Below are 230,686 nucleotides of genomic sequence, written 5' to 3' on the forward strand. Positions count from 1 at the left end.
TGATCTCGCCATAAGAAGCACCTGTAAACAGGATGCAATTTACAGTTAATAACCAATACAGCTTTTTCATCATCTGCGTTACCTTATGATATTAGTCTTTTGCAATATGCATTATTAAAGTTAGACCACAGATGAAAATTTTGCCTACTATACCTAAGCTTCCGCCCCAAATTAATTACAAAATAACAACAAAATTAAAACATCAGTGATAATCGATTTAATTAATTAGTACTAAATTATTTGGAGTTCACGACCTTTTCTACCTCTTATTGTAAAAACTTTAGGCTTACTCTGAGTATAAAGTTTACAGCCTCATAAATAGTTCAAAACCAGCGAACCACGTGACTTTTACCAATTTATGCGCTGCAAATAGCATTTATTTTAATTAACCTCGACTATTACTTGTATGTGCTCCCTTAAAAAGCGGATAATTGCAGCTAAATGAAAATACACTGACAAAGTCTGGCGCAAACACCTATTGGCCTTACTTATTAGTGCGCACGAAGGTGGACCAACTCAATGGAAATTAAAGTTAATTTTCTCGATAATCTTAGATTAGAAGCTAAGTTTGACGATTTCTCAGTCATTGCGGATCAACCAATCCGTTATAAAGGCGATGGCTCTGCGCCAAGTCCGTTTGACTACTTTTTAGCATCTTCGGCTTTATGTGCTGCGTACTTTATTAAAGTGTATTGTAATGCCCGTGATATCTCGACTGACGGTATTCGTGTTGCGCAAAACAACATTGTTGATCCTGAAGATCGTTATAACCAAATCTTCCAAATCCAGGTTGAACTCCCTGAAAGTATTTCAGAAAAAGACCGCACCGGCATTTTACGCTCTATTGATCGTTGTACCGTAAAGCGTGTTATTCAAACCATACCTGAATTTAAAATTGATGCCGTAGAAAGCTTAGATAACGACGCGCAAGCCATGTTAATGGCAAAATCAGAAGGCAGCGAAAACACCTTTATTTTAGGTAAAGATTTACCGCTTGAGCAAACCATTGCTGATATGACTGCGATTTTGGCTGACTTAGGCATGAAGATTGAAATTTCATCATGGCGTAATATTGTACCAAACGTCTGGTCATTGCATATTCGTGATGCTGCATCACCGATGTGCTTTACCAATGGTAAAGGCGCCAGCAAAGAAAGCGCATTATGTTCAGCCCTTGGCGAGTTTATTGAACGTTTAAACTGTAACTTTTTTTACAATGACCAGTTCCTTGGTGAAGAAATTGCCAACAGCGAATTTGTTCATTACCCGAACGAAAAATGGTTTCAGCTCACTGATGATGACTCACTACCAGAAGGTATTTTAGACGACTATACCTTGAGCATTTACAACCCTGAAGATGAGCTGTGTGGCTCGCACCTTATCGACACTAACTCTGGTAATGTTGAGCGAGGTATTTGCTCGATCCCATATGTGCGTCACTCTGACGGCGAAACTGTATACTTTCCATCAAACTTGATTGAAAACTTGTTTTTAAGTAACGGCATGAGTGCGGGTAATAACTTTGCCGAAGCCAAAGTACAATGTTTATCTGAGATTTTTGAACGTGCTGTTAAACGCCAAATCATCGAGCAAGAACTGGTATTGCCAGACGTACCAGAAGCGATACTTGCTAAATATCCTAGTATTGTTGCCGGTATTAAAGGCTTAGAAGAGCAAGGCTTTCCGGTTGTTGTAAAAGACGCATCTCTAGGCGGGCAATTCCCTGTCATGTGCGTAACGTTAATGAACCCGAAAACCGGTGGCGTATTTGCTTCATTTGGTGCACACCCAAGTTTTGAAGTGGCCCTTGAACGTAGCTTAACAGAGCTATTACAAGGTCGCAGCTTTGAAGGTTTAAACGACGTACCTAAACCAACATTCAACAGCATGGCAGTATCTGAACCTGAAAACTTTGTTGAACACTTTATTGATTCAACCGGTAAGATCTCATGGCGCTTTTTCAGTGCTAAACACGATTATGACTTTGTGGAATGGGATTTTTCAGGTACTAACGAAGAAGAAACTGCTAGCTTATTTGGTATTTTAAAAGCCTTAGGTAAAGAAGCTTATATTGCTGAATTTTCAGATCTTGGCATCGCATGCCGTATTTTAGTGCCTGATTATTCAGAAGTTTACCCTGTCGAAGACTTAATTTGGGATAACACCAATAAAGCCCTTAAATACCGTGAAGATATTTTAAATCTGCACAGTTTAGATGAAGACCAACTTGCCGACTTAGTTGAGCGCTTAGAAGACAGCCAGCTTGATAATTACATCGATATCATCACCTTAATTGGCGTTGAGTTTGACGAAAACACCGTGTGGGGTCAGTTAACTATTCTTGAGCTTAAGCTGCTAATTTACTTAGCATTAGGCGATTTAGAAGCGACCATGGAACTGGTTGAAACCTTCTTACAGTTTAACGATAACACTGTTGAACGCGGGTTATTCTACCAAGCAATGCACGCGACTTTAGAAGTTGCGCTAAATGATGACTTAGAAATTGAAGACTACATTCACAGCTTCACCCGCATGTTTGGCCAAAAAGTAATGGATGCAGTAGTCGGCTCTATCAATGGTGATGTGATGTTCTACGGTTTAACTCCAACCAATATGCAACTTGAAGGGTTAGATCGTCATCAGCGTTTGATCGACAGCTATAAAAAACTGCATGGGGCTCGCGCTGCAAGAGCCAAATAACTATTGTCAGCGCGAGATTTGCGTAGGCGGGAGTTTATATCGCGCTGTTGCTCTTTCTGCCGGACAATAACTTCTTAAATTTAAGCACCTAGCAATGGCAGGTGCTTTATTTTTTTATAGCGCAAAGCCAACGATATACAATGGGCTAGCTCTTTAGCTGGCACGGTTTGATTAAGCTTAAACACCAAAGCACGGTTACCTTCATAGCTAAACGTATCACCATAAAGCTCTTTGAAGGTTTCAATAAGTTTAGTTTTACAGTTAAAGTAAATACAAAATTGCTCAGCTGATTTTGGTTTGTGATCAAAACGAATGGTAGTGCCTATTTTTGAAATATAACTCGGCTCTCCCCACTTGAGTGTTTCTTCAAGTTCAGTGATACCATCCTGCTTTGCAACACGGAATATAATCTCTCGAACTTCATTTAAGACAACTACAACCTGTGAAGGGTAAGTCGTAAACTTTTGTTGTACTTGCTCATCCATTTGATCACCCTTGCTTAAAAAGCATTTACTCTGATAGCTGATACCGATAATGCCCTGTAATTTTATAGCGAAACAGCACGTCTTCACGCTGCGGCCCTGCGCCTATGTTATGCACTATCAATGGGGTTTTGTTATCTGCAGTGTATGTATCTACCACGATACCGATATGCGGCAAATTGCCCGGCAGCATCCACGTGACAATATCGCCTGCTTTATAGGTCTGAGCATTATTAGTTATGGGCAGCACTGTACCGTGGCGTTGAAAAAAAGCCTGTAAATTAGGCACGCGACGATGATCAATATTACTATCGGGTTTAGTTAGCCCCCATATTCTTGTTGATGGATAGACTGAAAAATTATCGCGCATATCTTCATGAACTAACTTTTGTAAATCGATACCCAGTGCTCGGTAGCTGCGAATAATCACATCTGTGCATACGCCAATATTGGCAGGTACATCGCCATTTGGATAGGCAATACGGTGATAAGCGCCGTCATAGCGCACGCTTTGTGTTGTTCTATCATTTGCAGCGTTTACAAAATCATCAGCAAATGAGTTGCTGCTGTAGCTACATACTGAATACAATAACAACAAAGACCAAGTTATGTATTTCATGAAACTTCCTTTTAACGTTCAGATTAAAACTTAGTTTTTAATCTTTGAAATTGAGTGTTCACTGAGCATCAGCCTTATTTCAAATTCACTTCGCTTAATTTCTTTAATAATAGATTGCCTATTCATCTCCATAAACAGCCAGAGTTTAACGGCAATTTGCATCATTAGACTACTTACAAAACACACAGCCCAAAACAGTTGCTGTGCTATCTGCTCAGCATTAAAATATTGATAGACTGATAGTATAAAAATTGCCGTGAGTATAAAAGCCAACATCGTACCTAAAACTGTCCAACTGCGCATTTTTCCGCGATATATACGTGTAAACTGTTTGAATAAACCAGAATCAGTCTCTAAAACAGACTCCAAATTGTGTTGTTCAGCCTGTAAGCTCTCTTTTATTTTCTCATCTAAATTCATCACTCTCTCCAATTATTCACTCAACCATTTTACCAGCTGTGCTCTCGCTCGGTGTAAACGTGACTTAACTGTGCCAACAGCAACATTTGTTATTAAAGCAATGTCGCTAATTGACATTTGCTCTAAATAAAACAAATAAACACTGAGCCTCTCACTATCTGGCAGGTTATTTATTAATTTTGCTAAATCAATAGATTGCTCATTAAAATGTGTAGTATCTATTGATTGTTCATGCTTATCCGGCTGAAAACTTTCTATGTACTTATCTTTACGGGTGACATCAACAAACTTGTGGTATACCACTCTAAATAGCCACGCTTTAAACACGCTTGGTTCTTTTAATTTACGAATGTCTTTTGCTACCACAGTCCACGCTTCTTGCGTTATATCCTTTGCTAAGTCTTTCTGTTTACAAAGTTTCATCGCAAATAGAAAACTAGGATTATACAAATAAGTACATAATGAGTTAAAAGCTGCCTCATCCCCTTGCTGTGCGCTAATTACAGCAAGCGTTATTTGCGTCGAATTCATGCCTCTCCTTAATATCTTTTCTACAAGACGGTTTAGCAATGTAAAAGGTTCGCTGTATTTTTATTTTTTCATAAAAAAACCCAAGCAAATCGCTTGGGCTTTGATCTTTTTCAACGCTTCAATGTGCTAAATTACTTTTGCAATTTAATGCCATTAAAGTGCGCTTGTAAGTCTGTTACCAATGTTTGTTTTGGTAAATCTGCAAACGGTTTGTCGGCAAATTTGCTACCACGAAGCTGTACGTTTAAACGCGCAGCTTGTGGGTTTAACATAGTTTGCTGGTAGTAGTCTTTAATATCTGCAAGCGTGACTTTTTCAACTTCAGCGATTAACTTATCCTTTGAATCAAAATCAAAGTTTTCACGATACCAATCGCCAATAAGTGGGCCCATTTCATCGCTAAGATTTTTAGGCTGCTGTTTAAGCGACACTAATACGGCGTTTTTAAGTTGAGCAAACGTTTCTTCGCTCATGTTATCAAGCTCTACTGCATATTGCATTTTGAACTCTTCAAAACGCGCTTGCATGGTTTTTACATCTTTTACCGGGGTTTGAATAAACAAGCCAATCGCTGAGTAATCTTCAATCGGCCTTGCTAAACCACCAACCGCATACGCTAATTGCTCTTCAGTACGTAACTTGTCAAACGCGACGGTGCTAAAGTGACCTTGTAAGACTTGCGCTTGCGCTTTTTGCTTATAGCCTGCAATCGGGTGTACGGTCATATCAATGATAGCTACATCAGCCACATCAATATCTTTTTGCAATACAATCGTTTCGCCTGGTTGCGGTAACCACGCTTTACTGCGCGCAAATTCAGTGCTTATATGCGCCGCTGGTAAAACTGCCGTTAACTCTTTAGCTATCGCTTCAACATCTGTTTGGTTATAGTTACCATAAGTAAACACCCGCATTTCGTTATTAGCGAAGGTATGCTGTTTAAGCTGCTCAAAATCTGCAATGGTTAATGCTTTTGCCGTATTGATCAGTGCATCGGTGTCAAAGCTGCCAGTTCGTATTAATTTAGAATACTCACCAAACGCTTGATAATAAGGGAATTGTTTTTGGGCGTTTAATAAATCACGTTGGTAACGATCAAGCGCTTGAGCAAAACCTTGCTCAGTTACTTGCACATCAATATTTGTCAGTGCTTGCGCGAGTAAAACATTTTGTTTATCGGTAAAACCACTCATTGAAAGGATAAGTCCGTTACTTGCTTCAAGGCCAACACTCATACCGGCCACGGCAGCTTCGGTACTTAGCTTGCTTTGTTGTAAGTTAAATAAGTCAGACCATACTGAATAAAGTACTTTAGCTTTGATATCCGTCAAAGCATCTGGGGTATTTAAGTAAACTTCGACCAAACCTTTCGGTTGCTCGGCAAAGTTTTGACTCGCTTGACGCCATACTTTTACGCCATTTTTATCATATACCAGCTTAGGGTGTTTTTGCTCTGCAAATTGTGCTGTTTTAATCGCAAAACTCTCAGGTAATAAACGATTTACCGTAGGTAATGCTAAGGCAAACTGACTAGGCTTACTCCAGCTGGCAATTTCAGCATCACTGATATCTTCAATGCGGTATTTACCATCGTAAAAATGCAATTGTGAATCGGTTTCTTCTTGCTGTGAGGTATACCAAATACGTAGAGTATCAGCATTGAGTTGCGCAAGTACGTTGTTGATCGCAGCTGCATCAAACTTAGCATAATAGAAAGGCGCATTAATAACGTGGTTTAGTGGATAATCTTGCATGCTACCAGTTAAATTACTGACATAGCCAAATTCATCGCCTTTTTCTAAAAATTGAAATTCATTATTAAGTGAAGTGCGAATTTCATTAAAGTATTTACTATCTACACCTTCTTTTTTGATCAAATCAATATATTGCATTATTGTTGCAACGATCGTTTCACGGTTTTTCATGCCTTCGTCTGTTAATTGCACATTAACCGTCAGCGCACCGTAATTACCATATTGGGTTGGTGCTGCCCCGGCTGAAAGTTGTGAAACCCAGCCTTTATCACGCAAAATTTGCGCCGGGCTACCTTGCATTTCATTGCTTAATAAGTATGCTACAAAACGGTTAGGTTTAACGGCAAACTCATTGCTGTTATCGGTAATAGTAAAATCAAGTTGTAACTCTTTTACGTCTTCATTCGGCGCGTAGTGAACGCGTTTTCCACCTACGTTATCAAAATCTAGCTTTGTGGTAACAGTTGGTTTGTCGATCTTTTTATCTTCAATATCAGCGAAGTATTTTTGTGCTTTCGCTTCCATTTCCGCAAGTGGTAGATTTGAAATCATTGCTACTTTCATAATGTTAGAAGAGTAGTATTTATTATAAAAATCAACGGTTTCTTTATGTAGAGAGCTACCGTCTTTATCACCTAATGTTTCAAGATTACCGATTAAAAAACGATTAGCTGGATGATCGCCCATCATTTGTCGGGCAAGCTTAAACTGACCAAAAAAATCCATCTCGCGACGCATTGACCATTCGGCGTTTACTGCGTTTTTTTCTTTATCGGTGTATTCTGGGTAAAGCTTAGGGGATTTAAAAAAGTCAGCAAAACGATCCAATGCTTCATCGTAAGCATCGTTATTTACTTCAAACATGTAATTAGTAATATCTAACCATGTATAAGCATTGTGGGCGCCGCCGTTTTTAGTCATAAAATCAGAGTAACCCTTGGTATCTGGGTAACGATCTGTGCCTAAAAATAGCATGTGCTCTAAATAATGCGCCATTCCCTGCTGGCTGATTGGATCATGTAATAAACCAACACCCACACTCAATGAAGCGGCTGATTTTTCAGCAGTTGGATCCGACACTAAAATTACTTCAATCTCATTCGCAAGTTTAAGGGTTTTATATTGACGAGTATCGTTGGGACTTATTACCAGCGTATCTGAAAGTAATGACGTTTGCTGCTGTACCGCTGTGGTGGTAGTGCCGCAGCCACTTAATACTGCTAAAGCAATAGCGCTTAAAGTAATTATTTTTTTCATATTGAGAATGTGATCCATACTTATTTGTTGTTTGAATGATCGGTAAAATTCAAAACGCTTGCAATCATTTTTCTAAATACTTTGTAACACATTGTGAATTATAAAGACAAACTGCTAGGCTTAAAGCTAGGTTATTTATCAAATGAGACTCTTAATGGAAAAATATGTATTACTCGCGATGTTTTCTCAGGTACTACTCACTCTTACGGTAATGGTAGTCATGGGCCGCCGCCGTTTTAGTGCGGCGCGTAACAAAACGATTACTATGCAAGATTTTGCCACTATGCAATTAAATAATGCGGGTGATGATGTACATATTGCCGGTAGAAACTTTATTAATCAGTTTGAAATACCAGTGCTATTTTTTGTAGCCTGTTTAGCTGCTTTACAGCTCAATGCAGCGGGTTATGTATTTATTACTTTAGCCTGGGGTTTTGTGATTTCTCGCGTCATTCACAGTATTATTCATTTAGGCAGCAATAGCGTAAAACCTCGCTATTATAGCTTTTTGCTTGGCTGTTTACTGGTTTTAACTATGTGGGTGTTATTAGTAATGCGGGTATTTGCACTCTAAAGCGTTACGTTTGCTATCGGGACACATAACCCGATAGCAAGTATATACCTTTAAGCTGCGCGGCGGCGTTTAAAGCCAAGCAATAATAATGGTAGTAACCAGCTCATACTACCACTTGAGCTATCCCCATCATCAGGCTGAGTTGGAGTTGGATCGTCAATTAGCGTATTTTCTTTTGGAGATAAATTTACTGACGAATTTGGATCATTATCCAGTACCACAACACTATTGATCGACACTAAATTAGCAATAGTCAGCGTAGTATCTGCACTTGCACATTGGTCTTTAGTGAGATTAACTACCGGTATTTCACCGCAATGCACTAAAGCAGAGATCTTATCAAGCACTGCATAACTATCTGCTGTAATCTGACCAAATACGGTAAAACCGCCATTTTGCTTATCTAAATTTGCACTATTATCTTTGAGATTAAAAAACCATTGACTGGTGGCGCTATTTTTATCACCGCCGACTTTTGCCATGGCAATCGTGCCTTTTACATTCGATAGTTCTGGCTCATTCACAACAGCTGGTGACGTTGTGATCGCTTTAAAATCATCGGTAAAAGTAAAGCCTCCGCCTTGAATAATAAAGTCCTTGATTGAACGGTGGATCACGGTTTGGTTGTACGCATCACTTTGTATATAACTTAAAAAGTTCTCGACCGTTTTCGGAGTCTGTTGATCAAACAAATCGACCTTAATAGCGCCTTGTGAAGTTTGCATTTCAACTACAGTGGCATGGCTTGCAAATGAGGTTGCGGTTAACAAACCGCACAGTAATAGTTTTTTCATTATTATATCTATCCTGAAGAATGTTGTGGTTATGTGAATTTAATGCAAATAATAAAGAACTCTTGTGGAGATTACGATAGCAAAACGTACCTTTAAACAAATCAAACCGAATTGATTACATTTAAATTACATGTAATTACATTATCTTGTTATTCACTCACGTTATAAATAAATTTTGTTTAAAACGAAATCGTCTTAATAGCCGAGTTTATTTTGTTAGTATTATTTATAACAATAAAACACACACAACAGGATTAACAACTATGTCGTATGAAGAGCAACACATCTGTGATTTTGGCTTACACCAAGGAGAGGCGTACACTAAGTTACCGGCAAGCTTTTTAAACTGGATGGTGGGTAATAACCATGAAAAATCAGCATTAGCAGAACAAGAGTTACAGCGACGTCAATTAGCGGCAACTGGAAAGTTAAATTTCCAAGATGACATTAAAATAGAATAATTACGTTATTTTGCAATAAAACTAGTTTAAACTATGCGCTTAATAAATAGCACAACACTGACAACACGGGTCATATTATGCGCATATTACTTTCATTTTTCCTATTACTAAGCATTACTGCATGTAGTAATCATCAAACCTCCGTTCAACAAGCTGACACAGCAGATATTCACTATCTCACCATTTTACATACCAATGATAATCATGGCCGCTTTTGGCATAACGAAAAAGGTGAATACGGTATGGCTGCACGTAAAACCTTAATCGACCAGTTACGTGCTGATGCGCAGCAACAAGGTCACGCAGTGCTACTTCTATCTGGTGGTGATATAAATACAGGCATTCCAGAATCAGACCTGCAATTTGCAGAGCCTGATTTTAAAGGAATGTCATTAATTGGTTACGATGCGATGGCGATTGGTAATCATGAATTTGATAATCCACTGAGTGTTTTAAAACAACAGCAGCAGTGGGCAAATTTCCCGCTTCTTTCGGCTAATATAATTGATAAAAAAACCGGTAAAAATGCCTTCGAATCCTATAAGATTTTTAACAAACAGGGGCTGAAAATCGCCGTTATTGGTTTGACAACCACAGATACCGCTAAAATAGGCAACCCGCAGTATATCGGCGGCCTTGAATTTCAAGAGCCCGTTGCAGTAACCCAAGCTTTAGCTGAGAAAATCAAAGCACAATATCAACCGGATATCACGATTGCAGTAACTCATATGGGTCATTATGTTGATGCGAATTATGGCATAAATGCACCTGGCGATGTTACCCTTGCCCGCTCTTTACCGGCTCATACCCTTGATATGATCATCGGCGGTCACTCACAAGAACCTGTGTGCATGGCAAGCGAAAATAAAAATGACGATAACTTTAAACCCGGTATGACATGTAAACCAGACCAACAAAATGGTACGTGGATAATGCAAGCTCATGAATGGGGTAAATATGTCGGCAAAGCCGAGTTTAAACAAGAAAACGGCGTATTAACCTTATTAGATTATAAATTATTGCCAGTTAACTTATACGTTGATAAAACGCAAGCTGATGGTTCAATTAAGCCTGAGCTTGCCAACGAATACATCAAACCAGACGCTGCCTTAAAAACATTTTTAGCTGATTACCAAGCCAAAGGTGCAAAACAAATTGAAGGTGAAATTGGTTATGTTGATGCAAAGCTTGAGGGCGATCGCAATAAAGTTCGTTATCAACAAACCAACTTATCGCGCGTTATTGTGCAAGCACAAATGAATGTTGTTGGCGCCGATTTTGGTATCATCAGTGGCGGTGGCGTACGTGATAGTATTGCTGCAGGTGCAGTTAGTTATAAAGATATTTTAAAAGTACACCCTTTTAAAAATCGCATCGCGTATATTGATTGGCAAGGCCAAGAGCTTTGGGATTACCTTGAGACTGTAACTAGTTTCCCACCGGATTCTGGTGCTTATTTGCAATACCACAAATTAAGCTTCGAGCGTAACGATAATGCGCTGACTAAAGTGATGATCAACGGCAAAGCTTTGGATAAAAACAAAACCTATCGCATGAGCATTAATAGCTACAATGCATCTGGCGGTGACGGCTACCCGATACTGATAAATCATAAAGGATTTGTCAGCACTGACGAAACAGATGCACAGGCATTAAAACGCTTCTTTATTGAAAATAGTCCAGTCAAAGCCATTGAATTTGCTCCTAAATAATCAGAGCTTACCTCACACAGTTTAAGTATTAGCAGTGTGAGGTTTTTATTCTGAACTAACTCACTAACCAGGTTAAGGTTATTTGCCTATCACCTCTATATCATCTGCTTTGATATTCGATAAACCATAACTATGTAACCGTGACCGAGAGCCTTCACCATGTGCCTTAGGAGGGTAATATATTTCCTTCAGCTGTGAGTGTTCAATAAGTACCTCATCCAATGCAGCCCTAATTTCACTCAAGGTTTTTTCTAGACTGTTAGTAAAATTAGGCCGTTTACGAATAGTATGGCCAAGTTGTGTTAATCGGTAAAAATACTTATTAGCAAGTTCAATTAACTCATCCGGCACATCTTTGTTTTGATTAAGTGTCACGTCCGGATTCTCAACGCAAAACTCGATTAAAGCCAAGTAAAAACACAGTGGTTTGTTAGCTAAGCCAGCTTTTATCTCAGCGTTATCATTAATAGCCAAAACTTTGGCTTGCAAATCAATCACTAGTTTCACTTGCACATTAATCAGTGGAAGTTGCTCTACTTGTTCTTTTAATGCTAAGTGTTTCAGCGATGTTCGGTTAATAAGTTCAGCCCACTTAGAAAATAAAAAAGCCAATAATAACAATACAATAAAGGTATAAATATCGCTTGTATGCCACCAACGCGTCTCAATTAAAAATGTAATCGCAACTTTTTGATCACTTGTTTCAAGATACTCTATCCGACTTTCGCGGCCATTATTTGTTAATGCCAGTGAGACATCATTGATGGTATTAACTTGAATTGGCTGTTGTATCAATTGCATATTCAAACGTTGTAGATAACCAACAATAGCATCATGATTACCCGAGTGTTTCAAAAAACGATTTGATAAGTCTAACCGAGGTAAATCTAGTGCAATTCGGTTTTCAATATCAGCCATTATTAAATCGTTATGTTGCGCCTGCTGCAGATAACTAGAGAGTTTAAACGTCAATAGCGCCGCACTAAAAATAAGCAGTGTCACGCCAAACAAGCGCTTATTATTCATCACGTTGCTCTCCTAAGAATTCAGCTTTACCCGCTGAACAATGCCAGTATGGTTCAACATGATTAAAATAAGTCGACACTTGCTGCTTAGATAATTGGATTAATTGAGATTGGATAGCGCACAGCAAATCAGTGTTCTCATGCTGCATTTTAAAGTACCAACGTGTGCCTATTACATTATCGCTGATTGGAGTTATATAATTTTTAGAAAAATGCGCCTGATCTGCTTCCTTCCAAAAAGAGGCTATTAAATCAACCTGTCCATTGGCTAATAACTCCCTAAGCTCATTATGTGAACTGGCGTAAGTAATTTTTAAATTTTCAAGGTTGATCCCTAAATCTTTAAACTTTTGTTTAGGTAGTATATGCCCCGATCGGCTTGTAGGATAATCAAGTAAGCCAATCCGTTTCCCCAAAAAGTATTGCTTGTTAATTTTTGGCTTTTCTTTAGCTGAAATAAAAAACGCAGTATAACTTGGAAAGCCAACCACAGGCTGGTAGTTATAGGTCGATTCAGCTTTGAAGGCTGACATAATGTTGTTTTTTGCTAAAATTAAATCAGCAATACCTTTACCAATGAACTCAATGCTATCGGCAGTACGGTAACCCCATAAAGCGATCACTTCGCCATATTGTTTTGCTACAACGGGATCTTCACACAGGTTTTGTATTAAAGAACGAGCGACCTTTTGCGACGAGGCATAGACAATTAATTGCGATTGGTTTTCTGTTGCCCTCGTCTGACAACGACTAGATGTTTCAATTAAAGGCTTCAAGGTACCCGTTGATGTAACCACACTCAGCTGGCCACTGAGCCAAACCAACAAAAAAAACAGTAACAAAACAGTAACAAAGAAGCTGTGTTGCAAAAGCAGCTGTTTAATTTTCAAAAGTTCAACAATCCAAAACGATTCATCCTTCTATTTGACCAATTTAAATTACTTATTACAACAAGTAATTTTACCCAAAACAGTTAAGCTTATGAATTAAAAGAACTATCAATGGGAAATTATGAATTTCTTTGAGTCCTTCCTATTTATCTCAAAATCAGGACAATTCGCGCCATAGAAGAGGCCGCTCTTGTCAAATAAGATCATTGAGGAAAACACAAATGTTACGCAAAATTACACATGGATTTAGTTATCTTTTAGTCGGCGCAGTACTTTTATCATCACAAAATGTATTGGCTTGGGGACAAAATGGCCACAGAATTGTCGGTAAAATTGCCGAAAATCACATAACAGACGCAACTAAAGCAGAGCTTAAAGCACTTTTAGAAGGGCAAAGCCTAGCGCAAATTGCTACTTGGGCTGATGAAATGCGCTCTGATCCGAGTCCTTTTTGGCAAAAAAAATCTTCTCGTTGGCATTACATTAACGCGCCAAGCAACTCAACTACATTTACTCACAGCCACGATGAAAATTTAAATAAAGATAATGTAAGCAACATTCTTGAAGGGATGTATTTTGCCATCGATACACTACAAAACAAAAACAGCTCAATAGATGCCAAACGTTTTAGCTTACGCTTTCTTGTTCATTTGGTTGGCGATAGCCATCAGCCGTTTCATGCCGGACGTGCAGAAGACAGAGGTGGTAACCGTGTTAACGTTACCTTTTTTGGCCAGCCAACCAACCTGCACTCATTGTGGGACACTAAATTAATCGAAAATGAGAACCTATCATTCACTGAATTCGCGCAGTTTATTGATACTAATAATGCAGAAATAATTACCGAGTACCTAGCCAGTTCACCAGAGCAATGGGTAACAGAGTCACACAATTTAGCTGACAAACTATACAAGCTAAATAATGACGAGATTGGCTTTAGCTACATTTACGAAAATACACCGATTATTAAAACTCGCTTACAACAAGCCGGTATTCGATTAGCAGGATTATTAAATACGTTATTTGATAGTTCAGCAAAACCGTTAGCAAAGGCACTTAAGATGTCAGCTAACACAAACAAGTAATAAACCTTAACTTTCCACGGGAATCAACAAAATGAATAAGCTTCGCCTTTCGAAATTAACTGGGGCTGTGATCCTAGCCTTAGGTGTTTCTACAAGCGTAATGGCAGCAGATACCTCATCCGCTATGCGTGGTAAAATTACTACACCTTCTGGCACTGCAGCTGCAAATGTGAAAATTAAAGTTATTCACCAACCAACTGGCACTGTAAGCGAATTAACAACCAATGAAAGCGGTACCTTTATTGCCAATGGTTTACGTGTTGGCGGCCCTTACACTGTGTTTATTGATTCAGACCAATTTACCGATACCATGCTTGAAAATATATATTTAGAACTGGGCGATACATATCGTCTTAATTCTCAGCTTCAAGCAGCTAACATCGAAAAAATTGAAGTCTCAGGCTATAAAATTATTCAGCAATCTGGTGGTTCAAGCAGTACCTTTGGCGAAGATACAATCAGTAACATGCCAAGCTTTAACCGTGACATTAAAGATATTGCCCGTCTAAATCCTTTAGCAAGTATCAATGGTAATGGCGAGTTAACTTTTGCGGGGAGCAACCCTCGTACTAACGGTCTAACTGTTGATGGTATCGGTCAAAACGATGACTTTGGTTTAAATTTTGGTGGCTACCCGACGTCTCAACCTCCTGTTTCACTTGACGCAATAGAGCAAGTTTCAGTTGACGTATCGCCTTTTTCAGCTTCTAAAGGTAACTTTGGCGGCGGTACAATAAACGCCGTAACGAAGTCTGGTACTAATGAATTCAAATTTTCAGGTTTCTATGAAACATCTACACCTGATATGGCCGGCGATGTTCAAACAATTAACGAAGAAGATACAGATGAAGCCGGTTATAAAACTTATTCAACAAATAAAGTAAAACCTATTCAAACTGAACAACGTTTTGGTTTTAATGTCGGTGGCGCAGTTATTAAAGATGAACTATTTTACTTTGTAAACTACGCACAGTGGTCAAGTGAGCAGGATTTAGAGTATGGCTTTGAAGATTCAGGTGCAGCGAATGAATTCAATATAACCGAAGACAGCTACAATCGCTTTATTGCTATTTTAAATGACGAATATGGTTTAACCGATTCATTAGCGAGGGCACCTGAAGACACCAATAAAAATTTATTGGTTAAGCTTAGTTGGAATGCCAGTGATGAGCATCGCCTAGATTTCACGTATCAATGGCAAGATGATCAAGATGAGCGTAACTTTAGTAAGGGTGGTAATAACATTGTATTAAAATCAAATACATATGCATATGTTACTAAGTTTAATAACTTTGCCACTAAGCTTTATTCTGATTGGACTGAAGACTTTTCAACAGAGATTGGTATTGCCTATAAAGATGTAACCTCTGACAGTGTTACTCGCTCTAACTTAGGTAGCATCACCGTAGAAGAAGATGGCAGAAATGGCCCTAGTTTTAATTTTGGTACTGATAGATATCGCCATGCTAATAAATCTGAAACTGAAAACTTAACACTGACACTTGATGCAACTTATCTAATGGACGAGCACGAAATAAACTTTGGGGCTCAATATGAGTCACTTCGTTTATATAACTTGTTTGCTGAGAACTCATTAGGTACATGGAAATTCACTAGTCTTGATCAGTTTGCTAACCGCGAAGTGAGTGCATACAACTTCTCATATCAAAATGCGTACACTAATAATTCAGCAGATACCGCCTATGATGCAACACGTAGTCAATTAGCTTTATATATTGAAGATACCTTTTACTTAAATGATGACTTAGAAGTGACAGCTGGGCTTCGCTATGAGCGCTTATCATCTGATGATAAACCAACTCTTAATGAAAGCTTTCTAAACACCTATGGTTATAGTAATCAAGAAAACCTAGATGGTTTAGATATTATTCTACCTCGAGTTGGCTTTAAGTATTATGCAACTGAAGCATTAACTATCAACGGTGGAATTGGTCGTTTCCAAGGTGGCATTCCAAATGTCTGGTATAACAACTCATTTCAAAAAGATGGTATTACCCTCGTTTCTGCACCAAATAGTGTAATAAACGACTACTACCAAAATAACCCAGCAGATATCACTCAGGTCCCTGATGTTATAAAAAATTCGTTAGAGAAAGGCGCTGGAAGCACCGCTTACATTGATCCTGACTTCAAGCTACCTTCAAGTATTCGTGCCCAAGTTGGCTTTGAATATGAGTTTGATTCTGAACTATTAGGAAATGGCTTTAAATGGCAGGCCGAAATTGCTTACCACAAAAAAGAAAATGAAGCTGTATGGCATAATACCTCTATCCGTCCTATCGGTTTAGCTGCTGACGGCGAGCGTGTAATTAATGAAACCATCTACAGTGGTGCATTGAAAGATAATGTTGATATTGCAATGACTAATTCAACCGACGATGGTCGCTCTGTCATTATCTCTACTGGTATTGCTAAAGAATGGGATAACGGTTTATTTGTTTCTGCAAGTTATGCTCATCAAGATGTTACTGAGTCTTCTGTTGGATCAGCGTCGCAAGCTGAAGGTAACTATAAGCATAATATTACGGCTAATCGTAATCAAGATGTGGCAGCACGTGGCTTTTATGAAGTTGAGCACAGTTTCAAAATTAACTTAGGCTACAATGCTGAGTTTATTGCCGGTTATGCGACTAAATTTAATATGTATTTTGAACGCCGTTCTGGTCGTCCATTTAGTTATACAATGAATATGTATAAAGATGCTCACTTAGGCGACACAAGTTCTTTATTTAGCAACAGTGCTTATTTGGCCTATATTCCAACGGGTGCTGATGATGCGAATGTCAATTGGGCTGATTCTGAAATGAATTGGGCACAATTAGCAGAGCGTTTAGATCGCGCAGGTATCTCTCAACGCGGCGGCATTATCGGTAAAAATACTGGAACGCAGCCTTGGGTTACCACCATGGACATCAGCATTAAACAAGAAATCCCTGGCTTTGCTAACGGCCATAGTGGCGAGCTATACCTTATGATTGATAATTTCGCTAACCTACTTAATAGCGATTGGGGTATAGAAAAGCGCTTAGGCTATTCAGACCAATCAATTTATGATTTTGGTGGTCTTGATGACCAAGGACGCTATATTATTGATAATAGCTTCGGTGGCGCTGATGTAAGAAACTATAGCCAAATAACGAGCTCATCAACATGGCAAGCTAAGATTGGTATCAGCTACAAGTTCTAATTTTTAAAACTCTATGTAAAACCCGCTTTTAGCGGGTTTTTTTATGCATAAAGCACTGGGTTTCATACTTTTGTCATATTTAATGAGTAGATTGACTCATGGGTACTAAATTGCTCGAAAAACCGCAGTTTTGTTCTAAACTACTTTTATTACAAATTTATGTGCAATGTAACTTATTTGTAATGAAATAATAGGGTACAATTTAGCTGCTTGGAAAATCCGAGCAAATTAATACCAAAACTAAAAATATTACACCTTACACGGGAAATTAATAATGAAAATTCAACTACGCAAAACAGCACTTTCACTTGCTATCGCAGCTTGTGTTGGCGTAAGTGGCGCAGCGTTTGCAAATGAAACTGCATCATCTGTAAAAGGCCAAATCACAGGTCCAAATGGCAACCCAGCCACTGGTACTCAAATTACTATTATCCACTTACCTTCTGGTTCAACAAAAACAACAACAGTAAATGAACAAGGTAACTTCTCTACAAAAGGTTTACGCGTAGGCGGCCCATATAAAATCATTGTTGATTCTGATAAATATGAAGATACTCAACTTGATGATGTTTATTTAACACTTGGTCAAACTTACCCAGTAACTGTTGCACTTCGCTCGCAACAAATGGAACAAATCGTTGTTAGTGGCGCGCCAATTAGCGCTCAATCAGGCAGCACAGGTCCAGCTGCTTATTTCACTTTAGATGATTTAGAAAACAAACCAGCTATTAACCGTGACTTAAAAGATATTATTCGCGCTGATCCACGTATCTATATCGATGAAACAAACGCTGGTGCTATCAATTGTGGCGGCGGTAACCCACGTTTTAACAGCTTAACTGTTGACGGCGTTCGTATGAACGATAACTTTGGCTTAAACTCAAGTGGTTACCCTACTGAAAGAATGCCTTTCTCGTTTGATTCAATTGCACAAGTTGCAGTAGAACTTGCACCATTTGATGTTCAATATGGTGGTTTTACTTCATGTAACATTAACGCCGTAACAAAGTCAGGTACCAACGAAATCACTGGTGGTTTCTTCTATGATTATACCAATGACTCAATGTCAGGTGACTCAATTGAAGGCGAGAAACAAGAGCTTGGTGATTACTCAGAAAAACGTTACGGCTTTAACGTAGGCCTTCCTCTTATTGAAGATAAGCTATTCTTATTCACTTCTTATGAGAAGCTTGAAGGCGCACAAATTTTTAATTATACGCCATTTGCTAACGGTCGAATTGATCAAGCAACTATTGATCGCGTTACCCAAATTGCTATCGATAAATATAATTATGACCCAGGTACTATGGTACCTAGCATGCCAGTTGAAGATGAAAAAATCTTAGTTAAGCTAGATTGGAATATTAACGAAGCTCACCGTGCAAGCTTTGTTTATAACTATAACGACGGCTTCAGCCTAGCCCAGTCAGACGCAGATTCTAGCGAAATTGCTTTATCTAATCATTTTTATGAGCGTGGTGCTGAGCTACAATCTTACGTAGCATCAGTATATTCAGATTGGACTGATAACTTTTCAACCGAAGTTCGCGTAGGTTACTCAAAACTTGATAATCGTCAAAATTCACTTGATGCAGCATCTGGTTTTGGTGAGTTTAGAATCGATACTGGTGATATTGATATTTACATGGGTCCTGATGACTCTCGCCAAGCGAACAAACTTAAGTATGATAATTTATCACTTAAATTAGGTGGTACATATTACCTTGAAGACCATGAGCTATCATTTGGCTATGAGCGTGAAGAGCTTGATGTTTTCAACTTATTTGTACAGCATAATGAAGGTGAATACCGTTTTGGTTCTATTGAAGAGTTTGAAAGCGGCTTTGTAGACAGAATTTACTATGGTAACGCTTCAAGCCAAAATCCTGATGATGCCGCGGGTGAATTCAAATATGCACTGAATACAGTGTATTTCCAAGATAAGTTTGCACTTATTGATTATGATGTAACATTTACTGCAGGTCTTCGTTATGACTGGTATACCAGTGATGATACACCAACTTATAATGCTAACTTTGAAGAACGTTATGGCTATTCAAATAGCCAAAATCTTGATGGGGTTGACTTACTTCAACCACGCTTAGGTGTTAACTGGATATATAATGATCAGTTAGAATTGCGCGGCGGTATTGGCTTATATTCAGGTGGTAACCCTAACGTATGGATTTCTAACAGCTATTCAAACGATGGTGTTCGTAATGTTCAAGTTAATCAAAGAAATATCCAAATCCTTGGTCCTGATGCAATAGCATTCAATGGCGCAGGTCAACCTGGTTACGATATTCCACAAGGCTTATATGATAAAGTAGGCCAAGGTGGTGCTGATGCTGATGTAAATGTGACGGATCCTAACTTTGAAATTCCATCAGAATGGAAATTCTCACTAGGTGGTACTTATATCACTGAAAGCGATTATGTGTTTAATGTTGACTACCTTTATACCGATAAGCAAGATTCAGCCATTGTTAAAAACTTAGCATATGAAAAAACTGGTGTAGCGCCAGATGGTCGCCCAATTTACAATGGTGGTTCAGACTTCTTGTTAACCAATGTTAAAGGCGATGATGCTTACTCGCATATTCTGTCTCTTGCAATGAACAAGTCATTTGATAATGGCATCGATTTTGCTATTTCTTATGCATATACAGTGTCTAAAGATGTTAACCCGATGACTAGCTCTGTAGCATTTTCTAACTATCATTACGTTGCGGTGTCTGATTCTGAAAACCCAGGTGTGGCAACATCTAACTATGAAATTCCGCACCGTTTTACGATGAGTTTAGCGTATAGCCATGAGTTATTTGATGGTTACGAGACTAAGTTCAACCTATTTGGTCAAGCACAACAAACAACACCTTACTCATATGGATTTGACTCAAGATCAGGTGGTATGGGATACAACGATGCTGCTCGTCAATTATTGTATGTACCAACACTTGACGACAGCCAAGTTGTTTATGGTGCAGATTTTGATCAAGCAGCCTTTAATGAGTGGGTTGAAAGCGAAGGCCTAACTCGCGGTAAAATCAATAACCGTAACAGCATTGATGGTGATTGGTGGGTTACGTTCGATTTCAAAGTTGAGCAAGAATTTATGGGCTTTACTGATGATCAAAAAGGCTCAGCATACTTTGTTATCAAAAACATCGGTAACATGCTAAATGACGATTGGGGCGTGCTGAAAAGCGGCAGCGCATTACAAAACGCTGTAACGACTGAAATTGTTAATGGTCAATACGTTTACACCAGCTTTAATGATCCAGCAGGTGCAAGTGTAGAAACTAAGCCGTCACTTTGGGAAATGCGTGTAGGTGTTAAATACACATTCTAATTTGCTAAAGTAACTTACAAATTAAATTAATTTTAAAGCCCATCTTTTGATGGGCTTTTTGTTTTATTCATCTAATTTACTAGTTAACTTATCTAAACAACTAAGCAAGGTTTGATACTCGGCTTGAGTTAAAACATCCAACAGATTCTTCTCCCACGCTAAAGCAGCTGGGGCTAATTGCTGATACAAGCCCAACCCTTGCTCACTCAACGCTAACAAGCTGGCGCGTTTATCTGCTGGATCGATTAAACTCACTACATAGTGTTTATCTATCAATGCCTTAATTGCCCGCGATACCGTGGATTTATCCATTGCTGCTTGCTCGCACAATGCTTTCGCGTTGCTTTGTCCAAACTGGGCTAAATTAAACAAAATACGCCACTGAGGAATGCTTAAATCACTTTGCTGTTGATACACGGGTGCAAACTGTTCACTCATTTTACTGGCTAAGTTAGCCAGACGATAAGGTAAAAATGTCTCTAAATCGAGTGCCATAACGGCTATGTCCTCTTAATTTACAATCATGTTTAAGTGTCCATAAATATGTACAGTGACAAAAAGCACGATGTTTGAATTTAGTCTCACTTGAGAGTATCTTACAGTAAAACATAAAGGAGTCGAGTGATGACCAGCGAATTAAAATATATGACAGGATTTGGCAATGAGTTTGAAACCGAAGCTCTGCCTGGCGCATTGCCTATTGGGCAGTTTAGCCCGCAAAAAGTAAAATACGATTTATACGCTGAACAATTTAGTACCACCGCATTTACCGCGCCGCGTGCTGATAACCGCCGCACTTGGATGTACCGTATTCGCCCATCGGTTGTCCAAGGTGATTACAGCGCAATTGATAACGGTTTAATTCGCACCGCCCCAATTACCGAAGTCCCGACTCCACCTACTATGCTTCGTTGGGATCCAATTGATATTCCAACCACGCCAACCGATTTCATTGATGGTTTGATCACTATGGCTGCAAACGGCAGCGCCAATGGCCAAACAGGAATTGGCATCCATGTTTATGTAGCGAATAAATCAATGACTGATCGTTATTTTTATAATGCCGACGGCGAAATGTTATTTGTGCCGCAGCAAGGTCAGTTACTGCTGAAAACAGAATGTGGTAATTTAACGATTAAAGCGGGTGAAATCGCAGTGATCCCGCGTGGCATTAAATTCCAAGTCATTTTGCTCTGTGATACTGCTCGTGGTTATATCTGTGAAAATTATGGTCATGCTTATGTGTTAGCTGAGCGCGGCCCAGTGGGAGCCAACGGCTACGCTAACGACCGTGATTTTCAATACCCTGTTGCTGCCTTTGAAGATAAAGAAGGTGAGTTTGAGTTGGTTGCTAAGTTCAACGGTAATATGTTCCGCTGTGATATAGGCCACTCCCCTTTAGATGTTGTAGCCTGGACGGGCAATAGTGCACCCTATAAATATGATTTAGCACGTTTTAATGTAATGAATACAGTGAGCTTTGATCATCCGGATCCGTCTATTTTCACAGTACTGACATCCCCATCAGGCACAGAAGGCGTTGCTAATATTGATTTTGCAATTTTTCCTCCACGCTGGATGGTGGCAGAAAACACTTTTCGCCCACCCTATTATCACCGCAATATTATGAGTGAATTTATGGGCTTAATTGAAGGCGTGTACGACGCCAAAGAGCACGGTTTTGTACCAGGAGGCATGAGTTTACATAATTGTATGTCACCGCATGGCCCAGAAGCTGATGTATTTGAAAAGGCCTCTAACGCAGAGCTTGAACCGCAACGCTACGAAAATACCCTCGCGTTTATGTTTGAATCACGTTACGTTATTTCACCAACAAAATACGCATTAGAAGGCAAAGAGCGCCAACCTAACTACACTGACTGCTGGCGTACTATTAAAAAACACTACAGTGGCCCACAAGGATAATTGAACCATGAAACTTTATACATATTTTCGTTCATCTGCCGCATATCGCGTGCGTATTGCGCTTAATTTAAAAAATATTCAGCATGATTTAGTAACTGTTAACTTACTAAAATCTGAGCAACAAGCACCTGAATACCTAGATAAAAACCCGCAAGGGTTATTACCTGCGCTGGAAACCAATGACGGTGTACTCGCACAATCGATGGCAATTTTAGAATACCTTGAAGAAACACACCCCGACACACCACTATTATTTGGTGATGCCTGGCAAAAAGCCCAGATCCGTAATTTATGTTATGCCATTGCCTGCGATATTCATCCTATTGATAACCTACGGGTACTGAAATATTTAAGCGGTGAACTTGGTGCTGACGATGCAATCAAAAATACCTGGTATCGTCATTGGGTAGAGGTTGGTTTTGAAAAAATTGAACAGCTACTTGATCATACAAATGAATATTGTGTGGGTGATAAACCTAGCCTTGCTGATGTGTGTTTAGTGCCGCAAGTCTTTAATGCTTATCGTTTTAACGTTGATATGACTGCGTATCCGAAAATAGCAGCCATTTATGAACGTTGTAACAAGCTTGATGCATTTATTGATGCTGCACCACAAAACCAACCGGATGCAGCCTGATATTTTTTAATTACCCAACGCACTGTGTAGCACGGTTACGTGCTCTATCAGATCTAAGCCCAGATCGGTTAAGTAACCGCCATCTGGGCTATCTATAATACCTTTATCAAACAATCGTTGTGCTGCGCTTAATAAGCTTTCATCAGCATCACTATGTAACTTAATACCTTGCATTTTACTGGTTAATGGAAATTTTGCTAACAGTGTAAATTCGTCAATCATCGTTTGTTTAAATTGCATGTGCTCACCTTGTCTTTAGAAAATTATTTTTGTGGATTTTACCCTAACACATTTTATGGCCAAGTCACCCTAAAACCCTAAGTGGGCTGGTTTAAACGCATTTAATTGCAACTGAAACTAGTATTTTGGGATAACTTAGGTATAAGCTTAGTGTAGTTATTTTTTAATGCAAAGGCTAAATATGCGAATTATAACGATTATAGGCATCTGTTTTATCAGTGTAATTTACTCGGCTAATAGTTTCAGTAATAATCAAAAACCAGCCTTGTTTCTTGACGCAAAAAATATAGTTAGCGAGCAACAACTCTGTTGGTTTGAAGATCAACGCTACAGCGAAGGTGCGATTATTATAATGGCTAATGTGCGGGTGATTTGTGCAGCAAAAAAACCTCATCACAATAATAGCGCGTTAAATTGGTTAATGCTCAACGAGCAAAATGAAATTATTTACCCAACCGCTCCTAAAACAATTCGCGTTAATTAATAGAATTGGTATCAACGCACAGTTACGTTACAATAGCAGCGACTTTTATCAAGCAATAGTGAATTATGAATCAGCAAGCAAACAACCCGTTACATGGCATTACACTCGAACAAATAGTAGTAAAACTCGAGCAAACACTTGGCTGGAAAGCGATGGGTGAGCATGTTGATATTCGCTGTTTTAAATCAGACCCAAGTGTAAAATCGAGCCTAAAATTTTTACGTAAAACACCTTGGGCTCGTACCAAGGTCGAGCAGTTATACCTCGATAACTGTGTCGATGCACAACCGCAAAACAGTGGCTTTGTGTGGCCTAGTATTAAAAAGAAGTAACAGCCATTGCGCGTTATAGCTTATAACGCGCAACAAGTTCAGTTACTCGACCTGCTCTGCACAGATCACCGCCAGTGATTGCGGAGTAATTTCAATGATCAATTTATCAGCACTTTTAACTTCACCATCAAGTACATATTTTATTTCCTGAGTCGCCGATATTGCAACGCGGCGCGCATTGGTATGATGTGAATTAATCGCAAAATGTGCTTGGGTAATACTGCTAAATACCAGCTCAGCAATACTTAATACATTGGCTGATGCGTCTTGGTTTGGAGTGAGCCAATTAACATCGAGCAAGCCATCATAGTGATCAGGCTGTCCCCCACCTTGCGCTAGTAAAGTAGTAAAAGGTGCAGCATTAGCGACAATTAAACTATTGGTATGTATTTGCTGCGGCTCGTTATCATCTAGCTGTACTGTGAAATCTTGGGCTTTTTGTTCGCCTAAAGCTTGCCAGAAGCCCTGTAAATATGCGAACTGACCAAGCTCGTTTTTAGTATCCCGATCGGCTTTTTCAATCATGTGTTGTTCAAAGCCAATCCCTGCTAACAGCAGCATTAACTCACCATTGCAATATGCTGTATCCATTTGCTTGGTTTGCCCTTCAATAATCAAATCACATGCTACTTCCACAGGGATCAACTTTGACTTAATTCCCATTAAAACATGTGCTAGAGCATTGGCCGTGCCAAATGGGATAATACCTAATTTACAGTCTCTGTTTACCAAAACACTTGCCACTTCTGCCACTGTGCCATCGCCTCCGCAGGCGATGATCATATCTGGCTTATCAGCTATCGCTTGTTTGGCCAACACAATCCCATTTTTCTCGACTGATGTGATCATCACTTTTAAGTTATAATAAGCAGATAAACGCGCAACAATTAAATGCTCTTTTTGCTGCCATAACTTAGTGCCGGAAACTGGATTAGCAATTAATACCGCTTTATTTTTGATTATTAACTCACCCTTTCTATGGCGTTTAACTATTTGACGTAGTTGGTGTTTATTTAAATTAGCGGTTTCGCGTGTTTCTTTTATTTGCGCAAGCACTTGATGTACATCAGCCTCCTTATTTTGACTGAGTAAATAAGCCGCCATCACAAACACCGATCGACCACGACCCAACGCACAATGCACCACCACTCGACGATTATCTTTAATATGATGGGCAATCCAGTTAATCGCTTGATTAAGCTGCGAACGTGTTGGGACTCGATGATCAAGCACAGGGATATTTAAATAGTTTATGTTTTCTTGTGTTGATGACCATTCAAGTCCATCAAATTCACAGGTTACATCTAAAATCGCGGTAATACCGTTATCTTTTAAAGTATCTATATCTGAAGGGAATAACCGACAGGCTAAAAATAAGTGTTCGTTAATTTGTTGTAATGGCGGTACTTTATCGTGCTTTCGGCTCCACGCGTTATAAACTTGTGCCCCCAATAAAAAAGGTATGAAAGCCCAACGAATGTAAAACGGGATAACACCGTTTTCTCGTTTACGAAAAATTTTTGCAATATTAAAAAAATAGGCACCGCTTACCAGTAATAAAGATAAAGCCGTCCAATAGAATAGCAGCGAAAAATAGCTAGGACTAACCTGCCACCCCATAATGATAAATACAATTGCCAATAATAAGTAACTTATTGCGGCCCACATAAACGCTCCTTTTGTCGTTAGTTATACCCAAATAGAAATGCAATCTATGCGCCACTAATAAAATTTCACAGAAATAAATATTCATATATATTTCATAGCATTAAGATATCAACTGATTAGTTTAGTGATACTTGCTGTGTTTACATACGTTATTTTTACACACCTTTGCAGCTAACTTACACAGTTGAAAGTATAGATTATTAAATAACTTAGACCATAAAAAAGCCTAGGTTATAAATAACCTAGGCTTTTTATAAAAACATATCGTTTAACTTTACACGTCGATTTTGGTTAACCAGCCATGGGTGTCTGGTGCTTTACCCCATTGAATATCGTTAAGGGCTTGGCGCAAACGCATTGTCGTTGGCCCTGCTTCACCACTGCCCACTTTGTATTCTTTATCATTATGAATAAAAGTACCCACTGGGGTTAATACCGCAGCAGTGCCAGATAAAGCAGCTTCAGTACCCGGTTTTGCAGCACGCTCAAGTAATTCAGTGACTGTAAAATTGCGCTCGGATACTGTCATACCTAAATCTTTAGCGATGGTTAAAATACTGCTGCGCGTCACGCCATGTAAAAAGGTGCTGTCTAGCGCTTTAGTAATAATTTCATTACCATCAATTAAAATAAAGTTTGCGGCACCAGTTTCTTGTACATCACCGCCTGGACAGAATAGAATTTGGTCGGCTTGATGTTGCAAGCGTGCTGCCGTAATGGGTGCTAATGCGCTAGCGTAGTTACCACCGCTTTTGATCATACCCATGTGTGGGGCACAGCGCATACCATCTTCTTCTAACAATACTCGCAGCGCAGTCGCGCCACCAGCAAAGTAATCACCAACAGGTGATAATAGCACATACAATAATGAACTTAATGACGGCACAGCCGCTTTACCAATTGCAGCTTCAGTACCGATATGAGTTGGACGAATATACATAGAGCCAGGTGGTAACGGCGTTTCATCAGCATATTGGCGAACAATATCAATGATCATTTTTTCAAGCATGGCTCCATCAACTTCAGGTAAACTTAATAAATGCGAGCTTTGTTTCATGCGGGCAATGTTAGCGTCCATACGGAAAATATAAACTGAGCCGTCTTCATGGCGAAATGCTTTTAACCCCTCAAAACATGTACTTGAATAGTGAAGAACATGTGCACCAGCATGAAGTTCAATTTTATCTGACGGAACAACAGAGCTTTCGCTCCAAGCGTTATCAGTAAAACGTGCTTGAATCATCTGCGGCATAAATACGGTACCGAATGCGGCCATTTTAATCTCTCTTATGTGGTCTACTTTTACCCCATTGTATGACATTCATGCACCGTTTAACCATAACTAAAACAAGGCATTTATTGTAAGCAACGGGATTTTTTTGCAATTTGGTAAAATTTCAATTTTGTCAGCCATATTGTTTTACTTAAAAGAGTCATTAATCACTTCAAAACTTCGATTGTAAAACCTTGCTACCAAATAGCCGACGGAGCTTCTCAACTTGATAAGACGTATTTTGCTGCTAGGCTAACTGGTGGAAAAGCATGAAAATAATAGTAAGCACCCATCATTTAGTTGGTTTTTTGCATCCAATTTACATCCTGAAACGTTTACCAACTGACAATAAAAATAGGAACTTTATGGAAACCGACGAATTATTACCTCTACTAAGTGCAACCGCACAGGGCAATAAACAGGCATTTGCTAAATTGTATAATGCCACAAGTGCAAAGCTGTTTGCGATCAGCTTAAAAATGTTAAGCAATCGTGCACATGCTGAAGAAGCGCTACAAGATGCATTTGTGAAAATTTGGCACAATGCATCTGATTATCAAGTAACTAAAGGCACTGTCATCAGCTGGATGATCAGCATTGTTCGTTATCGTAGCTTAGACTCTTTGCGCTATCATAAAGTCCGTAAAGAGCAAGCCCTAGATGACGACTCAGCAATCTCAGATGATTTAACTGACTCACCTTTAGCTATTGATTACGAAGATAAAAGTAAACTCGTTGATTGTATAGAGCAACTAGATGAACAGCAAAAACAGGCGATCCACTTAGCCTACTACAAAGGCTTGACTCACAGTGAGTTAGTTGATCATATTGATACTCCGCTTGGCACAGTAAAAAGCTGGATCAGACGCGGCCTGCAACAGTTGCAAAGGTGCTTAACGTTATGAATTATGACAATCAAAAACTCATCGATATGTTGGCGGCTGAATACGTGTTAGGAACATTAAAAGGCTCTGCTCGCAAACGCTTTCAACGTTTGATGCTCTCATCAAATCGTGTTCGAGAGGCGACCTGGATGTGGGAGCAACATTTAAATAATTTAGCCAGCTCAATTAAATCTGTGCCGCCAGATAGCCATGTTTGGGAAGCAATTTCACAACGTATTGACCCACAGCAAGTAGTATCGAACAATGTTATTCAACCTAAAACTGGTATTTGGCAAGCTTGGTCGTTAATTGCTACCGCAGCCTGTGTAGTATTAGCTTTGATTATTTGGCAGCCACAAACGCCTGTAGGGCAAAACACTCAGCAAATTGCACTGTTTAAAGATGCCAGCGAAAAACCATTATGGTTTATTGATATCAACGAGCAAGGCTTATCAATAAAAGCCAGCGAGCAGCTTACGGCAAGGACGGATAAAGATTATGAGCTGTGGATGATTTTAAAAGGGCAAGATATACCAATATCATTAGGGCTACTTCCTAAAGATGGCGTTAAATCAATATTGAAAGACGCACGTTTTAACGCGCAAGATATTGCCCTGTTAGCAATTAGTATAGAGCCAATAGGTGGCTCACCAAACGGCTTACCTAGCGAAGTACTTTACACTACTGAATTAATTTTATTGTAGTAAAACAATAAAAGATAGTTGAAAACCAGCGCAAGCTGGTTTTTTATTGTTTTAAAATCAAAACAATACAAATAAAAAGACATTTTATTAACTTTATTTACGTTTCTTTGCATCTAATTACGACCACCATGCGTTATTAACTATGACCACTATTTATTAAAACTAAAGGACAAAGTCATGAAAGCTTTAACTCCGTCAATATTAGCAGTTGTAGTATGCAGTACCTTAGTAAGCGCCCCATCAGAGGCGTCAAGTCACCGTGAAGCTCCAAATATCAGTCGTTTCCCGACTTTAGATTCAACAGATTTTTATGCATTTAACAGTTATGAACAAGGCCGTGGTGATTATGTCACCCTGATTGCAAACTATATTCCACTGCAAGATGGCTATGGTGGACCTAACTATTTTGCCATGGATCCTGATGCAACCTACAGCATCCATATTGATAACGATGGCGATGCGATTGAAGATATTAGTTTCGCCTTTAACTTCAAAAGTATGCTGCCTAATGACAATCAAGGCGTTGCATTAACCGTTGGCCCTGAAGGCAACCAACGTACTGTTGCTGTACCACTTAAAAATGTTGGTGGTGTTGCAGCTGGCAATAATGCCGCAGTTAACTTTAGCGAATCATACACTATGACGATGATCGCAGGTGATCAGCGTACAGGTAGCAAAACCATGCTAACTAATACCATGACCAGCAGTAATGAATTCCACAAGCCACTTGATTATATTGGCGATAAAACGTTTTCATCAATGGATGGCTATAAAAGCTACGCAGCGCAATTTGTATATCAAGTAGCGATCCCGGGCTGTGACGGTATGGCAAAAGTATTTGTTGGCCAACGTAAAGATCCATTCGTGGTTAACCTAGGCAAAACCTTTGACTTAGTGAACTATGTGCCGGTAGAAGGCGACAGTGCGCCGGGCGCAGGTGATGGCGAGGGCTTCCCTGGAGGCATTACACAATCGGCAGATAATGATGACTTAGCAGATAAAAATGTGACCGCAATTGCTATTGAAGTACCTAAAAGCTGTGTAGTTGGTAATGGCAATGGCACTATTGGCACATGGACTACAGCTAGCTTACCACAGGCGCGTATTTTAAACCCAAATGCTAAATTTGCTAACAATGCGGTAAACGGTGGTGCGCTTACTCAAGTATCTCGTTTAGGTAATCCACTTGTTAATGAGCTGGTAATTGGTTTAAAAGACAAAGATACCTTCTCAAGTTCACAGCCTAAAGACGATGGTCAATTTATTGATTATGTTACCCACCCATCTTTACCAGAGCTATTAAATATTCTGTTCAAAGATGCGGTTAACACCACCTTAGGGGCAAATCTAGCGACCCTTGCACCAACGAATTTTCCACGTAATGACTTAGTAACTGCATTTTTAACTGGTTTCCCAGGCGTTAATCAATTGGCCACTGTTACAGGCGCTGAAATGCTGCGTCTAAATACCAATATCGCTGCAAAAGCACAAGCAGATCAATCAGCATTCGGTGTTGCTGGCGATGATTTAGCGGGTTTCCCAAATGGCCGTCGTCCTGGTGATGATGTAGTTGATATTGCGCTACGTGTGGTAATGGGTCGCTTATGCTATCCAATTCCAGTAAATGGTACAAATACTGATTTAGGCCTGTGCACATCTGATGATGCCAGTGTAGGTAACGTACCATTTACTGATGGTGCACCAGTGAACGCTACGATGATGGATGCAAGCTTCCCATATCTAGCAACTCCACTTGCAGGGTCTAAATAAGGAGAACACTCATGCAACATTTTAAATTATCACATCTTGGGTTATTGCTTGCTGCGCTTACACTCAGCGGCTGTAGCAATGATGACGACCATAACACCGTTGAGATACCACCGATGGTAAATAAAGCACCCATAGCAACAGCTGATATGGTAACCACACAAACCGAAGTTGTAATTGAAGACATGCTACAAGGTTCTGATCCTGAAGGAGATACTCTTACCTTCAGTCTGGTTACTGAGCCAATGCTAGGCATGGTAGTGGTTAATAGTGATGGTAGTTACACCTATACGCCGAACCTTGAAACGACTGGCTCTGATAGCTTTACCTTTGCAGTCAGTGATGGGGTAAACAGCCAAGTTACCGCAATGGTTGATATCACTATTGAAGCACTTGAAGTCGATTTTGCACAACTAGGCCGTGCAGCATTTAACCAAGCGGCTACCGATAAGCCACTGAGTGTGAACGGCCGTACATTCACAAATGCGGATGAAAATGCCACATTTGACGATTTGTTAGGTAACAACTAAATCACACAATAAAACTTGCAGGCCATGGATGGCCTTTTTAAGGAGAATGCTATGATCACCCGTGCTTTTACTTACCTTTGTTTATTGATCTCTGTTAATGCAGGGGCTGAACCTTATACGCCAGCAGATGACGAGATCATCGCAAAAGCCCGCACAATAAATACCGCACACCTTAATCAAGACGAATTAATGACGTTACTGATAAATAGCCAACAAGTAGGTCAAACTGAGCTTCGCCAAGGCTTATTAAAAAACCAGTTACAGCAGCGCTATGCGCAATCTCCCACACCACAAATTGGCTACATGTATGCACGCGTTTTACAACGTGAACATCAATTTTCAGCAGCCTTAGCAATCACCGATGCAGTACTAAAACGCGATCCTAACCATGTTAACACCCATCTATTACGCGCCAATATGCTAATGGTTCAAGGTGACTTTAAAGCCGCCAAACAACAATGCTTAAAACTCTTGGCTCTAACAGCAATGGATGTAATTAATACCTGTACATTTGATGTACTAAGCCAAGACGGTCAATTAGCACAAAGTTATCAAAGTTTAGCAAACAGTATTACAAGTAATAAACAAAGCGATAATACCCGCCATGTATTGGCTGAAATGGCACTGAGACTCAATAAACCCGATGAAGCGCTCGCTCATATCCAGTCATTGCCATTAAAAACAGCCCCCGTCAGCCTTGTAGTGTTATGGGCAGATATTTATTTAGCGCAAGGGAATTATCAAAAAGTGCTTAACACTTTGCCCGCACTGGTAAATGAAAAACAAAATTTAGAGGATGCCTTGTTGCTGCGCTTAGCAATTGCAGAGCAACACTACAACGATACCTCGCTGAAACAATGGCAAAATTTAATGGCGCAAAGAGTGGCGCTGCGTGAATTACGCCAAGACAGTTTCCATGCCAATGATTTAGCTCACTATTATTTAGACATCAATAAACAGCCAGGAAAAGCCCTATACTGGGCAAAAATAAATTGGCAACAAGCCAAGCTTAATGCCGATCAGCAACTACTTACACGTGCACAAGGAGCCTCTTTATGAACGCATTTGTAACTGCGTTTTTTTGTAACCTGTGTTTATTTTTCATGTTGCAAGGAACAGCTCAAGCACACCAATTAAGTACCAGCTATATTAATTTAAACGCAATTGATGACAGCCATTTTACAGGTAGTTGGCAAATCAACGTTGCCGATTTAGAGCAACAGGTGGCGTTTGATTTAAACCAAGATGGGGCTATCGCATGGCATGAGATCAGTACAAAACATAGCGCCATAAGTGATTTTGTCCTGACCTCACTGACGGTAACATCAGCGGACGAGCAAGTATGTACGCTTACCAGCGACGCTCCGTTGCAGCTTGATAGTCATTTTAATCAACCCTATGTGGTTGTTAAATTGCAATTATCCTGCCCAGCTCTGGACACGAACCACAGCGCCATCGCATTTCATTATCAGGCATTTTTCGATACTGATGCCAATCATAAAGCAATTGTCACTATCAATGAACAAACTCGCGTGATGAGTAAAAATAATGCCCTTCAAACTTTTGATTTTACTAAAAGCAATTACCTCACCACTTTTAATCAATATGTTTACCAAGGAGTGCTGCATATTTGGCTCGGACTTGACCATATCTTATTTTTAATTGCATTGTTGCTTACCTGTGTATTAGTAAAAAAATCAGCAAAATGGCAAGGTGCAGAATCAAAAGTCACGATCTTCAAACACACCGCATGGATAGTTACCGCATTTACTTTGGCGCATTCAATCACTCTGACCGCCACTGCAATGCAATTAGTTACACCTAACAGTCGCTGGGTAGAATTGGGAATCGCTATATCGGTGTTGTTTGCAGCTCTTAACAATATTTGGCCATTAGTTGTGCGTTTAGGTTGGGTCACATTCGCCTTTGGTTTATTGCATGGCATGGGCTTTGCGAGTGTATTAGGTGAATTAGGGCTATCCAGTGACTATCAATTACTCAGCGTGCTAGCATTTAATTTAGGTGTAGAGATAGGCCAACTGGCTATATTAGCAGTTACATTACCAGTCCTTATTTGGGCAAGAAACTATCACTGGTATCAAAAATGGGTGATGCCTGCAGGCTCACTCGCCATCGCAATAATCGCGGTACAGTGGTCAATGGAGCGGATTTGAGGTTATTGATTTATAGCTGAAATCAACAGATTAATTGTAAAATTCAATGTGTAAGTTGCTATCATTGAATCCTTATAGGATCATCTCTATGTACAAAACGTTGAGATATTAAACAATGGCCCTAGGAGTAAGGGAAATATATGCAGTGGTTAAAACCAATGCCATTGGTTGGGCACTTTATAACGCTTGAGGTGTTAAGCTTACATCATATTGATGAATTAAAACATGCGGTGCTTGATGGAGAGTCTTGGAAATTATGGTATGCCAATGTTCCTTCGCCAGAACAAATGCACAGTTATGTTGAACGGGCAATTATTGAAGCCAAAAACGGCAATAGCGCCTTCGCCGTAAGGTGTAATAGTAGCCATAAAATAGTTGGCACAACTCGATTCTATAACGTAGACGCACAGCATAAGCGCGCATTACTAGGCTACACATGGTATGCCAAGGCTGTACGAAGAAGTCCTGTAAATACTGAATGTAAACTTTTGATGTTGAAGTATTTATTTGATACTCACAATGCCATTGCAGTTGAGTTTAGAACACACTTTTTTAATCAACAGTCGCGAAAGGCAATTGCAAGGCTAGGCGCTAAACAAGATAGTATTTTACGCAGCCATCAAATAACAAGTGATGGATCGATTCGCGATACTGTTGTTTATTCAATTATTGCATCAGAGTGGCCAGCCGTGAAGAATCATTTACTGAATAAACTAAAATATACTTAACTTATAATTTAAAGTATTGCGCTTTAAGCCAAAAATTAACTCAGCAAAGAAGATTAAACGACACCTCTTTGCGGTTAAGGGCTCGGCTCTAATTAGAACGGTACAAGCAACACCCGCATTGCCGGGCGAAGCGCTAATAATAGCGTGGCTTTATCAACATGTGGATTAAGCGTTTTACGTATGGTGATCCCATTTATCATTGCAAACATCACTTCGATACGGCTTTCAAGTTCAGTTGCACTAAGGTCTTTTATCAAACTGCGTTCACTCAATAAAAGATTTCGCATTTTCTCTCTGGCGTAACAATCAGACTTTCGCAACTGCTCTGCCACTTTATCGTTGCGCGCAGCTTCAGCGAACATCTCTAAATCCAGTGCACCTTGGTTTACATCAGTATGATGATCCACTGCGTGGTCTAAACCATCGAGTAGAATCGTTACTAAGTCACCAGGTTGATCTTCATACTCCTGAAAAATAGAGAACAGTTTTTCCATATCCTGTTCTATAATCGATTCAATGATCGCTTCTTTACTGGCAAAGTAATTGTAAATATGTCCTGCGCTCATCCCTGCGGTCTTTGAGATCTCGGCCATTCCTGCGCCATGATAGCCTTTTCGTCTAAAACAATCGGCCGCAGCACTAAGCACTTGCTCACGGCGTGCTTGCACAAGTGCAGGGTCGGTTTGTCTTTTAGATTTTTCTTTCATAGTAACTCCGAAAAGCGCTGCTTTTCTTTAACCTAATAATTATCACTAGCTTATATGCCCTTTGACATCAACTTTGTCAGTTGCCACAAAGAACTTAATAAACTAGTGATAAACTATACAGTGGTGCAGCCTAGCGGCTATTCACTCTGTTGAGCCGACCGTTGCCAACCGCCTCCAACCGCTTTATACAAACTAATTTGGCTCGTAATATAGGCTTTTTTACCGCTAATGAGTTGTTGCCCTGCACTGTACCAATTACGCTGTGCATCCAGCACTTGTAAATAGCTATCGGCGCCTTTTTCAAAGCGAGCTTCAGAGAGTGTAAACGACACTTGATTACTGTTATACAGATCTTCAAGCGCACTTAGCTGCTGCATATAGCCTTCCCTATCGGCAAGCGCATCAGAGACTTCTTTAAATGCCTGTTGAATCGTTTGTTCATAGGTTGTTAGCGCAATCTGTTGCTGAGTTTGCGCAACATCTAAGTTTGCTTGATTACGACCCATATTAAATATCGGTATCGTGATCGATGGCATAAAGCTCCAAGTGCCAGTGCCACTTGAAAACAAATTATCTAGATCACTCGACGCACTCCCGGCATTAGCCGTTAAGCTAATACTTGGAAAAAATGCCGCCTTTGCAACACCGATATTAGCGTTAGCAGCTAATAACTGAAACTCTGCTGCTTTAATATCAGGACGTTGTTCAAGTAACTCGGATGGTAAGCCTACAGGCACGGTCGGGAAATTTAGTACTTCATCTAAACTCTCAACAGGTAACAACTGCGCTGAAACCGGCTGACCTACTAATAAATCAAGGGCATTTTTATCACGCTTTAACAAGCGCTGATAGTTAGCAATATCAACTTTTGCGGTGGCTACAGTGCTCTCAATTTGTGCCAACGTTAACTTTGATGCCGCGCCAAGTGCATAGCTTTTTTCGGTTAACGCCAGTGATGCCTGCTGACTTTTTAGGGTTTGCGTAGCAAGCGCTAACTGCTCTTTATCAGCAGCGTAATTTAGCCACGCACTTACCAACTCAGAAATTAAGCTAATTTTTACACTCGTTTGAGTTTGCTCTGACGCGTACAAAGTTTGCAGAGCTTGATCAGATTGATTACGAATTTTGCCCCATATATCGAGCTCATACGCGGTCATTCCCACGGTAGCTTTGTAGCTCTCGCTAATTTGTGCATTACCGGTTGACGTTAAGTCTCTCGGTAAGCGCTGACGCGTGCCCGACGCAGCAAAATCGATTGACGGATATAAGGCAGAGTCTTCGATTTGATAAAGCGCACGAACTTGCTGCACATTAAGTGCGGCAAGTTTAAGGTCTTTATTATGAACTAATGTTTGCTCAATCAAGTGTTGCAGTTTTTCATTCGCAAAAAACTGCTGCCATCTTAAATCAGCTGTATTACCTTGCTCACTCTGTATTGCGTAGCTATCAGGCACCGGCAACACGATATCTTCACGCGGAGGTGCCATTTGGCAAGCACTGAGCACAAATACGCTTAGACTAGCTAAGCTTAACGTTTTGAATGTCATTATGATTGCTCCTGTGACGTTGTTTTAGTTTTGCCTGAGAATGCTCTGCGAACTAAAACAAAAAATAAAGGTACAAAAATAACAACCAGTGACGAGGCGGCAAGTGTTCCACCTATAATTGAAATACCTAATGCATTTTGTGCACCTGAGCCTGCACTTGAGGCGATAGCTAACGGAAGCACACCACACACAAATGCCATTGAAGTCATTAAAATAGGACGTAAGCGAAGTCGCACAGCCGCAATGGCCGAGTCTACTACACTCAAGCCTTCATCCATTTTATGAATCGCAAACTCAACGATTAAAATGGCATTTTTTGACGCTAATCCTATGGTGGTTAATAAACCCACTTGTAAGTAAATATCGTTTGATAAATTACCCATAAAGGCGGCCATAATCGCACCAAAAATACCCAGTGGCACAATCATCATTACTGCAAATGGTACTGACCAACTTTCATAAAGCGCAGCTAAACATAAAAATACAAATAACAGTGATAATCCATATAACAACGGCGCTTGACCGCCACTTGATCGCTCTTGATATGAAATACCGGTCCATTCAGAAGCAATACCTTGTGGTAACTGCTTAACTAAACGCTCCATTTCATCCATGGCTTGGCCTGTACTGTAGCCTGGTGCTGCACTGCCTTGAATTTCCATTGCTGAAAAGCCGTTATACCGCTCCAAACGAGGCGAACCATAAGACCAGTAAGAACTAGCAAATGCTGAAAATGGCACCATATCGCCGTTTGTATTACGCACATACCATTTATTTAAGTCCTCAGGCACCATTCGCGCATCGGCTTGACCTTGCAGGTATACTTTTTTAACGCGACCACGGTCGATAAAGTCATTCACATAACTACTACCCCACGCCGTCGAAAGTGTACTATTAATATTACCTTGCGACACACCCAGCGCTTCTGCTTTTGCAAGGTCAATATCCAGCTGTAACTCAGGCATATCTTCTTGCCCATTAGGGCGAACGCCTGCAAGTATTGGACTTTGACTCGCCATACCTAATAACTGATTACGCGCTTTTAATAGCTCATCATGGCCTAAACCAACACGGTCTTGTAAAAACATATTAAAACCATTTGCGGTACCGAGTTCAACAATCGCTGGAGGTGGAAAAGCAAATACAAATGCCTCTTTAATCGTTGAAAAATACCCCATGCCTTTTCCTGCAACGGCTCCCACTGATAGGTCGTCACGTTGGCGCTCATCCCAGTGCTTTAAGCTAACAAAACCAATTGCTGAGTTTTGCCCAGAGCCTGCAAAACTAAAACCCGTTACCGTAAAAATTGAACTAACAGCTTCAGATTGATCTTCTAAATAGTGGTTTTCAACTTTTTTAACCACTTCAAGCGTTTGCTCTGTAGTAGAGCCTGCAGGAAGCATTACTTGGTTAAACAAAATACCTTGGTCTTCATCAGGTAAAAATGCCGTTGGTAAGCTTGAAAAAATAGCCACCATGCCAGCTACAATTAATGCATAGCTTAGTAAGTAACGCTTGGAATGTTTAATCATACGACCAACAAAACCTTGCGCACCTTTATTGGTTTTATCAAAACCACGATTAAAGCCTGAGAAAAAACGACCAATAATGCTACCATCAGTATGTACATGACTAGGCTTTAATAACGTAGCACACAGTGCGGGAGTTAAAATAAGCGCAACCAGTACCGACAGCCCCATCGCCGACACTAAGGTAATAGAGAACTGACGATAAATAACCCCAGTAGAGCCACTAAAGAATGCCATCGGAATAAATACAGCCGACAGCACCATAGCAATACCTACCAGCGCCCCTTTAATTTCATCCATCGATTTTCGCGTTGCTTCAACCGCAGAAAGTTTTTCTTCGGTCATTAAACGTTCAACGTTTTCTACAACAACAATCGCATCATCTACGAGTAAACCAATGGCCAATACCATCGCAAACATCGTGAGGGTATTAATTGAATACCCGAAAGTAAATAGAATACCAAACGTACCTAACAATACGACAGGTACCGCAATGGTTGGGATAATAGTTGCTCTGAAGTTTTGTAAAAATAAGTACATTACAACAAATACCAAAACAACCGCTTCTATTAGGGTGTGCACTACTTTTTCGATTGATAATGCAACAAAAGGAGTGGTGTCATAAGGAACAACCGCCTCTAAGCCCTGTGGAAAAAATGGTTTAAGTTCTTCAAGTGCATCTTTTACACCTTGCGCTGTATCCAAGGCGTTCGCTCCACTGGCTAGCTTCACGCCTAAACCAGATGCTGGTTTGCCGTTGAAGCGCGCAACCACGCCGTAGTTTTCACCACCAAGCTCTACTTTTGCGACATCGACTAAGCGAACTACAGAGCCATCACTGTTAGTTTTAACTAAAATATCTTCAAACTGCTTAGGTGTTTGTAATCGACTTTGCGCGGTAACGGTCGCATTAAGCTGTTGACCTGCTATCGCCGGCATTCCACCAAGTTGACCTGCAGATACCTGTGCATTTTGCGCTTTTATCGCCGCAGATATATCCGCTGGTGTTAGTTTATAGCTTTGTAACTTAGCCGGATCGAGCCAAATACGCATTGCATATTGAGAGCCAAACAATTGTACTTCGCCCACCCCATCAACACGCGCTACAATATCTTGCACGTTTGATGACACATAATCACCGATGTCAATATTGGTCATACTTCCATCTTGCGACACAAAACCCACTACCAGTAAAAAGCTAGATGATGACTTAGCAACAACAACACCTTGGCGTTGTACTTCTTCAGGTAACAACGGCGTAGCTGTTGCTAGCTTATTTTGTACTTGTACTTGTGCAATATCAGGGTCAGTTTCTGCATCAAACGTCAGTGTCAGTGTTGCTGTACCACTGGATTCAGAAGTTGATGACATATACAACAAGCCATCTAAACCTTTCATTTTTTGTTCAATAACTTGGGTTACTGAATCTTCAAGTGTGCGTGCTGACGCACCAGGATAACTTGCGCTAATAGTAATGGCTGGCGGCGCAATTGAAGGATACTGCGCTACAGGCAAGCTCCTTATTGCAAGTATTCCAGCCAACATAACAACAATGGCCAGAACCCATGCAAAAATTGGCCTATCGATAAAAAATCTCGACATTAAAATACTCCGTTATTGAGTTTTAGTAGCTGACTCGGCAGGCACTGCATTAACAGGTGCGCCCGGTGCTATTTTTTGTAAACCTTCAACAATTAGTTGATCGCCGTCGTTCAAGCCACTTGTCACTAACCAGTTAGCACCTACTGTACGGTCAGTTTTTAATACTCGCGCTTCAACAGTATTATCTTTACTCACCACCATAGCTGTAGGCTCACCTTTGCTATTACGACTAACACCGCGTTGCGGCACTAAAATAGCATTAGACTTAACACCTTCAACAACCACAGCTCTGACGTACATACCTGGTAATAGTAGCTTTTCAGGGTTTGGAAATTTGGCGCGTAACGTTACTGAGCCAGTACCTGGATCTACAGTTACTTCAGAAAACTGCAAAGTGCCAGTGTGCGGATACACAGAGCCATCCTCCATAGTGAGTTCAACCTTTGATTGCGCAGTAAGATCTTTATCAAGCTCACCATTAGCAATCGCTTTTTTCAAACGAGTCAACTCACTACTTGATTGGGTAAGGTCAATATAAATTGGGTCAAGCTGAGTGACGGTTGCTAATACGGTTGCTTGATTAGCACTTACCAAAGCACCTACGGTCACGTTCGATTTGCCAATTTGACCACTAATAGGTGATGAAACCTTACTATAGTTAAGATTGATCTGTGCGGTTTTAAGCTGCGCTTGAGCTGTTAATAAATCAGCCTGCGCGCCTTTATAACTTGCGTCTGCTTCATCAAAATCTTGTTGACTGACTGCTTTTATTGCTAGTAACTCAGCATAACGATCTGATTTAGCTTTTGCATTAGCAATGCTTGCTTGTGCCTTACTAATAGCAGCTTTACTACTTGCTACTTGCGCATCGAATGTAGCTGGGTCGATTTGATATAAAGCCTGACCTTTTTTGACTTCAGCACCTTGAGTGAATAAACGTGATTGAATGATACCGCTTACCTGAGGACGAATTTGCGCCACTTGAGACGCAGTTACTCGCCCTGGAAGCTCCTTAGTAAGTGTTAATGGTTGGCTTTTTAATGTAATTACGCCAACAGGAGCTGGCTGCGCAGCAGGCGCATTCGCCTGCTGAGTTTGATCGCAACCGGATAAAGCAACTGCACTTGCCAAAGCGGTGACAGTAAAAAGAACGACGCGAGAACGCTGCATGTTAACTACCCTTAATTTAGAATGAACGATCATTCTAAATTAAATTATTACATTTTCCAATGTTAATTGAGAATTATTTTTAAAAGATCTAAGAGCATGTAAAGTGATGTAAAAAGACTTGACGGTGAGCTAAAAAACAGAACAACTCGATTGCTAATTGCAGGTACAAAAAGAGTTAATTTTATCTTTAATGAGCATAACAATGCAGCTGCAGTAAATATTAAAAATAGTCATTTTGTACGTCTGGAACGAAAAGCGACACAGCAAGCAGATGTTCAATCATCGGTTGTGAGATTTGAGGGGAAATGGGTAGCTAATATATCCAAATTGGTGTTGTTGACAATTTAACACATTACTTTGTCATTTAAAGAAGAGCTACTGTGAGTAACAGTAGCTCTACATCAAAGCATCATTGAATCGTCGTAATATTAACGCTAAGTCGTTCAATTGCACAGCCATAACTGCTTGGACTTATTCTCTGATACTGGGTATTTTTGCTGGCATTTAAAGTCACTATAAACTCATCTTGCTGACCTACCGCTGACTGCTCATTAGTTAAACACATTGCCTGAGTAAGCGAGCGCAATTTAGCATCGGTGAGTATGTTATTGAAACGCTGCATTGGCAAAGGTGGTATTTTGATTGCAGGCAAAGCACTGTCTATAGTACGTTGGCTTAATTGGTACCCTTGGGGTGTTACATCTATAATTGCACCAGCTGGCCAAAATGAATAATCAAAACTGTATTTATCTTTGCCCTTATTTAAATGCACTACCCCATGCTTACCTAACACTGTCACAATCGTACTCAGTTGTGATTTTATGATCACCAAGGCTGTCGTTTCATCAACACCAAAGCCATACTGTTGCCCTGTTTTTGCAAGCAATGTCGCTAAACGCACAGTGCGATTTCGCTCACTAAAATGGGTGTCAACTATACCTGCACTAAAGCTGCCCAGCCCACCATTAGTTTGATAGGTTAATGTATCTGCGCTTAGCCCTTGATTACAATCATCTTCACAACGTTCACTCGGTGCAGAAACTGCGTGCGCACCATCGCGCAATGCAGCTAAACTAGTGCCATTAGTGATCATCGCAACACTACCAAACTGGTTACTGCCACCACTTTGAATGGCTGTGCCTGCACTTGTACCTACCAATAGCGGACGTGAACGTATAGCATTGGTCCATGGATAAGGCTTGCCCGTACCATCAAATAACACTTTTCGAGTTAAACTTTGATCGCCACCGTTGAGCATAATACCTGTTGCAGATTCGATTTTTGCAACTAAATTATCAACACCCGCGTCGCATAGTTGTTGCTCAGCTTGAATACGGTCAGGATAGATTTTGTGGCGATTAAACACCTGCATGTTTTGCTGGCGAAATTGCGCTAGCTTTTCACATTGCCCAGTTGTGATTGCTTGCGCTAATGCCGGAGTTAATGCCAGCCATGAACTTTTAATACGATCAAAATCCAGTAAGCCTTCGTAAAAGTCAGCCGATTCATAAGGGTCGCGACTCGATGCTGTGATAGCTAATAAGCTCGGCTGTTTACTATTTACTTTAGCTGTTGCAGAAATAAAATTAACTATATCATTAGCAGCCGGCTCATTATTTTGTTTACTTTGCACCGTTTCTTTTATGCGCTGCCCTTTAGCATCAACAACCGCCACTTCCAGCATATCAGTGACAAAGTTATATTCTCGATCAGTTAAATTATTGAGCGAGCGGCTATCTAAATCCCGCCAAGCCCATAGCAAAGACCCTTTATCGATAAGATTAGGCTGTTGCTTGGCAATTTTTGATAAAACCCGCAAGGTTTCATTGCGGTTATTAGTACTATCATCAGGCCATTGGCTTTTTATTTCTTTTAGTGCTTTGCCCGTCAATTGAAATTGATTCGCTTTTTTTCCTATTAATGATGTTTTTTCAATGCAATTTTTAGGACTTAAACTTGAACAAGTCGTTAATGCGCCACCAATTAACAGCAAGGTTTGCTCAGTTTGATTTGCAGATATATTCGCCGAAAAAGCGGTCATTACCAGTGTAAAAGCAGCAAAAAAACCGCATTTAGGGCTCTTTGCAAGATGTTCCCGAAAGTTTTCCATAATGTTATACTCATGTAAAAAATGATAAAAAATAGCTTGCAGTAAAACTTTATGCTTGCTATAAAAATAAGGAACTTTTAAATCGCGAGTAAGCTAGCACCCAAATACTAGCTTTGTCAAAAACCTTTTGGATTGGAATTATGTTTAAAAACGCAACATCGCTGTGTACATATTTCTACTCTCCTCACTACCTTTCGGAGTGGTTTGACGAGTAGCCACTGCCTCACATTCTCTGTGAGGGGCTAACTGTGTCTATCGATCACGGCCCTGTCTAAATAATCAAAAAATAAGCACTGTACAGTACACCTGTGCTTAAAATAAAGACAAAGGTAAACCAATATGTTTCGTCAATTAACAATTGCAACGGCAATAAGCGCAGTGCTTTGCCCAACTTTTTTGTATGCGCAAGAAAACACTAAAGCTGAAAACATTGAACGAGTAGAAGTCACCGGATCACGTTTAAAAGGCGTCGATCTTGAAGGAACGATTCCACTAACGGTATTAGACCAAGATGCCATCAAACGCTCTGGCGCCAACACGATTCACGAATTACTAAAGGATTTATCCGTGTTCAAAGGTGGTAGCGGCACTTTTTCCACTTCAGAAAGCGGTGGCACATCCACCTCAACACCTGCGGGACAATCTGCAGCAAGCCTACGTGGCATGGGCCCATCAGCCACATTAACACTGATTAATGGTCGTCGTGTTGCGCCCAGTTCATTTGCCGCTGGCACGGAAAACTTTGTCGATGTGAACTCAATTCCACTTGCAGCTATCGAGCGCATTGATATTCTTGCAACCGGTGCATCAGCGGTTTACGGTGCAGATGCCGTAGCAGGTGTAATTAACTATATTTTAAAAGATGACTTTGAAGGCGCTGAAGTAAACGCATCCTACGCAAACAGCTTTAACAGTCATGATGAAGGTAAAAAACAACTTAACCTAGTATACGGTACAAAAATTGGTGAGAGTAACTTAACGGTTTTTGCCGATATTTTTGACCGTAACGCATTTAAAGCAACCGATCGAGATTTCACTGCATCATCACCACTGGTGAATAGTTATTCGTACTTACCAAAACTTGAAAACGCACCAAATATTTATTATTACAGCTCGCGTGATGGGAATGAATTGCCAGCGCCAAATTGCCAGACTGAATTAGTTACAACTGAATTTGGTGAAGACATTTGTGCCTATTACCCAAATCAAGACGATTATCTGGATACGCCATTTGAGAGTCTATCGACTGGCTTTATGTTCAATAGCAGCTTAGGCGGTGTTGATTGGCATACTGACTTTTTCTATAGCCAAACAAAGGCAAAAGCGTACTCGTCACCCTCACCGATTAATCAAATAAATGATGAAGATGGTCCTTTCATTTTAGAAGATGCGCTGTTCATTTATGATAATGCAGATGGCAGTAATGATTTGATGGATCAAGTGTTTATTGACCCATTTGAATTTGATACGCAAGCTGGCCGCGAAGTTTACGGCTTTGGCTTTGATGCGCGTTTTAATGCCCCACGTACTGTCGAAGTAGAAACTAAAAACTTCCGCTTAGTGAGTAGCCTTGCAGGTGATGTTGGTGACTGGAGCTGGGAGTCAGGCGTAACCTTTTCTCGCTCAAGCTCTGAGCAAGAAGCCATTGATGGTATTTACAATCGCTATCAATTTCATGCCGCCATTACTGGTGAACTATGCTCAGACGGTACATTAGCAAACTACGACGGCGCGAACCTTAACTGTGTATCAGGCGATTTACTGCCATTTTATAATCCATTTGTGCAAGGCGATGCCGCCAACGATGCGGTTTTAGCAACGGCACAGGCACGTCCAACACGCAGTGGCGAAAGCACCGTATACGGCTGGGATGCAAACTTTAACGGTGAGCTATTCACCTTTAATGATTTACCCGCTTATGCATCATTTGGAGTTGAAGCTCGCCGTGAAGAATTAACTGACATTCCATCACTTGACTCGCAAGCACGCCCTGAAAACCGCTACTTAGTGGATGTATTTGGTTTTGGCTCGAGCTTATCAGAGGCTGATCGCACTCAATACGCGGCGTTCGCAGAAATAAGTGTATCATTGACCGATCAAGTTGAGCTACAGGCGGCAGGACGTTACGATCATTATGACGATTTTGGCGGCACCTTTAATCCAAAAATAGGCTTAAGCTATCGTCCTAACGACTCGTTAGTGTTACGTGGCTCATGGTCTACGTCATTCCGTGCCCCTTCTCTTACGCAAGCTGGTGTTAAATTAAGAACCACTCAATCAACCTTCGATTGCGGTGCTAACCAAGCAGTATCTGATCTTTATTGTATGGGCCAAGGAACAGAGGTAAGTGTTAACTCACTCGAGCTTGGAAATAAAAATCTTAAAGCAGAAGAATCAGAAGCTATTAGTGTTGGTTTTGCTTGGAGCCCAAGCGCTGATACTAACCTAACCGTTGATTACTGGCAGTTTGATCACGAAGAAGTGATTGATACTAATATGACTGCGGTGCTAGATCGTGCCATTACTGATGCATCACTGCGCCATTGCGGTATTGTCCCAGAAGGTCAACAAGGTATTTCTTACGATAATAGGTTATGTGGTGTCTATGACAATAGTGGTTTAAGTATCGAGCAAGATGGTGCCAATCTAAATGAAATTTTAGATAACTATATTACCGAGTTTAACCCACGTGATGATGAGCTATTTTTACCATTATTTCGTGACCATGTTATCCCACTTGAAAATACCGGCACACAAACATTAGCAGGGATTGATATTAAGTTTGATCACCGTTTTAGGCTTTCAGGTGGCGATTTAACTTTTGCATTTGATGGCACGCACTATCTTGAATTTGAGCGCAGTAAACCAGGGTCTGATGCAATTGAAAAGTTAGTTGGCACGTATCGCTACCCTGAAAACATCGGTCGCATGTCAATCGATTGGGAAGCTCAAAGCTACTACCTGAACCTTGGCGCAAATTACACCAGCAGCTATGATGATGACATTGAAGGACTTCGAGGCCGTGAAATTGATGAACTGGAAAGTTTAGGTAAACTTGACTCACAAGGTAATCATCAAGTTGACGATTGGCTCGTATGGGATTTATCTGCAGGTTACTACGTAAATAAAGCCCTTACCTTAAGAGCGCGCATTGATAATATTTTTGACAAAGAGCCGCCACAGCTATACGGCTCAAGTCGTGGTTTTGATTCTATAAACCATAATGCTTATGGCGCGCGTTATACATTTAGTGTCAGCTATCGTTTCTAAAAATTATACGCGCAGCACTAGTCGCTGTGCGTAACACCATCCAAATTGTACTAAGTGGCTTTGCTTTGTAGAGTAAGGTCACTTATTCAAATAAACTTCGTGTTAAAATAAGCAGGTGTGCGGCTTAGTCTAAGCAACCTATTTCTTTGCGAAAAGTGAAATTATGAAAAACAAACAATTTACTATGCCTGATGCAAGTATCATCTTGTTATCAGTTGCATTAATTGCCTACTTGGCAACCTTGTTTATTACTCCTGGGATGTTTAACGCCCAAAAAGATAGCCACAGTGTTGAACTTTCTCAATACCAAACAGTGGCTGTAAGCGAGCAAACGCCGCTGTTTGCTGAAGGCGGTGAAATTGGCCTGGCAAATGTGTTGTTTGAAGGTTTAGTATCGGGTGACAAGTACGGCGCAACCATCGGTGTCATGGCATTTATATTAATTACCGGCGGCGCGTTCGGTATCATTATGAAAACAGGCGCAATTAATAACGGTATTATGGCGCTTATCAATAAAACTCAGCGAGTTGAATGGCTGTTTCTACCATTATTATTTGTGTTATTTTCGTTAGGTGGCGCAGTATTTGGTATGGGCGAAGAAGCCATTGCTTTTTGTATTGTCTTACTACCGATCATGAAACAGCTCGGCTATGATGCCAGAGTAACGGTTTTAACTACGTATGTTGCCACACAAATTGGCTTTGCAACGTCTTGGATGAATCCTTTTAGTATTGCAATTGCACAATCTATTGCTGAAATACCAGTTTTTTCTGGTGCTGGCTTTAGAATGATCGCATGGGTTGTGTTTACACTATTTGGTTTATTTTTTACTATACGTTATGCCAACTCGATCAGAACCATTAACACCGCGCAAAGCGACTCCCATACTGATATAAAATTAGATACCGCCGATAAACTTATCTTGATTACTTTTATAGCGGGTATTACTTGGGTTGTGTGGGGTGTGATGGCGCGCCAATACTATATTCCAGAGCTCGCAGCACAGTTTTTTTGTATTGGTGTGCTCAGTGCTTTTATAGCCAGTATTTTTAATAAACAAACAGCCAACCAAAGTGCAGATGCATTTAAACATGGTGCACAAGAATTGTTGCCCGCAGCTATGTTAGTCGCTCTTGCCAAAGGGGTGGTATTATTACTTGGCGGCAGTGATTTAAATGCACCGTCAACCTTAAATACATTACTTTATCATAGTGCTAGTAGTATCGCTGCGGTACCAGACTTTGTTGCGGCATGGGGAATGTTATTATTTCAAAGTGTGTTTAACTTTTTTGTTTCTTCAGGGTCCGGCCAAGCCGCTATCACTATGCCACTGATGTCTCCATTAGGCGATTTACTCAATGTCTCACGACAAATTGTGGTATTAGCTTTTCAGTTTGGCGATGGCTTAACGAATATATTCATTCCAACCTCAGCCAGCTTGATCGGTTGCTTAGGTATTGTAAAGCTTGATTGGAGCGAATGGGCAGCCTTTATTTGGCGTTTCACTTTAGCATTATTTACTTTAGCAAGCGGCTTCATATTTCTTGCTTATTTTATCAATTATCAATAAAAAGACTTCACTATGTTGACATTAATTCGAGGTGCAAACCTTTATACTCCAAGCCCTCAAGGGCAGATGGATGTACTCATCGCTGGTTCTAAAGTGATTGATTTTCGAACCGAGATCAAACTAGAAAGTAATACCGAAGTAAAGATTATCGATGGCCGAGGAAACATTCTAGTACCAGGCTTTGTTGACTCTCTGGTCCATATTACAGGCGGTGGCGGCGAAGCAGGTTTTACTAGTCGAACGCCAGAAATGAACTTAACTGATGCCACCTTAGCAGGTATTACAACCGTTATTGCAGCGCTGGGCACTGACTCAAGCAGTCGCACACTAACCAACTTAGTTGCTAAAGCGAAAGGCTTAAAAGAGCTTGGTCTTAATGTATTTTGCCATACTGGCTCTTATCACTTACCCGCTAAAACACTGACGGGTAGTATTACAAATGACCTAATGTATATTGACGAGTTTATTGGCGTAGGCGAAGTGGCGATTTCAGATCACCGTAGCAGCCAACCCACCGTTCAACAACTCGCAGAGCTGGCAGCAGAAGCAAAAGTCGCCGGCATGCTGAGCGCAAAAAAAGGCACCGTGAGCATTCATGTCGGCCCCGTTAATAGTCACTTAGCGATTCTGCATGAGGTTGATAAAAATACTGATATTTCATTGAGTCAGTTTTATCCAACACACATGAATAGAAATAAAGCGCTGCTTGACGCTGGGATTTTATTTTGTGAAGCCGGCGGTACAATTGATTTTACCACCAGCACAACTGAGTATGATCTTGCCCATGGCGAATATGCTGCCGCGCAAGCGTTAGCTTACTGTTTAACACACAATGTTAAGCCAACACAATTGACTATGAGTTCAGATGGCCATGCGAGCCTGCCAATATTTGACGAGCAATTTAATTTACTCGGGCTTGAAATTGGTAAAGAAGCATCTCTGTTAGGTGCTTTTCAACAAGCTGTACATCAATATGAGGTGAGTATAGAGCACGCATTAATGGCCATAACCACTAATCCCGCTAATGTACTGGGGATTAAAAAAGGCACTATTAGCAGAGGCTCAGACGCCGACTTAGTTTTACTTGATAGCAACACTTTAGCGCCACAACATGTATGGAGTAATGGCATTCATATGGTTGAGCACGGCTTTGCAGTAATAAAAGGCGCTTTTGAATAAATAATGAGGCGCATAGCGCCTCACATTTTATTATAAGGCTGGTTCTAGCGGTAGTATTTTAGACACCAATAACTGTTCAACTCGGATCCCTTCAACATCCACAACTTCAAATTTAAAACCTGCGTATTGAATATATTCTGCTCGTTTAGGAATTCGCTTCATGGTATAAATTAAAAATCCGGCAACAGTTTCATAATGCATTTGATCTGGAAATTCATCCACACCGAGCACTTTTGCCAGCTCAACGGCTGGGGTTAAACCATCAACTAACCATGAATTTGCATCACGTGCGATAATTAATTCATCACCATTATGGGTGATCAAATCTCCCATAAAGCCTTTCATCAGATCTTTAACTGTCACAATTCCCACGACAAGTGCGTATTCATTTACCACCACAGCGAAGGGTTTTGCTGCGCCTTTAAAGGCATTTAATGCCTCTGACAAACTCAGTGTTTCTGGTAGATAAAAAATCTCTTTTTCGAGCATTTCGTCGTTAATATTCGCTGCATCGCCTTTGAGCACTTGGCGAAGAATATCTTTTGATTCAACTGAGCCAATTAATTTATCTAAATTGCCATTGCATACCAAAAAATGATTATGTGGATGATCAATGATTTTGCCCGAAATACTATCGCTGGCTTCGTTAATATCAAAGTAGACTATTTGATCTCTAGGTGACATAACACTCGATAAAAAGCGCGCTTCTAAATCAAATACATTACCAATCAAATCATATTCTTGTTGTTGTAAGCTACCATATTCTGCGCCTGCATCCATCATTGCGACTATGTCTTCGGTAGTTACAATGTCTTCACGCTCTGCCGGCACATTGAATAAGCGTAAAACAATATTAGTTACACCATTAAAAAACAATACCAACGGTGTTAATGCATACGTTACCCAACGCATAATCGTGACTACGCGAACCGCAACAGCCTCTGGTAAGATCATAGCTAAGCGTTTTGGTAATAAATCCGCAAATAAAATAAACAATGAAGTAATTGTCAAAAACGACAGTAAAAAGCTAATTTGCGCCAGTAACGGTCCTTGATAAAACAACACAAGTACACTTTCAACATAAGGTGAAAGCGCTTGTTCGCCCACTATACCGCCTAAAATAGCAATTGCATTGAGAGCAATTTGGATCATGGCAAAAAAAGCACCCGGTTGCTCTTGCAGCTTTAATACTGCAGCCGCTTTAGCATTGCCTTCGTCAGCCATGACTCTTAATTTAATTTTACGTGATGCTGCGATGGCGATTTCCGACATAGCAAATAACGCACTGATCAAGATTAATAAACCAATCCCGATTAAGTCACCCATTTATAACTCCAAAAATAAGCGCTTTTATAAGCAAAAGCAGCTGGATTATAACCCCTTTTAAAGGTTGGGCAATTTAAATTTAACTAATATTAAAAGTAATTAAATATCAGTGCATTACCAACAATAAAAGCTTACTGATACGCGTTGAATGCGTTGCTGAGTTTGGTTTGAGTTGGCTTATCTAGCGCTTTGTTACAAGCAAAATACAGTGCTGGTTGCGTGATCTTGAGTCTTAAAATTGGTGTTAACTTGTCAGTAACCTGCCTTTTAGACTGTTCAAATTTAACGCGTTGTTCAGGTAATACGACGATATCGATAGTGCTTTGACGGCTTTGAACTATTTTAAAAATATTATCAAAACTATTCATCAGCATTAGATTTACACCTTCTTCAAAGCCCTGTGATAATAAAAAGTGATGGCTGTAATTATCTTTTAATACCGCAATTCGGTATTGCTTTGCTTGCTCTAGGGAATCGATAACGATGCTTTTCGAATTCAAAGCATAAAGATAAGTGTTCAACTGTGCTAATTCTGCAATCCAAATAAATTGCTTTTCACGAGAAGTTGAGCGCGCCATAGAAAAAATGCACGTTTGCGGATCGCGCAGTACCATATTAAATGCAGTACTCCAACTATGCACTGAAATTGTATAATCGAGTGTTGAAGAAGCTAACACCATTTGAACTTTATCAGCGATATAGCCAACAAGCTGTTCATTTTCATCAATATATTGAGCAGGCGGAAAGTTTTCTGTAACTATGTTTAATTTAGCTACAGTTTGACTACTTAAGATTATTAATAAAAAATAACACCACTTAGCCACTCTTACCCCACCGATTATTATTTTAAGCCTCTCTTGATGTAAATTAAATATAACGGCAAATAGCTGATTTGTGAATTAAAAAAGCAGCATGCTGCTTATATTAACTGTTATTGACTATGCGCGGTTCATGGCATTAATTAAAAATGCTGAAATTTTTGCACCTTCTCTAAGCGTTGTATCTGAACTCGATTGACCAATCAGTGAACTGTCAGTAAATGGGGCAATTTCCATCATATCAGCGCCAGTGATCGGAAATTCATCAGCCAAAGCAACTAAGATATCCAAAGCATGCTGCGGCGTTAAACCGTTCCCTTCGGGTGTGCCTGTTGCTGATGCAAACTCTTCATCGAGGGCGTCAATATCAAAGCTGACGTAGAGTTCATCAACATTATCAGCTTTAAGCTGAGCAATTACTTCTGCGGCAATTGCCGGCGCGCCTCGTTCGATGATCTCATGGGCCCAATGTTGTTTAACGCCAAAGGTAGATTCCCAGTGTTCTTTTGGCTTACCGCTTGAACGAATACCAAATTGGATCAGATGATGTGGTGCAGGTAAAAACTCTAAAATATGCGTGCACCACGAGCCAAAACATAAATCGATACCTAAACGCTCAACGAGTAAATCGGTATGCGCATCAAAGTGAATAATCGCAGTGCGTTTACCTTGCGCACGCTTTGCCTTCAAATACGCTTTAGTTAACGGGTAACTAATTGAATGATCACCACCAATACCAAAAATGCCTTTATCAGTAAACGTTGCATAAAAGCTATCGCATACATCTTCAGTGATAGACAACGGGCTGACATAATACTCACTGCTTGGATTATCATATAATGCCTGTTGGCAATTACTGATAGTCGCGTCGTTTAAATATTTATCATGCAATAAATGTGGAATAACCCTTACATCACCTAAATCAAACGACTTTGCCTGAGGCTGCTGATCAATCAATGCTGAACGTAAAAACAACGGCCCCCAGTTGGCGCCGCGTAAAATGCCACCACCACAGTCAGAGCTAATGCCTAAAGTCACCGCTTTATGCTCACTTTGACTAAGTGTATCGAGTGATGCACGCCATAGCGTATCGACATTATCTTCTTGTCCATACAGTTTCATACGCAGCGCCGCTTTACGTTCTTTTGCAGTATTAACCGTAAAAACGCCATCGCCCGGCGGACATAAACAGTGCTCAACTTTACTTTTAAATGTGTGCCATTGTGTACTCATTGCAATTCCTTACTGTGTGCTTTTGCGTAGTTATGCAAAAGAGCGTTGTTGAAAATAAAATTAATAAAAGATTCACGCGCCGATTTTCACTCGCAATTTTATTACTCTCGCCGCTTTAGCTACATTTTAAATAACTATATAAATCTCTATAATAACAATTGGTTATACTTATTCGTCCAACAACGTATAAACTAAAATAGAGTGCCTAGTAGGATTGATATAGTGTCTATGAATACAAGTCAACTACCGGCGATGACACAAATTAAAGTCAGTTGCTTGAATATTCAAAGAGAATGAATAAATTTGATAACGGACATCCGTCCTGTACAAGGCAATGCATTGTAGTAATTATGCTAAATTGACAACAACTCTTTATAAATTAGCGTTATTAACTGACGTTAGAACAAAAGTTATAAATAAGGCCCCGCTATGGAAAAGGTATTTCACTTAGGACTCACCCGCGACGATCTACACGGTGCAAAACTTGCAATTGTACCGGGCGATCCAGATCGTGCAGCACGTATTTCAACTTTTCTCGAAAACCCAACTTGCCTCGTCCAAACCCGAGAATTTCATGCTTACTTAGGTCAACTTAACGGTAACTCTGTGGTTATTTGCTCAACCGGTATTGGTGGTCCTTCAACCTCCATTGCAGTAGAAGAGCTGGCGCAATTGGGAGTTGAAACATTCTTACGAATTGGCACAACTGGCGCTATTCAACCTCATATTAATGAAGGTGATATTTTAATCAGCCAAGCATCTGTGCGTTTAGATGGTGCGAGCCAACATTTTGCGCCATTGAACTACCCTGCGGTGTCTGACTTTTTCGCCACACAAGCGATGGTAAATGCGTGCGGTAATTTAGGCATTGATTTTCATATTGGTATTACTGCATCAAGCGATACTTTTTACCCAGGTCAAGAACGTTACGACACTTACTCGGGTTATGTACCAAAAGCATTTCAAGGTAGCTGTGAAGAATGGCAAAAGCTGGGCGTGATGAACTATGAAATGGAATCAGCAACCTTATTTACAATGTGTGCAGCACTGGGGCTAAAAGCAGCCTGTGTAGCTGGTGTGTTGGTTAATCGTACTCGCCAAGAAATCCCCAATGTAGATCACGGCGAGATTGAGAAAAAATCAGTCGCCGTGGTACTAGAAGCCGCTAAATTGCTGTTGGCTTAATATTTAAACTTATACTTTGTAGTACTGGCAATTCGGTGTAACTTGCCAGTACTGCTTGACTGACACTCAACTGATTTCCCTTGCCCTGCGTTTGTAGTAACTCAATCCCTTTGACAACATCTTTAGTCATTGCCAAACCGGCTAAATGCAATTGACTCACCGCACTTTGCAGTGGTGATAAGCTCGGGCTATACGCGGCATTTTCCGCATAACAACCATAAAAATTGCCATTTTCGAAAGTACTAATTTTCACTGCGCTGTAATTTTCAGAGTAAGGTACATATGCAGCCAACGCATAACTTAGCAACGTTTTATCCAGTTCATCAGTTACAACAAATTCATGCTGTTGTGGAGCAGGGTTAAACAAACTATAAGAATTACCTAAATCTTGCGGGCCAAATGAGTGAGGGAGCAAATCAGCCAGCTTGAATTGCTGCTGCGGTAATAAAATATCAAAGCTCTGCGCATCAGCCAACTCATTCATAAATTGACGACAATAACCACATGGCGCATCACTGATAGCAATTTTAGCTATTTTTTTCGCGCCATTGAGCCAAGCGTTGTTAATTGCCGATTGTTCAGCATGAACCACTAAGCTTAATGCTTGTTGTGCAAATTCAACATTCGCCCCAAAATAAAAATGTTGCTCACCATGTTTATCGTAGCCAACTACAATTGCCCCAACAAAAAAATGTGAAATAGGCACAACTGCAAATTTTGCAGCAATAGGTAAACAGGCACGCAGTATAACCTCGACAGGTTGCTTATATTGCGCGCACAAAGCTGTAATATCAACGGTATTTAAAATACCCTTGTGCTGTTTTACGTGAAGATATAACTGCTGCTGTTGTTTTTCACTGAAGCTAAAAACGCAGCTAGTTTGAGTACTTACTGAAGGCGTTAATGAAGACATAGACTAGTTTTATGATTTAATGGCTAACTAGTTTAGAAGGTTCAACGCTTAAATGCTAGGTTGATTTACTAACCAATTTTTCGCGCTGTTAAAACAATCAAAATTTTCTGCTTTTATATCAAAGCGCTGTGCTTTTTGCAAAAACAAATCGTGCATAAAACCATCAAAACTAACGACGCGAGCAATAAAGCAACTAGCTAACCACTGAGATACTGCTGGCATAATAGTCAGCAGTTCACTTGCCGGAAATTTATGCGTTAATTCAGACACATCAACGAGTAACTTATTACTGCCGTAAATAGATACGTACTGCTGCGCGATTTGATAAAAGTTCATCACATCCTGTGCACTTGCCGTCCCTCTTAGCGTCATCATTATTAATGACGTAGATGCATCATACGTGATGCAAGTAGACACATTTGACATATTACTACTCAATTATTAATACACTTACCATTATGGCAAAACAGCCGACATTCTAGATAAAAAAAACAGACAGTCAATATCTAGTAGCAAATCAGGTCTGACCAGAGCGTTAATACAGAATAAAGGATGGTTTTTTTTGCTAAAATGATACCAAAAAATACCTTGTTGTAACTAAGTTATAACCTGAAACAGCTTAACGATAGGAAGTAACTGTATTCAATACATCTAAGCTGAACTAAGATTAAATAAGATGTTTAATGCGGATAAATATAACTTACTTGGTAATATATGCCCCGAACCTTACCAGCACAGCGCACTGTTAGTGCTCAATTAACTAATTAATGGACCTCTCGCTGCTAAACACAGCAAAGAAGTCCACACTTAATTATTGGATAATCAACCGGTATTACGCATACCTGCGGCAATCCCAGTCATAGTAATCATTAACGCGTTATCAATGTCACCAGAGCTGCCTTCTGCCGCTTCGCGCGAACGTTTTAACAACTCAACTTGAAGCACATTCAATGGATCCGTATACGGGTTGCGCAAACCAATAGACTCTTTTATCCAAGGTTGATCGGCAAGCAAACTTTGCTGTGGACTTAACGATTGTACCAGTGAAATAGCCTGCTTGAGCTCTTTACGCAGTTTTTCACCTAGTGGTTTATATTGCTCTTCAACTAAAGCGTCGTCGTAATGCGCACTTAACCAACAGTCCGCTTTACTGAATACCATTTCAAGCATTTCTAGACGGGCTCTGAAAAACGGCCAGCGTTGACTCATCTCATTAAGGGTGTCTATGCCGTGTTTTTCAAGTGCAGCTTGTAAACCAGTTAGTGCCCCAAGCCATGCTGGTAGCATTAAGCGATTTTGACTCCAAGCAAAAATCCACGGAATAGCTCGCAGGCTTTCAACACCACCATTGGGATTACGCTTTGCTGGACGCGAACCAAGCGGTAATTTTGATAGTTCCTGCTCTGGTGTTGCCATTCTAAAGTACGGCACAAAGTCTTCATCAAAACGCACTACATTACGGTAATGCTCACATGACTTTTCACTGATCAACGCCATTACATCACGCCATTCATCTTTTGGCTCTGGTGGTGGTAACAAATTACTTTCAAGCACAGCACCTGCATAGATGTTTAGACTTTCCAGCGCCACATTCGGTAGGCCAAACTTAAAGCGGATCATCTCCCCTTGTTCGGTAACACGCAGGCCACCTTTGAGTGAACCTGGTGGCTGTGAACGCAAGGCTTGCGCAGCAGGTGCGCCACCACGGCCAACAGTACCACCACGGCCATGGAATAATATCAGCTCAATACCGCGTTGCTCTGCCAATTGTACAAGCTTATCCATTGCCTCGTATTGCGCCCACCCGGCAGCCATCATCCCAGCATCTTTGGCTGAATCTGAGTAACCTATCATAACATTCTGTATGCCCTCAGCTTGGCCTCGATACCAGTTATTATCTAGCAATTGAGTAATAACATCGCTGCCTGCATTTAAGTCATCTAAGGTTTCAAATAATGGCGCAACAGGCAGTTTAAAACTACAACCACTTTCTTTTAATAGCAGTTGTACTGCTAATACATCAGAGGCTGTGCGTGCCATTGAAATAATATATAAACCAAACGTCGACGCATCTTGCTTGGCGATTACATCAAAGGTGTCGAGGACTTCTTTTACATCAGCGCTTGGTTGCCAATGTTTAGGAATAAGCGGGCGACGAGAGTTAAGCTCGGCTAATAAAAATGCCTGCTTATCTTCTTCTTGCCATTGGTCGTAATCACCTAAACCTAAATAACGAGTGAGCTCTGAAAATACCTGACTGTGGCGTGATGAGTCTTGGCGCACATCTAGTTTAGCTAAACGAATACCAAAGCTATTAATACGACGTAACACATCTAATAATAAGCCATTGGCTACCACCGCAATGTTACTCTTAAGCAACGAACGGTAGCATGCCTCAAGCGGCTGCTTTAACTGCTCAATGTCAGTGACGATGTCTTGTGCATCGGTGCGCTTATTCATAATTTTAGCGCCAAGATGAGCAACGGTTTCACTTACTTGCGCTTTGAGTACTTTTAATACCGCACGATACGGTTCAAAATCTTGTCCAGCGAGCTCGACTAGCTCATCACTGGCTTGTGACATAGAAAGCTCAGTGCTTAAAGTGTCGATATCGCGACTGTATAAATCCAGTGCCATCCAGCGCCCATGATCCAGCACTTGCTGCGTCACTAATGCTGTTACAAATGGATTGCCATCGCGATCGCCCCCCATCCATGAGGTAAATTCAACGGGGCTGTAATCGTTTGGTAACTCTAAATCAAGGTGCTCTTTTACTTCTTTATTAAAGTCTCGTAAAAAACGCGGAACGGCATGCCATAGGCTATTTTCGATAACTGCAAAACCCCATTTTGCTTCATCAATTGGGGTTGGACGTGAACGACGGATGTCGTCTGTATGCCATGCTTGGCTGATCAACTGTGCGATACGGTTTAATATATTTTCACGCTCATAAGGCAGGTTATCGGTACGCTCAAGAGCTGCTAAACAATCACTTAATTCAACGTGTTTGTTAATAATTGTACGGCGAGTTACTTCAGTTGGGTGTGCAGTTAAAACTAAATTGATATGCAGTTTAGCTAAACTTTCTGCGATTTCATTGGGATTTATTTTACCCTGCTGTGCGTGGCTAGCTAATGCTTTTAAAGTTTGTGTTAACGGGCTTAGCTGACAAAAACCCACGTCATTAAAACGAGAAATAGTATGAAACTGCTCTGCAACATTGGCTAGATTCAAAAAGTGATTAAAAGCACGTGCCACTGGCAGTAACTCTTCATCGGTTAAAGCATGCAGAACATTAATTAAGGTATGGCGGTCTTGCTCGTTTCCTGTGCGGGATGACTTAGCTAAAGCTCGAATTTCTTCTACTTTATCTAAAATCGCTTGTCCTTGGGCGTCTTTGATTGTTTGGCCTAATAATTGCCCCAATAAATTAACGTTCCCACGCAAGGCGGCATATTGTTCACTCATTCCTGATACTCCATTGTTGATGTTTATACCATAAAGGTACTAATAATAAGCCGTGTTCAATTTTTAAGTGTGGAGTGTAAAATGCGGTAAAAAATCGACACTTTGCTTACCTTTATATTTGTAAGACTCTATTAATATCATCCAAATGGATAATTTAACAGATCCAAGGCTTATTCTATTTCGTAACAAGACATAATGAATCGATGAATTTTGAGTAACTATGATTATTTTTTACGATGGTAATTGCCCGCTTTGTGTTAAAGAAATGGATTCACTTAAGCGTGCTGACACACACAACAAAATAATACTCGAAGATATAAATAAAGATGATTTTGAGCAGCGCTTTAAAAACATAAAACGCCACGATGCCATGGCGTTTTTGCATGGCCAGCGTGATAACGGTGAAATGATTTACGGATTAGATGTCACATTTGAAGCATGGCAAACGGTTGGCCGTCATTCATGGCTAAAGCTGCTACAATTACCCATAATACGCTTTATTGCCGATTTAAGTTATCGCCTGTTTGCTAAGTACCGCAGACAGATCACACGCATTTTCTGTCAATCAAGTTGTGGGATAAAATAATGACTAACGCTTATATTATTTTCGGTGCAAGTAGTGAAATTGCAAATGCGTATCTAAAAGAAATTGCCAAACACGATCCACAGGCTATGGTTTTTTGTGTAAGTCGCAGCTCTATTGACACATCCGCTGTCGGTATTGTTGTTGAGCAGTTTGTTTGTGACTATTCCAAAGCACGCTTAAGTGAATTAACAAACTTACTTAAAGAGCGCGCAATATACCCAACTCAGGTAGTTATTTTTAACGGCCAGCTACATTATGCGCAATCTATGCCTGAAAAAAAACTCGACGATATCGATGAGCATTATTTCAATATCTTACTCAACACCAATACATTGACTCCTATTTTGTGCCTGCAAGCAATCGCGCCGCTACTTAGCCACAAAACACCTTGTACCATAACGGCCTTAAGTGCGCGAGTAGGTAGTATTACAGACAATAACTTAGGCGGCTGGTACAGCTACCGCGCCTCAAAAGCAGCACTTAATATGTTATTCAAAACAGCAGCTATTGAACTGCAACGACGCGCAAAACAAACACGTTTAATTCTTTTTCATCCGGGCACAACAGATACTAATTTATCTAAGCCGTTTCAAAAAAATGTACCCGCAGGTAAGCTCTTTACACCTGAGTTTGTAGCATCACAACTTTATACTCTTTTACAACAACCTGAACAGCTCACTGAGGTAGGTCAACCCGCCTACATTGATTGGCAAGGTGAGCACATACACTGGTAAGGATAAACCATGCACTTTACAACAGACGCCATTAGTCAGTTAGATAAACACTACCGTACGCATTTAATAAACTCACTATCTGGTTTTAAAAGTGCCAACTTAATTGGTACTCAAGATAGTGCAGGCAACACCAACTTAGCAATTGTAAGTTCGGTTATTCACCTTGGCGCGCATCCACCGCTTGTAGGTATGATTATGCGCCCACATAGTGTACCTCGTCATACTTTCGAGAATATTTTAGCAACCGGTGTTTACACTATTAACCAAGTGAATAGCGAGATTGTGGAACAAGCTCACCAGACTTCTGCCCGTTACGATAAAAATGAATCTGAATTTGATGCTACAGGCCTTACAACCGAGTATCTGGCTAATTTTTCGGCTCCGTTTGTTGCTCAAAGCCGTTTAAAGTATGCAGTTAAATTTGTTGAGCATCAACACCTTGCCGTAAATGGCACTGAGTTAGTAATCGGTGAGATTATAGACTTACATGTTGAAGACTCAGCAATTTTAGAGGATGGTTTTATCGATTTAGAGTCAATCAACACCGTCACCATTAGCGGCTTAGATAGTTATCACAAAACACACGCTATAACGCGTCTACCCTATGCTAAAAAACCTCGTTAAATAGTGCAGCTGAGCTTTGAAAATGATTGTTAAGAGTGTCATATATACTTTGAATAATTAAATATCATACTTTGATACGGTTGTTAACACTGCGCTATGGAGTAAACCTCAGCAGCAAGTGCAACGTATTATATTGAAAGTCGCAACTACCTTACAATAGACTGTTTTGGTAATTGCGACCCATACTTAAAATATTATTTTAAACATTTCTAATGAGCAAGGATACATTGCATTACAACCTATAACTGTAGGCAGAACATTGGTTCCAAAACCACCATTATTGACCGCTTGTACGTAATAACCATTAATCGATTTAAGCGCGATGTTGTCACCATTTTGAATTAATGCACCAGGGTTATTTGGTAATTCTATAGTGAACGTTTCCCATATTGATGCCGCAGTTCGGTTTGCATTAAGTGCAGCCCCACCACCTTGATCTGCCACAAAATAGTATCCTGATGTTGTTTGGATATGTATTTCATCACCACTTAGCAAATCACCGCCATTAATATCTATTAAATTAAATTGCTCCCATGGACCAATTGCAAGACGATTTGCATTCACTGTATCCCCCCCATTATTCTCAGCCACAACGTAATATTGGCCACCTGTTTCTAGGGAGATATTGTTTAATATAGTGGGGTTACATGGTAGCGTGGTAAAAGTGAGATCTTCACCTTGCAGTGTTGATCTGGGCGGTTTTGGATCACCATGAAACCGAAAATGATACTGCGTTCCACAATCTAAATTAGCTACTTGCGCACTCACAGGGCCATTAACTCCTGCGGGTGTGACTAAAACACTAAAGCCATAGTTTGTGGTTTCACCATAATCAATTATTTCACCACTTAAGCCAATAGTAGATGCCGAATAACCATTTAACTGCGCCGATGTTGTCGTAATATTGCTTGCAGGTTGTGTTGTGTACTGCGTACCAGCATGCGCAATCGATGCCGTACCAAGTAAAACCACAAATAAAAGTTTTGAAGTAATCATTGTCGAGTTCCTGTGACGTTTACGCTGCTAGGATTAACAGCCCTATAAGCGTAAACGTCGACATGAAATAAAACATTACACCTTATTACAAGTCGCATAATGATAAAAAACTTACATGACACCCACTTAAATCTAAATTCAGCAACTGATTCCAATTCAATCCCATTATAAAGTTGCAGTCCTATATAAAGTAAAAACTTATATGACACCAACTTATATGACACCCACTTAAATCTAAATTCAGCAACTTATTCCAATTCAAACCCATCATAAAGTTACAATCCTATATAAACTTACATGACACCCATTTAAATCTAAATTCAACAACTGATTCCAATTCAAACCCATCATAAAGTTGCAGTCCTATATAAAGTGACTAGTATTTTTATAGAAACACAACATTGGAGGTTTTATGGCAATCGCTCGAAAAAGACAAATTAGCCTAAGTGATACTCGCTACTATCACTGTATATCTCGTTGCGTAAGAAAAGCTTATTTATGTGGCATAGACAAGCATACGGGCCAATCGTATGAGCACCGCAGAGAATGGGTTGAAGATAAAATTATAATGCTCGCTTCAATATTTTGTATTGATGTATGCGCCTATGCTGTGATGAGTAATCATACACATATCATCCTTCATGTAGATAATAATAAAGCTAACCGCCTAAATGATAAAGCCATTGCTTTACGCTGGCACAAAGCATTTAAAGGTACTTTATTAACTCAACGCTTTGTGAAAAATGAGGTGCTCTCTACTGTCGAACTGCAATTAGCAAAGTCTAGCATTGGAGAATATCGTTCAAGGCTAATGGACATTAGCTGGTTTATGCGATCACTTAATGAGTACATTGCTCGCAAAGCTAATAAAGAAGATAATTGTAAAGGTAGATTTTGGGAGGGACGCTTTAAATCTCAAGCTTTACTTGATGAGTCAGCACTAGTGGCTTGTATGGCCTATGTCGATCTAAACCCAATCCGTGCTGGAACCGCTTCATCACCTGAAAACTCAAATTATACAAGTATTAAAAAACGTATTGCAGCAGCACAAAATGCCAAACAACCTAGGTCCTTATTTCGCTTTGCAGGTTTAACGACAAAACACACTGTAAATGGTTTGCCTTTTGAACTGAACTCTTACCTAAACCTTGTTGATAAAACAGGGCGCTGCATAAAAACAGATAAAACAGGTTATATAGATCATTCTTTGCCACCGCTACTAGAGCAACTAAACATATGCCCTGAAAACTGGCTAAAAATCACCAGTAGGTTTACTAAAGTCTTTCATGGTGCAGTTGGTAAACCAGATGCAATTGACCGATATTGTGAACACCAACACTTTAAACGACGAAGTAACCTCAAAAATTGCGAAAAACTATTAGCGTAATACCATATAAAACAACTTTTTACTTTTTATCAGCTCAAGGCTGAAGCTTATGCTGCCAGTTATTTGCTATACTCGCCCAAAAATGAACATTTACTATTCTGAGAAGAGTTTTTTAATATCATTAGACACATAAAAACTCTTGTAACTGTATTGAAGTTAGGTGTCATTTTAATTTTTAAAAGTAGTGGATGTCTTTTAACTTACTCGCATTGGCAGACTGTGCAAAATACTTTGCGATGCCAACAATCTTAACCACCAGCTTTGAAGAAGGCCCCAACGGCCCGCTAGTACCTGAGTTAAAAGAAATGTTTCCAGATTCGCCCTACATTGCTCGGCCTGGACAAATTAACGCATGGGATAATGAAGAGTTTGTTGCCGCTATTAAAGCTACAGGAAAAAAACAAATCATTATTGCTGGAGTAGTAACTGAAGTATGCGTTGCATTCCCAGCTTTATCCGCTTTAGCAGAGGGTTTTGATGTATTCGTGATCACTGATGCTTCAGGCACCTTTAATGTAATGACTCGTGATGCAGCTTGGGATCGCATGTCAGCTGCTGGCGCACAACTTATGACCTGGTTTGGCGCAGCTTGCGAATTACATAGAGACTGGCGCAATGATGTGGAAGGACTGGGGACTCTATTCTCAAACCACATTCCAGATTATCGCAACCTAATAAATAGTTACTCAACCTTCCAACCTAAATAACATACTATTTAACAAGGGGCTGGCCCCCTTTTTTTATAACTAAAAACTAAACAATATAAGTGAGTTGCATACCAAGCATGCTCGTTTACCTCACGTTAAAAAATAGCTCCCCACGCACAAACTTAGACCGCTAACCAACCAAACTAATGCATAGCTTTGCCATAGTTGTGAGTTGTTATAAACCTTTTGCGGGTTATTTTTATCAACCAATACACTGCAAGGCTCGCCTTGTTTGAATCGTGTGAGCAGGGTGTTGTCGTGACTGACCAATACGCTATACAAATGATTGTTAAATCTAAAGCTAACTAACATTGACTGTGACGGCAATAGTTCATGAGCACCAATACGAGTATTAACCGCATTAGTGATGTTATCAATCACACACACGCGCCAGTGATGTTTGCTTATTTTACACTTTAACCACCTAAAAAGAGGCAGTAACCCTGCAAAAATAAAACACACACCCAATATCAATAGCACAGTATTCATCTTTCACTTACCTTATAAAACTAAAACAGACACACAGCACACACATTAAAAACTCACCACAAATTATCTATTAGTTCTGTAGAGATTGATAAACTTGATTTGCAGCAATCAAGTCACTCAGTGCTGTACCAACTGATTTAAATACCGTTATATCCGTTTCGTTAAAACGGGCTACGGTATTTACCTTCGCTAAATCAGCTAATTCAGCACATACGCTTTGCTCGCAAAATACACCTTCACTTATTGGTATTAATAATTCACCTGCTTCTCCTAATACATTGGTTTTACTATCAACATAAACGCGGCTACGAGTAATTGTGGCGGTGTCGCATTCGCGATGGTCACTCTGATGATTACCGATTAGGTCAACATGCGTGCCTGATTTTAACCAGTTGCCATCAAATAATGGCACTTGAGAGCCGGTCGCGCAGCTGATCACGTCAGCACTGTAAATTACTTCTTGCGTACTTTGCCCAATGACAAACTCAACATCAGGATATAACTGCTCTAAACAACTTTGCAGGGCGACTACTTTTAAATGATTACGCGCCACCAGCGTTACTCGTTTAAAATTACGAACAGCCAAATGCGCACGCACCATATACTCGGCTAAGTTACCACTGCCAAAAAATACTAAATGATTACTATTCTCTCGGGATAAATAACGACTCGCAAGCGCCGATACGCTTGCCGTACGCCATAAAGTAATACTCGTGCCATCTACCAGTGCCAACGGTTCGCCGTGCTCGCGCGAAAACAACATTATTTTAGAATACAAAGAATCAAAGCCCGCCTCGCCATTATTAGGAAAATAAGTAAATGCTTTTACGCCAATCACTTGTTCATTCCATGCAGGTAACACAGCAAACGCATCCCGGCTACCGCTGTTGCTATCTAACTCATAGACGTTACGCTTTGGCATAGTAAAATCGAGGGCAAAACCTTGCTGCATAGCAGTGATTAACGAGTCAAAATCAAGGGCGTTATCAATGTGTTTTTTATCAATAACTTGCATTTTATAACTCCAGTTCGAATGGTTTAGGTGCGTGAGTTAAAATTTCATAACCCGTGTTGGTGATCAAGATGTCCTCCTCTAAACGCACCCCTCCATATTCAGAGATATAAATACCTGGCTCTATGGTGATCACATTGCCCACTTCTAATACGTGCTTAACGTTGCTATTGATAAACGGCTGCTCGTGTAAAAATAGCCCTAAGCCGTGGCCAAGCCCTTGTCCTGCCCATTTTCCAAAACCAGAGCCATCCAATACTTGTTGTGATGCATTTTGTAAATCAATGCAATCAACCCCTGGCTTAATTAAATTAATAGCAGCTTGTTGTGCAGTCGCAACTGCATTGTAAATTTGAACTTGTTTGCTTGACGCTTTACCTAATACATAACTACGTGTCATGTCTGAGCGATAGCCATTAACAACAGCGCCAAAGTCTAGGGTAATAAAGTCGCCTTCTTTAAGTGTTCTATCACTGGGGCTACCATGGGGCAGCGAGGTACGCTCTGCGAACATTAAAATCGTTGCAAACGACATTCCTTCAGAGCCTAATTTTTGCATTCTAAACTCTAGCTCTAAGGCTAAATCACGTTCGCTTACACCTACTTTAAAATATGGAATAGTGTGTGCAAGTGCTTCATCCGCAATCGCAGCCGCAGCTTTTATTTGTGCTACTTCCCAGTCATTTTTGATCATGCGCTGACGTTCAATTACTCCTTGAATTGGCATTAATGTGTGACCACTCAAATCACTAGCAATTTGCTGCCACAATGCCACATTAATAAATGCCGCATCAAAACCTAAATGGCTGTTAGCAGGTAAAAAACGGTTAATACAACAGCCTAAACTTTCGCTATCACGGTCGCGGCTGATCACTTCAAACCCTTGGCACTCAGATTGTGCGCGCTCAAAGTAACGATAATCAGTAATAAGTATGCAGCTAGCTTGCGTCACAATTGCATACGCGGCATTACCACTAAACCCGCTCAAGTAGCGAATATTCTCATGCCCTAACACTAATAACGCCGTTAAGTTTTGCTCTGCCATACGTTGTTTTAGTAATTGTTGGCGTACTAAAAAATGATTATTCATCGAAAAATAAATCCTTGTTTTAGGGGATCTGTTGGATCAATTAAAAAGGTATGTTTACCCGTCACAAAGGCTGTACCCGTAACACGAGGAATAATCGCAGACCGTGCTTTAACCTCACATGTTTGCTTAACCATTACATTAAATGCTGAGCCTAAAATGCTCTCAATATTTACACTTTGTCCTAGCGCTAATTCGCCTTTGGCAAAAGCTAATGCAGCACGAGCGCTTACGCCCGTGCCTGTAGGGCTTCGATCAAGTTCACCTTCGGCAAATACACACACATGACGGCTAAAGTGGTTAATTTGTGATAACTGGCTATTGGAGTAAAAAATAACCCCATATAAAAAACCCAGTGCCTGATCGGTTGGGTGCGTTGGCTGATATTGATTAGTCACTTGCTGTTTAATGGCTTTCCCAAGGCTAATTATATGTCCATGATTGTCAGGTGCTAAGCTTAAATTAAGAGTATCTGCATCAACAAATGCGTAGTATGCACCGCCAAACGCTATATCACAGCTAACCGAACCACACATCGGCAAGCTTATTTTAACGTCTAATTTATCAACAAAACTGGCGACATTATCAAAATATACTTGCTGTAACTGATTATTGTTAAGTTCAACATACGCTTTTATAAGCCCAGCTGGAGTGTCTATTCTTAGTTCATTATAGCCATCTTTAAAGTCAACAAGTGCGCAATCTTTTGCAGCGGTAGCCAGTGCAATAATCGCATGCCCGCACATGGTGCTATAACCTTCATTATGTAAAAAAAGTACGCCAAAATGGCTATCTGAGCGCACAGCACAAGTGATCACTGCGCCATACATATCGGCATGACCACGAGGTTCAAACATCAATGCTTTTCGTAAATAATCAAAACGCGCTAAACAATCGGCACGCTTTTCTAGCATCGTATCACCTGTAAGTTGCTCAAAGCCATCAACTATAATACGCAATGGTTCACCACCAGTGTGCATCTCTAAAGTATGTATTTGTAACCAATCATTATTAGGCTGCTGCCAATGGGAAAATAAAGTCTGGGTCATAATTAACTCTTTCACTTTTGTATACAATATATCTCAATATTTTTTAGTGCAATAACTTTAATAAAAAATGCTGAGCAGTTACCTACTCAGCATCAAGGCTGTGTTACTCTTAATGAGAATGTGCTTAAACATTTTGTCAGTTTTAGTTTTCGCTTGTTAGATACTATTTACTAAAACGACAATTTACAGCCACTTACCAGGGAACTTAAAATTCTATACGTGCGGTTAACGATACATATCGAGCACCTTGGCGGCCAGTTACTAAACCATAATCTGGGTTGAGCTCTAAGCCATTATCGCCATATTGAGCTCGCTCCTCGTTTATCGATACCGCGCTATCTCCATCGAATAAGTTATATACCGTGCCTTTTAAGGTCATGTCAGAGCCAAAAAAGTCAGTATAATAAGTCAGTGACATATCCACATTAGTTAACCACGGTAAGTTACCTTTGCTTCCGCGTGGTGCCGGGTTACCATTTTCATCATAGTGCGATGCTTGGTCATAGTATTTACTCACACATGCATCCCACGGGCTTCCTTGCTCGCAGCTATCAACACCTTCAGGGTGAACTGAGAAGTAGCTCTTTGGACGACCCGATGTAGTTCGCGCAACTAAACCTACAGTCAGTGAATCGGTAATATTATACGCGCCACTAAATTTGATTGCGTGGCGGTGGTCATTTGGTAAATTACCATAGCCATGATCCATCAAATCGCCATAGTCGTAAGAGGTCGTCCAACCAGGATCTGCTTGGTCGTTATCCGTTTTAACTAAACCTTCCGTATTACCGTAGCTATGTGACCATGTATATGAAGTATTGATACGCAAGTCATCGGTTACATTGCCATCTAAGGTAAACTCAAGGGCCAAATATTTGCGTTGTGCTTCGGCAAGTGCAAGCTCATCAGCACTTAAATTAACGTTATCTATTTCTCCATCACCATCAAAGTCATACGACATTTGAATCGCTTCACCAGGATTATTAAGCACATAATATGAACCCTGCCCTACGTTATCGGTGATCCCCATTTCGGCAAGTTTCTTGGCAAGTATAGGGCCTACATCCGTGTCTTCAACACTGCGCCCAAGGTCGCGGTAAATAGCACGTACGCCGGCAGACATAGAATCAAAAACTTCTTGTTGATACCCTATTGTGAACTCATCGCTGTACATTGGTTTTAAAGAAGACGAGGCAATTAACCCAGGTTCAGTAATACCACGCTGGCGCCAGCGTCTATCTCGTAACATATCACCTCTGCTAGGTGAGCCGTCAGCTAATAAAGTAGGCGAGCCATTGCCTTCTAATTGATCTAATTCAAAATACTCAAACCATTCAATTGATGCAGAGCCTTGAGTGATATTCATGTTCGCAGATACTGGCTGAAAATAGCGCCCGTAAGTGGCAAATATTTTAGCGCTACCGTCACCCGATACATCATAAATAGCCTGTAAGCGTGGCGCTATTTGATTATCAATATCAACAAATGCTCGGCCATCTGTCACCGTATTTTCAAACTGGCTATAACGCAAACCCATATTAAGGACTAAATTATCAGTTGCTTGCCATGAGTCATTAATATAAAACGCCAGTGAAGTTGTATCTGAATCGACCTCACGGCTACGGACCCGCCTTTCGATAAAGTCACTCCCCAGCGCAGCACTTGATATATCATTTTCACCAGCAGTTTTTATAGTCCACCAGCCTTGTGCATCCCCAATACCATTTTGGCCTTCAAAATAATCAACCTTCACATTGGTGTAATCAATACCAAATTGAATTGAATGCATATCCAAGTCCCAGTTAAAATCAATTCTGGCTTGATCACGAATATACTCTTCTTCCGTTATACCGGAATTTGTATGCTGGCTTAGAGTTACAAAACCGTCACGTTCATCCCACACGCCGGGATTAGGTGATGCTACAACGTTCTCAACATTTTCAGTAACACGACCAACAACGGCTGACACTGAAAAAGTATCTGTGAGGTAGCCATTGTAGTTAATACTGTATACATTGCCGCCATCTTCGCCTGGTGCATCGACACCTTGTTGATCACCTACCACATTATCTTGCCAACTATACGCAAACGTTTTATCAGTCCAAGTACGTTTATTGTTCATTGCAGAGAAACCAATAGAGTGATCTTCATTAATAAACCAATCCACTTTGGTGAACCAACGGTCTTCATCACGCTCAAAATCAGAAAAAGTGGTTTGCCCTGCGCTATTAGACTCTTCTCTGCGTGGTGCAAATAAACCATAAAAGAACAGGGTATCTTCAATAATTGCACCACTTGCCCATAGCTGTACTTCTTTAAAGTCGTAACTGCTTTGCTGTGTATTAGTGTTTATTGTCCCACTATCTTGAAATATTGAATCATGTTGACTACGAAGGCCATCAGGATCCCAGCGCACCTCTGCACCGAATTTAAAGTCGTTATCGCCCGATTTAGACACAGCGTTTACAATGCCGCCTAATGCACCACCAAATTCAGGGCTTACACCACCGGTTTTAACTTGAGTTTGGGATATAGCTTCCCAAGGAAGGCGAATGGAACCTAAACCAGTACGAATACTCGTTACATTTAAGCCATTAAAATAGTAGCCATTTTCAGCAGCCGATGAACCACCAAAACTTGATGCGCCTTTAAAATTAGAGCCACCAGGTGCAGCGGTACCTGGCGCAAGTAAAGCAATGCTCTCAAAGCCTGTATTAACCGGCATTGCTTTAAGCTCAGCATCACTAAACGTTAAACCGGAGGTAGAGGAAGCCATATCTACACGACGAATTGCCGAACCTGTTACCGCGATACGCTCTATATCAGTACCAGCTTTATAAAGTTGTACATCGAGAATGATTGATTGACCAATGGTCACTGCTACATCTTCTTCAATTAGTGTTTGATAGCCATCTTTTACAATCGTTACATCGTACATACCCACCGGTACATTACGTAATAAGTAATCGCCTTCAGCATTACTCGTAATAGTGTAAACAAGCCCTTTACTCTTGTGTTTAAGTGTAATTGTTGCGCCAATCAAATCATTACCAGAGTGTGCAACAATATGACCTTTTACAATACTACTACCATCTACGGCCTGCGCAGCTGGTGTCATTATTAATGCAGCTGTAACAGCTGTTGCCAGTAGGGTTTTAACACCCACTCCCCGAGTTTGCTTTTTATTATTCGTAAACATGAAATGTTCCTTTGATCCTGTTGATTTTTTGTTGCCAGGCTAACCTTGACGTAAAAAATATACACTCATTACATATTGTATACAATATGTAATATGCATTTAATTTACGTAAAATTAAAAAACAAGATGGTTCATGTCAAACTTATTCAAAAACAATATTTATAATCAATTGCTTGCAAACTCACACTGAACACCTAAAAAGTAACAGAAGTGAGCAAAGTAATTAATACAGGGTTTAGTTTATTTTTATTCCGGCCTTGCCGAAAGCAATTTAGCTGATACAATCTAAATGTATAATGTATACAATATGTATTTATAAGAGGAAATATGATGCAAACGAACAGTAAAGATTGGCGATATACAGTTATGCCGGCCGTATTTACATGGCTAAAAGAGTCAGAGTCCGGAGCCCTGGAAATAGACCTTGATACAACAAAAAAATACGCTGCAGATATTTTAAAAGTGCAAGGAAAGGGGGGTACTCGTATGGGTGGACTTGTTGGCTCTGGTACGCTGGGTGAAAACAGCTACCTAAGTGCTGAGCAACGCCTTTCTTTACTAAAAGCCCTTTCAAGTGTTGCTAAAGAACACAACGTTCCTTTAATCAGTGGCGCAGCGGCAGAAACCAAAGAAGAACTAGCCAAAATAGTAAAAGAACTCGCAACGGTCGGCGTAGATACCGTTATGGTAATGCCACCAAAAACCAAAGAAACACCTTGTGATGAACAGATGTATGCTTACTACGCGCTTAGCGCCTCAGCGGCAAAAGAGGCCGGCATAACAATAATGCCCTATAACAACCCTGACGCAGCGGGCTACCATGCGCTTTCAACTGATCTGCTTACAAGGCTTGCAGCTCTACCAGAGGTAACTGCGCTTAAAATATCAACTATCGATGTGTCAGTTATTGAAACAATGATGTTAGAGAACAAAAATTTAAAAGTATTGGCCGGTGTTGACACCGTTACTGTACATGCAGGACTCGCAGGCGCATGTGGCGGCATTACAGGTGTGGGCTGCATATTCCCAAAAGCGAGTATTACAATGCAAGAGTATGTAAATAACGGAGAATGGGCCGAGGCAAACAAAATCTCTCAAGCGATGAACTCTATATCCTATCTTGATGCACAGCCGTTACTTTTAGAATACCTTAAGTTTGCTTTTGGCATTCATCATAATGATCTAACAGGTGGGCTTCGCACCTTTGGCAAGAAGTTAACCCAACAGCAAATTGATAACGTGCACACACGGTATGCCCTAGCAAAAGAACGACTTGAGGTCCTCGATTTACTAGACTGATGTTTTAAAATATTCAAATAGCAAAAACTCCGTTGCTACGGAGTTTTTATCTTTACAGATTGGCTATTTTTGAGATTGTTACATCTTATTTTATTCAAAACAGGCCTAGGCTACTTGCCATGATTAGGTTAACCGATGAATGTCTCGGCTCTGGCATCCTGCTTCGTTCTACCTTCTAAATCTATTTAGTCGTAGTGCCCCAGAAAGTCCAAAAGGATATGGGAAAAACCTGGCTGCGATAAGATCGCAATAAGAGATTACTGCGTAACGCACCCTAGATGTGTTTGCCGTAAGCTACTTGCTTAACAGCCACATCGACATACGAAGTAAACGAATTTGCTTATTGAATTAGAGTTGATTTTTGATTGACCTTCAATTTATAAAACGGTCAAAAAGAACACTATTGCCTATTGACAGAGTTAAGGCTCATATGTATTAGGCAATTGATTCTGCAACATAAATACATCAAACGCAATTACTAACTTCACCCGCAGCAAATGTGAGAGTTTTACCTTTAGTTTTAATAAAGTAAGGTGTGATTTTATGACGTTGATCTGGATATTGAGGATGAGGCACTTCAAATGATGGTTCGTCCATGTCGTTCCAAGGATACTTCCAAATATTAATACCATTGATTTTTTTAGTTTGGGATTCAAAACCAATATCGTGATACTGCCAACCATCCATGTAAATCACCTAACGAGGCTGTAGTATAACTCCAACAGCCAAATTCAATTAAAAGACGAGCTCCTGTAATTAACTCTAAGCGTTTTTAAAGCATTAGGTAATGCATTTGGAACCCATAAAACTGGCTGTCTTTCTTAAAAAAAGAGTAATTCTACAGCCTCAACCCCCAATTAAGGTGTGGGCCACGCTACCACGACGCTCAAATTGAACACCGTAAACACTGAACTAGCCCTAAACTGAAACTGCCAAGCGTGGGGAATCACTCTTAAATTGCTTGTTAGCTATCTTTTTCACAATGCAGTGGGAAATGCTGCGACACTCCCATTGCAGAACCGCATGATAACCTAAGGTGTGTATCACGATAGTGGTCATAGCAATTATCAACTAAGTTGATTGTAGCTCTTAATGCCACCTGCACTTCTTGAACTACTAGATCACAAATTTTGTCACGGGAGTTTTCATAAATACCGACCAAATCATAATCAATGTTGTCGATAACTTTGCCTTCCATCCACGACATATTTTTGAACATTTTATCATCGCCAGTATAGAGTTCACTGAATCCCTTGTGTGCTCGGTCATTACGATCAGTCCGCAATTCTTCACCGGTTTTATCAAGAGTTTTTAAGTCCTCTAGAATTTCAGGGTACTCTGTTTTGAGAGCTTTTTTGAGTTGCTTAATATTTAACTGAAAATCAGAAAGTCCTAGCTCCAAAACTTCATTCACAAAATGAAAGGCTATATCTCTCAAGCTGGAAAAACGGAATAAAGTCAAATCAACGATAGATTTAAGCCAGTCGTATCTATTTATGTCTTGAACGCTGGATTTAACTGGAACAGTTTCAACCCCAAGCATTTGAGGGATAACCCGCAAATCAATGAATTGTTGTTCAAGCATGTTAAATCGGACATAGGTTAATTGTGCATAAGCCATATGTGGGTCAGCTTCAGAAAACTCTTCCCAGTTTTTGTAAGGCAAGTCATGCAAGAAATAACAATTTATCGAGTCGTATAAAACACCCTTGAAGCTAGAGTCTTCCAGATCCCACCAATGATATTCATTATTCATAGATACTCGCAATTTCTGACAGATAGCTAACAGCCTTTTACCAAGAATACCGATAAACACTCTTGAGTGATTACCCTGAACTGCGTAAACACACATTAAAATTTATAATAACAACTTATTAAGGTTACCTTTTTTCGTCTTCGATTTTTAATAATAGCTTTTTAATGTCGTTTTTGGCGCCCAAGATATGCTTTTTCAAAAAGTCACAGGCTTTTTTAGTGTCTTTTGCGCGACAGTGATTTAACAATGTGCGGTGCTCTTCGGGTGCGGTGGTTAAACCACCAGCCAGTAAAATATGCATGCGCACGTAGCGCTCTGAATTTTTACTATACATATCTACCAGCTCACGGGTTTGTGGCCGTTGCGCGCGCGAATATAATTTACCATGAAATCGACTATTTAAATCGCCTGTGGCAAGGTGGGTGTCGCCCGCATCCATAGCGCTTTCAAGCTCAGTTAAAATAAGCTCAGCGTCGATTAAATCTTGATCTGTTAAACCGTCTATTGAATGGCTTAATAGCTCTGCTTCAAGTAAGGCTCTTAAATCAAAAATCTCATCAATTTGTGATGCTGAAAGCTCTGTTGCCGTAGCTCCTTTGTGCGCTTCAAAGTTAACAAGCCCTTCGGCTTCAAGCTGAAGAAGTGCCTCACGTACAGGAATACGACTTACGTTCATCTCTGTTGCCAGTGCAGCTTGACGTAAGGGCTCGCCTGCTTTAATTTCACCAGAGAGAATTTTTGCGCGAATTGCTTCTGCAACAAGCTGGGTGCGGGTTTTGTGCTCGATAGCCATGGTGATCCTCTTACATTGCATTTAGCATACATTATACTCAAGTTCACTCATATGCCAAGTGAGAATCTGTCGGTACCCTATATAAACAAGGGGGAAAGCGGGAATATACAATTTGCATATCCCGCCCAATAAATCCTATGCTTGATAACAAATTGGTCGCATAAAACGTAACATTGCATTTGCGCCCACAGAGGTACTGCGTACATCGGTTGAACTTGGGAACGGCCCACCGTGGTTCATTGAAGCGCACACTTCAACACCTGTTGGCAGCTGATTTTTTATCAAACGACCTACTTTATATTGCAGCGCTTCGATAAGGCTATCGGCGTTGTTTAAATCAGCTTCAGTGCCATGAATACTGGCGGTTAACTGCCCTTGTAATTGGTTTATCAATGTCATGAGCTGCTGTTCACTGTCGTAGCGCACCACTAACGCAGCAGGGCCAAACACTTCTTCTTGCAAAGCTGAGATTGCTAAATAGTCATCAGCATTACAAGCAAATACATGTGCATTTGCATGAAATTCATGCTCCAGCTTGCCTTTACCCAGCACGCTAAGCTTATCAAGCTGAGTTCGCTCTGCTATTTGGTGTTTAAAGGTTTTAACAATCCCAGGGGTGAGTAAAGTGTCTGATGGGGCATCATTAATACACGCTGTTATATGTGCTTCGAGTTCGTCACACCCGGTTGGTACTAACCAAAGCCCTGGGCTAGTGCAAAACTGCCCGTTCCCCATCAGCATTGACTGGCAAAGTGATTGTGCCATCTCTTTGCTATGTTCAATGGCTTTATTGAGTAAAATAACTTGTGGGTTAATACTGCCAAGCTCACCATAAAATGGTATCGGCTCTTCACGCTTGGCAATTGTTGCTTGCAGCTTGCTGGCCACATTAAATGAGCCTGTAAACCCCACCGCTTTTATTGCCGGCGCAGCCACTAATTGATGCGATATGTCGTAGGCTTTACTTTGTACCATTGCAAACACGCCTAACGGCATTGCACATTCTTTAATGGCTGCAAGCGCCACACGTGCCATCAACTCACCCGTTCCTGGGTGCGCGGTGTGGTTTTTTACAATTACTGGGCAGCCTGCTGCAAGGGCTGCGGCGGTATCGCCGCCCAGTGTTGAAAAGGCGTAAGGGAAATTAGATGCACCAAATACAGCCACCGGCCCCAGCGGTAAATAGTTAAGTTCAGTGTGCGGCTTTGGTAACGGTGCTCTGGTGGCATCTGCTTCATCCACTATTTTTAAACCCAGTGGCGATTCAGGGTTGTCACGTAATGCATTAGCAAAGGCTTTAAGCTGATTTACGGTGCGCATACGCTCACCTTGCAAACGTGCCAGCGGTAAGTTGGTTTCTTGCTGTGTTTGCTCAAGTAACTCATCACCAAGCGCTAAAATATGATCAGCAATACATTCTAAAAAATCTGCTCGTTGTGCAAAACTGGTTTTACGATATTCATAAAACGCCGATTGTGCGGCTTCTATTGCACTGTCTAACTCAGTGGCGCTGAGGTTAAAAAAGCGCGTTGCGAGTGGTTCATTGCGGGCGGGGGAAAATGCGTTAAATTCACCATTTCCAGAGTGACCGAGCCATTGCCCTGCTACTAAACTTTGTCCTGTTAATGTCATGCTTTGCTCCTCATTAAATTACTTGAAACCCAAATGCGTATGGGTCATCGTCATCTACGGTGATAGCACTTGTGCCCGTCACCCTAGACCAACCTTGAATACTTGGTAAGATAGCTGTTATGCCTGCGATCTCTGTTACGTGTTCAATGCAACCAATAAACTGGCTGCCAATATAACTTTCGTGAATAAAATTTTGCCCTTGAGCCAACTGCCCTTTGGCAAATAGCTGTGCCATACGGGCGCTGGTGCCTGTTCCACATGGCGAGCGATCAATGGCTTTATCACCATAAAAAACTGCATTTGCGGCGTCTGAATTGGCATTTTTTGGGGTGCCTGTCCATAAAACATGGCTTGCGCCTTGAACGGTTGAGTCAAGCGGATGAACACATTTAATTTTGGCGTTTATTGCATCACGCACTAGCGGGCTATATTGCAAAATTTGCCCAGCCGTTAAATGTTCAATGCCTTTATAATTACCTTGCGGTTCAACAATAATGTAGAAGTTGCCGCCATAGGCGATATCTACTATCAGCTCGCCCAATTCAGGCACTTCAATAACTATCGACTTATGTGCTAAATACGCAGGTACATTATAAATTTTTACCCACTGTACTTTGCCATCACTCATTTCATAGTTGATCTGGACACGCCCAGCAGGTGTGTCTAGCAGCAGAGTTCCCGGCACTTTTGCCTGTAACAAACCATGCTCTAAAGCAAACGTAACGATACCCATTGTGCCGTGGCCGCACATAGGCAAACACCCAGATGTTTCAACAAATAAAATAGCGGCATCGCCGTCTTCCGTGGTCGGTGGATATAAAAATCCGCCCGACATCATGTCGTGACCGCGAGGTTCAAACATCAGTGCTTGGCGGATCCAATCGTGATTTTGCAAAAAATCTTGGCGCTTCTCACTCATGCTCTGCCCGCTCAATTGCGGGTGACCACTGGTTATAAGCCTAACTGGGTTGCCACAAGTATGGCCGTCAATACAAAAAAAACTTCCTTTACGCATCACTTAGCCCACTTTAATTTTGTTAGGTTAGTAGGGCTTGCTATAGCCAGTGCAATCATGCCGTGAACAGCTTTGTTGATCAGTTCATCGCTCATGTTTGCTGTTGTTGCAAAGTTAATGGAGTCGTCTGCACTAAACTGAGCTATTACTGCTGCACAGACTCCTTGCCAAGTTACTGTCATTTTAATTACCTGATTGATGTTTAGGCTTGATATCATAGGTATATTGTATACAATAATCAATATCCCACCTTAAAGTTTGTTAAAAGGTTTATCTTCTGAGGCTCTTTTGGGATTGGGAATAACTACTTAAGCAACTGAAAAACAATGCTTATTTACTGATTTAATACAGCGGGATTTTTTTCATAAATCACTGTTTAAAGTGAGATGCAATGTATACGCGCCTACAAATCAAGTGTTTGGTATTACTTTTATAGAAGAGGTAAATTATTTTGGCGGATAAAAATAAACAGCAAGTCGCCGTTATAGGAGCTGGTATTATTGGCATTTGTAGCGCATTACAACTACAACGAGCAGGTTTTGCAGTCACCTTGTATGATGAAAATGGTTTAGCGCAAGGCTGCTCTAAAGGCAATGCTGGACACTTTGCGACTGAGCAAGTGTTTCCGCTTGCGCACCCTTCACTATTAAAGAAGCTACCCGGTATGTTATTCAATCCATTAGGGCCGCTACGGATTGATTGGCGTTATGGCTTTAAAGCCCTACCTTGGTTTTGGCAATTTGTTAAAAACATGCCAAGCAAGACTTATCGCACTAACACACAAGCACTTAAGGCGTTAAACCAACTAGCGATCCCCGCTTATGAGCGCTTACTCAGTGAGTATAATTTAGGCCACTTACTAACTAAAAAGGGCAGCTTACTGACTTTTGAGACCACCCCTCTTAGTAAAATTAACGCTATGCTGCGCAGCTACCTTGATCAGGGTATTGAGGTGGAGTTACTTGATGGCGAACACGTGCGTCTACTAGAGCCCAATTTAGCTAAAACCATTACCTACGCTTTATTATTTAAAGAGGTGGCTCACAGTGTTGATCCGCATTTATTTTGCCTCAACTTAGCAGAACAATTTAGCGCGTTGGGCGGCCAATTTTGCCAACAAAAAATCACCTCGATACAGCCTGCAAAGCAAGGTTATACACTCAGTTGCCAAAATCAAATTGTCACAGCGAATAAAGTAGTCATCGCCGCAGGCGCATGGAGTAACACACTATTGAAACCTTTAGGCTACAAAGTGCCGCTTGATACTGAACGTGGTTACCATTGCATGCTAGCCAGTAATTACGGGCTTTCACGCCCTGTGGCCTCTGCCGAGCGTCACTTTATTATGACTCCCATGAGCCAAGGCCTACGCATTGCTGGCACGGTAGAATTTGCCGGCACCAAACGAAAAATGAATAACAAACGCGCATTAGCATTATTACCCAACGCTAAAGCATTACTGAATAGATCAGCCTTTTCATTACATGCTAACAGTACCTGGATGGGCTGTAGGCCATCGCTACCGGATTCATTGCCCGTTATTGGTAGCGCCCCGAACCACGATAACCTGTACTTTGCTTTTGGCCACCAGCACTTAGGATTAACCCAAGGCGCCGTAACCGCAGAGCTAATAACCGCACTGTGTTTAAACCACCCGCCGCAAATAGATATACACCCTTATTGTGTGAGTCGCTTTTCAACGCAACCCGCTTGCAGTAAAGCACAGCCACACGCACAATAGCCGCATATAAATAAAGGAGAGCACCATGACAATATTTGGTATTGGTACGCAAACTAAAGAGCAAGCACTCGCCGGTCTAAGCGATATGACGGGCGATTTAATGCCTATTCAGGCTGATGAGCATTTAGCGCGTATTGCCAAAGCACAAGCCTACATGCAAGCCAATTGTATTGATGCAATTTACTTAAATGCAGGCACTAACTTAACCTACTTTACCGGTATGCGTTGGTATGCCAGTGAGCGTATGGTAGGCGCAATATTACCGGCTAAAGGCGACGTACAATACATTGCCCCGTATTTTGAAATTGGCTCACTAAACGGTTTTAAAGTCATCGATGGCCCTATTCGTGGTTGGCAAGAGCACCAAAACCCTTATGCTTTATTTGTTGAAATACTCGCAGAAATGGGCATTGCGGCTAATGGCACTGTTGGCATTGACGAAAGCGCACAGTTCTTTATTTTTGATGGTATAAACAAAGCACAAACCGGCTTAAACCTAGTCAATGCACAACCTGTGACCGCTCATTGTCGAATGCATAAATCAGCCAACGAGCTGGCACTGATGCAACGCGCTATGGATATGACGTTAGCGGTTCACCAAGCAACTGCAAGTATGTTACACGAAGGAATCAGCACCACCGAAGTTGAAGCGTTTATCAAGCAAGCACACCAAAAAGTAGGTGCTCCAGGTAACTATTTTTGCATCGTATTATTTGGCGTTGCAACCTCGTTCCCACATGGCGTGAAAGACCCACAAATCCTTAAAAAAGGCGATATGGTATTGATTGATACCGGTTGTAAAGTGCATGACTACCTATCAGATATCACCCGCACGTACGTTTTTGGTGAAGCAACACAGCGCCAACGCCAATTTTGGGATTATGAAAAAGCCGCACAAATTGCCGCCTTCAACGCTGCAAAAATTGGTGCGCCTTGTGAAGCAGTCGATGCCGCCGCGCGTAGTTACTTAGCCGCGCAAGAGCTAGGTCCTGAATATCAAACGCCAGGTTGCCCCCACCGCACAGGCCACGGTATTGGCTTAGATATTCACGAATGGCCTTATTTAGTCGGCGGCAACAAAACCCCACTTGCAACAGGTATGTGCTTTAGTAATGAGCCTATGCTAGTTATACCTGATGAATTTGGCGTTCGCTTAGAAGATCATTTCTATATGACTGATAAAGGGCCAAAATGGTTTACTGAGCCTGCCCATAGCATCGAAGACCCTTTTGGTTTAGCTGACTAAGCTAGTCCATCATAACGACTGCACGGTAAACGCTTACCGTGCAGTTTAAGCACTTATTTCTGTAAATTGAAAATCCCCCCTCTTGAATTAACCCCTTCGCGCCTGCATATAGACCCGTACACACTGTAAAAAATAGGCTCACTCATGAAAAAGCTAAAAATCGACATCGTTTCAGACGTAATGTGTCCGTGGTGCATTATTGGTTATAAAAACCTTGAAACAGCATTAGCGCAATTAAGTGACGAATTTTCAGCTGAGATCAGCTGGAAGCCATTTGAGTTAAACCCAGATATGCCAATTGAAGGGCAAGATTTAAATGAGCATTTACAACAAAAATATGGCCTGAGCAAGGAGCAAGGCGACGAAAACCGCAAACGTATTTTAGAGATGGGTGAAAAAGCAGGCTTTACCTTTAATTTTGACGGTAAACGCATCATGATCAATAGCTTTGACTTACATCGCTTACTCACTTGGGCTGCCACTGAAGGCAAACAAACCGAGCTAAAACTCGCTTTATTTAAAGCCCACTTTACCGATTTAATTTTCCTTAATGAGCAAGACAACCTACTTGATGTAGTACAAAGTGTTGGTCTTGATAGAGCCCGCGCAAAAGAAATTTTAGACTCAGGCGAGTATTTCCAAGAAGTTCGCAGCGAGCAAAATGCGCTACAGCAAATGGGCATTTCCTCAGTGCCAACCTTTATCATTAACGATCAATACGCCCTCACTGGCGGCCAGCCAAGCGACGCATTTGTGCAAGCATTTAAACAAATCGCCGAGCAAGAAGCGTAATAAAATGACAAGCGACGCAATTTACCTGTTGCGTCGCTTTTTAACTAACTTTCTTCTTTAACTTAGTGCCCCCCGTTACATTCCTTTACAGACTGACGTTGCTATTTTTATTGTGATTTTATAACTCGTGTTATCCTTAACAAAAAACAGCGAGGCATATCTGCTGCGCCAATTATAAAAATGGAGAACGTATGAGTAATTCTTTCAAAGTACCGCATACTTTGATTTTACTGCTAGGTATGATGGTCACTGCGTTAGTTGCTACCTGGTTAGTACCACAAGGTTTTTTTGACACAACACTCACCGAGTCTGGTCGGGAAATGGTCCTTGCGGGCACCTATCATACGGTCGCTGAACGTCACTATCTTACCCCTTGGGATTTATTAACGGCGATTCCGCGCGCCTTTGCTGCGGCGCAAGATGTGATCTTTTTTGTCTTGATTGTTGGCGGTGTACTGGCCATTGCCCGTGCTACCGGCACGGTTGATGCGTTGATTGGCCGTTTACTTGAGCGCCATGGTAAAAAGCCGCAACGACTTATATTTATGGTGGTTTTTTGTTTTGCCTTAGCATCAAGCAGTATTGGTACAGCGGGTGAATATATTCCATTTGTATTAATATTAGTCGCTCTTTGTAAAGCTATGCGCCTTGATGCAATGACAGCAGTAGGGATGATTGTAGCCGGTTACGGGATTGGTTATGGCGTGTCTGCGTTTAACCCATTCACAGTGTTAATTGCCCAGCAGATTGCTGAAATTCCTGTTTATTCTGGTTTATGGTTGCGCTTAGCGATATTTGTGCCCTTTGTACTAATTGGTTTTCATCATGTGTGGCAGTACACTAAAAAGGTGGCCGCCGATCCAAGTAAATCCATGATGCTTGATGTGCCTTGCCCTCTCAATGATCAAGCAACACCGCATTACCCTGAACTTGCACTGCGTCATAAATTAATTTTAGGTAGCTTTATTGTCACGCTAGGTGTTGCTGTATGGGGTATTGCAACCAAAGGCTGGTACTTATACGAATTAGGCGGCGTGTTTATCGCGTGGGGTGTGTTGATCGCTATTCTGGGCCGTTTATCTGCCGATGATGCTGCAAACCGCTTTATTGAAGGTGTTTCAGATCTCGTCACCACCGCTATTTTAATTGGTGTTGCCCGTGGTATTGCTTTAATCCTTGAAGATGGGCAAATATTGCATAGCTTAGTGCATGGCATGTCACTGCCATTATCTTATGTGAGTGCTGAAATATCAGCCATTGGCATGTTAGTAATTCAAACAGTGCTTAATACCTTTATTCCGTCAGGTTCTGGGCAAGCGTATGTCACTATGCCACTTATGGCACCACTGGGCGATTTAGTCGGCGTGCCACGCCAAGTTGCAGTGCTTGCGTATCAATTTGGTGATGGCTTTTCAAATATGATTATCCCTACCAATGCGGTATTAATGGGAATTTTAGGCATGGCGGGTGTCCCTTATGGGCATTGGTTCCGTTTTTGTTTACCACTATTACTTAAATTGATGTTAGCAGCATCGATTGTGCTCGTACTTGCAGTGATGTTTGGTTATGGTTTGGATGTACAACCAAGTGCCGTTGGCAGCTAAAGTTACTGGATACTTAAACGAAAAAACCACCTTTGTAGGTGGTTTTTTCGTTAAATCGAAGTCACTCGTTTTTCTAGCTAACTTTACTCTTACGTTCTATAAAGCACTTTTATCACATGCCAACCAAATTTAGTTTTTACTAAATGTGGTTCTAATATTTCTGCGCCAAAAGCCACTTTATCAAATTGCGGAACCATTTGGCCACGTTTAAATTCGCCTAAATCACCCCCTTTTTTACCCGATGGGCAAGAGGAATGTTTTTTAGCGAGCACATGGAACTTAGCGCCTTTTTTTAACTGCTGAATTATGTCTTCGGCAAGTTCTTTATGCTTAACTAAAATGTGTAATGCGTGTGCGGTGCTAGCCATGATCTATCTCTACAAAATTAAACTGAGGGGATTTTATCATAATAGATAAAAACTAGTCATTATCACTGGCCATAATAGCCAATTAAACGAATCGCGAATCCTACTTCGTCGCGATAATTGAGTTCTTCTCGGTATTCTATAAACGGCTCTAATTCATAAAACAGCCAACTGTATTTTACTTGCTGCCGGTAACGGTACGATACTGTATAGATAGTAAAGTCATCAAAACTATTCTGTACATTGGCACCAAACACTGCGGCTCGCTGCGCATCGGGTATATAACTTAAATAAACACCTGAGCGCATTTCGCTATCTATTTCGTCATCAATTTCACGGTAATTAGCAGAGACATTCAGCGAATAAAACTCATTGATCTTAGTATCACTGGAGAGCTTAATAAAGTAACCAAAGCCATCAGAGAAGTAATACTCTAAGCCGGCAGATGCAAAGTACTGCGTTTGATTAAATGTTTTATTCCAACGAAGTGCACTGCGTCCATAAAGTTGGCTACGTGATATGCCAACACGATTATCAACCTCTAAGTTAGCGGTACGCTCAACTAAAAATTGCAGCGCAGCATTTATGTCTTCAGTACCATTGTTTTGATTAGCTGGGGAGTCGGTTTCAAAAGGCAACCGGCTAAATTCGTCAGCGTCATTATCTATTATTAGATTTAAGCGGTTTTCCCAGCTAGGTAAGCTTAATGATACTTTAAAGCGTACTTCTGTTTCAGCTAGATCAGCACTGCGGGGAAGCCAGCCTAACCGCAAAAAACCTCTCGCATGGGCTTTGTTTGGGTTAACCTCTTCACCGAGTAAATCGTCTAACCACTGGGCGGTATTTTGCATCCGCAGATTAATTCTGTCGCGAACATCTACCACGATTGCAGAGTCATCATGGGTGTCATTTTGAGCATATAGTCCAGCACTAAACACTAAAAACAGTATATTAAGTTTAACCAAATAACCTGCCAACAGTCCGCCTTGTAAAGAAATTATAAGTAGTGGTGATCATACTCATGACTTGGGATCACGCAATAATTATATTTTCCAAATAAGCGATACCGGTTAAGTGCAATGGCATCATACCCCCAGTTGCGTATCCGTTTCGGTATTATTCGTAATATGTTAGCTAAGGGCCATGGCCAACCCAACTGTGAAACAACATTAATCACACCATCACTTTTGGTAACACACTGATTATTTTCAACATAGATCATGGTTTTAAAATTAGCTGTTGGGTAACCAAAGTGCGTGAGGATTGCTTGGCCTTTTAAAGACTGCACACTGCATAATTTAAAACACAGCTTTTTATCGTGCTTAATAATAAAATTACACCATGCATTACAAATACTTACACTGCCCGTCAAAGAGTATTATTTTATTGTTTTGCATAAGCTGTTGAGCATTTATTTCACACATACTTAGCCTTTAATTGAACGTTTATATCAATATTTATTTAGCCCTACTCACACCAACGTCCTTGTTTTTGCATTATCAACAATAAATGCGCGGCACTCCACGAGAAATTAGGCGCGCCTTGTTGTTCGCCCGTCAAAGGATTGTAATTTTCGCGAATAGGAGCACTGGCCAATAAGCCATCAGCATGAGTAAGTAGTTGCTCACTGAGTTGCTGCGCCTTTTCACAATAACCGTAATGACTCATACCCACCAAACCAAAATACAGCTGATCAAGCCATACTCGACCTCGCCAATAGATATCTGCACCAAAAGCAGGGTTGCTCAAAGCCGCGCTGCCAAGTGGTACGTAGGTATTGAACTCTTTTTCATCAAGCATTACATCAACCACTTGCTGCGCTTGTTCAACCGTGGCTACTTGATTAAATAGCGGCGACCAGCCTTCAGGGCCTTTACCGCGCTTAACTAACGGCTTGCCTGCGCAGCCACTTGCTAACGGTTGTGGTGCTATTTCAATGTCATAATAATAGCCAGTTGTTCTATCGAACATACATCGATTTATATACGCTCTTAGTTTGGTTGCTTGTTTTAAAAAATAACTCGCTTGGCGAGGATAATTCAGCTCTTTAGCAATTTTACTTAAATAGCGATTATCCGCTGCCATGTATGATGCCTGATCGACTGATTCTTGCAGTAATGAGTAGCCAATCAAACGCCCCGCTTTATCAAAATTTTCGGCAAAACCTACGTGCCAATCAGTGGCTTTACCGCCATTTTTTATATACTTCGCGAGTTGTTCACTGCTAATGAAACCAAACACCGCTGCATCATCTCGGCCCGACTCCCACGATGCCGCTGTTTGCGCAGGGATCTTTATCTGTTTTTGTGGATGGGCGATAAGCTGATCCTTATAATTTTCAAGACCACTTTGCGCAGCCCAACCCGTTGCTGTTTGCACCTCAAAGCGTAATTTACCGTCATCCGTTGTATGGGCCTTATCAACTGTTGCGCCATACTCTGGCACACCATTGCCATTGTGATCTCGATTAGTTAGCCACCAGTTTCTATAGCTGACCAACTTTGGGAATATTTCCGCAAGCCACTGCTTATCATTTGTGTACTCATAAACTTGCCACACAGCCCAAGCGGCTAAACTGGGTTTAGTATTACGTTCGTTCCAGTTAGTCCCATCACCACCCCGTTCAGGGCTTAAATTATAAGCCACTAAATCAGGAATAAACCCTACATCCCACGGTCTTACAGCATCATTTGCTGTTATTTGGTGCTCAAATACCGCATTGAGATTTTGCTTTGCGAGTACTGGGTGAAAAGTCGCCAGGGCAAAAGCGTGCTTATAACTATCCCACGGCCAAGTCTGATTACCGGAAAACCAGCGTCCCGTCACGGCAGGACTTACGGTATCAAAGCCAACAGCACCGGCTTTAGAACGCCAATTACCAATCAAGGTTTCAATACTTTTGACGGCTAACTTTTTATGCCTTTCATCGGCACTGGCTAACGGGCGCAGCGCACTATTAATATACCCTTGCCAACGCGTGGCACTGCGGGCTAAATACAGCTCGGGCTGGTTTAAAACATCTTTTATAATAGCCTGCTCGTTTGCCGCTTCTTGGCTATTTAATAAGTACGAATAAGTTGTGTAAAACGTGGTATCGCTATCAATTGTTGTGTCACTTGCATAGCTTAATGCTTCATGAGTGGTGTTGACTGATAGCGTTTTATGCAATTGTAACTGCGAGCTGCCAGAAGTTAGTAACTGGCCATGTGCACGCACTTTGCCAAACTTTAGCGTGATAGTATTATCACTCACTTGCCATTGAGGTAACAGTTGCGGGTATACTTCAAAAGGTGAACGCGCATCTTTTGCGATACCGTCTTGAGCTGTTAACTTACTCACTAACCGCCCTTCCCAGCGCAAAATGAGTGGTTTTTTGGTTGTGATCTGTGTTTTAACTAACGAAGTACGATTACTTACAAAACGTAACTCCATGCGAATACTTACGCCATCACCCGTTAATTCTTGCACTAAAGCACCCGGCAAGCTGTAACTATTCATGGCGAGTTTAACTTTATGACTTTGGTCTATATAGACGCTGAGCTTTTCTAAATAAGGGGCGATAAAATTAAGGTATTCTTCGCTAATAATTGCAGGCCCGGTAAAGCTTCCGATATTGTCATCGCTTGGCAGTAAATGACCATGCCATGCACCTAAGTCAAATAATGGACTAAAGCGATGATGCTCGCCTCTAGCAAAGTCTTGCATATAATATGGACTTCCCGTGCGATCAATTAAATTTTTATAATGACTATTTTCACCGCTCACTGGGTCATTTGCTGTGGCTTGTAAGCTCAACATCAGCATGGCAGCTATTAAAATAAGTCGCTGTTTAAGTTTCACTGTGGGTATCCTTATTATTTCGCGCTAGAAGGTAAAAACCAAAGCCAGTGAAAAGCGCGATCATTGCAAATAATAGCCACATGAGTGCCGGACGTTGCAGCTCTTTCACTAAGTAACCATAGCTCCAACCTGATAAAAAACCAGCAAATAAAAAACCCAGTGCCATAGATACAAAATAATAACCCATAAACATTGCAGCGCTATCTTTAGGGGCAATACTGGCAACATATTCTTGGCTTTTTGGCGAGGTGAGCATTTCACCCAAGGCAATCAATAAAATAACCGTGATCATGACCGCTCCGCCCAGTTGCGTCATTAATAAACCCGCGCTCATTAGCAATAACACTAAAAAGGCACCCGCAGTAACAATCAAACCACTGATCAAAACCGATATCACCTTAAATCTCTGGCATTTTACACTAATGATTATTTGTAATAATACTATGGCCGCAAAGTCTAAATTAATCAGGTACTCGGGATTAACTTGTCGGTAAACCAGCCATTGCTGGGCAAGTTGTTTACTTTGTTGCAGGGTAAAGTCGCTAGTCGCTATTTGCTCAATAAAAAGCGCTATTTCGCTCACTGGCACGTTTACTTTTAAATGCACTAATTCAAGGCGTATTGCTTCAAGCTCAGTGCTCGCTAAAGGTGATGAAGATGCATAATTGACTGATAGAAGCTGAATTTTTTCACTCAATGCTCCACTATCAACAAACGCAAAAAAATCCACTGTTGATTGACCAAAGTAACTGAGTAAAACAACTAAGTCTTGAGTGTCTGTATAATCGCGTATAAACAACGGTAAAGTGTAAAATAGCTGATTATACACAGTCCAAAACCCTGTCAATATGGCTAAGTACAAGGCAAAATTACGGTTACTTACCCGCACCGGCTGTAAGTGCCAGTTATGGCTTTGCTTAGTACTGACACTTTTATCCCACAACCAGTTTGTCCCTAACCATAGAGCAATTAATACAAAAGCTTGCGTATAACTGAGCCAACTCACGCCTGCGGTCATTAGAATAATCACACAAGTAAATAACAACAGTGCAAAGCGGCTGTTGCCTAATACTTGTTGAGCTTGTTGTAATACCTGCTTAAGGCTGGTATTTGCTTGCGAAGATGGGGTTGATTCGCGATAAAATAACAGCGGAATAAAGTTAAGCAAAATCCACACGGCCGACATTACAAATACCGCATCCCAGCTGATCGCACGCATATAACCGGCGACTAATGGGCCAATAAAGCCGCCCAAATTAACCATAGTGTAAAAAATACCAAACCCTAGGCCACGGTTAGTATCATTCGTGCTGCGACTTATAGTACCAACCACCACAGGTTTAAAACACGCCGCACCAAATGCCACCAACATTAAAATCATAAAGAACGAATTAAAGCCAGTTACTTGGCCTAAAAAGTAGTAACCTGGCGCCATAATTATAAAGGAAATTATAAACAGCCTTTTATAACCATACCGATCAGCCAGCGCGCCTGTTAACACCGGTAATAAATATAAAAAGAAAGGAATAATACCTTGCACAGCACCACGCTGTGCATCATTAAAGCCCACCCCACCTTGTTCAACTGGGGTAGTCATATAGACAGATGAAACCGCAAAAAAGCCATACCAAGCTAAGCGCTCAAAAATTTCCATGGTGTTTGCAATATAAAATGCCACACCAAAGCCTTTATTAGCTGGGGTTTGCTTACTCTGCTTTGCTGCTGAGTTGGTTGTTATTGGTATTTGATTATTATTCATAGTTTACTTTCACAATTAAACACAGTATTTTATATTGCATACAATATACACATAAAACAACTATAATTATGAAAAAACTCTCACTCACTTTGTTATTACTGTTACTTGCCGCGTGTCAAAAAGAGCTGCAAGCCGATACTGCGCAGACCGTACAACCACAAACAACAACGTCAAGTGCTATGGAAACTGATCCACAACAGATGCAAGTAGACCTATCAGTACAAGGTTACACCAGTACGTTACACAAAATGGACATTGCATTCTTAGGGAAAACCATCCCCTATACATATAGCGATGGCAAAATTGGTAATAGCCGAGGATATGATTGGTGGGTAAGTAAACACTTTGCACTGAAGAGTGATTTACCAAAAGAAAAAGTAACGCTGTATTTAGCGCTTTTAGAAATGGCTTATCCACACTATGTTGCACTATTCGGTATGGAGCCACCTAATATTGAACGCCAGCGTATCGCTGTAGTGTATGGTAGCAGCCGCGATAGAGTGCGCGAGGCCATGCTTGATGACGGTTTTTTAAGAGGCGTACATAAAACCGCAGGCGGCGAAACTATGTTTTATAACCGCGCAGGATATAACTTCCCAAGCCATCGTGAGCATCACCAACGCTATATTGTCATTCACGAAACCATGCATGCTTTTCACATGGCTTTAAACGGTCATTCAACCTGGGCGCCTAATTGGATCACCGAAGGCTTAGCCGACTCGGTCGCTCACCATGTTTACGATGCCAAACAAAAACAACTGACTGTGATGGTGTTTGATCGTGCCCCTATGAATTATATTGAGACCGGTTTAAAGCAATATTACAGTGCTGATAAACCCACTCTTGAGCAAATAAACGATGATCCTGCACTTAAACGCGGCCTTAATTTTTTTATCATTCATTACCTTTTAAGCTCTCCAGAACGCGCACAATATTTTGCATATTTTGTGCAGCAACTTAGGCTTGCCAACCCACACAGTGACGCCACGCTCAGCACAGCCAATTCACTCCTTAAACACACTTTTAAAGATTGGCAGGCAATAGAGCAAGGCTTTGCTGACTTTGTGCAAAATATAAAACCCAGTTTTCATATTGTATCAGGCCCGTGGGAGCAAAATGGTAATGCTTATTGGCTACGAAATACAGATTCAAATACCTTATCTCGATTGGATATAAACCCCGCTCTCACTACTGATGTATCGCACCCAGTGATGGACTTTCCCGCACCACAAGTAAATGCGTTAATCGATCTGACAAATAAGCACCAAGTGGCTGCTTTAATTGAATTTGAACCGGCACAATTACAGCGCGGTGAAATAGGCATTGCCATGCAAGGCAAGCGCAGCGAGCAAAACCAACAATACCGCACTACGTTTATTGGTAATGAGCAAGCGAATGACGACCAATTACTAAAACTATTAATAGTAGATGCTGAGCGGTTAATAATAACCGCACGTAATTTCAAAGATTTTCAGCCTGTGCAAATCGCACTTAGTCCTGAGTTAAAAGCCGCTTTAGCTCAACACGCAACACTTGGTTTAAACCTTACATTAGGGAGCAGCCAACTAACGGTGGGCTTAAAAGCGGATAACGGGACGAATATCATTGGGCAAACATTTACCCTTGCTTTATCGACTAAAATAACAGCCGCACTCGATACACAAAAAATCAGCTTATTAAGTAAAAATAACAATCACCAGATCACACCTTACTTATTTGCAACGCCAGCTGGCGATGCTAAATATTTAAATTTAGCAGCACAAAACCAAACACAGCTTACTGATCCGTGGCTATTTACAGGTTATAAATTATTAAATCGAGTGTTTAGAACCTGCCAACAACATCAGCGCAAACTGGTTAATTGCGATGTCGAGCTGAGTAAGTTAATGGCAAAATTACCTCAGCCGAGCAACCATACAGCCATAAATGCTGAACTTGCAGTTATATTTAACCGCTATAAAACCCTATTAGGTAATAGTGGTTTTAGCGCACTCAGTGGTATTAATTCTGGTGTTTACTATCACCACAACAAAGCCTTTTTACGCGTCGAAAACCCTACCGATTTTGAGCTGCAATTGGCCGCCCAAGTTAGCTTTGCAACTGCAGGTAAGGTGCTTAACAAGCACCATCTCCGTCAGCTCTTAAAACCCGGTATCCACAACATTCACTTACCAGCGTCAACACAAGCTCAAACAATTGTTGTCGAACAAGATCTTAATTGGCAAGGATTAAATAAAACCCGTGAAATTAGTGCTGCTAATGTCCCTTTCAACGGAGTTAGGATGACACTCACTCAGACTAAAAATAACGCGGGTGATTGGCTATTTACCGCGACCCTATCAGGCCCTTATTCAGGTGCGACAACGGGGCAAATAACACTGACAGCTACGCCCTTTATACAGCTTGAAAGTGTAATGACACAAAAACACCCTGTGGAGATTGCGCCTTATGCAGTACAAAACTATCAATTTAAATTCACAGCGAGTAGCGAACCGATGTTGATCACCGTCACTGCGTTATTAGATGTCGATGGGGAGGAGATCCGACTTATCAAACGGTTAAACTTATAATTTAGTTAGCAGCTAAGAAATAACCTCTTAGCTGCTTTGCTTTAGCCACAACTCAACGACCCGTTGGCACGTCCCTAATATCGCCAAATGCTTTATAAATAAAGACAAAATAGAATTTAGTCCGTAAAATTAGTATCCTTGATTTTAGTCATGGTTACATATATGATAATGCCTATCATTTACAATCATCTTTTCGGATCCACTTTCATGAAAGCAGTATTTAAATCAGCTACCACCTTAGGTGTGAGCCTTCTCTTAGTATCAGCATTTGTTGCGCAACCTGCATTTGCTAATGGCCCTATTGGCGAACATGTAAATCACTTACAAGCAAATATCAAAGATTACTCAGAAGAAGTTGAATGGATGATCGGCAAAGTCGATACCATGGTAAGCGACTATGAAAGCAAAGGCGTAAAAGCAGTAAAAAGCGATGACCTAATCGAGTATTGGGAATCAGTGAAGTTTCACAGCGCGATTGAAACAAATTTTGTGCCGGTATATGCGTCAATCTGGCAAGGTATTTATGGCGTAAAAATGGCCATTGATAATAACAAGCCGGCGACTGAAGCTCGTAAAGAACAACAAGCGATGAATGCTGCCTTGTGGCAAGGTCTTGGCGCAGTTAAACTAGCGGCGCAATTTCAACAAAAAGGTTTGCTTGCAAACGTTAAAGCAACTGCAACCACAAGCATGACTCAAAGTGCTACAATCGATGAAATTAAACATAAACTTGATCGTGTCATTGCCAAATATGCAGAGCGCTTAAGTGATGAAGCAACCAGCATTGTGCACGATACTTATCTTCACCTATTTGAAGGTGTTGAAGGCACACTTATCGAACAAGATGCCAAACTTGTTGAAATATTAGAAAAAGATTTTAACGTGACACTGCCAAAAGCAATTTCAGATAACAAAAGTGTTGATGAAGTACGCGATGTGGTAAGTAGCATGCACACTAAATTAGACCGCGCCAAGGTATTACTCGAAAAAGCCGAAAAAGCACGTAAGGATGTATTTTAAGTGAAGCGTAGGACCTTTATACAAGGCCTAGCTGCGTTTGGGGCAATCGGTGCATTACCATTGCCTCTTTCTCGCGCACTAGCTGCCAACATAGCAAACCCAGTTTCTGTTGATGACTTACCTAAACTTGAAGGTGAGCTGACCTTATACCTAGGTCGTGGTGAAGGTGGTTTGTATGAAAATGTGCTACAAGCAATTCAAGACAGAAACCCCAACTTTAAACTAGGCATTCGTCGTGGTCCTACAGCAGCTTTAGCCAATACCATTGTTGCTGAAGCAAAAGCAGGGGTGCGTAGAGCCGATTTGTTTTGGGCTGTTGATTCTGGCGCTATTGGCTTGGTTTCAGATGCCGGCCTTGCACAACCTATTCCGAGTGATCTATCAGCGCAGTTGCAACCACAGTTTCGCTATAAAGATTGGGCCCCTGTCACCGGTCGTGTGCGCACCATACCCTATAACACTTCGCGTTTGACCAAAGAGCAAATTCCAACCAGTATTATGGACATTGCTGATAGTGACTTAAGCATTGGCTGGGCACCTGCGTATGCATCGTTTCAATCATTTGTAACGGCAATGCGTATTCTCGAAGGTGACGATAAAACAGCGAAATGGCTGAAAAAGATTAAGAAGCGTGCTAAAACCTATGCCGGTGAGTTGGGTGTAGTAATGGCCGTTGAACGTGGTGAAGTGGATATTGGTTTTGCTAATCACTATTACACCTTACGTTTAAAATCAGGCAAACCAGATGCCAAACTTGATTTAGCATTTACCCAACAAGATGCTGGCTGTTTAGTCAATGCATCAGGTATTTTGGCATTGAACGACGATCCTCTTGCCACTCACTTTATGCGCTATTTATTAAGCATCGAAGTGCAAGGTTACTTGGCTCGTGAAGCCTATGAAATTCCGCTGGTAAATGGTGTCCCTCTACCTGAAGGGTTACCATCTTTAGCCAATATTTCACCACCCAAAGTGGACTTAACACAGTTAGCTGATCTTCGGCCAACCATAGCTTTGATGCGAAATAGCGGCGTACTGTAATGCGACTACCAGCTTCTTACCCAATGGCGCTGCTTGCAGCGCTTATTGTTTTATCTCCTATCTTTATTTTAATAACGCTGGCCACTGATGCCAGCTCTTTGTTTGATAATCATAATTTAAGTATTCTCGGCAATACTTTGTCCTTGATGGTATTAACGGTCATTGGTTCTATTTTAATCGGAGTACCGTTAGCATTTATCAGCGCTTATGTGCGCTTACCGTTTAAAAAAGTATGGTTGGTGTTTTTTGCCGCGCCTCTAGCCATTCCCAGTTACATAGGTGCATTTACGCTTTATGCGGCTTTTGGCTCCGGCGGAGAGATACATAATCTACTTGGTATTGAACTGCCATCGATGGATGGACTCAGCGGCGCAGCTATTGTCATGACTCTTTACACATTTCCATTTGTAATGATGACTACCCGCTCATCTTTACTTAGTCTTGATGCAAGCATGGTTAATGCGGCCCGCACCTTAGGTATGTCGATGACCGAAAGTGTATTTAAAGTCATCTTACCCCGTGTAGTAAATGGCATTGCCGCAGGTTCGTTATTGGTCGCCCTGTATACTTTGTCTGACTTTGGCACACCTGCAATGATGCGCCTTGATACCTTTACCCGGGTTATTTATGTCGAGTACAATGCTTTTGAGTTAAGTCGTGCGGCAATGTTATCGTTACAGTTGTTGGTGATTGTGGGCTTTTTACTGTTGATTGAGTCACAAATTAAAACGGCTAGCGAACGCCATGGCCGGCCATTAATTTTGTTTCCTAGTAAGTGGCAACTAGCGGCTATGTTTGCCACTTTTGCGCCTATTTTATTATTAGCCATTGGCTTACCTCTGGCGATATTTTCGCTGTGGTTAGCGCGTGATGGCTTTAGCTCATTTGATTTTAGCATCGCGTGGAATTCAGCGTATGCCTCAGCCATTGCTGCAGTGGTTGCGGTGATTGTAGCTATCCCTGTTGCCCATGCTGCACTTAGCGGTAAAGCGGGTCGTCTCATGGAGCGTGTTACTTACTTTGGTTTTGGTATTCCAGGTATTGTAATGGGCACCGCGCTAGTTTACGGTGGTTTGCAATTGCCGTTTTTATATCAAACATTAGGGCTGTTGATCATTGCCTATATGCTGCGTTTTTTACCCTTAGCGGTAGGCTCTGTGCGCACTAGCACTGAGCACCTTGATCCAAGTTTAGTTAAATCTGCGCGGGTCTTAGGCGCCAGTCCGCGCGAAGCATTTACCCGCATAACTTTACCACTCACAATGCGTGGGATCATAGCCGGTGCCGCTTTAGTATTTTTAGAATCCATGCGTGAATTAGAAGCAACCTTATTACTTGGCCCAACTGGCTTTGAAACACTATCGACTTATTTATGGCGTGTTTATGAGGCGGGCTATTTTGGTCGTGCTGCTATTCCTGGGTTATTGTTAGTACTGATTTCTGCGTGCGGTTTAGCTATTATGATGTCTGGCGAAAAACGTAACCAACTCGAACATTGAGGATTTAAATACAAATGCTATCTGTAAGCCAGTTGTCTATAGATTATGGCAGTAACCGTGTAGTAAGCGACCTAAATTTGTTGCTTGGTGAAAGTGAAATTCTCATGCTAGTAGGCCCTACGGGCTGTGGTAAAAGCACAATTTTACAAGCGCTCGCCGGACTAATTCCTATTAGCGAAGGTGAAATTAACTTAGGTAAATGGCAGGCTACCCCAAAATTGACTGTGCCGCCTGAAAAACGCAGCGTAGGTATGGTATTTCAAGACTTTGCGTTATTCCCTCATTTAACCGTTGAGCAAAACATTGGCTTTCGTTTAAAAGATACCGCCGTTGCTGATCATTGGATAGCCCTTCTGGGTCTTGATGATTTTCGTCATAAAAAGCCAGCCACCCTTTCAGGCGGTCAAAAACAACGAGTTGCACTAGCACGTACCCTTGCCCACCAACCTGACTTTGTGTTACTTGATGAGCCGCTTTCAAACCTTGATGCGGCACTAAAAGATATGCTGCGCTGGGATATCCGAAATGCCCTGAAAAAAGCTGGCGTGCCTGCAATTTGGGTGACTCATGATCAAGAAGAAGCTTTATCAATAGGCGATCGTGTGGGTGTGCTCAAGGCCGGAAAAATCCAGCAACTTGATACTCCTGAGCGTTGTTTTAGTGTGCCCAACAATCGCTTTGTTGCACGTTTTTTAGGTGAAGCAAGTTTCATTAGCGGTTTTTTTGATAATAATCAAGCAACTACAGCCATCGGCAATGTGCCCGCTCTAGCCGTAGATTGCCAACAAGGTGAGGTGGATGTCCTACTTCGCCCCGACGATGTAATGCTAGTACAAGGTGAGATCGGCAACAACGGTGTGGTCGTATGGGTACGCTTTGAAGGAGGGAGTCGTTTATGTGCAGTAGAGCTTGCCTGTAAAACAGTGGTTACTAGCCGCGTAAGCCACGAAGTCGTGGTATACCCTGGCGATAGCGTGCATGTATCATTAAGTACTTCGCATCCACTCGCGGTGTATAAACGAGTAACCTAAACTCACTTTAACGCTTAAGTTACAACACTAAAAAAAGCCCATCTAGATGGGCTTTGCTGTAGGTGCTTTACTTTTTGAATATGATAATTTTAACGACACCCTTGGCTATTAAAATCAACCACTAGACTTGCACCAGTACTATTGCCCGACACCTTTAAATAACCCCAATATTGGCTTTGATCACTAATATAAATACATTCGCTATTGCCGCTATTACTGGACTGAGCCTGTTCATTACTGCCATTTGGCCAGCTGCTGTTTGAATAACTTAGGCTGATGTCGCCACTGCCATTAGCGGTGGTTATCGCCACACCACTTTGACTTTGAACGTCAGCAATACTAAACCACATAGGATCGCTGTTACCCAAACAAATCACTTCACCGTCATTTAAACGGCCATTGCTACGACTACCTTGGGTAGCACATGCATCAGGTACACTACTGCTTGCTCCTGTGTATGAAGCGGTTAATTGCACATTATCAAACATGTTATAGCCACGAACCATTACTTGATAAACACCTGCTTGCGCAGGATTTATTACACATTGTTCACTATTACCACCGACATAAGGACGACAATCATAACTATCCATTGTTGGTGTAGCAGCATAACTCACATATAAATCAGCATCGCCCGTGCCACCACTTAAGCTAAACACTAAGTCGCTGGCACCTTGCGGTACATCAAAGCTAAAATACAACAGCTCATCTTGCTCGCCAGCAATAGTCATTGGTTGAGCATTTATCAACTCGCCGTTACCAACGCTGCTATCCTCTTCAATACTAGCCAATGTTGATGCGATTTGGCTGGCGCCTTGGTTATCAACAACCGTTAACGATACGCTATATTGTCCTGATGTTGTATAAGTATGCACCGGGTTTGCTTGATTAGAACTACTGCCATCACCAAAGCTCCACTGATAACTAACAATTGAGCCGTCACTGTCAATACTGCCATTGCTCGTAAAATTGATCTCATTGTTTTGCATACCGGCATAAGGTCCATTGATGTATGCGATTGGTGGCGTATTAGTGGTTGTACCTGCAACTAAGTCATCACACCATTGTACAAACTCGTTTTCATAATTATTTGCCCACTGCACAGTTTTCGCTTTATAAGCACTCCAATTACCAATGCGTGTATCTGCAAGCATGGCATTAATTTCACTGTAATGGCGTTCGAACATAAAGCGCACAGCTAAGTAACCCCAGCGATAAATACGGTCTTGATCAAAACCGTCATAGTTAGTGGCAAATACTTGCGCTAAGGTATAACGCGAACCATCACTGATGGTATTTTTAGCGGCGTCATTATTATCAAGATTAGCAACATATTCTGCAACGCCTTCTGACCACCACACGATATCTTCAGTTGGTGAATTAAAGTTTCCATATAAATCAAAACGACCATCTAAGTAATGCACATATTCATGCTCTAGATTCCACACGTAATGCTCAGCATTGGCGTAGCTCGCCTCATAGGCAATAAAATTTGCTTGATTACCCACAACTGCGGGGTCACCTTCTAAATACATGCCGCCATTATTGGTGTTAATGCCAAAAATCGCACCTGCGTATTTACTATAATCATCGCTGCTATCAAATATATTTACTTGTAAAAAACTATTGTTATCATCGGCAACTGGGGTGTTATTGGTGGCAAGTTTAGTGTGAAATAAACCTTCTTCTGCGCCCATTGCAGCACATGCAGCTGTATGTTGTGCTGAAGCCATATTTTGTGAGCGAATTTTAATAGTGCTACTACAGCTATAATTTTGCGAAAGCGCTTGCTGAGTAAGTTCATCAACAAATCCACAAATACCATAGTCATTACAATCAGCGTAATAACTGACAGAATCTGCCGCCGCAAGCCATACTGCATCACCATAGCCAAAGCTGTTATAAGTACTAAAAACCGCTTTTAAGCCAGTATCAACAGTAGCTTGAATAGCAGTGTCGGAATACTGCTTAAGGCGCGCAAGCTCACTGGCTGCATTAACAATTAAATATTGTGCGTCAGAGTCAATCATCCACTGCTTTTGGGTAAATGCATTCAGCTTAGTAACTAAATCAGTATCGCTAGCTACAGCTGTAACAAATGCATCATTCCACTGGCCGCGATAAAGCAAAGTAAAAATACCATTCACCGCACTGCGTATATTCCATTTTGCAGCATAGCTTTCGTTAAAACGCGTTAGCCACTGTTTCACCACATACAAGTAACGATGTTGCTGTTCAGCGCTGTCCATCGTAATGATCACTTCAGAAAGCGTTTTACCATGGCCGTCATTATCGTCATAAAAATGGCTGTTGTTTACAAAAGCATCTATCGCATCAATTACGGCAGGCGTAATCCAAGAGCTAAAGCTCACGTTGTCGTTGTAAAATTCCGCATAAAAACCAGCTCGTAAATATAGGAACAATGCCTCGAGTTCAATGTCACCACCGCCAGCATAAGTCTGTGAGAGTGACTTTGCATGATTAGCAACCGCATACATATTATCAGAACTAAATACTAGGCTCTGAGTTGATGCTGATGCACTAAATAGTTCATTAACACAGCCACTACCTTGATTTTTAAGCTCAGTAATAATGCTCGTTGAACTAGCATTAGCCAGTGCATTTAAATCGCAGCTGACTGTGGCCGCTTGGCTACGCATCATTAACATACTAAATTTTTGGGGTTGTGATTGCAGCTGTGCTATTGGTGCTTTTTCATTATGGCCGTGTTCAACGCCATGATGATGCACACGTTCAACAATCGCAGCTTGTGGCTTGAATACGCGCTGATGGGTCGTATTAGCAAGCGCCATAGAGCTTGCTCCTAATAAAGGTAACGCCAAAATCAATCTATTCATTTTCATAATTTACCTTTGATAAATTTTATTATTTCAATCCAGAACGGGTTATCGAGGACGTAATTTGCAACATATAATCGCCATTACATACAATATACTTTGCCTAAAACTAAAAAAATTTTAATTCATTAGTTGTAGCAAAATATAAAACACCAGCACTTTATCATCAAAAAGGGTACATATGTAAAGATATAAATGATAAGGCGACTTTGTGAAAAATCACCCAAACAGTAACGTGTGAGTTAGTAAGCTAGCAGATATAAAAAAGCCAGTACTTTATTATTAATAACAACCACTTTCTAGTTCATTCTTGTTCCTAATACCTAATTACGTAACTTGCTATACACGCTACAATATAATTAACACTTTGATTTAGCGTGAAATATGGTAATTTATTAGTGAATCGCGTTCACTATCATGAGAAGTCGTATGACCCAAAAAAAACATTGGACATTAAAAAGCATCGCCAAAGAATTAGGCGTTTCTAACGCCACCGTTTCAAATGCATTTAATCGTCCAGATCAACTATCAAAAAGTCGTCGCGAGTCTATTTTATTGGCGTGTAAAGAGCTTGGCTATTTTGGACCCAATAAAGCAGCGCAATCATTACGCCGTGGTAAATTTAATATTGTTGCGCTGGTATTACCTGACAGTATTGAGTATATGGTGTCGGATCCTGTGGCCAGTAGTTTTATGCGTGGTGTGGCTTCTATCCTTGAAAAAAACAATATTAACTTATTATTATTTTCGGGAAATAGTCAAAACCTTAACAGCGTATTAGATTTTGTTGATGGCTTTATTTGTTATGGTCGTCCGCGCAATCAATCACTTGTAGATCAATTAAAAATTGTACCCAAACATGTGGTTACCGTTGATTTTGATATTGATCGTAATGCCTCAGTAAACATAGATAACGAACAAGCTAGTTATGAAGTGGCTAAACACGTATTAAAAAGCAGTGCTGATCAGGTCGCTATATTGGGACTGCGGTTATTAGATGAAAATGTATTGTGTCGTGTATATGAGCATCATGAATGCGAAGCCGGTCAATCAATTGCACATCAAAGATTACGAGGTTATCAAAAAGCATTAAGCGAAGTTAACATTACCTTAGGTGACGATAGAACTTGGAATATTCCAGAAAGTAGCGAACGTTATGCAAGCATCGCAGCAAAAGAGGCGCTCAACTGCATACCTAGACCCAATGTATTACTTTGTATGAGTGATCTTATTGCCCTCGCGGCAATTCGCGAAGCAGTTAAAATAGGTATAAAAATACCCCAAGAATTGCGAATTGTTGGATTTGATGGCATTGATGAAGCGCAGCGCTCTATGCCAACATTAACAACAATTCATCAAAATAGTGAAGAAAAAGGATCGTTAGCAGCTAATTTATTTATTAGCAAAGAAGAGCAAAAAGCACTTATCAACTACCAATTACAGTTAGGTCATAGTGGCTGATAAGTGACTGATTGTAAGTTTTAATTTAATTTAACAAATCATTTAGTGAGGTGAGTATTTGCTCATTCCCAGTGCGTTCAATTATTAACGCTTCGCGACGTGAAAAATTAACTTCTAGGACAATTTCACTGTCGTTTAATAGCCACTTTAAAGCACAACTATTGTCATCACCTTCAACACTAAACTCACCTGCAAAGGCACTGTGAGTATTACGTATCTCAATTAATTTTAGTAATCCCTGTACAACAGGCTTTGCAAGAGACTGCGCAATGATATCAGCATCTAAATATGGACGATTAATATCACGACCTACATTTGATTTTGCTAGTAACGCCATATCATTTTCAGCTGCGAATAAGCCACCGTAGTAAACTTGTGGTACGCCGGGTGCAAAAAATTGAATCGCGCGCGCAACTAAATAGTCAAAATCATTTGCACCTAACGCATTGTAATAAGTGCAATTTACTTGGTACAAGTCGACATTACTGGCAGCAGCCCCAGTTGCTTGGCGGCTTTGGTTATTGCTATTTGCATGAATAGTTTCAACTAGATTATCAATTTGCGCTGCATTTAATAATCCTGGCTTATCACCCATTGGACCCGCATCAATAATACCAATGCCATCGTGGGTATCGAGTACTGTTAAGCAATTACGTGGTGAAATATTTAACCACTTTACAAGTGCATCACTATTATTGGTAAATAAGCTGTGCAAAATCAATGGTGGTAATGCGAAGTCATAAACCATATTGACCCGCTTTGCGACGTCAACTTGAGTTTGATAATGGCTGTGAATTTCAGCAATTGTTTCCATACCCAATGCATTAGCTTGCGCCGATAACTTATCTAAATAATCAAACGTTTCATCTAGCATAAAGCAGTTTGTGCCAGCTTGCTTAATCGCGTAACCCGCCGCATCTAAACGAATAATATTAACGTTATTAGCAGAGAACTTTGTTAATACATTATTTAAATACGCAACGCCCGCAGCAACTTTAACATTAATGTCGATTTGATTATCGGTAAACGTGGTCCAAAAATCATACGTTTGACCATCGCCACATGGCATTGGAGTAAAACAACTGCCAGGGCGCGGGCGATAAATCGCTTTTTGCTCGGCGTCACTCATACCATTTGGAAAGACATCTTCTTTAGTTAAAAATAAATCCCAAAACGGTGATGCTTTACCTTTTGCTAGTACATCCTGAAACTGAAAGGATTGCGCCGATACGTGGTTCACAATCAAATCGGCCATCAGATCATAGTCTGCTCCTAACACTTGAATGTCTTGCCAAGTACCGATCCGTTCATCCACGGCACTATGATCAATAGGGTCAAAGCCTGCATCACTACCATCAATTGGATTGTAGAATGGCAATAGGTGGACACCTCCGAACACGCCGTGTAATGGACCATTTAAAAGTGCGGTCAATGCGTTGATATCTTGGCCAGTGATTCGATCAGCATATGTGATCAATTGAACTTTATTCTTCATCATTGTGTGATTACCATGTTGAAACTTAATCGATTAAGATATATCTTTAACTAGCAAGTAAGAATTTACAAGTAATTTTTAATAATTTTACATACAAAAATCGTGGCTCACGTAATACTACAATAAGTAACTAACTGACTTACTAAGTGTTAACTGAGCATTTAACGAGGAAAAAGTACATGACAAAATCACACACACACGTAAGCAGCGATCCGTTGCAACAAATACGCTGGCTTACATATATGATGTTTTTTATGTTTGCCATGACTTCTGATGCGGTGGGCATGATCATACCTGAACTTATTAAAGAGTTTGGTTTAAGCATGACCCAAGCAAGCGCGTTCCATTATGCACCTATGGCGCTAATTGCTTTTAGTGGATTGTTTTTAGGTTTTTTAGCAGACAGTTTAGGGCGTAAAACAACCATCATGCTAGGCCTTTTAATATTTTCGGCGAGCTGTTTCTTGTTTGCGTTTAGCACCAGCTTTACCTTCTTTTTATTGCTACTTTGCTGCATAGGCTTAGCCATTGGTTTATTTAAAACGGGTGCGCTTGCGTTACTTGGTGATATTTCACATAGTAACGAAGATCACACTAAAACGATGAATAAGGTAGAAGGCTTTTTTGGCATAGGCGCCATTGTAGGGCCAGCTCTAGTAGGCGTCTTACTGGTGCAAAATGTAAGCTGGACTTACCTGTACATTATTGCAGGTGTAATGTGTTTAATTCTCGCTTTACTAGCGTGGCGTGCAGACTACCCAGCCGTTGTAAAAACCACAGCAAAGCCCACTTCGCTTGCCACCACCATGAAAATGATCAAAAATCCGTATGCGCTAGGTTTTTCTCTGGCAATTGCCCTTTATGTGGCCACGGAGGTTGCTATTTATGTATGGATGCCTACGCTGTTAAAAGATTACACTGGCTCTTGGCCACTACTTGCAACCTATGCATTGACAATATTTTTTGTACTGCGTGCCGCAGGGCGATTTATTGCCGTATGGTTACTAAACCGCTATAGCTGGCAAGGTGTTATGGCCTATTTAAGCTTAGGCATTGCGCTGTGTTATGTCGGTACATTATTCGGTGGCGTTGATTGGGCTGTGGGTTTATTGCCGCTTTCGGGGTTATTTATGTCGATGGTTTATCCGACTTTAAACTCTAAAGGTATATCCTGCTTTGCAGTGCAACAGCACGGTGCTGTGGCGGGCGTGATATTATTTTTTACCGCACTTTCGGCGGCTTTAGCACCCTTGTTCATGGGTATGATCAGCGATTACTTTGGCCATGTGCGTTACGGTTTTTATTTAGCTACGGGCTTTGCTGTCATTTTATTTTTAGCTATGCTGTTTAATTATTTTAAAGATCCATCAGCAACGGCTTTACAGCAAGATAACCCTGTAACTGAGTAAACCTATATTCTAAGACAATAAAAAATACTTTATAAATCAATGAATGAATAAAAAAAGAGCAAATTAAGCACAAAATAATTTGCTTCTTGTAAAATATTTGTTATTTTTACTTAATCGATTAAGTAAAAATACAAATCCAATTGGGTTCAACACAACGAGGCGTAACCATGACAACACACAACACACCTTTATATTTAATCAGTGCTTTAGCGCTGGCTGTAAGCCAAGGCGTTTATGCACAACAACAAGAGCAAAACACACAAGCGCAAGCTAACAAAGGTCTTGAGACTATCGTTGTAACCGGTGTACCACGTCGTACAACCATTATGGCATCAAGCTCATCAGTGAGCAGTTTATCGCTTGCTCAAGTTGAAGTATCTACACCGCGTTCAACTGCTGAAGCGTTTAGAATTATTCCGGGCGTACGCTCAGAATCAACCGGCGGTGAAGGTAACGCAAACATTGCTGTACGCGGCTTACCTGTGGCCTCTGGTGGTGCTAAGTTTTTACAATTACAAGAAGACGGTTTACCCGTTATGCAATACGGTGATATTGCTTTTGGTAACGCTGATATATTTATGCGCCTAGATAATACCGTACAAACTATCGAATCAATTCGTGGTGGTTCGGCCTCGACTGCAGCAAGTAATGCACCGGGCGGCATAATTAACTTTATATCTAAAAATGGTGAAAATGAATCAGGCAGTGTTTCTACAACACTGGGCCTTGATTACGACACTATTCGTACAGACTTTGAATACGGCACTTACCTTAGTGATAGCGTACGTTTTCATGTAGGTGGTTTTGTGCGCCAAGGTGAAGGCCCGCGTGAAACAGGTTACACATCAAATAAAGGTGGGCAAATTAAAGCCAACCTTACCAAAGACTTTGAAAACGGTTACGTGCGTCTTTATTACAAACATTTAGATGACAAAAGCGTGGGTTACTTACCAATGCCAATGTATGCAAATGGTGACTCAATCCCTGGGTTTGACGCACAATCGGATACACCACACTCGGCATTATTTACTAAAACAGTGCGTTTAAATGGCGAAAATCAAATTAGTAGCGGCGATATTCGCGATGGCATGAACCCGCAAGTTGACTCAGTGGGTTTTGAAGCCGTATTTGACTTAGATAACGATTGGCGTATTGAAAACCGTTTTCGTAAATCCTCTGTTAGCGGTAACTTTAATTCACTTATTCCTGCTGAAGTAGGCAGCGCGACTGCTATTGCACAAAGTATTGGCGGCGCAGGTGCAACGCTTAGTAATGCAAATACCGGAGCTGCATTTAATGACGATTTAGCCATGCGTATTCATACGTTTGACGTCACAATGAACGACTTTGACTCTATTGTGAACGACTTCAAACTAACTAAATCACTAAGCGATGATACAAGCGTTACGTTTGGTTACTATGCTTCAACGCAAAATATTGCTATGTCATGGTTATGGAACTCTTACCTAATGGAGCTTAAGGGCGATAATGCGGCGCTACTAAATGTAACAGCTGCTGATGGTACAGCGTTTTCTGAAAATGGTTTATATGCATACGGAACGCCTTTTTGGGGTAACTGTTGTCAGCGTGATTACGATACAGAATACGATACCCGCGCCCCGTACGTTTCATTTTCAACAAAAGTGGGTGATGTAAGTATTGATGCCAGTGCTCGTTACGATAGTGGTGAAGCACGCGGCAACTATGCAGGTGCCGTTACCTCAACGGTCGATATGAATCGCGATGGAGTGATTTCAGTTCCTGAACAAAATGTAGCAGGCATTGATACCGCAAATGCTAGCCCAGTAAATTACGATTGGGATTATGCATCCTATTCAATTGGGGCTAACTACCAAATAGATTCAAGCCTTGCGACATTTGCAAGACTGAGTAAAGGTGGCCGCGCAAATGCTGACCGACTTTTATTTGGTAAAGTACGCGCTGACGGTTCGGTTGCTGATGAAGATGCCGTTGATGAAGTAAACCAGTATGAATTTGGGGTTAAAAAACGTTTTGATTCACTCTCAGTTTTTGCAACAGCGTTTTATGCAGAAACAGAAGAGCAAAACTTTGAAGCAACATCGCAAACCTTTTTTGACCGTGAGTACGAAGCAAAAGGGATTGAAATTGAATCAACTTACTTCATCGATGCATGGGATTTTCGTGGTAACTTAACATGGACAGATGCAGAAATTGCTAAGGATGCACTTACACCTGAAGTGGTAGGTAATACGCCACGCCGCCAAGCTGATTTAATCTACTCTTTAATGGCTCGTTATAGCTTTGATAAAGGTGCTGCCGGTGTCAACTTTATTGGTACTACTGATGCTTACGCTCAAGACAATAACGACCTTAAATTTGACGGTTACACTCAAGTAAATGGCTTTGTAAGTTACGATTTATCTGAAAACCTTAATATTGCACTTAATGTAAATAACTTATTCGATACGGTAGGTATTACAGAAGCTGAAGAAGGCTCAATTCCAGATAATAACATTATTCGCGCCCGTACTATTAATGGCCGCACAACATCAATAACGCTTAAATACGCGTTTAACTAACCATCTTTAGTGTAACAAGCGCTGAAGCTATGTTTTTCAGCGATTGTTACACTAACTTTAATTAGTTTTAATAATTCTCCCTTGAATTTTGACCTAGCTCTGCTGGGTTTTTTAGGATTTACACTATGACCAAATTACTTAGCCTCGGCGAGCTACTTATTGATATGCTGCCACAAGATTCTCAAAACAGTGCTTATTTGCCCATTGCAGGAGGTGCCCCTGCCAATGTAGCGGTAGGTTATGCAAAGTTAGGCGGCAAGGCTGCTTTTTGTGGCGGTATGGGTGATGACTACTTTGCTAAACAATTAAGTAAATCGCTTGAGCAATATAAAGTAAGTACAGAGTACTTATTTACGATTAAAGACTCTCAAACGGCCATGGTTATTGTGAGTTTAGATGAAACCGGTGAACGCAGCTTTAATTTTTATCGCCACAATACCGCCGATTTACTGTTAACGAGTGATCACTTAAGCCATATCAAATGGGATGAATTGAGTACCCTACACTTTTGTTCCAACACGTTAACCAATCCAGCCATTGCAAACACCACCGTGTGTGCTTTAAAGCTGGCTAAAAACAACCATAAACTCGTTAGCTTTGATGTAAATTTACGCTATAGCTTGTGGCAAAATAGCAATGACATTGAACACAATGTACATGCGTGTTATGCCTATTGCGACATTGTTAAGCTATCGCGTGATGAGCTGAACTTTTTAGCTGAGCAAACACAGCAAGCACCTGATGATTACTTACAGTCTATTTTAAATATAGGTGTAAAATTGGTATTTTTAACCGATGGCCCTGCACCGGCAATGGTTTACCATAAAGGGTTTATATTAAATGAATCGGCGCCAATCATTAATGCTGTGGATACTACCAGTGCCGGTGATGCGTTTATTGCAGGCGTGTTATATTATTTAAATCACACCGATGAAAATAGCTCGCTTATCGAAAAAATTAATAATGAACACCTAGTAAAACACGCTTTAAGTTTTGGTTTGCGTTGTGGCTCTAAAGCCTGCTTAGCCAAGGGGGCATTTCCCGCATTACCTACACTTCAAGAGGTATAATACCAATCCGCAATAATACTTAATCATTTTACGAGGCTAAACGTGTCGCTATCTGCGTTAAAAAATTCTCATTTAGAACAACTAAATAGCAAATTTTTTGCCTAGCTATCAACACGTTTTTCCAGCCTCAAAATAGATCACTTAATTAAGCGAATTGATATAAATACTTTAAAAATAAAAGCCGATTATGGCCTTTATTTAAGCATCCGCTTCTTCATCATTACTTTTTAACCATTCTAAAGCCGCAGTGGCGTTCTCAAAATATTGAATTTCACCTGATACAAACCAACTGCCTAATTTAGCGATGGTTGATTGCCAGTCCTTGTTGCCGTATATGGCTATTTTTTTAAACTCTTTGTTATGTTTTAAGCCAAGTTTTAAATCATCCCATGCGGCTCTAAGTTCCCAGCCATCAAGCTCAGTACCATCTATGAGTACATTAACAATAGGATGTTTAACTTCGCCAAGCGCAGAGTCAATCATCGGCGTGATCACCTCATAATCTTTGTGAGTGAGTGTACCTATAGCTTTTAAGGTTAAAAAAAACTCGCAACCAGAGCGCTCAATACCAATAGATAAGCCGTGTGTTAAATTTACCATAACCCGAACTCCATAATAATATGAGCATTGAGTATAGGTGATAGCTTAGTAACTAATAGTGAAGTAGATCAAAAAACAGGCACATCACTTTTATTGTGCCCATTTTAATTAAATGCTTAATTATGCATTTTTAAGCCGTGCTATTTGATTTTCAACATCTGTTAAATGACCGATTTTAAGCCACACTCTGGCTCCTTCACTGACTGCTGTTGCTTTAATTTCGCTGTTAGGCGGCACTCTTAACCAGCTGTGCTTTACTAATGTATCGCCCTGCTCTTCAAGCGAGCCTTCAAGAACTAAAAGCTCGCCCCCACCTAAGGCGTTTAACGATATTTCACTGTTAGGTGCAAATGCAAAAATACTCACCTCTTCAAAGGCATCTTTATAAAGAGAAACTACATTTACATTACTAAACTCAGGGTGAGGAACACTGCACATGGTATTAGTTTGCAAGCGAACATGCTCTCTATCCTCTGGCTGAAACTGCCATAATTTCACAAATATAACGCACCCATTTTCAGAGCTTGGTGTATGTTTTGACTCAGGCGGATTGCGAATATAATAGCCCTTGGGGAAATCACCATGTTCATCTTGAAAAACACCTTCAAGCACAATAAATTCTTCACCGCCGGTATGTGTATGGGCAGAAAAATGGCTGTTTGGCGCATAACGTACAATGCTGGTTGCGCGTGCAACCTCATTGCCCACTCTATCAAGTGGACGCCTATCAACACCCGCCATCGGTGAGGCTATCCATTCTAACGATTCGCTATGTACAACAACACGTACGCTAAAATCAGCTGCAATTTTCATATTTGACTCCATATCTAAACAGCAATACTTGGACGCTGAGCGACCTTTTCTTGCCATGCTATTAAATGTGATAGCTCACTAGGAATAGCTATTTTTGCAAAGCCTGCAAACACCAGACCGGCGTATAAAGTAATATCTGCAACACTGAAATTCTCACCAGCAACATAAGCAGAGTTAGCTAATACGCTATTAAAATAAACAAAGCCTTGGCGCGCTTTTTCACCTTGCTTTTCTCCCCAAGCAACATTTTGATAGGTTTCAAGCGCTGGGCCTAAACCATCCGTTGCATGATGAAAGTAACTGGCTACAGCATCAAGTACCATTGACTCCGCACGTTTTTGCATCATATTAATCACCGCACGTTCTTTTGCCTCAACACCGGTTAATGAAGGGCCTGCAAAAGCGGTATCAATATATTCAGTAATCGCGGTGCATTCTGCTATGAACGTTCCATCATCTAGCTCTAAAACAGGTACGCCTGCTGAGGGGTTTTTAGCTAAAAAGGCTTCAGTACGATGCTCACCATTTAATAAATCAACAGCAACAAATTCTACTTTGTCAGTCGCATTTTTTTCAGCAAGTGCAATACGTACACGTAATGGATTAGGAAAGTTTTCTACGTCATAAATTTTCATAATTATCTCTTTATATTTTTAACCACAGTTTGAACTAATATTGGCAAGATTAAACAACCTACCTACTGATAGGTAATTTATATTAAGATCTCGATCTTTGCAAACTAAAAATAAAAGAGCTTGAAAATAACTACCTACTGGTTGATAATTTTTTGCAGCGATATGAAGGAAGTTTTAAAATGACAAAAAAAGCAGCCCTGTTAAAAGCAGCAGAAAATAAGGTTAGACTTGGTGGCTATAGCAATTTTAGCTTTAGAGAGTTGGCGAATGAAATTGGTATTAAAAGTGCGAGTGTGCATTATCATTTTCCGACCAAAGCTGATTTAGGTGCTGAACTCGCGCATCAATACACTGATGCCTTTATCGCTGTGCTTGGCGAACCGGAGGCACATAAAGCAAACGGTAAAAATCCAATCGATATTTACACGCAATTATTTAGAAATGCGTTAGTGATGGATAAAAAAATGTGTTTATGTGGCTTACTTGGCGCACAAAGTGACAGCCTTCCTGATAAAGTGCGCGATGAAGTAAAACGCTTTTTCATTAAAAATTTAGTCTGGTTAACTCAAGCACATAAAATAAATGGAGAGCTTAATCCTGAACGTGCTGCGATTAAAACAGTGAGTTTATTAGAGGGCGCAATGATGATCAGCAACACCCTTGATGATATTCGCTACTTTGAGCAAGCTACTTTTTAACGGCTAATAGTTTGCCTGAACGGTTAGTGATCAAAAAGTTGATAAAGCTATTAACTAAATTACAACTCGATTAAACATAAAAAAGCGAGCCTTCACAAGGCTCGCTTTTACATTATTAAGATTACGATTTATTAAACTGCACGCACTTTATGCTTTGAATGCACTATCGCTAGTACTATAAAGCCTATTACCGCCACTGCTGCACCAATCGGTTTACCTAAATCACTTGATAAGTTTAACCCTATTGCCGCAGTCATTATGTATGACAAGGTCACTGCTGTAGCGATGACTGCAGGTACACTGGCAATCCAGTGAAATGTTCCACGGTCAAATAAGTACTTGGTCGCAAGCCATAACACACTCGTAGAAAGCAGCATATTTGAGAATGCGAAGTAGCGCCAAATCACAGAGAAATCAAGCTTAGTCATAAAGTAGGCAATCGTTAAAATAGGGATTGCTAGCAATAAACGATTACGCAAACTTTGCGGAATACTAAACGCATCAACCACTGTTAAACGAAGTGAACGAAACGCCGTATCGCCTGAGGTAATTGGGAATACTGCTACTGCAATAATCGCCATAATACCACCAAACACACCTAAATAACTGTTTGCTATATGGTTAACCACCAAACCTGGGCCGCCTAAATCAAGCATTGCTTTCAAACCTGCATAGCCTTCTGGGAAAGCAGCAATACCCGCTAATGCCCATACACAACCAACAATACCTTCACACATCATTGCGCCATAATAAACTGGACGAACGTATTTTTCGTTAGTTAGGCAACGTGCAATAATTGGTGCTTGCGTAGAATGAAAACCACTAATAGCACCACAGGTTATGGTAATAAACAATAACGGCCACGTAGGTAATCCATCTGGATTTGGAGTTAAAAAGTCATGGGCATGATCAGCTTCAAAATACGCTAAAAAATCACCAGCTACCGGTAAATGCGGCGCATTAATTAACAGTGATACAGCAATTGCAACCGTCATCACAATCATTAATAAACCAAAAACAGGGTAAAATTTAGTAATGATTTTATCAATTGGCAGTAAAGTAGCTAAAAAGTAATAAGCCAAAATAGCCAAAACCCAAAAGGTATTATTGGCAAATATAGTATCTTTAAATACGTCTAAGTTGCTTAATAATCCAGCGGGGCTCATTATGAATACCACGCCGACAAAAAACAGTAACATCGCCGTAAATATTAACATAAAGCCTTTAAATACAACGTTGTAATATTTACCTGCAATTTCTGGTAGGCTTTTACCATCCTCTTTGATACTCATAACACCTGAGTAAAAGTCGTGTACAGCTCCACCTAATACATTACCGAGTACGATCCAGACCAAAGCAATTGGTCCATATAGAGCACCGAGAATAGGGCCAAATATTGGGCCTACCCCTGCAATATTTAAAAACTGAATTAAAAACGCACGAACAGGATGAATTGCAACATAGTCAACACCTTCGCTAAAACGTTTTTGTGGTGTATCAATGGTGGCGTCCATACCAGCTTGTTTTTCTACAAAGGGACTGTAGAACTTGTAACCTAATATTAAAATAGTCAGGCAGATAAAAAAGATGATCATAAGCACGTTTCTCTTTTTGTAATATAGAGCGCGTTGTCAGTCGCCCCGAATTTCAAACTATGGGTAATCGTTGAACGTTAGCAGAGCCTGTTAAGATCCACAATACGACTATCTGATAATATTATTAGATGTTTGAAGTGCAGAGTTTAACTATCAGGAACAATATAGTAGGCAATAAAAAAGCCTTGCAGGGGAACAGCAAGGCTTGGGACTTCACGGGGAATTATTTAAATGTTAAGTGCACTTATTCAAATGTCACTGTTACGATATTTGAACATACATCTGCTGTAACACAAACTTGGTAATCATAGGCTGGCAAAGTTGCATTACGTAAGAAGTCACGGTGACGGCCGTTATCAGTCGTTGTTCCTACAAACTCACCATTGCGATATACATTAAGTGATTGAGCACCCACTTGCTCCCAGCTAAGATCAACACGCATAGTGTTTAAGCGGGTTTTATTCGCGCGGGTTAAACTCAACGCAATTGCAACATCACTCACAACCACTGTCTGTACTGACGAATCAGTATTACCTTCACTATCGGTTACAGTTAATGTTACTTGGTAGTTACCTGATTGCGCATAAGCGTGAACTGGATTTGCATCTGTTGAAGTTGCACCATCACCAAAGTCCCAGCTCCATTGTGTAATATCGTTATTTGCATCGCTGCTTGAATCCGTAAACGAGACTGTTAAAGCTTGTGCATCATAGTCAAAATCAGCTTGTGGTGGCTGCGGGGTTACCTCACCAATTGCACTAAATGTAAGTGACCAATTATTCAGTGTGCCAGTATCTGCCGCATAGGTATCTTCAACATGTAATACCCAATCACCCGTTGCCACTTCGCCATTAAAATCAGCTAAAGAGTAGCTTTGTACTATATCCTCTGCGCTACCGCCTGACTGACTATGCAATGTAGAACTTGTTCCTCTAGGCGAGGTTAACGTAACGATTAAATCACCAATGTAAGTATGTGAAATATCAATACTCGCTTGAGTTGCAAAAACAGTCAGTGGATCATTTACGGTGATCACAGAATCAACACCGTCAACATTGTTATCGGGGATTGCTACTGCGGTATCATTCGTATAGGTAAAATCATTTAAGCCAACAGGATCAACTAATAAGCTTACTGACTTCTGCTTAGCCAACTCGCCAGAAGATGCATTTACGCTAAAGTCATAGCGCCCCCATTGTGTTGACTCTTGAGTTGGCACACTAAGTATCACCACATCACCAGGCGTTGCAGTGTTTGCTGATAAACTAGCACCAGCTAAATCGCCAATTAATTCAAGGTCTACAACCCCTTGCCACTGGGCAATTGAGCCAATTTCAAATGTATATGTTGCCGTTTCACCGGCAGTGATCTGCTGAGCTGTTGGTGTAACAGATAGCTTAAAGCTTGGTGTAGGGTCTGCCTGCTCAAGAGCTTGATTAGCGTTTAAGCGTTTGCCCGATACGGTCTTCCCTGCCAGTTGTGCATTATCATCGCCACTATCCATAAGCAGCTGTTTAAGCTCACTTGTTGATAAGTCAGGATTGAGTGATAGTACCAAAGCAGCGACACCCGCAACATGCGGTGTGGCCATTGATGTACCAGAGTAAGTTGCATAACCATTACCCGGTACGGTTGATAAAATAGCACTCCCTGGAGCACCTAAATCAACACTGGTTAAACCCCATTGTGAAAAGTCTGACATATTATCGTTACGATCAGTGCTGGCCACTGACAACACGCTTTCATGCTCATAATTGGATGGATAATGTGGATTTTGGTCATTATCAACGGCGTCATTACCTGCAGCGGCAACAAATAAAATGTCAGCTTGTTCGCTGGCGGTTATCGCATCAGCAAGCGCTTGGCTAAAGCCACCACCGCCCCAGCTATTATTTAGTACGCGAACATTTACACCCGCATTTTTCAGACTCACCATATAGTCAATACACTTAATAGCGTCGGATGTAGAGCCACTGCCTGATGCATCTAAGAACTTACAACCAACAATCGCCGCTTCATGATTAACACCCACAACACCATTATTGTTATTACCTGCAGCGCCGATTGTCCCTGAGACATGCGTACCGTGACCTTGGTCATCCATTGGGTCGCCAACATTTGTAATGGCATTAATACCATGCACGTCATCAATGTAGCCATTACCATCATTATCGATGCCATCGCCTGCGATTTCATTCGGGTTTATCCACATATTTGCCGTTAAATCACTATGACTGTGATCTACACCAGTATCGATAACGCCCACAACGACATCTTTACCACCTGTTGTAATTGACCATGCTTCGAGTGCATCTATATCCGCATCGGCCGTCCCACCAGATTGGCCTTCATTGTGTAATCCCCACAACTTTGAAAAATCAGGGTCATTGGGAGCCGTAGCAATACTCACGCGATAATCTGGCTCAACATATTCAACCGCTGCATGTGTTTGCAGTAATTTAATTGCTTGCTTGGTGCTCATGCCAGTTACTTCAAACTTAGCTAGACGACCAGATAAAATCGACGAATAGTTGTCATCAACACCATCTTTATTTAAATCACTTACTTTAGCTTTTACTAAACTGCGGGCTTGACTACGCATTGCCACAGAAGTGCCTTTTTTATACATAACGAGCAATGAGTCTTGAGAAGCTCGTGCTGAAGGCTCTGCAGCAATGGTTGTTACTTGTGCTGCAGCTAAACATGGCAAAATAGCCAAGCTTAAAATAGATAATTTAGTTTTCATATTTTGTATCCATAGTTAGAAATATTAACTTAGCTTTGTTACTAAGTTTCGCTAACTTCACTACTTTTGAAATATCACTGGCAAGCACCATAAATGACAGAGAAAACCTAAACCAGACAAGAAAAATTCAATAAATTACTAAAAAACCAGTCTTTAACACTGTTTTTAACGGTCAATTTATTAACAACACAATCGTTTTTATGAGTAATTAGCGCTCAGTAGATGCCTTACTCGCCTCATCTTTTATTACCAGATTATTCAACATTCCAAGCTGATTACGGCGCTAAAACAAGTAAGTAGTTGAAAAGAAAGTAGATTAAAAATCATAAAAAGAGATGATTTCGAATATTACGTTTACACAATAAAGTTAACCGTCAATTGGTAGCAGTGCGTAAGTAAAAAAGCATTAATTGCATAAAACACAACACTGCATATCAATATAATTCTTCACTCACTTTTGTATGAGTGAGCTTTTTGCTCTTGATATCACAAAACTTAAATCGGCAAGGCATGCCGAACAAACTATGCAGAACATTAAGGTATCCACAACCCATTAATGACTGCTCTAATAATTATAAGTTAAGGAAAAATCATGAAGTTAAATAAATCTTTATTGACATGTGCAATCGCAGTTGCATTAAGTTCAAGCTTTGTTGCACACGCAAATATCGACGATAAAAACCAATCAACCTCTGTATTAGCAAGTCAAGTGTCAACTACTGCGGTAGGCAATGTCCTCACTATTGAACAAACATCATTGCAAGGTATGGGTAACGATGTAATGGTCACGCAACAAGGTGATGGCCTTGAAGCAAACGTAACAAGTTTAGGCGATAACAACAGCATTAATGTTGATCAAAAACAAATTCAAAACTTGTCTTTAACGTACGTAATAGGCGATAACAACACCCTAAGTCACAGCCAAGATGGTGAAGTTAATGGCGCTCTATCAGACATAACAGGCGATGATAACTCAGTCAATGTTGCGCAGTTTGGCACGGGCTTTTTTGGTATTAATAACGAAGCGATTAACGTAGTTCAAGGTGATGCTAACGACATTGCAGTTACTCAGCAAGATGGCGGCCATTGGTTTTATAATTTGGATTTGCAAGGTAATAGCAACAAAATTAGCGCATCTCAAGCAGGCCTTTTAAATGAAGCAACGCTGGCAACTATTAGTGGTGACGAAAACACCATTGAAGTTACTCAAAACGGCTTGTTTAACGCTTTTACACTTACTGAACTCGTTGGTAATACGAATGAAGTAGTAATAGCACAAGAAGGTAATTTCAACGGCGTTACGGTTACTTCTGTTCGCGGCGATGAAAACAGCTTAGACATCGAACAAGCGGGTGATTCAAATACTGCGACTTTTGCAAGTGTTGAAGGAAACGAAAACACCCTATCAATCGATCAAGAAGGTAATACCAATACCTTCACATCTGAGTTATTTGCCGGTAATGACAATCAAGTTTCGGTTGATCAACAACAAGATAATAATCAAGTTGGGGCTGATGTATTAGGTGATAACAATGAACTCACTGTTATGCAAAATGGCTCAATGAACGAGACCTACTTGGGCACAATTGGCGCTGACAATGAATTCTCAAGCGTTCAAATTGGTAACGAAAACAGCGCTCACATCGCTAATTTTAATGGTCAAGGCAACGACGTTGATTTAGCTCAAGCCGGTGACATGAATACCGCTTTAATTCAATCTTCGTACCCTGACACATCGCTTAATTCAAACGATAATGACATTAATATTAGTCAATTAGGCAGCACAAATGAAGCAACATTAACCTTTGCAAGCGTGCTAAATAGTAATAACAATAGCGTTGATTTTAGCCAAAGTGGCGATCTGAATGCGATTGATTTAGTTATGGAAGGCAGCAACCATTCTATTGATATTTCGCAGCAAGGCGATATGAATATGGTAGCAGGTATCGATACGGGTGCATTTATCGTTGGTGGTGACAACATCAACTTCACAGTCACACAAGTAGGCAATGGCAACTTAGTTGAAGGTGCTATTACCGCTTCTAACACTTCAGTCGTGATCACCCAAGTGGGCGATTACAACACAGCAACTGTGACCCAGGAATAAGGATATTGGGGGGCACGTCCCCCCATATTAAACATGACATTAGTTAGAACGCTTATTACCGCGCTAAGCCTGCTTTTTTTAACTACCTTTAGCCACTTATCTCAAGGCGCTGACGAATTAGAAATAGATGGCCTAGTGCTCGATCGCAGCATTAGTCGCTTTGGTCACCAGTTTTATTTTGAATTTTCAAACCTTTGGCGCGACCTACCCTCAACCGCTGGTTTTAATATAGAAATAAAAGAGACCGTACTTCCTCGGGCTGGCACAAAACTGACCTTAGTAATGAATAATCAAATTGTATATGTAACCTATTTAGGGCGTCGCTTGGAGCCTATTGATGAGCGTGTAGAACACGCTTTATACAGTGTTATGGATGCGATGGCGCGCTCTAATTTACATAAAGCTTCGCCCGATATGGCAAAAAATGGATGGTAAAATGGCCCCCGACTCAAGAAAATATATAACAACAACTATAATGATATTACTCCCCTTATCGGTATCTGCAACAGAGCTTGTGTATACCCCCATTAATCCAAGTTTCGGAGGTAGTCCACTCAATGCCAGTATGCTATTAAATAAAGCGCAAGCGCAAAATAAACATAAAGCACCAATAATTGAACAAAGCTACGCTGAGAAATTTCAAGATTCTCTAGAACGTACCTACTTAAACCGCATGGTAAGAGAGATCACTGATATTGCCTTTGGTGAAGATATAGATGAAAGTATTTTTAACCAAGATTCAATTTTTTTAAGTGGTGATTACGAAATTCAAGTGATCACCAGTACCGTAGATTCAATTACAGTGCGAATAACCAACACCAATGACAACAGTGTCGTGGTCATTGAAGTACCGAGGTTTAGCTAAATGAAAGCGCTATTTATTGCAGTACTTACCCTGGCATTATCCGCATGCAGTAGCATGGGCAATTTGATCCCACCTTCGCAACAGTTGGCCGCAAGTTTAACCCCCACTGAAACCTTTAAAGCACTTCAACAGTTACCAACACCTGCTGGCAGTATCGCCGTATCGGTATATTCTTTTCGTGATCAAACGGGCCAATATAAACCGCAAGGCAATGTTAGTTCATTTTCAACCGCCGTCACTCAAGGGGCTAATTCCATCTTAATACAAGCGCTACACGAATCTGATTGGTTTATTCCGGTTGAACGTGAAGGTTTGCAAAATATTCTGACTGAAAGAAAAATTATTCGTGCCGCCCAAGCCGAACAGCCAAATGCTGTTGAATTACCACCACTGACCACCGCTAAAATCATTTTAGAAGGCGGTATAATTAGCTACGACACCAATGTAAAAACCGGTGGTTTTGGCATGGAATATTTTGGCATCGGCGCGTCAGAACTCTACCGCGAAGATGCTATCTCTATTTACTTACGTGCCGTAGACGTGCGTACTGGGCAAGTATTATTGTCCGTAGCCACCAGCAAAAAAGTGCTCAGCCAAGAAATGCGCGCAGGGTTTTTCCGTTATGTTAGTTATAAACGTTTAGCCGAAGCCGAAGCGGGTTTTAGTGATAACGAACCGATGAGTATTTGCGTAACCCAAGCAATTGAAAAAGCCCTCAGTGATCTAGTCATCAAAGGCATTGATAAAGGCATATGGGCAACAAAGCGTAGTTGATAATTAACGTCTATCAACGCTGGCATAACGATTCTGATTTCTGGTTAGCTTATTCTATAGCTAACCATGAGATACAAAAATAGCAATAACAGGTGTTATATCTGTGTACCAGCACCGATATAGCACCAATCAAAAACCAACGTAATGTATGAAGAGTATTAGGGCTGCAATTACCGATTGAGTATTATATAAACAAAGGTTATGCGTACTCTCTGATCTGTTTGGCAAAAGCAGCGAGCTCACTGTCGTCGGCTCTTTCACAATAGTGAGAATATAAATTTCAAAAACATACCTGTTCTCCCCTCCCTCTAGCGCAGAGTCTAAAATAAGAGCAACTTTTGAGTGGCTACAATCAGCTTTGCAAGTACTTCATCAGATTGCGCAAAAGCATAACGACTAAGGTGCTGCTTAGGAATAACCACAGTTGCTCCTTTTGTATTTGGATAGATAGTCAGAAATACTAAATGCTTTCATCCTCCCAAACAGGGTCACAAGGTGCTTTACCTGAAACAATATCACAAAATATGCAGTTACTGATGCTCCATCCTACTGGTTATAATTGGGTGCATATTATGGTTGATCTGTTAGTCATGCAACGGTAATCGTACCGCCATATATCGCTGTGCCCAATTAGATAGCTCAATACGATTTCGTGAATTTGTTTTTTTAAATGCGCTATAAAGGTGTGTTTTTACGGTGTGATCACTGATATTTAACCGCTCTGCGATACTATGGTTATTCGCACCTTGCGCAAGTAAATAAACCACTGATTTTTCTCGTTTAGTCAGGCTTTTTAACACTTGATGTTCACTACCAGCATCACTGCTAGGTTGATGATCATAATGACTTACCATCGCGAGCACTTCATTAAATGTAGAAGAAATAATCTTGCGACTGAACCAGAGCTCATCATTAATGATCCGCATTAATCCGGTAAATACGTCCTCAGGAAGGTCATTGTTATAAAAGACTCCCTTAAAATTATTAAGTAACAAGTTTTTTTCACAAATAGCGTCAGAATGCGCATTAAACACAATCACAGGTTTCACTTTGGCTAAGGCTAATAAGTCTGCTGGTATTAAGTTTTGCCAATTGCAGCCGCTGCTATCAATTAAGAAAAGATCAAACTCATTGCGGTTGTCATTATGGGGTAGACTGTCGTCCATTTTTACTTTACTAAAAAATGCATCTAACGTTTTAATTAAGTATGGATAACACTGCGAACGGACAGGCATTTTAAAAACGGTTTTGATAAATACTGAGGTTGGTTGAATCATTGCATCTCGTCCTTGAAACATTTTGTTTACAATACCTAAAACAACTCCAATGTTCAACCTATTTCACTCAAATCTATTGATTTATAAAGAGAATAAAAAATTTAGACGTCTAGATGCTTGACTATCAAGCACCTTTTAACTAATCCATTTTAGCTATAAAAATGATTTAAATCAAAACTTTATTATTAACTTGTGGTTTGATTAAATAATAAAATCGTGAGGTTATAAACCAAAGCCTTGCTGCACTTTGTACTCGCCAGCTCTAGCCTATTTAAAGCCCAATAAAAACTGTACTTTTTTAGAGTAGACACTGTACTTTTTTAGAGTAGACAGTGGTCAGTATTAAAAGTACTTTCTAGCACCAGTGAGCATTTGTGGCTATCCCATAGCAGGGAAGTCTCATTGAGGGATGTAATCTTCCTCGTTTTAAAAAGTCACTCATAAGCTTATTATTACAAAGCCAGCAACGACTAAAATCTCAACCATAATCACACGCGGTTCTAATATTTCTATAGTAACTAGCTCGTTGGTGCTCAGGATGTAATTAGGCATACTTTAAATCTTCACGCAATGATTCTGGCCTCTGTGATCCTTTGCTTAGCTGGAAGCTTGGTTGATACGAATGTAAAAATGCTACGTTACTAATTCTGTTAATTTCGCTCTTGTGAGTAGTTTAACGCGAAAGTAAGAGCCACATGCCAACGGCCCTAAAACAAGACGTTTCAGTATCTGTTTATTAAATGTCGGTAGCCAAGGAGTAGATATTTACTTTATTTGCTTCAAACTTGGTGGTAATGTAAATGGAATGTGACTATATGCAGTGCACCATCGTTTTTACGGTGTTGCTAATGATGAAAATGTTCAACAAAAAGATTTAGACTTTAACGCATTGTTTTAAACTATTTCTAAAGGCACTGCAGGTAATTGGAACACCGTATCAAATGATTTTAACAGCGATATAATTTTATCTTTGCTGTTGATTTGATGAGTACAAGTTTATGCATTGTTTATAATGAAGCGAAAAAACACCACATTGAATTGCAAAATGACAACCATAACTGACGAGTTTTATAATAAATTTAAATAAAGTGGCAAAAAAATAGGATACATCAAGCCAAATTCCACACTAAAAAAATAACTATTAACTATCGAGGGAATGATGAGAAAAAACCTAATTATTTATTCTGCAATACTTATGCTGTGTGCGTGTGGGGGGTCGACTCCCACATCAGAAGCAGCCATCCCTGCTGGAAATGGCACTAGTGAGCCAATAAAATCAACGGATAATTTACCAATCCCCAATAACAGAGAATTAAGTAATTATAATATTCTAATTATTGGTAATAGCCATGTAGCCGGTATTGAATCTTTACTAACAGAAATATTTTCTCATGGTGACGCCAATAAAACGGTAAATATTGACACTCGCAATGGAGCATTTCTCGACACGATCGTTAATAACGAAAGCATTATTGAAACAATACAAAATAAACAATGGACCCATGTTATTTTACAAGGGCAAAAATACTCTCAAAGCCAGTCGGAATTTTATCCTATCGATGCCACTGTAACTTGGATACAACGAGCAAAAGCGATAGGTGCCACGCCAATTCTTTTTCCTGAACATCCACTGGCAGGAAAGCCACAAGATGCAATTTACGTACACGGTATTCATGTAGATATTGCTAAAGAGCAACATAGTTGTGTGGCCCCTGTAGGGTTAGCATGGAATCAAGCCTTCGAAATATCGCCTGAGTTAACCATTCATCAGGCTGACGGGAATCATGCAACAATGTTAGGTAAGTTGCTTTCCTCATTGGTGTTGTATGAAACCATAACAGGGAAGTCAGCCGATTTATTAACGTTTAGCGATACCTTACCAGGAGATGCAATAACACAAGCATTATTTGGCCAGGTAGCATCACAAGCGATTATTGACAATATCCCCTGTAATTTTTAAAACCTTAGCTACATCATGCTTTTATACTATTGAAAAGTATGAATATAGCTGGCCGTAACCATGTATATACTCATGAAAAGCTTTTATTTCACGCTAAAAAGAGAGCAGCAACATCGCTAAATATCTTTGCTTAATTGGCTGATAACAATCACTCTTAGCTGTTTTGTAGGAGTGTATTAGCAGACGATTACTCTCTCCTTTAAACCGCTATTCCATGTTCAGTATAAGGAACAAACTTATAATGACACCTATCTTCAATGCTAATAACAAAGATGGGGGTTATATTGCATCTGATTTATCAAAAGAATGAAAATTTAGATGTCTGATGCATAACGACTAAACAATTTTAAAGCCAATCCTTGGCTATTACGTTATTTTATTAAGTGATAAAATCGAGAAGTAACTCCATTGGTCCAGCCAAAGCCTTGCTGCACTTTGTACTCGCCACCTCCAGCTCTATTTTCAGGCTCATAAACATTGTATTTTTCGAGTAGACAGTGGTCGGTTTTAAAACTGTTTTCTATCATCTGTAACCAATTGCTCATGATGGTGTTTGCATCTGCAACAAAGCCATACTGGTGAAATCCGTGTACAGCAAACCACTGCAGTGGTGCCCAGCCATTAGGGCTATCCCATTGCTGGGAAGTCTCATTGAGGGTTGTTACTAATCCTCCTGGTTTTAAAAAGTCACTCATAAGCTTATTTTTAACCAACACCGCCTGCTCTTCGCTAGCACAATTGACAAATAATGGGACGGTGGCGGCAAGCGACAGCACTGTAGATTGTTGCTGGATTTGATAATTAAAATCAACAAAAAACCCCATATCAGTACTGAATAAATACTGATTAATTGCCGCACGTCTTTGAGCTGCTTGTTGCTCAAAATACTGTTGCTTATTTGTATTGTTTAATACCGCAAAGTAATGACCCAGCTGTTTTTCAAGGTAATAAAGTAAACTATTGAGGTCCACAGGAATAATATCCGTGGTTTGAATACTGGTAAGCTTATTATTACCCAGCCAGCGACTACTAAAATCCCAACCAGACTCGCACGCAGCTCTAATATTTCTATAGTAATTAGCTCTTTGCTGTTCAGGAAGTAATGAGGCATCATGCAAATCTTCACGCAGTGATTCTGGCCGTGGTGTTGCTTGATCATCCCAGTAACGGTTAAGTAATGCACCATTTGCCATTTTTACTACACGCTTATGGCTTGATATTTGCTCACTCAGTAGCTCTGCCCCCTGCATCCAAAATGTATATTCTTGCTCAAGGGCAACAACGCAATCAGTTAACCATGCAAAGTCACTATTTTTACAGTATTTTGCTTGCCAAATTAAATCAACTATCAGCGCTAGAATAGGAGGCTGCGAGCGAGAACTATAGTAACTGCGGTTGCCATTGGGAATACAACCATTACGATTTTGCAGATCAATAAAATTAGCAAGCATGGCTTCGATACTGTCTATATCGCCAATATCTTGCAAACCTAACGCAGTAAAATAACTATCCCAATAATATATTTCTTGAAAGCGCCCACCCGGTACTATGTAGCTGTGTTTAAGTGGTAATAAAGAGCTGGCTTTAGCTGTGTCTGCATTGCGATGCAAATACGGCCATAAATTGGCAATATAGCTTTGCACACTATCGCTGTTGCTTTGCTGAGTTGGGAGCTGTGTTGATTCAAACGTAAAATGCTGTGCTACAAATTCTGTTAACTGTGGTGTAGTAAGTGGTTTAACGCGTAAGTAAAGGTCGCATGCTAACTGCCAACTATCATTAGCAATCGCATCAGCAAAAGTTTTACTGTCACTAAATATAGCCGCCAGTTGCACATCTAAAAATAATTGGCTATTTACAAAGTTCATATCGTTCCTTTTTCTGGCACTGCGCCTAAGTTTACTGTCATTTTTTTAAATAAAGTTACACTGATCAACAACAAGCTAATTGGGATCAAGGTAAGATAAAAGGCATGTTGGCCACTAAATTTATCAAAGATGAAGCCGGTAATTACTGAACCAGTGGTGCCGCCTAATGCTGAAAAAACCACGATAAGTCCGGTCATAGCTGCCTGCTGGTGAGCGGCTAACGCACTGAGCATCACAGAGTTAAGTAATGGGTAAAGAGGAGCCATAAAAAAGCCAATGAGCGGCAGCATGTATGCTGCAAAAGGCACATCAAATACACTCGTTACTTGGCTGCCATCAATTTCATGAGTCAGCGGTAAAACTAGTAGCACCAGCACGCCCATAGCAACCAAGCAACTTAACAACAAACTATACCAGCCAATAACGCGTAATATCTGCCCCGCCACTAGTCTACCTAGCGCCAGTGCTGCGGCAAACACACTGGCCAGTTGAATACTAATATCAACTGGCAGCTTAAGTACTTGATTATTAAAAGTAGGTAACCAAGTCCCTACCCCTTGCTCAATCAACACATACAAAAATGCACTGATAATAAATATAACCACTAGAGGTTTATAAGTGAGTGTTAGCATGTCAATAAAAGCAGCTAATTGACTGGTACGTAATGTTGCTTTTTGCGGAACTTTTATTGGCGCTATAAGCACTGTAATAAAAGCCATACCCGCTAACAAAGCCAGCAAATAATACACGTTCAACCATGCTGTATTTTGCGCATTACTACTATCAATAAACCATGAGAACACCCAATAGCCAGATAACACCCCAAGCATAAAAATACCTTCAATGGTGTTAAGCAATGCTGAGTGCTGATTGGCGTTATCAGTGACTTGGCCAATAACCGAGTAAACGGATACTTTCATAATCGCAAAACTGCAACCGATCACAGCAAACAATACTTTGAACGCATAAAACTGTGCAATTGAGGGCATTAACAAGCACATTAAGGCAACCAGCCCCAACGCTATAAGCATGGCCAGTTTATAGCCAAGTCGAGGAATAAATGATGCAACAGTAAAAGAAACTATTGCTATGGTAAGGTCTTTATAGCCTTCTAAAACAGAAGCTTGTGTTTTTGTTATGTCAAAACTATTGATGGCTTGTAAAATTACGGTGCCAACACTATTGAGTAAAATAGCGAACACGAAATAGCTACACGCCAACGCTGTGGTTATTCTTATTGGGTTCATGCACGTTAACCTGATGTTGATTTCTTTTAGCATAGTGTAGCGCAAAATAAAATGCAAACGTTTGCATTTTAAATTTCAACGTTGAATTAACTCACCCTACAGATTATCAGCTTATCGTTTGCTAGATTGACGATTAATTAATTCTATTTCAACAACTTGTGATTCAGCTGACTGACCCTGTAACTGCGCTAATAATTTTTCAACCAGTAATACTGAGGCTCGCTGAGTGTTTTGTTTAATACTCGAAAGTGATGGGTGACTCACATCTGCCATGGCAATATCATCAAAACCAACTAACGCAACATCGTTAGGAATACTGATATAGCGCTCTTTTAACGCTTTCATAGCGCCTAGTGCCACCATATCGCTGCACGCCATAATGCCGTCGAAACATAAACCTTTCGCGACTAGTAATTGGTTGATCCCATGGTATGCTGCGCTACTAGTAATATCGATAGACACTACGTTTGCTATAGCGTTAGCCGTATTTAGAGCAGCTAAATAACCACGGTAACGTTCGCCAATTTCAGCATGTCCTGGGTCTCCCAAAAATACAATATTTTTAGCGCCACCTGCTAATAAGTGTTCAGTCGCAAGACGACCCCCAACAAAGTTATCACTGCCTACAATGGGATAATTACTGGGAGTTTTTGGGTCACCCCAAACAACTAACGGCACGCCTGCATTAGCGGCGGCTTCAATGTTTGCCGGATCTTTGCCTTGCCCAACCACAATAATGCCATCAGCCCGACGGCTATTGATAAAATAATTAGCCCAGTCATCACCGGCCATAAATGAGTTTGAGAGCAGAAGTTCTAGCCCTTGTTTATTCAACGCGAGGTTTATCTCTCCGACTACCTTAAGCAAAAAAGGGTCGTTAATTGATTGCTCAGTGCCACTGTCGAAATTTATGATCACTGCTACAACATTGGTTTTTTGTGAGCGAAGGCGGCTCGCAGCCGTATTTAAACTGAAGTTATGTTGCTTTGCTAACTGCTTTAATTTATCTCTAGTTTCTTTTTTTATCAATGGGTTATCATTTAACGCACGAGAAACAGTCGAGGTTGATACTCCAGCAAGCTTGGCTAGATCCGCTAACTTTAGTTGTTTGTTATTCATTGCTAAGTACGAAGCCTTCCTTAAATCGTGAAGTTGCAATATACCATCATTATTAAAATTAGGCTGCGCCAAGGCCTAAATTTAGTCATAAACATAACCGTGTATAAAAATAATACAGAAAGTTAAAAAAATAATTGCAAACGTTTGCATAAAGTTCTAAGGTTTAAAAGAACACAGCATTAACATTTCATTAAATTAGTTAGTGCTTTGTTATTTATAGTTTTTTAAATAACGAACAAAAAATGGGAATACCAACATGACAACAACACACACACCAAGCAAACTTGCTTGCGCTATTATTTTAGCGCTATCCAGTCAAACCGTGCTTGCAGATCAACCAGCAACAAGCGCGCAAACAACCACAGATAAAAAAGTTGAACGCATTGTAGTTTCTGGTACACCTGCAGGTATGGGCGTTCGTAAAATTGATGCCAGCTATGCTGTGACAAATATTGATGCTGAGCAAATAATTAAACTATCACCAAAAAGTACTGCGGACTTATTTAAAGCAGTTCCCGGTGTGTGGGTTGAAAGCTCGGGTGGTGAATCTGGCGCTAATGTATTTGTTCGTGGTTTTCCTGGTGGTGGTGATGCGCCATTTTTAACCCTAAGCCTTGAAGGTTCTCCTATTTACCCAGCACCAACATTATCGTTTTTAGAAAACTCATCATTATTTAGAATCGACGAAACCATTGAAACCATGGAAGCATTACGTGGTGGTCCAAACCCAGTGGTTTCTAACGGCCAGCCGGGCTTAACCACTAACTTTCGTTTAAAGCGTGGCAGCGAAGATACCCAAGGCTTATTTAAATACACCACCTCTGATTACGATTTGCAACGTGTTGATGCTGTAGTAAGTGGTGAAATCAGCGACGACCTATATTTTATGGTAGGCGGCTATGTTAAAAGCTCACCGGGTATTCGTGATGCAGGCTTTACTTCTGAAAAAGGCAGCCAATTTACAATTAACATAACTAAAGAGTTAGAGAATGGCGAGCTTAACTTTTATACCCGTCAAACAGACGATCATGGCGCATGGTACTTACCAACACCACTCAATGTTAATGGCATTGATGCTGAATATACCCAACTTGGCACACTTAACCGTCAAGCGACGATTTTTACCGGCCCAAATGCGCAAGCACACGACATTGACCTAGGTGATGGCCGAGGATGGGATGGCGATGTATCCGGCGGTAGTATTAAACTTGAATTTGATAATGGCTGGCAATTTATTGATCGTTTTAACATTACCAAAGGCGATGCTAATACATTTGGTCTAGTACCCAATGGCTCAGCAACGACGGTTGGTGAAGTGGCCGACAATGGCCAAACTGCATTTGGTGCGGTGACTGACACCGAATACGCTAGTGACACCGCGATTCAGCAGCTGGGTCGCTGGGTAGTATTAAAAGAAATAAGCTCGTTTACTAACGACTTAGCTTTTTCAAAACAATTTGGTGACGTATCAGCCACTTTTGGTTATTACACAGCAAGCACATCTGCGAGCGATTGGTGGAGCTTAGGTAATACGGCGTATCATGTGCTGGAAGCCGGTGGTGAATTATTAAATGGTATTGAATGTAACCAAAACACTGATGGGTGTGGTTTTAATTACGATATCAGCTCAACAGGCGATGCACGCACCAATGCCCTTTACTTTACAGGCCAATATAAATTTGCAGATGCATTTACACTTGATTTAGGTGTACGTAAAGAAAACCATGATGTGCAGTACAGTGTTGATGAAGACCTTGACGGTATTATCACTAAAGCTGTTGATTACGATGAAAGTAAAACCTCATGGACAACCGGTTTAAACTATTCAATTAATGATGACATGGGCGTATTTGCTCGCGTTAACCGTGGTTATAAAATGCCATATTTTGATGACTTTAGAGATAATTTTGGCGCATACCAAGGGGGTGAAAAACTAATTAAAGAAGTCACTCAAGCTGAACTTGGCTATAAACTGATCACTCAAAGCACTGACTTTTTTGCCACTTTATTTACCAACGAAGTCAAAGGCGATACCTTTGTAAGTCGCCCGGGTGTGCCAGCTGAAATTTTAACCAACGAAGCGTATGGTGTTGAACTTGATTACAACTTTAATCATGAATCTGGCTTTTCTGTTAATTTAAATACCACATTACAACAAACCGAAATCACTGAAAGTCCAGAAAATAAAGGCAATGAAGCACAGCGCCAGCCTAAATGGCAAGTACGTGTAACACCAAGCTATGACTTTGAAGTAGACGGCATGTACGCCACACTCTATGGTACTTTGTCAGCAGTAGATGACCGCTTTGGTAATAATGAAAACACCGTGACACTTGATGGCTACGAAAAAGTTGACTTAGGTTTTATCCTTGAGCCAATGGAAGGGATCAAACTGCAATTAGCAATTGATAACTTAACCAACGAGCAAGGTATTACCGAAGGCGACCCACGTAATGCTGACGCGCCCAATGGCCGTTACATTATGCCTCGTACAACACGCTTAAGCGTAAGCTACGAATTCTAACCCCCATCTCCCTGGATCAATACCCAAAGCCGTGGTGGTTAATACACTGCGGCTTTTTTAAATCACGTTTTGAGCAAAAATCGGCTCTTGCGACTCGCTCTCTTGGCGCTTTAAATAACTAAATATTATTAAAAAAGTCATAGCAATGCTTGCCGCAATAAGCGAGCCTAGAGTGGCAAAACGAAAACTAAACCACTGCGCAATTAAACCGGTACTGGCAGTGCCAAGCATGACCCCTACTTTAATGGCATTGCCATAAAAAGCAGAGGTAAAACCAATTCGTGATGGCAGTTGCTCTTGCAAAATAGTCAAGCCGATACCCGCAAAGATCCCATAAAAAATAGCATTTACACCTTGCAGTACAAAGAATTGCCATACTTGATCGGAAAAAAATACGCCAATATAGAACAAAATAGCGCAACTAAAAGCAAAACCTAACAAGCCTGTTTTAGTGATGCGTTTACTGAGCTTTGCGCTATACAACATCACAGGGATCTCGATTAATGCCACCATGCCCATAAATATTCCAGGCATATTATTGGCAAAGCCCAGTTCATTAATTGTATAAAGCGGTAAGGCACTGGCGTACATAATATTGCCAATTGAGCCAAAGGTTATAGCAGCACCTAAAGCCCAAAACGATTGATTGATCGGCTGATTTGGCTCAGCTTTTTTAGCTTTGTCGTTAGCATTAACACTGGGCAAAAACTTCATTGCAAAAATTAATGCCAACAACGCAAACGTAGCTGCGGTATAAAATGAGCGACTAAAGGCAACTCCTGATGCAAGTAAATAGCCAAGCGGCGGGCCTGCGACCCATGTAAATGAAATAGCCGCTCTAAGGCGAGTATTAAACTGGGTGATATCAATATGATCTTGCTCATCCGCCCACTGGCGAGCAATAGTCATAACTTGCGGTATCGCGGCATTGCCCATTGAAAGCAAGAGTACTCCGGCAGCAAATACCTGCCAAAAAGACGTTGCGTTAGCGAATATGATTAACGCCATCCCCATGCCAGAGACCGCAATCATAAACATCTTTTTAGCACTCACGCCCTTATCGGCCAATCCACCTAGAATGCCCATCAAAGTGACACCTGTAGTGTACACACCCAAATATATAGGTGGGCTTTGTAAGCCTTCAACAATAAACAAACTCATTAGTGGATTAACAAATGCGCCTATTAAGCCCGTTAGTAAGCTTAACAAGATAAATACCACACCATACTGTTTGAATATCGACTTCAAAAAACACCATACAGACACTAAAAATAAGCCGCGCATTATACGCGGCTTTAAGTAATATTAAACTACAAAGCGGGTTGTTTAATAATCAAGACTATTTAAACTACGCACATTTTACCAGCTACTAAACAAAGCATAAAAATCAAGCCACGGTTTGCAAATTGTGGCGTTTAGTTCACTTAAACGTCTAAAAACAGCGAATTGATAAATGCAATATGCTGCTCCTCAACCTGCTGTTTCAATGTCCGAATAAAATCCATTGCTGTCGCAGGCCGATTTGGATAAGCATACTCTTGCCATACTGACTTAAGTGCACTAGTTATCGCTTCATCGCCTACTTTAGCCCTTAGTTTTGCAAATACGATGGTGGCTTTTGAGTATTGATCATAATTTTTTGTTGAATCAATCAACGCCATTTTAGCGGTAATATCCATGCGCGATGCCTGCTCATAACGCTTTGTTTCATAATCAACTAATGCGTTCATAGCGGTTTTACCGTAGCGTTTTTCTAACACGACTAATTCGATATATTTAGCCATCGATTCCATTAAAAAGGCACTATCTGCAGGCACACTATTACCTATATCATGGCCAAACCACTGATGCGCGGTTTCATGCACTGCACGGCGATAACGCTGATCAAAGCCAGCACCAACGCTTGGACGAGCCCTAAACCCAACTTTATCCTCAATTAATATAATTTGTGGTAAAGCATACCCAGTGCCACCAAATGGGGGAGCTGCAATTAAGCTTAATTGCTTGGCTTTATACGCAACAATATTATTTTTAAACCAATCAAGTGTGTCCATCATTGCTTGAAAGTTAACGGCAATTGCATCTGAACGCTCAATCGGCTCTTGTTTTTTTGCAAATACTTGTAAAGTAACACCATCATGTTTTTTAGTTTCAGCATTAAAAGGCACTGACAGCCAAGCTGGTAAGTTATTAATTGCAGACACTGTTTTAAACTTAAATATTTCACGACCCTGTTCACGTTGATGCGTAATTTGCTTGCCCTGTGTCACAACTTGGTACCCCGTTGCCGTTGATACTGTGCTCGACATCGTTATACGCTCATAGTGTGCTGGTCTATCTTGCCCTTTAGTAACTAACGCTGAAGCTAAAGGGCGAGACTTTTGTTGCAAACCATATTGAGCTCGTAAGCTTGTATCTGTTAACTCATAGTTGATTTGATAGCCAATGGTTGGCAGCACCGGAACTGCTCGAATATAACTAAATTCAGGCGTAATTATTTGATGTCCACCAGCAGGCCACAATTTCGCTTGATGTACTTCAAATTGTGTTGTTAATTGTCGTGTTTCATGTGGTTTTATTGCAACGTCAAACTCATACACAGCCTGATTTAAGTCAGGATAAAAAGCAATTTGTGTCGCACCTGCAATCTTCACCTTCGCCCACTTATAAAACCCAGCTCTGCCGACTAAAATTTGCTTAATGGCCATTGGATGAGAGTTTTTTAAGGTGTAAGCCAGATCAAACTTTGCTAACTGTTGATGCGGGTAAAAATCAATTTTTGCATCAATATGACTAACCTGAGGTTGCAACTTATGCTGCCAGCCTGCAAAGGTTTTTTCATAATTGGCTTTAAACGCTTCACGTTTATGTGAATTGGTAAGGGGCTTTTCATCAACTAAACGTAGGTGTAATTGCACAAATAAACCAACACAGAGCAACACAGGCATTATTAGCCATGCATCTTTTCGTACAACCGCACGCCTATCAAGCCCTGCACCGCGGTGACTAAATACGCACGTTAGCAATATAAAACTTACACAGGCAAACAACCACACCTGTATATAAGGCCGATAACTGCTAATACTGGCCCGATAATCCCAAAATTCACTCGGTGGCTGCAATGGCGTCCAAGCTAGGCTCCAAAATGTGTGTGTGAATCCTAAATAAGTCATAACTGGTGTAAATTTGAGTATTAGCATTACAAAAACAACCAGCCCTGAAATCAGTATTGAACGACACAAATTAAACACACACACCGTTACCCATGCAATCATCATTAGGGGCAGTGCCGTTAAACACAGAACATATACATGATCGTACGCGTCATATTGGCTATGAATAAACCATTGTGACAAAGAAGCACCAACAAAGCTCATCGTTGAAAAAATAATAACCAGGGTAGCCAATACCAATAATTGACTATATAAAATAGTGGCCGTTTTGATCGGCGTAGCAGCAATTAGCTCAGCCATGTTAAAGCGCCGTGCATAGCAACTGATTTGCCAGCTCCAAAGCACCATCAGCAAACACCCAAACAGTATTTGCATATCAAAAGCATAGTGACTAATTGCATCGATGCTGGTTGCGCTGATTACACTCAATGGCTCAGCATAAGCAGAAGAAGAGGCTACATTATTAAACACCATGGCTGGCCAAGCTAATAAAATTAACAGTGTTATTGGATGCTTTAAAACATTGAAAAGCGCTACTTTATAGCATGCGATAAATATAGGCAGTTCATGGTTTTTTGCAGCCACAGGTCGGTACGAGGCACTTGCTACTATAACGGGTTGTAGCTTGCTCACTGCATTTTTTACCCGCTTATTGAACGAGTTAAACACATTACTCGCTGCCGCCGCACTAAAGTAGATAACGGTTGTGAGTAACAGTATCAGCACCCGATTAATGGCTATAACCCAGCCCTGAGGCTCAACAAAGCTACCTATAATTGCAGTGTATGCGAAAGGATCTAACCATATAAACAGTTGATAACTAGTTTCACTGATAATACTACTTCCCGCCAATATGGGATTACCCGTGACACTTGCAAGCAGTAAGTAGCCAATCCATAAAACTGCAAATACAAAATAGTTCACCAGAGGGCTGCTGAATTTTTGACAAAACCAGAATGCAATTACACCAAGCAAACAACTATTAGGAAGCAGCACAAAAAGACTATTAACAGCCAGTTGATTAATGATTTGCCAGTCAAACCCTTTGCTGCGTACTTGCATAACCATCATTACTAGCATACTGATAAGCACAATCACAAACACACACAACACCAACGTTCCCACACGTAGCAATGCGCTTTGTTTAAACGTGATAGGTGTCACTGCCACCAGCTCTTGCATATTGTGTATTTGATCACGTAAAAAAAATGTCGGTGCAAGCGCACCTGTAAGTAAAGCTAGTTGTATCATTTGCAGCGCAACTAGATGTAATTTAAATTGATTTATAGCGTCGCTGCCTTCGACGGCTAAACCTGATGACAATGTAAACGCAAATAAAGGGGCAGTTACAAAGCAAAGCCAAAGCAAAGGCTGGCGAAGTACATAATGTAGTTCGTTGATCAGTAGCATGTGTTACTACCTCGCAATTTCAACTCATAAAAATAGCTATCTTGCAGCGTCACTTCGCCAGGTCTTGCACGCTCAGCGGGAGCAGTAGTGGCATAAACTCGAAATGAAGGCTTGCCGTATCGATAACTTTGGCTTAATACAAAGCTCTCTTGCGGTAACACACTAGGAAGGCTCTCCAGTAGCCATACACAACCATGCAATGGCTTAATGAGTGCTGCCACTTCACCACTTTGAATTAACCGACCTTGATTGATCATCGCGACAAAATGACACTGATTTTCTATATCTTCAACAATATGGGTAGATAACAACACCAAGCGCTGCTTACTAATAGTTACGAGTAAATTGTTGAGACTTTCACGCTCTGCAGGGTCAAGCCCTGCGGTTGGTTCATCTAGAATAATCAGCTTAGGAGAGCCTAGCAACGCTTGAGCAATACCAAAGCGTTGTTTCATCCCACCAGAAAAGTGGCTCACCTTTTTGTTTGCAAACTGAGATAAATTTAATAGCGCCAAGAGCTCACTTATTTGCTGCTGTCGGTCTTTTTTATTGAGGCCCTTTAAAATTGCGATGTGCTCTAGCAAAGCAATACAACTCATATTTGGATAGACGCCAAATTGTTGCGATAAATAGCCAAGCTGCTTGCGCATCTCATCAGGGTGTTGCAACACATCTAAACCGTCAAAGTTCACCTGACCAGTATCAACGCTTTGCAAACACGCAAGCGTGCGCATTAAGCTTGATTTACCCGCCCCATTTGGCCCAAGTAATCCCACCATACCGGTTGGTAAAGTAATAGATATATCACTTAATGCTTGGGTACCATCTGCATATTTTTTATTAATATTTGTAAGTGTTAGCATCGTTATGTTCCTTAATTGATTAATAATCACATTAAGAAAGCACCGCACAATAAGCTACATAGCAATGATCAACGCATTGAATTAAAGGATGAAAGCAAATATTTTGCAGTTGTCATTAAAAAACGACCTTTGATCATTATTTTGCTGAACTAAGTGAAGTAATTCATTTAAACTTAATAACATATATCATTAAGCACGATGAACATGGAGTGTAGTATGCAGGCAGCTATTTCAGCGCGGTGGCAACGATTAAACTTACATTATGTGGTTGTTTTACTACCCGTTATTGCTGCAATAATGCTAGAAGCACACATTCGCTATCTATCATTAAAGCAAGACTCAGCCGAGCTCTACACGCTAATTAATGGGCAACTATTTTTAGAGTGCTTGCCTTTTTTAGCTGCTCACGCTTTAGCATTTAAATTGCCACTTAAACGCTCAGTTGTAGTGTGGCTATTAGGCTTTGTTGCGTATCCTTCTCTTGTCTACCTGGTAAATATAATGTCTTCTGCGTTTGCTAATTGGCAATACCTCGACGCACAATGCTGGATACTCTCTGCATTCGCGAGTCTTATTTGGCTAATGTTAAAGCGAGTTAGTAGCGCACAAAACTCATTAACTTCAAAGTGGTTTAACTCATTAACATCTCTCGATAATATGGTTATTTTAGTATTAGTATCGTGGTCTTTAATTATGGCTGGCGTACTTAATACGCATACAAACCCGATGCTAAATCAACCTTTAGACCTGATCCTTGACATAAGCAAAGTATTTACCCAATTTAATCAATTCCTAACTTACTTTTGGCAGCTAAGCGTATACACAGCTATCATTTTTTGTTTGTACTTATTTAACCGATACATATTGATCCGCCAAATATTAACAAACCATGGTGTGTTTACTTTTCTCGCTGCATGTTTAATTTTTATTGCTTTGCTTACACCCACCCTCACTGCGGGTGTGCTTTTACTGCCCATCAATGATCTGCCTACAGAGGTTGTAAATTTAACACCAAGTGGAACTCGAAGCCTTTTTAGTAAGTATAACTACCAGTTTATGTTTTTCTTTCTTAGCGTTAGCACGCCAATTATTTTAGCCTTTGAACGCCAACAGCAGCATAATAAATTAAATGTGATTGCCAAGCAGCAAACTGAAACAGAACTGACGTTACTACAACAACAAATTAACCCGCACTTTTTATTCAACACACTAAATAACTTATATGCATTAACACTCACTAAATCAGATAATGCACCGCAGTTGGTGATGCAACTTGCCAATTTACTTCGATACACGGTCTACGAAGGTCAAAAACAACAGGTTTTCTTAACCCAAGAAATTAATTATCTTAAAGACTTTATCGAATTACAGCAGATCAGAAGTGGTGACAAGTGCCAATTTAACCTTGTTTGGCCAAGTAACCCTGGTAAATTAAAAATAGCCCCACTGCTACTCATTATTATATTAGAAAATGCTATTAAACATGGTGTAGAGCCAACATCACAGCAAACAGAAATAACCTTTGAACTCACAGTCAGTAGCAATACACTAACGCTGTATTGCGCAAACACCATCCACCAACAAAAACAACAAAATGATTCTGGCATGGGACTGAACAATTTAAAGCGAAGACTGGAACTTCTGTACCCAAATAGCTATTCTCTGATTACAAATAGTCAACATAATATTTGGCAAACTACACTCACTTTGGAGCTTTCATCATGTTAAACGCATTGATAATCGATGATGAGCCACTCGCACACCTCGTAATTCAGCACCACTTAGCAGCTCACCCTACAATTAATATTGTTGGCCAATACTATAGCGCAAAAGATGCTTTATATGACTTGGCAAAGTTAGACGTCGATTTAGTCTTTTTAGACATCAATATGCCAGAGTTATCGGGGTTAGAGTTACTCAAAGCGCTCGCTAAACCACCGCAAGTAATTATAGTCAGTGCTTATCAAGAGTATGCCTTTGAAGGCTTTGAACTCAATGTAACTGATTATTTGCTAAAGCCCGTATCGGCAGAGAGGCTTGAGCAAGCACTCAACAAAGTTATAATTCGTGAGAATCAGTTTTCAACACAGCCGCAATCAAGCATCATTCTTAAAGTTGACCGTGAAAAACGTAAGATCAACTTAGATAGTATTGAATACATTGAGGCGTATGGAAATTATGTAAGAGTTCACCTAGCTGACCAAGTGATACTTGCAACAAGCACACTTAAGCGGCTCTCAGTACAACTTGATGGCTCATTCTTGCAAACTCATAAATCATTTTTAATCAATAAAAATAAGGTTGTTGCAGTTAGTAATGACTATATTGAGCTAATCTCAGGTACGATTGTAAAAGTTGGCAAGTCATATAAAGAAGTATCACGTTATTTGCTCTAAAATATACTGATATAAATTATCTGCGAGCTTTTTATGTTCACAAGATGGCCAGTGCACCCCCTCATACTGACAAGGCTTAATAAACAAGAAGGCATCAATAAATTCACACGTGTGACGTTCAGCGGCGGCTTTGAACTCAATGGATAATTGTTCAGCTTTTTTACCTGCACCTGCGTAAATGCTTTTATAACTTCCCACTTCATGAACCTTGGGCGGGCTTATAATGATTATCTTTGGTATTGTTTTACAGTGATAAAAGGCTTTAATGGCTAAAATTAACTCCTCAAGCGCTTTGCCAATATCGAGAGCAGACAGTGCAAAACGTGCTTTTAAATCATTGGTTCCAAGCTGAATAATAACAATGTCAACGGTGTGCACTTCAAGGTAAGGTTTTAAATATTTAATCCCTGACTTATCACCATCAAAAGGCGGATTGTTCACTAAGGTTCTATTCGGCTGCCCTGCCTCGATAACCTCATGACCATCACCTAATTGTTGTAGTATACCTGGCCAGCGCTCACATGCAGCCAACCGCTTACCATCAACAGGAGAAATACCAAAGGTATTCGAATCACCAAAACACAAAATATTCATTTTAAAATGGATTCAGCGTGTAGCCTTGTTGCTGTAACTGCGCATGAGCGGTCATTGCAGAAAGCGCCATTTTCACCCCAGGAATAAGCTGCTCTGCTGCTACCTTCATATGCATTGCCGACTGCCCGCACACATACACAACCGTATTATTAGCAAGTAGCTGGGTGATCAAAGACTGGTTTTTATTATCAACATCAAAGCGGCTTTTATAAACGCTGTTTTCCAGCATATCAACGCTCGCGCTACCGTGTACGACTAAGGCCAGTTGGATGTTTTCCGGCTTTACCCCATGGGCAACATGCATATTAATAAAGCGCGCTAACGAATTAATAGGGTTATTTTGCTCGCCATGTTTTGCACCATCCCCCACATCAAAGGCAATTTTAAACTGCGCTTGGCTTAAGTTTGATACATGAGCTGGTACATTGTAAAAATAACCAAAGTCATTGATAACAGGAGTTGGCTCAGCAGCGATCGTTGTTAAGCTAGTTGCAAGAAGGCCAAAGCCTAAAAGTGAAGTTTTCATAAATCATCCTTTTTTGTTTAGCCTACCCGTATTTAACCAGCCTGTACATGTGAATGAGCTTTAAAAGTCATTCCTAAATAATTAAAGGTTTGTTTAAACATGTCTATAAAGGCGTCTGGCGCAGAGGGAGATGAGGCATTAGACAATAGTGAAAACTGTTTTTGACGTAAAGTTCTAAGCTTCGGTTTTAACGCCTCGTCATCCATGTAATCTGTGATCCTATCCATAAATGCTTTCATTTGTGGCGTGGTGTTATACCAGTACACAGGCGATGCGAACACCCAATGTTCGTAGCGAAGTAACACTTCAAACAAATTATAAAAATCATCATTGTGATACTGCTTATCGTAGCGATAAGGTGAAATAACATAATCATCTAAGCAAAAAACAATGCCGCTTTGTTGCTTACTATAGGCATTAACTTGCGCCGTAGTATTACCGTTTTTACGGCCACTTGAATAAATAATAGCGGTGTTATGCATTGGTTTTTCTTGCATTTTATTTCTCCTTTTTTATGGTTGCAAAGAGCGTAAAACCTCAAGTAAGATTGAGGTCAACCTTAAAAATTGATTTTTAATAAAAAAGAAGAAAACTATGACCGATCAACAAAAAAAGCTTGTTGAAGCTAATTTAACTGTGGGCTTTGTAGCTAAACGCAGCGGCGTAAAAGTCTCCGCGCTACACTTTTACGAAACCAAAGGCTTGATCCGCAGCTGGCGGAACAACGGCAACCAACGCCGTTATAAGCCTGATGTACTGCGCCGTGTGGCGGTCATCAAAGCAGCGCAAGCAATGGGCATTACTCTTGAGGAAATCAAACAAACCCTCGCCACTTTACCTGATAAACGAACCCCCACTAAAGAAGATTGGTCAGCATTATCAAAAAACTGGCAAGCACAACTTGATGAACGTATTGCTTTTATGCAGCGCCTACGCGACAGAGTCGACGGCTGCATCGGCTGCGGTTGCCTGTCAATGACAAAGTGCCCGATTTACAATAAAGACGATTACTTAGGCGATACCCAAAGTGGCGCAGTACTTTTGAATAATCCTCAAAAATAATCCTGCCAAAAATAACAATACGCTCAATATTAAAAACACTTAAATTCAAATAATTGCACTAAAAAGCAAGCAAGTGTTAGATTCATAATAAGGCTACAAAAAACCAAAACAGTTACACTTGTTTACATATTTTTACATTTAAGTTAAATTAAAGTTAACAGAATGTTTACTTGTTGCTAATTAAAGCTATCTTTTGGAGTGCGTTTCAAACAATAACTATCCAAAAAGGATTAAACAATGCGTAAATTAAGTACTCTAAGTTTTGCTGTTTTAGTCAGTTTATCAGCGGTGCAAACTCATGCGGCAGAACTTATGTCCGTCGACACAAGCCGCGCGATTGAAGGTAAATATATCGTTGTATTTAAAACTCCCTCCGTTTTAAATGTTCAAAGTAGTGATGCAATAGCTGACTTTGCCAGTTCACAATCAGCGAGTTTAAGTAACCTATATAACATCGATGTGGCTCAGGAATTTGGCGGCATTTTAAACGGTGTTGTTGTCAATGCGTCAGATAAAACAATTCAACAAATGCTTAGCAATCCGAATATTGACTACATTGAACAAGATCAAATGATGTCGATTAACCCTTTGGCACAAACAAACGCAAATCAACCAAATGCAATCTGGGGCTTAGACCGCATAGATCAACAAGACCTCCCTCTCAATTCAAATTACTATTATGATTTTGATGGGTCTGGCGTAACTGCGTATGTCATTGATACAGGTGTACGTATAAGCCACAATGAATTCGGCAATCGCGCATCTCACGGTTATGACTTTATAGATAACGACTCAGATGCAACAGACTGTAATGGACATGGTACGCATGTTGCCGGCACGATTGGTGGTGGTACTTACGGGGTTGCTAAAAATGTCAACATCGTAGGTGTGCGCGTACTAGGTTGTAATGGTTCAGGCTCAAACTCAGGGGTTATTGCAGGTATTAACTGGGTTAAAAATAACGCGACGGGACCTTCAGTTGCAAATATGAGTTTAGGCGGTGGCGCCTCACAAGCAACTGATGACGCAGTAAACAATGCCGTAGCAGCAGGAATAAGTTTTGTAGTAGCTGCGGGTAATGACAATAGTAATGCCTGCAATTATTCACCAGCTCGTGCAGCGAACGCCATAACTGTTGGCTCAACGACTAGCAGCGATAGTCGTTCAAGTTTTTCAAACTATGGTAACTGTTTAGATATCTACGCACCTGGTTCAAGTATTAAATCAGCATGGTATAACTCAAATACATCAACAAATACTATCAGTGGCACCTCAATGGCCTCGCCTCATGTTGCTGGTGCCGTTGCACTATACCTTGATGAAACGCCCTCTTTGAGCCCATCACAAATCGATACTATGCTCAGCCAACGAAGTACTAAAAACAAAGTGTCTGATGCGAAATCTGGCTCACCGAATGAGTTACTTTATACATTAGAAGGTGGCATTATTGTCCCCCCAGAAGAAAATGAACTGACCAATGGACAAAGCGTTAACGTATCAGGCGCTCAAGGTACAAACACTTTTTATAAGCTCGTTGTTCCTGCGGGTTCTGAATCGCTATCATTTGATACCAATGGTGGTTCAGGCGATGTTGATATGTATGTACAGGTAGGGCAAAAACCTTCAACTAGTAGCTACAACTGTAGACCATATAAAAATGGCAACACAGAAAACTGCACGTTCACTAACCCACAAGCTGGCGATTGGTGGGTAATGCTCAATGGCTACAGCCAATACAGTGGTGTAAGTTTAACTGGCACAATTGGCGGTGGCACTAGCTGTGGCAGCAATTGCTTAACAAATGGCGTGCCAATTACAGGGCTTTCTGGGGCACGAAATCAAGAACTTGTCTACACCATTGAAGTACCAGCAAATGCTTCGTTGAATATTAGTATGTCTGGAGGTACGGGCGACGCCGATTTATATGTTCGTAAAGGCGCACAAGCTACAACTAGTGTGTATGACTGCCGTCCATATGCAAATGGTAATAATGAAAGCTGTAACCTAGGCTCAGGACAAGGCGGTAAATATTACATTACACTAAGAGGGTACAATGCATTTTCTGGCGTAAGCATTGTTGCATCTTACTAATTAACTGACTCTAAAAAACTCAATAATACCAATAGTGTTAAGTTGCTGACCATTTATAACGACAGATAAATACAGTGATAACAAGGCAGAAATTTTGACATGTTGTTGCTCTACATAAAAAATGATTAACGCAGTTAGCGTTTTATTTAGCCCGCCAGAATGGTTAAATATTTAAGTCGATTGGTATAATAATATGGCCTATTTTTATAGGCCGTATTATTTATTGATACTCTCTAAAGTGCTCACATTTTTAATAAAACGGCTATAAATAGAGAATAAATAGTTCAGCTGCAAAATAATAAAAGTATTTAACTGCACGCATTAAAGCGTTCAATCCATACTTAATTTTGCCGCTGTAATAATGTTGAGTACCCGCCAACTAAACACTTTTCCATCGCGAGATTGGGGCTTGCTTGGCTTTGAAAACCAAATTGTTGATAAAGTGAATGAGCGTCTTTTGTTGCCAGTGTAAAACGGCGTAATGATTGCAATTCAGGGTGACTCATTACATGATCCATCAGCTTTTTACCCAGCCCTTGACCTCTAAATGGCTCTAACACAAATACATCCAGTAAATTTGCAAAAGTGGCTTGGTCAGTCACCACTCGTGCAAATGCCAATAGCTGTTTATTTTCAATTAATGCAAAGCACAGCGAGTGTGCGAACGCTTTTTCTAACCGTTCGCGACTAATGCCTTGACTCCAATAACTTCGCTCAGATAAAAACTCAAACGCTTGGGTAAATTGTTGTGGTGACAATTGGTGAGTAAATTTCATTTCATTTCCCTACTGAATGCTTGCATTGGAAAGAAAAACTAAAGGAATTGATGCCGCAAGAAACAGTGACATAACCCAATTAAAACGTTTAAAGATATTTGGCTTATTTAGAAATTGGCGCATGTATTTGCCAAAATTCACCCAAAACAAGCCTGAGCAAGCCGCGACAAGGTTAAAAATAATCACGCCCAAAATTGCAGAAGGCCAATAGGCACCTCCTGGTAAAGTAAGTGCAGTACAAAGTGTCATTAACACTGCATATGACTTAGGATTGATCAACTGAAAAAGCATGCCTTGAAAAAAATTTAAAGGCCTTGCTTGAGCATTATCACCTTTTAATTGAGAGCTACTAGCTATCTTGTATGCCAAATATAAAATATAACCACTGGCACAAAGCTGTAGAAAAAAATGCAGCTTTGGCTGTATTAAAAACAATTTACCTAATCCTAGTAGCATTGCCAAATGCATTATCGTCATGCCTACTCGAATACCCAATAAGTGCGGTAGGGTTTTGATCACGCCAAAATGTGTGCCTGAGTGAGTAAGCAAAATATTATTAGGCCCAGGCGTAATTGACGCCGCAAAACAAAATAAAATGAGAGCCGGAGCAAGCTCAAAAACAGTAGCTGTATTCATAATAATTAATTGTATTGATACAATATTGTAGTTGTTTAATAACTATTAATTGTCATACTTATGTAAAATCATCAATATTTTTATTGTTATGAATACAATTTACAAACCGGATCACACTCTATTTAGTAGTTTGTGCAAAACACAGCCAAAATATCGCGCATTAGCCGCTTTGATTGAGCATGCTATCGACAACAAAATGCTGGGTTTTGAGCAAAAATTACCAGCCCAACGACTTCTCGCTGACAGCCTAAGTGTTACACATGGTACGGTAACTCGTGCATATGCTTTACTTGAGCAACGAGGGTTGGTTACTGCAAAACTAGGGGCTGGTACCTTTGTAAGTAAAGTTATTGAGTTAAGTCATTTTGAGGGCGACACAGACTTTGCTTCAAGCATGCAACCGATGATGGGGCAACAACATGTTATGACCAATGCCCTGCAATCGCTGTCAAAGGATCAACGTGCATTAACAGATGTGATGATTTATAAACTCAATGGACTTACCTCACATCAATATTTTTTCAAACAATGGCTAGCGGATAAGGGCTTTGATTGCTTAAACCATCCGTTGATATTTACCCAAGGTGCTCAGCAAGGAATATTCACTACGTTAGCAACCTTGTGTGAAAGTGGCGATACTGTCATTGCAGAGTCAATGTGTTACCCCGGTTTTTACCATGCGTGTCATTCGCTTAAACTTTCATTAGCGCAAGTAAACGTGCATAGCGACGGGATTGATCTTGCGCAAATTGAAGCATTGTGTAAGTCGCGTACAATCAAAGCGGTTTACATCACGCCAAACTGTCAAAATCCAACCAATATTTGCTATAGCAGTAACAATTTAAATGCCCTACTGGCGCTGAGTCGCCGATATAATTTTTTCATTATTGAAGATGACGTAAATTACTGTTTGCCAGAGTATTGGCGATTACCATTGTGGCAACAAGCACCGGATCGGGTTTTTTATATTTCAAGCTTTTCAAAATATTTTGCAGGCGGACTACGAGCCGGTTACTTATTACCTCCACGACTTTGGGAGCAACCAATTTTAAAACAAATTCATAGTGAGTGTTGGGCGGTTTCCTCAATGAATTTTGAGTTAATAATGCGCGCCATTAAAAGTAACGAATTTACTTATAATCAAACTAAGCTAGCAGATGAGATACGCTATCGTATTGAACAAATAAAAAAGCTGCTTCAAACTTATGAGATAGATGCTCAGTTTGCCAGTTTAAATGTATATATTCGCTTATCCCAGTCGCAGAATATGTTTGAGTTTTGCAGCGTATTAAAAGCGCATAAGGTAATTGTAAGGACGCTAGATTCCTTTATCCCAGAAGTTCCAGCCCTAAAAGTGGATAATCCAAATGGTGTTCGCCTCACCCTAGGCGGCCCAGCAACCCGGGCTGAGTTTGACTTAGGCATCACCCGCGTTGAAGCCGCTTTACAGCAGTTTAATCAAACATTTGAGGTAGTTATTTAAATTTTATTATTCAATAAAATCGGGGAATCATTATTCCTTTGGGTGATGTGAACTCATACTTTTTTGAGGAAATATAGTGTTTAAAGTTCTGCGAGTTCTCTATTGCTTTTGCATTTAGTTTTGCATTTAGTTTTGCATTTAGTTTTGCAAATTTATATGAAATTGACATGAATATCCTTTTGCCTACCCAAGCAGTTATTTACTGCTTGGGTTAAATTCCTTTAATTTTATTATGTTATTTAACTATAGATCTACCATCAAAAACGAAGTGAATTTTTGCCACAAGGTTTTACTAAACTTGATCTCGCTTTCAGGCTTAATGTTATCTGCGTATTTCCATGGAAACTTGAAAATATCTGGCGGTGTTAGCTTTTTAATAGGTTTACCCATCAAAAGGTTATCAAGCTGCTCTTCATCATTAAACTCTTTTAAAAGCTCATCATCCGCTTTAGTCATTTCTTTTAAAAATGACTTATCTACTCGATACCAAAAGTACTTAGGTCGACCATTGGCTTTATCAAATTCAGCGGTGGTTTTATCAAACTCTCGATAATATTCAAATTGCGGGATATCTGCTAAGGGTTGGGTGACATCCATAAAGTTTTGTAATAATTCCCAATGTACAAAAGCAGAACTAATTAAGTTAGCACCTGTCCAAGCATAAAAAACATCTTTTTTAAAATGCAATAATGTAACCCCCCTTAAAGGAAAGCCACTTTGCGGATTGTTTTGAACTTTATAGTGAGCATTGAACTGTTCAAAAGGTAACTTAATTTTTTGCCCATTACTGCCTTTGTCGGATGACCAAACAAGTCCTGTTTTCCGCTCGAAATTTACACGCGTATGCGTAACTTTTTTTCTTACTAGTTTCCACACTGTTAAATTGAAAAGCTTTGATACCCCCCAAGCTAATAAAAATAAAAACAATGCTCTAGTCGCTTCTTCTGTATCAGCAAATAAGAATAAAAATAGCGGAATTGTAAATAAAAAGAGTAAATTAACTAAGTGAGCAACCCCCCAAGAAAGTAATAGTACGTCAGTAACTTTTCTCCCTAAACTAGATAAACTTAGGACATGCGGATCACTACCAAGAATATTTCTATAATGTTGAGCTTTCCCTGATAAATTATACTTATAATCGGAGTTTTGAGAACTGTCAAAGCAATGTCCAAACACTTTACCTCTTGGGTATATTGCTTGCTTACTTTGATAGCGGCAATACATGGTCTCTCGCTCGTCAGTCGCTATTTCATTTCTAAACTTTGCATCTTGCTTACCCCTGTAAGCTGTTTCAGCATACTGCTCAAGCATATTCTATTTCCTTTATTATCCATGCTTTATCTGGTACTTCACCGTTTTCCCAATCATTACGTTCATTTATATCAACGTAAGGCAAGGTCACATTTTTATCTAAGCGATACTGCACTTTTACTTGCCAATCAACGTCAAAGCTTAATGGCCACATTGATAAGATTGGGACAATATATTGAAACCCAGTGATGGCACGGGATTCAGTATTTTCTTTTTGGATTATTTGCCAATTATTATGGTCGTGACGAAATTTATTTTCAAAATGTAAAACTCCCTCATCCTCTATTTGATAAACTTGAACGAATACCTCTGATTGCCCTAAGGCAAAGTTTGGCGTGTCTATATCAATAGTCAATTGGCAATGAGAATCGGTGAGTTTTTTTACACCTAACGTGACACTCGGGCTCATTAATGTGCCTACCAATGCGGCATAACACTCTTTTGGTTGGGTGTGCCATTTTTTATAACTGCCTGTACAGCGCTCATCTGCATCTTTCGCAAAGGGGCCATTTTTAGTCCAAGTTTCTGATTCATTATCGGAAAAATTTAAGATGACAGCCATCTTAACTATTCAAACTGAATGTCGTTTTTATTGTTCAATTTGTGCAGCGTAAAGCCGCGCCTACGCAAATTAAAATGGCTGTTTTCTTAACTGTTTATTATGTCGCCATGTTAGCCAGCAACGTGACGGTAAACCTAGGCAACACTTATACTGCCTAGGCTTGAATTCCTTTTCTGATTGTTAAAGAGCTATGGTCAGTTAACCGATTTGATATTCTGTGTTTTTATGAAAAGCAGAAAGCTGTAGTTTTTTATGTTGACTTCCACTGCTTACAAGTCAACCATCAAAAACGAAGTGAGTTTTTGCCACAGTGTTTTGCCAAACTTAATTTCACTTTCAGGTTTAATGTTATCTGCGTATTTCCACGGTAATTTAAAAATTTCAGGTGGTGTGAGCTTTTTAATAGGTTTACCCATCAAAAGGTTATCGAGCTGCTCTTCATCATTAAATTCTTTTCTCAACTCGTCATCTGCTTTGGACATTTCTTTTAAAAAAGACTTATCAACACGATACCAAAAATACTTAGGGCGGCCATTGGCTTTATCAAATTCAGCGGTAGTTTTATCAAACTCACGGTAATATTCAAATTGTGGAATATCTGCTAAGGGTTGAGTAACATCCATAAAATTTTGTAATAATTCCCAATGTTGAAAACTGCAAGCGATCTCATTGTTGTAAGCAACATCATAACGTTGCTCTTCTTTATAATGAAGAAGAGTAAGCCCCCTGTGTGGAAATCCACTTTTGGGATTATGTGTAGCTTTATAATGAGCATTAAATTCTTCAAAGCTTAAATAAGCAAAACTCTTTGCATCGCTTTTTGGTATTTTAACTACACCTGTTTTACGATCAAAAATAACTGCTAATTTAAAATTAGATCTAAAATATGGCCATATCACCCAATTTAAAATTTTTGAAAAAAACCACACAGATAACAACACAGTGTAACTATCAAATGCTTCTGCAATATCTCCAAGAAAAAAACTAGTAATAGGAAAAGCTATCAAAAGAAACAATATTGATATGTGGAATACTCCCCAAGCGAAAGTTAAAGTGTCTATGAAACTTACAGGATTAGAAGCCAATGGTAGTTCCAGTTGGCTCTCATTTTGAGTAAGAATACTTCGATGCTGATTTGCGGCACCACTTATATTCAATTTATATTCTAATCTTTGAGAGTTATCAAAACAGTGCCCAAACACATCACCTCTAGGAAATATCGCTTGCTTACTTTGATAACGGCAATACATAGAGTCACGCTCATCAGTCGCTATTTCATCTCTAAATTTTGCATCTTGCTTACCTCTGTAAGCGGTCTCTGCATACTGCTCAAGCATATTCTATTTCCTTTATTTTCCAGGCTTTATCTGGTTGCTCACCGTTATCCCAATCATTACGCTCATCAATATCCACATAGGGCAAAGTAACATGCTTATCTAGGCGATACTGCACTTTTACTTGCCAATCAACTTCGAAATGTTTCGGCCACATAGATAATATTGGAATTATATATTTAAACCCAGTGATGGCACCGGATTCAGTATTCTCTTTTTGGATTATTTGCCAATTTTTATGATCGTGACGAAATTCATTTGCAAAATGCAAAACTCCCTCATCTTCAATTTGGTAAACTTGAACGAATAACTCTGATTGCCCTAAGGCAAAGTTTGATGTGTCTATATCTACAGTTAATTGGCAATGGGTACTGGTTAATCGCTTAACACCGAGCGTGACGCTTGGCTTCATTAATGCGCCCACTAATGCGGCATAACACTCTTTTGGTTGAGTGTGCCATTTTTCATAACTACCAGTACAGCGGTCATCAATATCTTTAGCAAACGGACCATTTTTAGTCCACGTTTCTAATTCATTATCGGTGACTAATATAGCAATAATTGCAATGATCAAACCGACTGCGATTATTGCCCACCCTAAAGGTGTAGTGAACAATGCCGCACCAAGATATAAAAACCAGCTGCATATATTTCCGTATTAGCTACCAACGTGGCGGTAAACCTAGGCAGCATATACAGCCTAGATTTGAATTCCATTTTTAATTTTTATCACAATCCTAGTTGCATGCTATATATAAAATCATCTATTAAGGTATTCCCATAAACAACTGCAGTGCTAAACGCTTTGCTTTGTATTTCCATGTCAGTTTTTCGATACGTTCTGGCTCACCTTTAAAATGCAGCCAAGGTTTGGTTATTTCTTTGTTAGGTGTCGCTCTAAGCCAATTAAAATGCGCAGCCTCTTTATTAAATTTCTGCCAAATTTCGACTTGTTGAGCAAGCGAAAAATCACTCCAAAATTTATTGGGTCTGTCATTTTGCTTATCAAATTCAGCTGTGAGTTCATCAAGGTGGCGGTAGTTTTCATACTCAGGCACATCAGGCAGTGGTTGGTTGTTATCCATAAACCGCACTACACGTTCCCAATATAAATAGCAGTTCATCGGGTTATTTGAGTTATCAGGCACCTGAACTGCTATTTTAGTCTCGGGGTATTTATCCTCATCAATATGACTAATAAAAGGTACAAACCCCATTACGCCCGGGCGTGTTGCCACAATATCAAGGTGGCACACAATATCAGCCCATTTAAAACAACAATTACCCAGCTCATCACGCTCTTCACAACCGGGTATCTCATAGGTAAAGCCGACTAACTGTTTTTTTCTGTCAAAATATATTTGCTTTTTAGGGAGGTAACTCTCTGTTATTGGTAATAAGTTAAGAAAAAACAGGTTCCAAGAAAAAGTGAGTATAGGTATCCACCATTGAAATGGCTCATTGGAATAGGTGGCCACAAAGCAACAGATCAACAAGATTAAACTCAAAGTAAATCCGATTATGATTGGGCCAAACAATATAACTCTAATTGGGCTATTTCCGCACATTTCTACTTTATATCGTTCAGGATGTTTTTGTATTTCTTTTTGCTTTCTTGCAGGTAAATTATATAAATAGCATAAGCCTTTGAATTTATCCTTGAGGCTATTTAATCTCTCAGGGTAAAAAAAACAATTAAATCGCGTTTTTTTACCCATGATATCAACGGCTAGGTAGTCATTATTTTGCATTTAATATCCTTATTGTTTAATCAACCTTGGCACTTTAAAGTGCCTCAGTTTGAATTCCTTTTCTGATTGTTAACGTATCATTGAATTTGAAACTTAAGCCGTTTCACGGAAAGCCGATAAAAAGCTGAACCAGTAAACGCTTTATTTTATATTTCCACGTTAATTGTTCTATGCGATCAGGCTCTGCCTTCCAATGCTGCCAAGGTTTCGTTATTTCGTCATTGGCTTTACCTTTTAGCCAATCAAATGGAAAAGCATCTTCTAAAATTTCGTCCCTAATTTCAATTTGCTGTTCAATTGAAAAGTCTACCCAAAAGTCTGAAGGACGATTATTATTTTTATCAAACTCTGCTGTAATTGGATCTAAATGTCGGTGTTGTTCATATACCGGCACATCGGGCAATGGCTTACTTAAATCCATAAAGCGCACATAACACTCCCATAATAAATAACAATGCACTGGATTAGCTGAAAGTTCGACAACTGAACCGGTTACTATTGTTTTAGGGTACTTCTCTTGGTCTATATGACTAATTTCTGGAAAGTAATTCATTACACCCGGCGCGCCCATTTTCGAGGTTAACCTGCAAACAATCTCTTCCCATTTAAAGCAACAGTTACCTAAGTCATCTCGTTGTTCACAACCTGGTATATCAAAAGTAAATCCGACCGTTTGGTTTTGCCTATCAAGATACATCACCCTATCAGGTATATACCTAGCAGTTATTGGTAGTAAATTTAAGAAGAATAAGTTCCAGCAAAAGGTAACAAGAGGTATCCACCACTGAAATTTTTCACCTTCATCATAAAATGGAAGTGATAAAATACTAATTAATGTAATTAAGCTTAATACAGCTCCAATGGCCATTGGACCGAATAATATGGCTTTTATAGGGTTATTACCACAAGGGACAAGCTTGTATTTTTCGCGCTGATTTTCATATAACTTGTTCGTATCAAGCCAATCATATAAAAAACACAGGCCTTTAAATTCGTGATATATACTTTTTATACTACGATATTCAAAAAAACGATTAAACCTCGTTTTCTTTGGCATTATTCCAACACCAAAGTAATTATTGTTTTGCATCAGGTTCCTTTGCTTTAATAAACCTAGGCAGCATATATCGTCTAGATTTGAATGCCTTTTATTAAAAATAAACTTAGCCTAATACTAGACATAAAATCATCTTTTAAGGTATTCCCATAAACAACTGCAGTGCTAAACGCTTTGCTTTATATTTCCATGTCAGTTTTTCGATACGTTCTGGCTCACCTTTAAAATGCAGCCAAGGTTTGGTTATTTCTTCGTTAGGCTTTCCCTCCAGCCAATCAAAGTCACAAGCTTCTTCTTTTAATTTTCGCCAAATTTCTTGTTGTTGCGAAAATGAAAAGTCGAGCCAAAAACCTACAGGTCTATTATTTTGAATATCAAACTCAGCTGTCCGTGGGTCTAAATGCCGGTGTTCTTCATATTCAGGTACATCAGGTAAAGGTTTAGTTAAATCCATGAAACGTACATTACTTTCCCAATACAAGTAACAATATGCTGGTGTTTCTCCATTATCCGCCACCGTACCTAGCATTTTAGTCTTTGGATACTTTTCTAAATCAATATGGCTAATACTCGGGAAGTAGCTTACAACTCCCGGACGCGTAGATGCAATATCAAGTCGACACACTATTTCATCCCAACTAAAGCAGCAATTACCTAATTCATCACGCTGTTCACAGTCTGGTATATTGAAAGTAAAACCCACTGTCTGCTTTAATCTATCAAAATATATTATTTTTTTAGATGTAAACCTAAATGTAACTGGTAATACATTCAAGAAAAATAAATTCCAACTAAATGTAAGTAACGGTACCCACCATTGATAAGGTTCGTCCGAGTAGGTAGCAACAACACAAGAAATGACAAATAGCAAACTTAAAGTAAACCCAATTGCCATTGGTCCAAAGAAGAGCGTTTTTATAGGATCGTTGCCACACTTAAAAGACCGATATCTTTGCGGTTGGGTTTCAACTAAATGCATGTCAGTATCTATCCAATTATACAAATAACATAAGCCTTTAAACTTTTTATATCGTTCTTTGATTTTATGAGGGTAAAAAAAACAATTAAATCGCGTTTTTTTAGGCATGATATCAACGGCTAGGTAGTCATTATTTTGCATTACTTTCCTTATGCAATTGCTAATTCAAGTGAGGCATTTTCAATTGGCTTTTCAAACGCATCAAAATCTATCGGTAAAGTTAGACTTTCGTTGTAAATAAGTGTTGATGTTATTTCAACATCAAACACACTAATGTTCGGTGATTCAATTTCAAACTCATAGGTGGCTGCATTTAAGCTCAGGCTATTTTCATCAAATTCAGATAAATACTCTTTAGTGCCTTCAACCCAAGTCGCTTTTTTATAAACATTCAACGTTGTTGGATGCCGCCATGAGTATTTTACATCTAAAAGCAACTCAGATTTACCCACTATGAACATTGGCAATTCAACTTTTACCGTATAATAATTGCGACCATCAAAAAAAGTAGGAGTATTAACAGTCACCTTAGGCAAAAACAATACGCTTTGGATATATTTAAAATATTGGTTTGGATCTGAGAAAGTGGGGTCATTGTGTCGCCATGTGACGATAAACCTAGGCAGCATATACCGCCTAGGTTTGAATTCCTTTTCAGATTTTTAAAGAGCAATCGCGTTTAAACACCCGCAATAATTTGCATTGCAAGGGTTTTCATCAGGCGTTTCCAATACGGGGGGTTGTCTGGTTGGTTTAGGCTTTCATCTACTGGCCACTTTTCCCACGGTTTGGTGATTTCTTTATTTGCCCAGCGTTTTGGGTTGGTGATGGCACCGTCAAAGTTAAAGCGATAAATATCGTTATCAAGCTGTTCTTCTATCTGCTGCATTTGTTTGTAGCTCATTAAACGCCAGTACTTTTCAGGGCGATTATTTTGCTTATCAAAATCCCGTGTTATCGGGTCTAAATGACGAAATGGCTCGATTTCTGGTGAATCAACGAGCGGTTTGCTTAAGTCCATAAAGCGCACTACGCGCTCCCATGTATACTTACAGTAGTTTGGGTTTTGTGGGTTGTCTTTAACCCGTATTTCACTAAATGCACCATGGTGGTTTTCATAATCTTTATGGGCAATATACATAGCATGGGTCACACCATGGCCCTGTGAATGGTTCGCTTTAGAATAAAACGCTTCTATATCCTCAAACGGAAAAGTCGAATGGCCATGCTCATTTTTTTCGGCATTATCAACCGACCACGTAAAGTTCACTGTTTGGTTTTGGCGATCAAAATATATTTCACGTTTTGGCAAGATATGACGCGCCAAAATGGGGCTGAAGTTGAGAAAGAAAAAATTCCAGCAAATAGTAAATAATAGAAAAGCCCATGGGTATTCCATATTGTCCATAATAAAAACCCCAAAAATAGCCAATATAGATACAAAACTACCTGTTGCCCCTAAAAGAATAGGACCTAATGTTAACCCTAGCGTCCAATCCCCCGCATTATGAAAACCCAAGTAGCGGCTTTCATTATCCAAGCTTTGAGGCTGTACTTTTTTATTATCCTCTTTTTCTAATAAAAATCGGACAATCATTAACCCTTTAGGTGAACTATACTCATACTTTTTTGAGGAAATATAGTGTTTAAAGTTCTGCGATTTTTCTATCACTTTTGCATTTAGTTTTGCAAATTTATATGAAATTGACATTAAAATCCTTTTCTATCCAAGCAGTGACTTACTGCTTGGGTTAAATCCTATTTATTTCTTTACTTAGCTATAAATCAATCATCAAAAATGAGGTGAATTTTTGCCACAGTGTTTTACCAAACTTTATCTCGCTTTCAGCTTTTATATCATCTGCATATTTCCACGGGAACTTAAATATATCCGGCGGTGTTAGCTTTCTGATAGGTTTACCCGTCAATAAGTTATTGAGCTGTTCTTCATCATTAAATTCATTAATGAGTAATAGTTTTTCCTCATTAACTCTCTTCTTGAAATGCTTATCGACCCGATACCAAAAATACTTAGGACGGCCATTCGCTTTATCAAACTCAGCGGTTGTTTTATCAAACTCACGGTAATATTCAAATTGTGGGATATCTGCTAAGGGTTCAGTTACATCCATGAAGTTTTGTAATAATTCCCAATGAATAAATCCACTGCTTATTAAGTTTGCTCCAGTCCTATCATAAGAAAAATCTCTCTGGTAATGTAATAAAGTAATGCCTCTGTAAGGAAAGCCGCTTCCAGGATTATTTTCCACACAATAGTGAGCATTAAACTCTTCAAAAAGCAATTTATCTTGTGTGCTACTTTGTTCATTAGATATGGTTACAGAACCATCTTTACGATGAAATAAAACCCCTGAGGACACTCTAATCCGGATTGCTTTCCAAATAGTTAGATTAAATAATTTAGATCCACTCCAAAATATAAAAACAAATAAAAAAGATTCAAGCGCTAGTTCAATACGACCAAATAAAGTGAAAAAAAACGGTAGAGTAAATAAAAAAAACAAAATACCTAAATGTGCTATTATCCAAAAAAAGACCAATGAATCCGTTATCTTACTCCCTTTTGTAGGCAAATTAAGAGTAAAATCATCATTTCCTAAAACTTTTCTATAATATTCAGCTTTCCCTGATAAGTTATATTTATAAGCTGAATCTTGAAAACTATCAAAGCAATGTCCAAACACTTTACCTCTTGGGTATATTGCCTGCTTACTTTGGTAACGACAATACATAGAGTCACGCTCATCAGTCGCTATTTCATCTCTAAATTTTGCATCTTGCTTACCTCTGTAAGCTGTGTCAGCATATTGCTCAAGCATATACTATTTCCTTAATTATCCATGCTTTATCTGGTTGTTCACCGTTATCCCAGTCATTACGCTCATCGATATCCACATAGGGCAAGGTCACATTTTTATCTAGGCGGTACTGCACTTTTACTTTCCAATCAACTTCAAAATGTTTCGGCCACATTGATAATATCGGAATAGTATATTTAAACCCGGTTATAGCTCCTGATTCAGTGTTTTCTTTTTGGATTATTTGCCAATTTTTATGATCGTAACGGAATTCCTGCTCAAAATGTAAAACTCCTTCATCTTCAATTTGATATACCTGAACGAGAAGTTCCGATTGACCTAAAGCAAAGTTTGGTGTGTCTACATCAATGGTTAACTGGCAATGGGAACCAGTTAGCTTTTTAACCCCTAATGTAACATTTGGACTCATCAATGTGCCTACTAATGCGGCGTAACATTCTTTTGGTTGTGTTTGCCACTTTTTGTAACTGCCAGTACAGCGGTCATCTGCGTCTTTTGCAAATGGGCCATTTTTAGTCCACGTTTCTAATTCATTATCGGTGACTAATATAGCAATAATTGCAATGATCAAGCCTACTGCGATTATTGCCCACCCTAAAGGTGTAGTGAGCAATGCCGCACCAAGATATATAAAACCAGCTATAGCGACAGCGCCACTCAATGCATGGAAAAAAGCAGCATCCATATCATTTTTTATTACAGATTTATACACATCATAAGTTGTTACAACTAATGAAATAAACAACCCAAGCGCACCTAGAGCTTTAGAGACAGCAATTGCTTTATTAGCTATAAGTATTGTACCTCCAACAAAGTTGGATAATCGACTTATGCGAAATGATGCAACTTCTACTGATAATGTCGCAAGACTATACACGAGATTTATTGAATCTAAGGCGAACTTTACATCAAACTTGTCCCCTGCCTTAAATTTTTTAATCATCTCGTTGGCATTAAACATTTCAAACGCTAACATCACCATTGGCAAGTTGTGCTCTAAAACTCTCACACCTTTGAGCTTAACAGTATCTACAGCCCCTAGTTTAAAGTCTGGGTTATCGTAATACAGCGCATATCTGTGTGTTTTAGGAACAACGACGAGATCACCATCTATTGAATCATAACGACCAATTAGATCATGATAATCTGTCCAGTTTTTAGGGTTAAAATAACCTTTGTTGCTGCCAAATGCTTTAGGGTCTTCAGCTGCTATTACATTATTTTTACTATCATAAATCGTTACTGCATTTGGTGGCGGATTTTTCACGCTTTCACGTAACATTGCACGCCTTTGCTGCCTATTGTTTTGCGTGCGCTTATAATTGGTTATGGCTATTACTGATGGGTTATCACCTAATACAGCCCCAGCTTGTTTAACATGAATATCTGCAAAGTCACTAATTCCAAGCGCCTTGTTATATGAGACCATTAAGTTTCTAATTTTTACAGTATGTGGTTTTAAAACGCCGTTTTGATATTGACTTGCAACACGCCCCCACGCACCGGTTAAATACCCCACCGCATCTTTTGCTTTACCAAAAAACTCTTTTAAACCTTTATTAGCTAATAAGCTGTCTTGCTCTTGCTTTTCTTCGATCAACTTTTTATGAATGCGCTTAAACTCTTCAAATCTAAATTTAGCTTCGCCATTATTTTTTTCTTCCGGCAACTTGTTTAATACAACACTCCCAGGCTGGTTTATATCGAAGTGCCCTTCTGGGATCATAAAGCAGTCAGATAACCAATTGCCTTGCTCAAACGTTGCTTTTAAAAAGCTTTCTATTGCGCTTGTGGCTTTATTTATATTTTTTTTACGCTCGTTTTCAGCAGGTAACTTTTCTTTCCAAGGTCTAAATACACCAGTTGAAACATCGTCGATACTCAACATATTTAATACATTAGTAATAAAATTAAAGCCAAATAAATAATCTACATTTTCAAGGGCTACCCAATCATTCATTACTGGAGCTAAACCAATATAATCACTTTGCTTAGAAGTTAAAGATGAGTCGTTATTTAAGTCTTGTAAAAAATCAACAAACTCTTTTTGTGCTATTGGTAACTCCTTTAAATATTTCTCTAATTTGTCATTTGACAAGTATTGCTCTAGATATTCTTTGTCTAGATGCTTTGCTCCACTACGTAAAAACTTTGCACCAGAACTTAAGTCTGCATATCCCTCTTTTTTGGTTTTTATAGGAGTCATCGAAGTTCGATGTGGGAATATATAATGATCGCGCATCACTTTTTCATGCAAATCATCATTTAGCATCGCTTGATAAGCCAACACACCTGAATCATAATGTTTCTTATCTGTTAGCTTTTTATTCTCAAGCTGTAGCTGTAAAAAAATCACTTGGCACTTATTTAACAGAGAAAGCGCTATGCCACCTGGGTCATGTATTGTAATTTGCCCTTCACGCTCTGCTACTGCTAAATCAATTTGTTGACAGCGAGCGTTTCGTAATGAATCAGCTAATCCCTGGTCTTCAACATGTGTAGGTGAAGTGGCGTTAGCACTTTTTTGTCTTGGATCATCTTTGTACAGTCCGCCGAGGCTCACAATATACAGCCATGACCATTGGGCGATGGAAAAAGCAACTTGTACCGTGGGGTCACTAAGTGAACCTGGCTCACAGTTTAAACCATTTGTTTTCTTAGGCAGCAAGATTGTTTGGGTAACTAAACCCGAATATGAACGCTCGTTTTTGCCAAATTCAGTTGCCAAATCAACTTCAGATAAACAACCATTGTCAACAGCTGCAATTTCACGCCATAAATAACCATTAACGAATATATAGTAAAAGCCGTTTAAGTTACTAACAGGTCGTTCGTCTTCTCCTAACACTTGAAATTGCGCAGGTTTAGCTTTGTTTTTATCAAGGGACGCCTCGGTAAAAACGGTTGGTTTTACCGAAATAAATTGCGCTTTATTGTCATCACTTGGCGGATTATCTAAAGTATAAGGTTGTGTATAGCCGAAAGGTATATATGAACTCCCACATTCACCCTTTATCTCCGAATCTAATTTAATTAATCCCATATTAAGCACCTGCTGTAAAATTAATTGACGCGTTTTTGCCACTGATATTTTGCTTATCTGCGATTGGCACTTTTTGCTCATTTGCTCCTTGGGTTGCTTTTATTGCACCAAGCGATGCGTCATTACTATCAACCCCTTTTACTAAAATACTTGCTCCGTGCGTTGTACCAGCATCACCCAAACTATCCCTCACTTGCACACTCAACCCTCTTGGTGCGGGGCCGCCGGATTGCATAAGTGGCGCAGGTGGGGTGTTTTTAGAATTAGAGATCATCGGGTCACCTTGGCGTACAGCGGGTTTACCTTCAATTAATACATTAAACGAGCCCATGATAAATTCAGCTTCACCGTCGTTTTTCTTACTCGCGACGCCTTTTTTATCACCAGGGGAGTCACCTGAGCTTTGTGAAAAAGTGCTATTTATATTAGCGGCGCCATTGCCATTGACTTTTACTGAGCTGGCAACATCTGTAACGTCACTTGATTGCGCTTTATTTGCGTATGGAATTGGTACAACGCTAGTCCCAATTGTGGTTAAGCAGACATCCACCGTCATAAGTTTACCGCCACTATCTTGATGTACAGCGGTGCGACCATTTATCAGCACATTTTGCCCCGATACAGCTTGTACTTGTGGTGCTTGTGAAGCTGTATCTTTAATAAGCTGCTCTTGGTTACCGGCTTGCCAACCTAAATGCGTTGATACTAAATCTAAGAATGCTTGCGCGTTACTAACGGGTTTATTTACATCCATATTAGTTTGCGGTTCATTCCATGGCAGCCTAGGTTCGTTTTTTTGGCTATCCCATTGTGGCGGTGGAATAATATAATCAGGTATAAAAATATTTACCATTTCACCGAGGGTTTTCTCGCGGTATTTTGGCCTGGCAATCTCAGCTAAAAAGGCGGCGTCACCACTGGCTTTATCTTCAAAAATAGCGATACCGTTAGCTTTACCTAGCGCACCATTACTGCGGGCGCTATTGTTAAGCCCAAGCAATGTTGAGTTGTTATGTCGCCATGTTACTGAGCCACCGGTGCGCACATCAGCGCTCAGCGCATCAATATCATATTGTACGCTGCCTGTTTGTTTGCCTGCTGCGGCGTTAATATAAGGCATTATTTTTCACTCCTTGAAATTTTGACTAGCTGCTCATTAGGTGCATTAAAAATAACAAATACCTGCTCAAGTGAGCGCGTAAGCGGGTTGCATAAATAGCTTTGTGCTAGTGTAAGTGCCGCTAATGAGTTTGCATTACCTTGATGGCCTATCGTCGTTGCTAACTCTGCACACTCAATGAGCGGCTGGCCTTTTTTGTACAATTTTTGTGTGTAAGCAAACCATTTTTTTTGCCAAGTAAGTGATTGTTCGCCCACAAATAAATAACGGTCTTGGCTGGTGCAATTGGCCTGTGCTAATTGAGCCGTCATTTGGCCGTCATATAATTGCGCGGTAAGCTTGCCTTGCGGGTGTATTAACAGTGCATATCCACCTTCGCCATATATAACGCCCGGTGGGCCGTTTAATACTTGCACGGTGCAGCGTTTAGCTTGTTCACTCACATATTGATAGCTATTACATGAATCCACAGCGATTACTAAGGTGTCGTTGTTTATGGTGGTTAAGTCACATGTTGGCATCTGTGAATAGGCGGGTATTTGTTCTGCAATACACTCTTGGAGTAGCTCAGCGAGTGTTTCATCGCTTATCAGTGGCTGTTCAATTTCATCAACGGGCAGTAAAAATACAATTTGGCTAATGCGGTTTGTTTGCCTTAACGTGGCTATATCAACTTGCTCAAGTAGGTGCGAGAGCATTAATAAACAGCGCGTGACTCTATCGAGTTGCGCAAGTTCGTCTATTTCAACAAAAATATACGGCGCATCTAAACTAATATCACATCGAATTAATGCTTTACTTGGTTTAGAAAAAAGCATTTTGTTAGCCACTGCAGTATACAAGCTGCTTGATGTACAGCCGGCAGCATTAATATGATAAAGACTGTCAAAAGTAAGTTGTTTCATATTAATTTTCTTTACCGCTATTTTGTTCTGAGGCAACGAGTATTTGACTATTTGCGCCTACTTTTTCAAGACTAATATGACCGCGCCAAAGCAGAGAAAAGCACTGGGCGTCGGAATCAATTACTAAGGTGTCGCAGCGCATGGTTAGCCGCTCTCGGGCTAGTGTATTTACCACTTCCACAATAGGTTTTTGGTACGGCAGTTCTATACGTTGTTGTTGTCCGTATTGTTGTAATGGATAAAGCCCTGTTAACTGACACGCCCAGCCTTTGCCAAACTCGGCTGCAACTTGCTGATCAATGGGCGCTGTGTTGTATAAATCTTTTGGCTGTGTTGTTTTAAACGGGTACTCTCCCGCCATAAGTGCTGTTTCGTCTATTTCTGGTAAGCGTTCAACTCGTGGCGACCAATGGCTTGGTATGGCCGAAAAGCTTGCGACCGGTGTGCTGTGGCTAGGTTTTCTAAGTAATGAGTTAGCGTATTCAACACTGGGTAACTGCTGGCCAACCGCGTGCTTATTTTTAAGTTTAAAACCACGGCCGATTGGGTTTTCTAAGCACGTGTTGCTCTCGTTATTTAGCTCTTTACCACCAAAAGCCTGCATATAATTGAGTGCCACTGGGGTAATAATATCTGGATCTGTAGCGACTGGTCCAAGCAACGAGCGTCGCCAATAACGCGCTCCGGTTACACGTAAACGCTTTTTAAACAAAGGTTGCGAAGGCGAATCAAGGCCCAGCTCAACCTCAATAACGCGCGCGTCTTTTCCTTTTGGCGGATAAGCAGTGCAATTACCATATACTTCAAAGCCATACTTAAAAGCCACCTGCTCGTTTACTTCACAAATCGGTGAGCTGTTAGGATCGCCTTGGTAATCATCAGCAATAACAATCTCAGGGCCGGGTTCAATGGCTGTAACGTTGCCTTGCTCATCAAACTCAAAGCTTTGTTTAACCACCACCACTTGACCTTCAGTACTGTCTTCTAACCAGCCGCTAAACGTGCTGGCTTGCCAAGGAGAAAGATTATGAAGCATGAACGTTCTCCACTTTTTCACTTAACAGTAATTGCCACTGCGATGCACTTTGCTGGACATGAAATAAACCACATGCACTTGTTAAATCAAAATGTGGGGCAATAACACGTTGTACTAAAGAGCCTGCTAATTTAGCGAGTTTTTGTGCGCTATTGGCTTTGGTAAAACTAATGCCCATTAAAAGTTGCTCACCTGCTTGCATTGCAAACGCTTGCCTTACGTGCTCGGCATCATCAAGGTTAATGCCGCTTTGCGGTTTTACTGCATTGTTATCACTGACGACTGACATTTTTTCAGCTTTGGCAAGCGGCCTATCTGTTAATGTGAGCCACGCTGCATAAGCACTTGGTTGTGTTACTGCGATGGTCATTAAATCCATCACTAATGGCAGCGCTTGTTTATAAACAAAATGACTTAATACAAACGAGCAGTGCTCTGGATTTGCTTTGCAAAATAATGCACAGGGTTCGTACCAACGCGTGTCATTAAGTAAACCCGCTAAAGCGAGTAATTGTGCTTTTTGCTGTTCATCTGCGGTTTTTGCAAACACTTTAAATAGCTTATCGCTTACATCGTCATGCCCTGCACAATAACTATTTACTAACGCAGCAAAGGCAATCTCGAAATCTTTGTGTAATACCGCTGCGAGTAATTCACTGGTTGTAAGAGGTTGTGAAAATAATAAGGTTTTAACCACGTTTTGGGGTTTTTCTTTACCTTCAAGTACACTGGTGCGTAGCGCTTTTAAATCGTTAAGCTGCCAATGCTTTAAATTATGTTGAAGTAATTCACACTGCGCTAATTGCTCACTGCCTCTTAAGCTATGAAAGTAGGCAGTAAAGTCATCAATAGCAGTAATGAATAAATCAGCCGCTATTAAACGATATACTTCACTATGTTCGCTATTTTGCTGCGCAAGTTCACACAAAGCCTGCCATGTTAACTCGCTTACTTGGGTTAAGTTTTGCGCTGAAAAATAATCCGTTGGCGCTTCGCCTGCCAACTCACTTAGGGTATATAAATGATTGAGCATTTGCGTGTCGATCACGCTAAAACGTGCCAACGAAAACGCCCCTTGCTGCAACAACTTTTGCCGGTGCTTTAACAAGGTGGTGAGGCGCTGATTATGAAGTTTTACTTTATATACAGGTGCGAACATAGTGCTAATTAAGCCTAATTGGCCAGCCAGCCAAGGTAAGGTCTTGCTCGCTGTTTGCTGTAATATCTTGCCCTTCAAGCACGATAGTGCCGTCTGCATATACCTCAACACTACCCTTGGCCGTTTGTAGGCTAACACTTTGCTGGGCTTCAATAACGATATGCCCTTGCGAATTATTAATTTGCGCGGCAGGTGCTTGATCCGCTTGCGCTAAGAGCGCCGTTACAATAAAGCCTTGTGCGCTATGTACAAGTAATACATTAGCCCCTACTTCTGCGATGCTGACATGTGCGCCTTGCGCAATAACTTGATGTTCAACATTATTAATTAATACCGCTTTTACACGGCCAAAACTGTCGACACGACTCACACACGCTAAATGTTGATCGTGATTGAATATACTTTGGATCTGAGCGCTCATAATAAACTCCTTTTCAACTAGTTATTACTAATTGCACTGCCTTTCACGGCGATATTACTGGCCGATAAAGTAATACTTGTCGCATCAATGGTTAAGTTACCACCGGCATCAATTTCAATACTCGCACCGCCTTGACTCAATTGCAGTGATCCTTGACCATCCGCTTTAATGGTAATATTTGCGCCGCTACTAATTTCTATATCGCCATTGGGGGCTTGCAGTTCTAAATTGCCGTCAACCGAATATGCGCTAACATCTTGTTCACCTTGTAATTTAAGCTCTTGATCCGCTTTAAGCTCTAAGCTGCCATCGGTTGCTTCAATACGTGTGTTTGAGGTGGCTTTGAGGGTTAAATCTGCCGCCGATGTTACTGTGATATCCCCTTCGCGGGTTTGCATTTGCAAGTTATTCTCTACCCGCGTAGTAAAGTCATTGGCAACCGTAAAGGTGGCGTCGTTTTCAGCAACAAATTGCAGATTTTCTTTCGCTGATATTTTTACATCGCCATCTACAGACTTAAGCGTTGCTTGATGTGCGCCATTGGTGGCATCGAGTAATAGTTGGTTTTTATTATTTTTATTAGCAAGGCTAATTTTTTCTTCGCCTTTTTTATCATCCATTATTAAACTGTGGCCAGCTTTAGTAACGAGCTTATTCTCGGTCGGATTTTGGCTGGTAACTGGGTTAGGTGCATTTTGGTTGTATAACGCACCTAAAATAATGGGTCTGTCTAAATCGCCATTTTCGCCACAAACTAATACCTCAGTACCTTGTGTAAGCGGAAAGTGCATGCCATGACCACTGCCACCATAAGGTTGCATTAAGCGTGTTGGGCGGCTTTGTTGGCCTTCACCATCTTGATTAAATGGCAGTTTTACTACGTAATTACCATCATCATCAATTTCTTGCTCTACTAGTGCGTTAAAAGTTGCAAATACACGTCTTTCTGGAAGTAACTGTGCTTTAAACTGTTGATCCGATGGGACCAAGTTCGCCTGATTTTTATAAGTTAAGCCTTTTACGTTAGCGCCATATTCCACACCTGCTTGCTGGCTACCCTTATGATCAACACGCACAACCAAATATTGGCCATTATGATCTGGATGATCATAAATAGTTAAAATCATTCCTGGTCTAAGCGCCCTGCAATCACTGTCGATAATCAATTGCTCTCGTTGACAATCAAACGCTTGCTGACGCGTTTTAGCAAGCGTATTGCCCTCGCCAGAAGTTGCATAGTTATTACCATAATGACTGTCTTCACCAAATCCTGGTTGCGAAGCGCTATTTTGCGCCGATACCTGTAAATTACCTGGTGCGCGGTAGTTATAATCGTTTAACGCAATACTTTGCGGCTGAAGTTGGGCTTGGCGACTAATTGCGAAGATTGTTTCGCTAGTACGTACTTGCCCAGATGGTGGCACATAACTTAAGTTTACTTCATCAAACAGAGCCGCAATATCTTTGCTGCTATTGCATACTTTAAAAGTGCAATCCGCGTCAGTTTGCTCAACAAAACTATAAACAAAGCCATGTTTACGCATTAAACGCGTAACAAATTCATAATCGGTTTCGTTATATTGCACTGTCATATCGAGGCTAGGGCCGCTGGCTTGCATGCTGAATTTTTGCATTGGGAAGCCCGCTTTATTAAACACACTTTTAATAATGGCAGCGGGATCCATCGCTGTAAAAACACGATTGGAATGTTGATGCTTAAGTAAAGTTAAATAAGAACTCAACACTAACGTGTAATGATAACCTTGGTGACTTTTACCATGGGCTACAAAACGACTTAGTAAACCTGAGATAGTCCGATCTGTCATAGACCACACCAAACTCAAACTGGCATCTTTACCTAGCAACGTTTGCGCAGTTAAATGTTCCTGACTCAATACTTGAATATTAAATTCATAGTCTTCACATAAGCTATCATTAATTGATGTGAAGTCAGTTACCTGCACCATGCCATCAGGTAAGCCTTGTATACTTACGCTAAAATGACTGGTATTCGCTTTATGTTCACTAAAGATGTCCATGAGTCCCATTTTCAATCCTTTTTTATCTATTAAATTAGGCGTTATCGGCAAATATTGCGGTGATTTCGTCTTGCTCATCAACCGTTAACGTTAAAATATCTGGCATATCTTCTTGCGCCATATATTCCAAAATAGACTTAGCAATTCCTGGTAAAATTTGTCGTTCAATGACTGCATTTACCATCCGAGCACCGCTGTCTGAAAGCTGGCATTGCTGAGTTAACTTACTCAATACACTTGCATCAACACGCAGTTGCATTTTATGATTTGTAGCAAGACGCTTAGCAATCGCTTCTAGTTTTAAACTAACAATTGCTTGCAGTGCATCTTGATCAAGCGCTAAATAAGGCACTACTTGCATGCGTGCAAGTAAAGCTGGTGCGAAGAATTGTAGTAACTGTGGCTTAATTAATTCACTTAACGCACCAATTGACGGCACTTGCCATGGGCTACCATCTTCATTAATCGGTGCATCCGTTGGATTGAGTGCGTCATTAATGGCTTGCTGCTGCTCAGTCGGTTGTTCTACATCATCGTCTTGCTCTGGACTCAAATCGATCACTGTTGGCGGTGTGCATGCATCAATTAGCTCTGCTGAACCTAAGTTAGACGTCATGATGATCACGGTGTTTTTGAAGTCAATTTCACGGCCTTCACCATCACGCATATTGCCGCGTTCAAATACTTGATAAAACATGTTAAGCACATCTTTATGCGCTTTTTCTACTTCATCAAGCAAAATTACTGAGTATGGGCGCTGTCTTACCGCTTCAGTTAATACACCGCCTTCACCGTAACCTACATAACCAGGAGGTGAACCTTTAAGCTGCGATACTGTATGCGACTCTTGATATTCACTCATATTGATAGTGGTTAAGAACTTCTCGCCACCAAACAATTGCTTAGCTAAACAGCGGGCTGTTTCAGTTTTACCAACACCGGAGGGTCCGGCAAGTAAAAAGACCCCTAACGGTCCTTGTTCATTACTGATCCCCGCTTTGCTGACACGTAATGCTTGCGCAATTTTTGCCATACCCGCTTGCTGCCCGATCACTTCTTGACCAATTGCCGTTTCTAAATTAATGAGGTTACTGATCTGATCTTTAACCATGGCACCAACAGGTACACCGGTCCACTGAGAAATTATTTGTGCCACTGCATCAGCGTCTACTTCGCTAAATAAGCCATTATCTTGACTGTTTTGCTCTTTTAAAGTTTGGCGCAAGCTAAGTAGTGCAGCACTGTCTTGTTCGCTTGCATTGGTTGCTTGTTTAAACTCGTTGATCTGGCTTAAAGTGGCAATTTGTGACTCACGAGCACTGGTTAATGCAGCAAGTTTATCTTGTGCAATATTTAACTCTTGCTGTAAGTACAATAACTTATCCATATCGACAGCTAAACCTTGCTCGCTTTCACTGGCAATACTGGCAATCCGAGTTTGTAAATAATTTATATGCTCTCGCTCAGATTCAATTGCAGCTGGATCAGTTGCAAACGACATTCTGACGCGAGCTGCTGCTGTATCAAGTACGTCAATTGCTTTATCTGGCAATTGGCGGCCTGTTATATAACGAGCTGACAATACAACAGCCGCTTCAATGGCATCATCGGTAATTTGGATATTATGATGTTGCTGATATTTATCTTTTAAACCCGCTAGCATAAGTTGCGCAGCTTGCTCCGTTGGCTCATCGACTTTGATCAGTTGAAAACGACGCTCTAATGCGGCATCACGCTCAAAGTACTTTTTATACTCACTCCAGGTGGTTGCTGCCACTGTGCGTAATTCACCTCTGGCAAGAGCGGGTTTTAATAAATTAGCCGCATCGCTCATACCGGCATCACCACCCGCACCAATTAAGGTGTGTGCTTCATCAATAAACATAATGATCGGCGTGGTTGAGTTTTTAACTTCGTCAATTACTGTTTTTAAACGGCGCTCAAACTCGCCTTTAACACCTGCGCCAGCTTGTAATAAGCCCATGTCTAAGACTAATAAACGCACACCTTTTAATTCATCAGGTACTTGACCATCAATAATACGCTGTGCAAAACCTTCTACTACGGCGGTTTTACCGACTCCCGGATCACCCACTAAAATCGGGTTGTTTTTACGACGACGACATAACACATCCACCATCATGCGTATCTCGTCGTTTCGCCCGAGTACAGGATCAATTTTTCCTTGCTTAGCTTTTTCGGTTAAATCTTCACAATATTCATCAAGCGCGCCGCCACCTTCACTTTGGCCATTATTTTGCGTTTGCTGAGCTGTTTTTGCCTGTGGGTTTAAACGCTCGCTTGAGTTTTGACAAATTTTATCGAGGTTTTCGGCTAAAAAGCGTGAGTCAATTTTATCTAGCAACGCTAGTAATTGAAGCACAGGGCTATAAGGTAATAGCTCCGTGAGTGCATCAAGCAATGCAGCACCGTTGATCCAATCACTTTTATGCTGCACATTAGCGCTCAACCACGCGCGTTCTAACCATTCATATAAACGACGAGAAAACACCGGCTTACTTTGGTTACCCGCAGGTTGGCGATTTAAAAAGTCAAGCAACTCATGCCATACCGCATCTTGATTAATATTAAAAAAGTGAAATATTTGTTCTAAATCGCCACTACTGCCCTCTTCCATCAACTTAATTAGTAAGTGTTCAGGCAGCACTTCAAAATGACTACGACTGCTAGCAAACCCTGCAGCAGACTCAAGCGCGGTCGCGGTATGGCCATTTAGCTTGTCGATAAGTTGTTTAATGCCTTTTGCATCCATTGTTTTGTCCTTAAATCTGGTTTCTTACTAATGTTGATATTGAAGATGGGTATAGCTGTGTACGGTTGTGTTTGCCGCAGCACTACCTAAATAACTGTTGTGTCCAAGTATTAACGGTGACACACCGATTGCCTGTTGCTCTACAGCTTCGTTAGCCACTTTGATTTGGCATAACCACTGCACATTATTTGGTAAGTGAGTGCTTAATAACGCCGCCATTTTTTTACCTTGCTCATGCAAAGGGTTCAAACTAATGGCAGTTTCACTGTCTACAGGGCCGATGGCAATTGTTAAAATACTGCCACTTACTAATACTTTGCTACCTAATACCGCGGAACCACCGAGTACCATCTGGGCATCATCACCAAATGTACTTGGGGCATCAATTGTTTGCCAATTAGCGCGGGTATCGTCAACATGCAGCTCTTTCACTGCAAGTGTATGTTTCAGTAATTGAGTTAAGCCTGCTGCACTGGTTTGTTTTAAGCTAGCAATGCCGCATTGTACTTTTTGATCTGTTTTTGTAGATAAAATGGCTTCTATTAAATGATCAAATTGATCTGCACCACGTCCTGCAACATTGATTTGTGACTTTTTCCACGCCTGAAAAAGTTGGCAATATAAAATATGATTAAACATATCTAAAAATTGCCGAACCCTGTCACCACTTTCGTCATCACTTGCTGCTTGCTCTAACAGGTAATGCGGCATCGGCGCATCAACCCCATACAAACCCAAGAATGACGTTGATAAACTGAGTCGCCCGCGTCCTTGGTTATCTAAGCTACACGCACGTACATCGGTTGCTGGAAAGCCAAGCTCTTTATAGGGCTTAAACATCACCCGCTCACTAATGCCTTTGTCAAGTTCGTGAGGCGTTGCCCAATGCTTTTCAATTAAGCTCATCGCTTTAAATAAATTAAACTGCCAAGGCTTAGCAATTAATTGCTCAATCGGTTTGGGCAATTTAGCCCAAACGGGATGCTTTATGGCTGGTTCATGCACACTCATAATTGATAACTCTTGCCCGGCTCAATATCCCAACACCAGGTTTTATAGCTAGGAATAGCATTAACGCGAGTCTGCACACTTTCATTAATTGGTGCGTACATTAAAAAGAATTGGTGCAACATATTACAAAAATGATAAAGATCGGCATCGCACACAAACTTACTTTCATCGATATCAATTAATACATCTACGCCTTTAATAAAAATTCCACGCTTTATTTGGCTGATCGGAGTAGCCGTTATTTTTTGAATGCTCTCAATACGCAAGCGATTCTCAGCTTTTTGCGACCAATCAAATAGCACTAATAAACGTTTAAGCTCGGTTACTTGAGTTATTTGGGAAAACTTAACATTAAGTAAGCTGATCAGCTGCCAATGTTTTGGTTGATCTGGGCACGGTAAATAATTAGTAGGCCTAATAACATTCTCAACCTCGGCAATACTTGGCATATCGCGCCCGCCAATATTTAAATCACCTTCTTGCAGTAGTTGCCGAGGCCAGCCTGCATTAAAAGCAGTTAAATCAACAGATAGTGTTTCTTTTTCATCATTTAGATTGAAAGGCAACTGTAAGTAATGAGTTGGCGCAGCTGCACCCACATCTTTAGTTAATACGGTAAATAGCTTTTTCTCATCTTCAAATACACTTTGATAACGAGGTGTATAATCATAGGTTTTACCACTGAGCGAGTTGCGCCCCATTACCGAATCGACGGTGTAACTGAAAATATGATCGGTACGATTTTGATCTGCGGTGATCATATAGTCGGTACGATTGGGTTCGATTCTGATTGGCTCTGCCGCTTGGGAAAATAAATTAATTGCAGGCACGCAGTTTATCAGTAGGTTTTCACGGGATAATTGGTGTCCGGGTGGTAATTTACTTGAGCCACGAAAAACTATTTCAAAGCGGTCTATATGATCTGCAAACTCAACGTCTTGCAAACCTGTAAAAGTTAAAAAGTAAAAACGATCTTTGGCATTAAAGTAATCTAGTAATAATGCATAGCCTGGATGGCTTTGCTCAGCACTCGGTAAAAGAGCCCCATCAATATTTAAATAACTGGCACTGCAACCTTTTACTTTAAGCTTTTTATTATGCTCAAAATGCGCAGGGCCAAAATCAAGTTCAGCATGTTTCTCTGCCGTTTGCAGCAGCTTAAATAAAGAGCTACATAACGGGGTATCGCCGCGTAAATAAAACTGCAAGTTTGATAAGTCATAATTTTTACGCTCACCTTGGCATACAAAACGTAAACCAATGCGCAGCTCTGCACCTAAATGTGATTCTTGGTAGCGCACATGCTCAACATCGAATGGTGCTACTGTTAGATTATGCGTGGTGGTAAAAGTAATATTTTTGTGATCAACAACAGCGGTATCTGCTTTTAATGTGAGACCCTTTTCAATCATATGGGTCTTTTGCATTGCCAGCTTAGGGCTAAATTTAACTACCGTACTTGAAGGGTAATAACTAAGCAGAATAGGACATAATTGACGCAGCACTTGCTCTGACACTTCTGGTACTGATTCATCCAAGCGTTTTTGTGTGTGCGCAGTTAAATACGCCATACCTTCGAGTAAACGCTCTATATGCGGGTCGCGATCTTTTAAGGCATCAATATTTAACATGCCCGCATGCTCAGGATAATGTTGTGCAAACTGTTTACCGGCCTGCGTTAATAAACGCATTTGAGCATCAAAATATTGCTGCATTAAAATATCCTTTTCATTGAAATATTAATCACCATTTTTAGCGTGCTGCATTACATCAGCCTTACCGCCTGATTCAAACCGCGTGTTTAACTTAATACATTGGCCACTGGTTAGAAATGCTTGAATATCCAGTCGGATCACGCAATTTTCTTCACGTATTTCCATTGGAATAACATTGGCATAACGCACTCTTGGCTCATATTTCTCAATCAATTTTTTAACCTCAAACGCCAAAGTATGTTGCGAATAAGGCAAACCTTCGTAAATATCTTCAACATCGGGCAAACCATAATCAGCCAAATGCTTTAACACCCCACGGCGAGCATTAAGCAGCTCATTAAGATGGTTACAGACACTATTTTGCTCATCAGTCTGAAAACCTTGATGTCCATTACGAATGACAGGTTGAGTTAAAAAATCGAATAACGCCATGAACTTACCTCTGATAAAAGGATATGCTTGCGCATATCCTTTAAAAATTCCGACTTATCGACCTTCAGTCCAAGAGTCAGAGAACTCGATGTTGCCATCAAGGTATGTCCAAGTAATGCGCTTATAACGTAAACATACTGTTTCAAGGTGCGGATAACGCTCCTTGTCTAAGTCTTTTACGTTGTGCATTGTTGGTGAGATTGACGTAATTTTTACATCTTCCAACTTGTGGCAGAAATACTCACGCTCAGTCCCTGTGTCATCGATACGGTACCATTTAAGCTCAAGTTGCTTAAGTGTTTGACCGTTCGAGCACGCTTTATACAGATACGGTGTAGCTGCATCTACCGCTTTAGTAATTACAAACGGTTCATGCTTACGTGTACCTGTAAGTTCACCCGTGTCGTTATCTGTAGGAATGCGAAGTTCATGATCAAAGTGTAGGATCTCAATTGAACCTTCACGCTCTGCAACAGTTACAGAACCTTTGATGTCATTACCTTGGTCATCCTTTAACCACATATACGCTGGAATTGCCATTTCATTATTCTCCTTTTAGAATGAAGTGTTTCCTGTTAGTTGGCATTGGCATAAACAACCATGTTTATGCCCCCCAAAAAGCCCTCTGCTTCATGCCACTGGGGAACATGTCCCAAGTTGGATGCAACCAACTTGGGGCAATTTTTTCCATCTACATTTTTACACCAACCAGCTACTCACCAAATTGACGTATTTACACTTTAAAAGCCTGCGTTAAATGCGTTTCATCGGCGGCTTGGCAGTTCATTTTTCGCCAGGCATCTGCCCTACTAATGCCAAACGCACATCAATACCTTCCACTTGGAAATGCGGCACTATGTAAGTACTAACGCGGTAATAACCAGGGTTACCCGGAATTTCAGCAACAGTCACTTTGGCATCTTTTAATGGGTGCGTTGCAATTAACGACTCATCTGGGTTGTTCATTTTCGTAACTAACGCACCTAACCAATCATTAAGCTGCTGCTCTAATTCGTGGCGTGGTTTGCTAGAACCTATGTTTTCACGTTGTAACACTTTTAAGTAATGCGCAATGCGCGATACTAAGAAGATATACGGTAAACGCGAGTTAATACGTGCGTTTGAGGTTGCTTCTGGCGTTTCAAGCACTTGTGGCTTTTGCGCACTATTAGCTGAGAAGAAACACGCAAAGTCTGAATTTTTATAATAACTAAGTGGAATAAACCCTTGGTTAGCAAATTCAAGCTCTTTAGTCTCTGAGATCAATACTTCTGTTGGGATCTTAGTTTCTGAGCCTTTACCTGCTTCGAATGAATGAAGTGGTAAATTCTCAACTTTACCGCCCGACTGTGGGCCACGAATGTTAACTGCCCAACCATTATCATGGAAACTGCGAATAATATTGGCGGCAAAAGCAAACGTTGCGTTACCCCATAAATAGCGCTCATGGTGTTCACTGTTTACATCTTCTTGGTAGTTAAAGTTACGCAGTGGATTAGTTTCACCATACGGTAAGCGCAATAAGAAACGTGGGAACGCTAGGCCGATATAGCGTGAATCTTCTGATTCACGGAAGTTTTTCCAACGTAAAAATTCAGCACGCTCCATGTACGAACCAATATCTTGAATTTTAGATACTTCATCAAGTGAGTCTTTCAAGAAAAACTTAGGTCCTACGCTGCCCATAAATGGGCAGTGCGCCGCAGCTGATACGCGTGAAATTTCTTGTAGTAATGAAACATCTGGCGCTGAACAATCAAACTCAAAGTTCGATACCATAGTCGATACTGGTTCGCCACCTGGGGTGTCGTAATCTGAGGTATAAACATGCTTGTACAATGCTGATTGCGTGGTATCAGGTGCTTCTTCAAAGTCATCACGCAGGGTTTCTTTATCAACGTCGAGCATTTCGATTTTGATGTTGGCATTGTTTGGCGTGCGATTAATTAAATAACGCAATGAACGCCAAGCTGATTCCATTTTTTGGAAGTTTGGATTATGTAAAATCTGGTCTAACTGCTGTGAGATAATCGTATCAACTTTCGCAATATAGTCATCTAACAACAACTTATCGATACGCGTAACTTCTTGGCCGCTGCTGCCAGCCATATCTAAAAATACATTGATTGCCGCTGTTAAACGCTCATTCGCACGGGTTTCAGCAAGGTTGCTGGCATCACGAAAAGTGTCTAATTTGATCTCATCTGCAACTGGGGCAATATCGACCAAGTTACAAAGGCTTTCGTAGGTTGATACCGGAGCTTGCTCAATTGAATGAGCTGCAACGTTTAATTGTTCTTGCATTGACATGGTAACGTCCTTATTCAGTAACTGGGTGTTTTTCGTCTTCAGAAGCAAGCGGGGCAATTTCATCCAGCTTAGCTTTTAACTCATCAAGTTCTGGCTGGTTTTGTAATACCCGCTCTAGTTCTTTACGTAATGATGAGTTATCCAAAAGATTCGATTTCAAGTCACGCAGTAAGTTACGCATTGCCATCATTTTATTTAACTCAGGTACCTGTGAAGCAACTGATTCTGGATCAAACGATTTAAACGAATCAAACTGTAAATTCACGTTGATCTCGCCATCGCCTTTGATCTTATTAGCAACTTGAAAGTTTGCCTTTGGTGCCATATCTTTTAACACTTGCTCAATATTATTTTTATTGATTGTTACGCGTTCACGCTCAGCAAGGTCTTGGGTATTTAAACCATTAGAGTAATCACCAATTACCAGCATTTTTAGTGGCAATTCGCTTTTTTGCGATGCGCCATCCGTATCAAGCTCTAAAGAGATATTGATCCGAGCTCTTGGGATCTCTTTTTGAAATGTATCTGTCATGTTTCTTCCTTTGCAGTTTGTATCAATTCCAATTAACCTCGACCCATTAGTCAGGCTCTTGTAACTAAATCCAAGCTATTGCTTGAGCCGGATTGGTTACCATCATTCGCTGACTAATTTGCTTAGCAGCTAAACTCATTTCATCACTTTCTGCCAACGACAGATTGGCGTAACATTGCTTGGCAAAACGCCATACTTCCATGCAAAAATGTTGTTGCCACTTCGCTAATTGAAAAGTTTCAATTTGCTCAAGTAATTCGGTTAAAATTGCCAAAGCGTGTTCATAATGCTCCGCTTTAAGTAACAACTTGGCTTTTAATAATTGGCTTTGTGATTGGTCAAACCCGGTAGGGGTACTTAATTGCTCAACCTTGCTAAGCGCAGCACTGAGTTGTCCTTGCACTACTTCATCAGCCAATAAGCTATAATGTTCATCAAAAATATTGCCTTGCGAATTATTGCTTGCTGGCGTTTGTGCATTGCTAATTTCAAGTAACGTTTCTTTATTGGCTGGGCTGCATAACCCTGTGCCATCGTCGTACTGTAAATGAGTTAAAAGCGGAAACTGACTAGTTAAATTAATCAATTGCTGCTCAAGCCAGTGACTTAGCTTGCCTTTATTTAATTGTTTTAACGCACTTAATACCAACATTTGTAAGTTGAGATTAAATTGCATCGCACCTTCCATAAATAAGCCTTCTGCAAGCATGAGTGCCTGCTCTGGTTGTTCACTGGCAAGTGCATTTTCAATCGGTGCAAAAGCCGCAGCTCTTGGTGCTGGTAAGCGTGTTTTACCATTTTCATTAGCCGGTATTTTCAACCCAGACCAACGTGCAGCACGTGATAATTTAATCACCCGCTCGATGTTATTTTGTTCTTTATCAAAATTCAGTAATTCACGAATAGCTGATAAATAAGCCGTGTCACTGCTGAGATCACCAACCGTAATACTTGCAACTTGACTTACAGAGCTGTGCACTGATGATGTTGAATGTATTGCCGGTGTACCGTCGCTTGGTGCTTGTTCAGTATCGTCTTTACTAACAACTGACGGCTCGACTGCCTTTGCAACTGGGTTGCGTTTCATTTGCTCGTCAGTCCACTCGTTTAAAGTAGATAAAGGACCTGATTCACTATCTAATAATGGTACTGAGTGTTGGTTGTAATCGGTTAATACCGCATCTAGTTCGGCCCATTGTTCTGCGGTTGCCGAATGACTTTGCGAAATCCCTTTTAGACGTTCTTGTTGCTGTAAAAACCAGGTATTTACAGCACTGCGCATGCGCTCTTTAAGTGGGTGTACGTCGTTGCTAAAATCAGCCAATATCTTATTAAACAATTTGATTGAACTAATTAACCCCTGCACCCCAAATTCACTGGTTGCAGCTAAGCATAAGTAACTAACAATACGTAAATCTTTACTCTTATTCTGTAATAAGTCAGTTGCTTGAATAAACATCACTTTAAAATCAACCTCACCAACACCCGATGAAGATGCTTTGAGACTTTTAAATGTTTCTTCGTATTTTAAATCTTCGCCACACGGCAAACCTTGCAATGGTGCAGCAAGTTCATCCAGCCATAGTTGCCAGCTATTGTGAGTATGTGGTTGCTTTAAACTCATGCTTTACACCATCGTCTTAGTGCATCGTATACACTTACGTTATCCATATCGGCAAAATTAATACTGTAGTCACTTGGCACTTTGCTCAGTGGTAAATTCGTCAAATCAATAATTTGTGTTGATTTGTCTTCATTTAACCAAATCGAGCTAAAATAGGATGCCGATACAGGACGACAAAACACCGTTAAACTAGGCGCATGATCTTCACACCCTAGTTGATAAAAGAACCACGGTTGCCAGTTGTGATCAGCAACCACAGATGCTATTAAATGCAGCCAAAACCCAGCGACCAAGGCGCTCTCATGACTAAACTGTGGCATTGGTAAACGAATACCAAATTGACTGCGTAGACAGCCTCTATTTGCAATCGACTTCAATACTGCAGATAGTTCTTCAATTAATACAGCACGCTTATGCACATCATTCATCTGGAGATGCTGCCACAACACACTCATCGGTATCATGCGCAGTTTATCTAGCTCTTGATTTAAATTTGGTTGTTGCTTCAACGCATCAGCAACCTTGTTATAAGCATGAGCTTGTTCCGCCATCGCATCAATTGATGGCGCTTCTTTAATGCGATCATTCACACCAATTAAGTGCTCAATCACATGACTAGCATATAAAAACAAAAATGCTGGATGGCGTTTATAAGTGTCTAATCCGCTATGTATAAAAGAGCTAAAAGGGTAAAAACGGCCACTACTATCTTTACTTGGTTGTAAAATACCAAGCAAACTACTGTCTTCACTGTTCCCAGATACAAAAAACAACGATTTAACACCATTAAGTACAGCAACATTATTCGCCTTTCGACCACGATTAAGGTGAGCAAATCCTTCTTGTAACCAATGATCAAATGCCACTGATTCACGCGATGAAATATTTAACTTCACAAAATCAGGTCGTACTGGTGTTTTCCCCATATAACCGTAAGAAAACTGTTTTACTAGTAACGGCGATTTCTTTTTAGAAAATAAATTAAACATAACCGCCCCTACTGTACCGAATTATTATTCGACTGCGCATATTGCGGCGATTTCGAAAACAACGAGTTCGGTAAAGCAAACGAAGTCAGCATATATTTTGAGAAAATACCGCTATTACGCCCTGATTTTAAGGAAAACTGTACTGTTAATTGCTGTTCTGACTTATCGGTTAGTTCCCATGTAGCTAAGAACTCAGTGCCTTTTATCCATTTTACATTAGCATTATTAAGCACTTTAAGTAGCGCCCACGGACCATCTTGCTCAATCGAAATTCGATTGCCTTTATTATCTAAACCATAAAGAATCGCTTTTTCTGCAGCACCACGACCAGGCCAAGAAAAGTTACGCCACTCCTCCGGCTCATTACGATAGCGATAACCTTGCTCTGAAAAGCCTAAATAAGTTTCACGAATGCCTCTTTGTGGTACTGGCATCATCTGAAAATTAAAGCCCGCTGAATCTGCGCCACTAGTAAATAGTGAGCGTGTTACTTTATTTGCTTTTGTTAAACCATCGAGTAATTCTTTACTAAAGCCAATACCAACACCATTCCACTGTTTTTCTTCCCATACGCCACGACGTACTTTCATAAAAGGTTTCAGTTGAGTGTTAGTAAAGTTCCATAATATGCCCGACTCAGTGTTTAAAAACTCCGACACGTCAGCAATCGCGGCATCAGGTCCATTTAGGTTAAATGGGTACTTTCCTGCGATGCTGTTGCTGTACATTGTATAAACTTGGTTTTCCCACTCTTCATTTAACTGGCTTCGTGCTTTGGCCATAATTGTGGCTATACCCGCTTGTAAAGGCGCTTTGAAAAGAGTATCCAACGTTTCTTTTGTTTGTGGGTCTAAAGCACGTGTTTGGCTTTCAATGATGATCCATGAAGACTGCAAAGCATTGGTTTGATTATTACCTGAGAGTAAATCTTGGACAAAAATCATAGCTTGGCCATCATCTTCATTACTCGCCGCCATCGCTTTTATGTCTGAGTGGATGCTGCTTAATGAACTAATGTACTGGCCCATGTAATCAGAACTGCGCTTATTATCATCGTTTTGTGTAAAACGGCGTAAATCAGCAAAGCGAGATTCCAGCTCTGGCGCTCTAACCGTACTCATTTGTGAAAAATCAGGGCTGTTAATAGCTTGTTTAGCTAGCTTTCCTTTTGCTGCTTTTTTCTGCGCAACGTCGGCAGCACCGGCAACTAAGGTCGCAATTTTGTCATTATTCGCGGTAACGGCTGAAGGTTCGTCAGCAACCATTATGTTATTGTTCACCAGCATCATTAAATCTATCAATGGGCCATCGTTTGATGAAAGGCGAGCAAAATCAATACTTGCATCGTTTAAGTCTCTAAACGCTGGGACTTGAATACTATTTAAGAATTCGAACCAAGTATTACCGTATTCCTTAAAGTAATAAGCACGCATTGCTTTGGCTAAGGACTCAGCTTGTGCTTCATCTACAGCATTTTGCCCTTCGTCATTACTGGTGCCCATAACCCAATCGCCTGAGAACACTAACCGTGAAATACGTTTAATTTCAGGATATACATATTCTTGCCAACCAGCATTGGTATATACATAAGGAATTGCATAGCTACTTTTTAATACATCACGGTTATTAGCCGACATAAACTGATTAAGCTGTAATGCTTTTTTGCGCTCAGCAAAGCTTGTTATCACTTGCTTATACAGAGGCTCAGCCTCAGGTTGAGTATTTAAACTTTCGCGCGCAGTATAAATTGCGGTTTCATTTGCTTGCCAAAAATTAATCTTCCCAGGATGCTCTAGATCAGTACCTAAATTAGCTAAGTACACATCTAACAACGCAGTTAATTGACTATAAATGGGTGTATCTTGTTGCGCTGTTAAATCAATATTAAAGTGATTACTAATAAAACTAAGTAGCTGCTGTTTAGCAAATTCATCATTTTTATGTTCGGGGTGTGTGCTTAGCATTAAATGTAATTTAAGTGCTTCGTAATAAGGTTGTCGAATACCTACGCGTGACTCCGGCTCATCAGAGTTCCAACGACTTTCATACTGTTTTAATTGTGCTAACACCTGTTTTTCAGCAGGAAGTGTGATCAATTGGTTTAACTGGTTAAATAATACATTCGCGACACTTTGAGTTGTTTCGTCACCTTCGTAAATACCAAAAATAAAATACCAAGGTAAGCTTTTTTCATAACTTACAAGCTCCTGATAATGCTCAAATAATGCAAGTGTTGCAGCTAGCTTTTGATCCGCCTTCGCCTTATTTACATTAACTTCAACCACCGCTTTCACGCGAGCTTCGCCTTGGTTCAGCAATAACTGATTACTGGTGTATGAGGTAATCAATAACGCTGTAATCGCCGCTATTGAGGCAAGCCCCGTGGTTACAGTTAAACCTTTTAACCAACGCCCAACTAGGCGCTTTTTACGATTACCCCGAGTTAAATCTTGTAGTTTAAAAACAACATCATTAAAAACGCGATTAATAAAATAGCTTTGGGTGATTGTTTCTTGTTTTTGTTCAACCACAACCGCGCCAAATTGATCGCGTACACCGTTGGTGATTCGCTCAATTGGTGTGCCCTCTTGTGTACCTGAGGTAAAATACACGCCTGCAAACCAAGGAACTTCTTGGTACGGATTCGCTTTAAATAGCAAGTTTACAAATTCGGTTAGTTTTGTTGAGGCCGATTTAAACTGATTAGGAAAATCAAGGATCAACTGTTTACGATGCTCATTTCGTTCACGGGCCACTTTACTTAAACGTTGCTGGCACAAACGTTCGTATAATTCATCCATTCTGAGCTCGAACATTTCAGCCGGATCGGTTTTTTGATCTTCACTAATATCAAGTAAATATGCGCCCCACACTTGCTCGCGCTCTTTTTCAGATAAGTCATTAAAAAAAGGTTCAAAGCCACTAATTAAATCGGTTTTTGTGAAAGTGATATAAACAGGGAAAATAACACCTAGTTGCGTGATCAACTCTTCAATACGTTCACGGACTAACTTTACATGCTGGCGAATTTCTTCACTGTCAGAGGTTAAAACATCAGCTACACTAATTGCGACCATTACGCCATTGATAGGTAATTTTGGGCGGTACTTTTTCAGTAAATTTAAAAATGATAACCACTCTTTGTTTTCTGATTGCTCAGTTGTGTAACGTCCTGCGGTGTCAATTAAGATCGCTTGATCTGAAAACCACCAATCACAGTTACGTGTGCCACCAAAACCTTGAATATGCAGTTCGCTAGAGTTTGAATACGGAAAATGTAATCCAGAGTTAGCAAATAAAGTACTTTTACCGGTCGCTGATGGACCAATGATCATATACCAAGGTAGTGCATAAAGAGCGGTATTACCACGATAGCCAGCGCCTAAGTGCGATGCTTTTAATGAGCCTAACGCTTCTTGCATTTTTTCTTTTATTTCATCAAGCTCAGCACTTGAGCCCGCATTGTGATTTGCAAGTTCAGAAGCTAACTTATCGCCAGAACGCTTAGTCCATAACCAACGAGTAAAAATAAATAAAATGAATACCGCCGTAACTGCTCCCATAGCAATCAGCTTTTTATCAGTCGTGTCTAAGCCCACCATGCGCCCAGCAAACCAAACAATGCTCAGCACTGCAATTAGACCGATCAACTGTCCTGTGGCGCGAGATGACACTAAGCCCAGTAAAAAATGCACTAGGCCACTTTTATTTACTCTTCCTTGCATGGTATTGCCTTATCGTGTCTCGTTGGTTTTATTCAATTGAGTGAGTACCTCCACCTGATTACTTATGGTTTGCGTACTCTGTGTAGCCTGCTTGTTGATCACAAAATGAAAGCCTGCAAATAGGGAAGCGATTGAGCCTAAACAAATCGACAGAATAACCCAATAAGGGACATTACGACCGACTTTCATAGCAAACCCTTCAGCAGGTACGCCATTATCAGAAAGCAGTGCATTAGGCGTGCCTTTGACATCTTCAATTTGTGCACGAATGTCAACTATCAAAGCTTTAAGCTGTTCTATTCCTTTAACTTTATAGATACCTTCAAAACCCAATTGCAAACAAATATAGTACACTTCTAACGCCGCAAATTTATTTTCACCGCCAGTACGCAAAGTCGCTAAACGCTCAAAAAACTCTTCACCTGCACGGTTATTGCCAAAAAACTCTAACTGCAGCGGTCGTGACATCCAGTCCATACGAAAATGCGCTCCGGAGCTCATTACAAACTCATCGCACATTGCAGTAAGAGCAAATTTTACTTCTTGCATCACACTAGTCGTCACTTGTTGGGCATAACAATTACGCTCAAACTCATCAAAACTATTTAATAACTGATCACGAAAATCGTTCAGCTCAAGATCGGTTGATTGCTTGAGCTTTAATGGCGATAACGCATTTATAACCGGTGATATACAGGCGATTAAATCTTGTTGTTGTGATTGTTGTTGCATCATTTCACCTAACTTAATTGCGTGCGACAGTAACTATTTCGATTTGCGCAGCTTGCAAACCAAATGGAATAAATAAACTTAACGACTGCTCTTCGATTATTTGCTGCCAAATGTAACCATGTGATTCAAGACGGAAATATTCATATCCACTCTTTATTGCTAATTTATTTGGCGGCCGTTGGCAGTGAGTTAGCTGAACACCTGCAAGGGCTGATGAAATCATAATATCGAGTTTTTCAGTTGCGCCAACTTTAACTTGGTCGCTAAATGTTTCAATCCACTTGGTATCCTCAGCTTCAAAATAAACCGCTAGATAAAAGTCGTTATGCTCAAAAATTGCTGAGTCAATAGTCGCAACCTGATGAATAGCATTGGAAACTTTTTCAAGTTTAAGGCCAGCCATTTTCTTAGGCACAACACCTTCAAGTAGCTTAGTTAGCAACTCATCTAACTTACCAAATACATGGCTGAGTTGTTTATGCTGATAAGGAGGGACTTGGTTTACTAAATCACTGTGTTCAAACATCGATACAGAGCTGATCAAATCAACCAATTCACAGTACAAACGCTCTGGATGAACTAATGACAAACTTTTTAAATGATCCAACCGCTTTGCTGAAGGTGCCATCGCATTAAGTAATAAAAAGCTATTCATCTCGTTTGGACCAAAGTCAGTCACTGAACCAAAGTTTTTCCTGCGACTAAGCAACACATTGACTTTCGCATTCACTAAATTTGCGGTGCGATTTAATAGCTCAGTTAAATATACCGAAGCACTGATATTTAACAGTGGTGGTACAAAGTGTTTATTAACAACAAAAGAGCCGTCTTCTGCGCGGACTATTTTCAAACACGCTAAAGTATCAAAATAAGTTTTTACATCACTATCTGTTAATAATATAAATTTAGGGTGCGCTATCAGCACTTCACGATTACGTGCAGCATCATGATCATCATTTAACTCAATATAGTCTGCATGATAGGCACTGAGCTGACCGGTTGTTGCATAACCCTCAATATTACTAACGATTTTATTGGCAGCAATCGCGATGTAAATAATCACTTCATCTAGGTTAGGATCTAATTCCAGCTTTAATTCGTCATGTTGTTGGCGATCAAAATCAAGTAATCGACCATTTTCAAGTAACAATTTGAAGCTAGTAATTTTTAATAGCCCACGTGATAACGCTGACTCATCAATTGCAAGATGCTGGATACCAAATACCAATGGAGAAATAAGTCGCTGTCTTACAATTTGATTATGCTCATGATACTCATCAAATAACTGAAAATGGTGTTGTGCTAATAATACACCTTCAGCCCAGACGGGTTTTACGGGGGCTTTAGTACTCATTACTGTGCCTCATCCACGTCAGGCAACTGCACTTCATTATTTGTGATCAGCACATCTAATGCAGTCGATAATTTAACCGGACCATCACCTAATTGATAATACGTTTTCCATTTGTCTCCTTGGCGATCTCTGAATAACGCAACAATTGCCACAAAACGAGCATTTTCAGCTTGTTCAAAAGCGATCGTTGTTTTTTCGGCAGGATTAATAGTACGTTCTTCTAACGTGATCAATGAATTTGCTAATACTGATTTATCTGACTTCCAAAGTTCTTCAAACGTCGCTGTTTTAAAGCTCTGAATATCAGACAATTGATACACTCTGAGAACCACTGGAAGTGCTTCATCAAATTGATTTAAATTTAAATTATCTGTTGCTGTAATGTCTAACTCTACATTAGTGCTCATGCACGCAGTGAGTGACATTAACAGCACAGCTAAGATTACTTTATTTATTGCAAAACGCATTTAATACCTCATTAGATATTTTAAAATTGATTATTCAGTTTTTACAAAGGATCTCTTCATAAACAGGGCAAATAACCCTATTAAAACGCACTGACGCACAATCGGACCAGCGATTGCCATTTAAAATTCTAGAAAAAAAGCCTGAACTTTTATTTTCTTGATTTTCAACAGCTAGAGACTTGATGACAACATGATCGATTGAAGATATTAATTTAGAATTTAAAACTATTAACTCTTGAATATAACTAGATATATTTTCATTAATTAAAATAATATTTCCATCGTTCTTTGGAGGATTATTCAAAAAGAAGAAAAACTGATCTATAACAGATTCAGAAAAAACACGATGTGCAGGAATACCTGTTTGATCAAGTAAAGAGGAGATGTTACAGGTTAGAGACCAAGCCAAGGAGTAAAGGCTATCAACCTGATTTATAAAATCTTTTTTTCTCATTTTATCATCCTTGATTTAACATAGTCAGCTTAAAGTTGCACTAACGCGGTAATTATTCAGTCCTTAGAATTAGCGCATGATACAAACATAATTGTTAAAATGTCAACCGAATTCAGTGCGAAAATACAACTATTTCTAACTTAAAGTTGTTCCCAATAAAAGCGACCACACCATATAATTTTAAAAATGAACACATTATGAACCTATTTGCATATAATCTAAATATCGTTGATTACAAATATTTCATTGATTACCGCTAGATTAATGTGTATTTTTACACGCATTATCGACCAAGGTAGCAAAAGGACAAGGAAATGTCTAAATCACGATTATTGTTAGATATTAATAATAAAACAATGAACGTAACTCAGGTAAAGGGAATTGAACGCTTAAATAAAAGCTTTGAGTTTGACCTGATTTTCGACACCCTCACAGATGAGCCTTTAAACGATTTATTATTACAATCGGCCTTAATTACATTTGTAAATAAAGACAATTACTATCGCCACCAAGCAGGCCTCATAACACAAAGCACCGATCTTGGGTTATTCAATAAAAAACGCCGCTATCATATCGTCATTAAAGATCGATTGAGTACGCTAAAAAACACCTCAGATAGCAAAGTATTTATCGGGGTTAATTTAAAAGATGTTTTACACTACCTAGCATCACAAGCCGGATACTCTCAAGGTCAAGTAGATTTCAGAGTTACCCAACCGTTTGCTGATATGCCTCAGTGCGTACAAGCAATGGAAAGTAACTGGCAGTTTTTTCATCGTTTACTGGCTTCCCATGGTTTATTTTATTGGTTTGAAAGCAAAGACTCGGCTGAAATACTGGTGATAAGCGACAGTAATTTAAATAGTCCCTACCTTGAGCGCGGCGTTTTAGAAGTTACCAGTAGCGCTGGAATGAATAACCAACACAGAGAGCAATTTGTTGGCTTTATGCATGCTCAACTTACTGAGTCTATTTATAACAATACTGCAAACAGTGCAGCCTATGGGCAATTTAATACCATTGCCAGCAATAGCCAATCATTCTTTGAACCCTGTGCGTTATCGCAATCCGCCGCAACTAATCAAGCACAAAATTTTAGTAATGCACTAGCGAGTTTAAATAAAGTTATTAGCTTAACTGGTAACGTATGTGATTTATTTGCGGGATGTTCGATTTCATTAAGTGATAACACCGGCATTGGTAGCAGTGGTGACTTGCTCTGTATCGCAGTCGAGCACTACAGCGAGCAACCAAGTGACGAAAGTAGCCATGAGGGTTTAACTAAATACAGTTGTACAGCGCAATTTATTGAGCGAGGCACCCCCTTTAAGCCACTCCCTATTCCCCATCAAGCAAAACCGATGGTATTCCCTGCGAAAGTAGAATCACTGACCGGCAATGCATTTATTGATGACAACGGGCAATATCGAGCCCGCGTTGATTTTGACAAAAATGCCAGACCTATAACGCAGTCAAGCCCTGCCTTGCAAAAGTTAGCTCTGTATGCATGCCAAAACCAAACTCAGGCCACTGGATGGCACTTTCCACTCGTCGGTGGTTCAGAGGTACTAATAGGCTGTATTAACAACGACCCAAATCACGCCTACATTATGGGCTTTGCACTAAATAGCGATCAACCAAGCGTAGTAACCGCCGCCAATCCAACGCATAACCGATTATTAACCGCAGCCCACAACGAACTACTATTTGATGATGACGACAATGAGCCAAAAGTTATTTTACAAACCCTTGCCAGTGAACATTACTTTGAGCTAAACGCCAAACAACAGTCTGGCCGCCAATTCATAGAATGGATAAGCCAACTAGGCACTATAAACTTGCACGCAGGAAAAGACCTCTGCCTAGAAACCGAGCAAAGCAATGTACAGTTCGTGATAAAGAACAATCAATTTATTGATGTTAAAAATGAACTCAAACAACAAACTAACAACGGCAATATAAATTACCAGAGTGCCGGCAACAATGCGTTCATAGGTAAAAAAATCGATGTTAAAGCTGACCAAGAGCTATCATTAATTTCGGGGCGTGCGGTTAAAATAAACGCGCAAAGTGATATTTTACTAAAGACTAATAACAGTGATTTAAAGCTCAACGTACCAAATGGCTCAACGTTTTTACAAACCAGTAAGTCAATTAACATCACAGGCTCTGGGCAAGGCGATTTAATCATTCATAACGCCGGCGGCGAAATTAAACTCGATAGCCAAGGCAACGCCACCATCATCGCTACCAATATACTCACGCTCGACAGCAACATTGTCACCTTTGATGGACCAGTTGATTACGATATAACCAGCCCGCAAACAGCCAGTAGCCCAAGTGCCTCAAGTCCTGCGAGTATTAGCCAAATCACCGCGTTTGATTTAAGTGACAATACGCTATCTGCAGGCGCACTCGCTCAGCTTGAACTTGAATACTTCTACGAGGATGGCTCTGCCATTGAAGGTGTTGACTACCATATTATTGATAATGATGGTGTTGAACACACCGGCACCCTGGCGAATGGCGTAGCAACCTTGGCTAATTTACCACAAGGTAAAAGCCAAGTGACATTGTCAGCAACCACCCAAGCCGATGAGCAACGCCTTATTCAATTGCGCAAAGAATTCAATCAACACCTTACCTCCATGCTTGATGAAATTCGCAGGCAAGCCGCGATTGGGGATGCCATTTTTGAGCAAGAAGACTTTTTTACCCAATGGATGATTGAAACCGGCGCAAGAGCAACGGGTCTGTATCAAGGCGCTAAATCCCTTGTAACGGGTATCGCTGATTTAGTCGTACTAGGGATTGATATCAATATCAGTGTGTATTCGGCCTGTTTTAGAATGATTGACGCCGTTGCAAGTGGTGATAAAAACGCTGTTAAACAAGAACTTGAAACCATTTTAGCCTTTAGCCAAAAAACGACCAGCGCATTATCACAGGCGTTTGAACTATTACTTGCCTTAATGGACGATGCAGACACCCGCAGTGCATTAGCGCGCTTCCCGTATGACTATATTGAAGCGCATTCCTACGTTGATAAACAACGTTTAACCGGTGTTATGGCGTTTGAGATATTATTAGCGCTGTTAACGGGCGGTGCGGGAGCCGCAGCCTCTGCGGCAAGTAAATCCAAGCATCTCGTCAATGCGAATCGCTCATTAGTCGAGATGGCCGACATACTCAAACGCAAGCAACTTAACAAAACCACCTCGCATACCGTGTCGCCTGAGCAACCTAAATTAATTGAGCACATTGACAAACCCGATGCGACATTACAACCAGGTACAAACCGAGGCGTAACCACGCAGGTGTCAGCCAAAGCCCATGCTGACTATTTATTAGAGAATCTTCCCGATGATATTCGTGGCAACTACCGTGCATACACCAATGCAGACGGTAAAGTTATCATACAGCGCATAGATGGGAGTAAACCACCGAAACTGCGTTATGAAAATGGCGCGTTAGTTACTGTATCTGACCAAATCGATGTGTTTAACACCATTTCACAAAAACTAAAAATTAAACACAGCAACTTAGATTCAGCCGCAAGAAAGCGTTTAAAAACATTAGAAACAGCACGTAATAAAGCCGTTGCACAACGTGACGCTGCATTACTGGCAGGCGACGCTAAAGCATTAACAGATGCACAAAAAGCCATGCGATTGGCCAGTGAAGATTTAGGTGAAGAAGCCGCACGCATTTACGTACAACAAAATTACCCTAACGCCAAACCGTTAAACACCAAATTACCCGGTAACGGCAAACAAGGCGAGTTTGACCAAGTGTATGTCATCGAAGATGGTAAAGTCCTTATCATGGAAGCCAAAGGCGGTAATGCAACATGGGGTAGCAGAATAGCTGGAGAGGAACGTGCACAGCAAGGCTCCGCCAAGTACATGGATTCTGTGATTGATAATTATACCGAGCAGATGAAACGCCTCACAAAAGACCCTCGCTATGGTAAAGTCGGCGAAAAAGCCTTTACTAAGCAGGTTGAAGGTATTCAAGATATGTTAGATTCACTAGAAGACGCAAAACTAGATGGAACGCTAGAGTATATTGGCATACAACAAAAAGCCAATGACAATGGACTAATTGACGTTATTGATGTGTCTATTTTTGATATCGGATTTTAAGGAGATTTTTTAGATGATTAAAAGCCATTACAGCTTTGCAAAAGTAAGTTATGAACACATGTGTGAGCGATACAAAAAACACGAAGAAAAAAACATTCCTCGCATCCAAAAAAAACCAAGTTTAGGGCTGCAAACTCAATTTAAACGAAATTTAATTGAATCATTCCCAATGGAAGCCATTGAAAACCCCAATGGTTATCATGCTTGGCTGTACTTGCTACGCGCATCGCAATTAGGCCTAGGTATTTTTCAAAGTAACGCCAATGATGGTCAAGCCTTTCCATTTTTTTATGACGATGAATACCTAGAGGTGGTTGGCAAGAAAAACCCTGAAAACGCAGAGCACCCTGTTTGGCTACTTGCTTTATATGCCGCGATTATCGTACGCAACCAAGAGGCCATAGATTTTTTAACCACCATCGACAATGAGGTGTTTGTAAACTCTAATTACGGCAATCAACTCAAACCGTTTGATTATGCCTTAGCTGATTTACTCAAAGGACTGTTCGCCCCAAGCGCCGACTTAGCGCACCTGCTAGAGCAAGCGTATATCACCTCTAACCCGGATGATTACCCTATTGATGAAGCGTATTTGTATGCCAGTCGTCTCAAGTGGCCGTTGGTCTCTGTTATCGAAGCGATTTTCACCGAAAATGGTGAGCAAGCCTACAACAGCACCATGGAAAAAGCTTTATTACTGCACCAAGAATATTACAGTGATGAAGAGCGCATGTGGAATGACCGTGGCGCCATTTCAATACCACTAACCGCAATGGCTGTTATCGCTAAAGAAGTCAAAGGTTATCAACTTACTGTTGAAAATGAGTATATTCCTGATTGGTTAATTAATGTAAACCCACCAAAACCAGAATAAACGAACGTATAAATAAACCCGCTCTTTAACAACATGGATGTTGTGAAGCTAGGCGCTACAGTTTTTTTAAAGACTAGCGTCCTAGCCTTTCATTAGCTTTTACTCCATAAACGCTTTAATACTCTGCTGTAAAAGGCGTGGGAAAAGTCGTGATTAAAAACAGCGGTGAGTCCATGGAAGGCGCTATTGCAGTATTCCGGCTCTTTACCCAACGAAAGTAGGCAAAGGCGACCTTGTTCAGTATTTACGTAAAATAAACTGGCAAGACTTAGGCAAACAAGCCGCCAGTGAAGTCAAAGCAATTATTAAAAGCTTTAGAGATACCTTGCAAGATATTTCAACCAGCTGGAAATACGACCTCCTACTGCCAGACTCGGCCATTGACGGCATGCAAGCCATGGTCAAACAGCTTGATGAAGTCACCCCGCAAATAGACCAAGGGGTAAGAAACGCAGCGCAAGAAATTGGCAATCGCGTAAATAAAGCCCTCGATGAATTTGAGCCACCGGCAAGTACAGGTGTAGTAGGCAAACCGAAGAAAACAGTAGCCAATGAATTAGATGCGCCGAAAGGGAATGATTTAAAGGGGGCTAAAACGGTTAACAGAAACACCGCTATTGACCCTAATAGTTTGGATAAAATAAATGATCTTGCCAGAAAACCTAAATTAACTCCAGATGGGAAAGTTATCCCTATTGGTGGACAACCCTCTGATGCAATTACAATTAGAAATAAGAATAACCTGGATGAAAATGGGTACTTACATCGAAAAGGCAAGAAATTACAGTATGATTCGAATGGTTTCCCCATATTTGACAGTAAATTTGATACCCACATACCTGATCGTCATATAACTTCGGGTAAAGCTACTGAACATTTTAAAGCAGCAAATAAAAATCTTGCTATGCAATTAGAAAGAAACCCAAGTTTAGCCAAGACGCTAGGATTAAGTAATGAACAAGTAGTACATATTATGAAAAAACCACCATCGAAAGATCCAGCAAAGGGTTTAACATGGCATCATCATTAAGATACTGGCAGAATGCAGCTTATTGATAGAACAACACATGACACTTTTAGGCATACTGGTGGTATGTCTATTTGGGGAGGAGGGTATTAATTATGTTAAAATGTGAACCGTATTTGTGGGAAGAAAATAAGCCAACTTACAATCCCGATTACTTAAAGGAACTTGAATGCGAACTTCAGATTAAATTCCCGTCAGAGTTTTTAAACTTCATAGAATTACACTTTGGAGATAAGCCATTTTATTCATCTTTTAAAGTAGGGAAAGGGCAAAGCTCAATCGCACACTTCCTTCATTGCCAAGAGTTAATAGATGATAATTTTGACATTTATAGCATCTCCGAACAAAAAGAAGAAATAGATGAATTTTTATCGAATAAAATAGTGCCTATCGCTATAACTTTTGATTCAAATTTAATCGCTTTTGATTTTCGTCATAAACTGACTGAGCCCGAAGTTATATTTATTATCTCTTCACAACTCGAAGATGGTGATAAAGCAATAAGAAATATTAGCGTAAATTTCCATGAGTTTTTAGCTATCCTAGAAGAAAATGACGACGAATTATGACCTAACAAAGCTAAAGCTAGCTAATGATGCTTTCTTGGATTCAATAATTAAAACAACTCCATCAAAGTAATTTTTTATTGCTATAGGGGGTTAATTATAATGAATAATGTTGATAATATTTACGAGAATATTGCAGAATATCTAGTACAGCAAATCACTGCTGATTGGAAAGAGTGCAAGGTTGAGGTTGAGTTTTTTGGTGATGCTGCTGAGTTTGATGCAACATATACAAATTTTGAGGATAAAAGCTTTGATTTAGAATCAGGGTATTACTTATTTAAAGAGTTCCAAAGTCTCTCTACGATAATGTCAGATAACCCAGAAATTAAATGGAATAAGGCTACCTTTACACTTGAGCCATCAGGCGACTTCAATATTGATTTTGAATGGGATCAAGAGCTGGCTGATGAAATTGAAAGTTATGATCACTAATAGATTCAATTTATCTATGGCTAAGGACAGCACATGCAACCAGACATAAAAAACATCTCGCATCACCTAGGTCAGTACCTTTATCAGCAAATAAATGAGCCGTGGCTTGAAGCACAACTTATTTTAAATTGTGAAGATGAAAACGTACTTGAATGCAAAGCCCATTATCAAACTGCTGCTGATACAAGCAAACAGCCGATTACCGTGACAGACGAGATAGTCGATTTATTCAACACCCTATTTGTGAATGCCACTAAACACCAACCAGAAAACTGGACGCGCGCCATTTTCACGATTAATCGCCAAGGCCAATTTAATCTCAATTTTGAGCGTGAGAATACCGATGATGGCGTTATCACTGCATAAAATACACACTAATTTAAACGCGTAAATTACGCTAATACAAAAAACACTAAGGACACAAAACATGGATGTTAAGAAAAACACCCGCAGCAAGCTAAGCCTAACCGCCTTACTTTTTTCAAATAGATTTATCAAAAGCCCTATTATTCGTATCGCGATCATCTTCGCCATTATTATCGCGTGTTTACTAATGATCAAAGTGGCCATAATGGCCTTTTACATCACTGTATTTATGCTAGTCGCTTTTTTAATATTGGGTACGTGGCAACGATTTACTAAGCTTAAAAAGAGCAAAACCCTAAACTAATATTTATTATAGTCATAATGAAACTGTTTCTTTTATTGCTATAAACATAATAAAATAAGGAAAACTGGTATTTTTTGCAACTATGATTTGAACCTCATCCTTATACATACTAAAATGCCATTTGATTTATAGTTAAAGTAAATATAAAAGTCATGGAAGACTCTAGTAAATACATAATCCTTCCTATTGTTATTCCATGATTTTTCGTTGCTAAAAGTGATATAAACAAAGATGTTTATAATGAACAATTTAATGGAGTAATTATGAAAAAATTAAGTGCGCTGGTTGCTATAGTGATGCTATCAGGTTGTTCAAGTAACCCTAAAGTTGAACAACAGACGGCTTCTGCTGAGCAATCTGTTGTCACCACAGAAGAAGTAAACAGTGCAATATCACTGACCGTTATTACTTCTCCTGATGATGCCCGTATTCGCATAATGAATATAAAGCCGAAATACCAAGCAGGTATTGAACTCGATGAAGGTAAATACGACATCGAAATTACTAAAGACGGTTACTTAACCTATAGAAAGTGGGTTACTGTTGATAAGAAAACGATCCTGACTATCGAGTTAGATCAAATTGAAGCAAGCCAATCTGCATTATGACACCACTGATGGCAAGTTTATTCTTGCCATCACCAATTTGTATTGCCTGTGTTAAAAATTAAGTATAGTTTCCATAAAAAGTAATTGTCGTATTAAAAAAATCCCCGTATCCTGTTGCGCTTATTAAATGGACAGTAAAAATAAGGATATGAATTTTGGAGTCATCACAAAACCACTCTGACCAAGCAAATACACCTCCTCGAATACCTAACGTACTGAAAAAAGTTGATAATAAAGAGCTAAAAAGTACTAGCTTTTGGTTGAACCAAGTGTTTTTAGTACTTTCAACTATTTTTGGTGTTTACTTAGCTGCGCAAAGCGGTTTAGAGCAAGCACTAAAATTTGATTCATATAGTAAAATGGAGGATAACTATTATTTGCGTACTTCATTATATGATGAAGTAAATGATAATTTAGAGAATATAAAACGCTATTCGTTACTTTTAGCCAAAAGCCCACACACAAGTGAACTTGAATATAATAAACCCACGCTTGAAAAGTATATTTGGCAAACTATGCAGTACTCACCAACAACTCTTGAAACTCCGAGTATATTTCTAACACAAATTCGTCGTTTTTATAGTCGTGCTGAGTTTGTCATTGATGCGGCGTTAAAGCGTAAAATGTCTGCGCGCCAAGCGTCAATTGAACTAAATCAAATTGCCGATATTATTGAGCAACAAACATTACCTCAACTAAAAGCTAGTGCATTAAATTTACAACAAGAATTACAACAAAACGATATTATTATCGGCTCATTGAAGGAGGCTGATAATGCCAACTAAACGCTGCCCTCACTGCAAAGATCACCCTTTGGATGTTACTCATTATCAAGGTGAAGAGATAGATATCTGTCGCGAATGCGGTGGCTTATGGTTTGAAAAAAACGAAGTTAACCGGATGATTGCCGAAATCAACGAAGGTCCTATTGGTGAAAAATACGAGACTCATTTTGGTGAGTCATTAGGTATTTCTAAGCTAGACTGTCCCGATTGCAGTAAGAACCTTGAGCGCTTTCATTTACTCGAAGATTTTCATACCGAAATTGATGTTTGCCGTCATTGTGATGGCAGTTGGATTGAAAAAGGTCAATTAGAAAGCGTTGAAAACAGCCCCGAGCTCAAAGCAAGCCTAGACAAGCTAAACCAAAAAGTTAGTTGGAAAACTTATCTGTTTCAATTTTTAACGCAAATGCCCGTTGAATATAACCTAAAACCAAAACAAACGCCGTGGGTTACTCGCGGTTTAATTGCACTCAATGCCATTGTTTTTGCCTTGTATTTTTTCAATTCAGACGCATTCAGTGCCACCCTCGAATTATTTGCAATGAATCCAAGTAAGATCTCTCAAGGCGAACATTTATGGAGCGTGATTACCTGTGTTTTTTTACACGGCTCAGTAATGCACCTTATTGGTAATATGTACTTTTTATACATTATTGGTGATAACCTCGAAGACGTATTAGGTCATAAAAAGTTTTTAATATGGTATATGGTATGCGGTTTGGCAGCGTCTTTTGCTAGCTTTATCGTTGATCCCAGCTCGATTATTCCAAGTGTCGGGGCTAGCGGCGCAATTGCAGGGCTATTTGGTATGTACTTAATGTGGTTTAGGCACGCCAGCCTAACTTTTATGTTTATCATTTATCAAAAGAAATTATCTGCAGTGTGGTTTTTTGTAATTTGGTTAGGGATCAATATTTATGGCATGATTGCAGCACCTGATGGTATCGATTATGGCGCTCATATAGGTGGCTTTATCGCAGGGTTATTGATCGGCTTTGCTCTTAAAGCAAAAATCACTGCACAAAATCCTATAATTGAATTATTAAATCAACCTGAAGCACAGTTAAAACGCTAATTTAACGCTTAAACCTTCCCTATCTGTGCTGATGGGAAGGTTTTCATTAATTACGTATCACTCACTACTTTATGAATAATGGCTTGGCATTGAGCTACGTTCATAAATTTTGGTACTGGATAGTCCCAGTTAGCCTCTACAATTGCAGCATCAGCAAGCTTAGGTATATCAGCTACTTTTAGCTCTTTTAAATGACGAGGGATAGCTAGATCAATAAGTAACTGCTCTAAGGTGTTTAATAGTATTGCTGCTTTTTCTGCTGGTTTTTGGTGTGATTGTGTTAATTGGCAATGATCAGCAATAGCCGCCAGCTTTTTATCTATACTGGAACCATAAAATTTCAGCACATGCATCAATACCACACTATTTGCTAAACCGTGAGCTGTGCCGTATTGCGCGCCAAATTGATGCGCTATAGCATGCACATAACCTACAGATGTTCGGGTAAACGCTTGTCCTGCATAAAATGAAGCGAGTAACATATTTTCCCGCGCAACTAAGTCATTATCATTTTTATACGCTGTTAATAAATTTTGTAAAATAAGTTCGATTGCCCGCAATGACTTGTCATCACTAAAAGCAAGGCCATTAGTGCCTATGTATGCCTCAAGTGCATGCGTGAGTGCATCGATACCTGTAGCTGCGGTAATAAAATCAGGCACCGTTTGTGTTAGCTCAGCAATTAAAACTGCATCACTTGGTACAAGAGCAAAGTCAGTGGCGGCATATTTTGTTTGCATTTGCGGATCGTTTACCACCGCAGCAACGGTCGTTTCTGAGCCAGTACCTGCGGTTGTTGGAATAGCACATAATGGGGGAAGTTTTTTCAGTACTTTAAACAAGCCTTTTAACTGCTTAACTGATTTATTAGGTCTTACTGCACGTGCGCCAATTAATTTGGCACAGTCAATTACTGAGCCGCCACCAACGGCGATAATACTATGACATGTGTATTGCTGATAAAGTGCTAAACCGCTTTCAACATTGCTAATCGTTGGATTAGCATCAACGTCACTAAACAGCTGCCAAGAGATTGCCTGCTCATCCAGCAAAGCTAAAATGGGAGCAACAACGCCTAAATTTTTTAACGTATTGTCAGTTACAACTAACACAGGTTTATTAGGATTAAGTAATGCAAGCCATTGCTTAAACCCGCTATAACCTTGATACAAACGCGGATCAGGAATACCAATAAAAATAACAATACATTTTAAAATAAAATGATAGCAGCGATATAAAAAATACATAAAATCAGACTTTTGTTATTTTTAGGTTACCTGATAGTGCATCAATTTAAAGCAATTGCCAATAATAGGCAGCCCCTAATACAGAAGTATTTATAATGATAGTGAGCCAAAGTACCGCAATAAATGCACGTTTTTGTGATTTATGTCTTAACCATTGCTGAGCGATCAGTGCTCCCGGCCAACCACAAATTAATGCTAAAATATGTAAACTACGTTCCGGCACTCTAATAGGCTGATCTGTTGACTCTATCGCCAAACGCTTATCCCATTTATAAACTAAAAACGTAATACTGCTCATAGTACAGTAAACACTGGCGACCAAATATGGCCAATAATCAAGCAGCCCACCAATCACTAATACAACTAGAAAACTAACAGAAAAAAGCAATAATGTTTTTTTAATCAACGGACTCTCGCCTATACTACAATTTGAAAAACTAATAATGATAGGCACGATTATGTCATACCTAAAAACACTTTTACTATCTTTTTGCTTTATCTACGCTGGTGCTATTAGTGCACAAACGATTGACTTAGCACCAGAGCTTGAAGTATTTAAACCTTACCTCGGCACATGGCAAGCTGATTTCAATGTTGCCGATAATAAGCCAAAGATTCAGGATGTAAGTCGCTGGGAGCGAGCCCTCAATGGGAAAGCAATTCGTACCCTTCACTCAATTAATGAAGGTGAATATGGCGGCGAATCAATGATATTTTGGGATAGTAAAAAGCAGTCATTAGTTTTTTATTATTTCACTACAGCAGGCTTTTATACTCAAGGGACATTGAAAGTATTGAGCCCTACGCAGTTTGTAGCATACGAAACCGTAACAGGTTCAAAAGAAGGCATTACAAAAGTAAAATCAACCAGTGATTTTAAAGATGAGCAGTTTGTTGTCTCTACCTCTTATTTAAAAAAGGGTGAATGGACAAAACCTGAAAAACGTATTTACACTCGCAGTAACAAACAGGTTATTTTAAAATAGAAACGGCATAAAAATAGTCGAGTAAATCGATTTGCTGGACTGATGATTTACGTATAAAAGCCATACCTAATTTGAAAGAGGTAGCGCGTTGAAATATTTTGCCGCTCTTTGGTTTGTATTATTTTGACAGCTGAATTAGGGGTGGACCTAGTTTAGAGTTGATAATGTAACTCAAACTAACCACGCCGAAGTGGCGTGGCTAGTTTGTGAGCGACAGGTTAAGTTATACCGGTTTTATACAGAACCAAGTTAATCACATTGGAGGTATTATGTTTTCAATTTATTCAATTCATCGTCTTGTTGTGCAACAAGCTGATTGAGCATTTGACTACCATCGCCAGCTTGAGTTGATAAATCAGCAAGTTGTGATGCAGCATCGGAGATCAACGTTAAATTACGATTAATTTCTTCAGTTACAGAACTTTGCTCCTCTGCAGCCGTCGCTATTTGGGTGATCTGATTAGTTATCTCTTCTACTTTAATTACCACACTGTGTAAAGCATCAAAAGCAACGGTAGTTTCATCAACTGCAGTTTGTGCTCGCACAACTCCTTTTTCAATCACTGTTGAGGCATTACCCACTTCAAGCTGTAAGTTGTCAATTAAGCCACTAATGTCATCTGTTGACGCACGAGTTTTAGATGCCAGAGCACGCACTTCATCGGCTACGACAGCAAAGCCTCGCCCCTGTTCACCAGCGCGAGCTGCCTCAATCGCAGCATTAAGTGCGAGTAAATTAGTTTGCTCTGAAATAGTGCGGATCACATCTAAAATTTGTGTAATATCGTTACTACGCGCCGCCACCTTGGCTACGGCTTGATTGGCTTGCTTTATTTCTTCAGACATAGTTTTCACTTGTGATACCGCAGACGATAAACTCGCTTCGCTACTGACCACTAATGAATTGATTTCATCCGCTTGCTGCGCTGATTGCTCTGAAGCACGGGCAACTTCAAGTGCAGTGGCACTCATTTCATTCATTGCCGTTACGACACTTTCAATTTCTTGAAACTGAGCTTGCACATTTTGCTTAGTATCAACGGCTACATGTGCGGCAATTTGTGCCTGCTCCTTAGTTTGCCCTGATACATCTTTTAATTGCGCAATTAAATCACGTAACTTTTCCAAAAACGCATTAAACCCAACAGCGAGCGCAATTAACTCTGCATGAGTGTCAACCGTTAACGTTTGTGTTAAATCCCCTTCACTACTGGCTAAATTATCAACCCGTAACTGAATTTGTTGCAGCGGCGCCACGATGCTTTTGACAACTAAAGTCATAATAATAAATGCAGCGCCAGCAATCACTAATCCAGATATTAAAATTAACCCACCAAGAGTGTTGGCATTATCTTGCATACTTGCACTGAGCTGCTGTGGTCCTTGTAGTGCAAGCTCTGCAGGTACTTCTACTAGCAAAGTCCACTGACGACCAGCAAGTTTAATATCTATTGGGTAATTGACTAAATATTCATTTTCGCTCTTTTGTACTCCAGAGCTTTCTTTCAAACTAGTATAATTTTTTAACACCGAGGCAGAGACTGCTTCTTTTAGCGGACGACCAAGTTTGTCTTTGTTATGACTACTACCCACAATTAAATCCATCGAACTTAATAAGGTAACTCGCGCCTGACCATTATATAATTCTTTTGATAACTGCTCGGTCATAGTTTGAAAAACTGGCAGTGTAATATCAACGCCACTGAGGCCAATAAACTTACCGTCGCGCAGTATTGGCACAGTCAAAGATGTCATCATTTCCGAATTGCCGGGGGAGATTTCGTACAAGTAGGGTTCCATAATGCACGGTTTTTTAGTGTCTTTAGCACATAAGTACCACTCAGCCTCACGTTGACCAAATTCGTTTAAAGTCGTAACGTATTTTTCTGCTGCATCTTCAACAACTTGCTGTTCAATCACACCTTCACGGCTGCGAGTGAAGTAAATCTCTAAGGTGCCTTGGCCTGCGACTGAATGATCAAAACCACTTTTATATTGTTGATCGTTACCATCAAAACCATTAGCTTCAAATTGCGAGTAGATTGAAGAAAGTATCGAATTACCTTCTATAATAGAGCGATTAAGCTGTACCACCGAATCACGTGTTAAAGCATCTTTAGCCGATTCATTACCAAGTATCGCAGCGAGTGAAAAAGGCACTCGATATGCTTCGTTGATAAACCCTGCGATTTTTTCACCGTACACTGCAGCATTACTGGTGAGCTTTTCTTCTACCTCTGTAACTATCAATTTTTCAGCTTGTGCTGATAACACTTTATTGCTGCTTGATAATTGCCACCAAAGCACACTCGATAGCACTACAACGGTGATAAAAATACTACCTAAAGTAAGCCATAGTAACTTTTTCGCCAACGCTAATTGCCGCATTCCACTTATCCTCGAATTAAAACTACGTTTACATTCTAGTTCAATTATTCATAAGTTAATCAATTTTGTTGAAAAAAACCGTATTAATGGATATTTCTAGACCACTCAACCTAACCAGTGGTTAATAAACTTTCCCGATAACAAAGCCAATTTAGACATCGAGTTGATCATTACTGAACTATTTGTGTTAATGCTTGGCAATGACATACATGGTTTAACATACTGAAATAGTATTAATATACAATGATATAAGTGAGGATATTGATTGTCGGGTAGCGCAAACTAAGGATTACAAATTTTAGTACAGATTATCACAATTGCGCTTCTTGGTTATAAATGGCGCTCTAAAAAGCTCATGGTTATAAATAAAAGCCACAAAAAAGGCGCATTTAAAATAAAAATGCGCCTTTAAAAATATAAATTATTAAATTTACAATAAGTTAGATAACCGACAATTCAATTGCGATATTACCACGAGTAGCATTTGAATATGGGCAAACTTCGTGTGCTTTAGCCACTAACGCTTCTGCGGTGTCTTTATCTACATCACCGACAAAAACAGCTAATTTTACAGCGATACCGAAACCACCTTCGATTGGACCAATCGATACTTCTGAATCAATACGGGTATCAGCAGGTAACTTAACTTTTGCTTGGCCTGCAACTAATTTTAATGCGCCAATAAAACACGCTGCATAACCCGCTGCAAACAACTGCTCAGGGTTAGTGCCTTGACCATCATCGCCACCTAACCCTTTTGGAGTTGAAAGTGCCACATCTAAACGGCCATCGTCTGATTTTGCAGTGCCCTCGCGGCCACCCGTTGCAGTTGCTTTAGCTGTGTAAGCGACTTGTAGTAATTCTTTCATAATGTTTTCCTTATTTAAGGTTGGGACTGAATTTATTTTGCATGCAAAATAATAAAGTAGTTTATTGAGCATTGCAAATATTTTGCATGCAAATTAAAATGCAGTGTCATCATTCGAGAGCTACTATGAAATATCCACAATTGAAATTAGATAATCAAATTTGTCATCGTCTGTATATGGCCTCCAATTCAGTGGTACGTGCCTATCGAGATGCACTAAACGAACTTGAACTGACCTATCCACAGTATGTGGTGATGATGGCGCTCTGGGAAGAAGATGAGATCAGTATTGCACAGCTGCTGGAAAAAACCGCAATAGATGGCGGCGCCATGACACAAATTTTGAAAAAAATGACCGATAAAAGCTTATTAGCCGTGGTTAAAGATGAAACAGATAAACGTAAGCGAGTCGTAAAGTTACACAAACAAGGCATACAGCTGCAACAACAAGCAGCGAATATCCCTGAGCAAATTCGTTGCCGTTTTCCATCTATTACGCAGCAAGAAGCCACACAACTAATTACTTTACTTGATAAACTCAATACTGACTTAAGTTAATTATCAAAAATTTTGAGAGAGATTCGTGTATATATACCCCCACTCTTTTTCTATTATAAAACTGCGTTATAGTGGGTGCAGCAAAACAATTTAACGGAGCAACTCATGAAAGCCATTGGATACCAAACAGCAACCAAAACACTTAGCAATCATTCTTTCGAAGCCATCGAGTTACCTATTCCAACAGCATCCGGTCACGATTTATTGGTCGAAGTAAAAGCAATTTCAGTTAATCCTGTCGATGCGAAGATCCGCGCAAATGTTAGCCCTGAACAAGGTCATAAAGTCATTGGTTGGGACGCTGTTGGGATCGTAAAAGCTGTTGGTGATAAAGTAAGTTTATTTAATCTGGGCGACCGGGTTTATTACGCCGGTGATTTAACTCGCTCAGGCAGTAATGCTGAATTTCAACTAGTTGATGAACGTATTGTTGGCCGTGCGCCTACTACCTTGAACGATGCCCAAGCTGCTGCGTTACCGCTAACCAGTATTACAGCCTGGGAATTACTGTTTGATCGTTTGCAAATATCACGTTCCAACAATGCAAAACCAGCTTCATTATTAGTTATTGGTGCCGCAGGCGGTGTTGGCTCAATTTTAGTGCAGTTGGCCAAACAGCTAACCAACTTAACGGTGATAGGTACAGCATCACGCGTAGATAGCGTTAGCTGGTTAAATGCGCTAGGTGTTGATCAAGTGCTTGATCACTCACAAAGCTTAGATGCACAACGAATAGAGCATAATCTTGCTGAATTTGATTATGTAATTAGCCTCACTCATACCGATCAACATCTTGATGAAATTATTAAAGTGATCAAACCACAAGGTAAATTAGCTTTAATAGACGACCCAGCAAGTTTTGATATTTTAGCGCTCAAGCGTAAGAGTATCTCACTGCATTGGGAGTTTATGTATACTCGTTCAATGTTCCAAACTGACGATATGATAGCGCAACATCAGTTACTTACTGAATTAGCAGAGCTAGTTGATAACGGCATCATTAAAACTACCTTAGGCCAACATTTAGGGAAAATTAATATAGAAAACCTGCTCAAAGCGCACGCAATATTAGAATCTCATCAATCACGCGGTAAGCTGGTACTTGAAGGGTTTTAAACTTACTTAATATTATTGCGCGCTCATCTGAACGCACAATAATTCCCCTTCTGCTCCAGCAAAGTGCAAAGCCATCATTATTTTTCACTACATTAGTGCTTATACTCAATCATACAACAACGAAAAAACCTTAAGCTATTGATTTGTTTTAACTAAAAATAATTATTCAGACTGGCACAGATCTTCCTTACAAAAGAGTAACTCACTAATCTGAGTTTTATCTTCATTTACCTCGTCTACAGGGAGCGAGCTATGACTAATATTTATCATATGTTGTATTTACTATGGCGCTTAGATATAAGCATTTGGCATATTCACCATGCCAATGATCCTCACACCACCGCAGAAAAGGAGCGTGAATATGTTAAGTAACTACCCGCACTTAGATGAAGCGCTTAAAAAGTTGTCGGTGCATCAATTAACAATTAGCCAAGCCTCCGAGCACTATGATTTACCCAAACGAGTGATCTATAAAGCACTGCGTCAACAACAAGCAAAAATAGCACAGCAAAAAAGCTACCTACTCGCAGCACAAAAACGTTTGCAACAAAACTTGCAGAGCGTAGAACTAGAATTAGCTAATTTTAATTAACCTACTACTGATTATTTTCTGTATAGTTTAAATACACTAAAATTAGTAAAATTGCAGGATAACTATGACAGCTGTAGAAGTTAATTTTGATGGCCTTGTAGGCCCGACTCATAACTACGCGGGATTATCATACGGTAACGTAGCATCATTAAATAATGCGGCAAGTTACTCCAATCCAAAAGAGGCGGTACTGCAAGGCTTAGCGAAAATGAAAGCTATGCATGACTTGGGACTAACTCAAGGGGTATTTGCCCCAAATGCCCGCCCTGATATAAATGTATTGCGTCGTTTAGGATTTACAGGCACTGCTGAACAAGTGATCAGTAAAGCGTTTAAAGCTGATCCTGTTTTAGTTCGCGCATGTTATTCAGCATCATCAATGTGGACTGCCAATGCCGGCACTGTATCACCATCAGCCGACACACTTGATGGCAAAGTTCACTTTACTGCTGCTAATTTGAATAACAAATTTCATCGCTCCCTTGAGCCTCAAACAACAACACGATTACTTAAAGCCATGTTTAATAACGAAGGCTACTTTAGTCATCATACCCATTTGCCAGATCAAGGTTTTTTTGGTGATGAGGGCGCGGCTAACCATACTCGCTTAGGCGACGAGCATGGTGTTCAAGGTTTGGAGCTGTTTGTATATGGTGCCAGCGCATTTAACAGCGCACTGCCTAAGCCAGTTAAATTTCCTGCAAGGCAGACACTTGAAGCATCACAAGCAATATGCCGACTACATCAGCTAAAACCATCTAGCCAATTAATGATTCAACAAAACCCTGAGGTGATTGATCAAGGGGTGTTCCATAATGACGTAATCGCGGTGGGTAACGCCAATGTATTACTCTGTCACGAGCAAGCTTTCTTAAATCAGCCTATCGCCCTACAACAAATAAAAGATGCATATATTGGCGACAAAACACTGCATATTATTGAGGTGCCAACAGCCAAAGTAAGCGTGCAAGATGCTGTAACTAGCTATTTATTTAATAGCCAACTAGTTAGTTTAAACAATGGCAAAATGTTACTAGTTGCTCCACAAGAATGTAAAAACAATCAGGCAGTTAACAGTTATATTGAAGAAGTGATCCTTGCAGACAATCCAATTGATCAAGTGCAATTTTTTGATTTAAAACAAAGCATGCAAAATGGTGGTGGCCCTGCTTGCTTACGTTTACGTGTAGCGCTAAATCAACAAGAACTCGCGGCAGTCAACCCTGCGGTTATTTTAAACGATAGTAAGTACCAACAACTGTGTGATTGGGCGAATAAGCACTATCGTGACAAACTTAGCAATGATGATTTTGCAGATCCAAACTTGTTACGTGAAAGCTGGCAAGCGCTGGATGAATTAACTCAACATCTGCACCTAGGCTCTGTGTATCCATTTCAATTAGAAGGATAAACCATGCAAGATACAAGCGTTGTAGATACGCAAATACATAAAATCAGTTCACTAGCGGGATATCAGCAATCGCTAAATCATTTACTGGTTGATAGCGTTAACAATGGTGCATCGATTGGTTTTATCGCGCCATTGACGCGCGCACAAGCAGATCACTACTGGTACAGTATTGAATGCGATTTATTAAATGATAGCCGCGAATTATTTGTTATCACCGAAGGATCTGAGGTAATTGGTGCAGTGCAATTATCGCTGTGTCAAAAAGCTAATGGCGCTCACCGCGGTGAGGTTGAAAAGCTAATAGTACATAGCCAATACCAAGGCCAAGGATTTGCAAAACAACTTATGCATACCCTTGAAAAAAGTGCGCTGCAGCAACAATTAAAGCTACTGGTACTGGATACCCGCTTAGGCGATATTGCCTCACTTTTATATGAAAAATTAGGCTATATAGAAGCCGGTGAAATACCACAGTTTGCCCTTAGTTCATCGGGCGAATTACAAAGTACTGTGCTGTTTTATAAATTACTTAAGTGAGTTAAATTCGTCAATCGCTTACAACCTTATAATGTTATCAGCAGTCACTTCGCTTTTGTAACCTACCATAAAGGCATTTACTATAACGTTTAAATCGCTGCTAATACGTTGACAGAACAGATAAAATGGGATCAAGTAGACGAACTTATCAGCATGTTTTCAATGAGCACAAAAAGAAAACGCCAGTCAATATTAATTAACTGGCGTTAAGCTGACAGATTGCTATTTAATATATTAAATCACTATCTGTTATTTACACATCCTTGTTAACGGTTATTGCCGATGCCATCGACTCCGATATATGTAACGTACGCTGCGGAAATGGAATTGTCAGCCCTGCTTGCTCAATAGACTCTTTTACACGTTTATTAAGATCCCAGACTGTTTGCCAATAATCACCGTTAACTGTCCACGCACGTAATTGAATATTCACTGAGCTTTCAGCTATCGATGTCACCATCACCTTAGGTGCTGGATCCGCTAATAATCGGCTTTCTGATGCGGCTATTTCTTTAAGTACATTTAAGCCATCATCTATTGAGTCAGCAAACGAAATACCTACTACAATATCCATGCGTCTTTTACCATTGCGAGTGAAATTTTTAATATTACCACCCCACACTTTGCCATTTGGCGAAGCGATATATAGGCCATCATTGGTTTTAAAAATAGTTGTAAAGAGGTTAATTTCACTCACAGTACCCGTTGTGCCACTGGCATCAACAAAGTCACCAACTTTAAATGGCCTAAGTATTAATAACATAATACCTGCGGCAATATTACTGAGGGTATTCTTTAACGCAAGGCCAATCGCAAGGCCAGCCGCCCCCATAAGTGCTATTAAACTGGCTGTATTAACACCAAAAATATCTAAAATAAACAACCCTGCAATGATATACACCAAGTAGCCCAGCACACTCGATAAAATTGGTAGTAAGGTTTTATCCATTTTCTTAAGAGGCGACTTAGAGTTTTGGATCGCTCTTTTAACAGAGCGCGCAATTAGAGCACCAGCTATAACAATAGCCAACGCTAGAATCAGTTTATAACCTAGAGTCATTATGGTTTCTGAATGATTTTGCCAAAACACTAATAACTTATCTTTCACTGTTTATTTCCACTAAGTAATTGCTGCAATTGAGCAAGGTTTAACATAGCTTACACAAGGTTAAAACCACATTGTTATAAGCCAATAAGTGTGAGCTGCTATAACCATTTGCGATTTGTAGCCTGCTAAAAAATAAGCTGGCCTCAAAGCGAAACCGCGCGATTATATAGCATAATAAATATAAACCTAACTTTTTATTTTAATCTTTAAAAACAATTAAAAATCATATAGTTAAATCAAACCAGCAAGTTGGTGTAATAAGCATTCAATGGAGGTTAATCCTTCACTGTTACCATTACCACTAAGAGTATCAAATCTAGTCTCAGATTTAATCGAGGAGCAAGTCATGAGTAAAGAAAAAGTTGTACTTATTACAGGCGCTTCCAGTGGTATTGGTGAAGCAACAGCAAAAACCTTAGTCGCAAACGGTCATAAAGTAATTTTGACCGCTCGCAGTGAAGACAAACTTAATGCGCTGGTTGAAGAATTCGGGGCTGATAACGCATTAGCAGTTTGCGCAGATGCCACTGATTTTTCATCGCTTGAAAACGTAGTTAATACAGGTATAAAACACTTTGGCCGCCTTGATGTTGCATTTGCCAATGCCGGTATGGGTGTTCAAACGCCAGGTGTTGAAGAGGGCGATCCTGAGCAATGGCAAACAATGATTGATATTAATATCAATGCACTGCTTTACACCGCAAAACTCACTCTGCCACACCTAAGAAAAACCACAGGACACTTTATTTTAACCAGCTCAGCCGCAGGACGGATTGCCCTTAAAGGCTCTGTTTATGGCGCAACAAAATGGTTTGCTTACGGTTTTGGACAAAACTTAGCTGAAGAAATGAAGCCATGGCAAGGACGCTGCACCACTATTGCCCCAGGCATGGTCAATACGCCTTTTTTTGATGAAGCAAAACCCGACAAACTCGACCCAAATGATGTAGCCGAGGCGGTACTATTTGCTATAGAGGCAAACCCACGTTGCAATGTACGAGAGTTATTTTTGATGCCGAGTAATTAACGGACTCGACAGTAATAAATGCCCTAACAGGGCATTTAATTTGATCCAAGCAGTAAATTAATTACTGCAACTTAAACGCGCCTGTTTTAATCGGTTAATTGATGCGATAACTTGCGCAATCGTACCATGATTGATCTCGATAACTTGCGACTCACTTAACGCATCTTTATTTTGCAGAGCATCAACAATTGCCAAATAGCTTGCTTGCCACTCACTAACCGCTAAAAATACCTGCGGATTATTAGTAAGTACTTGCTGCCACATTACTAGCTGACTTTGCAATGCGGTAAGTTGTTGGCGATCACATTGTTGTTGGTAATCATCCACCGCATAATCAAATTGTTTTAAGGTTAAACTCTCTACCGGTAAAACATCCACTAATTTATCCAGTGGCGCTAACTGATGGTAATCATCGCTTAGAAACGCTAAATGATGCAACGTGTAATAGTGTGCGGGCTCTATCAGCTGACTAAAAGTAAGTAACGCGTTAAGCGCACTGCTTGAAACCTCTGGTAGCTGCTCTAAACGTTGAATAAACTGCTGTTGATGTAGTAAGCCTAACTGTTCATCGGCGTATTGGTCCATTAGCGCAAGCCGAGTGTACATGCTGCGCTCATCCGTTAAGCTAGTAGGTGACCAAAAACGTTCTCCTATTGCATAGAGTCTTGGCCAAATACGCGTATCTAAATTATCAGAGGTGATAAGCTCAGCCCAAATAGTTGCTTCACCACCCAATACATTACCTAGCTTGGCTCGTTGCTGCTGATGTTTTAGTTGTTGGTTCAACTGCACCAGAGGTATCTCACCACCGACATTTGCCCTAAACACATAAGGAGTATTACCCACGAATGCGGGATCTTTGCTAGCCTGCGTTAAACTAAATGTCAGCTGAGTTGGCCCAAGCCAAGTATCAATAAGCACCTGATAGTTATTCGCTATTTTAGTCACTTTATCAGTGATGAATGCCCCTTTACCCGCGATGTTGACAATTGCTTGCATACGAGACTGATCACTTGCAAAGACAGTAATATCGCCAGTCACCGCGCTGCCTTTTATGCGTGTGAGGGTAAAATCAACATGTCCGATTACAGTCTTCGCCGTTACTGCGGGTTTCGCCGGCGGCAGCGGATGATTACGATAGTGATAGCTCGTCCACTGCGGCTGATCAATATAAAACCCGCTTGATAACAAACCATCAAAACCGGCCTCAGTGATCGCCGCCAATGAATGATGACCACGCCATGATTGCACTAAGGTGTTGTTAGGCAAATTAGGATGTAATACCTCATCCCAACCAATCATTTTCTTATTGTATTTTGCTAATATTTTAGCAACCCGTTGATTGAAGTAGGCGTGTAATGCATGGCTATCAGCCAGTTTTTGCTTATGCATATAAGCTTGAATATGACTATTGGCTTGCCAATCAGTATCATCAATTTCATCGCCACCAATATGCAAATACGGATCAGGAAACAAACCCGCAAGCTCGGCGACTACTGCATCAACAAATTTATAAACCTCAGGGTTGCTTGGATCCAGTAACGGTTTAAATACGCCCCAACGTCGCTCCATCTGAGTTAATTGAGTTCCGCTACCAAGTTCAGGATACGCAAGTATAATCGCGCTGGCATGACCCGGAACGTCAAACTCTGGCACCATCCGAATACCTAACTTTGCCGCATAGCTAACCACCTCTTTAATTTGTGCTTGAGTATAATAAAGACCATCGGATGCCTGCTGGTGTAGTTTAGGGTAACTATTTAGCTCAATTCGCCAGCCCTGATCATCGGTTAAGTGCCAGTGAAACACATTAAACTTGGCTGAAGCCAAGCCACGTAATGTCCGTTTTACATCTGCAATTGGCAAAAAGTGACGCACGCCATCAAATAATAAACCACGCCACGGATAAGTTGGTTCATCCGTAATAATTAGATTATTAACTTGTAGCGGCTGCTTAGCACTAAATAATAGCTGCGATAAAGTCGCCAATCCTCTAAGCATGCCGTATTGATTAGCACTCGTTAGGTCAATTTTATTATCTGCAATAGTTAGCGTGTAACTTTCATCCATATTTAAATAAGGTAACTCGCTCACTGTTTGCGTGATATTAATGTGTAATTGCGCAGCCGCTCTTGGCGTAACTTGTAGATGCTGAAATTGGGTAGCAAACAACGAACTATTTAATAAAGGCAGGACGATTGCGTGCTGCGTTTTAGGTATAAATACCTTAAGAGTTGCTTCAAAGGTAGTACTCCCAGCCAATGATTGCACCTCTTTAGGCATTGGCATCAGCGCTTCGGTGGCGGGCGCAGAAAAAGCATAACAAGAGCTGCTCAGTAGCATTGCCCCCATCATAAAATGAATAATTTTATGCATTGTTTAATTCCTGTTGTTTGCTTGCTTTGAGAGTCACTGTTGTAGCGACAATTGCCCCTGCGGCGGTGATCACTTGAGCCGCAAGTTGCTGGGCAGTCTGCACTGCAATTGCACAAGGACTCGCTAATATTTGTTCAGCTAAAAAACCCGCTGCAAACGCATCTCCAGCCGCGGTAGTATCAATTACCTTCGCGACTGCGGTTACTGGGTAGTAATTAATTGTTTGTTGCTGTAACACAATGGTGTCATCCAGTCCTTGCTTAATCACTCGCAACGCTTGTGGGTATGCCCGATAAAAGTCGACCAACTGCTGTTGTTCACAATCACCAAACACACCAAAGTGATCGTCGTTGGTAACAAAAATGATATCTGCAACTAAAAAGGCTTGGCGAAACCAATAGTGTGCTTGCATATTACTTTGCCAAAGCACTTGGCGATAATTACTATCAAAAATAACGATGCCACCAGCTTGCTTAAACTGTGCAATAGCAGTCATTAATAGCTGTTTAGTTGGGTCATCATAAATTGCTAAACTTATAGCTGAAAAATAAAGGTAATCAAACTGTTGCTGCTGCAATGCAGTTAAGAATTGATGTTGAGTATCAAGCTTAAAATACTCTCTGGCAGCGCTATTTTTTCGATCATAATGAAAAACTCGCTCGCCATTAGCATCAAGCGTAATACCATAAGCGCCTAAAGTATGATTTGTTGCATATTGTAAAAAATCGAGTTTAAGCGCTTGCTGCTGCCACCTAGCCTTAGCTTGCTTACTTAGTTCGTCGCTACCAATGGCAGATATAAAATAAACATGCACCTGTTCTCCCATAAGACGTTTAAAGTAAACTGCCGTATTGTAGGTGTCCCCCCCCAAATTAAGCTCTTGATTTGTAGATAGTTCATGCATCGCTTCACCAAAAAATGCAATCTTAATCATGTTGCATTTCCTCGCGTTGAGCTTTTAAAATAGCTAATGCTTGTGCAGATGTGCACACTTGAACTGGGGTAAACAAAGTTACCATAGCAGCTAATAAAGCGGAGCCTAAAGTGGCCGGAATAATTGGGTTACTCCAATAAGCCAGCCAATTTGGCGTTAAAATAATCGCCAACGAAACCAACAGCGAAACCAATAAAGCAGTAATGGCCCCCTGCCAATTAAAGCGTGGCCAAAAATGACCAAATAACACGCATACACATAGACCCGACATTAAAGTGGCGATCATATTTGTAATGTAACCAATCACATCGTTAGTTAATAACGCCAATAATAACGCAATGCCTATCGTCATCACTAAGCCCATCCGCGAAAGTAATACAACATCTTTAGCGTGGGGCATTCGTTTGAATACTAAACTATACAGATCACGTATTAATACACTCACAGCTGCAATCGCATCTGAGCTAGCACTGGAAATCGTGGCTGAAAGGCCAGCAATAATAACCAGCGCTGCCAAGCCAAAAGGTAATAATTCAAACGCCATAAAAGGGAAAGAAAATGCACTGTTCTCTAAAGCAGGATTCAGTGCATAAGCTGCCATACCGATAATGGCAGGTACTATGGCAAATACTAAATACAAGCCACCCGATAAATAAAACGATTGACGAATACTTTTAACATGCTTGCCAGAATAAATACGTTGGCGAAATGATGGCGCAACCAAGACGCCTATTAACACCGCGAAAAATAATGATAAGCCATGCACTGCACCTATTTTATCCAATGATAAAAAGCTTTGGTTAAGCGCAGGTTGCGCATTGGCCATATCAGCCAAGCCACCCACTTCATAAAGAGCGACCCCAGCCATCAAGAAAAAGCCAACAAATAACACCAATGCTTGAATAGAGTCGGTCCATACCACAGCAACATAACCGCCAATCACCACGTAAATACTAAAGCCCAGTGCAATAATAAGTTTTGCCGAAAATGGCGATAACCCAGTAAGCCATGCTAAATACATACCACCGCCCAGAATATGCGCTCCTAACCAACCAATACTGGCGACAAAAATAAATATTGCGATGGTATTCTTAACGAGTGGATGTGCTCCCACATAGTATGATACTTCTTCACTCATAGTCATGAATTGGTGTTCACGCACTGGCGCAAATAATTTTGCTAATAATAAAATTCCCGCAGCACCACCAAGGCCATAGATCATCCCAGCCCAGCCATTTAAATAAGCAAATCCCACAGCCCCCATTGATGATCCTGTTCCTACCATAGTGGCAACTGTAGTACCTAACGTAAGAAAAAACGGTAAATTACGTCCCCCCAGTAAAAAGTCATCGCCACCTTTAGAATTTCGGCTTACCCACCAACCAAACCAAATCATAAATCCTAAGTAGCCTAAAAAGGCCATTAATAATTGCCACTTCATAAGACACCCTGCTCCACCAATCCACGCTGCGCTTTGTAACAGCACTTCTAATTATTAATTACGTGGTTGATGTTAGTTATTATTCTGACCTAAGAGCGGTTATTATTTTGTGTGCTCTTAGGTGTAAATGTCAGCGCTGTCATTCAGCTACTGACAAAATCTTAAGGCGCCTTATAACAGGTAACATCCACCTCAACTTTACAATCGACGACTAAATCCGCGACCGCACAAATACGTGCCGGTGGATTAGCGCCAAAATACTCTTTAAACACTTTATTAAACGACTGAAAGTAACGAGAATCAGTTAAAATAACAGTAACATGCACCACATCTTTGAGCTCATAACCGGCCTCTTTCATAATCTCGAGGCAATTTTCAATCGCCAGTGTTGATTGCTCAATAATCCCCCCTTCAACCACTTCTCCATCTTTCATTGGGGTTTGTCCAGATACCATCAGCCAACCACCCGCTTCTACTGCGCGTGCAAACGGTAAGTGCTGACCACCGGTACCTTTACCGCCTTCAATACCAATTCGTCTAATCATCTTTACTTGCTCCTAGGGATGTTAAAAATTTACCTGAATATGCAGGTAGAATATGTTTATCTATAAGGGTTGCTTGGCCATTGGTCCAGACACGATGAATTCCTGAAGCCGCCAGCTCTGGATCAACAAATGTTGCGTTATCAATAATCTCATTGGCATCAAATAACACCAAATCGGCAAAGTTGCCTACTTTGATCACTCCACGATTTGCCAACCGATAGTTAGCCGCGCTTAAGCCTGTCATTTTATGAATCGCAGTTGCTAATGAAAAAATTCCTTGTTCACGGCTGTAATGACCCAGCACTCGGGGAAATGAGCCCCATAACCGAGGGTGTGGGTGTGGATCGCACGGTAAACCATCTGAACCAATCATGGTTTTATCAAACGCTAAAATAGTGTTTACATCGTCTTCATTTAACCCATGGTACACAGCACCAGCTGGCTGCAGTTTTTCAGCAGCATCCAGCAAACTGACGTCCCATTGTTTAGCAATATCAGCAAGTAATTGCTCGGCCATTGCAGGGTGGGCATCAGACCAAGTGATAAAAATATCGAAGTCGTCAGTCACTTGGTTCAAATCTAAAGTACTGGAGCTGGCCGCATACGGGTATGCGTCGCAACTACATTTTGAGTGCTCGCCTTGTGCTGCAAATTTTGCTAACAGCTCTGGGGCGCGTCCCCAGTTATTTTTACCTGCACACTTCAAGTGGGAAATAATCACTTTAATGCCAAACTTTTGCTCCATAGCAAACGCTTCATCCATCGCCTCAAGCACGGCATCAAACTCGGTGCGTAAATGGGTGGTATATAAAGCATCATGCTTTTGTAAGATAGCGCCAAATGCCTGTACCTCTTGTTCAGGTGCACACTGTGCATTGCGATAGGCAAGCCCAGTGCTCAAACCGAGGGCACCTTGGGTTATGGCTTCATCCAATTGCAATTGCATCGCGGCAATTTCGTCAAGCGTCGCTGGACGTAATAAGTCATCCATCACGTTATTGCGCAATGTGGTATGCCCTACCAATGCTGCAACATTCACATTGGCTTTTTGTACATTAAATGCATCGATATAATCGCGCATCTGTGCAAAAGTAAACTCTGCTTTTTCACCCAGCAGATTCATTGGATCCGGCGCATCTACAGTTAGTTTTGCCGGCGCCGCGCTGATCCCACAATTACCGGTGATCACCGTTGTCACCCCTTGACTTATTTTCGCTGCCATCGCTGGGTTTCTTAACAACTCAAGATCATCATGGGTGTGTACATCGATAAACCCCGGGGCTAGGCATAATCCATTGGCCATTATTGTGTGTGTTGCCTGCCACTGTGATAACTCGCCGAGTGCGACAATATGTTCACCTTTAATTGCGACATCCATGTACTGAGGCGCATTGCCTAAACCATCAAATACTTTTGCTTGATAAATGATTGTGTCTGCTGATTGCGAGATATCGTGCCGCATCATTAATCTCCTAGTGGTGCTCTGTCTGGTCCTTGACGATACTCATCTAACTCATGTTTGATGCGACGAAGTTTTTCGCGAGATTTTTTCTGCGTTAAAATAGCCACTTCACTTGCCAATATGTCTACTGCAGCAAGCATCGCGTAACGGCCTGTACTGGGCGTAAAAATGTAATCTGATTCGTTAGTTTTAATTGGTAAGTGAATCGTTGCGATATCAGCAAGCGCACTCTCTGGGCAAACCGCAATCACTTTAGCGCCATAATCTTTGGCAATATTTGCCGCATCAATTAAGTCATTTGCTAAGCCTGTAAGCGATAACACCACCACCACATCACTGATATCAACACTGGCGGCAGTCATTCTCATCATCACCGGATCACTGTAAGCGTTACTGAGTACATCCAGTCGAAACAAGCGGTTATGGCATTCTTGTGCAACTACAGAGCTACCCCCACCAACGCCAAAAATTAACGTATGACGGCTTTCAGCAATACAGCGAGCTGCTTCTTCAATCTGCGACTGTTCAATTAATCCGGCATTAATATCGAGAATATCGTGTATTGCTTTGTATATAGCTGGAATATCTTCACGTACAGAGGCATTTTCACTAATAAAGCGCTCTCCTACTGCCAGTGATTGTGCAAGCTGTAGTTTCATATCACGCACATTATCGCAGCCCAGCGCTTTTGCTAGCCGAGTGATAGATGCGTGACTGACTTTTGCGCGCTGTGCTAAATCACTTATACTTGCCGATGCTGCATATTGCAGATCGGCTAAAATTAATTGTGCAACGAGTTGCTCTGATTGCCGTAAATGGCCTAAACGCTCTTTAATTCGTGAAACAATATCCAATTAACTACTCTCCTAAAAATACGTATCAAAGATACCAACAACGTTATAATTATCATCGATAACATTAATATAACGCCATTTATCAAATGTCAGGCAAGGATGTGAAGTCCCAAAGGCAATAATATCACCGACTTTTAAGTGGCTATTTTGATCAACACGCAGCATGGCATGCTGATCCATTATTTTTTCAACTTGCCAATCAGCACCTGCTTTAGTAACAACACCGTGTTGGTCAATATGTAAATTCGCAATAGGTAGCCCGGCATCAAATGCCACATCGCGCTTACCCATACCAATAATTGCTCGTCCCGGTTCTGGCAATGACTGTACATATGCCCAAACCTCTAAACATGATTGTAAATCGCTACCAATATTACACGCCAACGGATTACGCGCTAGAATCTGTTGCTGCGCATGGCCATAAATCCCTTGATCATGAGCGACATAACAGCCAGGGCGGATCACAGGCACCATGTTATCGAGCATGTTACTAGGTGCAAAAGCATCGCAGACTAAGTCGTACCACGCTGAGCCACCTGCGGTAATAATTACTTGTTCTGTGGCAAAAGCCTGCTGCTCAATCAACTCTTTACATGTTGTTACCGCATCCGCTAAAAATGCAGTCACTTCACTTTGTGTACTCAACACTCCTTCATACACTTCAATGCCCGCAAGCTGTAATGAAGAAAACTGCTTTATATGCGCAACCAATTGTTGGAGCTTTTGTTCATCAACTACACCACAACGTCCACCAGGCACACCTAACTCAATAAATAATTTAACTTGTATGCCTTGCTTACTAAAGAACTCGCCAAGGCTTGTTACATTGCTAACATCATCCACTAAACAATAAAAATCAACCTGATACTGTTTTAATAAATAGCTAAGCTGCTGCATGTTGGCTTTACCAACTAATTGGTTCGCCATGATAATGCGCTTGGCGCCAGCTTGTGCTGCTACCACTGCTTGTTGCACAGTTGCAATGGTGATCGCGTAAGCACCTGCATTTAATTGCTTTTTAAAAATATCCGGTGCCATGGTGGTTTTACCATGCGGTGAAAACTCCACCTGACTTTGTTTGGCGAACTCAGCCATCCATGCAATGTTATTATCTAAACGCGTTTGATAAATACACGCACAAGGAAGACTCACCTGCTGCTTAGCAACATTGCAATCACCTTGTATGATCGTTTCGCTGTTGCCTAAGCCTTTATTCATAGTATAAATTTTTGCGGCGCGTTTCATGGCTAACTTTTCCATAAATAAAACTCTTATTTTAAATCATTACCTTAGATAGCAACGTTGGATTAAAAATCAAAAAATTATCAAATGTTAATGTAATTGTTATTGCATTTTGTTTGAAAGTGATGTTAATTAATAACAAGCAAGTAGTCAACACCTGTTACAAATTAACAGGAAATAATAATTAACTTTTAAATCTACAGGATGAGGTATATCAGCATGAGCATTAAAAACCGTCACCAACCCACTTTAAATAGGAGCCTAATAGCAAAAACCGTCGCCGCTATTGTATGTGGCTATACCAGCTTTGGCGTTTTTGCCGCAGACCAAGCACAGACAGCAAATGACGACATAGAAACTATTGAAGTGCGCGGTATTGCCGCCAGTAACAAACAAGATATTAACAACAAACGCTTTAGTACTGGAGTAATGGATTCTATTACCGCGGAAGATATTGGTAAATTGCCTGATGTAACCATTGCCGATACGCTGCAACGTATCCCTGGCATACAAATTCGCCGCTCTGCGGGTGAGGGCTCAACCATTAACGTTCGCGGTATGCCGCAAGTAACCACTTTGCTCAATGGCGAACAATTCTTAAGTGCAGGTTCAATTACAACATTACAACCAGACTTCACTGATGTCCCAGCGGCGCTGCTATCAGGGATTGATGTGCTTAAATCACCTCAAGCCGACACCTTGGCCGGTGGCATTTCAGGTACTTTAGATTTAAAAACACGTAGACCATTTGATCTTGACCAAGGCACAACCTTCTCACTCACAGGAGAAGCAACCCGTGGTAGTTTATCAGAGCAAACCGACCCTAAACTGGTAGCCTTTGCCGGATATAACAATGACAAATTTGGCATTATTGTTACTGCCGCTTATGACGAAAGCACCTTAGCGAATTACCGTAATGGCACAATTTTAACCTCTTCAGAAGTGCAAAATGAAACCGACCGCGATTTTAACGGTGATGGCGATTTTAACGACAGCTTTTACAGCCAACGTTTTTATGGCGTGATGGACCGAGAAACAGAGCGTGATCGCCTTGGCCTAAACACTACCATTCAATATCAAATTGCCGACACACTAACTTTTACTGGTGACTTGTTTTATACAAAAATGGATGACGCCGATCGTAAGCAAGGGGTGATGGTTGATAATGCCCGTGGTTCTATTTGGGCGTATTCTGATAACTTTATTCCTCGCTTAGATAATGATCGGGGCGGACAAATATACACAGTCAACGATGCTAACTTAAAAGTTCGTCGGGTTAGCGCCTACTCTGAAAGTTTAACTAACGACCGTGAATCAACCAATGCTAGCTTTTTATTCGAATACCAAGGTGATGGCCCACTCTCTGGTGAATTTAGGTATATTCATGGCTCTGCAGAGCGAAGCCATACTGAAAATGTGGCCCACGGCTTTTTAACCTCAGGCGCACAACATGGTTTATTAAAAAATCATGGTGATGGTATTACGCCAGTTAACCCCAATGGCTATGGCCCAGAAGAAGTTGATGTGAGCTTTTCTCGCAGCGGCGAATATTTAACCCTTGGTTTTGCAGAAGGCTTTGGTAATGATATAAGCCAATATAATCTCGTTTCAACCTACTCTGAAAATAACTTTGAAGAACAAGCCACACTTGATGTTGCCCGTATTGATGGCCATTATGCCTTTGAGACAGATCACCTACAGAATCTTGATTTTGGTCTGCGGGCATCAAAACGAGACGTAGAGCGCGAAACCTATATTCTCGTTGCACCATTTACCACCGGCAATATTAGTGCCGATGTGATGTGGAAAGATTCCGGCGCATCATTAGGTGATACCAATGGCGACGGTGAAAATAGCGTAGCAGGTGGTGATTTAACCATAGGGAAAACCAACTTCTTTAGTGATATGCCCGATGGTTGGGTCAACCAAGTCAATGGTTTAGGGCCAGGTGGCGCTGGGCATAGTTTTTACTTAATCGATCCTAAAGTAATGGACGATCCAATGGCATTTCAAAATGCAATTTACCCGGGTAACAAACGATTAGCTAATCCGTCACGTACTTACCAAGTAAAAGAACAAACTCAAACAGCTTACTTTAAAGCAAACTTTGCTGGTGAATTGGGTGATTTGAGCTATACCGCAAATATCGGCGCACAATATATTAAAACCGAACTCGACATGCTGCAAAATCAACTAGGCTCTGCGCGTCCTTGTTCGTTGTGTACTGCCAGTGAGAAAACCGGTGAAAAATGGTTAAACAGAGATTACTCAGATTTTTTACCATCAATGAACTTTAATTTAAACCTAACCGAAGATGTGATCCTACGTGCAGGTTACGGTAAAACAATGACCACGCTCGATATTGGAAAGCTTGCTGGTGGTATAAGTGTTGGTCGTACCCGAGCCGGAGATGTACTTGCCGCTGAGCTTGGAGTAAGCCCTGACTTATTAGTGGCAGTACAAGGTCGCCAAAATGGTAATCCTGATCTAGAACCATGGCGCGCAACTAACTATAACCTATCTGCTGAGTGGTATTTTAATGACAGCGGTTTATTAAGTATTTCAGCCTTTTTAATGGACATAGAGTCATTTGTTGAAAACGGTATTGTCATGCAAGGCTTGCCTGATATTGATGGCATTATTCGCCGTGAAGTACCTGTAACCACTGAAATAAATGGCCAAGGTGGTGACATAAAAGGTTTTGAAGTTGTTTATCAGCAAGCATTTGACTTTTTACCAGCGCCATTTGATGGCTTAGGCTCATCACTAAACTTTACTTATGCGCCAAGTGACAGCGCTAACGTTGATGTTTATGGCAAAAGTTTACCAATTCAAGATAACTCAGAAAAATCAGCCAATGCTGTACTTTGGTACGAAAAAGGCCCATTACAACTACGTCTTGCAGCTAACTACCGTAGTGATCGCTTAGACAGCTTAAGCTCGCCAATGGGCGAAGGGGTAATGCCATTTTGGACCGATAGCACTTTGTACTTTGATATGTATGCCGGCTATGAATTTGCTGAAGATATGAGCATTTATACCTCAGTGAGCAATCTAACCGAAGAAAAAGAAGATATTTACGCACAGTGGTCTGATCATGTAATCACCCAAAATATCTTTGAGCGTCGTATTACGTTTGGTATTCGTACCCGTTTTTAACGCTTAACAACACATTTGGCACACTTCTGCCCAGGAGATAAAAAGACTTAGCATTATTTAAATAAGCTTTTTTGCCAAATAGCAAACCAGTACAGCTAATTAAGCTGTACTGGTTTTTATACCTAAGTGGATTCATCTAGGCTGATTGCCGATAGTGATCAACAGCAAAACTAAATAAAACTTTGATCATAAAAAATAGACTCACCATCAAAAACCACGTTGGCAGCGATAAGTAAATCAACAAAAAGATGCCATAACACATTAAGTTTGCAGCAATAAAACCCTGGATTGATTTACCATGTAACGCATTAACAACAGATGCTGCCACTATCGTATATGCCCACATAAGCAGTGCAGTATCTAGTGGCTGTGAAAGTAACCACGCAATCACTATTATATGAACGTGAATGGCAATAAAAATCAGCCTATTTTTAGGACGCTTTGTGTAAAACTCATTGGTACCAAGAGTGAAATTAGCAATACATCCTGCTAATACGTCAGCAATTAATATAAAAGCTAAGATTGCTCGCCAATTATCGAGTTTAATCTCCGCAACCGAATAAATAACCCAACTGCCGACTAAAGCAAACAAAATAGTACCGGTGATCTCTAAAATCGATTGTTTTTCGCCAAACACTTCATGCAAAAATTCAGGGGTTTTAAAATACTTCATTGTTAAACATTTCCTTATTTAAATTAAATTTTTGAACAACGACTTTCCATGTTTTTAACTATGCAAGTAGGCGACAAGATAAGCACCACTAGCAGCCAACGAAATAACATTATCTATATAGACACGGCATTAATTAAAAAAACACCGTAAAGGTAGCAGGATATGCTCAGGGATCTGATCAGAAATCACATACTTTTTTGCATCAACTGTGACTTCAAATAAAAGATACTCTGAATTTCTGCCAATATAACGCTCACCTATATTTGGCGTTATCTTATATATATTTCCGGTAAGAGTAAGCTGACTAGAGGCTGATATCTTTTCAAACCCGCCGAAAGGGCTGAGATGACCCTCTACGTTGTGATCTTTTAAGTAGTCGTTTCGAGGATGGCCAAACCATATAGGTTCGACACGAATTTCACTACTTTGAAATAATTTATTTGCTTGATAATGAATGGGCTCAAAGCACTGCTTCTCTATTTTAATATCACTGCAACCACTGATAAATATCACGGCAAGTATTGTAGTATACTCAATGTATTGCATATCAACGTATTCCTTTACATACAATTGGAGTTAGCTATTGGCAGCACTGCAATACCAGCATTCTTTATAACTCACATTTGCGCTGACGCTGGAGCAAACATATATCAAGGATATCGTAACTGCCTGCAACTTCCAGTGTAATTTGATGAATATTGACGCTTAAACATGACTTCATTAGCAAAGACAACAACTATGTCTTTTTAGTGTTCAGAATTACTTTTCTTAATTACGAGACTTAATAGCAGCCTAGATTACTATTAAGCCATTAATATCTAAGACATTATTTTAAATAGCAACTCTCTTACTGTGGCAGGTTCAAATGGCTTGTCACATATGGCGTCTACACCAGCTTGAGCAATATTAGCTAAATGAGTGTCGTTTGCCTCAGAACTCACCATCAAAATAGGAATATGCGAGTAAGCATTCGAGCTTCTTACGGTCTCCGTTAGCTCTTTACCATCCATTTCTGGCATATTGTAATCAGTAACAATTAAATCAAATGATTGACTATTAAGGTGGTCAATCGCTTGTTTGCCATTTTCGGCTTCTACAGGCGCCGGTATTCCCATTCCAGCCAAGACCCTAATAATATGCTTGCGTGCAAAACGACTGTCATCAACCACAAGTACACGCAATAGCGTTACATCAAAATGTTCTAATTCAACTTCTTCTTCAGTAATAATATCTAATGTTGCCTTTAACGCTCGCGTAATTGCCTCAGCACTAAACGGCTTTGGTAAAATAGCTAATACCCCGGACTGCCTTAACTGTTCAAGATAGGTTTTATTGCGCTCTGTCGATACCAACATAAAAGCTTGATGCTCAATACCTGGGGTTACTCTGATTTTTTGCAATAAAGAATCAGCGCTACCGTCAGAAAAATACATGCTGCTAATGACCAAATCCGGCTGATAATTCTCCAGCATTGTTAACGTTTGCGCTTGAGAAGTAGCAGTTTCTATTTGTGTAACACCGCATTGAGTAAGTGACTTTATAATAAGCTTTTGCTGAACATCTGATGGCTCTACTAATAATATTGATAAATTGGCTATTGCTGTTAAGTCTTTCATTTACATCTCTTCAGTATTGCTATGTTTAATTAGTAACGGTTATTTTTGTAAAAATCAAAAATACAGTCATCGTGATTATGCTTTTTATGATCTTTTTTTGCTAAATAAAGCGCGTATCAAGCTCGCGTTTAGTTACGTTGAATATAGTCTAATGCCGTCATTTTATGATAATTAACATTACGATGCATAACATGCGCAGGTTCTGGATCAACAATTTCGATTGGGATATCGTAACTGCGTGCCACTTCTAGCGCCATTTGAGTAATATTAACGCTAAACGAAGTGCCAATAAAAACGATTTTATCGGCATCAAGCATCCGCTGTTGTGCTTCGCTAATACGATAAAGCTCAGTGTAATATTCATCAAATAACAACACAAAAGGCTTTAAAGATTGATCCAGCACAGGCTGCTGGTTTTCGATGTTAAACAGCTCAAGTAGTGACTCATGTAAGCGGCTTTCGTCTACATTATTCCACGGTGTCGCATGCGCTTTCACATCATCGCCTTGCTCATGAAACAAAGTCATTTGATCAAGCCGACCATGAATGGCGATATAGTTTTTATTGCCTGCTTTGCCATCTAGCCCGTCAATATTTTGTGTGATCAGGTTTTTATCGCTCAACCATTGATGAACTTCGTTAGGACCATGGTTACGGTAGGTGGCAAAGCGATGATAATACCAAGCTAAAAACTCACGCGGGTTGTTTACATACATAGCACGTGTAGCCATTTCCATTGGCGTATAGTTTTTACTACCAATAGTCCAAAACCCATCTTCACCTCGAAAGGTAGGAATACCGCTGGCGGCACTCACACCGGCTCCTGTTATATATAATGTATTCATAGCGTTCCCAATAAGCGCTAAACACACGTTTTATTTTTGCCTTGCTCCTTTGCTTGATAAAGCAATTCATCAGCTTTGTGCATCGCTTTATCAATAGACACATCCGCGGTTAATTTACTGATCCCCATACTCACTGTAACAGCCAGCTGGTTTACACCAATATCTAAACGATTTTGTGATAAAGCATGATGAATATCGTTGGCAAATTGTGTCGCTTGTTGTTTATTTTTATGACGTAGAAAAAATAAAAACTCTTCACCGCCCCAGCGCGCCACCATATCATTTTCACTTAACTGAGCAACAAATAATTCAGCAAGGTGTTTTAGCACTTCATCGCCAACTGAGTGACCATATTGATCATTAATATCCTTAAAATTATCTACATCCGCAATAATGATACTCGCCGATTGCTGCTGTGCTTCAAATTGCTCGAGCTCTTCCATAGCATAACGTCGATTGGGTAGGTTTGTTAAAGGGTCACGAGTCGCTAAATATTCATTTTTTTGAACAAGTTCAATCAAACGATGGCTGTACATTTGCCGAAAATATTCATAAAAGCCACTCAACAGAGCAACAATAATAAAAGAAGCAATAATGCGAATTGGAAAATAAACCGAGTAGCCGCTGTAAAATTTAAAGTAGCTCGATAAATAAAAGGCGCCAGTTACGCAAATTACAAAAATAATTAAATCAATGATTCCCCGTTTAAAACCACGCACAAAAAAAGTAACCGGAGATACAATAAAAATCCAAATCGGCCCAGTGCCATGGCTCCCACCTGTAAGTACTAAATAAATCATTAAAGCATATAAAGTATACAGAACAATTAAAGAGGAAATCTCAACTCTATCGCCAAGAAAAAAAGAGGAAGCAAATAAAGCCGATGAGCCTAATAAAGGATAAGCCAAAATAGGTTGATTATTAAACAAAGCTATCATCGCCATACAAAGCGTTGTTACCGTACCTATTGCGGCGAATAACCTAATAATAAGTTTTCGCTCGGCCATATCGGAATAGCTAATCATCAATACAATGCATCACTTATCAATAGTAAAGGCAATCTTTGCATACAAAAGCTGATTGTAAGATTGCACTAAAATTAAAATAATTAATCAGTTACCAGTTCAAATATAGTCTAGACATAAGATCATTGTAAAAGTGAAAGTAGGAAATAATTACTAAAAGTCAACTTATACACGGATAACATCTTCGTATTACTAAGCTGAGCAAATAGGTTTTTGCACCTCATTGCATAAAAAATTCGCCTGCTCATTAACAATAATCTTCAGTCTTATCTAAGTTGCAACAGACTCGGTAAGACTGGAAATATTGCTAAAGCAGAGGATAAAAGCGGCCTCAAAAGTATCATTTAATAATTATATTTTGTTTTTTATAAGCCTAGCGAGAAAACCTTAAAAACATATGGTCAGAGCATTTATTGATTTTTTACCGTAGCGATTGCAGCATGATATTACCGATCAGTTGATAAATTAAAGCTGTAGTATTCCCATACTACCCTTACTTACTGTGAGCATGTTTAACTGGACAAGCAGTAAATACATTAACAAATCGTAAGGAGCAGCAAATGGCTAAAGTACTAATGATCACTGGTGACTTTGTAGAAGACTATGAAAATATGGTGCCGTTTCAGGCATTACTGGCAATGGGCCACGATGTGGATGCAGTCTGCCCAGATAAAAAAGCAGGCGATATGATTGCCACCTCTATTCATGATTTTGAAGGGGATCAAACCTACAGCGAAAAGCGCGGTCATAACTTTGCGCTCAACGCGACATTTGCCAACATTAATGCCGCTGATTACGATGCGCTTTACTTACCAGGAGGACGTGCACCTGAATATCTACGTTTGAATGCTAAAGTAATTGAGATCATTAAGTATTTTGCAAATAACAATAAACCTATCGCTTCGGTGTGTCATGGCGCGCAATTACTCACCGCCGCAGGTGTTATTAAAGGTAAAAAAATCTCTGCTTACCCAGCTTGCCAACCAGAAGTGAAAATGGCCGGTGCCGAGTACGTTGAGTTACCAATGGATGGTGCAATTACCGATGGTAATTTAGTTTCAGCACCAGCTTGGCCTGCGCATCCGGCTATGTTAAAACAGTTTGTCGCTTTGTTTTAACTAAAATTACAGGGAAAGGTCATGTGCCAATTATTTATAAATGCTCACAGTGAATTATGGAGTAATAAAACGAAGTCTTTACGTATTGATGGTGTCGTCACTTCAATTCGGTTAGAGCAGTTTTTTTGGCACACTTTAGAAGAAATTGCCGCACGCGATAACATGAGTATTAATCAGATGATTTGTAAACTGTATCGCGAATCCCTGCAAGCAAAACATGACGTGAGCAATTTCACCTCTTTTTTAAGAGTTTGTTGCTCACGTTATCTCGCGCTGATCGCCAATGGCGAGATCTGTCGTGATCTTAGCCAACCATTGGCGAGTGTTGATGTACAGCAAGTGCTCAACCGTGAGCAAAGCCGGTACTTTTCAAATTAAAAGCTGTAATTAATCCCAGCATAATAACGGCGGCCTGAATAACTAGTATTAAGTAGCCGCGCATCGGTATCTTTACCCAAACGTGTTACCGACTCCGATTGCGTTAAGTTAATTACCGCTGCGGTAAAGCTTAAGTTATCGGTAACGTTATATGCTGCATTTACATCTACTTGCTGGTATGGATCTTGGTAGACATTTAAACCACTGTTAATACCAAGCACCGTTTCACCTCGTTTATTGTACGAAGCGCGAATATTAAAACTATCCCCTTCATAATAAATAGAGGTGTTATATTGATAGTCAGCACTGCCTATTAATGGTGACTCTGCTAACTTTTCACCTGCAACTGTTACATCGGCCTGATTGGTGTTGTTATACGTGTAGTTTGCGTAAATACCAAAGCCACTATCAAAGGCGTGTTGAATAAACACTTCCACCCCTTTTGATACCGCATCAGTACCATTACCTACGGTGCTATACGGGGAAATGCTAATAGTACCAGCATCAACAAGACCTGCTTGCCCTGCAAATTCACGCTGTGAATCAATCACCAGTGGCACGATAAAGTTATCGACCTGTTTATGAAATAACGCAACACCTAATGCAGAACCTGGCGCGTAGTAATACTCAAGAGATAAATCGGCTTGTACTGACTCAAACGCTTTTAAATTTTTATTACCACCACTGCCACTAAATCCGGGTTGTTCATTAAAAGCGGCGCGATCATCTGCCCATTCGTCCGACACATAAGTAATACGCTGTTGACTACCCAAATCGCCGTAATCGGGGCGCGACATCACTTTAGCAAGCGCACCACGGATCACCACATCATCACTGGCATCCCACGCAATATTTAAACTCGGCAATACGTGGGTGTCTGTTGTTTGCTGGGTGATCAACTGGTATTGCTCAACTAAACGATCATCACCGGTGATTTGCTCGCCCGTTTCGTCATCGGTTTCATCCAATAAAAAGGTATAGAGATCGGTTGAAGCACTGCGAGTCTTGGTTTGTACAACGCGCACACCAAAATTACCGCGTATATCACTGTATTCAAAATCACCTTGTAAATAAAACGCACTGATCTGCTCGGCAATATCATAGACAAAGTTATCTTCTATTCGAGTATACGGCACATAGTTGCTGTAAATATAATCGCGATATTTATGCCAATTAATAGTTGGCATTAAATTGATATTAAAGCCACCAGCAATATTGCTTTCACCTTCCACATTAAACACATCTTGTGCCTGTGGCATACCATTATTCCATTGATAGCTATCAAATTGCGTGATACCCCCTGAGCTTGCCTCGCCTGCGGCAATATCAAAACTCGGATCAAGGAAAAAGTTGTTGCCCGTTTCGCGATGCAGTGATGCATCACGGTATTTTGCACCAGTGCGAATGGTGGTCAATATGCCCCAATCAACATAAAAATCAACGTCGCCTTGGTAGTACTTTTCTTCTAAGGTGCTACGTACAAAACTTGAGTTCGATGATCCTGCATCACGACCTCCGCCAACACCTGCGAGTAAGTTATTGAGTGTATTTGGGTCTATCAGCATCGAAATACGGTCATCACTGATTGACCAAGCGGCACTTTGCGAGGCGTTCTCAATATTACTTTGCCCCTCACCCGCGTTTGAGCTTTTATACGCTGCTTGCCAACTTTCTTTTGGCCCGCCTTTAGCTTTAGTTTTACCGACGACAAAGCGTGCTGTAAAGTTGTCGCCTTCGTAGCTTAAGTTAAAATCAAAAGTATCAGAGGTTGACTCTTCATCCACATAACTGCCGCGCAACCACGGCAATTGCATATCTTTTTCAACGCCACTGGCCATGGCACTATAGTCCATGCCATTGACAATTGTGCCACTTTCATCAAGTGTAATACCTGTTAAAAAGTCAGGATTTAACGCCCATTCCGGCATATCAACGACCGAGTCGCTGCGTTGTTGCTTTAAACTAAAACCAAAGTAATTAAAACCTAGTTCAATGCGATTAGTTGGTCGCCACTGAGTCGAAAACTGCACGCCTTCACGTTCACGTTTTTCATTCACAACAGAGCTGCGCACCACCTGCGGAAACCACATATTCTCATAACGTTGCCCGTTGGCATCAGTCACTACGCCCCAGTCATTACTGTTATCAACCTCGTTACCATTTATATCAACGGCTTGCTGACCTGTGTAACGCCAAACATTGGCATCTGTGCCACCAGAGAGCGTACGGTTGGTGCGTTCTTGACGGGTATAGCCAAGTAAAAAACCAAAGCTATCGCTATCGTTTTTCCATGAATACAAACCAGTAAACTGAGGTTCATAATCTTCCGTTACATCTGCATAAGTACTTTCAACATTAAAAACGCCCGAATTAGCATCCATATCCAATGGTTTGCGGCTATGCATTAACACTGTACCACCGACGCCACCTTCATCTAGTCGCGCTTCAGGTGATTTGAATACTTCAACGCTTGCGATCATCGCTGATGGGAGTAAAGCATAATCAAATGAACGAGATGGCTCCCCTGGTGAGGAGGCAATAAAATTACCATTTAACTGCGTGTAAGTAAGATCAGACGATAAACCACGAATACTCACCGTTGATCCTTCACCGCCTTCACGTTCAATCACTACACCCGGCACACGGGCTAATGAATCAGCCACATTTTTATCAGGGAACTTACCAATGTCTTCAGCGGTAATGGCATCAACCACAGAACTCGATAAACGCTTCACCGCTAAGTTTTCAGCCATGCTAGAGCGAATACCTCGCACCTCAATCACTTCCATATCTTTTTCTGTTTGAGTGCCTGTTAATTGCTCGGCAGCCGCCGCATTCATAGCACTAAAAACCGATAAACTAATAACTGAAAAACGCAGCGATGCTGCTAAAGGCGAGTAACACGTTGAGGTTGACATTGAATGTACGAGTCCATTACTGGTTAACAATTGTAAAGGCGGCAATTGTACACAGCCAGACTTAATGGATTGTTAACCACAACTTACAAGTAACTGAATAAGCAAACAAATAACCACCTCATAAGTAGCCTTCCTCGTACCTAAATAACAGAGCTCGATAGGTTAATTACTCAAACCTTGCATCCATAACGTTACTAACTGCTGGGCAGAGATACCTAGCGCTGTTGTCTCATTAGTGTCAGCTGCTGTAGTGAAAATTTTCTGCGCAACTTGCCGACCAACAAGTTGAGAGGCTGAGGTTTTATCTATGCGTTGTTGATAAAAAGCCTTTAAGGCGTGCTCTAAATCATCATACTTTTCTAACACCCGTACAAGATGCCAAGCATCTTCTAGCGCCTGACATGCCCCCTGCCCTGAAGTAGGTAAAGGAGCATGAGCCGCATCTCCCATAATCAGTACGTTACCTTGATGCCAATATGGCAAACGGTCAATATCGTGCACAAATATTCGTTTCAGTGAGTTTTCATCATAAGACTTAAGCACCTGCTGTACTGCATCTGGCCAAGTTAAAAAGCGTTGGTGCATTTCTTCATACCAAGCAGATAGCGGCCGCGCTTTATCAATATTTGCACTCCAACCCGCAGCCCAATAACAAAGGTCTGCTTTAACAGGCACAATACCAAAGCGCTCGCCACGGCCGCGAAAATCATGGATCACATTATCTAAAGTGCCCAGTTTTAACTGGCTAATAGCAATAATATTAATAAACCCCTGATACTGAGGAGTGATTTTTTCAGCATATAAGAATTGCCTTACCACCGAGTTCATCCGCCCATCAGCGCCCACAACTAAATCAAAATCTTGTTTTAGTTGAGCAATCTCTGATAGGGTTATTGCACTGTTAAAATGTATGTTTACCCCTAAATCAGCTAATGTGCGGCCCAGCACACTCATAAGATCACGGCGCAATATACTGATACTAGAAAAACCACTGAGTGTATTTACTTTTGCAATATCAAATTCACTTTGCACCGTGCCATGCTGATCACACAGACGCATAAACAAAGGCATACCGCCCAGCGCTTGGATCTGTTTATCCAAACCCATTTGCTGTAACACAAACATTGCATTCGGCCATAACGTTACCCCAGCACCAATAGAGGAAATCTCACTATCGCGCTCAAATATGCTCACCTGATAACCTTTTCGTGCTGCAAGAATGGCAAGCGCTATCCCCCCGATGCCCGCACCCACAATGGCAATTCGCTTGCTGTTCATATTCTTTACCTCAATAATTAACTGAATAACCATTATCACAAAGTCATTTTTTAAGATAAATTAGTAATAATTGCGTTATTAATCCCATATTTTGAGTTAATTAATGATTGATAAAATCGAACTTCAGTGGTTACTCAGCTTTCAGTGCGTATATGAACAACTGAGCTTTAAACTCGCAGCCGAACAACTGCAATTGCCTACATCTAATGTTAGCCGCCATGTCGCGTTATTAGAGAAGCAACTTAATTTAAGATTATTACAACGTACCACCCGAAAAATGATTGCAACGGCTGCAGGAAAACAACTTTATCAATCTATCACCCCACTGATACAAGCAATGAATGACTCGCTAGAAGAGGTGTCTTTATATGGTGAATCCCTCACAGGGCACCTTAAAATCATCATGCCTGATCTGCCTTTTTTAGCCGAACTAAGTGCAGAGTTTTGCTCTGTGCATCCACAGATACAACTAAGTTGCGATACACAATTAAATCCAACCGAAGGCTTGTTAGAGGGGTTTGATTTGGTGCTACGCTTTGGCCGTGGGCCATTGGACGATTCAGGTTGGGTTGCTAAAGAACTGCTGCGCTGGCCCAGTTGCATTGTTGGCGCGCCACAACTGATCAACAATGCGCCACCACCTCGCTCGCTAGATGAGTTAAGTAAAGTTCCTTGCATTACTAGCTTATCAGTACTGCAAGGTATGCCTTGGCGTTTTAAACAACAACAAGCAGTGCAAGTAAAATCTAATTTTAAAGTAAACAGTGGCAACATGGCCAAAGCCGCTGCACTAAAAGGACTCGGCTATGCCATTTTACCCACTCATGCATGCCAAGAAGATATAGACAACGGCTCATTGATCAATATTAAACTCGACCATGAACCAGAAGATCTGGTGTTATACGCATTTTATGCAGGCAGGAAATACCCGCTAGAAAAGGTAAAAGTATTTTTAGAATTCTTAAAGTCTAAATGCGCTACAATTCAGTAGGGGATCAATGCAGTTAGATGTATATGGTTAAAAGAGAAAGGTAAGAGTTAACCAGCTAAATTTTGCAGACACTGTCTGCAAAATTTAAAAACTGCCATAAACGTATCTATAAAGCGTTTAAATTTTTCGGTAATAATGGGCAGTGCTTTTTAACCCGTCAACCTCACATACTTCTCCGCCAGTTCATCTATACTTTCACGATGATTCGGATCGGGCTTTATACAATCTATCGGGCATACGCTCACGCAGGTCGGCTTGTCGTAGTGGCCTACGCATTCGGTACACTTTGCAGGGTCGATTTGGTAGATTTTAGCGCCCATATAAATTGCTTCATTTGGGCACTCTGGATCGCACATGTCACAGTTAATGCATTTGCTGTTTATTAGTAATGCCACTATCTAACCTCATTAACTAGCGCGTATTTCTAGCATAAAATTACAACTGTGAATTATGCATTTTATCCTCTATTGCTTTGTTGATCTTAATCAATGAAATACGCCGTAAGAATTTATTTAGATAGGTTCGAACAAAGCAAAAGTTCATTCTCAACGCTCACCAAGACTCAATACACGACTGAGAAACTTGAATGGAATCAGCTTAAACTGCTATTTTTCTATGCAGCACATAACACCACATAAATTTGCATTTGTGTGGTGTTATCAGTAATGCTAAAACTAGTTAGTTACTCGAGTGTAACTAACATTTGTCATTGTTACTTTAGACGTAGTAATTCCCAAGTCTTCAAAACACTCTTTGAATGAGTTTGAGTTACCTGATTCACCACAATCATCTAATGTAGATGTATCTTGTGATTGCAAATAATTACCAAACTTAAAGTATGATGCCGAATCATCTTCAACAGGAATACCAAAACTTGAACCTAATGCAGATACGTCTACGTCTCCGTAATTATTAACAACTCGTAGATTAAATGAACCACCACTAGTAATAGTACCTAGAGCATATTTTTCTTCGTTACCGTTGGTGTTGCGAAGACGGACATATACATCAAAAATGCCATTGCCAGCAACACTGTCATCAAAGCCTGACTCAGCAGAATCTGACACATATACTTTCATAATAGTGCCCGTGTCACTTGCATGGTGTTGAGCAATAATTGTTTTACCACCATTCGACATTTCAACCTTAACATTAGCTTCAAAGACTTCATAAGTATCAGTCATCGCTACTCGTAAGCTAGATTTGACTTTATATTCATGACGCCAACCATTACCATTTGGTGTGATGTGTTGAGCTTCAAGAGGTACAAATACAAGTGTGCTGTCATTAACTAATGGATTAGGATCATTACCTTCAAGATCAAAAATGCTACCACTGGTTATGCTACTAGGAATAGTTGTACCATCGCCACTACCACCGTCACCATTGCCCCCAGTTGAGCCTCCACTGCTGTCGGTTTTTACAAGAGAAAAATTATCAAAACGAACATCACTTGAGCTGTTATCGTGCTTTGCGAAAACTTGCAAAGAATCTGTATTTGCCGAAGTGAATGTTTTTGACACTTTGGTCCAAGACGAAACATTAAATTTTGTATTCTTAAATAACCCATTGAGATCATTAACACCAATTTGGCCTTTACCTAAAACATAAGCGCTTAAGGTATATTCGGTATTTCTTTCAATATCGACAAGCTGATGCACCCGTCCTGGGCTGCCTTGGATCTTTAAAGAGCTCGATCCTTGATAGGCGTCGCCTGAAATCGCGGCTGGATCAATTTCATTCCAATCGTTCCAGCCATTTTCAAAACCAGAGTTATAAATAGTTGCCGCTTGAGCTGCACTCGAACATGCAACCATTATTGATAGAATCAGTAGATTTTTTTTCTTAAACATTATCTTTATGTCTCCTAACTTATACTTTAGGAAACCTAACTGCTTGACTAAGCTTTAACCACTTAGTTCTAGGTAACGACTTCGCATAAGGGTTAATTGTGTGTAAACAACGGTAATAATAAAATTTATGAGCAAATCACCACAAACAATAAATCACCAAAAAACCAAACTGGATAACCAAAAGGTAATAAGAATGCATATTACCAGTTAATTTTTTGCAACACTAAGAAAATAATAAATAAGTATTGGCACCGTTTATATTAACTTTCGATAAAAAATAAATTTCAATAAAAATCAATAACAAATAAACCAAGCAAAAAAAGTACATTAATAGAATTAATCCAAAAGAACTAAAACCAGCACTTTATCACTATTAAAAATAAATGATTAATTCTTAAAATAAGTTGTAAAATGAATTACAAGCACGATAATAGCACGTTGAAAAATCAAAATTGGTAATAACAAAATACGAGTTGGACAACCAAAAAAGGTGTCATTAGAGCACTCTATCTAGAAATTAATATAAGTAGTGAGGACAGGAGAAAATAGGCTACGCCTTGATCGCATTTTGAGAGTGAGGGTGTAGATCACTGCTTAATGTCAATTGACGTAGTTAAAGCGAAATGTGTGTTAAATTCCTCAACCCATATGGGTTTTACTGGTCAACTTCAACCAGACACTTTATCTGAAAGCTTGCGCTTGGTTGTCACTTTATAAACCACTCATTGTTCATAAACTAAATTGAGCTGTGCCACTAGCCCCCTAGTTTATATAACCTCATTTTAAAACCTTCTTTGCATAAATTTTTACATAACTCACGGTAGCCTAAACTTTCTCTGCTGCGTTTAAACACCGCCCAGGTTTACGAGAAAGAAGTAACTCTTCTGCCGTTATAAGTTAGGCTATTTTCTTTGGCGCACTGATATTTTAATTCATTTTTTCGCAAGTAAGACGCTGCCCATTTTGATGATCTCTTTCTCCATTGTAAGATCATTGTTTTTCTCTCAGGCGCTTTAGTGCGGCTCACTCATCTTAAGTTAGCTAATTGCTCTTCAAGTTTAGCTTTCCAGCTGAAAATAGACTTGGTTTTTACCTAGTAAACTGCGGTCCCTGAAACTGAATCCCCCTGTGCTGTACCCAAGACAACTGCGACTTGTTTAAAATGCGAGTATAAGTTTTGTTTTTTCGTTTTCTTATTTAACATCTCACTATTGGAACATTGTCAATTCTTAAAGTGTACTACTCAATTAAACCAGTTCACGCAGAAACTAAAAACCTCACACAAAACATAAAAAGAATCAACACACTACTTTAAAGATTTCAATTAAAATCTTAAAACGCTCACAGCTAATGCATTTGCTATTTATCATCAAAGCCGCTTACTAACGTCATTATTTAAAGCGTATTGCGGGCATAAAGTTACGGTCAAGAATTATGCATTTATTATTTGTTGATCTCAATAAATGCTAAGGCCTTGTGTTAAATAAAAAACAAAAGCAAATTGACAAGGTAAAATAAGAAAGGTAACTTACCAATTAAGGTTGTTTTTTTACCAATTAATTTACCAATTAAGTGACGTGATTTTCTCTTTATCAGTCGCTTACTAATTTAACTCACTGAAATGCAATCGCAGTATATAAAAACGGGGAATGTAAAATGAAGAGGCGCAGACGTTTTTGGAACGTTGTTGATAAGTTAGAAGCCGCCATAGATCAAGGTATCTATAAGGTTGGTAGTCGCTTGCCTGCAGAACGAGAATTAGCAGAGACTCATCAAGTAAGCAGGCCAACAATTCGTGAAGCGATTATCGCTCTCGAAGTCAGGGGCCGTGTTGAAGTAAAAACGGGCTCAGGAGTTTTTGTTACTGATAGCAGCAATGTTACCGTAAGCGAGCAACCTATTAGCGCATTTGAATTAACACAAGCTAGAGCATTGGTTGAAGCAGAGGCAGCCGCATTAGCTGCGGCGACCATTCAAGATCACGAACTTGCAGCATTAAAGCAAAGCTTAGCTGACATGCAAATACCTGAACTTGCTATCGAGGCAGATCAACGTTTTCATGAAATAATTGCAAGATCAACGCGTAATAACGCCATTGTAATGTCTATCCAAAACTTGTGGAAGTTAAGGCGTAGTGAGCCGCAAATTATTGCTGCCTATGATGATGTATGTTCACAAAGCGACGAGCAACGTTTACAAGAGCACACGTCGATTTATGATGCTATTGCGAGTCATGATTCATCGGCGGCGCGTAAAGCGATGCACAATCACTTTAATCGTCTGATCAATGCGCTTTTCGCTGCCAGTGAGAAAAAAGCACTGGAAGAAATAAAGCGTAAAACCAATGAAACACGTGGGCTATACTCAATCTCACACTTAACGCAATAAAGTAATTTACCAATTCCCTTAAAGGCACATATCTGTGCCTTTATCTATTTACTGCATTCATATCGTTTTTATTCTGCACTACATTCAGTTACGTACTCTTTGGTTAAACTAAAAGCTGCTCGCTATTTAAACCGCCGTACGCTAGTAAAAACCCGCGTTACACTATTACTTACAATCATGCCTTGCCTAAATCGCTTTTATTTCCACAACGCTCGAATCGTGAGCTGGTTTGGTTATGTATGCAATTGGTTAAATAGTTGAAACTAAAAAAGCAAGCCTTAACAAAGGCTTGCTTTAATATCAATTATCCTAATTGATACTCTCACACACTGTTTCTAAAAACGATAGCTCACACCAAAGGTGATACGGCGGTCAGTTAAACCTTGGTAACACAATAGCGAACCACCATTTACACAAGACTGGCTTACTTCTGATTCAGTTAAGTTAACTGCTTCAACACCAATATTGAGCTGATCATTAACATCGTAGCTCACACTGGCATTCAGCTGCCCACGGTCTTCTTGTACCACTGGGAAACCCCATGGGTAACTTGATGTACTACCGAAGTCTTCTGAGCGATAACCTTCACGCCATGTATAACGTGCACGCGCTGAGAAACCATATTTTTCATAGTACAAAGTAAAGTTATAGGCATTTTCAGATAAATCAATCAGCGGTTGTTTAGCTGAAACTTCAATATCTGAGATACCTGTAGTCAGTGCGAATACTGCATTAGCACGGCTTATCGCATTATCAATTGCTTCACCACCTGATGACTCTTGATACGTATAATTTGCCATTACACCAAATCCAGACGCCCAACCTAAATCATTTTCAAAGCTAGATAAATCATACTGAAACGCAAGTTCGATACCTTGCTGCGTTCGAGTATCTGAATCATTCACGGTTGTTTGTGTTGGTACACATACACCTACACCAGGCTCAGGACCAAATACATTGATATCCGCAATTGGGTTAAATACCCCACCGTCTTCACACTGAGGACCCGCTGTATCGCGATAACCCGTTGCAGGGTCTTCGTATGGGTCAACTTGCTTAGTTACATGTAAGTCTTCACGTTTTTTATGGAAATAGCCCACACTCACCAATGCTGATGGTGCGAAATACCATTCAGTAGAAATATCAAATGAAGTAACTTCTTCTGGTTCTAAACCCGGATTACCAATAGCTACCGCTGTATTTGGGCTTGTGCTATATGAAACTGAGGTAGATAGGTCATCATAATCAGGACGACGAATATCTTTTGACCAACCAAGACGTACAATCACATCTTCAGCAACATCAGCAATGATATTTATACGTGGTAATAAGAAATCATAATCGGCCTCAGACACAATTTGCGAAACGACTTGATCGCCATTGCTATCAATTGTTACTGAATTACCAGTAGAGGTGATATCTGTTTGTAAGTAACGTACACCAAAGTTACCGCGGAACATTTCATATTCAAAGTTTGCCTGTGCGTATAATGCATGTGTGGTCTCTTCAATATCAAAGAACGCACTAACTTGTGATGTAGGTGAACTGATTGGTGCACGATCAGAGCCTGTGATGGCATTGTTAGCAACGATTGCATCGTTTAATACATCAAGCACATAATCAGGATTAGAGCCGGCCAGTTCAGGATTAACTAATAAGAAGTCTTTAATAAATAAAGAACGACCATCTGCAGCGTTAAAGTTATCAGGGCCTGCTACCAATAGCTCTGCAAATAAGTCACCCGTTGGGCTCTCAGCCATACTTCTCAAACCAACATTATCACGAATTTGGTCTGATGTGCTGCTTGACTTGTTATAGCGATAACCAAAGTCAACTGATCTAATAAGCTCATCAAAATAATAAGTAAAATCAGCTCTGAATGCATCTTCTTGGTTTTCTGTAGTATCACGTCCTTGGTTAACATCACGTAATACAACATTAGCTGGGTCTAAAAGCTGAGCACTTGTTGGTGCATTTGCTTCACTTTGAGCGATACCAAACGCCAATGCCCCGCCACTTAAGTCATACTCAAATGGTGTACCATTTTCATTCGAATCGTTCACAGCAACATTAGGGTTAATAAAGTTTAATGTTGTGTTGAAACTCGGTGTCGTTGAATTAGAACGAGAAGTTGAAGCTTCTACGCTAAACAGTAAGTTATCACCTTGCCACTCACCACCAAGTCTAAATATTTGGCTATCTGTTTGGCGTGAGTTTGTGTCACTTGAAAAACGTAAGTTAGCATCACCACCACCATCTTCAACTGGGATAACACCTTTTAATGCCGCTTTTATGCTGCCTAAGTCTTGACCATCTAAGACGCCAAAATTAACATATTCAAACTCAGTTGGCACAGAAACATTGCGTAAATCACTTACGCCTGATGCTTGCACACGCGAGCTCTCTTGACGACGGTCTTGGTCATTCACTACGGCATCAAAAAAGAATTTTGTATTACTAGTCGGCGCCCACTCTAAGCTACCTGCAAA

Annotated in this window: 188 protein-coding genes and 1 pseudogene (2 of these 189 cut by a window edge); 76 read left to right on the top strand and 113 right to left on the bottom strand. The window is 40.3% G+C overall.

Annotated features, from left to right (window positions below):
* Positions 1–73: the 5' end (the start) of a porin gene (locus H5180_RS00515; RefSeq protein WP_392352553.1), read on the bottom strand. Its footprint begins 1,007 nt before the window's first position; the window shows 73 of its 1,080 coding nt (coding positions 1–73); its start codon is at positions 71–73; its stop codon lies off the left edge, out of view.
* A 446-nt stretch (positions 74–519) separates the two neighbouring features.
* Between H5180_RS00515 and H5180_RS00520 the strand changes: the two genes are divergently transcribed.
* Positions 520–2,700 (top strand): OsmC domain/YcaO domain-containing protein, encoded by a 2,181-nt coding sequence (locus H5180_RS00520; RefSeq protein WP_182730759.1) that lies wholly within the window; start codon positions 520–522, stop codon positions 2,698–2,700.
* A gap of 80 nt (positions 2,701–2,780) precedes the next feature.
* On the opposite strand, the gene H5180_RS00525 is transcribed toward H5180_RS00520, so the two are convergent.
* The 5 genes from H5180_RS00525 to H5180_RS00545 all read right to left on the bottom strand — a co-directional run bounded on the left by H5180_RS00525 (position 2,781) and on the right by H5180_RS00545 (position 7,763).
* Positions 2,781–3,185: a DUF1801 domain-containing protein gene (locus tag H5180_RS00525; RefSeq protein ID WP_182730760.1), complete on the bottom strand. Its 405-nt coding sequence runs from the start codon at positions 3,183–3,185 to the stop codon at positions 2,781–2,783.
* 25 nt (positions 3,186–3,210) lie between these two features.
* Positions 3,211–3,801: a DUF1287 domain-containing protein gene (locus H5180_RS00530; RefSeq protein WP_182757442.1), complete on the bottom strand. Its 591-nt coding sequence runs from the start codon at positions 3,799–3,801 to the stop codon at positions 3,211–3,213.
* Between the two features lie 30 nt (positions 3,802–3,831).
* The gene (locus H5180_RS00535) at positions 3,832–4,221 is read right to left on the bottom strand and encodes a DUF6768 family protein (protein WP_182733991.1); all 390 of its coding nucleotides are present in this window, start codon (positions 4,219–4,221) and stop codon (positions 3,832–3,834) included.
* Positions 4,222–4,233: 12 nt separating this feature from the next.
* Positions 4,234–4,752: an RNA polymerase sigma factor gene (locus H5180_RS00540; RefSeq protein WP_182733989.1), complete on the bottom strand. Its 519-nt coding sequence runs from the start codon at positions 4,750–4,752 to the stop codon at positions 4,234–4,236.
* Between the two features lie 131 nt (positions 4,753–4,883).
* Positions 4,884–7,763, bottom strand: a complete 2,880-nt coding sequence (locus H5180_RS00545) for an insulinase family protein (protein ID WP_182757443.1) — start codon at positions 7,761–7,763, stop codon at positions 4,884–4,886.
* A 154-nt stretch (positions 7,764–7,917) separates the two neighbouring features.
* Here H5180_RS00545 and H5180_RS00550 point away from each other — a divergent pair, with 154 nt between their 5' ends.
* Positions 7,918–8,337 (top strand): MAPEG family protein, encoded by a 420-nt coding sequence (locus H5180_RS00550; protein WP_145234347.1) that lies wholly within the window; start codon positions 7,918–7,920, stop codon positions 8,335–8,337.
* 50 nt (positions 8,338–8,387) lie between these two features.
* On the opposite strand, the gene H5180_RS00555 is transcribed toward H5180_RS00550, so the two are convergent.
* Positions 8,388–9,131 carry a peptidylprolyl isomerase gene (locus H5180_RS00555; RefSeq protein WP_182730763.1) on the bottom strand — a complete coding sequence of 248 codons (744 nt, stop codon included), beginning with the start codon at positions 9,129–9,131 and terminating at the stop codon, positions 8,388–8,390.
* 263 nt (positions 9,132–9,394) lie between these two features.
* On the opposite strand from H5180_RS00555, the gene H5180_RS00560 reads away from it, so the two are divergent.
* Together H5180_RS00560 and ushA are read left to right on the top strand one after the other, a co-directional pair.
* On the top strand, positions 9,395–9,592 hold the full coding sequence (locus H5180_RS00560) for a hypothetical protein (protein WP_145234351.1): 198 nt from the start codon (positions 9,395–9,397) through the stop codon (positions 9,590–9,592).
* 77 nt (positions 9,593–9,669) lie between these two features.
* Entirely contained in the window at positions 9,670–11,304 is a 1,635-nt protein-coding gene (gene ushA, locus H5180_RS00565; protein ID WP_182733985.1) for a bifunctional UDP-sugar hydrolase/5'-nucleotidase UshA, read from the top strand.
* Between the two features lie 78 nt (positions 11,305–11,382).
* On the opposite strand, the gene H5180_RS00570 is transcribed toward ushA, so the two are convergent.
* Positions 11,383–12,330 (bottom strand): hypothetical protein, encoded by a 948-nt coding sequence (locus H5180_RS00570; protein WP_182757559.1) that lies wholly within the window; start codon positions 12,328–12,330, stop codon positions 11,383–11,385.
* Positions 12,323–13,219: a PhnD/SsuA/transferrin family substrate-binding protein gene (locus tag H5180_RS00575; RefSeq protein WP_182757444.1), complete on the bottom strand. Its 897-nt coding sequence runs from the start codon at positions 13,217–13,219 to the stop codon at positions 12,323–12,325. The genes H5180_RS00570 and H5180_RS00575 overlap by 8 nt, the downstream gene beginning before the upstream one ends.
* 221 nt (positions 13,220–13,440) lie before the next feature.
* On the opposite strand from H5180_RS00575, the gene H5180_RS00580 reads away from it, so the two are divergent.
* The 3 genes from H5180_RS00580 (at position 13,441) to H5180_RS00590 (ending at position 20,864) form a co-directional block, all read left to right on the top strand.
* A complete protein-coding gene (locus H5180_RS00580; RefSeq protein ID WP_182733983.1) occupies positions 13,441–14,304 on the top strand; it encodes a S1/P1 nuclease in 864 nt (287 codons plus the stop codon).
* A gap of 31 nt (positions 14,305–14,335) precedes the next feature.
* Positions 14,336–17,512: a TonB-dependent receptor gene (locus H5180_RS00585; RefSeq protein WP_182757445.1), complete on the top strand. Its 3,177-nt coding sequence runs from the start codon at positions 14,336–14,338 to the stop codon at positions 17,510–17,512.
* 274 nt (positions 17,513–17,786) lie between these two features.
* Entirely contained in the window at positions 17,787–20,864 is a 3,078-nt protein-coding gene (locus tag H5180_RS00590; RefSeq protein WP_182757446.1) for a carboxypeptidase regulatory-like domain-containing protein, read from the top strand.
* Positions 20,865–20,927: 63 nt separating this feature from the next.
* Here the strand turns inward: H5180_RS00590 and H5180_RS00595 are convergent, their stop codons facing one another.
* Positions 20,928–21,359, bottom strand: coding sequence for a MarR family winged helix-turn-helix transcriptional regulator (locus tag H5180_RS00595; RefSeq protein ID WP_149979983.1), 432 nt, complete (start codon positions 21,357–21,359; stop codon positions 20,928–20,930).
* A gap of 129 nt (positions 21,360–21,488) precedes the next feature.
* Between H5180_RS00595 and hmgA the strand changes: the two genes are divergently transcribed.
* On the top strand, positions 21,489–22,790 hold the full coding sequence (hmgA, locus tag H5180_RS00600) for a homogentisate 1,2-dioxygenase (RefSeq protein ID WP_182757447.1): 1,302 nt from the start codon (positions 21,489–21,491) through the stop codon (positions 22,788–22,790).
* Between the two features lie 7 nt (positions 22,791–22,797).
* Entirely contained in the window at positions 22,798–23,427 is a 630-nt protein-coding gene (maiA, locus tag H5180_RS00605; RefSeq protein WP_182757448.1) for a maleylacetoacetate isomerase, read from the top strand.
* A gap of 6 nt (positions 23,428–23,433) precedes the next feature.
* Here the strand turns inward: maiA and H5180_RS00610 are convergent, their stop codons facing one another.
* Positions 23,434–23,667, bottom strand: coding sequence for a TIGR02647 family protein (locus tag H5180_RS00610; RefSeq protein ID WP_145234371.1), 234 nt, complete (start codon positions 23,665–23,667; stop codon positions 23,434–23,436).
* Positions 23,668–23,848: 181 nt separating this feature from the next.
* Between H5180_RS00610 and H5180_RS00615 the strand changes: the two genes are divergently transcribed.
* Positions 23,849–24,151, top strand: a complete 303-nt coding sequence (locus H5180_RS00615; RefSeq protein WP_145234374.1) for a DUF1496 domain-containing protein — start codon at positions 23,849–23,851, stop codon at positions 24,149–24,151.
* A 65-nt stretch (positions 24,152–24,216) separates the two neighbouring features.
* The gene (locus tag H5180_RS00620; RefSeq protein WP_145234376.1) at positions 24,217–24,483 is read left to right on the top strand and encodes a VF530 family DNA-binding protein; all 267 of its coding nucleotides are present in this window, start codon (positions 24,217–24,219) and stop codon (positions 24,481–24,483) included.
* 42 nt (positions 24,484–24,525) lie between these two features.
* On the opposite strand, the gene H5180_RS00625 is transcribed toward H5180_RS00620, so the two are convergent.
* Both H5180_RS00625 and H5180_RS00630 read right to left on the bottom strand, forming a co-directional pair.
* A complete protein-coding gene (locus H5180_RS00625; RefSeq protein ID WP_182757449.1) occupies positions 24,526–26,151 on the bottom strand; it encodes a diacylglycerol kinase family protein in 1,626 nt (541 codons plus the stop codon).
* Between the two features lie 274 nt (positions 26,152–26,425).
* The gene (locus tag H5180_RS00630) at positions 26,426–27,427 is read right to left on the bottom strand and encodes a branched-chain amino acid aminotransferase (protein ID WP_149979978.1); all 1,002 of its coding nucleotides are present in this window, start codon (positions 27,425–27,427) and stop codon (positions 26,426–26,428) included.
* A gap of 362 nt (positions 27,428–27,789) precedes the next feature.
* Here H5180_RS00630 and H5180_RS00635 point away from each other — a divergent pair, with 362 nt between their 5' ends.
* The 7 genes from H5180_RS00635 (at position 27,790) to H5180_RS00665 (ending at position 34,211) form a co-directional block, all read left to right on the top strand.
* Entirely contained in the window at positions 27,790–28,329 is a 540-nt protein-coding gene (locus H5180_RS00635; RefSeq protein WP_182734204.1) for a sigma-70 family RNA polymerase sigma factor, read from the top strand.
* Entirely contained in the window at positions 28,326–29,012 is a 687-nt protein-coding gene (locus tag H5180_RS00640) for an anti-sigma factor domain-containing protein (protein WP_145234383.1), read from the top strand. Before H5180_RS00635 ends, H5180_RS00640 begins: the two co-directional genes overlap by 4 nt.
* Before the next feature lie 177 nt (positions 29,013–29,189).
* Entirely contained in the window at positions 29,190–30,782 is a 1,593-nt protein-coding gene (locus H5180_RS00645) for a DUF4331 domain-containing protein (RefSeq protein ID WP_145234387.1), read from the top strand.
* A gap of 11 nt (positions 30,783–30,793) precedes the next feature.
* Complete coding sequence (locus tag H5180_RS00650) at positions 30,794–31,309, top strand: Ig-like domain-containing protein (RefSeq protein ID WP_145234389.1); 516 nt, start codon at positions 30,794–30,796, stop codon at positions 31,307–31,309.
* A gap of 51 nt (positions 31,310–31,360) precedes the next feature.
* Positions 31,361–32,368 (top strand): lipopolysaccharide assembly protein LapB, encoded by a 1,008-nt coding sequence (locus H5180_RS00655; protein ID WP_182757450.1) that lies wholly within the window; start codon positions 31,361–31,363, stop codon positions 32,366–32,368.
* The gene (locus tag H5180_RS00660; RefSeq protein ID WP_182757451.1) at positions 32,365–33,483 is read left to right on the top strand and encodes a HupE/UreJ family protein; all 1,119 of its coding nucleotides are present in this window, start codon (positions 32,365–32,367) and stop codon (positions 33,481–33,483) included. The genes H5180_RS00655 and H5180_RS00660 overlap by 4 nt, the downstream gene beginning before the upstream one ends.
* A 140-nt stretch (positions 33,484–33,623) precedes the next feature.
* Positions 33,624–34,211, top strand: coding sequence for a GNAT family N-acetyltransferase (locus tag H5180_RS00665; RefSeq protein ID WP_182757452.1), 588 nt, complete (start codon positions 33,624–33,626; stop codon positions 34,209–34,211).
* Between the two features lie 92 nt (positions 34,212–34,303).
* Here the strand turns inward: H5180_RS00665 and H5180_RS00670 are convergent, their stop codons facing one another.
* The 5 genes from H5180_RS00670 to H5180_RS00690 all read right to left on the bottom strand — a co-directional run bounded on the left by H5180_RS00670 (position 34,304) and on the right by H5180_RS00690 (position 42,876).
* A complete protein-coding gene (locus tag H5180_RS00670; RefSeq protein ID WP_182739503.1) occupies positions 34,304–34,918 on the bottom strand; it encodes a TetR/AcrR family transcriptional regulator in 615 nt (204 codons plus the stop codon).
* Between the two features lie 137 nt (positions 34,919–35,055).
* A complete protein-coding gene (locus H5180_RS00675; protein WP_182757453.1) occupies positions 35,056–36,465 on the bottom strand; it encodes an efflux transporter outer membrane subunit in 1,410 nt (469 codons plus the stop codon).
* The gene (locus H5180_RS00680) at positions 36,465–39,596 is read right to left on the bottom strand and encodes an efflux RND transporter permease subunit (protein WP_182757454.1); all 3,132 of its coding nucleotides are present in this window, start codon (positions 39,594–39,596) and stop codon (positions 36,465–36,467) included. The genes H5180_RS00675 and H5180_RS00680 overlap by 1 nt, the downstream gene beginning before the upstream one ends.
* A gap of 12 nt (positions 39,597–39,608) precedes the next feature.
* Positions 39,609–40,766, bottom strand: a complete 1,158-nt coding sequence (locus H5180_RS00685) for an efflux RND transporter periplasmic adaptor subunit (RefSeq protein WP_182730778.1) — start codon at positions 40,764–40,766, stop codon at positions 39,609–39,611.
* A gap of 409 nt (positions 40,767–41,175) precedes the next feature.
* Positions 41,176–42,876 (bottom strand): cyanophycinase, encoded by a 1,701-nt coding sequence (locus tag H5180_RS00690; RefSeq protein ID WP_182730779.1) that lies wholly within the window; start codon positions 42,874–42,876, stop codon positions 41,176–41,178.
* Positions 42,877–43,215: 339 nt separating this feature from the next.
* Here H5180_RS00690 and H5180_RS00695 point away from each other — a divergent pair, with 339 nt between their 5' ends.
* From H5180_RS00695 to iadA, 3 genes are all read left to right on the top strand, one after another.
* Positions 43,216–46,146, top strand: a complete 2,931-nt coding sequence (locus tag H5180_RS00695; protein WP_182730780.1) for a TonB-dependent receptor domain-containing protein — start codon at positions 43,216–43,218, stop codon at positions 46,144–46,146.
* Positions 46,147–46,309: 163 nt separating this feature from the next.
* On the top strand, positions 46,310–47,716 hold the full coding sequence (gene yfcC / locus H5180_RS00700) for a putative basic amino acid antiporter YfcC (protein WP_182757455.1): 1,407 nt from the start codon (positions 46,310–46,312) through the stop codon (positions 47,714–47,716).
* A 12-nt stretch (positions 47,717–47,728) separates the two neighbouring features.
* On the top strand, positions 47,729–48,895 hold the full coding sequence (gene iadA / locus H5180_RS00705) for a beta-aspartyl-peptidase (RefSeq protein ID WP_182757456.1): 1,167 nt from the start codon (positions 47,729–47,731) through the stop codon (positions 48,893–48,895).
* A 30-nt stretch (positions 48,896–48,925) separates the two neighbouring features.
* On the opposite strand, the gene H5180_RS00710 is transcribed toward iadA, so the two are convergent.
* From H5180_RS00710 to H5180_RS00720, 3 genes are all read right to left on the bottom strand, one after another.
* Entirely contained in the window at positions 48,926–50,221 is a 1,296-nt protein-coding gene (locus H5180_RS00710; protein WP_182757457.1) for a hemolysin family protein, read from the bottom strand.
* A 131-nt stretch (positions 50,222–50,352) separates the two neighbouring features.
* The gene (locus tag H5180_RS00715; protein ID WP_145234415.1) at positions 50,353–51,045 is read right to left on the bottom strand and encodes an ABC transporter substrate-binding protein; all 693 of its coding nucleotides are present in this window, start codon (positions 51,043–51,045) and stop codon (positions 50,353–50,355) included.
* Between the two features lie 114 nt (positions 51,046–51,159).
* Positions 51,160–52,272, bottom strand: a complete 1,113-nt coding sequence (locus H5180_RS00720; RefSeq protein ID WP_145234417.1) for an arginase family protein — start codon at positions 52,270–52,272, stop codon at positions 51,160–51,162.
* 429 nt (positions 52,273–52,701) lie between these two features.
* On the opposite strand from H5180_RS00720, the gene udp reads away from it, so the two are divergent.
* Positions 52,702–53,457 carry a uridine phosphorylase gene (udp, locus tag H5180_RS00725; protein ID WP_149979966.1) on the top strand — a complete coding sequence of 252 codons (756 nt, stop codon included), beginning with the start codon at positions 52,702–52,704 and terminating at the stop codon, positions 53,455–53,457.
* Here the strand turns inward: udp and cdd are convergent.
* The 3 genes from cdd to ppc all read right to left on the bottom strand — a co-directional run bounded on the left by cdd (position 53,438) and on the right by ppc (position 57,838).
* Positions 53,438–54,370 (bottom strand): cytidine deaminase, encoded by a 933-nt coding sequence (cdd, locus tag H5180_RS00730; RefSeq protein ID WP_182757458.1) that lies wholly within the window; start codon positions 54,368–54,370, stop codon positions 53,438–53,440. The genes udp and cdd overlap by 20 nt on opposite strands.
* 48 nt (positions 54,371–54,418) lie before the next feature.
* On the bottom strand, positions 54,419–54,796 hold the full coding sequence (locus H5180_RS00735) for a hypothetical protein (protein ID WP_145234423.1): 378 nt from the start codon (positions 54,794–54,796) through the stop codon (positions 54,419–54,421).
* A 396-nt stretch (positions 54,797–55,192) separates the two neighbouring features.
* Positions 55,193–57,838 (bottom strand): phosphoenolpyruvate carboxylase, encoded by a 2,646-nt coding sequence (gene ppc / locus H5180_RS00740; RefSeq protein ID WP_182717606.1) that lies wholly within the window; start codon positions 57,836–57,838, stop codon positions 55,193–55,195.
* A gap of 220 nt (positions 57,839–58,058) precedes the next feature.
* On the opposite strand from ppc, the gene H5180_RS00745 reads away from it, so the two are divergent.
* Genes H5180_RS00745 through H5180_RS00755 form a run of 3 tightly spaced genes read left to right on the top strand, consistent with a single transcriptional unit; the run spans position 58,059 to position 59,782 of the window.
* Positions 58,059–58,424, top strand: a complete 366-nt coding sequence (locus H5180_RS00745; protein ID WP_182757459.1) for a thiol-disulfide oxidoreductase DCC family protein — start codon at positions 58,059–58,061, stop codon at positions 58,422–58,424.
* Positions 58,424–59,158, top strand: a complete 735-nt coding sequence (locus H5180_RS00750) for an SDR family NAD(P)-dependent oxidoreductase (RefSeq protein WP_182757460.1) — start codon at positions 58,424–58,426, stop codon at positions 59,156–59,158. The genes H5180_RS00745 and H5180_RS00750 overlap by 1 nt, the downstream gene beginning before the upstream one ends.
* Positions 59,159–59,167: 9 nt before the next feature.
* A complete protein-coding gene (locus tag H5180_RS00755; RefSeq protein ID WP_145234432.1) occupies positions 59,168–59,782 on the top strand; it encodes a flavin reductase family protein in 615 nt (204 codons plus the stop codon).
* A 186-nt stretch (positions 59,783–59,968) separates the two neighbouring features.
* Here the strand turns inward: H5180_RS00755 and H5180_RS00760 are convergent, their stop codons facing one another.
* Entirely contained in the window at positions 59,969–60,778 is an 810-nt protein-coding gene (locus H5180_RS00760; RefSeq protein WP_182757461.1) for a peptidase S8, read from the bottom strand.
* A 412-nt stretch (positions 60,779–61,190) separates the two neighbouring features.
* On the opposite strand from H5180_RS00760, the gene H5180_RS00765 reads away from it, so the two are divergent.
* The gene (locus H5180_RS00765; protein ID WP_145234436.1) at positions 61,191–62,165 is read left to right on the top strand and encodes a transposase; all 975 of its coding nucleotides are present in this window, start codon (positions 61,191–61,193) and stop codon (positions 62,163–62,165) included.
* A 197-nt stretch (positions 62,166–62,362) separates the two neighbouring features.
* A pseudogene (ycaC, locus tag H5180_RS00770) lies at positions 62,363–62,872 on the top strand (isochorismate family cysteine hydrolase YcaC); the annotation flags it as partial.
* 90 nt (positions 62,873–62,962) lie between these two features.
* Here ycaC and H5180_RS00775 read toward each other — a convergent pair.
* From H5180_RS00775 to H5180_RS00795, 5 genes are all read right to left on the bottom strand, one after another.
* On the bottom strand, positions 62,963–63,361 hold the full coding sequence (locus H5180_RS00775) for a hypothetical protein (RefSeq protein WP_145234441.1): 399 nt from the start codon (positions 63,359–63,361) through the stop codon (positions 62,963–62,965).
* Positions 63,362–63,431: 70 nt separating this feature from the next.
* Positions 63,432–64,376, bottom strand: a complete 945-nt coding sequence (locus H5180_RS00780) for an ornithine cyclodeaminase family protein (RefSeq protein WP_182717610.1) — start codon at positions 64,374–64,376, stop codon at positions 63,432–63,434.
* Between the two features lies 1 nt (position 64,377).
* On the bottom strand, positions 64,378–65,463 hold the full coding sequence (locus H5180_RS00785; protein ID WP_145234446.1) for a Xaa-Pro peptidase family protein: 1,086 nt from the start codon (positions 65,461–65,463) through the stop codon (positions 64,378–64,380).
* Entirely contained in the window at positions 65,460–66,509 is a 1,050-nt protein-coding gene (locus H5180_RS00790) for a proline racemase family protein (protein ID WP_182757462.1), read from the bottom strand. Before H5180_RS00790 ends, H5180_RS00785 begins: the two co-directional genes overlap by 4 nt.
* A gap of 205 nt (positions 66,510–66,714) precedes the next feature.
* Positions 66,715–69,708, bottom strand: coding sequence for a TonB-dependent receptor domain-containing protein (locus H5180_RS00795; protein ID WP_145234451.1), 2,994 nt, complete (start codon positions 69,706–69,708; stop codon positions 66,715–66,717).
* A gap of 330 nt (positions 69,709–70,038) precedes the next feature.
* Between H5180_RS00795 and H5180_RS00800 the strand changes: the two genes are divergently transcribed.
* A complete protein-coding gene (locus H5180_RS00800; RefSeq protein WP_182757560.1) occupies positions 70,039–71,007 on the top strand; it encodes a dihydrodipicolinate synthase family protein in 969 nt (322 codons plus the stop codon).
* A gap of 465 nt (positions 71,008–71,472) precedes the next feature.
* On the opposite strand, the gene H5180_RS00805 is transcribed toward H5180_RS00800, so the two are convergent.
* The 6 genes from H5180_RS00805 to H5180_RS00830 all read right to left on the bottom strand — a co-directional run bounded on the left by H5180_RS00805 (position 71,473) and on the right by H5180_RS00830 (position 76,385).
* Entirely contained in the window at positions 71,473–71,694 is a 222-nt protein-coding gene (locus tag H5180_RS00805) for a hypothetical protein (protein ID WP_182717613.1), read from the bottom strand.
* A 277-nt stretch (positions 71,695–71,971) separates the two neighbouring features.
* The gene (locus H5180_RS00810; protein WP_182757463.1) at positions 71,972–72,763 is read right to left on the bottom strand and encodes a Cthe_2314 family HEPN domain-containing protein; all 792 of its coding nucleotides are present in this window, start codon (positions 72,761–72,763) and stop codon (positions 71,972–71,974) included.
* Positions 72,764–72,887: 124 nt separating this feature from the next.
* On the bottom strand, positions 72,888–73,556 hold the full coding sequence (locus H5180_RS00815) for a GntR family transcriptional regulator (RefSeq protein WP_145234461.1): 669 nt from the start codon (positions 73,554–73,556) through the stop codon (positions 72,888–72,890).
* Between the two features lie 135 nt (positions 73,557–73,691).
* A complete protein-coding gene (locus tag H5180_RS00820; protein ID WP_182717615.1) occupies positions 73,692–75,188 on the bottom strand; it encodes an aldehyde dehydrogenase (NADP(+)) in 1,497 nt (498 codons plus the stop codon).
* A 13-nt stretch (positions 75,189–75,201) separates the two neighbouring features.
* A complete protein-coding gene (locus tag H5180_RS00825) occupies positions 75,202–76,203 on the bottom strand; it encodes a 4-hydroxyproline epimerase (protein ID WP_182739491.1) in 1,002 nt (333 codons plus the stop codon).
* The gene (locus H5180_RS00830) at positions 76,203–76,385 is read right to left on the bottom strand and encodes a hypothetical protein (protein WP_182757464.1); all 183 of its coding nucleotides are present in this window, start codon (positions 76,383–76,385) and stop codon (positions 76,203–76,205) included. The genes H5180_RS00825 and H5180_RS00830 overlap by 1 nt, the downstream gene beginning before the upstream one ends.
* Before the next feature lie 269 nt (positions 76,386–76,654).
* Here H5180_RS00830 and H5180_RS00835 point away from each other — a divergent pair, with 269 nt between their 5' ends.
* The 4 genes from H5180_RS00835 to H5180_RS00850 all read left to right on the top strand — a co-directional run bounded on the left by H5180_RS00835 (position 76,655) and on the right by H5180_RS00850 (position 81,586).
* On the top strand, positions 76,655–77,944 hold the full coding sequence (locus tag H5180_RS00835) for an FAD-binding oxidoreductase (RefSeq protein WP_145234472.1): 1,290 nt from the start codon (positions 76,655–76,657) through the stop codon (positions 77,942–77,944).
* 25 nt (positions 77,945–77,969) lie between these two features.
* On the top strand, positions 77,970–79,190 hold the full coding sequence (locus H5180_RS00840; RefSeq protein WP_145234474.1) for a Xaa-Pro peptidase family protein: 1,221 nt from the start codon (positions 77,970–77,972) through the stop codon (positions 79,188–79,190).
* 144 nt (positions 79,191–79,334) lie between these two features.
* Positions 79,335–79,982 (top strand): DsbA family oxidoreductase, encoded by a 648-nt coding sequence (locus tag H5180_RS00845; RefSeq protein ID WP_182757465.1) that lies wholly within the window; start codon positions 79,335–79,337, stop codon positions 79,980–79,982.
* A gap of 191 nt (positions 79,983–80,173) precedes the next feature.
* Positions 80,174–81,586, top strand: a complete 1,413-nt coding sequence (locus tag H5180_RS00850; RefSeq protein ID WP_145234478.1) for a YfcC family protein — start codon at positions 80,174–80,176, stop codon at positions 81,584–81,586.
* Positions 81,587–81,675: 89 nt separating this feature from the next.
* Here H5180_RS00850 and ppiC read toward each other — a convergent pair whose 3' ends face one another.
* The 5 genes from ppiC to H5180_RS00875 all read right to left on the bottom strand — a co-directional run bounded on the left by ppiC (position 81,676) and on the right by H5180_RS00875 (position 87,550).
* On the bottom strand, positions 81,676–81,954 hold the full coding sequence (ppiC, locus tag H5180_RS00855) for a peptidylprolyl isomerase PpiC (protein WP_145234480.1): 279 nt from the start codon (positions 81,952–81,954) through the stop codon (positions 81,676–81,678).
* Between the two features lie 62 nt (positions 81,955–82,016).
* Positions 82,017–82,928, bottom strand: coding sequence for a hypothetical protein (locus tag H5180_RS00860; RefSeq protein WP_182717618.1), 912 nt, complete (start codon positions 82,926–82,928; stop codon positions 82,017–82,019).
* A gap of 20 nt (positions 82,929–82,948) precedes the next feature.
* On the bottom strand, positions 82,949–83,323 hold the full coding sequence (locus H5180_RS00865) for a thiol-disulfide oxidoreductase DCC family protein (protein ID WP_404936323.1): 375 nt from the start codon (positions 83,321–83,323) through the stop codon (positions 82,949–82,951).
* A gap of 95 nt (positions 83,324–83,418) precedes the next feature.
* On the bottom strand, positions 83,419–85,791 hold the full coding sequence (ygjK, locus tag H5180_RS00870) for an alpha-glucosidase (protein WP_182757466.1): 2,373 nt from the start codon (positions 85,789–85,791) through the stop codon (positions 83,419–83,421).
* Positions 85,781–87,550, bottom strand: coding sequence for an MFS transporter (locus H5180_RS00875; protein WP_182757467.1), 1,770 nt, complete (start codon positions 87,548–87,550; stop codon positions 85,781–85,783). The genes ygjK and H5180_RS00875 overlap by 11 nt, the downstream gene beginning before the upstream one ends.
* Positions 87,551–87,618: 68 nt before the next feature.
* Here H5180_RS00875 and H5180_RS00880 point away from each other — a divergent pair, with 68 nt between their 5' ends.
* From H5180_RS00880 to H5180_RS00900, 5 genes are all read left to right on the top strand, one after another.
* Positions 87,619–90,120, top strand: a complete 2,502-nt coding sequence (locus H5180_RS00880; RefSeq protein WP_145234489.1) for a hypothetical protein — start codon at positions 87,619–87,621, stop codon at positions 90,118–90,120.
* 207 nt (positions 90,121–90,327) lie between these two features.
* Positions 90,328–91,140, top strand: coding sequence for a hypothetical protein (locus H5180_RS00885; protein WP_145234491.1), 813 nt, complete (start codon positions 90,328–90,330; stop codon positions 91,138–91,140).
* Positions 91,141–92,181: an extracellular solute-binding protein gene (locus H5180_RS00890; RefSeq protein ID WP_145234493.1), complete on the top strand. Its 1,041-nt coding sequence runs from the start codon at positions 91,141–91,143 to the stop codon at positions 92,179–92,181.
* Positions 92,181–93,680, top strand: a complete 1,500-nt coding sequence (locus H5180_RS00895) for an iron ABC transporter permease (RefSeq protein ID WP_182757468.1) — start codon at positions 92,181–92,183, stop codon at positions 93,678–93,680. The genes H5180_RS00890 and H5180_RS00895 overlap by 1 nt, the downstream gene beginning before the upstream one ends.
* Positions 93,681–93,694: 14 nt before the next feature.
* Positions 93,695–94,711: an ABC transporter ATP-binding protein gene (locus H5180_RS00900; RefSeq protein WP_145234496.1), complete on the top strand. Its 1,017-nt coding sequence runs from the start codon at positions 93,695–93,697 to the stop codon at positions 94,709–94,711.
* Between the two features lie 89 nt (positions 94,712–94,800).
* Here the strand turns inward: H5180_RS00900 and H5180_RS00905 are convergent, their stop codons facing one another.
* Positions 94,801–97,575, bottom strand: a complete 2,775-nt coding sequence (locus H5180_RS00905; RefSeq protein WP_182757469.1) for a collagenase — start codon at positions 97,573–97,575, stop codon at positions 94,801–94,803.
* 423 nt (positions 97,576–97,998) lie between these two features.
* Here H5180_RS00905 and H5180_RS00910 point away from each other — a divergent pair, with 423 nt between their 5' ends.
* Positions 97,999–99,030, top strand: a complete 1,032-nt coding sequence (locus H5180_RS00910) for a LacI family DNA-binding transcriptional regulator (protein ID WP_145234500.1) — start codon at positions 97,999–98,001, stop codon at positions 99,028–99,030.
* 25 nt (positions 99,031–99,055) lie between these two features.
* Here the strand turns inward: H5180_RS00910 and gtfA are convergent, their stop codons facing one another.
* Positions 99,056–100,528, bottom strand: coding sequence for a sucrose phosphorylase (gtfA, locus tag H5180_RS00915; RefSeq protein ID WP_182757470.1), 1,473 nt, complete (start codon positions 100,526–100,528; stop codon positions 99,056–99,058).
* A 176-nt stretch (positions 100,529–100,704) separates the two neighbouring features.
* On the opposite strand from gtfA, the gene H5180_RS00920 reads away from it, so the two are divergent.
* From H5180_RS00920 to H5180_RS00930, 3 genes are all read left to right on the top strand, one after another.
* On the top strand, positions 100,705–101,934 hold the full coding sequence (locus tag H5180_RS00920; RefSeq protein ID WP_149981806.1) for a sugar MFS transporter: 1,230 nt from the start codon (positions 100,705–100,707) through the stop codon (positions 101,932–101,934).
* Between the two features lie 167 nt (positions 101,935–102,101).
* On the top strand, positions 102,102–104,495 hold the full coding sequence (locus tag H5180_RS00925) for a TonB-dependent receptor (RefSeq protein ID WP_182757471.1): 2,394 nt from the start codon (positions 102,102–102,104) through the stop codon (positions 104,493–104,495).
* Between the two features lie 125 nt (positions 104,496–104,620).
* Entirely contained in the window at positions 104,621–105,565 is a 945-nt protein-coding gene (locus H5180_RS00930) for a carbohydrate kinase (RefSeq protein WP_182757472.1), read from the top strand.
* Positions 105,566–105,763: 198 nt separating this feature from the next.
* Here H5180_RS00930 and H5180_RS00935 read toward each other — a convergent pair whose 3' ends face one another.
* From H5180_RS00935 to H5180_RS00945, 3 genes are all read right to left on the bottom strand, one after another.
* Positions 105,764–106,165 carry an STAS/SEC14 domain-containing protein gene (locus tag H5180_RS00935; protein WP_013463012.1) on the bottom strand — a complete coding sequence of 134 codons (402 nt, stop codon included), beginning with the start codon at positions 106,163–106,165 and terminating at the stop codon, positions 105,764–105,766.
* A 120-nt stretch (positions 106,166–106,285) separates the two neighbouring features.
* Positions 106,286–106,978: a cupin domain-containing protein gene (locus tag H5180_RS00940; RefSeq protein ID WP_182757473.1), complete on the bottom strand. Its 693-nt coding sequence runs from the start codon at positions 106,976–106,978 to the stop codon at positions 106,286–106,288.
* Between the two features lie 14 nt (positions 106,979–106,992).
* On the bottom strand, positions 106,993–107,613 hold the full coding sequence (locus H5180_RS00945; protein ID WP_182757474.1) for a glutathione S-transferase: 621 nt from the start codon (positions 107,611–107,613) through the stop codon (positions 106,993–106,995).
* A gap of 179 nt (positions 107,614–107,792) precedes the next feature.
* Here H5180_RS00945 and H5180_RS00950 point away from each other — a divergent pair, with 179 nt between their 5' ends.
* Positions 107,793–108,311 carry a TetR/AcrR family transcriptional regulator gene (locus H5180_RS00950; RefSeq protein ID WP_145234516.1) on the top strand — a complete coding sequence of 173 codons (519 nt, stop codon included), beginning with the start codon at positions 107,793–107,795 and terminating at the stop codon, positions 108,309–108,311.
* 131 nt (positions 108,312–108,442) lie between these two features.
* On the opposite strand, the gene H5180_RS00955 is transcribed toward H5180_RS00950, so the two are convergent.
* Both H5180_RS00955 and H5180_RS00960 read right to left on the bottom strand, forming a co-directional pair.
* Complete coding sequence (locus tag H5180_RS00955) at positions 108,443–109,906, bottom strand: carbon starvation protein A (protein ID WP_145234518.1); 1,464 nt, start codon at positions 109,904–109,906, stop codon at positions 108,443–108,445.
* Between the two features lie 244 nt (positions 109,907–110,150).
* Entirely contained in the window at positions 110,151–112,652 is a 2,502-nt protein-coding gene (locus H5180_RS00960) for a S8 family serine peptidase (RefSeq protein WP_182757475.1), read from the bottom strand.
* Positions 112,653–113,244: 592 nt separating this feature from the next.
* On the opposite strand from H5180_RS00960, the gene H5180_RS00965 reads away from it, so the two are divergent.
* Genes H5180_RS00965 through H5180_RS00980 form a run of 4 tightly spaced genes read left to right on the top strand, consistent with a single transcriptional unit; the run spans position 113,245 to position 116,398 of the window.
* Positions 113,245–114,759 carry a curlin gene (locus H5180_RS00965; RefSeq protein ID WP_145234523.1) on the top strand — a complete coding sequence of 505 codons (1,515 nt, stop codon included), beginning with the start codon at positions 113,245–113,247 and terminating at the stop codon, positions 114,757–114,759.
* A gap of 33 nt (positions 114,760–114,792) precedes the next feature.
* Complete coding sequence (locus H5180_RS00970; RefSeq protein ID WP_145234525.1) at positions 114,793–115,194, top strand: curli production assembly/transport protein CsgE; 402 nt, start codon at positions 114,793–114,795, stop codon at positions 115,192–115,194.
* On the top strand, positions 115,184–115,624 hold the full coding sequence (locus H5180_RS00975) for a curli assembly protein CsgF (RefSeq protein WP_182757476.1): 441 nt from the start codon (positions 115,184–115,186) through the stop codon (positions 115,622–115,624). Before H5180_RS00970 ends, H5180_RS00975 begins: the two co-directional genes overlap by 11 nt.
* Positions 115,625–116,398, top strand: coding sequence for a CsgG/HfaB family protein (locus H5180_RS00980; RefSeq protein ID WP_145234530.1), 774 nt, complete (start codon positions 115,625–115,627; stop codon positions 116,396–116,398). It abuts the gene before it with no gap.
* A gap of 584 nt (positions 116,399–116,982) precedes the next feature.
* Here H5180_RS00980 and H5180_RS00985 read toward each other — a convergent pair.
* A complete protein-coding gene (locus tag H5180_RS00985; protein ID WP_145234532.1) occupies positions 116,983–117,675 on the bottom strand; it encodes a response regulator transcription factor in 693 nt (230 codons plus the stop codon).
* 1,156 nt (positions 117,676–118,831) lie between these two features.
* On the opposite strand from H5180_RS00985, the gene H5180_RS00990 reads away from it, so the two are divergent.
* Positions 118,832–119,635 (top strand): hypothetical protein, encoded by an 804-nt coding sequence (locus H5180_RS00990; protein WP_182733945.1) that lies wholly within the window; start codon positions 118,832–118,834, stop codon positions 119,633–119,635.
* 371 nt (positions 119,636–120,006) lie between these two features.
* On the opposite strand, the gene H5180_RS00995 is transcribed toward H5180_RS00990, so the two are convergent.
* The 3 genes from H5180_RS00995 to H5180_RS01005 all read right to left on the bottom strand — a co-directional run bounded on the left by H5180_RS00995 (position 120,007) and on the right by H5180_RS01005 (position 123,869).
* The gene (locus H5180_RS00995) at positions 120,007–121,503 is read right to left on the bottom strand and encodes a trehalase family glycosidase (RefSeq protein WP_182757477.1); all 1,497 of its coding nucleotides are present in this window, start codon (positions 121,501–121,503) and stop codon (positions 120,007–120,009) included.
* Complete coding sequence (locus H5180_RS01000; protein WP_182757478.1) at positions 121,500–122,750, bottom strand: sugar MFS transporter; 1,251 nt, start codon at positions 122,748–122,750, stop codon at positions 121,500–121,502. Before H5180_RS01000 ends, H5180_RS00995 begins: the two co-directional genes overlap by 4 nt.
* A gap of 111 nt (positions 122,751–122,861) precedes the next feature.
* Positions 122,862–123,869: a LacI family DNA-binding transcriptional regulator gene (locus H5180_RS01005; RefSeq protein ID WP_182733941.1), complete on the bottom strand. Its 1,008-nt coding sequence runs from the start codon at positions 123,867–123,869 to the stop codon at positions 122,862–122,864.
* A 256-nt stretch (positions 123,870–124,125) separates the two neighbouring features.
* On the opposite strand from H5180_RS01005, the gene H5180_RS01010 reads away from it, so the two are divergent.
* Positions 124,126–126,393: a TonB-dependent receptor gene (locus H5180_RS01010; RefSeq protein WP_182757479.1), complete on the top strand. Its 2,268-nt coding sequence runs from the start codon at positions 124,126–124,128 to the stop codon at positions 126,391–126,393.
* Positions 126,394–126,450: 57 nt separating this feature from the next.
* Here the strand turns inward: H5180_RS01010 and H5180_RS01015 are convergent, their stop codons facing one another.
* From H5180_RS01015 to H5180_RS01025, 3 genes are all read right to left on the bottom strand, one after another.
* Entirely contained in the window at positions 126,451–127,641 is a 1,191-nt protein-coding gene (locus tag H5180_RS01015) for a sugar efflux transporter (RefSeq protein ID WP_259399510.1), read from the bottom strand.
* A 176-nt stretch (positions 127,642–127,817) separates the two neighbouring features.
* Entirely contained in the window at positions 127,818–130,976 is a 3,159-nt protein-coding gene (locus H5180_RS01020; protein WP_182757480.1) for a M1 family aminopeptidase, read from the bottom strand.
* Positions 130,967–131,839, bottom strand: a complete 873-nt coding sequence (locus H5180_RS01025; protein WP_182757481.1) for an ABC transporter ATP-binding protein — start codon at positions 131,837–131,839, stop codon at positions 130,967–130,969. The genes H5180_RS01020 and H5180_RS01025 overlap by 10 nt, the downstream gene beginning before the upstream one ends.
* A gap of 216 nt (positions 131,840–132,055) precedes the next feature.
* Between H5180_RS01025 and H5180_RS01030 the strand changes: the two genes are divergently transcribed.
* A complete protein-coding gene (locus H5180_RS01030; protein WP_182757482.1) occupies positions 132,056–133,567 on the top strand; it encodes a sensor histidine kinase in 1,512 nt (503 codons plus the stop codon).
* Positions 133,561–134,235 carry a LytTR family DNA-binding domain-containing protein gene (locus H5180_RS01035; protein ID WP_182757483.1) on the top strand — a complete coding sequence of 225 codons (675 nt, stop codon included), beginning with the start codon at positions 133,561–133,563 and terminating at the stop codon, positions 134,233–134,235. Before H5180_RS01030 ends, H5180_RS01035 begins: the two co-directional genes overlap by 7 nt.
* Here the strand turns inward: H5180_RS01035 and H5180_RS01040 are convergent.
* Genes H5180_RS01040 through H5180_RS01050 form a run of 3 tightly spaced genes read right to left on the bottom strand, consistent with a single transcriptional unit; the run spans position 134,218 to position 135,852 of the window.
* Positions 134,218–134,829, bottom strand: a complete 612-nt coding sequence (locus tag H5180_RS01040; protein WP_182757484.1) for a GDSL-type esterase/lipase family protein — start codon at positions 134,827–134,829, stop codon at positions 134,218–134,220. The two genes, H5180_RS01035 and H5180_RS01040, sit on opposite strands and share 18 nt — an antisense overlap.
* Before the next feature lies 1 nt (position 134,830).
* The gene (locus tag H5180_RS01045; RefSeq protein WP_182757485.1) at positions 134,831–135,355 is read right to left on the bottom strand and encodes a DsrE family protein; all 525 of its coding nucleotides are present in this window, start codon (positions 135,353–135,355) and stop codon (positions 134,831–134,833) included.
* 32 nt (positions 135,356–135,387) lie between these two features.
* The gene (locus H5180_RS01050; RefSeq protein ID WP_145234552.1) at positions 135,388–135,852 is read right to left on the bottom strand and encodes a flavodoxin family protein; all 465 of its coding nucleotides are present in this window, start codon (positions 135,850–135,852) and stop codon (positions 135,388–135,390) included.
* 97 nt (positions 135,853–135,949) lie between these two features.
* Between H5180_RS01050 and soxR the strand changes: the two genes are divergently transcribed.
* Together soxR and H5180_RS01060 are read left to right on the top strand one after the other, a co-directional pair.
* The gene (gene soxR / locus H5180_RS01055; protein ID WP_145234554.1) at positions 135,950–136,417 is read left to right on the top strand and encodes a redox-sensitive transcriptional activator SoxR; all 468 of its coding nucleotides are present in this window, start codon (positions 135,950–135,952) and stop codon (positions 136,415–136,417) included.
* Positions 136,418–136,654: 237 nt separating this feature from the next.
* Positions 136,655–138,508, top strand: coding sequence for a S8 family serine peptidase (locus H5180_RS01060; protein ID WP_145234556.1), 1,854 nt, complete (start codon positions 136,655–136,657; stop codon positions 138,506–138,508).
* A gap of 341 nt (positions 138,509–138,849) precedes the next feature.
* Here the strand turns inward: H5180_RS01060 and H5180_RS01065 are convergent, their stop codons facing one another.
* Both H5180_RS01065 and H5180_RS01070 read right to left on the bottom strand, forming a co-directional pair.
* Positions 138,850–139,284 (bottom strand): GNAT family N-acetyltransferase, encoded by a 435-nt coding sequence (locus tag H5180_RS01065; protein ID WP_182717645.1) that lies wholly within the window; start codon positions 139,282–139,284, stop codon positions 138,850–138,852.
* A 9-nt stretch (positions 139,285–139,293) separates the two neighbouring features.
* The gene (locus H5180_RS01070) at positions 139,294–139,920 is read right to left on the bottom strand and encodes a LysE family translocator (protein WP_145234560.1); all 627 of its coding nucleotides are present in this window, start codon (positions 139,918–139,920) and stop codon (positions 139,294–139,296) included.
* 88 nt (positions 139,921–140,008) lie between these two features.
* Here H5180_RS01070 and H5180_RS01075 point away from each other — a divergent pair, with 88 nt between their 5' ends.
* Entirely contained in the window at positions 140,009–141,403 is a 1,395-nt protein-coding gene (locus H5180_RS01075) for a PLP-dependent aminotransferase family protein (protein ID WP_145234562.1), read from the top strand.
* Between the two features lie 243 nt (positions 141,404–141,646).
* Here the strand turns inward: H5180_RS01075 and H5180_RS01080 are convergent, their stop codons facing one another.
* The 31 genes from H5180_RS01080 to H5180_RS01230 all read right to left on the bottom strand — a co-directional run bounded on the left by H5180_RS01080 (position 141,647) and on the right by H5180_RS01230 (position 179,078).
* Positions 141,647–142,714 (bottom strand): hypothetical protein, encoded by a 1,068-nt coding sequence (locus H5180_RS01080; protein ID WP_182757486.1) that lies wholly within the window; start codon positions 142,712–142,714, stop codon positions 141,647–141,649.
* Positions 142,707–143,276, bottom strand: coding sequence for a hypothetical protein (locus H5180_RS01085; protein ID WP_182757487.1), 570 nt, complete (start codon positions 143,274–143,276; stop codon positions 142,707–142,709). Before H5180_RS01085 ends, H5180_RS01080 begins: the two co-directional genes overlap by 8 nt.
* Positions 143,277–143,545: 269 nt before the next feature.
* On the bottom strand, positions 143,546–144,613 hold the full coding sequence (locus H5180_RS01090) for a hypothetical protein (RefSeq protein WP_182757488.1): 1,068 nt from the start codon (positions 144,611–144,613) through the stop codon (positions 143,546–143,548).
* Positions 144,606–145,226 carry a hypothetical protein gene (locus tag H5180_RS01095; RefSeq protein ID WP_182757489.1) on the bottom strand — a complete coding sequence of 207 codons (621 nt, stop codon included), beginning with the start codon at positions 145,224–145,226 and terminating at the stop codon, positions 144,606–144,608. The genes H5180_RS01090 and H5180_RS01095 overlap by 8 nt, the downstream gene beginning before the upstream one ends.
* A gap of 151 nt (positions 145,227–145,377) precedes the next feature.
* Positions 145,378–146,361: a hypothetical protein gene (locus tag H5180_RS01100; protein ID WP_182757490.1), complete on the bottom strand. Its 984-nt coding sequence runs from the start codon at positions 146,359–146,361 to the stop codon at positions 145,378–145,380.
* Between the two features lie 103 nt (positions 146,362–146,464).
* Positions 146,465–147,451, bottom strand: a complete 987-nt coding sequence (locus tag H5180_RS01105) for a hypothetical protein (RefSeq protein WP_182757491.1) — start codon at positions 147,449–147,451, stop codon at positions 146,465–146,467.
* A gap of 103 nt (positions 147,452–147,554) precedes the next feature.
* A complete protein-coding gene (locus H5180_RS01110; RefSeq protein WP_182757492.1) occupies positions 147,555–148,538 on the bottom strand; it encodes a hypothetical protein in 984 nt (327 codons plus the stop codon).
* Positions 148,539–148,546: 8 nt separating this feature from the next.
* Positions 148,547–149,026 (bottom strand): hypothetical protein, encoded by a 480-nt coding sequence (locus H5180_RS01115; protein ID WP_259399511.1) that lies wholly within the window; start codon positions 149,024–149,026, stop codon positions 148,547–148,549.
* A 50-nt stretch (positions 149,027–149,076) separates the two neighbouring features.
* Positions 149,077–150,108 carry a hypothetical protein gene (locus tag H5180_RS01120; protein WP_182757493.1) on the bottom strand — a complete coding sequence of 344 codons (1,032 nt, stop codon included), beginning with the start codon at positions 150,106–150,108 and terminating at the stop codon, positions 149,077–149,079.
* Positions 150,109–150,175: 67 nt separating this feature from the next.
* Positions 150,176–151,237, bottom strand: a complete 1,062-nt coding sequence (locus H5180_RS01125) for a hypothetical protein (RefSeq protein WP_145242466.1) — start codon at positions 151,235–151,237, stop codon at positions 150,176–150,178.
* Positions 151,230–154,280: a hypothetical protein gene (locus tag H5180_RS01130; RefSeq protein ID WP_145242468.1), complete on the bottom strand. Its 3,051-nt coding sequence runs from the start codon at positions 154,278–154,280 to the stop codon at positions 151,230–151,232. The genes H5180_RS01125 and H5180_RS01130 overlap by 8 nt, the downstream gene beginning before the upstream one ends.
* Position 154,281: 1 nt before the next feature.
* Positions 154,282–155,400, bottom strand: coding sequence for a DUF4150 domain-containing protein (locus H5180_RS01135; RefSeq protein WP_259399512.1), 1,119 nt, complete (start codon positions 155,398–155,400; stop codon positions 154,282–154,284).
* Complete coding sequence (locus tag H5180_RS01140; RefSeq protein WP_182757494.1) at positions 155,400–156,305, bottom strand: hypothetical protein; 906 nt, start codon at positions 156,303–156,305, stop codon at positions 155,400–155,402. Before H5180_RS01140 ends, H5180_RS01135 begins: the two co-directional genes overlap by 1 nt.
* 1 nt (position 156,306) lies before the next feature.
* Positions 156,307–157,341: a DUF2169 domain-containing protein gene (locus tag H5180_RS01145; RefSeq protein ID WP_182757495.1), complete on the bottom strand. Its 1,035-nt coding sequence runs from the start codon at positions 157,339–157,341 to the stop codon at positions 156,307–156,309.
* Positions 157,331–158,500 carry a hypothetical protein gene (locus tag H5180_RS01150; RefSeq protein ID WP_145242475.1) on the bottom strand — a complete coding sequence of 390 codons (1,170 nt, stop codon included), beginning with the start codon at positions 158,498–158,500 and terminating at the stop codon, positions 157,331–157,333. Before H5180_RS01150 ends, H5180_RS01145 begins: the two co-directional genes overlap by 11 nt.
* Positions 158,501–158,504: 4 nt before the next feature.
* Entirely contained in the window at positions 158,505–158,921 is a 417-nt protein-coding gene (locus H5180_RS01155; RefSeq protein ID WP_182719402.1) for a hypothetical protein, read from the bottom strand.
* 17 nt (positions 158,922–158,938) lie between these two features.
* On the bottom strand, positions 158,939–160,960 hold the full coding sequence (locus tag H5180_RS01160; RefSeq protein ID WP_182757496.1) for a type VI secretion system Vgr family protein: 2,022 nt from the start codon (positions 160,958–160,960) through the stop codon (positions 158,939–158,941).
* Positions 160,961–160,994: 34 nt separating this feature from the next.
* A complete protein-coding gene (gene tssH, locus H5180_RS01165) occupies positions 160,995–163,733 on the bottom strand; it encodes a type VI secretion system ATPase TssH (protein ID WP_182757497.1) in 2,739 nt (912 codons plus the stop codon).
* 27 nt (positions 163,734–163,760) lie between these two features.
* Complete coding sequence (gene tssG, locus H5180_RS01170) at positions 163,761–164,744, bottom strand: type VI secretion system baseplate subunit TssG (RefSeq protein WP_220491355.1); 984 nt, start codon at positions 164,742–164,744, stop codon at positions 163,761–163,763.
* Complete coding sequence (tssF, locus tag H5180_RS01175; RefSeq protein WP_145242483.1) at positions 164,741–166,459, bottom strand: type VI secretion system baseplate subunit TssF; 1,719 nt, start codon at positions 166,457–166,459, stop codon at positions 164,741–164,743. The genes tssG and tssF overlap by 4 nt, the downstream gene beginning before the upstream one ends.
* 24 nt (positions 166,460–166,483) lie before the next feature.
* Positions 166,484–166,891 (bottom strand): type VI secretion system baseplate subunit TssE, encoded by a 408-nt coding sequence (gene tssE / locus H5180_RS01180; RefSeq protein WP_145242485.1) that lies wholly within the window; start codon positions 166,889–166,891, stop codon positions 166,484–166,486.
* 54 nt (positions 166,892–166,945) lie between these two features.
* Positions 166,946–167,431 (bottom strand): Hcp family type VI secretion system effector, encoded by a 486-nt coding sequence (locus H5180_RS01185; RefSeq protein ID WP_007584479.1) that lies wholly within the window; start codon positions 167,429–167,431, stop codon positions 166,946–166,948.
* Between the two features lie 243 nt (positions 167,432–167,674).
* Positions 167,675–169,201 carry a type VI secretion system contractile sheath large subunit gene (gene tssC, locus H5180_RS01190; RefSeq protein WP_145242487.1) on the bottom strand — a complete coding sequence of 509 codons (1,527 nt, stop codon included), beginning with the start codon at positions 169,199–169,201 and terminating at the stop codon, positions 167,675–167,677.
* Positions 169,202–169,211: 10 nt separating this feature from the next.
* Positions 169,212–169,733, bottom strand: a complete 522-nt coding sequence (gene tssB, locus H5180_RS01195) for a type VI secretion system contractile sheath small subunit (RefSeq protein WP_145242489.1) — start codon at positions 169,731–169,733, stop codon at positions 169,212–169,214.
* A gap of 64 nt (positions 169,734–169,797) precedes the next feature.
* Complete coding sequence (locus H5180_RS01200) at positions 169,798–171,357, bottom strand: TssA family type VI secretion system protein (protein ID WP_182733902.1); 1,560 nt, start codon at positions 171,355–171,357, stop codon at positions 169,798–169,800.
* Positions 171,354–172,346 (bottom strand): type VI secretion system-associated protein TagF, encoded by a 993-nt coding sequence (gene tagF / locus H5180_RS01205; RefSeq protein WP_182730835.1) that lies wholly within the window; start codon positions 172,344–172,346, stop codon positions 171,354–171,356. Before tagF ends, H5180_RS01200 begins: the two co-directional genes overlap by 4 nt.
* A gap of 8 nt (positions 172,347–172,354) precedes the next feature.
* A complete protein-coding gene (gene tssM / locus H5180_RS01210; protein ID WP_182757498.1) occupies positions 172,355–176,071 on the bottom strand; it encodes a type VI secretion system membrane subunit TssM in 3,717 nt (1,238 codons plus the stop codon).
* A gap of 9 nt (positions 176,072–176,080) precedes the next feature.
* Positions 176,081–176,803 (bottom strand): type IVB secretion system protein IcmH/DotU, encoded by a 723-nt coding sequence (gene icmH / locus H5180_RS01215; RefSeq protein WP_182719396.1) that lies wholly within the window; start codon positions 176,801–176,803, stop codon positions 176,081–176,083.
* A 13-nt stretch (positions 176,804–176,816) separates the two neighbouring features.
* Complete coding sequence (tssK, locus tag H5180_RS01220) at positions 176,817–178,157, bottom strand: type VI secretion system baseplate subunit TssK (RefSeq protein ID WP_182757499.1); 1,341 nt, start codon at positions 178,155–178,157, stop codon at positions 176,817–176,819.
* On the bottom strand, positions 178,157–178,624 hold the full coding sequence (gene tssJ / locus H5180_RS01225) for a type VI secretion system lipoprotein TssJ (RefSeq protein WP_145242499.1): 468 nt from the start codon (positions 178,622–178,624) through the stop codon (positions 178,157–178,159). The genes tssK and tssJ overlap by 1 nt, the downstream gene beginning before the upstream one ends.
* Positions 178,625–178,658: 34 nt before the next feature.
* Positions 178,659–179,078 carry a hypothetical protein gene (locus tag H5180_RS01230; RefSeq protein WP_182730837.1) on the bottom strand — a complete coding sequence of 140 codons (420 nt, stop codon included), beginning with the start codon at positions 179,076–179,078 and terminating at the stop codon, positions 178,659–178,661.
* A 314-nt stretch (positions 179,079–179,392) separates the two neighbouring features.
* Here H5180_RS01230 and vgrG point away from each other — a divergent pair, with 314 nt between their 5' ends.
* The 11 genes from vgrG to H5180_RS01285 all read left to right on the top strand — a co-directional run bounded on the left by vgrG (position 179,393) and on the right by H5180_RS01285 (position 189,263).
* The gene (gene vgrG, locus H5180_RS01235; RefSeq protein ID WP_182757500.1) at positions 179,393–183,223 is read left to right on the top strand and encodes a type VI secretion system tip protein VgrG; all 3,831 of its coding nucleotides are present in this window, start codon (positions 179,393–179,395) and stop codon (positions 183,221–183,223) included.
* Positions 183,224–183,236: 13 nt separating this feature from the next.
* Complete coding sequence (locus H5180_RS01240) at positions 183,237–184,097, top strand: immunity 49 family protein (RefSeq protein ID WP_182757501.1); 861 nt, start codon at positions 183,237–183,239, stop codon at positions 184,095–184,097.
* 325 nt (positions 184,098–184,422) lie between these two features.
* Positions 184,423–185,127 (top strand): HNH endonuclease, encoded by a 705-nt coding sequence (locus H5180_RS23405; protein WP_220493010.1) that lies wholly within the window; start codon positions 184,423–184,425, stop codon positions 185,125–185,127.
* 12 nt (positions 185,128–185,139) lie between these two features.
* Positions 185,140–185,217 (top strand): HNH endonuclease, encoded by a 78-nt coding sequence (locus tag H5180_RS23800; RefSeq protein ID WP_084204281.1) that lies wholly within the window; start codon positions 185,140–185,142, stop codon positions 185,215–185,217.
* Between the two features lie 2 nt (positions 185,218–185,219).
* Positions 185,220–185,693 carry an SMI1/KNR4 family protein gene (locus H5180_RS01255; protein ID WP_145242511.1) on the top strand — a complete coding sequence of 158 codons (474 nt, stop codon included), beginning with the start codon at positions 185,220–185,222 and terminating at the stop codon, positions 185,691–185,693.
* 99 nt (positions 185,694–185,792) lie between these two features.
* On the top strand, positions 185,793–186,125 hold the full coding sequence (locus H5180_RS01260) for an immunity protein YezG family protein (protein WP_182730839.1): 333 nt from the start codon (positions 185,793–185,795) through the stop codon (positions 186,123–186,125).
* 33 nt (positions 186,126–186,158) lie between these two features.
* Entirely contained in the window at positions 186,159–186,491 is a 333-nt protein-coding gene (locus H5180_RS01265) for a DUF600 domain-containing protein (RefSeq protein ID WP_182757502.1), read from the top strand.
* A 61-nt stretch (positions 186,492–186,552) separates the two neighbouring features.
* Positions 186,553–186,795 (top strand): hypothetical protein, encoded by a 243-nt coding sequence (locus H5180_RS01270; protein ID WP_145242522.1) that lies wholly within the window; start codon positions 186,553–186,555, stop codon positions 186,793–186,795.
* Positions 186,796–187,058: 263 nt separating this feature from the next.
* Entirely contained in the window at positions 187,059–187,403 is a 345-nt protein-coding gene (locus H5180_RS01275) for a PEGA domain-containing protein (RefSeq protein ID WP_145242524.1), read from the top strand.
* 155 nt (positions 187,404–187,558) lie between these two features.
* Positions 187,559–188,188: a hypothetical protein gene (locus tag H5180_RS01280; protein WP_259397348.1), complete on the top strand. Its 630-nt coding sequence runs from the start codon at positions 187,559–187,561 to the stop codon at positions 188,186–188,188.
* A complete protein-coding gene (locus H5180_RS01285; RefSeq protein WP_145242010.1) occupies positions 188,178–189,263 on the top strand; it encodes a rhomboid family intramembrane serine protease in 1,086 nt (361 codons plus the stop codon). Before H5180_RS01280 ends, H5180_RS01285 begins: the two co-directional genes overlap by 11 nt.
* Positions 189,264–189,313: 50 nt before the next feature.
* On the opposite strand, the gene H5180_RS01290 is transcribed toward H5180_RS01285, so the two are convergent.
* Together H5180_RS01290 and H5180_RS01295 are read right to left on the bottom strand one after the other, a co-directional pair.
* Positions 189,314–190,510: an iron-containing alcohol dehydrogenase gene (locus H5180_RS01290; RefSeq protein ID WP_182757503.1), complete on the bottom strand. Its 1,197-nt coding sequence runs from the start codon at positions 190,508–190,510 to the stop codon at positions 189,314–189,316.
* A gap of 46 nt (positions 190,511–190,556) precedes the next feature.
* Complete coding sequence (locus tag H5180_RS01295) at positions 190,557–190,916, bottom strand: DUF1294 domain-containing protein (RefSeq protein ID WP_145242014.1); 360 nt, start codon at positions 190,914–190,916, stop codon at positions 190,557–190,559.
* A gap of 52 nt (positions 190,917–190,968) precedes the next feature.
* On the opposite strand from H5180_RS01295, the gene H5180_RS01300 reads away from it, so the two are divergent.
* Positions 190,969–191,496 (top strand): hypothetical protein, encoded by a 528-nt coding sequence (locus H5180_RS01300; protein WP_182757504.1) that lies wholly within the window; start codon positions 190,969–190,971, stop codon positions 191,494–191,496.
* A gap of 267 nt (positions 191,497–191,763) precedes the next feature.
* On the opposite strand, the gene H5180_RS01305 is transcribed toward H5180_RS01300, so the two are convergent.
* Both H5180_RS01305 and H5180_RS01310 read right to left on the bottom strand, forming a co-directional pair.
* On the bottom strand, positions 191,764–193,884 hold the full coding sequence (locus tag H5180_RS01305) for a methyl-accepting chemotaxis protein (RefSeq protein ID WP_182732119.1): 2,121 nt from the start codon (positions 193,882–193,884) through the stop codon (positions 191,764–191,766).
* A 440-nt stretch (positions 193,885–194,324) separates the two neighbouring features.
* Positions 194,325–194,753, bottom strand: coding sequence for an organic hydroperoxide resistance protein (locus H5180_RS01310; protein ID WP_145242020.1), 429 nt, complete (start codon positions 194,751–194,753; stop codon positions 194,325–194,327).
* Positions 194,754–194,878: 125 nt separating this feature from the next.
* Here H5180_RS01310 and H5180_RS01315 point away from each other — a divergent pair, with 125 nt between their 5' ends.
* The 5 genes from H5180_RS01315 to H5180_RS01335 all read left to right on the top strand — a co-directional run bounded on the left by H5180_RS01315 (position 194,879) and on the right by H5180_RS01335 (position 198,966).
* A complete protein-coding gene (locus H5180_RS01315; RefSeq protein ID WP_145242022.1) occupies positions 194,879–195,310 on the top strand; it encodes a MarR family winged helix-turn-helix transcriptional regulator in 432 nt (143 codons plus the stop codon).
* Positions 195,311–195,415: 105 nt separating this feature from the next.
* Positions 195,416–196,426, top strand: coding sequence for a zinc-binding alcohol dehydrogenase family protein (locus H5180_RS01320; RefSeq protein ID WP_182732117.1), 1,011 nt, complete (start codon positions 195,416–195,418; stop codon positions 196,424–196,426).
* Positions 196,427–196,787: 361 nt separating this feature from the next.
* Positions 196,788–197,018 carry a helix-turn-helix domain-containing protein gene (locus H5180_RS01325; protein ID WP_182719062.1) on the top strand — a complete coding sequence of 77 codons (231 nt, stop codon included), beginning with the start codon at positions 196,788–196,790 and terminating at the stop codon, positions 197,016–197,018.
* A gap of 64 nt (positions 197,019–197,082) precedes the next feature.
* Positions 197,083–198,429 carry an N-succinylarginine dihydrolase gene (astB, locus tag H5180_RS01330; RefSeq protein ID WP_182757505.1) on the top strand — a complete coding sequence of 449 codons (1,347 nt, stop codon included), beginning with the start codon at positions 197,083–197,085 and terminating at the stop codon, positions 198,427–198,429.
* 3 nt (positions 198,430–198,432) lie between these two features.
* On the top strand, positions 198,433–198,966 hold the full coding sequence (locus H5180_RS01335) for a GNAT family N-acetyltransferase (protein ID WP_182757506.1): 534 nt from the start codon (positions 198,433–198,435) through the stop codon (positions 198,964–198,966).
* A gap of 253 nt (positions 198,967–199,219) precedes the next feature.
* On the opposite strand, the gene H5180_RS01340 is transcribed toward H5180_RS01335, so the two are convergent.
* Complete coding sequence (locus tag H5180_RS01340; RefSeq protein ID WP_145242032.1) at positions 199,220–200,074, bottom strand: mechanosensitive ion channel family protein; 855 nt, start codon at positions 200,072–200,074, stop codon at positions 199,220–199,222.
* A gap of 346 nt (positions 200,075–200,420) precedes the next feature.
* Here H5180_RS01340 and H5180_RS01345 point away from each other — a divergent pair, with 346 nt between their 5' ends.
* Positions 200,421–201,101 (top strand): SDR family oxidoreductase, encoded by a 681-nt coding sequence (locus H5180_RS01345; RefSeq protein WP_182733872.1) that lies wholly within the window; start codon positions 200,421–200,423, stop codon positions 201,099–201,101.
* 57 nt (positions 201,102–201,158) lie between these two features.
* Here H5180_RS01345 and H5180_RS01350 read toward each other — a convergent pair whose 3' ends face one another.
* The 7 genes from H5180_RS01350 to H5180_RS01380 form a co-directional block, all read right to left on the bottom strand.
* On the bottom strand, positions 201,159–203,477 hold the full coding sequence (locus H5180_RS01350) for a family 20 glycosylhydrolase (protein ID WP_182757507.1): 2,319 nt from the start codon (positions 203,475–203,477) through the stop codon (positions 201,159–201,161).
* Complete coding sequence (locus tag H5180_RS01355; RefSeq protein ID WP_182757508.1) at positions 203,470–204,411, bottom strand: PfkB family carbohydrate kinase; 942 nt, start codon at positions 204,409–204,411, stop codon at positions 203,470–203,472. Before H5180_RS01355 ends, H5180_RS01350 begins: the two co-directional genes overlap by 8 nt.
* Positions 204,404–205,852 carry a sodium:solute symporter family protein gene (locus tag H5180_RS01360; protein ID WP_145242040.1) on the bottom strand — a complete coding sequence of 483 codons (1,449 nt, stop codon included), beginning with the start codon at positions 205,850–205,852 and terminating at the stop codon, positions 204,404–204,406. Before H5180_RS01360 ends, H5180_RS01355 begins: the two co-directional genes overlap by 8 nt.
* Before the next feature lie 161 nt (positions 205,853–206,013).
* Positions 206,014–206,397: a RidA family protein gene (locus H5180_RS01365; protein ID WP_145242042.1), complete on the bottom strand. Its 384-nt coding sequence runs from the start codon at positions 206,395–206,397 to the stop codon at positions 206,014–206,016.
* Positions 206,390–207,862, bottom strand: a complete 1,473-nt coding sequence (locus H5180_RS01370) for an amidohydrolase family protein (protein WP_259399513.1) — start codon at positions 207,860–207,862, stop codon at positions 206,390–206,392. Before H5180_RS01370 ends, H5180_RS01365 begins: the two co-directional genes overlap by 8 nt.
* The gene (locus H5180_RS01375; protein WP_145242044.1) at positions 207,862–208,713 is read right to left on the bottom strand and encodes a MurR/RpiR family transcriptional regulator; all 852 of its coding nucleotides are present in this window, start codon (positions 208,711–208,713) and stop codon (positions 207,862–207,864) included. Before H5180_RS01375 ends, H5180_RS01370 begins: the two co-directional genes overlap by 1 nt.
* A 12-nt stretch (positions 208,714–208,725) precedes the next feature.
* Entirely contained in the window at positions 208,726–209,973 is a 1,248-nt protein-coding gene (locus tag H5180_RS01380) for an amino acid deaminase (RefSeq protein ID WP_182733867.1), read from the bottom strand.
* 201 nt (positions 209,974–210,174) lie between these two features.
* Between H5180_RS01380 and H5180_RS01385 the strand changes: the two genes are divergently transcribed.
* Complete coding sequence (locus tag H5180_RS01385; RefSeq protein ID WP_145242048.1) at positions 210,175–213,114, top strand: TonB-dependent receptor; 2,940 nt, start codon at positions 210,175–210,177, stop codon at positions 213,112–213,114.
* Positions 213,115–213,250: 136 nt separating this feature from the next.
* Here H5180_RS01385 and H5180_RS01390 read toward each other — a convergent pair whose 3' ends face one another.
* The 5 genes from H5180_RS01390 to H5180_RS01410 all read right to left on the bottom strand — a co-directional run bounded on the left by H5180_RS01390 (position 213,251) and on the right by H5180_RS01410 (position 217,255).
* Positions 213,251–213,787: a hypothetical protein gene (locus H5180_RS01390; RefSeq protein WP_145242050.1), complete on the bottom strand. Its 537-nt coding sequence runs from the start codon at positions 213,785–213,787 to the stop codon at positions 213,251–213,253.
* Between the two features lie 129 nt (positions 213,788–213,916).
* Positions 213,917–214,333: a hypothetical protein gene (locus H5180_RS01395; RefSeq protein ID WP_182757509.1), complete on the bottom strand. Its 417-nt coding sequence runs from the start codon at positions 214,331–214,333 to the stop codon at positions 213,917–213,919.
* Between the two features lie 272 nt (positions 214,334–214,605).
* Positions 214,606–215,403, bottom strand: a complete 798-nt coding sequence (locus tag H5180_RS01400; RefSeq protein ID WP_145242054.1) for a response regulator — start codon at positions 215,401–215,403, stop codon at positions 214,606–214,608.
* A gap of 128 nt (positions 215,404–215,531) precedes the next feature.
* Entirely contained in the window at positions 215,532–216,248 is a 717-nt protein-coding gene (locus tag H5180_RS01405; RefSeq protein WP_145242056.1) for a Sir2 family NAD-dependent protein deacetylase, read from the bottom strand.
* Between the two features lie 17 nt (positions 216,249–216,265).
* Positions 216,266–217,255, bottom strand: coding sequence for a GGDEF domain-containing protein (locus tag H5180_RS01410; protein ID WP_259399514.1), 990 nt, complete (start codon positions 217,253–217,255; stop codon positions 216,266–216,268).
* Positions 217,256–217,833: 578 nt separating this feature from the next.
* Between H5180_RS01410 and H5180_RS01415 the strand changes: the two genes are divergently transcribed.
* Positions 217,834–218,391: a DJ-1/PfpI family protein gene (locus H5180_RS01415; protein ID WP_145242058.1), complete on the top strand. Its 558-nt coding sequence runs from the start codon at positions 217,834–217,836 to the stop codon at positions 218,389–218,391.
* Positions 218,392–218,412: 21 nt separating this feature from the next.
* On the top strand, positions 218,413–218,769 hold the full coding sequence (locus tag H5180_RS01420) for a ribbon-helix-helix domain-containing protein (protein ID WP_145242060.1): 357 nt from the start codon (positions 218,413–218,415) through the stop codon (positions 218,767–218,769).
* On the opposite strand, the gene H5180_RS01425 is transcribed toward H5180_RS01420, so the two are convergent.
* Positions 218,766–221,687 carry a TonB-dependent receptor gene (locus tag H5180_RS01425; protein WP_182757510.1) on the bottom strand — a complete coding sequence of 974 codons (2,922 nt, stop codon included), beginning with the start codon at positions 221,685–221,687 and terminating at the stop codon, positions 218,766–218,768. The genes H5180_RS01420 and H5180_RS01425 overlap by 4 nt on opposite strands.
* Positions 221,688–221,849: 162 nt before the next feature.
* Positions 221,850–222,965: an FAD-dependent monooxygenase gene (locus H5180_RS01430; protein WP_182757511.1), complete on the bottom strand. Its 1,116-nt coding sequence runs from the start codon at positions 222,963–222,965 to the stop codon at positions 221,850–221,852.
* 103 nt (positions 222,966–223,068) lie between these two features.
* Between H5180_RS01430 and H5180_RS01435 the strand changes: the two genes are divergently transcribed.
* Positions 223,069–223,956, top strand: a complete 888-nt coding sequence (locus H5180_RS01435) for a LysR family transcriptional regulator (protein ID WP_182757512.1) — start codon at positions 223,069–223,071, stop codon at positions 223,954–223,956.
* A gap of 149 nt (positions 223,957–224,105) precedes the next feature.
* Here the strand turns inward: H5180_RS01435 and H5180_RS01440 are convergent, their stop codons facing one another.
* Positions 224,106–224,351, bottom strand: coding sequence for a YfhL family 4Fe-4S dicluster ferredoxin (locus tag H5180_RS01440; RefSeq protein ID WP_082355570.1), 246 nt, complete (start codon positions 224,349–224,351; stop codon positions 224,106–224,108).
* 279 nt (positions 224,352–224,630) lie between these two features.
* On the bottom strand, positions 224,631–225,809 hold the full coding sequence (locus H5180_RS01445) for a polysaccharide lyase family 7 protein (RefSeq protein ID WP_182757513.1): 1,179 nt from the start codon (positions 225,807–225,809) through the stop codon (positions 224,631–224,633).
* Between the two features lie 1,656 nt (positions 225,810–227,465).
* Here H5180_RS01445 and H5180_RS01450 point away from each other — a divergent pair.
* The gene (locus H5180_RS01450; RefSeq protein WP_145239638.1) at positions 227,466–228,197 is read left to right on the top strand and encodes a FadR/GntR family transcriptional regulator; all 732 of its coding nucleotides are present in this window, start codon (positions 227,466–227,468) and stop codon (positions 228,195–228,197) included.
* A gap of 335 nt (positions 228,198–228,532) precedes the next feature.
* On the opposite strand, the gene H5180_RS01455 is transcribed toward H5180_RS01450, so the two are convergent.
* Positions 228,533–230,686: the 3' portion of a TonB-dependent receptor gene (locus H5180_RS01455; RefSeq protein WP_182757514.1), read on the bottom strand. The gene runs 801 nt beyond the window's last position; 2,154 of the gene's 2,955 nt are visible here — the last part of the coding sequence; the start codon falls outside the window, past its right edge; its stop codon occupies positions 228,533–228,535.

This window comes from Pseudoalteromonas sp. SR41-4 (genome assembly GCF_014163985.1).
In the GTDB taxonomy this organism is placed as follows: Bacteria; Pseudomonadota; Gammaproteobacteria; order Enterobacterales; family Alteromonadaceae; genus Pseudoalteromonas; species Pseudoalteromonas rhizosphaerae.

Coding starts and splice junctions, on each gene's coding strand:
- H5180_RS00520 (WP_182730759.1), top strand. CDS start 520: ATGGAAATTAAAGTTAATTTTCTCGATAATCTTAGATTAGAAGCTAAG.
- H5180_RS00525 (WP_182730760.1), bottom strand. CDS start 3,185: ATGGATGAGCAAGTACAACAAAAGTTTACGACTTACCCTTCACAGGTT.
- H5180_RS00530 (WP_182757442.1), bottom strand. CDS start 3,801: ATGAAATACATAACTTGGTCTTTGTTGTTATTGTATTCAGTATGTAGC.
- H5180_RS00535 (WP_182733991.1), bottom strand. CDS start 4,221: ATGAATTTAGATGAGAAAATAAAAGAGAGCTTACAGGCTGAACAACAC.
- H5180_RS00540 (WP_182733989.1), bottom strand. CDS start 4,752: ATGAATTCGACGCAAATAACGCTTGCTGTAATTAGCGCACAGCAAGGG.
- H5180_RS00545 (WP_182757443.1), bottom strand. CDS start 7,763: ATGAAAAAAATAATTACTTTAAGCGCTATTGCTTTAGCAGTATTAAGT.
- H5180_RS00550 (WP_145234347.1), top strand. CDS start 7,918: ATGGAAAAATATGTATTACTCGCGATGTTTTCTCAGGTACTACTCACT.
- H5180_RS00555 (WP_182730763.1), bottom strand. CDS start 9,131: ATGAAAAAACTATTACTGTGCGGTTTGTTAACCGCAACCTCATTTGCA.
- H5180_RS00560 (WP_145234351.1), top strand. CDS start 9,395: ATGTCGTATGAAGAGCAACACATCTGTGATTTTGGCTTACACCAAGGA.
- ushA (WP_182733985.1), top strand. CDS start 9,670: ATGCGCATATTACTTTCATTTTTCCTATTACTAAGCATTACTGCATGT.
- H5180_RS00570 (WP_182757559.1), bottom strand. CDS start 12,330: ATGAATAATAAGCGCTTGTTTGGCGTGACACTGCTTATTTTTAGTGCG.
- H5180_RS00580 (WP_182733983.1), top strand. CDS start 13,441: ATGTTACGCAAAATTACACATGGATTTAGTTATCTTTTAGTCGGCGCA.
- H5180_RS00585 (WP_182757445.1), top strand. CDS start 14,336: ATGAATAAGCTTCGCCTTTCGAAATTAACTGGGGCTGTGATCCTAGCC.
- H5180_RS00590 (WP_182757446.1), top strand. CDS start 17,787: ATGAAAATTCAACTACGCAAAACAGCACTTTCACTTGCTATCGCAGCT.
- H5180_RS00595 (WP_149979983.1), bottom strand. CDS start 21,359: ATGGCACTCGATTTAGAGACATTTTTACCTTATCGTCTGGCTAACTTA.
- hmgA (WP_182757447.1), top strand. CDS start 21,489: ATGACCAGCGAATTAAAATATATGACAGGATTTGGCAATGAGTTTGAA.
- maiA (WP_182757448.1), top strand. CDS start 22,798: ATGAAACTTTATACATATTTTCGTTCATCTGCCGCATATCGCGTGCGT.
- H5180_RS00610 (WP_145234371.1), bottom strand. CDS start 23,667: ATGCAATTTAAACAAACGATGATTGACGAATTTACACTGTTAGCAAAA.
- H5180_RS00615 (WP_145234374.1), top strand. CDS start 23,849: ATGCGAATTATAACGATTATAGGCATCTGTTTTATCAGTGTAATTTAC.
- H5180_RS00620 (WP_145234376.1), top strand. CDS start 24,217: ATGAATCAGCAAGCAAACAACCCGTTACATGGCATTACACTCGAACAA.
- H5180_RS00625 (WP_182757449.1), bottom strand. CDS start 26,151: ATGTGGGCCGCAATAAGTTACTTATTATTGGCAATTGTATTTATCATT.
- H5180_RS00630 (WP_149979978.1), bottom strand. CDS start 27,427: ATGGCCGCATTCGGTACCGTATTTATGCCGCAGATGATTCAAGCACGT.
- H5180_RS00635 (WP_182734204.1), top strand. CDS start 27,790: ATGGAAACCGACGAATTATTACCTCTACTAAGTGCAACCGCACAGGGC.
- H5180_RS00640 (WP_145234383.1), top strand. CDS start 28,326: ATGAATTATGACAATCAAAAACTCATCGATATGTTGGCGGCTGAATAC.
- H5180_RS00645 (WP_145234387.1), top strand. CDS start 29,190: ATGAAAGCTTTAACTCCGTCAATATTAGCAGTTGTAGTATGCAGTACC.
- H5180_RS00650 (WP_145234389.1), top strand. CDS start 30,794: ATGCAACATTTTAAATTATCACATCTTGGGTTATTGCTTGCTGCGCTT.
- H5180_RS00655 (WP_182757450.1), top strand. CDS start 31,361: ATGATCACCCGTGCTTTTACTTACCTTTGTTTATTGATCTCTGTTAAT.
- H5180_RS00660 (WP_182757451.1), top strand. CDS start 32,365: ATGAACGCATTTGTAACTGCGTTTTTTTGTAACCTGTGTTTATTTTTC.
- H5180_RS00665 (WP_182757452.1), top strand. CDS start 33,624: ATGCAGTGGTTAAAACCAATGCCATTGGTTGGGCACTTTATAACGCTT.
- H5180_RS00670 (WP_182739503.1), bottom strand. CDS start 34,918: ATGAAAGAAAAATCTAAAAGACAAACCGACCCTGCACTTGTGCAAGCA.
- H5180_RS00675 (WP_182757453.1), bottom strand. CDS start 36,465: ATGACATTCAAAACGTTAAGCTTAGCTAGTCTAAGCGTATTTGTGCTC.
- H5180_RS00680 (WP_182757454.1), bottom strand. CDS start 39,596: ATGTCGAGATTTTTTATCGATAGGCCAATTTTTGCATGGGTTCTGGCC.
- H5180_RS00685 (WP_182730778.1), bottom strand. CDS start 40,766: ATGCAGCGTTCTCGCGTCGTTCTTTTTACTGTCACCGCTTTGGCAAGT.
- H5180_RS00690 (WP_182730779.1), bottom strand. CDS start 42,876: ATGGAAAACTTTCGGGAACATCTTGCAAAGAGCCCTAAATGCGGTTTT.
- H5180_RS00695 (WP_182730780.1), top strand. CDS start 43,216: ATGTTTCGTCAATTAACAATTGCAACGGCAATAAGCGCAGTGCTTTGC.
- yfcC (WP_182757455.1), top strand. CDS start 46,310: ATGAAAAACAAACAATTTACTATGCCTGATGCAAGTATCATCTTGTTA.
- iadA (WP_182757456.1), top strand. CDS start 47,729: ATGTTGACATTAATTCGAGGTGCAAACCTTTATACTCCAAGCCCTCAA.
- H5180_RS00710 (WP_182757457.1), bottom strand. CDS start 50,221: ATGGGTGACTTAATCGGGATTGGTTTATTAATCTTGATCAGTGCGTTA.
- H5180_RS00720 (WP_145234417.1), bottom strand. CDS start 52,272: ATGAGTACACAATGGCACACATTTAAAAGTAAAGTTGAGCACTGTTTA.
- udp (WP_149979966.1), top strand. CDS start 52,702: ATGGAAAAGGTATTTCACTTAGGACTCACCCGCGACGATCTACACGGT.
- cdd (WP_182757458.1), bottom strand. CDS start 54,370: ATGTCTTCATTAACGCCTTCAGTAAGTACTCAAACTAGCTGCGTTTTT.
- H5180_RS00735 (WP_145234423.1), bottom strand. CDS start 54,796: ATGTCAAATGTGTCTACTTGCATCACGTATGATGCATCTACGTCATTA.
- ppc (WP_182717606.1), bottom strand. CDS start 57,838: ATGAGTGAACAATATGCCGCCTTGCGTGGGAACGTTAATTTATTGGGG.
- H5180_RS00745 (WP_182757459.1), top strand. CDS start 58,059: ATGATTATTTTTTACGATGGTAATTGCCCGCTTTGTGTTAAAGAAATG.
- H5180_RS00750 (WP_182757460.1), top strand. CDS start 58,424: ATGACTAACGCTTATATTATTTTCGGTGCAAGTAGTGAAATTGCAAAT.
- H5180_RS00755 (WP_145234432.1), top strand. CDS start 59,168: ATGCACTTTACAACAGACGCCATTAGTCAGTTAGATAAACACTACCGT.
- H5180_RS00760 (WP_182757461.1), bottom strand. CDS start 60,778: ATGATTACTTCAAAACTTTTATTTGTGGTTTTACTTGGTACGGCATCG.
- H5180_RS00765 (WP_145234436.1), top strand. CDS start 61,191: ATGGCAATCGCTCGAAAAAGACAAATTAGCCTAAGTGATACTCGCTAC.
- H5180_RS00775 (WP_145234441.1), bottom strand. CDS start 63,361: ATGAATACTGTGCTATTGATATTGGGTGTGTGTTTTATTTTTGCAGGG.
- H5180_RS00780 (WP_182717610.1), bottom strand. CDS start 64,376: ATGCAAGTTATTGATAAAAAACACATTGATAACGCCCTTGATTTTGAC.
- H5180_RS00785 (WP_145234446.1), bottom strand. CDS start 65,463: ATGAATAATCATTTTTTAGTACGCCAACAATTACTAAAACAACGTATG.
- H5180_RS00790 (WP_182757462.1), bottom strand. CDS start 66,509: ATGACCCAGACTTTATTTTCCCATTGGCAGCAGCCTAATAATGATTGG.
- H5180_RS00795 (WP_145234451.1), bottom strand. CDS start 69,708: ATGTTTACGAATAATAAAAAGCAAACTCGGGGAGTGGGTGTTAAAACC.
- H5180_RS00800 (WP_182757560.1), top strand. CDS start 70,039: ATGCAAACGAACAGTAAAGATTGGCGATATACAGTTATGCCGGCCGTA.
- H5180_RS00805 (WP_182717613.1), bottom strand. CDS start 71,694: ATGGATGGTTGGCAGTATCACGATATTGGTTTTGAATCCCAAACTAAA.
- H5180_RS00810 (WP_182757463.1), bottom strand. CDS start 72,763: ATGAATAATGAATATCATTGGTGGGATCTGGAAGACTCTAGCTTCAAG.
- H5180_RS00815 (WP_145234461.1), bottom strand. CDS start 73,556: ATGGCTATCGAGCACAAAACCCGCACCCAGCTTGTTGCAGAAGCAATT.
- H5180_RS00820 (WP_182717615.1), bottom strand. CDS start 75,188: ATGACATTAACAGGACAAAGTTTAGTAGCAGGGCAATGGCTCGGTCAC.
- H5180_RS00825 (WP_182739491.1), bottom strand. CDS start 76,203: ATGCGTAAAGGAAGTTTTTTTTGTATTGACGGCCATACTTGTGGCAAC.
- H5180_RS00830 (WP_182757464.1), bottom strand. CDS start 76,385: ATGACAGTAACTTGGCAAGGAGTCTGTGCAGCAGTAATAGCTCAGTTT.
- H5180_RS00840 (WP_145234474.1), top strand. CDS start 77,970: ATGACAATATTTGGTATTGGTACGCAAACTAAAGAGCAAGCACTCGCC.
- H5180_RS00845 (WP_182757465.1), top strand. CDS start 79,335: ATGAAAAAGCTAAAAATCGACATCGTTTCAGACGTAATGTGTCCGTGG.
- H5180_RS00850 (WP_145234478.1), top strand. CDS start 80,174: ATGAGTAATTCTTTCAAAGTACCGCATACTTTGATTTTACTGCTAGGT.
- ppiC (WP_145234480.1), bottom strand. CDS start 81,954: ATGGCTAGCACCGCACACGCATTACACATTTTAGTTAAGCATAAAGAA.
- H5180_RS00875 (WP_182757467.1), bottom strand. CDS start 87,550: ATGAATAATAATCAAATACCAATAACAACCAACTCAGCAGCAAAGCAG.
- H5180_RS00880 (WP_145234489.1), top strand. CDS start 87,619: ATGAAAAAACTCTCACTCACTTTGTTATTACTGTTACTTGCCGCGTGT.
- H5180_RS00885 (WP_145234491.1), top strand. CDS start 90,328: ATGAAAGCAGTATTTAAATCAGCTACCACCTTAGGTGTGAGCCTTCTC.
- H5180_RS00895 (WP_182757468.1), top strand. CDS start 92,181: ATGCGACTACCAGCTTCTTACCCAATGGCGCTGCTTGCAGCGCTTATT.
- H5180_RS00900 (WP_145234496.1), top strand. CDS start 93,695: ATGCTATCTGTAAGCCAGTTGTCTATAGATTATGGCAGTAACCGTGTA.
- H5180_RS00905 (WP_182757469.1), bottom strand. CDS start 97,575: ATGAAAATGAATAGATTGATTTTGGCGTTACCTTTATTAGGAGCAAGC.
- H5180_RS00910 (WP_145234500.1), top strand. CDS start 97,999: ATGACCCAAAAAAAACATTGGACATTAAAAAGCATCGCCAAAGAATTA.
- gtfA (WP_182757470.1), bottom strand. CDS start 100,528: ATGATGAAGAATAAAGTTCAATTGATCACATATGCTGATCGAATCACT.
- H5180_RS00920 (WP_149981806.1), top strand. CDS start 100,705: ATGACAAAATCACACACACACGTAAGCAGCGATCCGTTGCAACAAATA.
- H5180_RS00925 (WP_182757471.1), top strand. CDS start 102,102: ATGACAACACACAACACACCTTTATATTTAATCAGTGCTTTAGCGCTG.
- H5180_RS00930 (WP_182757472.1), top strand. CDS start 104,621: ATGACCAAATTACTTAGCCTCGGCGAGCTACTTATTGATATGCTGCCA.
- H5180_RS00935 (WP_013463012.1), bottom strand. CDS start 106,165: ATGGTAAATTTAACACACGGCTTATCTATTGGTATTGAGCGCTCTGGT.
- H5180_RS00940 (WP_182757473.1), bottom strand. CDS start 106,978: ATGAAAATTGCAGCTGATTTTAGCGTACGTGTTGTTGTACATAGCGAA.
- H5180_RS00945 (WP_182757474.1), bottom strand. CDS start 107,613: ATGAAAATTTATGACGTAGAAAACTTTCCTAATCCATTACGTGTACGT.
- H5180_RS00950 (WP_145234516.1), top strand. CDS start 107,793: ATGACAAAAAAAGCAGCCCTGTTAAAAGCAGCAGAAAATAAGGTTAGA.
- H5180_RS00955 (WP_145234518.1), bottom strand. CDS start 109,906: ATGATCATCTTTTTTATCTGCCTGACTATTTTAATATTAGGTTACAAG.
- H5180_RS00960 (WP_182757475.1), bottom strand. CDS start 112,652: ATGAAAACTAAATTATCTATTTTAAGCTTGGCTATTTTGCCATGTTTA.
- H5180_RS00965 (WP_145234523.1), top strand. CDS start 113,245: ATGAAGTTAAATAAATCTTTATTGACATGTGCAATCGCAGTTGCATTA.
- H5180_RS00970 (WP_145234525.1), top strand. CDS start 114,793: ATGACATTAGTTAGAACGCTTATTACCGCGCTAAGCCTGCTTTTTTTA.
- H5180_RS00975 (WP_182757476.1), top strand. CDS start 115,184: ATGGATGGTAAAATGGCCCCCGACTCAAGAAAATATATAACAACAACT.
- H5180_RS00980 (WP_145234530.1), top strand. CDS start 115,625: ATGAAAGCGCTATTTATTGCAGTACTTACCCTGGCATTATCCGCATGC.
- H5180_RS00985 (WP_145234532.1), bottom strand. CDS start 117,675: ATGATTCAACCAACCTCAGTATTTATCAAAACCGTTTTTAAAATGCCT.
- H5180_RS00990 (WP_182733945.1), top strand. CDS start 118,832: ATGATGAGAAAAAACCTAATTATTTATTCTGCAATACTTATGCTGTGT.
- H5180_RS00995 (WP_182757477.1), bottom strand. CDS start 121,503: ATGAACTTTGTAAATAGCCAATTATTTTTAGATGTGCAACTGGCGGCT.
- H5180_RS01000 (WP_182757478.1), bottom strand. CDS start 122,750: ATGAACCCAATAAGAATAACCACAGCGTTGGCGTGTAGCTATTTCGTG.
- H5180_RS01005 (WP_182733941.1), bottom strand. CDS start 123,869: ATGAATAACAAACAACTAAAGTTAGCGGATCTAGCCAAGCTTGCTGGA.
- H5180_RS01010 (WP_182757479.1), top strand. CDS start 124,126: ATGACAACAACACACACACCAAGCAAACTTGCTTGCGCTATTATTTTA.
- H5180_RS01020 (WP_182757480.1), bottom strand. CDS start 130,976: ATGCTACTGATCAACGAACTACATTATGTACTTCGCCAGCCTTTGCTT.
- H5180_RS01025 (WP_182757481.1), bottom strand. CDS start 131,839: ATGCTAACACTTACAAATATTAATAAAAAATATGCAGATGGTACCCAA.
- H5180_RS01030 (WP_182757482.1), top strand. CDS start 132,056: ATGCAGGCAGCTATTTCAGCGCGGTGGCAACGATTAAACTTACATTAT.
- H5180_RS01035 (WP_182757483.1), top strand. CDS start 133,561: ATGTTAAACGCATTGATAATCGATGATGAGCCACTCGCACACCTCGTA.
- H5180_RS01040 (WP_182757484.1), bottom strand. CDS start 134,829: ATGAATATTTTGTGTTTTGGTGATTCGAATACCTTTGGTATTTCTCCT.
- H5180_RS01045 (WP_182757485.1), bottom strand. CDS start 135,355: ATGAAAACTTCACTTTTAGGCTTTGGCCTTCTTGCAACTAGCTTAACA.
- H5180_RS01050 (WP_145234552.1), bottom strand. CDS start 135,852: ATGCAAGAAAAACCAATGCATAACACCGCTATTATTTATTCAAGTGGC.
- soxR (WP_145234554.1), top strand. CDS start 135,950: ATGACCGATCAACAAAAAAAGCTTGTTGAAGCTAATTTAACTGTGGGC.
- H5180_RS01060 (WP_145234556.1), top strand. CDS start 136,655: ATGCGTAAATTAAGTACTCTAAGTTTTGCTGTTTTAGTCAGTTTATCA.
- H5180_RS01065 (WP_182717645.1), bottom strand. CDS start 139,284: ATGAAATTTACTCACCAATTGTCACCACAACAATTTACCCAAGCGTTT.
- H5180_RS01070 (WP_145234560.1), bottom strand. CDS start 139,920: ATGAATACAGCTACTGTTTTTGAGCTTGCTCCGGCTCTCATTTTATTT.
- H5180_RS01075 (WP_145234562.1), top strand. CDS start 140,009: ATGAATACAATTTACAAACCGGATCACACTCTATTTAGTAGTTTGTGC.
- H5180_RS01080 (WP_182757486.1), bottom strand. CDS start 142,714: ATGCTTGAGCAGTATGCTGAAACAGCTTACAGGGGTAAGCAAGATGCA.
- H5180_RS01085 (WP_182757487.1), bottom strand. CDS start 143,276: ATGGCTGTCATCTTAAATTTTTCCGATAATGAATCAGAAACTTGGACT.
- H5180_RS01090 (WP_182757488.1), bottom strand. CDS start 144,613: ATGCTTGAGCAGTATGCAGAGACCGCTTACAGAGGTAAGCAAGATGCA.
- H5180_RS01100 (WP_182757490.1), bottom strand. CDS start 146,361: ATGCAAAATAATGACTACCTAGCCGTTGATATCATGGGTAAAAAAACG.
- H5180_RS01105 (WP_182757491.1), bottom strand. CDS start 147,451: ATGCAAAACAATAATTACTTTGGTGTTGGAATAATGCCAAAGAAAACG.
- H5180_RS01110 (WP_182757492.1), bottom strand. CDS start 148,538: ATGCAAAATAATGACTACCTAGCCGTTGATATCATGCCTAAAAAAACG.
- H5180_RS01115 (WP_259399511.1), bottom strand. CDS start 149,026: ATGCTGCCTAGGTTTATCGTCACATGGCGACACAATGACCCCACTTTC.
- H5180_RS01120 (WP_182757493.1), bottom strand. CDS start 150,108: ATGTCAATTTCATATAAATTTGCAAAACTAAATGCAAAAGTGATAGAA.
- H5180_RS01125 (WP_145242466.1), bottom strand. CDS start 151,237: ATGCTTGAGCAATATGCTGACACAGCTTACAGAGGTAAGCAAGATGCA.
- H5180_RS01130 (WP_145242468.1), bottom strand. CDS start 154,280: ATGGGATTAATTAAATTAGATTCGGAGATAAAGGGTGAATGTGGGAGT.
- H5180_RS01135 (WP_259399512.1), bottom strand. CDS start 155,400: ATGCCTTATATTAACGCCGCAGCAGGCAAACAAACAGGCAGCGTACAA.
- H5180_RS01140 (WP_182757494.1), bottom strand. CDS start 156,305: ATGAAACAACTTACTTTTGACAGTCTTTATCATATTAATGCTGCCGGC.
- H5180_RS01145 (WP_182757495.1), bottom strand. CDS start 157,341: ATGCTTCATAATCTTTCTCCTTGGCAAGCCAGCACGTTTAGCGGCTGG.
- H5180_RS01150 (WP_145242475.1), bottom strand. CDS start 158,500: ATGTTCGCACCTGTATATAAAGTAAAACTTCATAATCAGCGCCTCACC.
- H5180_RS01155 (WP_182719402.1), bottom strand. CDS start 158,921: ATGAGCGCTCAGATCCAAAGTATATTCAATCACGATCAACATTTAGCG.
- H5180_RS01160 (WP_182757496.1), bottom strand. CDS start 160,960: ATGGACATCTTTAGTGAACATAAAGCGAATACCAGTCATTTTAGCGTA.
- tssH (WP_182757497.1), bottom strand. CDS start 163,733: ATGGATGCAAAAGGCATTAAACAACTTATCGACAAGCTAAATGGCCAT.
- tssG (WP_220491355.1), bottom strand. CDS start 164,744: ATGAGTGTGCATGAACCAGCCATAAAGCATCCCGTTTGGGCTAAATTG.
- tssF (WP_145242483.1), bottom strand. CDS start 166,459: ATGCAGCAATATTTTGATGCTCAAATGCGTTTATTAACGCAGGCCGGT.
- tssE (WP_145242485.1), bottom strand. CDS start 166,891: ATGGCGTTATTCGATTTTTTAACTCAACCTGTCATTCGTAATGGACAT.
- H5180_RS01185 (WP_007584479.1), bottom strand. CDS start 167,431: ATGGCAATTCCAGCGTATATGTGGTTAAAGGATGACCAAGGTAATGAC.
- tssC (WP_145242487.1), bottom strand. CDS start 169,201: ATGTCAATGCAAGAACAATTAAACGTTGCAGCTCATTCAATTGAGCAA.
- tssB (WP_145242489.1), bottom strand. CDS start 169,733: ATGACAGATACATTTCAAAAAGAGATCCCAAGAGCTCGGATCAATATC.
- H5180_RS01200 (WP_182733902.1), bottom strand. CDS start 171,357: ATGAGTTTAAAGCAACCACATACTCACAATAGCTGGCAACTATGGCTG.
- tagF (WP_182730835.1), bottom strand. CDS start 172,346: ATGTTTAATTTATTTTCTAAAAAGAAATCGCCGTTACTAGTAAAACAG.
- tssM (WP_182757498.1), bottom strand. CDS start 176,071: ATGCAAGGAAGAGTAAATAAAAGTGGCCTAGTGCATTTTTTACTGGGC.
- icmH (WP_182719396.1), bottom strand. CDS start 176,803: ATGCAACAACAATCACAACAACAAGATTTAATCGCCTGTATATCACCG.
- tssK (WP_182757499.1), bottom strand. CDS start 178,157: ATGAGTACTAAAGCCCCCGTAAAACCCGTCTGGGCTGAAGGTGTATTA.
- tssJ (WP_145242499.1), bottom strand. CDS start 178,624: ATGCGTTTTGCAATAAATAAAGTAATCTTAGCTGTGCTGTTAATGTCA.
- H5180_RS01230 (WP_182730837.1), bottom strand. CDS start 179,078: ATGAGAAAAAAAGATTTTATAAATCAGGTTGATAGCCTTTACTCCTTG.
- vgrG (WP_182757500.1), top strand. CDS start 179,393: ATGTCTAAATCACGATTATTGTTAGATATTAATAATAAAACAATGAAC.
- H5180_RS01240 (WP_182757501.1), top strand. CDS start 183,237: ATGATTAAAAGCCATTACAGCTTTGCAAAAGTAAGTTATGAACACATG.
- H5180_RS23800 (WP_084204281.1), top strand. CDS start 185,140: ATGCAGCTTATTGATAGAACAACACATGACACTTTTAGGCATACTGGT.
- H5180_RS01255 (WP_145242511.1), top strand. CDS start 185,220: ATGTTAAAATGTGAACCGTATTTGTGGGAAGAAAATAAGCCAACTTAC.
- H5180_RS01260 (WP_182730839.1), top strand. CDS start 185,793: ATGAATAATGTTGATAATATTTACGAGAATATTGCAGAATATCTAGTA.
- H5180_RS01265 (WP_182757502.1), top strand. CDS start 186,159: ATGCAACCAGACATAAAAAACATCTCGCATCACCTAGGTCAGTACCTT.
- H5180_RS01270 (WP_145242522.1), top strand. CDS start 186,553: ATGGATGTTAAGAAAAACACCCGCAGCAAGCTAAGCCTAACCGCCTTA.
- H5180_RS01275 (WP_145242524.1), top strand. CDS start 187,059: ATGAAAAAATTAAGTGCGCTGGTTGCTATAGTGATGCTATCAGGTTGT.
- H5180_RS01285 (WP_145242010.1), top strand. CDS start 188,178: ATGCCAACTAAACGCTGCCCTCACTGCAAAGATCACCCTTTGGATGTT.
- H5180_RS01290 (WP_182757503.1), bottom strand. CDS start 190,510: ATGTATTTTTTATATCGCTGCTATCATTTTATTTTAAAATGTATTGTT.
- H5180_RS01300 (WP_182757504.1), top strand. CDS start 190,969: ATGTCATACCTAAAAACACTTTTACTATCTTTTTGCTTTATCTACGCT.
- H5180_RS01305 (WP_182732119.1), bottom strand. CDS start 193,884: ATGCGGCAATTAGCGTTGGCGAAAAAGTTACTATGGCTTACTTTAGGT.
- H5180_RS01310 (WP_145242020.1), bottom strand. CDS start 194,753: ATGAAAGAATTACTACAAGTCGCTTACACAGCTAAAGCAACTGCAACG.
- H5180_RS01315 (WP_145242022.1), top strand. CDS start 194,879: ATGAAATATCCACAATTGAAATTAGATAATCAAATTTGTCATCGTCTG.
- H5180_RS01320 (WP_182732117.1), top strand. CDS start 195,416: ATGAAAGCCATTGGATACCAAACAGCAACCAAAACACTTAGCAATCAT.
- H5180_RS01325 (WP_182719062.1), top strand. CDS start 196,788: ATGTTAAGTAACTACCCGCACTTAGATGAAGCGCTTAAAAAGTTGTCG.
- astB (WP_182757505.1), top strand. CDS start 197,083: ATGACAGCTGTAGAAGTTAATTTTGATGGCCTTGTAGGCCCGACTCAT.
- H5180_RS01335 (WP_182757506.1), top strand. CDS start 198,433: ATGCAAGATACAAGCGTTGTAGATACGCAAATACATAAAATCAGTTCA.
- H5180_RS01345 (WP_182733872.1), top strand. CDS start 200,421: ATGAGTAAAGAAAAAGTTGTACTTATTACAGGCGCTTCCAGTGGTATT.
- H5180_RS01350 (WP_182757507.1), bottom strand. CDS start 203,477: ATGCATAAAATTATTCATTTTATGATGGGGGCAATGCTACTGAGCAGC.
- H5180_RS01355 (WP_182757508.1), bottom strand. CDS start 204,411: ATGATTAAGATTGCATTTTTTGGTGAAGCGATGCATGAACTATCTACA.
- H5180_RS01360 (WP_145242040.1), bottom strand. CDS start 205,852: ATGAAGTGGCAATTATTAATGGCCTTTTTAGGCTACTTAGGATTTATG.
- H5180_RS01365 (WP_145242042.1), bottom strand. CDS start 206,397: ATGATTAGACGAATTGGTATTGAAGGCGGTAAAGGTACCGGTGGTCAG.
- H5180_RS01370 (WP_259399513.1), bottom strand. CDS start 207,862: ATGATGCGGCACGATATCTCGCAATCAGCAGACACAATCATTTATCAA.
- H5180_RS01380 (WP_182733867.1), bottom strand. CDS start 209,973: ATGGAAAAGTTAGCCATGAAACGCGCCGCAAAAATTTATACTATGAAT.
- H5180_RS01385 (WP_145242048.1), top strand. CDS start 210,175: ATGAGCATTAAAAACCGTCACCAACCCACTTTAAATAGGAGCCTAATA.
- H5180_RS01390 (WP_145242050.1), bottom strand. CDS start 213,787: ATGAAGTATTTTAAAACCCCTGAATTTTTGCATGAAGTGTTTGGCGAA.
- H5180_RS01395 (WP_182757509.1), bottom strand. CDS start 214,333: ATGCAATACATTGAGTATACTACAATACTTGCCGTGATATTTATCAGT.
- H5180_RS01400 (WP_145242054.1), bottom strand. CDS start 215,403: ATGAAAGACTTAACAGCAATAGCCAATTTATCAATATTATTAGTAGAG.
- H5180_RS01405 (WP_145242056.1), bottom strand. CDS start 216,248: ATGAATACATTATATATAACAGGAGCCGGTGTGAGTGCCGCCAGCGGT.
- H5180_RS01410 (WP_259399514.1), bottom strand. CDS start 217,255: ATGGCCGAGCGAAAACTTATTATTAGGTTATTCGCCGCAATAGGTACG.
- H5180_RS01415 (WP_145242058.1), top strand. CDS start 217,834: ATGGCTAAAGTACTAATGATCACTGGTGACTTTGTAGAAGACTATGAA.
- H5180_RS01420 (WP_145242060.1), top strand. CDS start 218,413: ATGTGCCAATTATTTATAAATGCTCACAGTGAATTATGGAGTAATAAA.
- H5180_RS01425 (WP_182757510.1), bottom strand. CDS start 221,687: ATGTCAACCTCAACGTGTTACTCGCCTTTAGCAGCATCGCTGCGTTTT.
- H5180_RS01430 (WP_182757511.1), bottom strand. CDS start 222,965: ATGAACAGCAAGCGAATTGCCATTGTGGGTGCGGGCATCGGGGGGATA.
- H5180_RS01435 (WP_182757512.1), top strand. CDS start 223,069: ATGATTGATAAAATCGAACTTCAGTGGTTACTCAGCTTTCAGTGCGTA.
- H5180_RS01445 (WP_182757513.1), bottom strand. CDS start 225,809: ATGTTTAAGAAAAAAAATCTACTGATTCTATCAATAATGGTTGCATGT.
- H5180_RS01450 (WP_145239638.1), top strand. CDS start 227,466: ATGAAGAGGCGCAGACGTTTTTGGAACGTTGTTGATAAGTTAGAAGCC.